The sequence below is a fragment of the Stenotrophomonas sp. ASS1 genome (assembly GCF_004346925.1).
Classification (GTDB): Bacteria; Pseudomonadota; Gammaproteobacteria; order Xanthomonadales; family Xanthomonadaceae; genus Stenotrophomonas; species Stenotrophomonas maltophilia_A.
Window position 1 is genome coordinate 3,960,744 of the sequence record NZ_CP031167.1, and the last position, 227,451, is coordinate 4,188,194.

General features: G+C 67.0%; 210 protein-coding genes, 3 tRNA genes and 2 riboswitches (2 of these 215 running past the window's edge). Of the genes, 99 read left to right on the forward strand and 114 right to left on the reverse strand.

The genetic code is table 11. The features are described 5' to 3' along the window. The 5 genes from hemC to mdoH all read right to left on the reverse strand — a co-directional run. On the reverse strand, window positions 1-748 hold the 5' portion of the coding sequence (hemC, locus tag MG068_RS18300) for a hydroxymethylbilane synthase (protein ID WP_132810824.1). It extends 164 nt beyond the left edge of the window; the window shows 748 of its 912 coding nt (coding positions 1-748); its start codon is at window positions 746-748; its stop codon lies off the left edge, out of view. A 581-nt stretch (window positions 749-1,329) separates the two neighbouring features. Beyond that, window positions 1,330-2,061, reverse strand: coding sequence for a LytR/AlgR family response regulator transcription factor (locus tag MG068_RS18305; protein WP_132810825.1), 732 nt, complete (start codon window positions 2,059-2,061; stop codon window positions 1,330-1,332). 10 nt (window positions 2,062-2,071) lie between these two features. Continuing rightward, window positions 2,072-3,115 carry a sensor histidine kinase gene (locus tag MG068_RS18310; RefSeq protein WP_177179491.1) on the reverse strand — a complete coding sequence of 348 codons (1,044 nt, stop codon included), beginning with the start codon at window positions 3,113-3,115 and terminating at the stop codon, window positions 2,072-2,074. A gap of 3 nt (window positions 3,116-3,118) precedes the next feature. Next, window positions 3,119-3,778, reverse strand: coding sequence for an alpha/beta hydrolase (locus tag MG068_RS18315; protein WP_132810826.1), 660 nt, complete (start codon window positions 3,776-3,778; stop codon window positions 3,119-3,121). 50 nt (window positions 3,779-3,828) lie between these two features. Further along, the gene (gene mdoH / locus MG068_RS18320) at window positions 3,829-5,754 is read right to left on the reverse strand and encodes a glucans biosynthesis glucosyltransferase MdoH (protein ID WP_032128590.1); all 1,926 of its coding nucleotides are present in this window, start codon (window positions 5,752-5,754) and stop codon (window positions 3,829-3,831) included. A 493-nt stretch (window positions 5,755-6,247) separates the two neighbouring features. Between mdoH and MG068_RS18330 the strand changes: the two genes are divergently transcribed. Further along, window positions 6,248-8,293, forward strand: coding sequence for a TonB-dependent receptor domain-containing protein (locus tag MG068_RS18330; RefSeq protein ID WP_049423773.1), 2,046 nt, complete (start codon window positions 6,248-6,250; stop codon window positions 8,291-8,293). Between the two features lie 60 nt (window positions 8,294-8,353). Here the strand turns inward: MG068_RS18330 and MG068_RS21115 are convergent, their stop codons facing one another. Continuing rightward, on the reverse strand, window positions 8,354-8,524 hold the full coding sequence (locus MG068_RS21115) for a hypothetical protein (protein WP_165929944.1): 171 nt from the start codon (window positions 8,522-8,524) through the stop codon (window positions 8,354-8,356). 217 nt (window positions 8,525-8,741) lie between these two features. Here MG068_RS21115 and MG068_RS18335 point away from each other — a divergent pair, with 217 nt between their 5' ends. After that, the gene (locus tag MG068_RS18335) at window positions 8,742-9,128 is read left to right on the forward strand and encodes a DUF2628 domain-containing protein (protein ID WP_049423770.1); all 387 of its coding nucleotides are present in this window, start codon (window positions 8,742-8,744) and stop codon (window positions 9,126-9,128) included. 95 nt (window positions 9,129-9,223) lie between these two features. Here MG068_RS18335 and MG068_RS21280 read toward each other — a convergent pair whose 3' ends face one another. The 3 genes from MG068_RS21280 to MG068_RS18350 all read right to left on the reverse strand — a co-directional run bounded on the left by MG068_RS21280 (window position 9,224) and on the right by MG068_RS18350 (window position 13,869). Next, window positions 9,224-11,755 (reverse strand): methyl-accepting chemotaxis protein, encoded by a 2,532-nt coding sequence (locus MG068_RS21280; RefSeq protein WP_032128587.1) that lies wholly within the window; start codon window positions 11,753-11,755, stop codon window positions 9,224-9,226. Window positions 11,756-11,965: 210 nt separating this feature from the next. After that, window positions 11,966-12,859, reverse strand: coding sequence for an NAD-dependent epimerase/dehydratase family protein (locus MG068_RS18345; protein WP_049423766.1), 894 nt, complete (start codon window positions 12,857-12,859; stop codon window positions 11,966-11,968). Between the two features lie 98 nt (window positions 12,860-12,957). Beyond that, entirely contained in the window at window positions 12,958-13,869 is a 912-nt protein-coding gene (locus tag MG068_RS18350) for a S41 family peptidase (protein ID WP_132810827.1), read from the reverse strand. A gap of 50 nt (window positions 13,870-13,919) precedes the next feature. Here MG068_RS18350 and MG068_RS18355 point away from each other — a divergent pair, with 50 nt between their 5' ends. After that, window positions 13,920-14,384: a MarR family winged helix-turn-helix transcriptional regulator gene (locus MG068_RS18355; RefSeq protein WP_049423760.1), complete on the forward strand. Its 465-nt coding sequence runs from the start codon at window positions 13,920-13,922 to the stop codon at window positions 14,382-14,384. Window positions 14,385-14,389: 5 nt separating this feature from the next. Here the strand turns inward: MG068_RS18355 and MG068_RS18360 are convergent, their stop codons facing one another. Then, window positions 14,390-15,874 carry a DUF4434 domain-containing protein gene (locus MG068_RS18360; protein WP_132810828.1) on the reverse strand — a complete coding sequence of 495 codons (1,485 nt, stop codon included), beginning with the start codon at window positions 15,872-15,874 and terminating at the stop codon, window positions 14,390-14,392. A 207-nt stretch (window positions 15,875-16,081) separates the two neighbouring features. Here MG068_RS18360 and MG068_RS18365 point away from each other — a divergent pair, with 207 nt between their 5' ends. The 3 genes from MG068_RS18365 (at window position 16,082) to MG068_RS18375 (ending at window position 18,446) form a co-directional block, all read left to right on the forward strand. Continuing rightward, window positions 16,082-17,338 carry a M24 family metallopeptidase gene (locus MG068_RS18365; RefSeq protein WP_049423757.1) on the forward strand — a complete coding sequence of 419 codons (1,257 nt, stop codon included), beginning with the start codon at window positions 16,082-16,084 and terminating at the stop codon, window positions 17,336-17,338. Further along, a complete protein-coding gene (locus tag MG068_RS18370) occupies window positions 17,331-18,005 on the forward strand; it encodes a CerR family C-terminal domain-containing protein (RefSeq protein ID WP_049401068.1) in 675 nt (224 codons plus the stop codon). The genes MG068_RS18365 and MG068_RS18370 overlap by 8 nt, the downstream gene beginning before the upstream one ends. A gap of 135 nt (window positions 18,006-18,140) precedes the next feature. Next, window positions 18,141-18,446, forward strand: coding sequence for a KGG domain-containing protein (locus tag MG068_RS18375; protein WP_032128582.1), 306 nt, complete (start codon window positions 18,141-18,143; stop codon window positions 18,444-18,446). A 10-nt stretch (window positions 18,447-18,456) separates the two neighbouring features. On the opposite strand, the gene MG068_RS18380 is transcribed toward MG068_RS18375, so the two are convergent. Continuing rightward, window positions 18,457-19,929 carry an MFS transporter gene (locus MG068_RS18380; RefSeq protein WP_132810829.1) on the reverse strand — a complete coding sequence of 491 codons (1,473 nt, stop codon included), beginning with the start codon at window positions 19,927-19,929 and terminating at the stop codon, window positions 18,457-18,459. Window positions 19,930-20,056: 127 nt separating this feature from the next. On the opposite strand from MG068_RS18380, the gene MG068_RS18385 reads away from it, so the two are divergent. Next, complete coding sequence (locus MG068_RS18385; RefSeq protein ID WP_132810830.1) at window positions 20,057-20,677, forward strand: TetR/AcrR family transcriptional regulator; 621 nt, start codon at window positions 20,057-20,059, stop codon at window positions 20,675-20,677. A gap of 15 nt (window positions 20,678-20,692) precedes the next feature. Here the strand turns inward: MG068_RS18385 and MG068_RS18390 are convergent, their stop codons facing one another. Together MG068_RS18390 and MG068_RS21295 are read right to left on the reverse strand one after the other, a co-directional pair. Beyond that, on the reverse strand, window positions 20,693-21,043 hold the full coding sequence (locus tag MG068_RS18390) for a VOC family protein (protein ID WP_132810831.1): 351 nt from the start codon (window positions 21,041-21,043) through the stop codon (window positions 20,693-20,695). Between the two features lie 124 nt (window positions 21,044-21,167). Next, window positions 21,168-21,368, reverse strand: a complete 201-nt coding sequence (locus MG068_RS21295) for a hypothetical protein (RefSeq protein WP_132811159.1) — start codon at window positions 21,366-21,368, stop codon at window positions 21,168-21,170. A gap of 188 nt (window positions 21,369-21,556) precedes the next feature. Between MG068_RS21295 and MG068_RS18400 the strand changes: the two genes are divergently transcribed. Continuing rightward, the gene (locus tag MG068_RS18400; RefSeq protein WP_132810832.1) at window positions 21,557-24,937 is read left to right on the forward strand and encodes an autotransporter domain-containing protein; all 3,381 of its coding nucleotides are present in this window, start codon (window positions 21,557-21,559) and stop codon (window positions 24,935-24,937) included. 66 nt (window positions 24,938-25,003) lie between these two features. Here the strand turns inward: MG068_RS18400 and cml are convergent, their stop codons facing one another. Continuing rightward, the gene (gene cml / locus MG068_RS18405) at window positions 25,004-26,191 is read right to left on the reverse strand and encodes a CmlA/FloR family chloramphenicol efflux MFS transporter (protein ID WP_049401065.1); all 1,188 of its coding nucleotides are present in this window, start codon (window positions 26,189-26,191) and stop codon (window positions 25,004-25,006) included. Window positions 26,192-26,389: 198 nt separating this feature from the next. Next, window positions 26,390-27,295 (reverse strand): LysR family transcriptional regulator, encoded by a 906-nt coding sequence (locus MG068_RS18410; RefSeq protein WP_032128595.1) that lies wholly within the window; start codon window positions 27,293-27,295, stop codon window positions 26,390-26,392. Between the two features lie 107 nt (window positions 27,296-27,402). Between MG068_RS18410 and MG068_RS18415 the strand changes: the two genes are divergently transcribed. The 3 genes from MG068_RS18415 to MG068_RS18425 are packed head-to-tail and all read left to right on the forward strand — an operon-like array spanning window position 27,403 to window position 31,078. After that, window positions 27,403-28,938, forward strand: a complete 1,536-nt coding sequence (locus MG068_RS18415; RefSeq protein WP_240792090.1) for an MFS transporter — start codon at window positions 27,403-27,405, stop codon at window positions 28,936-28,938. Next, on the forward strand, window positions 28,929-29,357 hold the full coding sequence (locus tag MG068_RS18420) for a hypothetical protein (RefSeq protein WP_132810833.1): 429 nt from the start codon (window positions 28,929-28,931) through the stop codon (window positions 29,355-29,357). The genes MG068_RS18415 and MG068_RS18420 overlap by 10 nt, the downstream gene beginning before the upstream one ends. A gap of 23 nt (window positions 29,358-29,380) precedes the next feature. Next, entirely contained in the window at window positions 29,381-31,078 is a 1,698-nt protein-coding gene (locus tag MG068_RS18425; protein WP_240792091.1) for a peptidoglycan D,D-transpeptidase FtsI family protein, read from the forward strand. Window positions 31,079-31,162: 84 nt separating this feature from the next. On the opposite strand, the gene MG068_RS18430 is transcribed toward MG068_RS18425, so the two are convergent. Continuing rightward, window positions 31,163-31,615, reverse strand: a complete 453-nt coding sequence (locus MG068_RS18430; RefSeq protein ID WP_005419568.1) for a PA2169 family four-helix-bundle protein — start codon at window positions 31,613-31,615, stop codon at window positions 31,163-31,165. A 554-nt stretch (window positions 31,616-32,169) separates the two neighbouring features. On the opposite strand from MG068_RS18430, the gene MG068_RS18435 reads away from it, so the two are divergent. After that, window positions 32,170-35,004, forward strand: coding sequence for a TonB-dependent receptor (locus MG068_RS18435; RefSeq protein WP_132810835.1), 2,835 nt, complete (start codon window positions 32,170-32,172; stop codon window positions 35,002-35,004). Between the two features lie 258 nt (window positions 35,005-35,262). Then, window positions 35,263-36,291, forward strand: coding sequence for an IclR family transcriptional regulator (locus MG068_RS18440; RefSeq protein ID WP_049423782.1), 1,029 nt, complete (start codon window positions 35,263-35,265; stop codon window positions 36,289-36,291). An 8-nt stretch (window positions 36,292-36,299) separates the two neighbouring features. Here the strand turns inward: MG068_RS18440 and MG068_RS18445 are convergent, their stop codons facing one another. Then, window positions 36,300-37,193, reverse strand: coding sequence for a DMT family transporter (locus MG068_RS18445; RefSeq protein ID WP_049423736.1), 894 nt, complete (start codon window positions 37,191-37,193; stop codon window positions 36,300-36,302). A gap of 65 nt (window positions 37,194-37,258) precedes the next feature. Between MG068_RS18445 and MG068_RS18450 the strand changes: the two genes are divergently transcribed. Beyond that, on the forward strand, window positions 37,259-38,062 hold the full coding sequence (locus tag MG068_RS18450) for an AraC family transcriptional regulator (RefSeq protein WP_049401083.1): 804 nt from the start codon (window positions 37,259-37,261) through the stop codon (window positions 38,060-38,062). A gap of 7 nt (window positions 38,063-38,069) precedes the next feature. On the opposite strand, the gene MG068_RS18455 is transcribed toward MG068_RS18450, so the two are convergent. Further along, entirely contained in the window at window positions 38,070-38,486 is a 417-nt protein-coding gene (locus MG068_RS18455) for a hypothetical protein (RefSeq protein ID WP_132810836.1), read from the reverse strand. Between the two features lie 127 nt (window positions 38,487-38,613). Here MG068_RS18455 and MG068_RS18460 point away from each other — a divergent pair, with 127 nt between their 5' ends. Continuing rightward, window positions 38,614-39,255, forward strand: coding sequence for a glutathione S-transferase family protein (locus MG068_RS18460; protein ID WP_132810837.1), 642 nt, complete (start codon window positions 38,614-38,616; stop codon window positions 39,253-39,255). 21 nt (window positions 39,256-39,276) lie between these two features. Here MG068_RS18460 and MG068_RS18465 read toward each other — a convergent pair whose 3' ends face one another. Both MG068_RS18465 and MG068_RS18470 read right to left on the reverse strand, forming a co-directional pair. Then, complete coding sequence (locus MG068_RS18465; protein ID WP_132810838.1) at window positions 39,277-39,684, reverse strand: hypothetical protein; 408 nt, start codon at window positions 39,682-39,684, stop codon at window positions 39,277-39,279. Between the two features lie 49 nt (window positions 39,685-39,733). Beyond that, on the reverse strand, window positions 39,734-40,153 hold the full coding sequence (locus MG068_RS18470) for an H-NS histone family protein (RefSeq protein ID WP_012512202.1): 420 nt from the start codon (window positions 40,151-40,153) through the stop codon (window positions 39,734-39,736). Window positions 40,154-40,271: 118 nt separating this feature from the next. On the opposite strand from MG068_RS18470, the gene MG068_RS18475 reads away from it, so the two are divergent. Continuing rightward, window positions 40,272-40,664: a DoxX family protein gene (locus MG068_RS18475; RefSeq protein WP_121504312.1), complete on the forward strand. Its 393-nt coding sequence runs from the start codon at window positions 40,272-40,274 to the stop codon at window positions 40,662-40,664. A 24-nt stretch (window positions 40,665-40,688) separates the two neighbouring features. Here MG068_RS18475 and MG068_RS18480 read toward each other — a convergent pair whose 3' ends face one another. From MG068_RS18480 to dtd, 6 genes are all read right to left on the reverse strand, one after another. Next, a complete protein-coding gene (locus MG068_RS18480; RefSeq protein ID WP_132810839.1) occupies window positions 40,689-41,375 on the reverse strand; it encodes a hypothetical protein in 687 nt (228 codons plus the stop codon). A gap of 60 nt (window positions 41,376-41,435) precedes the next feature. Then, window positions 41,436-42,083: a hypothetical protein gene (locus MG068_RS18485; protein ID WP_132810840.1), complete on the reverse strand. Its 648-nt coding sequence runs from the start codon at window positions 42,081-42,083 to the stop codon at window positions 41,436-41,438. 69 nt (window positions 42,084-42,152) lie between these two features. Next, window positions 42,153-42,228: transfer RNA gene (locus tag MG068_RS18490), tRNA-Ile, on the reverse strand. Between the two features lie 124 nt (window positions 42,229-42,352). Further along, complete coding sequence (yjjJ, locus tag MG068_RS18495) at window positions 42,353-43,753, reverse strand: type II toxin-antitoxin system HipA family toxin YjjJ (RefSeq protein WP_240792092.1); 1,401 nt, start codon at window positions 43,751-43,753, stop codon at window positions 42,353-42,355. Between the two features lie 258 nt (window positions 43,754-44,011). After that, complete coding sequence (gene rpoD, locus MG068_RS18500; protein ID WP_014038623.1) at window positions 44,012-45,865, reverse strand: RNA polymerase sigma factor RpoD; 1,854 nt, start codon at window positions 45,863-45,865, stop codon at window positions 44,012-44,014. A gap of 90 nt (window positions 45,866-45,955) precedes the next feature. Continuing rightward, entirely contained in the window at window positions 45,956-46,396 is a 441-nt protein-coding gene (dtd, locus tag MG068_RS18505; protein ID WP_049401012.1) for a D-aminoacyl-tRNA deacylase, read from the reverse strand. A 60-nt stretch (window positions 46,397-46,456) separates the two neighbouring features. On the opposite strand from dtd, the gene MG068_RS18510 reads away from it, so the two are divergent. The 4 genes from MG068_RS18510 (at window position 46,457) to MG068_RS18525 (ending at window position 50,718) form a co-directional block, all read left to right on the forward strand. Continuing rightward, a complete protein-coding gene (locus tag MG068_RS18510; protein WP_049461974.1) occupies window positions 46,457-47,377 on the forward strand; it encodes a lauroyl acyltransferase in 921 nt (306 codons plus the stop codon). Between the two features lie 87 nt (window positions 47,378-47,464). Continuing rightward, complete coding sequence (gene ribA, locus MG068_RS18515; RefSeq protein WP_049401010.1) at window positions 47,465-48,601, forward strand: GTP cyclohydrolase II RibA; 1,137 nt, start codon at window positions 47,465-47,467, stop codon at window positions 48,599-48,601. Between the two features lie 75 nt (window positions 48,602-48,676). After that, complete coding sequence (locus tag MG068_RS18520; RefSeq protein WP_049401009.1) at window positions 48,677-49,177, forward strand: PH domain-containing protein; 501 nt, start codon at window positions 48,677-48,679, stop codon at window positions 49,175-49,177. Next, a complete protein-coding gene (locus tag MG068_RS18525) occupies window positions 49,174-50,718 on the forward strand; it encodes a PH domain-containing protein (protein WP_132810842.1) in 1,545 nt (514 codons plus the stop codon). Before MG068_RS18520 ends, MG068_RS18525 begins: the two co-directional genes overlap by 4 nt. Before the next feature lie 97 nt (window positions 50,719-50,815). On the opposite strand, the gene MG068_RS18530 is transcribed toward MG068_RS18525, so the two are convergent. Then, window positions 50,816-51,874 (reverse strand): CDP-glycerol glycerophosphotransferase family protein, encoded by a 1,059-nt coding sequence (locus MG068_RS18530; protein ID WP_049401007.1) that lies wholly within the window; start codon window positions 51,872-51,874, stop codon window positions 50,816-50,818. Between MG068_RS18530 and MG068_RS18535 the strand changes: the two genes are divergently transcribed. Next, entirely contained in the window at window positions 51,873-52,691 is an 819-nt protein-coding gene (locus tag MG068_RS18535) for a glycosyltransferase family 2 protein (protein ID WP_049401006.1), read from the forward strand. The two genes, MG068_RS18530 and MG068_RS18535, sit on opposite strands and share 2 nt — an antisense overlap. A gap of 43 nt (window positions 52,692-52,734) precedes the next feature. Continuing rightward, window positions 52,735-53,856, forward strand: a complete 1,122-nt coding sequence (locus tag MG068_RS18540; protein WP_125892196.1) for a glycosyltransferase family 4 protein — start codon at window positions 52,735-52,737, stop codon at window positions 53,854-53,856. 18 nt (window positions 53,857-53,874) lie between these two features. Here MG068_RS18540 and MG068_RS18545 read toward each other — a convergent pair whose 3' ends face one another. The 4 genes from MG068_RS18545 to def all read right to left on the reverse strand — a co-directional run bounded on the left by MG068_RS18545 (window position 53,875) and on the right by def (window position 58,511). Beyond that, window positions 53,875-55,596, reverse strand: a complete 1,722-nt coding sequence (locus MG068_RS18545; protein ID WP_132810843.1) for an ArnT family glycosyltransferase — start codon at window positions 55,594-55,596, stop codon at window positions 53,875-53,877. Between the two features lie 23 nt (window positions 55,597-55,619). Then, window positions 55,620-56,951 carry a 16S rRNA (cytosine(967)-C(5))-methyltransferase RsmB gene (rsmB, locus tag MG068_RS18550; protein ID WP_132810844.1) on the reverse strand — a complete coding sequence of 444 codons (1,332 nt, stop codon included), beginning with the start codon at window positions 56,949-56,951 and terminating at the stop codon, window positions 55,620-55,622. 3 nt (window positions 56,952-56,954) lie between these two features. After that, window positions 56,955-57,878 (reverse strand): methionyl-tRNA formyltransferase, encoded by a 924-nt coding sequence (gene fmt / locus MG068_RS18555; RefSeq protein WP_032128555.1) that lies wholly within the window; start codon window positions 57,876-57,878, stop codon window positions 56,955-56,957. Window positions 57,879-57,998: 120 nt separating this feature from the next. Continuing rightward, window positions 57,999-58,511, reverse strand: a complete 513-nt coding sequence (gene def / locus MG068_RS18560; RefSeq protein WP_008267110.1) for a peptide deformylase — start codon at window positions 58,509-58,511, stop codon at window positions 57,999-58,001. Window positions 58,512-58,637: 126 nt separating this feature from the next. Between def and MG068_RS18565 the strand changes: the two genes are divergently transcribed. The 9 genes from MG068_RS18565 (at window position 58,638) to MG068_RS18605 (ending at window position 68,229) form a co-directional block, all read left to right on the forward strand. Continuing rightward, on the forward strand, window positions 58,638-59,771 hold the full coding sequence (locus MG068_RS18565) for a LysM peptidoglycan-binding domain-containing protein (protein WP_032128553.1): 1,134 nt from the start codon (window positions 58,638-58,640) through the stop codon (window positions 59,769-59,771). A 130-nt stretch (window positions 59,772-59,901) separates the two neighbouring features. After that, window positions 59,902-61,029 (forward strand): DNA-processing protein DprA, encoded by a 1,128-nt coding sequence (gene dprA / locus MG068_RS18570; protein WP_132810845.1) that lies wholly within the window; start codon window positions 59,902-59,904, stop codon window positions 61,027-61,029. Between the two features lie 43 nt (window positions 61,030-61,072). Continuing rightward, entirely contained in the window at window positions 61,073-61,546 is a 474-nt protein-coding gene (locus MG068_RS18575; RefSeq protein ID WP_005411195.1) for a DUF494 family protein, read from the forward strand. Between the two features lie 39 nt (window positions 61,547-61,585). Beyond that, window positions 61,586-62,344 carry a pilin gene (locus MG068_RS18580; RefSeq protein WP_049423390.1) on the forward strand — a complete coding sequence of 253 codons (759 nt, stop codon included), beginning with the start codon at window positions 61,586-61,588 and terminating at the stop codon, window positions 62,342-62,344. Window positions 62,345-62,393: 49 nt separating this feature from the next. Then, window positions 62,394-63,326 carry an RDD family protein gene (locus MG068_RS18585; protein ID WP_132810846.1) on the forward strand — a complete coding sequence of 311 codons (933 nt, stop codon included), beginning with the start codon at window positions 62,394-62,396 and terminating at the stop codon, window positions 63,324-63,326. Window positions 63,327-63,519: 193 nt separating this feature from the next. Next, a complete protein-coding gene (locus tag MG068_RS18590) occupies window positions 63,520-66,006 on the forward strand; it encodes a DNA topoisomerase I (RefSeq protein WP_107433224.1) in 2,487 nt (828 codons plus the stop codon). Window positions 66,007-66,135: 129 nt separating this feature from the next. Continuing rightward, window positions 66,136-66,726, forward strand: coding sequence for an L-threonylcarbamoyladenylate synthase type 1 TsaC (gene tsaC, locus MG068_RS18595; protein ID WP_019338925.1), 591 nt, complete (start codon window positions 66,136-66,138; stop codon window positions 66,724-66,726). A 43-nt stretch (window positions 66,727-66,769) separates the two neighbouring features. Continuing rightward, window positions 66,770-67,447, forward strand: a complete 678-nt coding sequence (locus MG068_RS18600; protein WP_049401000.1) for a DUF4124 domain-containing protein — start codon at window positions 66,770-66,772, stop codon at window positions 67,445-67,447. Window positions 67,448-67,482: 35 nt separating this feature from the next. Then, window positions 67,483-68,229, forward strand: a complete 747-nt coding sequence (locus tag MG068_RS18605; RefSeq protein ID WP_049461961.1) for a hypothetical protein — start codon at window positions 67,483-67,485, stop codon at window positions 68,227-68,229. A 93-nt stretch (window positions 68,230-68,322) separates the two neighbouring features. Here the strand turns inward: MG068_RS18605 and MG068_RS18610 are convergent, their stop codons facing one another. Further along, window positions 68,323-69,099: an SDR family oxidoreductase gene (locus MG068_RS18610; protein WP_132810847.1), complete on the reverse strand. Its 777-nt coding sequence runs from the start codon at window positions 69,097-69,099 to the stop codon at window positions 68,323-68,325. Between the two features lie 111 nt (window positions 69,100-69,210). Here MG068_RS18610 and MG068_RS18615 point away from each other — a divergent pair, with 111 nt between their 5' ends. Then, window positions 69,211-69,423, forward strand: coding sequence for a hypothetical protein (locus tag MG068_RS18615; protein WP_132810848.1), 213 nt, complete (start codon window positions 69,211-69,213; stop codon window positions 69,421-69,423). A 73-nt stretch (window positions 69,424-69,496) separates the two neighbouring features. On the opposite strand, the gene sppA is transcribed toward MG068_RS18615, so the two are convergent. From sppA to MG068_RS18635, 4 genes are all read right to left on the reverse strand, one after another. Continuing rightward, window positions 69,497-71,419 carry a signal peptide peptidase SppA gene (gene sppA, locus MG068_RS18620; protein WP_132810849.1) on the reverse strand — a complete coding sequence of 641 codons (1,923 nt, stop codon included), beginning with the start codon at window positions 71,417-71,419 and terminating at the stop codon, window positions 69,497-69,499. Window positions 71,420-71,535: 116 nt separating this feature from the next. Beyond that, a complete protein-coding gene (locus MG068_RS18625; RefSeq protein WP_110713888.1) occupies window positions 71,536-72,900 on the reverse strand; it encodes an MATE family efflux transporter in 1,365 nt (454 codons plus the stop codon). Between the two features lie 239 nt (window positions 72,901-73,139). Continuing rightward, complete coding sequence (locus MG068_RS18630; protein WP_132810850.1) at window positions 73,140-73,718, reverse strand: DUF3106 domain-containing protein; 579 nt, start codon at window positions 73,716-73,718, stop codon at window positions 73,140-73,142. After that, complete coding sequence (locus tag MG068_RS18635) at window positions 73,711-74,715, reverse strand: hypothetical protein (protein WP_032129681.1); 1,005 nt, start codon at window positions 74,713-74,715, stop codon at window positions 73,711-73,713. The genes MG068_RS18630 and MG068_RS18635 overlap by 8 nt, the downstream gene beginning before the upstream one ends. A 412-nt stretch (window positions 74,716-75,127) precedes the next feature. Here MG068_RS18635 and MG068_RS18640 point away from each other — a divergent pair, with 412 nt between their 5' ends. Then, window positions 75,128-77,305: a primosomal protein N' gene (locus MG068_RS18640; RefSeq protein WP_132810851.1), complete on the forward strand. Its 2,178-nt coding sequence runs from the start codon at window positions 75,128-75,130 to the stop codon at window positions 77,303-77,305. Window positions 77,306-77,499: 194 nt separating this feature from the next. On the opposite strand, the gene MG068_RS18645 is transcribed toward MG068_RS18640, so the two are convergent. Further along, window positions 77,500-78,120, reverse strand: a complete 621-nt coding sequence (locus MG068_RS18645) for a glutathione S-transferase family protein (protein WP_132810852.1) — start codon at window positions 78,118-78,120, stop codon at window positions 77,500-77,502. 145 nt (window positions 78,121-78,265) lie between these two features. Further along, a complete protein-coding gene (locus MG068_RS18650; protein ID WP_032129684.1) occupies window positions 78,266-79,045 on the reverse strand; it encodes an NYN domain-containing protein in 780 nt (259 codons plus the stop codon). A 123-nt stretch (window positions 79,046-79,168) separates the two neighbouring features. Here MG068_RS18650 and MG068_RS18655 point away from each other — a divergent pair, with 123 nt between their 5' ends. After that, on the forward strand, window positions 79,169-80,449 hold the full coding sequence (locus tag MG068_RS18655) for an NAD(P)/FAD-dependent oxidoreductase (protein WP_071227868.1): 1,281 nt from the start codon (window positions 79,169-79,171) through the stop codon (window positions 80,447-80,449). Window positions 80,450-80,540: 91 nt separating this feature from the next. On the opposite strand, the gene MG068_RS18660 is transcribed toward MG068_RS18655, so the two are convergent. The 4 genes from MG068_RS18660 to MG068_RS18675 form a co-directional block, all read right to left on the reverse strand. Continuing rightward, window positions 80,541-80,996, reverse strand: coding sequence for a hypothetical protein (locus MG068_RS18660; protein WP_132810853.1), 456 nt, complete (start codon window positions 80,994-80,996; stop codon window positions 80,541-80,543). 3 nt (window positions 80,997-80,999) lie between these two features. Beyond that, the gene (locus MG068_RS18665) at window positions 81,000-81,431 is read right to left on the reverse strand and encodes a nuclear transport factor 2 family protein (RefSeq protein WP_132810854.1); all 432 of its coding nucleotides are present in this window, start codon (window positions 81,429-81,431) and stop codon (window positions 81,000-81,002) included. Between the two features lie 68 nt (window positions 81,432-81,499). Further along, on the reverse strand, window positions 81,500-81,892 hold the full coding sequence (locus MG068_RS18670) for a hypothetical protein (protein ID WP_240792093.1): 393 nt from the start codon (window positions 81,890-81,892) through the stop codon (window positions 81,500-81,502). Between the two features lie 94 nt (window positions 81,893-81,986). Beyond that, window positions 81,987-82,253, reverse strand: coding sequence for a GIY-YIG nuclease family protein (locus MG068_RS18675; RefSeq protein WP_049452937.1), 267 nt, complete (start codon window positions 82,251-82,253; stop codon window positions 81,987-81,989). 40 nt (window positions 82,254-82,293) lie between these two features. Continuing rightward, a riboswitch (glycine riboswitch) is annotated at window positions 82,294-82,383 on the forward strand. Window positions 82,384-82,396: 13 nt separating this feature from the next. Beyond that, window positions 82,397-82,500, forward strand: a riboswitch (glycine riboswitch). Between the two features lie 84 nt (window positions 82,501-82,584). Between MG068_RS18675 and MG068_RS18680 the strand changes: the two genes are divergently transcribed. The 4 genes from MG068_RS18680 to MG068_RS18695 all read left to right on the forward strand — a co-directional run bounded on the left by MG068_RS18680 (window position 82,585) and on the right by MG068_RS18695 (window position 90,784). Further along, the gene (locus tag MG068_RS18680) at window positions 82,585-83,202 is read left to right on the forward strand and encodes a trimeric intracellular cation channel family protein (RefSeq protein WP_005411215.1); all 618 of its coding nucleotides are present in this window, start codon (window positions 82,585-82,587) and stop codon (window positions 83,200-83,202) included. A 285-nt stretch (window positions 83,203-83,487) separates the two neighbouring features. Continuing rightward, entirely contained in the window at window positions 83,488-84,654 is a 1,167-nt protein-coding gene (locus MG068_RS18685; RefSeq protein ID WP_012512239.1) for an MdtA/MuxA family multidrug efflux RND transporter periplasmic adaptor subunit, read from the forward strand. Next, on the forward strand, window positions 84,651-87,728 hold the full coding sequence (locus MG068_RS18690; protein ID WP_132810855.1) for a multidrug efflux RND transporter permease subunit: 3,078 nt from the start codon (window positions 84,651-84,653) through the stop codon (window positions 87,726-87,728). Before MG068_RS18685 ends, MG068_RS18690 begins: the two co-directional genes overlap by 4 nt. Beyond that, window positions 87,725-90,784 (forward strand): efflux RND transporter permease subunit, encoded by a 3,060-nt coding sequence (locus tag MG068_RS18695; protein WP_132810856.1) that lies wholly within the window; start codon window positions 87,725-87,727, stop codon window positions 90,782-90,784. The genes MG068_RS18690 and MG068_RS18695 overlap by 4 nt, the downstream gene beginning before the upstream one ends. A gap of 43 nt (window positions 90,785-90,827) precedes the next feature. Here the strand turns inward: MG068_RS18695 and MG068_RS18700 are convergent, their stop codons facing one another. From MG068_RS18700 to MG068_RS18740, 8 genes are all read right to left on the reverse strand, one after another. After that, window positions 90,828-91,139, reverse strand: coding sequence for a DUF5076 domain-containing protein (locus MG068_RS18700; protein ID WP_132810857.1), 312 nt, complete (start codon window positions 91,137-91,139; stop codon window positions 90,828-90,830). A gap of 452 nt (window positions 91,140-91,591) precedes the next feature. Further along, a complete protein-coding gene (locus tag MG068_RS18710; RefSeq protein ID WP_071227875.1) occupies window positions 91,592-92,665 on the reverse strand; it encodes a 3-deoxy-7-phosphoheptulonate synthase in 1,074 nt (357 codons plus the stop codon). Between the two features lie 295 nt (window positions 92,666-92,960). Continuing rightward, window positions 92,961-93,218: a hypothetical protein gene (locus tag MG068_RS18715; protein WP_071227876.1), complete on the reverse strand. Its 258-nt coding sequence runs from the start codon at window positions 93,216-93,218 to the stop codon at window positions 92,961-92,963. Window positions 93,219-93,329: 111 nt separating this feature from the next. Continuing rightward, window positions 93,330-93,668 carry a DUF6616 family protein gene (locus MG068_RS18720; RefSeq protein ID WP_132810858.1) on the reverse strand — a complete coding sequence of 113 codons (339 nt, stop codon included), beginning with the start codon at window positions 93,666-93,668 and terminating at the stop codon, window positions 93,330-93,332. 55 nt (window positions 93,669-93,723) lie between these two features. Then, the gene (locus MG068_RS18725) at window positions 93,724-94,464 is read right to left on the reverse strand and encodes a DNA alkylation repair protein (protein WP_132810859.1); all 741 of its coding nucleotides are present in this window, start codon (window positions 94,462-94,464) and stop codon (window positions 93,724-93,726) included. Next, window positions 94,461-94,961 carry a MarR family winged helix-turn-helix transcriptional regulator gene (locus MG068_RS18730; protein ID WP_107433317.1) on the reverse strand — a complete coding sequence of 167 codons (501 nt, stop codon included), beginning with the start codon at window positions 94,959-94,961 and terminating at the stop codon, window positions 94,461-94,463. The genes MG068_RS18725 and MG068_RS18730 overlap by 4 nt, the downstream gene beginning before the upstream one ends. Window positions 94,962-95,015: 54 nt before the next feature. Further along, window positions 95,016-96,044 (reverse strand): LLM class oxidoreductase, encoded by a 1,029-nt coding sequence (locus MG068_RS18735; RefSeq protein WP_132810860.1) that lies wholly within the window; start codon window positions 96,042-96,044, stop codon window positions 95,016-95,018. Between the two features lie 13 nt (window positions 96,045-96,057). Then, the gene (locus MG068_RS18740; protein ID WP_132810861.1) at window positions 96,058-96,693 is read right to left on the reverse strand and encodes a glutathione S-transferase family protein; all 636 of its coding nucleotides are present in this window, start codon (window positions 96,691-96,693) and stop codon (window positions 96,058-96,060) included. Window positions 96,694-96,938: 245 nt separating this feature from the next. Between MG068_RS18740 and MG068_RS18745 the strand changes: the two genes are divergently transcribed. Together MG068_RS18745 and MG068_RS18750 are read left to right on the forward strand one after the other, a co-directional pair. Further along, window positions 96,939-97,862: a LysR substrate-binding domain-containing protein gene (locus tag MG068_RS18745; RefSeq protein ID WP_132810862.1), complete on the forward strand. Its 924-nt coding sequence runs from the start codon at window positions 96,939-96,941 to the stop codon at window positions 97,860-97,862. Then, complete coding sequence (locus tag MG068_RS18750) at window positions 97,859-98,125, forward strand: hypothetical protein (RefSeq protein WP_132810863.1); 267 nt, start codon at window positions 97,859-97,861, stop codon at window positions 98,123-98,125. Before MG068_RS18745 ends, MG068_RS18750 begins: the two co-directional genes overlap by 4 nt. A 118-nt stretch (window positions 98,126-98,243) precedes the next feature. Here MG068_RS18750 and groL read toward each other — a convergent pair whose 3' ends face one another. Then, window positions 98,244-99,893, reverse strand: coding sequence for a chaperonin GroEL (gene groL, locus MG068_RS18755; RefSeq protein WP_014038666.1), 1,650 nt, complete (start codon window positions 99,891-99,893; stop codon window positions 98,244-98,246). Between the two features lie 81 nt (window positions 99,894-99,974). Further along, window positions 99,975-100,262 (reverse strand): co-chaperone GroES, encoded by a 288-nt coding sequence (locus tag MG068_RS18760; protein ID WP_006396661.1) that lies wholly within the window; start codon window positions 100,260-100,262, stop codon window positions 99,975-99,977. 357 nt (window positions 100,263-100,619) lie between these two features. Between MG068_RS18760 and MG068_RS18765 the strand changes: the two genes are divergently transcribed. The 5 genes from MG068_RS18765 to MG068_RS18795 all read left to right on the forward strand — a co-directional run bounded on the left by MG068_RS18765 (window position 100,620) and on the right by MG068_RS18795 (window position 108,931). Next, window positions 100,620-102,410, forward strand: coding sequence for an endonuclease (locus MG068_RS18765; RefSeq protein WP_132810864.1), 1,791 nt, complete (start codon window positions 100,620-100,622; stop codon window positions 102,408-102,410). A gap of 68 nt (window positions 102,411-102,478) precedes the next feature. Then, the gene (gene cutA / locus MG068_RS18770; RefSeq protein WP_132810865.1) at window positions 102,479-102,817 is read left to right on the forward strand and encodes a divalent-cation tolerance protein CutA; all 339 of its coding nucleotides are present in this window, start codon (window positions 102,479-102,481) and stop codon (window positions 102,815-102,817) included. Further along, entirely contained in the window at window positions 102,814-105,195 is a 2,382-nt protein-coding gene (locus MG068_RS18775) for a protein-disulfide reductase DsbD family protein (protein ID WP_132810866.1), read from the forward strand. Before cutA ends, MG068_RS18775 begins: the two co-directional genes overlap by 4 nt. Continuing rightward, the gene (locus tag MG068_RS18780; protein ID WP_107433205.1) at window positions 105,192-105,755 is read left to right on the forward strand and encodes a TlpA family protein disulfide reductase; all 564 of its coding nucleotides are present in this window, start codon (window positions 105,192-105,194) and stop codon (window positions 105,753-105,755) included. Before MG068_RS18775 ends, MG068_RS18780 begins: the two co-directional genes overlap by 4 nt. Before the next feature lie 653 nt (window positions 105,756-106,408). Continuing rightward, window positions 106,409-108,931 carry a PepSY domain-containing protein gene (locus MG068_RS18795; protein ID WP_132810868.1) on the forward strand — a complete coding sequence of 841 codons (2,523 nt, stop codon included), beginning with the start codon at window positions 106,409-106,411 and terminating at the stop codon, window positions 108,929-108,931. 78 nt (window positions 108,932-109,009) lie between these two features. On the opposite strand, the gene MG068_RS18800 is transcribed toward MG068_RS18795, so the two are convergent. Next, window positions 109,010-111,547, reverse strand: a complete 2,538-nt coding sequence (locus tag MG068_RS18800; protein ID WP_132810869.1) for a methyl-accepting chemotaxis protein — start codon at window positions 111,545-111,547, stop codon at window positions 109,010-109,012. 369 nt (window positions 111,548-111,916) lie between these two features. Here MG068_RS18800 and MG068_RS18805 point away from each other — a divergent pair, with 369 nt between their 5' ends. Beyond that, window positions 111,917-112,480, forward strand: coding sequence for a hypothetical protein (locus tag MG068_RS18805; RefSeq protein WP_132810870.1), 564 nt, complete (start codon window positions 111,917-111,919; stop codon window positions 112,478-112,480). Between the two features lie 55 nt (window positions 112,481-112,535). Next, complete coding sequence (locus MG068_RS18810) at window positions 112,536-113,375, forward strand: arylamine N-acetyltransferase family protein (RefSeq protein WP_132810871.1); 840 nt, start codon at window positions 112,536-112,538, stop codon at window positions 113,373-113,375. Window positions 113,376-113,466: 91 nt separating this feature from the next. Here MG068_RS18810 and MG068_RS18815 read toward each other — a convergent pair whose 3' ends face one another. From MG068_RS18815 to MG068_RS18825, 3 genes are read right to left on the reverse strand one after another with little or no spacing between them, the layout of a single operon-like run. After that, window positions 113,467-113,838, reverse strand: coding sequence for a VOC family protein (locus tag MG068_RS18815; RefSeq protein ID WP_121504272.1), 372 nt, complete (start codon window positions 113,836-113,838; stop codon window positions 113,467-113,469). A 22-nt stretch (window positions 113,839-113,860) separates the two neighbouring features. Further along, complete coding sequence (locus tag MG068_RS18820; RefSeq protein WP_132810872.1) at window positions 113,861-114,499, reverse strand: response regulator transcription factor; 639 nt, start codon at window positions 114,497-114,499, stop codon at window positions 113,861-113,863. Then, window positions 114,496-115,596 (reverse strand): sensor histidine kinase, encoded by a 1,101-nt coding sequence (locus tag MG068_RS18825; protein WP_132810873.1) that lies wholly within the window; start codon window positions 115,594-115,596, stop codon window positions 114,496-114,498. The genes MG068_RS18820 and MG068_RS18825 overlap by 4 nt, the downstream gene beginning before the upstream one ends. Window positions 115,597-115,752: 156 nt before the next feature. Between MG068_RS18825 and MG068_RS18830 the strand changes: the two genes are divergently transcribed. The 3 genes from MG068_RS18830 to MG068_RS18840 all read left to right on the forward strand — a co-directional run bounded on the left by MG068_RS18830 (window position 115,753) and on the right by MG068_RS18840 (window position 118,503). After that, window positions 115,753-116,175 carry a DUF2141 domain-containing protein gene (locus MG068_RS18830; RefSeq protein WP_132810874.1) on the forward strand — a complete coding sequence of 141 codons (423 nt, stop codon included), beginning with the start codon at window positions 115,753-115,755 and terminating at the stop codon, window positions 116,173-116,175. Window positions 116,176-116,200: 25 nt separating this feature from the next. Then, window positions 116,201-117,724 (forward strand): carotenoid oxygenase family protein, encoded by a 1,524-nt coding sequence (locus MG068_RS18835; protein WP_132810875.1) that lies wholly within the window; start codon window positions 116,201-116,203, stop codon window positions 117,722-117,724. Window positions 117,725-117,786: 62 nt separating this feature from the next. Next, on the forward strand, window positions 117,787-118,503 hold the full coding sequence (locus tag MG068_RS18840) for an ABC transporter substrate-binding protein (RefSeq protein WP_049401734.1): 717 nt from the start codon (window positions 117,787-117,789) through the stop codon (window positions 118,501-118,503). 77 nt (window positions 118,504-118,580) lie between these two features. Here MG068_RS18840 and MG068_RS18845 read toward each other — a convergent pair whose 3' ends face one another. After that, window positions 118,581-119,480, reverse strand: coding sequence for a LysR substrate-binding domain-containing protein (locus MG068_RS18845; protein WP_049401735.1), 900 nt, complete (start codon window positions 119,478-119,480; stop codon window positions 118,581-118,583). Between the two features lie 98 nt (window positions 119,481-119,578). Here MG068_RS18845 and MG068_RS18850 point away from each other — a divergent pair, with 98 nt between their 5' ends. Then, entirely contained in the window at window positions 119,579-119,758 is a 180-nt protein-coding gene (locus MG068_RS18850) for a hypothetical protein (RefSeq protein ID WP_132810876.1), read from the forward strand. Here MG068_RS18850 and MG068_RS18855 read toward each other — a convergent pair. Further along, on the reverse strand, window positions 119,755-121,302 hold the full coding sequence (locus tag MG068_RS18855; RefSeq protein ID WP_132810877.1) for an alkaline phosphatase: 1,548 nt from the start codon (window positions 121,300-121,302) through the stop codon (window positions 119,755-119,757). The two genes, MG068_RS18850 and MG068_RS18855, sit on opposite strands and share 4 nt — an antisense overlap. A 121-nt stretch (window positions 121,303-121,423) precedes the next feature. On the opposite strand from MG068_RS18855, the gene MG068_RS18860 reads away from it, so the two are divergent. After that, complete coding sequence (locus MG068_RS18860) at window positions 121,424-122,218, forward strand: D-alanyl-D-alanine carboxypeptidase family protein (protein WP_132810878.1); 795 nt, start codon at window positions 121,424-121,426, stop codon at window positions 122,216-122,218. Window positions 122,219-122,223: 5 nt separating this feature from the next. Here the strand turns inward: MG068_RS18860 and MG068_RS18865 are convergent, their stop codons facing one another. Continuing rightward, window positions 122,224-122,817 (reverse strand): TetR/AcrR family transcriptional regulator, encoded by a 594-nt coding sequence (locus tag MG068_RS18865; protein ID WP_049401738.1) that lies wholly within the window; start codon window positions 122,815-122,817, stop codon window positions 122,224-122,226. A gap of 16 nt (window positions 122,818-122,833) precedes the next feature. After that, window positions 122,834-123,430, reverse strand: a complete 597-nt coding sequence (locus MG068_RS18870; protein WP_132810879.1) for an NAD(P)H-dependent oxidoreductase — start codon at window positions 123,428-123,430, stop codon at window positions 122,834-122,836. Between the two features lie 126 nt (window positions 123,431-123,556). Between MG068_RS18870 and MG068_RS18875 the strand changes: the two genes are divergently transcribed. After that, window positions 123,557-124,090, forward strand: a complete 534-nt coding sequence (locus MG068_RS18875) for a hypothetical protein (RefSeq protein WP_132810880.1) — start codon at window positions 123,557-123,559, stop codon at window positions 124,088-124,090. Between the two features lie 73 nt (window positions 124,091-124,163). Here MG068_RS18875 and MG068_RS18880 read toward each other — a convergent pair whose 3' ends face one another. Next, entirely contained in the window at window positions 124,164-124,991 is an 828-nt protein-coding gene (locus MG068_RS18880; RefSeq protein ID WP_132810881.1) for an isocitrate lyase/PEP mutase family protein, read from the reverse strand. Window positions 124,992-125,157: 166 nt separating this feature from the next. Here MG068_RS18880 and MG068_RS18885 point away from each other — a divergent pair, with 166 nt between their 5' ends. From MG068_RS18885 to accC, 5 genes are all read left to right on the forward strand, one after another. Beyond that, the gene (locus MG068_RS18885) at window positions 125,158-125,886 is read left to right on the forward strand and encodes a DOPA 4,5-dioxygenase family protein (protein ID WP_049401742.1); all 729 of its coding nucleotides are present in this window, start codon (window positions 125,158-125,160) and stop codon (window positions 125,884-125,886) included. Window positions 125,887-126,236: 350 nt separating this feature from the next. Continuing rightward, window positions 126,237-126,686: a type II 3-dehydroquinate dehydratase gene (aroQ, locus tag MG068_RS18890; protein ID WP_049423471.1), complete on the forward strand. Its 450-nt coding sequence runs from the start codon at window positions 126,237-126,239 to the stop codon at window positions 126,684-126,686. Beyond that, a complete protein-coding gene (locus MG068_RS18895; RefSeq protein ID WP_080355197.1) occupies window positions 126,683-127,108 on the forward strand; it encodes a lysozyme inhibitor LprI family protein in 426 nt (141 codons plus the stop codon). The genes aroQ and MG068_RS18895 overlap by 4 nt, the downstream gene beginning before the upstream one ends. 53 nt (window positions 127,109-127,161) lie before the next feature. Continuing rightward, on the forward strand, window positions 127,162-127,641 hold the full coding sequence (gene accB, locus MG068_RS18900) for an acetyl-CoA carboxylase biotin carboxyl carrier protein (protein WP_032129560.1): 480 nt from the start codon (window positions 127,162-127,164) through the stop codon (window positions 127,639-127,641). A gap of 10 nt (window positions 127,642-127,651) precedes the next feature. Further along, window positions 127,652-129,019 carry an acetyl-CoA carboxylase biotin carboxylase subunit gene (gene accC, locus MG068_RS18905; protein ID WP_032129559.1) on the forward strand — a complete coding sequence of 456 codons (1,368 nt, stop codon included), beginning with the start codon at window positions 127,652-127,654 and terminating at the stop codon, window positions 129,017-129,019. A gap of 129 nt (window positions 129,020-129,148) precedes the next feature. On the opposite strand, the gene MG068_RS18910 is transcribed toward accC, so the two are convergent. Both MG068_RS18910 and MG068_RS18915 read right to left on the reverse strand, forming a co-directional pair. After that, a complete protein-coding gene (locus tag MG068_RS18910) occupies window positions 129,149-129,523 on the reverse strand; it encodes a hypothetical protein (RefSeq protein ID WP_010481078.1) in 375 nt (124 codons plus the stop codon). After that, window positions 129,520-130,485: a hypothetical protein gene (locus MG068_RS18915; RefSeq protein ID WP_032129558.1), complete on the reverse strand. Its 966-nt coding sequence runs from the start codon at window positions 130,483-130,485 to the stop codon at window positions 129,520-129,522. Before MG068_RS18915 ends, MG068_RS18910 begins: the two co-directional genes overlap by 4 nt. Before the next feature lie 163 nt (window positions 130,486-130,648). On the opposite strand from MG068_RS18915, the gene prmA reads away from it, so the two are divergent. The 3 genes from prmA (at window position 130,649) to fis (ending at window position 132,772) form a co-directional block, all read left to right on the forward strand. Continuing rightward, window positions 130,649-131,569: a 50S ribosomal protein L11 methyltransferase gene (gene prmA / locus MG068_RS18920; RefSeq protein ID WP_049463300.1), complete on the forward strand. Its 921-nt coding sequence runs from the start codon at window positions 130,649-130,651 to the stop codon at window positions 131,567-131,569. A gap of 42 nt (window positions 131,570-131,611) precedes the next feature. After that, entirely contained in the window at window positions 131,612-132,382 is a 771-nt protein-coding gene (locus MG068_RS18925) for a DUF3426 domain-containing protein (protein ID WP_132810882.1), read from the forward strand. Between the two features lie 114 nt (window positions 132,383-132,496). Beyond that, window positions 132,497-132,772 (forward strand): DNA-binding transcriptional regulator Fis, encoded by a 276-nt coding sequence (fis, locus tag MG068_RS18930; RefSeq protein ID WP_005419706.1) that lies wholly within the window; start codon window positions 132,497-132,499, stop codon window positions 132,770-132,772. 126 nt (window positions 132,773-132,898) lie between these two features. Here the strand turns inward: fis and MG068_RS18935 are convergent, their stop codons facing one another. The 6 genes from MG068_RS18935 to MG068_RS18960 are packed head-to-tail and all read right to left on the reverse strand — an operon-like array spanning window position 132,899 to window position 138,699. Continuing rightward, window positions 132,899-133,894 carry a phosphatidate cytidylyltransferase gene (locus tag MG068_RS18935; protein ID WP_032129555.1) on the reverse strand — a complete coding sequence of 332 codons (996 nt, stop codon included), beginning with the start codon at window positions 133,892-133,894 and terminating at the stop codon, window positions 132,899-132,901. Further along, complete coding sequence (locus MG068_RS18940; RefSeq protein ID WP_032129554.1) at window positions 133,891-134,520, reverse strand: lysophospholipid acyltransferase family protein; 630 nt, start codon at window positions 134,518-134,520, stop codon at window positions 133,891-133,893. The genes MG068_RS18935 and MG068_RS18940 overlap by 4 nt, the downstream gene beginning before the upstream one ends. Window positions 134,521-134,533: 13 nt before the next feature. Then, window positions 134,534-134,971, reverse strand: coding sequence for a hypothetical protein (locus MG068_RS18945; RefSeq protein WP_132810883.1), 438 nt, complete (start codon window positions 134,969-134,971; stop codon window positions 134,534-134,536). Continuing rightward, entirely contained in the window at window positions 134,968-136,272 is a 1,305-nt protein-coding gene (locus MG068_RS18950) for a phosphatase PAP2/dual specificity phosphatase family protein (RefSeq protein WP_206138727.1), read from the reverse strand. The genes MG068_RS18945 and MG068_RS18950 overlap by 4 nt, the downstream gene beginning before the upstream one ends. A 23-nt stretch (window positions 136,273-136,295) precedes the next feature. Continuing rightward, the gene (locus MG068_RS18955) at window positions 136,296-138,047 is read right to left on the reverse strand and encodes a bifunctional alpha/beta hydrolase/class I SAM-dependent methyltransferase (protein WP_132810885.1); all 1,752 of its coding nucleotides are present in this window, start codon (window positions 138,045-138,047) and stop codon (window positions 136,296-136,298) included. 34 nt (window positions 138,048-138,081) lie between these two features. Beyond that, window positions 138,082-138,699, reverse strand: coding sequence for a CDP-alcohol phosphatidyltransferase family protein (locus MG068_RS18960; protein ID WP_132810886.1), 618 nt, complete (start codon window positions 138,697-138,699; stop codon window positions 138,082-138,084). A 223-nt stretch (window positions 138,700-138,922) separates the two neighbouring features. Between MG068_RS18960 and purH the strand changes: the two genes are divergently transcribed. The 3 genes from purH to purD are packed head-to-tail and all read left to right on the forward strand — an operon-like array spanning window position 138,923 to window position 142,743. After that, complete coding sequence (purH, locus tag MG068_RS18965) at window positions 138,923-140,506, forward strand: bifunctional phosphoribosylaminoimidazolecarboxamide formyltransferase/IMP cyclohydrolase (RefSeq protein WP_049423484.1); 1,584 nt, start codon at window positions 138,923-138,925, stop codon at window positions 140,504-140,506. Between the two features lie 16 nt (window positions 140,507-140,522). Continuing rightward, a complete protein-coding gene (locus MG068_RS18970) occupies window positions 140,523-141,401 on the forward strand; it encodes a hypothetical protein (RefSeq protein WP_071229356.1) in 879 nt (292 codons plus the stop codon). Window positions 141,402-141,459: 58 nt separating this feature from the next. Further along, window positions 141,460-142,743, forward strand: coding sequence for a phosphoribosylamine--glycine ligase (gene purD, locus MG068_RS18975; RefSeq protein ID WP_071229355.1), 1,284 nt, complete (start codon window positions 141,460-141,462; stop codon window positions 142,741-142,743). Between the two features lie 113 nt (window positions 142,744-142,856). On the opposite strand, the gene MG068_RS18980 is transcribed toward purD, so the two are convergent. From MG068_RS18980 to rpoH, 3 genes are all read right to left on the reverse strand, one after another. Further along, window positions 142,857-143,189: a helix-turn-helix domain-containing protein gene (locus MG068_RS18980; RefSeq protein ID WP_019338970.1), complete on the reverse strand. Its 333-nt coding sequence runs from the start codon at window positions 143,187-143,189 to the stop codon at window positions 142,857-142,859. Then, window positions 143,173-143,517: a type II toxin-antitoxin system RelE/ParE family toxin gene (locus MG068_RS18985; RefSeq protein WP_240792094.1), complete on the reverse strand. Its 345-nt coding sequence runs from the start codon at window positions 143,515-143,517 to the stop codon at window positions 143,173-143,175. The genes MG068_RS18980 and MG068_RS18985 overlap by 17 nt, the downstream gene beginning before the upstream one ends. Before the next feature lie 214 nt (window positions 143,518-143,731). Then, window positions 143,732-144,607 (reverse strand): RNA polymerase sigma factor RpoH, encoded by an 876-nt coding sequence (gene rpoH, locus MG068_RS18990; protein ID WP_005411269.1) that lies wholly within the window; start codon window positions 144,605-144,607, stop codon window positions 143,732-143,734. 357 nt (window positions 144,608-144,964) lie between these two features. On the opposite strand from rpoH, the gene MG068_RS18995 reads away from it, so the two are divergent. The 3 genes from MG068_RS18995 (at window position 144,965) to MG068_RS19005 (ending at window position 148,546) form a co-directional block, all read left to right on the forward strand. After that, a complete protein-coding gene (locus MG068_RS18995; protein WP_032129544.1) occupies window positions 144,965-145,357 on the forward strand; it encodes a BlaI/MecI/CopY family transcriptional regulator in 393 nt (130 codons plus the stop codon). After that, a complete protein-coding gene (locus tag MG068_RS19000) occupies window positions 145,354-146,880 on the forward strand; it encodes a M56 family metallopeptidase (protein ID WP_132810888.1) in 1,527 nt (508 codons plus the stop codon). Before MG068_RS18995 ends, MG068_RS19000 begins: the two co-directional genes overlap by 4 nt. 130 nt (window positions 146,881-147,010) lie before the next feature. Then, a complete protein-coding gene (locus MG068_RS19005; RefSeq protein ID WP_240792095.1) occupies window positions 147,011-148,546 on the forward strand; it encodes a serine hydrolase domain-containing protein in 1,536 nt (511 codons plus the stop codon). Between the two features lie 37 nt (window positions 148,547-148,583). Here the strand turns inward: MG068_RS19005 and ung are convergent, their stop codons facing one another. The 5 genes from ung to rhlB form a co-directional block, all read right to left on the reverse strand. Beyond that, window positions 148,584-149,297: a uracil-DNA glycosylase gene (ung, locus tag MG068_RS19010; RefSeq protein ID WP_049400766.1), complete on the reverse strand. Its 714-nt coding sequence runs from the start codon at window positions 149,295-149,297 to the stop codon at window positions 148,584-148,586. A 9-nt stretch (window positions 149,298-149,306) separates the two neighbouring features. Beyond that, entirely contained in the window at window positions 149,307-150,149 is an 843-nt protein-coding gene (locus MG068_RS19015; RefSeq protein ID WP_005411271.1) for a response regulator, read from the reverse strand. Between the two features lie 7 nt (window positions 150,150-150,156). After that, complete coding sequence (gene ftsX / locus MG068_RS19020; protein WP_132810890.1) at window positions 150,157-151,104, reverse strand: permease-like cell division protein FtsX; 948 nt, start codon at window positions 151,102-151,104, stop codon at window positions 150,157-150,159. A gap of 3 nt (window positions 151,105-151,107) precedes the next feature. Then, a complete protein-coding gene (gene ftsE / locus MG068_RS19025) occupies window positions 151,108-151,794 on the reverse strand; it encodes a cell division ATP-binding protein FtsE (RefSeq protein WP_032129538.1) in 687 nt (228 codons plus the stop codon). Window positions 151,795-151,926: 132 nt separating this feature from the next. After that, the gene (gene rhlB / locus MG068_RS19030) at window positions 151,927-153,648 is read right to left on the reverse strand and encodes an ATP-dependent RNA helicase RhlB (protein WP_132810891.1); all 1,722 of its coding nucleotides are present in this window, start codon (window positions 153,646-153,648) and stop codon (window positions 151,927-151,929) included. 511 nt (window positions 153,649-154,159) lie between these two features. Here rhlB and trxA point away from each other — a divergent pair. After that, window positions 154,160-154,489 carry a thioredoxin TrxA gene (gene trxA / locus MG068_RS19040; RefSeq protein ID WP_088027548.1) on the forward strand — a complete coding sequence of 110 codons (330 nt, stop codon included), beginning with the start codon at window positions 154,160-154,162 and terminating at the stop codon, window positions 154,487-154,489. Between the two features lie 229 nt (window positions 154,490-154,718). Further along, window positions 154,719-156,488: a transcription termination factor Rho gene (rho, locus tag MG068_RS19045; protein ID WP_132810892.1), complete on the forward strand. Its 1,770-nt coding sequence runs from the start codon at window positions 154,719-154,721 to the stop codon at window positions 156,486-156,488. Window positions 156,489-156,555: 67 nt separating this feature from the next. On the opposite strand, the gene MG068_RS19050 is transcribed toward rho, so the two are convergent. Beyond that, window positions 156,556-157,623 carry a hypothetical protein gene (locus MG068_RS19050; protein WP_132810893.1) on the reverse strand — a complete coding sequence of 356 codons (1,068 nt, stop codon included), beginning with the start codon at window positions 157,621-157,623 and terminating at the stop codon, window positions 156,556-156,558. 60 nt (window positions 157,624-157,683) lie between these two features. Here MG068_RS19050 and MG068_RS19055 point away from each other — a divergent pair, with 60 nt between their 5' ends. Both MG068_RS19055 and MG068_RS19060 read left to right on the forward strand, forming a co-directional pair. After that, window positions 157,684-157,890: a hypothetical protein gene (locus tag MG068_RS19055; protein WP_132810894.1), complete on the forward strand. Its 207-nt coding sequence runs from the start codon at window positions 157,684-157,686 to the stop codon at window positions 157,888-157,890. 51 nt (window positions 157,891-157,941) lie between these two features. Beyond that, the gene (locus MG068_RS19060) at window positions 157,942-159,516 is read left to right on the forward strand and encodes a sensor domain-containing diguanylate cyclase (RefSeq protein ID WP_132810895.1); all 1,575 of its coding nucleotides are present in this window, start codon (window positions 157,942-157,944) and stop codon (window positions 159,514-159,516) included. Between the two features lie 34 nt (window positions 159,517-159,550). Here the strand turns inward: MG068_RS19060 and MG068_RS19065 are convergent, their stop codons facing one another. From MG068_RS19065 to MG068_RS19115, 11 genes are all read right to left on the reverse strand, one after another. Next, window positions 159,551-160,441 carry an energy transducer TonB gene (locus MG068_RS19065; RefSeq protein ID WP_032130286.1) on the reverse strand — a complete coding sequence of 297 codons (891 nt, stop codon included), beginning with the start codon at window positions 160,439-160,441 and terminating at the stop codon, window positions 159,551-159,553. A gap of 61 nt (window positions 160,442-160,502) precedes the next feature. Continuing rightward, complete coding sequence (gene aceK / locus MG068_RS19070) at window positions 160,503-162,233, reverse strand: bifunctional isocitrate dehydrogenase kinase/phosphatase (protein ID WP_071229347.1); 1,731 nt, start codon at window positions 162,231-162,233, stop codon at window positions 160,503-160,505. 146 nt (window positions 162,234-162,379) lie between these two features. After that, on the reverse strand, window positions 162,380-162,739 hold the full coding sequence (locus MG068_RS19075) for a hypothetical protein (RefSeq protein WP_005419760.1): 360 nt from the start codon (window positions 162,737-162,739) through the stop codon (window positions 162,380-162,382). 53 nt (window positions 162,740-162,792) lie between these two features. After that, window positions 162,793-163,209: a roadblock/LC7 domain-containing protein gene (locus MG068_RS19080; protein ID WP_049401646.1), complete on the reverse strand. Its 417-nt coding sequence runs from the start codon at window positions 163,207-163,209 to the stop codon at window positions 162,793-162,795. Next, on the reverse strand, window positions 163,202-163,750 hold the full coding sequence (locus MG068_RS19085; RefSeq protein ID WP_132810896.1) for a GTP-binding protein: 549 nt from the start codon (window positions 163,748-163,750) through the stop codon (window positions 163,202-163,204). Before MG068_RS19085 ends, MG068_RS19080 begins: the two co-directional genes overlap by 8 nt. Then, the gene (locus MG068_RS19090) at window positions 163,743-164,708 is read right to left on the reverse strand and encodes a hypothetical protein (RefSeq protein ID WP_132810897.1); all 966 of its coding nucleotides are present in this window, start codon (window positions 164,706-164,708) and stop codon (window positions 163,743-163,745) included. The genes MG068_RS19085 and MG068_RS19090 overlap by 8 nt, the downstream gene beginning before the upstream one ends. Before the next feature lie 307 nt (window positions 164,709-165,015). Beyond that, window positions 165,016-167,238 carry an NADP-dependent isocitrate dehydrogenase gene (locus tag MG068_RS19095; RefSeq protein WP_132810898.1) on the reverse strand — a complete coding sequence of 741 codons (2,223 nt, stop codon included), beginning with the start codon at window positions 167,236-167,238 and terminating at the stop codon, window positions 165,016-165,018. A gap of 341 nt (window positions 167,239-167,579) precedes the next feature. Beyond that, on the reverse strand, window positions 167,580-168,092 hold the full coding sequence (locus MG068_RS19100; RefSeq protein WP_032130280.1) for a hypothetical protein: 513 nt from the start codon (window positions 168,090-168,092) through the stop codon (window positions 167,580-167,582). Window positions 168,093-168,136: 44 nt separating this feature from the next. Next, complete coding sequence (locus MG068_RS19105; RefSeq protein WP_005419771.1) at window positions 168,137-168,430, reverse strand: LysM peptidoglycan-binding domain-containing protein; 294 nt, start codon at window positions 168,428-168,430, stop codon at window positions 168,137-168,139. A gap of 219 nt (window positions 168,431-168,649) precedes the next feature. Then, entirely contained in the window at window positions 168,650-169,468 is an 819-nt protein-coding gene (gene queF / locus MG068_RS19110; protein WP_132810899.1) for an NADPH-dependent 7-cyano-7-deazaguanine reductase QueF, read from the reverse strand. Window positions 169,469-170,021: 553 nt separating this feature from the next. Next, window positions 170,022-171,341: a M20 family metallopeptidase gene (locus MG068_RS19115; protein WP_132810900.1), complete on the reverse strand. Its 1,320-nt coding sequence runs from the start codon at window positions 171,339-171,341 to the stop codon at window positions 170,022-170,024. Between the two features lie 188 nt (window positions 171,342-171,529). On the opposite strand from MG068_RS19115, the gene MG068_RS19120 reads away from it, so the two are divergent. From MG068_RS19120 to MG068_RS19165, 10 genes are all read left to right on the forward strand, one after another. Then, window positions 171,530-172,771, forward strand: a complete 1,242-nt coding sequence (locus MG068_RS19120) for an efflux RND transporter periplasmic adaptor subunit (RefSeq protein WP_132810901.1) — start codon at window positions 171,530-171,532, stop codon at window positions 172,769-172,771. Window positions 172,772-172,845: 74 nt separating this feature from the next. Then, a complete protein-coding gene (locus tag MG068_RS19125; RefSeq protein WP_132810902.1) occupies window positions 172,846-176,079 on the forward strand; it encodes an efflux RND transporter permease subunit in 3,234 nt (1,077 codons plus the stop codon). Between the two features lie 31 nt (window positions 176,080-176,110). Continuing rightward, window positions 176,111-179,233 carry an efflux RND transporter permease subunit gene (locus MG068_RS19130; protein WP_107431331.1) on the forward strand — a complete coding sequence of 1,041 codons (3,123 nt, stop codon included), beginning with the start codon at window positions 176,111-176,113 and terminating at the stop codon, window positions 179,231-179,233. A 376-nt stretch (window positions 179,234-179,609) separates the two neighbouring features. After that, complete coding sequence (locus MG068_RS19135) at window positions 179,610-181,667, forward strand: TonB-dependent siderophore receptor (RefSeq protein ID WP_132810903.1); 2,058 nt, start codon at window positions 179,610-179,612, stop codon at window positions 181,665-181,667. 129 nt (window positions 181,668-181,796) lie between these two features. After that, entirely contained in the window at window positions 181,797-183,974 is a 2,178-nt protein-coding gene (yccS, locus tag MG068_RS19140) for a YccS family putative transporter (protein WP_032127180.1), read from the forward strand. Window positions 183,975-184,114: 140 nt separating this feature from the next. Then, on the forward strand, window positions 184,115-184,909 hold the full coding sequence (locus MG068_RS19145) for an SDR family NAD(P)-dependent oxidoreductase (RefSeq protein WP_049461643.1): 795 nt from the start codon (window positions 184,115-184,117) through the stop codon (window positions 184,907-184,909). Window positions 184,910-185,048: 139 nt separating this feature from the next. Then, window positions 185,049-186,938, forward strand: a complete 1,890-nt coding sequence (locus MG068_RS19150; RefSeq protein WP_132810904.1) for an MFS transporter — start codon at window positions 185,049-185,051, stop codon at window positions 186,936-186,938. A gap of 182 nt (window positions 186,939-187,120) precedes the next feature. Beyond that, window positions 187,121-187,408 (forward strand): CD225/dispanin family protein, encoded by a 288-nt coding sequence (locus MG068_RS19155; protein WP_005419784.1) that lies wholly within the window; start codon window positions 187,121-187,123, stop codon window positions 187,406-187,408. 34 nt (window positions 187,409-187,442) lie between these two features. Next, entirely contained in the window at window positions 187,443-187,721 is a 279-nt protein-coding gene (locus tag MG068_RS19160) for a CD225/dispanin family protein (protein ID WP_032127177.1), read from the forward strand. Window positions 187,722-187,764: 43 nt separating this feature from the next. After that, the gene (locus MG068_RS19165; protein ID WP_006473646.1) at window positions 187,765-188,190 is read left to right on the forward strand and encodes a DUF2752 domain-containing protein; all 426 of its coding nucleotides are present in this window, start codon (window positions 187,765-187,767) and stop codon (window positions 188,188-188,190) included. Window positions 188,191-188,752: 562 nt separating this feature from the next. Here the strand turns inward: MG068_RS19165 and ampE are convergent. From ampE to MG068_RS19190, 5 genes are all read right to left on the reverse strand, one after another. After that, window positions 188,753-189,640 (reverse strand): regulatory signaling modulator protein AmpE, encoded by an 888-nt coding sequence (gene ampE / locus MG068_RS19170; RefSeq protein ID WP_132810905.1) that lies wholly within the window; start codon window positions 189,638-189,640, stop codon window positions 188,753-188,755. 134 nt (window positions 189,641-189,774) lie between these two features. Further along, a complete protein-coding gene (nudC, locus tag MG068_RS19175) occupies window positions 189,775-190,680 on the reverse strand; it encodes an NAD(+) diphosphatase (protein WP_032127201.1) in 906 nt (301 codons plus the stop codon). 146 nt (window positions 190,681-190,826) lie between these two features. Further along, complete coding sequence (erpA, locus tag MG068_RS19180) at window positions 190,827-191,219, reverse strand: iron-sulfur cluster insertion protein ErpA (protein WP_005419789.1); 393 nt, start codon at window positions 191,217-191,219, stop codon at window positions 190,827-190,829. 31 nt (window positions 191,220-191,250) lie between these two features. Continuing rightward, a complete protein-coding gene (locus tag MG068_RS19185; RefSeq protein ID WP_006398829.1) occupies window positions 191,251-191,715 on the reverse strand; it encodes a bactofilin family protein in 465 nt (154 codons plus the stop codon). A gap of 4 nt (window positions 191,716-191,719) precedes the next feature. Next, a complete protein-coding gene (locus MG068_RS19190; protein WP_019336613.1) occupies window positions 191,720-192,463 on the reverse strand; it encodes a DUF6776 family protein in 744 nt (247 codons plus the stop codon). 179 nt (window positions 192,464-192,642) lie between these two features. On the opposite strand from MG068_RS19190, the gene MG068_RS19195 reads away from it, so the two are divergent. From MG068_RS19195 to MG068_RS19205, 3 genes are read left to right on the forward strand one after another with little or no spacing between them, the layout of a single operon-like run. Continuing rightward, the gene (locus MG068_RS19195) at window positions 192,643-193,260 is read left to right on the forward strand and encodes a DUF4126 domain-containing protein (RefSeq protein ID WP_005411305.1); all 618 of its coding nucleotides are present in this window, start codon (window positions 192,643-192,645) and stop codon (window positions 193,258-193,260) included. Between the two features lie 44 nt (window positions 193,261-193,304). After that, window positions 193,305-195,191 (forward strand): EAL domain-containing protein, encoded by a 1,887-nt coding sequence (locus MG068_RS19200; RefSeq protein ID WP_049424052.1) that lies wholly within the window; start codon window positions 193,305-193,307, stop codon window positions 195,189-195,191. Between the two features lies 1 nt (window position 195,192). After that, complete coding sequence (locus MG068_RS19205; RefSeq protein WP_132810906.1) at window positions 195,193-197,391, forward strand: ATP-binding protein; 2,199 nt, start codon at window positions 195,193-195,195, stop codon at window positions 197,389-197,391. A gap of 58 nt (window positions 197,392-197,449) precedes the next feature. Here the strand turns inward: MG068_RS19205 and bfr are convergent, their stop codons facing one another. The 3 genes from bfr to MG068_RS19220 form a co-directional block, all read right to left on the reverse strand. Continuing rightward, window positions 197,450-197,920: a bacterioferritin gene (gene bfr, locus MG068_RS19210; RefSeq protein ID WP_132810907.1), complete on the reverse strand. Its 471-nt coding sequence runs from the start codon at window positions 197,918-197,920 to the stop codon at window positions 197,450-197,452. A 143-nt stretch (window positions 197,921-198,063) separates the two neighbouring features. Beyond that, a complete protein-coding gene (locus MG068_RS19215; protein WP_005411309.1) occupies window positions 198,064-198,273 on the reverse strand; it encodes a (2Fe-2S)-binding protein in 210 nt (69 codons plus the stop codon). A gap of 108 nt (window positions 198,274-198,381) precedes the next feature. Further along, the gene (locus MG068_RS19220) at window positions 198,382-199,002 is read right to left on the reverse strand and encodes an RNA pyrophosphohydrolase (RefSeq protein WP_005411310.1); all 621 of its coding nucleotides are present in this window, start codon (window positions 199,000-199,002) and stop codon (window positions 198,382-198,384) included. Between the two features lie 120 nt (window positions 199,003-199,122). Here MG068_RS19220 and MG068_RS19225 point away from each other — a divergent pair. Continuing rightward, window positions 199,123-199,199 (forward strand) — tRNA-Met (locus tag MG068_RS19225). A gap of 55 nt (window positions 199,200-199,254) precedes the next feature. Further along, window positions 199,255-199,329: transfer RNA gene (locus MG068_RS19230), tRNA-Gln, on the forward strand. Between the two features lie 282 nt (window positions 199,330-199,611). On the opposite strand, the gene rpsI is transcribed toward MG068_RS19230, so the two are convergent. Next, a complete protein-coding gene (gene rpsI / locus MG068_RS19235; protein ID WP_005411311.1) occupies window positions 199,612-200,004 on the reverse strand; it encodes a 30S ribosomal protein S9 in 393 nt (130 codons plus the stop codon). Between the two features lie 2 nt (window positions 200,005-200,006). After that, window positions 200,007-200,435 (reverse strand): 50S ribosomal protein L13, encoded by a 429-nt coding sequence (rplM, locus tag MG068_RS19240; protein WP_005414692.1) that lies wholly within the window; start codon window positions 200,433-200,435, stop codon window positions 200,007-200,009. Between the two features lie 197 nt (window positions 200,436-200,632). On the opposite strand from rplM, the gene coq7 reads away from it, so the two are divergent. After that, the gene (coq7, locus tag MG068_RS19245) at window positions 200,633-201,277 is read left to right on the forward strand and encodes a 2-polyprenyl-3-methyl-6-methoxy-1,4-benzoquinone monooxygenase (RefSeq protein WP_132810908.1); all 645 of its coding nucleotides are present in this window, start codon (window positions 200,633-200,635) and stop codon (window positions 201,275-201,277) included. 82 nt (window positions 201,278-201,359) lie between these two features. Here coq7 and MG068_RS19250 read toward each other — a convergent pair whose 3' ends face one another. Together MG068_RS19250 and speD are read right to left on the reverse strand one after the other, a co-directional pair. Continuing rightward, window positions 201,360-201,680, reverse strand: coding sequence for a DMT family transporter (locus MG068_RS19250; protein ID WP_005411314.1), 321 nt, complete (start codon window positions 201,678-201,680; stop codon window positions 201,360-201,362). A 168-nt stretch (window positions 201,681-201,848) separates the two neighbouring features. Beyond that, window positions 201,849-202,643 carry an adenosylmethionine decarboxylase gene (gene speD, locus MG068_RS19255; protein ID WP_006473908.1) on the reverse strand — a complete coding sequence of 265 codons (795 nt, stop codon included), beginning with the start codon at window positions 202,641-202,643 and terminating at the stop codon, window positions 201,849-201,851. A 149-nt stretch (window positions 202,644-202,792) separates the two neighbouring features. On the opposite strand from speD, the gene crp reads away from it, so the two are divergent. Both crp and MG068_RS19265 read left to right on the forward strand, forming a co-directional pair. Beyond that, complete coding sequence (gene crp / locus MG068_RS19260; protein WP_010482649.1) at window positions 202,793-203,482, forward strand: cAMP-activated global transcriptional regulator CRP; 690 nt, start codon at window positions 202,793-202,795, stop codon at window positions 203,480-203,482. A gap of 62 nt (window positions 203,483-203,544) precedes the next feature. After that, the gene (locus MG068_RS19265; protein WP_014038735.1) at window positions 203,545-204,306 is read left to right on the forward strand and encodes a sulfite exporter TauE/SafE family protein; all 762 of its coding nucleotides are present in this window, start codon (window positions 203,545-203,547) and stop codon (window positions 204,304-204,306) included. 106 nt (window positions 204,307-204,412) lie between these two features. On the opposite strand, the gene MG068_RS19270 is transcribed toward MG068_RS19265, so the two are convergent. From MG068_RS19270 to MG068_RS19300, 7 genes are all read right to left on the reverse strand, one after another. Beyond that, window positions 204,413-205,129: a haloacid dehalogenase-like hydrolase gene (locus tag MG068_RS19270; protein ID WP_032127168.1), complete on the reverse strand. Its 717-nt coding sequence runs from the start codon at window positions 205,127-205,129 to the stop codon at window positions 204,413-204,415. After that, a complete protein-coding gene (gene trpC / locus MG068_RS19275; RefSeq protein WP_132810909.1) occupies window positions 205,126-205,920 on the reverse strand; it encodes an indole-3-glycerol phosphate synthase TrpC in 795 nt (264 codons plus the stop codon). The genes MG068_RS19270 and trpC overlap by 4 nt, the downstream gene beginning before the upstream one ends. Window positions 205,921-205,994: 74 nt before the next feature. After that, window positions 205,995-207,026 (reverse strand): anthranilate phosphoribosyltransferase, encoded by a 1,032-nt coding sequence (gene trpD, locus MG068_RS19280; RefSeq protein ID WP_132810910.1) that lies wholly within the window; start codon window positions 207,024-207,026, stop codon window positions 205,995-205,997. Between the two features lie 16 nt (window positions 207,027-207,042). Next, entirely contained in the window at window positions 207,043-207,630 is a 588-nt protein-coding gene (locus tag MG068_RS19285) for an anthranilate synthase component II (protein ID WP_049424046.1), read from the reverse strand. 2 nt (window positions 207,631-207,632) lie between these two features. Then, window positions 207,633-208,406 (reverse strand): SIMPL domain-containing protein, encoded by a 774-nt coding sequence (locus tag MG068_RS19290; RefSeq protein WP_132810911.1) that lies wholly within the window; start codon window positions 208,404-208,406, stop codon window positions 207,633-207,635. A 67-nt stretch (window positions 208,407-208,473) separates the two neighbouring features. Further along, window positions 208,474-209,949, reverse strand: coding sequence for an anthranilate synthase component I (trpE, locus tag MG068_RS19295; RefSeq protein ID WP_049401669.1), 1,476 nt, complete (start codon window positions 209,947-209,949; stop codon window positions 208,474-208,476). Window positions 209,950-210,127: 178 nt separating this feature from the next. Then, window positions 210,128-212,485, reverse strand: a complete 2,358-nt coding sequence (locus MG068_RS19300; protein ID WP_132810912.1) for a Tle-like phospholipase domain-containing protein — start codon at window positions 212,483-212,485, stop codon at window positions 210,128-210,130. Between MG068_RS19300 and MG068_RS19305 the strand changes: the two genes are divergently transcribed. Continuing rightward, a complete protein-coding gene (locus MG068_RS19305; RefSeq protein ID WP_240792096.1) occupies window positions 212,381-213,454 on the forward strand; it encodes an ankyrin repeat domain-containing protein in 1,074 nt (357 codons plus the stop codon). The two genes, MG068_RS19300 and MG068_RS19305, sit on opposite strands and share 105 nt — an antisense overlap. A gap of 15 nt (window positions 213,455-213,469) precedes the next feature. Here the strand turns inward: MG068_RS19305 and yegS are convergent, their stop codons facing one another. The 4 genes from yegS to MG068_RS19325 form a co-directional block, all read right to left on the reverse strand. Continuing rightward, complete coding sequence (yegS, locus tag MG068_RS19310) at window positions 213,470-214,405, reverse strand: lipid kinase YegS (RefSeq protein WP_032127162.1); 936 nt, start codon at window positions 214,403-214,405, stop codon at window positions 213,470-213,472. Window positions 214,406-214,665: 260 nt separating this feature from the next. After that, window positions 214,666-215,157 carry a GNAT family N-acetyltransferase gene (locus MG068_RS19315; RefSeq protein WP_132810913.1) on the reverse strand — a complete coding sequence of 164 codons (492 nt, stop codon included), beginning with the start codon at window positions 215,155-215,157 and terminating at the stop codon, window positions 214,666-214,668. Window positions 215,158-215,160: 3 nt separating this feature from the next. Next, complete coding sequence (gene rpe / locus MG068_RS19320; RefSeq protein WP_132810914.1) at window positions 215,161-215,838, reverse strand: ribulose-phosphate 3-epimerase; 678 nt, start codon at window positions 215,836-215,838, stop codon at window positions 215,161-215,163. 30 nt (window positions 215,839-215,868) lie between these two features. Then, window positions 215,869-216,198: a J domain-containing protein gene (locus tag MG068_RS19325; RefSeq protein ID WP_014038745.1), complete on the reverse strand. Its 330-nt coding sequence runs from the start codon at window positions 216,196-216,198 to the stop codon at window positions 215,869-215,871. Between the two features lie 141 nt (window positions 216,199-216,339). On the opposite strand from MG068_RS19325, the gene MG068_RS19330 reads away from it, so the two are divergent. From MG068_RS19330 to MG068_RS19365, 8 genes are all read left to right on the forward strand, one after another. After that, window positions 216,340-217,266 (forward strand): phosphoribosylaminoimidazolesuccinocarboxamide synthase, encoded by a 927-nt coding sequence (locus tag MG068_RS19330; protein ID WP_032127159.1) that lies wholly within the window; start codon window positions 216,340-216,342, stop codon window positions 217,264-217,266. A gap of 373 nt (window positions 217,267-217,639) precedes the next feature. After that, window positions 217,640-218,125, forward strand: a complete 486-nt coding sequence (locus tag MG068_RS19335; protein WP_005411329.1) for an Mpo1 family 2-hydroxy fatty acid dioxygenase — start codon at window positions 217,640-217,642, stop codon at window positions 218,123-218,125. A 333-nt stretch (window positions 218,126-218,458) separates the two neighbouring features. Further along, on the forward strand, window positions 218,459-221,290 hold the full coding sequence (locus MG068_RS19340) for a monovalent cation/H+ antiporter subunit A (protein WP_132810915.1): 2,832 nt from the start codon (window positions 218,459-218,461) through the stop codon (window positions 221,288-221,290). After that, window positions 221,290-221,682 carry a Na+/H+ antiporter subunit C gene (locus MG068_RS19345; protein ID WP_132810916.1) on the forward strand — a complete coding sequence of 131 codons (393 nt, stop codon included), beginning with the start codon at window positions 221,290-221,292 and terminating at the stop codon, window positions 221,680-221,682. The genes MG068_RS19340 and MG068_RS19345 overlap by 1 nt, the downstream gene beginning before the upstream one ends. Continuing rightward, window positions 221,679-223,214: a monovalent cation/H+ antiporter subunit D gene (locus MG068_RS19350; RefSeq protein ID WP_132810917.1), complete on the forward strand. Its 1,536-nt coding sequence runs from the start codon at window positions 221,679-221,681 to the stop codon at window positions 223,212-223,214. The genes MG068_RS19345 and MG068_RS19350 overlap by 4 nt, the downstream gene beginning before the upstream one ends. Further along, on the forward strand, window positions 223,211-223,717 hold the full coding sequence (locus MG068_RS19355) for a Na+/H+ antiporter subunit E (protein WP_005411333.1): 507 nt from the start codon (window positions 223,211-223,213) through the stop codon (window positions 223,715-223,717). The genes MG068_RS19350 and MG068_RS19355 overlap by 4 nt, the downstream gene beginning before the upstream one ends. Then, window positions 223,714-223,998, forward strand: a complete 285-nt coding sequence (locus MG068_RS19360; RefSeq protein WP_005411334.1) for a K+/H+ antiporter subunit F — start codon at window positions 223,714-223,716, stop codon at window positions 223,996-223,998. The genes MG068_RS19355 and MG068_RS19360 overlap by 4 nt, the downstream gene beginning before the upstream one ends. Next, a complete protein-coding gene (locus MG068_RS19365; protein WP_049401677.1) occupies window positions 223,995-224,384 on the forward strand; it encodes a Na+/H+ antiporter subunit G in 390 nt (129 codons plus the stop codon). Before MG068_RS19360 ends, MG068_RS19365 begins: the two co-directional genes overlap by 4 nt. A gap of 766 nt (window positions 224,385-225,150) precedes the next feature. On the opposite strand, the gene MG068_RS19370 is transcribed toward MG068_RS19365, so the two are convergent. Then, window positions 225,151-226,116 carry a sodium:calcium antiporter gene (locus MG068_RS19370; RefSeq protein WP_132810918.1) on the reverse strand — a complete coding sequence of 322 codons (966 nt, stop codon included), beginning with the start codon at window positions 226,114-226,116 and terminating at the stop codon, window positions 225,151-225,153. A gap of 73 nt (window positions 226,117-226,189) precedes the next feature. Then, complete coding sequence (locus tag MG068_RS19375; protein WP_132810919.1) at window positions 226,190-226,843, reverse strand: hypothetical protein; 654 nt, start codon at window positions 226,841-226,843, stop codon at window positions 226,190-226,192. A gap of 125 nt (window positions 226,844-226,968) precedes the next feature. Between MG068_RS19375 and MG068_RS19380 the strand changes: the two genes are divergently transcribed. Then, on the forward strand, window positions 226,969-227,451 hold the 5' portion of the coding sequence (locus MG068_RS19380) for a hypothetical protein (protein ID WP_132810920.1). 51 nt of this gene lie beyond the right edge of the window; the window shows 483 of its 534 coding nt (coding positions 1-483); its start codon is at window positions 226,969-226,971; the stop codon falls past the right edge of the window.

A 227,451-nucleotide genomic window follows, 5' to 3' on the forward strand; every position in this document is an offset into this window, starting at 1 on the left:
ACTGCGCGATGGCGGCCACCGGCACGTGGCAGCTACCATGCAACGCACGGTTCATCGCCCGCTCGGCTTCCACGCAGGCACGCGTGGCCGCGTCATCAAGCGGGGCGAACAACGCCATCAGACGCGCATTGCCACCATCGCACTCCACCGCCACCGCGCCCTGCGCCGGGGCCGGCAGCCACTGCGGCGGTTGCAGGCGCGCGACGATGCGCTCGCCCAGACCCAGACGCTCCAGGCCGGCCACGGCCAGCACGATGGCGTCGTAGCCACCGTTGTCGAGTTTGGCCAGCCGGGTGTTGACGTTACCGCGCAGGTCGAGCAGTTCCAGGTCCGGTCGCAGCGCGCGCAGCTGTGCCTGGCGACGCAGCGACGAGGTCCCGACCCGCGCACCGATCGGCAGCGCGTCCAGCGAGGCGTACAGGTTGGAGACGAAGCCATCGGCGGGATCGTGGCGGGTCAGCATTGCCGGCAACGCGAACGGCGGGTCCAGTTCCATCGGCACATCCTTCAGCGAGTGCACCGCGCAGTCGGCCTCACCGCGCAGCATGGCCAGCTCCAGCTCCTTCAGGAACAGGCCCTTGCCACCGATGGCGGCCAGCGAACGGTCGAGCACTTCGTCGCCGCGGGTGCTCATCGGCACCAGTTCCACATGCAAGCCGGGATGGGCCTGGCGCAGGCGGTCGGCGACGTGTTCGCTCTGCCAGAGGGCGAGCGGGCTCTTGCGGGTGGCGATGCGGACGGTTTCCATCCGGTCATTATCGCGCCTTCGGCGCGGATACGGCCAACGGCGGAGCCCCTCGTGGCTGGTGGAGGGGTCATGAAAGCAACAGCCGCGCGTGGCCGGGCGGGGTGGGCCACGCAGGGGACGCTGCAAGTACGTCCATGTAAGCTCGGTCGCCGCATCCATGCGGCTCACGCCCCTGCGCAGCCCACCCCGCCCGACCTCTGAAAGTTTCCGTGCGCGCCAGCCACGGAAGATCAAAAAAAGGAAAAAGCAGAAGCAAAGGCAACAGCCGATTGCTTCCAGGGTCAGATCCCTTTTCCGCAGGAAAAGGGATCTGACCCTTCTTCCCCCACCCGATAACAACAATGCCTTTGCCGTCCGTCACCGGGAAATTCGCGAGGGTGAGGCGGGAAGGGCGGGCGGGACCGTTGGCGTCATGGATGGCGCCATCGAGCCCCCATGGATGGGTTTACGGCGTGTCCCGCCCTTCCCGCCTCACCCAACACGCAACAACACAGAGCCGACAATCTGCTGTTGCTGTTGCTGTTGCTGTTGCTTCAGACGTTGCTCGTAAGCAGTCGCGGCCGCAGGCCGCGCGGGACCACTCACAGATGCCGCAGTTCCTGCTTCAGCGTCGCCACGCAGCGGCGGCTGACTTCCAGCGGCTGCTTGCCATGCCGCAGCACCGCCTGCACTTGACCACCGGAGCCTCGACGCAGCTCCACCAGCTCGTGGCGCGCCACCAGGCAGTTGCGATGGATGCGGATGAAGCGGCTGGCGAACTCTTCCTCCAGCGACTTCAGCGACTCCTCGATCAGGTCCTCGCCGCGCGCATGGTGCACCACCACGTACTTCTCTTCCGCCTGCAGGTAGTGGATGTCGTCCAGCGGGATCAGCCGCAGGCTGCCGCGCAGGCGCGCGCACAGCATGCTGCGCGCCTGTTGCCCGCGGTGGTCCTGTGGCTGACCATCGCGGCCGGCCAGGAACGTGCGCGCGCGCGCGATGGCCGCGGCCAGACGCTCGGCACGTACCGGCTTCATCAGGTAATCAATCGCGGCCGCCTCGAACGCCGACAGCGCATGCGCATCGTAAGCGGTGCAGAACACCACCGCCGGCCGCGGCTCGAAGCTGGCCAGGTGGCGGGCGGCTTCCAGGCCATCCAGCCCGGGCATGGCGATATCCAGCAGGACCAGGTCCGGCTGCAGCTCCGCGCACGCGTGCAGGGCCTGCTCGCCGTTGCCGGCCTCGGCCACCACATCCACGCCGTCCTGCGCGGCCAACAGGCTGCGCAGGCGTTCACGCGCCAGCGGTTCGTCATCGGCGATGACTACCCTCACGATCGCTCCCTCACTGGATCGGCACTGTCACCTGGCAGGCATAGTAGCCCTCGCTCCAGCCAGCCGTCATCCGCGCGGCGCTGCCGAAGCGCCAGGCCAGCCGATGGCCGATGCTGTGCTGGGCATGACCGGCACCGCGCGCCAGGGCCAGCCCGGGGGCCTGCGGGTCGGGCGCCGGATTGCGCACGCAGATCTGCAGTTCATTGCCCTCGCGCATCAGCTGCAGCTCGATGGTGCCACCCTCGGGCAGCCGCGAGATGCCATGCAGCACGGCGTTCTCCACCAGTGGCTGCAGTACCAGGCGAGGCAGGGGAAGATCCCAGGGCAGCGGTTCGTCGCGCTGCCAGCGCACCTGCAGGCGCTCGCCCAGGCGCAGTGATTCGATCGACAGGTAGCGCTCGGCCAGCTCGCATTCGTCACGCAGGGTGGAATCACCCTCGCCCGCCCCCAGCGCGGCACGGAACAGATCGGACAGGTCCAGCACCGCACGCTCGGCCACGACCGGGTCGCGATGCAGCAGGCTGGCGATCAGGTTCATGCTGTTGAACAGGAAATGCGGGCGGATCCGCGCCTGCAGGGCATCGGCCTGTGCGCGTGCGTTGGCCTGTACCTGCGCGGCCCAGCGATCACTCACATAGAAGTAGCGCAGGGCCAAGGCAGTGATCAGCGCCGTCGTCGCCGCGCTGCCCAGCGTGAAGCGCCAGAAGCTGATGCCGCGGGCGAAGCTGTCGCCAAGCACCGCGTACAGGGCATGCACGATGCCCGCGCAGACCACCGCGATCAGCGTCGCCAGTGCGATGGCCGAGACCGCCCCCAGAACCTGTGGCAACCTCGACAACGCGTTCCGCAGCAGGCACAGGCTGGCCGTTACAGCCAGCGCCAGCCACAACGCGAAACCACTGGCCGACAGCAGTTCGCCAACAGTCCAGTGGCGGCTGCCATCCGGAGCCAGGGCCAGCACCACCACCACCAGTTCGGCCAGGCCGAGCATCGCCGCCAGCCGCGGCAGGCGGCACAGTTCCGGCATCCAGGGCGGGGCGCTGGCCGGCGGCATGGGTCAGGCAGCGCCCAGGCGTTCCTGCAACCAGTCACCCAGCGCCTGGATCTCTTCGGCGCAGACCTGGTGGGCCATCGGGTAACTGTGCCATTCCACCTCCAGGCCCAGCGCCTGCAGTGCCTGCGCACTGTGTGCGGCCACCGCCTGCGGAATCACCGGATCGCTGCTGCCATGGGCCATGAACACCGGCACCTGCACGGCGCCTTCAGCGCGCTTTGCGCCGTCGGCTTCGGGCAGGTAGGTGGACAGCGCGATCAGGCCGGCCAGCGGCGCAGTGCGTGACAGCGCGGCGGTCAGGATGATCGCGCCCCCCTGCGAGAAACCGGCCAGGAAGATCTTCTCCGGCGCGATGCCACGCTCGATCTCGCGCGCGATCAGCGCATCCAGCTGCACCACCGATTCCTGCACGCCCACCATGTCGGCGCGCGAACGGAAATCCATGCCGACGATGTCGTACCAGCCGCGCATCGGCACGCCGTTGTTGATCGTGATCGGCCGCACCGGTGCATGCGGGAACACGAAGCGCAGCGCCGGCCAATGCGGACGCACCAGCTCCGGCACGACCGGCGCGAAGTCGTGGCCATCGGCGCCGAGGCCGTGCAGCCAGATCACCGACCACTGCGGCGAGGCGCCGGTCTCCTGTTCCACCGTTTGCAGCATGATGCGGCTCCTTCAAGTTCGAGCCGCATTATGCCGCTGCCGCGGGACGATCAGTACAGCGGCGGTTGTTCGGCCGCTTCCCGGCGCAGCTGCGCGGCACGTACCAGCACCGGCGGCGGGATGTTCTCCTCGGGGATATCAAGCAGGCCAAGACGGTGCAGGAAGGCGCCGGGGCCACGCGAAGACGTCAGTGCCACCACCGGTACCGCCAGCACCATGCCGATCACCACCGGCGCCATCCACGCGGCCAGCGATGGCGACACCGCCCAGGCCAGCATGCCCATGAAGGCGCCGAACACCCCCAGCCCACCGTAGCCACGGATCAGCGCCAGCCACGAAATGCCACCATCGTCACGCTGCTGCGCGTCCCACCCCGAATCGCGGCCGGACAGCACTTCGGCCACGCCGCGCGACTGCACGTACATCACCACCGGCGCCATCAGCGCGGCCAATACGGTTTCCACCAGCATCGAGACGAACGCGCGCAGGGCACCGCCACACCCGCGGCGGTCGACCGGGTCCAGCAGCATCGCCAGGTAACCCAGCACCTTGGGCAGCAGCAGCACCGCCATGGTCGCCGCGAACAGGCGCACCACCTGTTCCTCGTCCTGGGCCCGCCAGTACACGCTGGGCGACAGGTGCAGCAGGGCGTTGAAATCGATGCCTTCCTGGAACAGCGGGATGGCGATGCCGATCAGCATCAGCATCGCCCACATCGGCGCGGTGAAGTAATGACCGATGCCGATCAGCATGTGCATGCGGCTGATCCAGTGCAGGCCACGGCTGCCGACCACCTTGCCGTGCTGCAGGTTGCCCTGGCACCAGCGGCGGTCGCGCACCAGCAGGTCGGTCAGGGTCGGCGGACCTTCTTCATAGCTGCCGCCCAGGTACGGCACCATGTGCGCGGCCCAGCCGCCACGACGCATCAGCGCCGCTTCGACGAAGTCATGGCTGAGCACGTGACCACCGAACGGCTTGCGCCCCGGCAGCGCCGGCAGCCCGGCTTGATCGGCGAAGGCGCGGGTGCGGATGATGGCGTTGTGGCCCCAGTAATTGCTCTCGGCACCGTGCCACCAGGCCACGCCACGGGCGATCACCGGCCCGTACACACGGCCGCCGAACTGCTGCATGCGCGCGAACAGGGTGCGCCCGCCGATCACCGACGGCAGGGTCTGGATCAGGCCGACGTCGGCGTTGTGCTCCATGCCGGCCACCAGACGCACGATGCTGTCGCCGGTCATCAGGCTGTCGGCGTCGAGGATCAGCATCTGCGGGTAGGCGCCGCCGAAGCGGCGGACCCAGTCGGCGATGTTGCCGGCCTTGCGCCCGCTGTTGTCGCCACGGCGGCGGTAGAACAGCCGCGCCTGGCCATCGGGCACGCGCTCGCGCAGTTCGGCGAACACCTGCTCCTCGGCCCGCGCGATGTCTTCGCGCCGGGTATCACTGAGCACGAAGAAGTCGAACCGGTCGAGCTGGCCGGTGGCGGCCACCGACTCGTAGATCGCCTGCAGGCCGGCCAGCAGCCGGCGCGGATCTTCGTTGTAGGTCGGCATCAGCAGCGCGGTGCGGCTGTGCACCGTCGGCAGTGGCTTGTCCGGGTCGATGCCGAGGCGATACCCCCGGTCGAACACGGCAGTCAGGAAGCCGGCCACGGCGCTGGCGAAAGACAGCGCGATCCAGGCGAACAGGCCGACAAACAGCACCAGCAGGCAGGCCTCGAGCACGCTGATGCCATTGGCCGACAGCACCCGCCACATCATCCGGGTAGCGATGGCGGTCATCGCCAGCGTGCCGCCGAAGATATAGAACCGGCGCAGGCCGATCAGCCGCGGCGAGGTGCGGTGGCGGCGAACCTTCAGCTGGCCTTCGCGCAGGGTCTGCTCGGGCATCTGCAACGGCGATTCGGCCGGCAGCAGCGTCCAGCCGGCATCAAGCCGGGACGTATCTGCTTCCGCATGGATGGTCTGCACCTCCATTGCCGCCTACTCCGCGCAGTCGGCACGGCCGGCCATCCCGGCCGGGCTGCATGCACCAAGGTTCCCGGCGCGCTTTCCCGGCGCCCGCACTTGTCCTGGCTGCGTCGGCGTCACGCCACGCAGTCGCTGTCTGTCACTACCGGAACCCACACGATCTCCAACGGGGCGGAATCGAAAATGCGGCTCAGTCTAGGGCGCCGGATGTAAGCCGAGTGCGAAGGTCTACGCCGGGATTTATCCCCATTCAGCAAACAGCAGGCGAGTGCCGGGGCAGGGGAACGGATGTCACTTGGTCGCCCCAGGTACTGGATCGTAACAAACGCGAACGGTTATCATTTCATTAACCAGGCAGGTCACCGTCTTCCGCACGGCCGAGACCCACCCAGCTGCGCCGGTTCCAACCCAGCGCCCAACGACCCATGGAAGGGGGCTGCCTGCTGTCTGCGTGCGCCTGCTGCTTCCACCGGGTCCCCCTCCTCCGATGGAAGCCGTCATGTCCCTGTCGTTCCGTACCCCTTCCGCGCGCCTGCCGCGCACCCGCCTGGCCTGCGCTCTGGCCACCGCCTGCCTGCTGGCCCTGCCCGGCCTGGCCGCCGCAGAGGCCAGCGCCGATGCCTCCACCAAGGATCTGGATACCGTGGTGGTCACCGCCTCGGGCAACCAGCAATGGATCAAGGATGCACCGGCCAGCATCAGCGTGATCAGCCGCGAGGACATCGAGCGCCAGCCGGTGCACGACCTGGCCACCCTGCTCAGCCGCGTGCCGGGCGTGACCGGTGGCCTCAGCGCGGTCGGCGAGCAGTCCAAGATCAAGCTGCGTGGCATGCCGTCCAATTACACGCTGGTGCTGGTGGACGGCAAGCGCATGGGCAGCTCGGCCTCGACCAACTACCGTCCCGACCTCGGCCGCCAGGATCTGAACTGGATCTCGCCCGACCAGATCGAACGGATCGAGGTGGTGCGCGGACCAATGTCGTCGCTGTACGGCTCCGACGCCATGGGCGGCGTGATCAACATCATCACCAAGCGCATCGGTGATGACTGGAACGGCAGCGCCACCCACAGCTATACCCGCCCGGGTGATGGCAAGCGCGGTGATACCCAGCAGATCGGTGCGACGTTCTCCGGCCCGCTCGGCGAGCGCTTCGGCCTGCGCATCGGTGCCAACAGCATGCGCCGCGACTCGGACCGCTCCAACGGTGGTGTCTATGGCAATGCCTACGCCGGCGAGAAGGACCGCAATGTCGACGCGCTGCTGCAGTGGAAGCTCAGCGATGCGCAGGAACTGTCGCTGGAAGCCGGCCACGGCGTGCAGCAGGCCTTCATCGACGCATCGCTGGAAAAGCAGGACGAAGGCGCCTGGGGTGCCAGCGAACTCAAGCGCAGCTCGCTGGCGCTCAACCACGATGGCAAGTGGAGCTTCGGCAACTCGAAGCTCAGCGCCTACTGGACCGAGTACAAGAACGACATCGGCGCCACCGGCCGCTCCGAGGCGACCGATACGATCATCGAAGGCAGCCTGACCACGCCGTTCACCCTGGGCGTTGAACACCAGTTCGCCGTCGGTGGCCAGTGGAAGCGCCAGGAACTGACCAATACCGATACCATCGGCCGCGCGCCGATCGACTATGCCGGCAATGCCGTCAGCGGCTCCAACCTGGAAGTGGATACCTGGGCACTGTTCGTTGAGGACGAACTGAAGCTGCACCGCACGCTGGCGCTGACCCTGGGCGCACGCCTGGATCATCATGAGAAGTTCGGCAGCCACGTCAGCCCGCGTGCGTACCTGGTCTGGCACCCGGCCGAACAGTGGACGATACGTGGTGGCGTCTCCAAGGGCTTCCGCGCGCCCAGCCTGACCGAGAATTCGGCCACCGCGGCCACCCAGTCCGGCGGCCGCGGCTGCACCTCGCTGATTCCGCTGGGCTATACCCGTGGCGGCTGCTACATGGCCGGCAACCCGGACCTGGACCCGGAAACCAGCACCAACCGCGAGATCGGCATCAGCTTCGACAATGACCTGTTCGATGCCGGCCTGACCTACTTCCATACCGACTTCAAGAACAAGATCGAGTACGCGCCCCTGGGCAAGTTCAACGGCATCTGGTGGACGCGCATGAGCAACGTGCAGCGCGCGCGCACCAGTGGCATGGAAGGCAACTTCAATGTCCGCTTCGGCGAGCAGTGGCGCTGGCGCACCTCGGCCACCTGGATGAAGGAAGCCAAGAACCTGACCACCGGCAGGAATCTGATCGATACGCCGGAGTTTTCCGGCTATTCGTCGCTGGACTGGACGCCCAACACGGTGTTTTCCAGCAGCCTGTCGGCGCAGTACACCGGCAAGCAGACCGGTACCGCCACGACCTTCCTCAAGGCCTACACCCTGTATGACCTGACCGCAGCCTGGAACGTCAACGAGGTACTGACCCTGCGCGGCGGCGTCAGCAACCTGGCCGACAAGAAGCTGTATGCGGAAGGCTCCACCGACTACTTCGTGGCCGGGCGCAGCTACTTCATGAGCATGACCGCGCGGTTCTGACCGGCGGCGCGCGCCGCGATCGCGCTGGCAGCACGCCAGCGCGATCGGCGGTGTTGCGGATTACTCGCTTTCCAGCGCGGCCGCGGCCGCGTTCTGCGTAGCGGCCGTGCGTGCACGGTCCATCGCTACCGCCAGTTGCTGGCGTGCGAGCAGTTGTTGTGCCTGCACCACTTCAGGTGTCGGCAAGAGCACCGGTCCCGGTGCGTTTTCCGGTATAGCAGGTGTAGTCATGCAACCTCCATGGACATCCCGCCGCCGCCCGGGTTCAGCTGGGGCGGCAGCGGAACTGCGCACCCTATCCTAAAAACAAGGCGGATGGGTGACGGTGCGGCGCCCCGCCGCAGGCCTGCACATGCCGGGCGCGTCACATTTTTGACGGTTGAGGGTAGTTTCCTGAACCGTAGGCCTCGTATCATGTAACCGTTTTCCTACAAGGACGTAATCGTCAATGAACACCGTCGACCTCTCCCGCTTCAGCCCGAAGTGGCAGTTCCGCTTCAATTTCTTCCAGCAGCACGGCGCTCCGAAGGAGCCGCGCTTCAAGGAAGCCTGGAAGGCGCTGTCCTTCGGCGACCGCCTCAAGATCAACATCAACTTCTTCGCCTTCTTCTTCGGCTTCATCTACCTGTTCATTCTGGGCATGTGGCGCAAGGCGCTGGTGGTGATCGGCATCGGCCTCGTGCTGGGCATCGTGTCCCTGTTCCTGCCGGACATCATCGCGCGCCCGCTGTTCATCGCCATGAACTTCCTGGTTGCCGCCAGCACCAACTACAGCTACTACCTGGAGCAGGTGAAGGGCAAAGCCAGCTGGAATCCCTTCGAAGGCATGTTCTGACGCGATGCTGCCGCCGCACTCCGGCCTGGCATAGCATCAAGCAGAAATGAAGACGCCCGGCCTTGGCCGGGCGTCTTCATGTGCGCGCAACAGGATCAGGCCGCGCGGCGGACCGTAGCCACCGGCTCGGCCTGCAGGCGGAAGCGCGAGACCGCCACCGCCAGCTGCTCGGCCTGTTCTTCCATTGCGCGCGCAGCGGCACTGGCTTCTTCCACCAGCGCGGCGTTCTGCTGGGTGGTCTCGTCCATCTGCACCACGGTCTGGTTGACCTGCTCGATGCCCGCCGACTGCTCGCGCGAGGCTGCCGAGATCTCGGCCATGATCTCGTTCACTCGGCCGACCTGGCCGACGATTTCCTGCATGGTGCGGCCCGCGCCGTGCACCAGCTGCGCACCGGCACCGACCTGCGCCACCGAGGCGTCGATCAGCTCCTTGATCTCCTTGGCCGCGCCTGCCGAGCGCTGGGCCAGCGCACGCACTTCGCTGGCGACCACGGCGAATCCGCGGCCCTGTTCGCCGGCACGCGCCGCTTCCACCGCCGCGTTCAACGCCAGGATGTTGGTCTGGAACGCGATGCCATCGATTACCGAAATGATCTCGGCAATGCGCTGCGAGGAGGCCTCGATCTGTTCCATGGTCTGCACCACCTGGCTGACCACCTGCCCGCCTTCGCTGGCCACGCCCGCCGCGGAGCCGGCCAGGGTGTTGGCCTGCAGCGCGTGGTCGGCATTCTGGCGCACCGTGGAGGTCAGCTCTTCCATCGAGGCCGCGGTCTCTTCCAGGTTCGCCGCCTGCTGCTCGGTGCGGCGCGACAGGTCACTGTTGCCGGCGGCAATCTCACCCGCCGCCAGGCGGATGCTGGCCGCCGACTGCTGGATCTGGCCAACGATCTGGGTCAGCTGCTGCACGGTGCTGTTGGCATCGTCGCGCATCACCGCGAACACGCCGTGGAAGTCGCCCTGCATGCGCGCGCTGAGGTCGCCTGCGGCAATCGCGCGCAGCAGCGTCGACAGCTCGGCCAGGTTGTGGTCGCTGACCTGCATCATGGTGTTGAGGGTTTCCACCATGCGGCGGAAGTCGTGGTCGAAGCGCAGCGTGTCGCCGCGCACCGCGAAATCGCCGGCCGCTGCGGCGGCGGCCAGCTGCTGGATCTGATCGTTGATCGCCGCCAGGTTGCTCTTGGTGGTGGCCATTGCAGCGGTGAACACTGCCTTCTCGCCCGGCAGCGCTTCCATGTCCACGCTCAGGTCACCCACCGCATAGCGCTGCATCACGTCGACCAGGCGCTGGGTGACGGCGTTGCTGGAGGCCACCAGCTGGTTGCTGTCAGCCACCATCCGGCCGTACTCACCCGGGAACGCCGAGGCGTCCATGCGGTAGCTGATTTCACCGGCGTCATGGCGACGCGCCATTTCCGCCTGCGCCGCCATCACCGACTGCAGCTGCCCCCGCATGCCCTGCATCGCGTCCAGCAGGCGGCCCACTTCGTCGTTGCTGCGTGCCGGCAGGGTGCTGTCCAGCTTGCCCGCGGCGACGTCGCCGGCCACGCGCACGGCTTCGGCCAGTGGGCGGATCGCCAACCGGCGCAGCAGCACATAGACACCGGCACTCAGCGTCAGCGCGGCCACCACACCAACCAGCAGGGTCAGCCACAGCAGCTGGCGCGCCTCGGCCACGATCACCGCGTGCGGCATCACCACACCCAGTGCAAAGCGCTGCGGCGCATCGCCCACACGCAGCGGCACGTATACGCGCACGTTGCCGGCGGCATCCGGAGTGAAGGCTTCGAACCGGCGGTCGGCGGCGATGTCTGCCAGCATGCTGCGGGTCAATGCGTCGCCACGCGGCTTGCCGATTTCGGCGGCATTGGCCGAGGCCAGCACCACGCCATTTGGCGAGAGCAGTTCGACGCGCCCGGCGCCCATCGGCTTCAGCGTGGCCAGGTGCTTCTGCAGCGCCGCCAGCGAGAAGTCCACAGTGAATACACCGAGGAACCGGCCGTTTTCGATGATCGGCGTGCTCAGCGTGCTCATCAGCACCTGCTGGCCACCGATGTCGTAGGCGTAGGGCTCGCTTACCTTCGCCAGCTTGTCGCGGCTGGGCACCATGTACCAGTCACCGGAGCCACTGGCCGTCTCGGTGTAGTCGGTCATCGTCGACTGCTGCGGCTTGCCATCGTGCCAGGCCCAGTAGCTCATGTAACGACCGGTGGCATCGTGCGCTTCAGTGTTGACGAACTCGGCATCCTTGCCATCGAAGGCGTCGGCCTCCCACATGGTGCTCTTGCCCAGCCACTCGGGGTGGGTGCGCAGCTGCTCGCCCAGCACGGCAGCCAGGCTGGCACGGTCCGGAACATCGCCGCGCGCGCGCTGGGCGAGCACGGCCTCGACCATGGCGTCGTTGCTGGCAAAGGCGGTGCCCAGATCGGCCGCGACCTGGCGGGCTTCGGCGGTGGCTTCGCTGGCCATGGTCTGGCGCGAGGCGTCGATCAGGCTGGCGCTGGCCTGGCGGTAGATCAGGAACGCAGTCAGGCCGAAGCACAGCAGCGCGATCGCAGCGGTGCCCAGCATCAGCTTGTGGGCGATGCTGCCCGGGCGGCGGGCAGCGGCGGAACGGGGAGAAGGCATGGAAGGATCCGCAAGGCAGTTCAGGACGACCGGCACCGCGAGGGCACCGCGCAGGTGCGCGATCCGTCGCGCAGGCCACCGGCCGCCGGGACACGCCCGGCGCTGGAAGCGCACCGGGTTAGCGGCCGCCTGCGAACGAGGTTGAGGCGGTTCATCTGCACATTCATGAACCTGCTCAGGGTCGGGTCAGGAACCCGCCCCGCTGCCGCCCTATTCGGCCACGCGGTCCTTGATCCATTCGGCCCGCGGCAGCACCTCGATGCTGCCAACCGCGTACTGCTGCAGCACGTCGTCCGGGCCGAAGCGCGGCTGCCAGCCCAATGTGCGGCGCATCAGTGCACTGTCGTAGACGCGGTCAATGCTCAGCGGCAGCGGCCAGCCACGGCGCTCGAACTCGGCCAGCAACTGCGGGGCGCGGCGGGCCAGCACCCTGCGGGGCTGGGTCGCCAGTTCCAGGCAATCCTCACGCAGGAACGGCGTCGGTGCGCAGGCAATGTAGCGTGCGAAGGCAGCGCCCTCATCGTGCAGCAGCGCGGCATGTGCGCTGGCCACGTCGCGCGCGTCGATGCCGCGGTGCAGGCGGAACATCGCCATCCGCTCCGGTGGCTCGGGGAAACAGCGGGCCATGCGCAGCACGCGCACGCTGAAGCCCGGCGCCGCAGCGGCTTCAGCCAATGCCTCGGCCTGCAGCTTGCTGCGATGGTAGATGGTGCGTGGCAGCGGCTCGGTATCTTCATCGATCCAGCGGCAACCGCCCGCCACCACCGCATGGCCATACAGCGCCGTGGTGCTGGTCAGCACGAAGCGGCGTGCACCGGCCTCGCGGGCAGCCTGCAACAGGTGTGCAGTCGCCTCCACATTGATCTGCTGGAATACCGCATCCGGCACCAGGCCGACATGGGGTGCGTGCAGGGCGGCGGTATGGATCACCGCGTCGACGCCCTGCACTGCCCGCATCACGGCCTGACGATCGGTGACATCGGCAATGATGCGGGTGGTGGCGAATGGGCTGCGATCCAGCCCCACCACTTCGTGGGCCGCCGCCAGCGCGCCGAAGATCGCACGCCCGATCCGCCCGGAACTGCCGGTCAACAGAATCTTCATTGAGTCCATTCACTCGAAGCGCCCGGGAACTACCGGGATGCATCGATTCTAGGCACGCTGCATGTCGTCTGCGATAGGGCGTGGTTGCAATTGTGCGTTCATTCTGGCGATACCGATTGGGCCAGCAGCTGGCGGGCGACAAACAGCGGATCGTCACCGCCTGCTGCGTCAGGTGTGACGCCGGTGCGTTCCCAGTTGGTTCCGGTGCGGAGGTTGATCGGCTGCCGGTCGGGAACGCTGATCTGATAGCCATCCGGCAGCAGCACAGGATCATCGAACATATGTGCCGCGCCGCCACTTCGACTACCAACGACACGTGCCCGCCCCTGCGCCTGCAGCGAGTACGCGACGAATTCGGCGGCCGACCCGGTGCGGCGGTCGATCAGCACCACCAGCGGCTTCAGGTACAGCCCCAGGCTCGCCGGTGGCAACGGTACCGGACTGCGCTGGCCACGGCGTTGCAGTGACTGCACCTGGGTGATCTCCGCCGCCAGCAGGGTCCGCACCAGCAGGTCCGCACTGCCGTCATCGCCACCACCGTTCTGGCGCAGGTCCAGCACCAGGCCATCGGTGTCGGCCAGCAGGGTGAAGGCCGCGGCCAGCTTCGGCCGGGCCAGATCGAGCGGATAGAAGGTGCTCAGGCGCAGGTAACCGATGTTGCCTTCCAGCACCCGCACCTCGCGCACGCCCGCACCATTGCTGCGCGCATCCGCGCGCCAAGCCATCAGCCAGTCGTCCTGGCCGGCGCGGGCATCCACCCGCTCGACATGGAAGTGGCCATCGAACACGTCCAGATCCTGGTTCAAGCGTGCGCTGAACGCCTTGGGGTCCGCGCAGCTGTCCACATAGCGCTGCTGGGTGGACCAGCCGCGCACGGCCTCGGCAATGCGCGCGCCTTCGGCCACGTCCAGGTACTGCGCCTGTATCGCCGTGGCCGCCGCCTGCAGCACCGCGTCCTGGGCCGGGCAGGACGCCGCCAGCAGCGCGCCCAGCATCCACGAAACCGCCATGACCGCACCCCATGTTGATGATATGTAAGTGCTTATATATCATCGCCAACATGGATCTCCAACATGCCACCCTGGGAACACTGCTGCGGGCCCTGCTCGACCAGCTCGACCCGGCGGTCGAGCAGGCCTACCGCGACCTGAAACTGGACTACCGGCCGCGCTACACCCCGGTGCTGCGCACGCTGATGGCGCAGGGACCCTGCCGCATCAAGGATCTCGCACTGGCCTGCGGGCTCAGCCATTCGGCGCTCAGCCAGACGGTTTCAGCAATGGTGCGCGACGGCTGGCTGCACGCTGCGGTCGGTGAAGACAGCCGCGAGCGCATCCTGCAGTTGAGCCCGCGCGCGCTGCAGGCGTTGCCGGCGCTGCAGGCGCAGTGGCAGGCCACGGCACGCGCGGCGCGCAGCCTCGATGCCGATCTTGGACAGTCATTGGAGCAGGTGCTGCGCGAGGCACTGCAGGCGCTTGAACAGCGGCCGTTCGCGCAGCGACTGCGTGGCACGCCCCAACGCTGAGGCGCTTACTGCTCGGCCGCCATCTCGATTTCACTGAGGAACGTCCAGCTGCCATTGGCCAACCGCAGCTCCAGCGTGCGGCACTGCGCGGCAAGCGGCGCGGCGTTGCCCAGCACGTATTCCTCTTCGGTCGAACCGCTCAGTCCGGCCTGGGGGAATGGCGCCGACAGCACACCGATCTTCACCGCAGCGGCGCCCGGCTCGGCACACATCACCTCCACAGCTGTCGGCGTGACGATGCCCCACGCCGGGCGGGTCATCGTATGCAGGCCGATCCAGTCCACCCGCCGGCGCTGGCCCAGGTCGATGGTGATGCTGGCGTTGCCATGCACGCCTACCCAGCCTGCATCCATCGGGTTGCGCGGATCCCCCACGCGGCGATCGAACAGCTCGTGGCCACTGCTGTCCGGATATTTCGCATCCGGTGCCACGCTGTAGCTGTACGTGGTCTGCACCGGATCGACGAGGTAGGACGCGCCGAGCCCATACAGCCCGCGATAGGTGTTCATCAACCGCGGAGATTCGGCATAGCCCTGGCCGGGGCCGACCACCTCGGACATGTGGTACTGGTTGAGCCAGGCAACGCGCTTGCCGGCCGAACGCGCGCTCCACAACTGCTGGTTGATGCGCTGCACCGACGCGGAGCGATAGGCACCGGACAATCCGTTGCCGGTTTCCAGGAACAAGGGACTGCCATGGTTGAACAGTTCGATGTCGGCCCACAGGCCGCTGGCCCCCAGCGCCGCCGACAGCGCCTCGTAATACGCCTCGGTGGAATGACCCGGGCGATCCCACTGGAACAGGCGTGCATGCGAGGCGGCGCCGATGCCGTCCTGCCAGATCTGCACATCCACGCCGGTGGCCGTACGGAACTGTGCAGCAGCCCGGCCCACGCTGGCCGGATCCACGCTGGATGACGCCAGGTAGGGGGCCACCATCACCGGCCGCGCGGGCGTACTGCCTTTGAGCGCCGTCACGATCGCACGGTAGAACGGCGCGCGATCAGCCGGCACCTGTGCTGGCTCGTCGGTGATGTACCAGCCAGCGAACGCCGGATGCGATCCGTACTGTTGGCCCAGCTGGGCCAGCGACTGCGCCGCATCCTGTGCCACGGCCGTTGCGTTCTGCCCCTGCCAGAAGGTGGCGCACTGCCCCGAGCTGTAGGTGGTGCCGACCACGACCTTCATGCCGCGCACGGCCGCCGCATCGAGCACGGTGCCGAGCTTGCCGGGAAAGCCGGCAATCCATTCGAAATCCTGCACGCCGCTGGCGCAGCCGACGCCGGCACGGGTGGCACGCACCTGACCGAGGATGATCGTGTCGTTGCCCAGGTCCTGCAACTCATCCAGGAACAGCGGCAACTGCGCGGCCGGAAGTTGTTCGTCGCTGCCCGAATAGCCGACGTGGACAAAGCTGCCGGACAACAGGGGGCTGGCCGCATGGACGGGGGCGGTACAGGCCAGCACTGCGATCAAGCCAATCCTGTTCATGTTCTACGTCCCTGTCGTGGCCAGGCGAGTGGCGTTGTTGCGCATCCTATCAACAGCAACGGTGGCCCCATCACGATCATCGACAACGCTGCGCAATCGCCGACTTCAGCTGCCCCCGCAGCAGCGCACGTGCAATGCCGATTCAAGCGGTTGATTCATTCATCTGCGTGATCGAGCCTGCGCGCTCCTTCCCCTGGAATACTCCTCATGCGCACGCCGCCCGCACCGCTCAGCCTGATGGAACGCGACCGCCGCTGGGCCCTGGCCCGCGACCTCATGGCCAGTGAACGCCTCGATGCCCTGGTTGTGCATGGCGACCGGGAAGCCGCCGCACCGGCCGGGTTCTCGCCGGACTGCTACTTCACCAATGACCGGCCCGGCTCGATCGTGGTGTTCGTCGGCGACCAGCCGCCACGGGTGTTCACCTTTGCCTCGCTGATGATTGCCGACCACCTGCAGGCCTGCCTGCGCGGCGACCTGCAGTGGATCGCACCCGAACAGTTGTGGGTTGGCAAATCCGGTCTGGAGGTTGGCCGCTGGCTGCAGCAATGTGGCCTGCACACGGCACGTATCGGCGTGCTGGGGCTGGAGCCCTATCCACCGTTCTACTTCGACGGCGCGATGCCCGCGCGCACCCTGCAGGGCATGCAGGCGGCGGTGCCGAACGCGGAATTCGTACCGGTATATCGTGCGTTCTTCCAGCGCGCCTCGGTAAAGAGCCAGGAGGAACTGGCGCTGATTGCGCATGCCGCCTGGATCGGTGAATCCATGAGCGAGGCGCTGCGTGCCACTGCTCGCCCCGGTGTTTCGGAAGCCGAACTGGTTGCCGCAGTGACAGCCGCCTGTTTCTCGCTGGGGGGCTATACCGCCGAGGTGTTGCTCGGCTCGGGTCCCGAGTATGTGGGCTGGGGACCACCCGCCTGGCAGTATCGTGCGCAGCCGCCGCGCATTCTGCGCGATGGTGACCTGGTGCTGTCGGAGATCTTCGCACTGTACGGGCTGATGGAAACCCAGCATCAGGCCGCGGTTGCCATTGGCGAGGTGCACGACGACATCCATCGCGCCGCTGCCGTCGCCCGCAGCAGCTACGAAGCAGGCCTGTCCGCACTGCGCGTGGGCAATACCTTCGGCGATGTCGTCGACGCGATGGAAGCGCCCCTGCTGGAGGCGGGCGGCTGGCACGTGCATCCGTTGGTCCACAGCCTCAACCCCTATGGACCGATTGGCTTCGGCCGTGCACCGGGCATCGAAGCGCTGCCGGAGGCCGCGCGCTATGCGCACATCGCGCCGCTGCCGACTGTCGGGCGCGAACTGCCCCTGCAGGCCGGCATGTGCTTCGCCTTCGAACCGAACTGTGCATTCGGCCGGCACATGGCCAACATCGGCGGTACGGTCATCGTCGGCGCGGACGCGGGTACCGCGCTCAATGAAAACTCGACACGGCTGATGCAGGCCGATGCCTGAGTTCATCGCCCATCTGCAGACACCGGCACGGCGGCGCGCGGCCGAGACGCGCAGCGGGCAGACCCGAGCCCGACTGCTGCACGCGGGGCTGCAGCTGTTCAGCGCGTTCGGCGTGGAGGGTGTGCGTACCCGCCAGCTGGTGGACATGGCCGGCTGCAGCCAGTCAGCCATTCCCTATCACTTCGGTGGCAAGCAGGAACTGTATGCCGCCGTACTGCAGCGCTGCGCTCAAGCCATTGCCGAGCGATTGCCGCTGCCGGCAACGCCACCCAACGGCGCGCGGCAGGCCGCGCAGCAGCTGCAGCAGTTGATGCGGGCATTCGTCCATGCCTTGCTTTCGGCGCCGGATGCAGGTCCACGCACGCTGCTGTTGGCGCGCGAACAGATCCAACCGACGGCGGCGTTCGCCAGTGCCCACCGTACGCTGTTCGAACCCCTGCACTCCACGTTGGCCGCGTGCGTAGCGTGCCTGCGCGGCAGCGAACCATCCAGCGCCGAGACGGTGCTGCGTACCCACGCCCTGCTCGGCCAAGCGATCGTCTTCGCCGTCTCCCACGGAGCTCTGCAGGCGCGACTGAACCAGGGAGCTCCCTTGGCAGACGTAGAGACGATCGGGTCGGTGGTCAGTGGCATGGCACTGGCGGCAGCGAAGGCAGCGCCCGCCTGAATGGCTGCCTGATCAGCCCCGTGCGCAGGGCGCGTGAAAACCGGGGCGAAGATGGCGACCTGGACTTAGCGTGCGATGGCCAAGCATGGATGCCGTCGTCTACGAAGGCGACGCCCACACCGCAGGAGATTTCACATGACTGAGCAGAACCCGCGCAGCTCCAACCGGGGTTTCGCATCAATGGACCAGGAAAAGCAGCGCGCGATCGCTGCCAAGGGCGGGCGCGCCGCACATGCCTCCGGCAACGCGCATGAATTCAGTCCGGCCGAGGCACGTGTCGCAGGCCGCAAAGGCGGCGAGGCGATCAGCCGCAACCGCCAGCACATGGCCGAGATCGGTCGTGAAGGTGGACACGCTCGCCACGCCAATGCGCGCCAGCAGCAACAACAGCCTCAGGAGATCGAACGCACGGCAGCGGGTCCGCAACGCCAGCAGGGCTGAATGCAGCGCGTCAGGCCGGTGCGCGCTGCCGATACAGCCCGAGCGCCGCAAGCAGGGCCAGCGCACCGGCCACAGCCATCGCCCATCCGAAACCACTGGCCATCGCACTGCGATACCACGTCAGCATCTGTGGCGTGGCGTGCATCGAGCCCGGTTGCAGAATCAGTTCGCGCGCCTGTGCCGCCAGCTCCCGCTGCCCGGCCGCCTGCGCGGACGCGGCGAACTGCTGCACGGCGCGCTGGCCCATCAGGCTGCCCAGCAGCGCGATGCCCAGGCTCATGCCTGCCTGACGTAACGCGTTCATCGTGGCTGAGGCAATACCCGCGCGCTCGACCGGCGCGCTGGCCATGACCGCCATGCCGGTCGCCGGCACTGCCAGCCCCATTCCAATGCCAAGCAGCACCAGCACAGCACTGGAATAGGCGTGCGAAGTAGCCGGTTCGAACGTGGCCATCGCGCACAGCGCCGCCCCGGCCAGGGAATAGCCCAGCACCAGCGCGGCGTGCAGCCCGAGGTGGGCGACCAGACGCCCGAACAACAGCGAGACGGCACCCATCAACAGGAACTGCGGGGCCAACTGGGAGCCTGCCAGCGCAGCGTTATGCCCCTGTGCCTGCTGGAAGAACAGCGACAGGAAGAACAGGCTGGCATAGGCAGTGAAGCCCAGCACGAACGAGGCCAGGTTGAACATGCCGAAGCGGCGGTCGGCAAACAGGTCCAGCGGCAGCAATGGGCGTGCCACCCGGCGTTCGACGATGCCGAACAGGATCAACCCGGCAGCTGCCACGCCCAGCGCCAGCAGCGTCACCGGGGCCAGCAGGCCATGCGCGCCGATCGCGATCAGGCCATAGCTCAGCGTACCCAGCGCGACGACGCTGAGCAGCTGCCCGGCAGGGTCCAGCGCAGCGTGCTGCGGATGCCGCCGCTCCGGAATTCCCCAGGCGCCCAGCGCCAGCGCGAGCAGGCCCAACGGCAGGTTGATCAGGAAGATGCTGGGCCATCCGACGCGCTGTACCAGCACGCCGCCCAGCAGCGGGCCAAGCACCAGGGCCAGCGCACTGAACGCCGACCAGCCACCGATCGCACGTGCACGTTGGCGCGGATCCGGGAATGCATGGCTGAGAATCGGCATCGCGCTGGGAATCAGCAACGCGCCAGCGATGCCCTGCACTGCGCGTCCAGCTACCAGGGTCGCAAGATTGCCGGCACAGGCGCACAGCAGCGACCCCAGCGTGAAGGTGGCGACGCTGAGCAGCCACATCCGCCGATGACCGTAACGGTCCCCAAGCGGCCCCGCCGACAGCATCAACGCCGACAGCGCGATTGCATACGCATTGATCACCCACTGCAGGCCGGCCATGTCGGTATTCAACGCCTGCTGCAGGGTCGGCAGGGCGACGTTGACGATGCTGATGTCCAGCGAGGCGAGGAATGTGCCGAGGTAGGCCGCCAGCACCAGGGCCGGCCGCTGGAAACGTCGCATGTACGGCTCCCGGGGGAAGGATGTGTGCGCATCCTAGCCACTGACTGACCGTCGGTCAATGACTGACGGTCAGTCGGTGCGACAGGCCAGCTAGAATGGCTCCCGTCGCACCCGGACCTTGCCCACCATGCAGACCCCAGCTGTCGCCAGGCCACGCACCAAACCTGCGGAAACCCGCCAGGAAGAACTGATGGACGCCGCGCAGGCGCTGTTCCTGTCAAAGGGAGTGGATGCCACCACCATCAGCGACATCGTCGCCGCAGCCGACGTTGCCAAGGGCACCTTCTATACCTATTTCGCCTCGCGCACCGAGATTCTGCAGGCGCTGGCGCAGCGCTATACCCGGCGTTTCATGGAAGACGTCGACCGCGCCGTGCAGCATTACCCGGCCAGCGATGGCATAGCGCGCCTGCGCGCCTGGATCCGCGCCAACATCGAACTTTATGTGCGCACCCATGCACTGCACGACGTGGTGTACGCCAACCATCACCACCACCAGCGTGGCAACGCCGAACGCAGTGCGATCCAGCAGCAACTGCTGGGCATCCTCGAAGCAGGCAATGCCGCAGCTCTGTGGCAGCTTCCAGCGCCCAAAGTCACCGCCTCGTTGATCTATGCCGGCGTGCACGGCGCCACCGACGACCTGATCGCCACACCCGCACAGGATGCCGATGCCTTCATCGCCGCCGTGGTGGATGATTGCCTGCGCATGGTCGGCGTGCCACCAACCGGTGCCAAACGTCGCTGACGGGCTTTCTGCTGCTCAGATGTGGGCGAGGATGTTCAACAACCGCCCGAACGGGTCACGGACGAAGAAGCGGCGCACACCCCAGGGCTCATCGGCGGGGCCATATTCCAGCGGGATGCCGGCCGCGCGCATGCGTTCCAGTACCTGTTGCAGATTGTCCACTTCTATCGACAGGTCCGGCACCGTGGTGCCGGATCCCCCTTCAGCGGCAAAGCTGACCTGCGCCAGCGCGCTGCCCTCGCCGCCATGGGTGACGATCCAGCCGTGGTCCATCACCACCGGCATGCCCAGCAGCTCGCCATAGAACGCTGCGGCACGCGCAGGGTCAGGCGTGGCGATGTTGGCGACGACACGTTTGACGGCCATGTGCGGCGGCTCCGATGCGATTCCCCATCCTCGCTGCTGCGTGCATGGCCTGCAAGCGGGCGGCGCTGAAACAGAAGAGCCCCGTCAGGGACGGGGCTCGTCATCAATCCTGCATTGCCACTGCTTACTCAGCGCCGCAGCGATCCATGATGCAACGATCGTATTCGTACTGGCATTCCATCGCATCAACGCCACCGGACAGACACGCCTGGTAAGCCTTCCAACAGGGAAGATCGCATGGCGGAATCGGCCCAGCCACAGCAACCGAACCGCTGCAGGCCAAGGCGAACACCGCACCCGCGATCATTTTCCTGAAAGTACGCATCGACATCACTCCTTGATAAGCCTGGTGAGCCCAGGCCGGGCCACGGCAGCGAGGCCTTCGGGAGATGGAGTGAACGCCCGTGTCACGGAACATTAACCTATTCATTAAATTTCTTTCACACCACTGGGGGTGATCGGCGCGCTGCGGGGTTAACGGCCTTGTTGTCCGTCAATCAAGGAAGTTGTCCGATGAATCACCCGCTGCACGGCCGTTCGTCCCACTCCCGTTCTCCCCTGCACAGCCGCCTCGCGCTGGCTGTGGCCAGTTCCCTGTTGCTGGCTGCTGCCACGCCCGCCATCGCCAGCGAATCACTCGACACCTGGCAGCAACAGCGCCAGTTGCAGGCGGCCTGGGCGCAACCGGCCATGTCGGCGATCCCTTCTGCCCCGCCTCAGTTGCCGGTTGCAGCAGCCACGGCGGTTGCCAGCACCACGACGATTCCCGGCAATGCGGGTGACCCATCCAGTTGGCGCACGGATGAATTCAATGCCGACTGGGGTTTGGGTGCGACAAACGCGGACCATGCCTACGCGCGTGGCCTGACCGGTACCGGTATACGCCTGGGTGTGTTCGACAGTGGCACAGGCCTCGACCACCCGGAGTTCGCCGGGAAGAACCATCGCAGCCTCCGTCTGGCCGATGTGTTGGCCGATGGCAGCCTATGCGGCAGCGAGATACTTGCCGGCCCGGATGCCTGCTTCGCCAGCGATGGCAATCAGGTCGCCATCGATTACACCCTCATTGACCCGGCCTACAAGAACCTGCTCAATCGCAACGGCTACTTCGAGGGTCCGGGCTACAACGTGCACGGCACCCACGTATCCGGAACCATCGCCGCCAACCGCGATGGCAACGGCATGCACGGCGTGGCGTTCGGCGCTGACCTCACCGTAGCCCGCCTGTTTGCCAACAGCGTGAACTACTTGACCGTCGTCGAGCGCAATGGCGGACTGTACCTGGACAGCAAATCGGTCGCCGGGCTCGGCGCCTCAGATTCGGTTTTCCCGCAGCTCTATGCTCAGCTCAACGAGCAGCACGTGCGCGCGGTCAACCACAGTTGGGGCCTGACCAACGAGCCCGATACCGCCGCGAAACTCGACTTCTATCTGTCGCACCCTGATCTTGCGGACAGCCTTGGCGCGATAGCGGAAGGCTCTCGTGCCCGCGGACTGATCCAAGTATGGGCTGCCGGCAACACCGACGCGGTCAATCCCTCGTCAGAGCAGGCGCCGATTGCAGGCATGTACGCATCGATGCCACGCGCATTCACTGACATCGAGCCTTACTGGCTGGCCGTAGTGAACGTCAACCAGGCGTTGGAGTTGAGCAATCGTTCCATGCGCTGCGGCCTGGCCGCCAACTGGTGCCTGGCCGCGCCGGGTTCGAACATCAATTCGACGGTCTATGGCGAAGATTCGGTCATCGATGCCAGTCCCCGCGAGGACAATGGCAATGTGATCCTCGAGGTCTCCGGTCAGGCCCCTACGTATGCCTACGGGAACCTGAGCGGTACATCCATGGCGGCGCCCCATGTAACCGGCGCGCTGGGTCTGCTGTTCGAACGCTTCCCCTACCTGGACAGCGCGCAGGTCCGCGACGTGCTGCTGACCACCGCGCGCGATCTGGGCGCACCGGGCATCGATGAGATCTATGGCTGGGGCCTGATGGACCTGCGCAAGGCCATCGAAGGCTACGGCTCGCTGCGCGTGGACACCAACGTGGTGATGAACCAGAAGGCCGGTGGCCTGAAGGTGTGGGAAGGCGATGCCTGGGATGACTGGACCAACGACATCGGCGGCCCCGGCAAGCTGACCAAGTCCGGCATCGGCTGGCTGCGCCTGAGTGGTGGCAACACCTTCAACGGCGCAGTGCTGCAGGACGGCACGCTGGAATTGAACGGCACCAACACACTCACGTCAGCGGTCGAAGTTCAGGGTGGCCAGTTCCTGCTCAACGGCTCGCTGGTCTCCACCGCCCTGAACACCACCGGAGGCGTGAGCACGGTCAGCAGCAGCGGCCTGCTGAAGGACAGCAACCTGACGGTCAACGGTGGCGTGGTGTCCTTCAACGGCACGCAGACCGGCGGCACCACCACGGTCGGTGCCAACGGCCTGCTGAAGGGCATCGGCACGCTGGGCAACACCCGTGTGGACGGCATCATCGCGCCCGGCAATTCGATCGGCACGCTGACCATCAACGGCGACTACGTGCAGGGCGCAACCGGCGTCTATGCCGCCGAACTTGCTCCGGGCGGCCGCAGTGACCAGTTGCACGTAACCGGCACCGCCACTCTCGGCGGCACCTTGGTCGCACTGCCGGAGCCGGGTACCTACTACCTCGGCGAGCAGTTCAATTTCATCCGCGCCGACGGCGGTGTCAGCGGCCAGTTCGCGAAAACCGACTTCAGCGCGTTCTCGCCGTTCCTGCAGTTCAGCCTGGCCTACGGCGCCAATGGCACCCGCATCGACGTGACCCGGGGTGCCTCGCTCGCCAGCGCCGCCACCACGCCGAACCAGCGTGCGGCCGCGGCCGTGGCCGATGGACTGGCGATCAACCAGGGCCTGCCCAAGCCGCTGACGCAACTGTTCCCGCAACAGGTGGGTGGCGTGCTCGATGGCCTCAGCGGCGAGCTGCATCCGGCCACGGCGCTGGCCCTGGTCGAGGGCAGCCGCTATGTGCGCGATGCCGCACTGTCACGTCGTGCCGGTGCCACCGCACCCGGTGCCGATGCGGGTGATGCCACCGGCGCCTGGGTGCAGGCACTGGGCGGCAACAGCAAGCTGGATGGCAACAGCAACACCGCGCGCACCGACGCCAACAGCAACGGCCTGCTGGTCGGCATCGACCGCGAGTTCGGTGGCTGGCAGATCGGCGTGCTGGCCGGTACAGGCCGCACCGACGTGAAGCAGCAAGAGCGTCGTGCCAAGTCGAAGATCGACAACACGCACTTCGGCGCCTATGCCAGCCACACCTGGGGCGGCTTCGGCCTGCGTGGTGGCGTGGCATGGAGCCGCAACGAAGTGAAGAGCACGCGTGATGTTGCCTTCGCCGGCTTCAGCGACAGCCTCAGCGCGCGCTACAACGCACGTACGCGCCAGGCCTTCATCGAAGCGGGCTACCGCTTCGGCAATGCGGAAGGCGGGCTGGAGCCATACCTGCAGGTCGCCCGCGTGGAAGTGGACCTGAAGCAGATCAACGAGCGTGGCGGCGCGGCCGCACTGCACGGCAAGGTGGACGACACCGGCACCACCATCGCCACCGCTGGCCTGCGCTTCGACAAGGGCCTGAAGGCATCGTTCCAGCAGGACAGCTGGCTGCACCTGCGCGGTGGCGTGGGCTATCGCCGCGCCTTCGGTGACCGCAGCCAGGTGGCCAACCTGGCCTTCGCCAACAGCAGCACCACCTTTGCAGTCGAGGGCGCACCGATTGCCGACAACGCCGTCGTGGCCGAGCTGGGCCTGGCAGCGTGGCTGACCCCGCGGCAGCAGCTGGAGCTGGGCTACAGCGGCCAGTTCGGCAGTGAAAGCCGCGACCATGGCGCCACCGCACGCTGGTCTGTGCGCTTCTAAACACGTGCTCTCTTGACGGGTTGGGGCGGCCTTGCGGCCGCCCCCTTTTTTGCCCGCCACCCAGCGTTATGCGCGATGCCGCAGCGCGGCGGCACCTGCCAGGCTGGCAAGTGGCAACAGCAACCCATAGGCCACCAGCGGCCACACGGTATCGCCGGGCAGCACAAGGGTAACCAGCGTGCCGATGCCTGCCACGATCAGGCTCTGCACGGCGTAGTACAGGGCCACCGCCGTACCTGACGCATCGGCGAAATCACGCAGCGCGCCGCTTGCAGCCACCGAAACCACCATCACCAGCCCCACCGCAATGCCCCACATGGGCAGCACCACTCCGACGAACGAGGGAGGCCACGCTGCGGCCAACGCCATCAGCAGTACGCCGGCCACCATCACCCACAGGCCACGCAGGAAGGTACCGCGCACGTTCCAGCGGGCAATGCACACGTTCGCCATCCGCGCCGTGACGATCATCACCAGCGCCACCGTGGCGAAGGCCAGGCTGAACGACAGCGGCGAGTACTGCATGCGCCCGACCAGCAGCCGGGGCGCGACCGAGAAGAACACGAAGAACGTGCCCATGCCCGCACTGAAGCCCAGCGTATAGACCCAGAACGCGCCGCTGCCGAGGATGCGTCGTAGCGCGGGTCGCGACGCGTCCCGGCACTGCGGGCGGGTTTCCTGCCAATGCCGTACCGCGCGCATGCCGGCGATCATGCCCAGTACCCCGAGCAGAACGAAGATCGCGCGCCAGCCGAAGGCGCCTGCCAGCAGCGCGCCGAGGATCGGTCCCAGCGCCGGCACGAAGGCCAGCATCGAGGCAAACAGCCCGTACAGCGACGCGCCTTCGGCTGTATCAGCATACACATCACGCACCGTGGCAAAGGTCGCCACCAGTGCCGCCGACGCCCCCACCGCCTGTACGGTTCGCCAGGCCAGGAATGCCGCGCCACTGCTGGACATGGCCAGCGCGAACGACGAAAGCGCGAACAGCAACGCCCCCAGCAACAGGACCGGCCGCCGCCCGATGCGGTCGGACAACGGGCCGAACAGCAACTGGCCGAGGCCAAGTACCAGCAGGTAGATGCTCAATGTGAGCTGCACCAGCGTCGGTGATGTCTGCAATGCCTGCGGCATCACCGGCACCACAGGAAGATAGATGTCCATGGCCAGCGAGGCCAGGAGGTCGAACGGCGCCATCAGCACAATGGCCGATGGCAGCGGGTGGGCCCAACGCGGGGCCTGTCGATTGAACATGGGGAGTCTCCGCCCAGAGTGAATCCGGCGGTGATCCATCCAATTCGCGTGCATCGCAGGGATGATCACCGCAACAACGTCTGCATCGTTGTTGCGGCTCAGCGAACTGTCTGCGGACCGTTCCCGTTGTTCATGGTGTCCATCGAATGCGAATGCAGGTGGCACCAGTGTAGCAATCGTCCACCTGCCGCGCGGCGCTCAGGCCAGGGGCAACATGTCGATGCGCCTGCACGGTGTCTCCTTCACCTGCTCGATCAGCCGTCGCACCACGGGCGAAGTCTCTGCCCGCCGGTACTGCACAGCGATGGTCGAGACGATGGTGGGGCCCGCCAGTGGCAGATAGATCATTCCGGGCAGCACCAGCGTGCGTTGCAGTACCGATGGCACGATCGCCACCGAACCAACGCCGACCGACACCTCGGCCAACACCGCCGCCAGATGCCCGGGCTGGGAACGGATACGTGGAATGAACCCGCCGCGGCGCCCGACTTCCATTGCGCCCACCGGCTGCTCCGGCATGACGAAACCCTCCCGGGCCAATGACGCCGGCTGAACCGGCGACCGGGCCTGCGCCAGCGGATGGGTTTCCGGCAGGGCCACGCAGAACTGGTCTTCGACCAGGGTGTGTTCGCCGAAACTGTCGGGCACATCCATCGGAGGCCGGCAGAACACCACATCCACCCGTCCTTCCTGCAGCAGCTGCGGGAGCTCGCCCATCGGCCATTCGCTCACCTGCAGTTCCACGCCCGGGTAGCGGCTGCGGAACCGGCTGAGCTGATCCTGCAATGCTCCGGCATACAGCGCCGAGCCGACGTAGCCGATCTCGATCTTGCCGATCTCACCCCGCCCCGCGCGCCGGCCCAGGGTTTCGGCCTGTTCGAACCGGCGCAGCACATCGCGGGCTTCCGCCAGGAACACCTCGCCTGCCGAGGTCAGCAGCACCTCGCGCCGGCCGCGGTCGAACAGGCGCGTGCCGAGCCGACGCTCGATGTCCTGGATCTGCACGCTCAGCGTGGGAGTGGCAATTCCCAGGCGCAGAGCCGCACGACCGAAGTGCAGCTCCTCGGCCAGGGTGACGAAGTACTCCAGGTGACGGCGTTCCATGGGCGGCATTTCGTTAGGTTCAAGCTAACGTAACCAGAAAACACCGAGAATGAAACAAACACCGATCATTGATGGAATGGCCGTCCTCCCCTTCCTGCGAGTGACCGGTGCCGCCCTCTCCTCCCCCTTTGCCTGCACGGCACACGCTGCCTGACGCGGTCCTGCTGGTGGCCTCGCTGGGCTGCACGATGACCGTGCTGGAGACCAATGCCGTCGCGGTCGCATTGCCCAGCATCGCGCGTGACCTGCACGCCGGATTCGCGGATATCGAGTGGGTGATCAGTGCCTACATCCTGTCCTTCACCTCACTGCTGCTGCCCGCCGGTGCTGTCGCCGACCGCTACGGCCGCCGCCGGGTGCTGCTGATCGGCATCAGCCTGTTCGCCCTCACCTCTCTGCTCTGCGCACTGGCGCCCGGTGCTGCCCTGCTCTACCTGGCGCGGGCTCTGCAGGGCATTGGTGCAGCCTTTCTGCTGGCACCCTCGCTGTCGATCATCGGCCACACGTACCACGAGGGGGCCGCCAAGGACACTGCATGGGCGTTCTGGGGCACAGCCATGGGCGTGATGATGGTGCTCTCACCGCTGATCGGCGGCGTGCTGTCCGCACTCTGGGGCTGGCGCGCGGTGTTCGTCGCGATCCTGCCGTTCCTGGGCCTGCTCGGCTACGGCACGCTGCGCTGGATACCCGAGTCGTCAGACAGCGTGGTCCGCCCGCTCGATCCGCCCGGCATCATCACGTTCAGCGCTGCCATCTTCGGCATCGTGTTCTTCCTGGTGGAAGGACTGGCAGAAGGATGGACATCGGCCCCGGCGCTGATTGGGCTGGGCCTGGCCATCATCATGGCTGTTGCCTTCGTCATCGTTGAACGGGCACGGTCACATCCCATGGTCGATCTCGGGCTGCTGGCCAGTCCGCGTTTCGTCGGCGCACTCATTGCCATGGTCGGCTATTCGGTCAGCGCACAGGTGATGGCATCGATGCTGCCGCAGTACCTGCAGAACGGCATCGGCCTGAGCGTACTGGCTGCCGGTGCTGGCATGCTTCCGTTCGCTGCGGCGATGCTGCTGTTTCCCAGCGTGGGCCGGCGGCTCGGTCGCCATCTGACCAGTCCGGCGGTGCTGGCGATCGGGCTGTCGGTCACCGCCGCGGGCAATGCCGTGGCCGGACTGGCCGCGTGGCAGCACCTGCCGTGGCTGGCACTCGTCGCAATGGTGGTGATCGGTGCCGGCGGCGGCATCCTCAATGGCGAGACATCCAAAGCCATCATCGGCGCGGCACCGCGCGAGCGCGCCGGCATGGCCTCTGGCATCAGCGCGACCACGCGCTTTGTCGGCATCCTGCTCGGATTCACCGTACTGTCCAGTGCCTTGAGCCTGGGCATCCGCAGCGCACTGTCCGCGGCGGTTCCCGCGCGCAACGTACTGCCCATGGCCGATGCGATCGCTACCGGCACCTTCGCCGATACGCGCACCGCCGCCTTCGCACAGGCGATCTACAGCCATGGATTTGCCAGTGCACTGTGGACGTCGGCCATCGCCGCGCTGCTGGCCAGCCTTGCGGTGTTGCTGCTGGGCCGTAGCCGGTCTGCGGCAGAAGCACCATCCCTCCTGCAACGCCCGGAGCCGCGCGCATGCGACTGAACCTCCCGCTGATCCTGTTTCTGTTCGCCATGCCGGTAGCCACCACAGGGGCGGCATCGTCCAGTTCTCCCATCGAACCACCTCGTGCAGCGCTGCTCAGCCAGATCGACCAGGGCATGGCGAACGCCGTGGCATGGGAGTACGCGTTCAACGCCATCGCCTCCTGTGATGTCGCACGGATCGACCACACCCTGCGCAACCAGCACGACAGCCATCCCGTGCAGGTCCAGCCGCTGCTGGATGCCGGCTACACCGCAACCTATCGCACGGCCGAACCCTATCCGGTCCTGCAGGACCGGCTGGCCACGCTGCGCGATGCGGAGATCGCCTGCATGGCTGTTGCCGATGGCCGCAGCCACGCCAATGTCATCGACCGTGCTTCCGCGCTGCTGGCCTACATCGCCGGGCAACTGCTGTAACCATTGTCTCGATGCTCCATCGCATGCGCACCCCTACCATGGCGCCACGTCGCGCGCGTGCCCATGACTTCCGATGCCGCTACCGCCTGACCTGCGCCGCACTGGCCGTGCTGGCGGGCCTGCTGCTGGCGCGGGCCGCTGACGTCCAGATCATCCATCACCACTTCTACCGGCACCAGGCCGAAGCACGGATGCTCCGCCACCATCCGCTGCGCGCGCATCGCGGAACGCTGTACGACCGCCACGGCATCGTCATTGCCGGATCGGCTCCTGTGGCATCCCTGTGGATCGATCCGCGCGCCTTCTTCGACGCATCAGGTTCAGTCGAGCAGCTGGCCTCGGTACTGGATGCCGATGCGACGGTGCTGACCAGACTGCTGGCGCGCAACCGGCAACGACGCTTCGTCTATCTGCCTGGCTTTCGTCGCGGCGATCCAGCCCGCCTTGAAGCACTGCAGGCCAGGGCCCCCATAGGCGTCCACCTGCAGCAGGAGTTCAAACGCTTCTATCCACAGTCGGAGCTGTTCGCGCAGACCGTCGGCGTCACCGATATCGAAGGCCGTGGGCTTGAAGGCCTTGAGCGCCTGTTCGACGCGCGCCTGAGCGGACAGGCCGGCTACCGTGACGTCATCATCGATCGCAAGGGCCGCCCGGTCGAACTGCGCGACCGTGGCTGTCCGGCGCGTCCCGGCGAGGACATCGTGCTGTCGCTGGACAGCCGTATGCAGCACATCCTGCAGGCAGGACTCGGACCGGCAGTACAGCGCTACGGCGCGGCTGCCGCCAGCATCGTGGTGCTGGAAGTCGGTACCGGCCAGATCCTGGCGATGGCCAACTGGCCCACCTACAACAGCAATGCGCCCGGTACCGGCGCCGCCGATGCACGCCGCAACCGTGCGGTGACCGATGTGTTCGAGCCAGGCAGCACGGTGAAACCCTTCACCGTGGCTGCAGCGCTCGAGGCCGGCGTGATCACGTCTGCCAGCACGTTCGACACCCACCCAGGCTGGATCCGCAATGGGCGCTTCACCACCCGTGACTATCGGGATCTGGGCGTACTGGATACCAGCGACGTCCTGAAGAAAAGCTCAAACGTGGGCATATCGTTGATTTCGCACCGCCTGAGCCGCGAGCAGCTGCACGCGATGTTTGCCGCACTGGGCGCAGGGCATGTCTCGGGCAGCGGATTTCCCGGCGAGCGCAACGGTGTGCTGGCCGCTCCTGCTGCATGGAGCGGCACCAGCAAGCAGACCCTGGCTTATGGGTACGGGCTGTCGATGACCACGCTGCAGCTGGCCAATGCCTACGCGACGCTGGCCAACCACGGCCTGCGCGTGCAACCGACCTTCGAGCATGGTCGCGCAACAGCGGTGAGCCGTGCCATGCCTGCAAACGTGGCCGACCAGGTGATGGACATGATTGCCACCACCACCGAGCCCGGCGGCACCGCGACGCGGGCCCGCATCAGCGGCTATGCCATCGCCGGAAAGACCGGAACCGCGCGCAAGGCGGCTGCCGGTGGATACGCGCGCCACTACATGTCCCTGTTTGCGGGGGTCATACCAGCGCGACATCCACGCTATGCGGTCGCCGTGGTAGTGGACGATCCCGATGCACGCCGCGGAGGCTACGGTGGTGGAGCGGTCGCAGCTCCCATCTTCAGCGAGCTGATGGGGCGCGTTCTGCACCTGCAGGACATCGCGCCCGATGCGCCACGCTGAGTCCTGCACGCCGCCTCCAGGTTGGCCGGGGCAGCCACGCTGCCCCGACCGTGGCGGCCCCGGGGAGAAGGCCGCCGATGATCGTCAGGCCGCCTTCATGGCGTGCTTGCGAGCACGCATCACGTTATGGCACTCCTGCACTTCAGGCAGAAGCTGGGTGACTTCCTGGCGCACAGCCGGCGGCAGTTCGTTGTCCTTCAGCACGTCCTTGAACGCGCCAAGCAGCCGGTCTTCGGACTCTTCCAGCTCGGCCACGTAACCATAGTTGGTGTCGCCGAATGCAGCGCGGACCTTGCCATAAAACTGCTGCATCGAACCGACCACGGTGCCGTGCTCGGCCGGCTTGCCACCGCTGGCAGCAACGGAGCCACTCAGTGCGGCGACGATGCGGCCCTTGACGCCGGCAATACGAGTGAACAGGGCCGACAGTTCGGCATCCTTCACCTTGGTCGCAGCTTCCTCGTAGAACGACTTTCCGTCGCGGGCGATCTCGATCAGATCGTTGAGGCGGTGTTCGATGGTGGACTGGGTGCTCATGGAATCGCTCCTGTGTGCTCGATGGTCTATGGAGAATGACAGCGCGAGTGCGTTGCCTTCGGGACCACTGTGGAGGTTTGAATGTGCCGATTGGGTGAGTACGAATTGATGCATGCATCACCACCCTCAACGCGCCCTGACTCCTTCATCCCGTCGCATTTCCGCGTTCACGGTACCTGAGCAGAACGCCGACGACTCACCATGGCGCAATGACGATGATCAGCGTCACCAACAGTGCGATGGCAAGCACCAGCAACAGCACATGCCACTGCTTCCACGTGGGTCTTGGTTTGCCGGGGGTATTCATCGGATGTCTCCTGGAGTCTGTCATCAGCCCGCAGCCAGACTGAAGCAGAGCACCCTTGGTGCCCGTCGCGGTTTCGTGCATGGCCTGTGCATGAACGCTGTATCCGGCGCGCGACGATAACGCGTCCATAACGTAATCGAGTTGTAAACGGAGTGTTAGGTTCCTTCCGATTCCGCACAGCGGGATTTCAGATCGGTTTCCACGCAGCGATGCGGAAACCCATTCAACTGGATTTGGAGAGAGCCAAATGCACTACAAGTACACCCTGCTTTCCCTGGCAGTGGGCACGGCCTTGGCCGCTGCCTGGTCACCGGCCGCGCATGCGCAGGATGACAGCGATAAAACACCGAAGAACCTCGATCGCATCCAGGTTACCGGTTCGGCCATCCGCAGCGTGGATATCGAAACGCAGCAGCCGATCATCGCCATCACCCGCGCGATGATCGAGCAGCAGGGCTTCACCACCATCGCCGACCTGCTGCAGAACCTGACATCCACCGGCGCGCCGACCATTTCGCGTGCGCGCGCGTTGGCGTCCGGCGAGAACGTTGGTGGCTACTACGTCAACATCCGCAATCTGGGTGCCACGCGCACCCTGGTTCTGGTCAACGGCAAGCGGCTCGGCGCCACCACCAGCGGCCTGCAGGATCTCAGCCAGATTCCGATGAGCGCGGTGGAACGCATCGACGTGCTGAAGGACGGCGCCTCCTCGCTGTACGGCTCGGATGCAATCGCTGGCGTGGTCAACATCATCACCCGCAAGAACTACGAAGGCCTGGAAGTGTCCATGCAGCACGGGCAGTTCAGCCAGGGCGATGGCAAGGACAGCACATTCTCGCTGGTCACCGGCGCCCGTGGGGAGCGTGGCGGGTACACGCTCGCACTGGAATACCAGAAGTCAGACCCGGTGTTTGCCCGCGACCGGGAGTTCTCCCGGTACGGTGGCGCCGGCCCCAACTACCCGGGCGCGGACTGGAGCAACATCAGCCAGAACGGTTCGTGGTGCGACCCGGCGCTCTACAAGTGCAATACCGGTGATGCCGTATTCAAGACCCTCAATCGTGGCGGCGATCCGAAGAACCCGAACGACTACCACCCGATCACGCCGGCCGAGTTCGCCAACGGCAACGACCAGATGCACCTGCAGACCGGCATCGAGCGCCGCTCGCTGTTCCTGAGCACGGACTACGCGCTGACCGACCAGATCAAGTTCACTGCCGACATCGGCTACAACGAGCGCATCACCGACCAGCAGATCGCGGGCTACCCGTACCAGTCGACCAAGTTCGGCACGCCCCTGGACGCGGCCAGCGTATTCAACCCGCTCGACCACGGCATCGCGTTCAATCGCCGCCTGTGGGAAGTGCCGCGCACGACCGAAAGCAAGCTGAAGTCGCTGCGGGTTGCACCCAGTCTGTCCGGCTACTTCGAGCTGGGGACCAAGACATACGACTGGGAAGTCGGCGCGTTGTTCAACCGCAATGAAGTTACAAAAACAGGCCGTGGCGACATGAGCCTGATCGCTTCCCGGCAGGCATTGGGGCCCTCCTACCTCGATGCCAACGGTGTGGCCCGGTGTGGCACGGCGGCATCGCCGGTCTCGGGTTGCCTGGCCTGGAATCCTTTGCTGCCGTTCGGGGTCGCGGGGGCTGGCTCTCTCTCCGATCCCGAACTGCAGCGCTTCTTGTTCCCGACGTTCAACGATACCGGCATCACCAAGACCCGCAGCTACTTCGCCAACATCTCCGGCCCGGTGATCGAACTGCCTGCCGGTGACCTGTCCGTCGCCCTGGGGTATCAGTACCGCAAGGAAGAAGGCCGCTTCGTGCCCGATGCCTTCGCCCAGTCGCGCCAGAGCACTGCACTGGGCGCATCCACCACCGCCGGTGACTACAGCCTCAACGAGTTCTTCGCCGAAGTGAACGTGCCGATCCTGCGCGACCTGCCGTTCGCCAAGGAACTGACCGTGAACCTGGCTACGCGCTACTCCGACTACAGCAACTTCGGCAGCACCACCAACTCCAAGGCGAGCTTCGCCTGGCGTCCGATCGAAGAGCTCATGATCCGTGGCACCTTCGCCGAAGGCTTCCGCGCACCGAGCATCTCCGATCTGTATGGCGGCCTGGGCACCAGCTTCGAAACCTATGTCGACCCGTGCGGCATCGGCGCCACCAACAGCGTCAACGGCAATGCCGCCTGCAACGCCGCCGGCGTCCCGCTGGGCTACCAGCAGCTGAACCAGAGCCTGAAGCCCTGCGCCAGCTATCCGTGCGCCACGCCTGACGAGTTCACCACCGGCTCCGATCCGAAGCTGCGCCCGGAAGAGTCCAAGAGCAAGACCGTGGGCGTGGTCTGGAGCCCGCGCTGGGTGGACGGGCTGGACATCAACCTCGACTGGTACAGCTACAAGATCACCAACATGATCATCCAGGACAGCGTCGACCGCATCCTGCGTGACTGCTACGTGCTCGGCAACGCTTCGCGTTGTGGCAGCGTCAAGCGCGCTGGCGATGGCCACATCACCAGCATGTTCTACGGTCTGGCCAATCTGGGCTCGATGGAAACCGAAGGCTGGGACCTGGGTATCCGCTACCGCCTGCCCGAGTTCTCGTTCGGCCGCTTCACCATCGACCTGCAGAACAGCTATGTCTCCAAGTACGACGAGGAGAACCAGAACTCCGCCGGCGATACGATCATGATGGGCCGGATCGGCCAGCCGGGAATTTCCCGCCTGCGCTCGAACCTGGGTGTGAACTGGCAGCTCGGCAACTTCAGTACGCAGTACACCGTGCGCTACTACTCCGGCATGGTTGAAAACTGCGTACCGAACCGTCCGTGCACCCTGCCCGACCGCTACGCCTACGGTGAGCCGGATGCCCTGCGCAAGGTCGGTTCCAATGCCTTCCACGATATCCAGGTCAGCTACAAGCTGCCGTGGGACGGCACCGTGGCGCTGGGTTCGAACAACGTGTTCAACCACCAAGGCCCGATCATGTTCTCCAAGCCGTCCAGCTCCTTCCCCTATTACGGCGGCTTCGATATCGGCCGCACCGTGTACGTGAAGTACTCGCAGCGCTTCTGACGGGCAGGTCCGTGCTCGTGGCCGGCGGAAGGGGAGTCCGCCGGCCACGATGCACACCGCCTCCACCCAATCTCCATCGTTTTTCGACGGAATCTCCAAGGTTCCCGGCAACACTTGATGTCATGACGGCTAAGGAGCAGGACCGCATGGATCGCCACGCGCCCCGACACTGCACACCCGTCTCCAGGTTCACCACTGAATGTGACGGTGTGGCCGGGTTCCGATCTTCCGGACATGCCGCCGCAAGGGAAGTACGAGATGACGACGGCAGTTCGCACCGGCCTGACCGACCTGGTCGCTGACGCGCAGCGGTACCTGCGCAGGATTCTCCCCGGGCTCGCCTCGGCAGTGCATCCACTTGCTTCATTGCATGCCATTCCCCACGCGATGGCATCGCGCTACCACCTCGCCGGGCTGATGCTGTACGGGGAAACCCCCGCCATGCTCGCCGTGGCCCGCGAGCCGGGCGAATCCAGCACCCGTGTGATCCAGGATGTGCGCTGCCTGCGCTCTGCAGCGAATGCACTGGTGCTGTACGTCTCGCCCTATCTCACGCCGACCCAGCGCCGCTTCCTGGTCGAGAACCACATCGACTTCGTGGTCCCGCACACCCAGTTGTTCGCGCCGAGCCTGGCCATTGAGTTCCGCGACGACCCCGATCATGAGAAGAAAGCCATCTCGCTGCTGCCTTCGGCGCAGGCCGTACTGATCCACGTGCTGCTGAGCGGCCAGTCGCGCTGGTGGTCGCCGCGCGAGATCAGTGCCGTCGCCGGCTACACCTCGATGACGGCGTCGCGCCTGTCTGCCGAACTGGTCGGTCGCGGCCTGGTTGAACGCTCCACCGGGGGCCGCGAGCGCTTCCTGAAGCTGGCCGGCAACCGCGACGAGGTCTGGGCCAGGGCACAGCCGTTCCTGCGTTCCCCCATCCTGAAGGAAGTGGATGTCTGCTGGGGCCCGACCGCCGAGGCACTCCGCGATGCGGGGCATCCGGCGCCGATGGCAGGCCTCGATGCGCTTGCTGAAACGTCACCGCCCCCGATCGGTGGCACCCGCGCACTGCACATCGATGCGTGGCGGTTGCTGGGCGCACTTCCCATGCCCGGCCCGGACTGCCTTCAGAGCGCACGGCTGCAGATCTGGGCCTATCCGCCGGCATTCACCAGTATTGGCGATGTGGTGGACCCGCTTTCGCTGTATCTCAGCCTGCAGGGCAAACGCGGCCATGATGCAGACGCGCTGCAACAGCGGGTGGAACAGGCGCTGAGCGGAGACACGTATCCCGCATGACCGAAGCCCTATGCGGGCTGCTCGCTCGGCACTGCGGCGGCGCGCCTGGCGCTGTACTCGGCGAACACCACGCCGGACACCGCCAGCAGGCCACCGCCCAGTACCCAGCCACTGAGCGATTCGCCCAGCAGCAGTACAGCCAGCGCGGCGGTCACGATCGGCACCAGGTTGAAGAAGCCAGAGACGCGCGCAGCGCCCAGGCGTGACAATCCGGTCATCCAGGTCAGCGGCGCCAGGATCGAAGCGCACACGGCGGCGAAGCCGATGCAGCCGACCGCCGTGAGGTTATTCACCCCGGTGCCGACCAGCAGCTGTACCGGCAACAGGATCAGCGATGCAGCGGTGGCCTGCAGGAACAGCGACTCCAGCACCGACAGCGGAATCTTCCAGCGCTGCATCAGCACGTTGTAGGCGGCGAACGCCAATGCACCGATCAGCATGATCGCGTCGCCGCGGTTCAGGCCCTGCGCTGCCAACCGCGCCAGGTCGCCCTGCGAGACCACCGCCACCACACCGGCAGTGGAGATCACCGCGCCAAGAATGGAAGTGCCTCGCACCGGATGGCCCATGAACACGCGCGACAGCGCCAGCGCGATCAACGGAATCAGCGCCTGGATCACCCCCATGTTGGTGGCCGAGGTGAAGTGCGCCGCATAGTAGGCCAGGCACTGGTACATCACCCCACCCAGGCAGCCCAGCACCAGGAAGCGCCCGAGATTGGCGCGCACGGTCGGCAGGTTTTCGCGCAGACGTGGCAGCGCCAACGGCAGCAGGACCACCGCCGCGACCAGCCAGCGGAAGAAGCCGATGTCGATGGGGCCGACCGAGTCCGAGGCGAGCTTGGTGACGATGGTGTTCGCGCCCCACAGCAGGCAGGCGAGGATCGGGAAAAGATAGTTCACGGAACGCGGGTGTACGTAGGGGAATGGCCAGCGTACGCTTGGCGCATATCGAGGACATCCCGAAAATGCGCCACACCGACCCCGGCTTGCGGCAACCGATGGAGCCGATCCCCACCTTCCGCCAGCTGCCCGGCCCGATCTACTTCCGGCAGGGTGCGATGGAGCCCACGGACTGGGGGACGCACAGCCATCCGTGGGGCCAGTTCAACTTCGTCGCGCAGGGTGTGATGGAGATGAAGATCGACGGCGAATGGATGGTGTCCCCGCCGCACTACGCGATCTGGATTCCACCGGGAATGGCCCACTATTCGCGCAACCGCTCGCAGCTGGCCTACCGCTCGGCCTATCTGTCGCCGGCCTTGTCACGCCGCTTGCCTGATCGCTGCCGTGCACTGGAAGTCAGCCCGCTGCTGCGCGAGCTGCTGCACGAACTGGCACGGCAGGGCGTGACCGATCCGCAGACCCCGGCCCAGCGGCGCATGGCCGCCGTGGTGATCGACCAGATCGTCAATGCGGCCGTACTGCCCAGCTTCCTGCCGATCGCCAGCAGCGATGCACTGAAGCAGGTGATGGCGTACATGGAGAAACACCTGTCGGTGGCCGAATCGGTTGCCGAAATCGCGCAGCGGCACCATATGAGCGTGCGCAAGCTGGAGCGCATGGCACGCAGCGAGCTGGGCATGTCGCTCGGCGACTGGCGTGGACGGGTGAAGTTCGTGCGCGCCACCGAGGCGCTGTGCACCCGCCGGCCGATCAGCCGGATCGCCGAGGAGCTGGGCTATTCCGGCGTCAGCGCCTTCGCCGAGATGTTCAAGCGGCACGCGCAGTGCACGCCGGATCAGTACCGGAAGCTGCATCGGGCGGGGTGAGGCCGGCCTAGAGAGCGATCAGCAGGTCCACAAGCAGCCTCGGCAGGAACAAGGCGGCCAGAACGCAGGCAAACAGGATGAGAATGACCTTTGCCGTCAATGGGCGACGGCGGGGATTGTTGAAATAGAGGTGCAGATCGCGCAGTTCATCTTCCAGTCCCCTCCGCACGCCTGCGCTCTGTGTACCGGGCTCGAGCAACTGGCGCTCAAGCGCCTTCAGGCGCTTCATCAGCTCACGCGGCGGTGTAGCCCGCAGGATCAGCTGATTGAGCTCCTGAAGCCGGCGCGCCTGCGGCATCAGCGCTGCCACGAGATCATCCGGCGGAAGCTGTGAGACCCATCGCTGGGCGTCCGCATCCATCTCAGCCTGCAGCACATCGCGTTGCTGCTGCAGTTCGGCCAGGGAAGTGCGGCGCTGCCACATGAGGAGGCACAGGTGTGGTGGGTGGCGGGCAGTGTATCGCCCGCCGTCCCGGGAAGGGTGTCGATTTCCCGCCCCGTCGTTCGTCGGAACAGGAAAGGCAGGCCCTTCGACCTGCAGGAGTGCCACGATGTGCCCGATCCTCACCGCCTTCGCCACTTCCCCGGACCGCGGCCAGGGCCTGGCCCGTGACACGCGCGTGCGCTGGGCGCTGGAGGAGCTGGGCGTGCCCTACAACGTGCAGCTGCTCGGCTTTGCCGAGCTGAAGCAGCCCGCGCACCTGGCCCGCAACCCCTTCGGGCAGATCCCCACCTGGCAGGACGGCGGCCAGGTCCTGTTCGAATCCGGCGCGATCGTGCTGCACCTGGCCGAGCAGCATGCCGGCCTGCTTCCTGCTGATCCAGATGCACGCATGCGCGCGATCATGTGGGTGTTCGCTGCATTGAATACGGTGGAGCCGCCCATCGTCGAGCGCTCGATGGCCTGGGTGCTGGAGCACGAGCAGCCCTGGTATGCGCAGCGTCTGCCAATGCTCGATGAGCGTGTGCGTATGCGGCTGGCGCAGCTGTCCGCCTGGTTGGGATCGGCGTTGTGGCTGGAGGGCGAGTTCGGCGCCGGCGACCTGATGATGGTTTCGGTGCTGCTGCGCCTGAAGAGCAGCGGCCTCCTCGATGAGTACCCGCAGGTGGTGGCCTATGTGGGCCGTGCAACGCAGCGCCCCGCCTACCAGCGTGCGTTTGCTGCGCAGCTGGCGGTGTTCCAGAACGCCTGACGCCACGCCCGTGGGCAAGCCTCAGTGCAGACTGCGCCGGCATGCGGCCTGCACCAGCATCAGCTGCGCCACCAGGATCAGCATCGCGCAACCTGACAGCAGCCACGGGTCGATATACCACTGCGCGTTGAAGCTGAAATCTCCGGCGGAAATGCGCTTCCAGCCGTTGAAGTGCTGCATCGCCGCGACCACGAACGCGAAGCCGCCTGCGGTGTACGACAACCAGGGCACGATGAGGCCGCCCGGTCGTGCGAACAGCATCAGCACGCCCAGCACGCCGATGACCGTGCGCTGCACGCGGCAGTACGGGCAGACATAGGCCATCCCGCTCCATTCCACCGCCCAGGCCAGCAGGCTGACCAGCACCGCCGCGCCTGCCGCGATGTAGAGGACTCTGGATGAGATCGTCATGCTGCCATCGTGCGCCATCCCGTGTTCCTTCGTTCAAAGACCCAGGCAGGGTAGCAGCGCGGCAGGTTCAATCCTTCTTGAAAACCGTGCGCTTGCCGATCGGGCTGCTCTTGCGCGCCGTCGGCCGGGCCAGGCCGGGAATCAGGAAGTCGGTCACCTTGTGGCCCTTCTGCACCTTGGACGCCAGCCAGCGCGGCATGCGCCCGCGGCCGGACCAGGTCAGGCGCTTGTACTCCGGATCACGGTACTTGGCCGCCACTTTCCCGGTTCTGCGCCGTGCCGGTTTCCGGCGGGGAGCGGCCTCTTCGTTCGCCTCTCCGCCGAACAGCTCTTCGAGGGTATACCCCGCTTCTGCTGCTGCAGCCTTCAACATCCGCCGTACCGCACTGGCCGGACGGCGGCTGGAAATCAGCTGTTTCCGCTGTTCAGCGGCAACCACCAAGGCGCCCAGCTCCCGAAGGCTGAGCGATTCAATATCAATCGTCATGGGAGAAAGGTCTCCTGCGGACGGCCAGCTGTCAAGGCGCCTTGCCCTTGGCGTAGACACGGGCTTCACTGCCGGTGGGCTCCGATCGCCTTCGCCGGCCATCTCCGAGGACACCGACGTGAGCCACTCATCCCATTCGCTCGCTTACCTGCTTGCACGCATCCTGCTGATGGCGCTGTTCCTCATCTCCGGCCTAGGCAAGCTCGGTGATCTCAGCGGCACCCAGGGCTACATGGAAGCGATGGGCGTGCCCGGCATCCTGCTCTGGCCGACCATCGCCTTCGAGATCGGCAGCGGACTGTGCATCCTGCTTGGCTTCCAGACCCGGCTGGTGTCGATCGTGCTGGTGGGTTTCAGCCTGGTCACCGCTTTCATCTTCCATCACAACTTCGCCGACCAGACCCAACAGATCATGTTCCTGAAGAACCTGGGGCTGGCCGGTGGCTTCCTGCTGCTGGCCTGCACCGGGGCCGGGCGGTACAGCATTGATGGCAGAGGGCGGCGCGGGTAAGCGCCGATCGGCGACCCGCACGCGCTAGCGCCGAAGCTCAGCCTCCGGCGCCAATGTGTGGATCACCTTGCCCTGCGCATCGAGGAACTCGATCGCGCCGTAGCCTTCCGCAGTGACAGTCAGGCGCAGTCGCGTGCGGTCTGCCTTGTCGTTCAAGGCAATGGCCGGCGTGCCGTCAGGCCCGACCACCAGACCGATGCGGGTCGGTGCTTGCACCCCAGGAATCAGCTTGTTGCCCAGCGCAGGCTCGCGGATCAGCTTCGGCGCCTGGTTGATCGAAAAACTCACCGCGCCGTCCGGCGATACCCGCCAGCCGATCGCATCCATCGCCGGATGGTCCAGCGCAAGCACCGCCATGCCGCCGTCGACATCGGCGGTGCCGAAGCCACCGCGCTCGCTGCCCTGGTTGTCGTACAGCACCATGCCGGCAACGTTGAAGGCGCGCTTGTACTGCAGGCCATCGATGATCGGTGCCGGTGTCTTGCCGGACAGCGTCATGCGGATCACCCCCGTGTCATCGACGATATCGATGCGCCGTGCGGTGATGCGCTCGTGGTCCGGTGTTGCTACGCGCGTCTGCGGTGCCTTGTCGACGATCAGGCGTTGCAGGGTGTCAACCGACGGGCGCTTGGGTGAGTCGGATGGCTCGGCAGCGGCAGGCAGTGCCGCAAGGGTAGTCAGGGCGACGAACATACGGGCACTGCGCTTCATGCGGGCTCCTTGTCGTACGGATCGGCGGAAGCCGCATCATGCCACCCTTGCAGCGCCCTCTCATGAGGGAGGCGGAATTTCCGGCAGCTGGAGCCCCTGCGCCAGGGCGAATGCACGTGACGCGCGCCAGTACGCCTCAGGCGGCCTCTGCAGTTCGGGCCGGCTCCAGTAGTCATTGATGTGCAGCACGCTCATCACGTCGACCCATGCAGCGCGCGCATCGTGGACGCACATGCGCCAGCGATGATGCGGCGGAAAGTACGCGTAGTACTCAAGCGCCTGCCGCTGTGCCTGCTCTTCGTCAATCCCTGCCTGATGGATCAACGTCCACGCATGCATATGGCGCGCGTGCGCAAGCGCACCGAGATACTCATCCTCATCCAGCAAGGGAATCGGCTCGCCGCGCGCCAGGCACAGCGCGTCCGATTCGGTGTCGTACTCCAGCGACGGCTGCAACAGTTCCGGGTTCTGGTGCCAGTACCCTTCGCCCAGCACATGCAGCATCGCCCAATGCCAGGGCTCGTCGTGGAAGAGCAGTTCGTGCTCGTATTCGTGGCCGGCGGCCTGGTCCGGATAGCGTTCGCGTGCCTGTTCGATTGCCAGCGCTTCGGGAATCTGGCCGTAGCGCACCAGGCACCAGGCGAACAGATGCCGGCTGTCTTCGATTTCAGTGGTGAAGTCTTCCACCGGGGCGCGGGTGTCGGGCATGTTCGATCCTTGCGTGTGGATCAGATGTTGCCTTGAAGGCAGACCAGCAGCCGTTCATGCATGCTGGGTTGGTGGGCCCACCAGGATTCGAACCTGGAACCAAGGGATTATGAGTCCCCTGCTCTAACCGTTGAGCTATAGGCCCTGCGCAGCTTTACAGTGTAGTGGAGCCTGCGCTCAACCGGCTACCCGCCGACGCCAAGACACACTGAAAAACCCTCAGCCATCGCTGCGCAACGCGACGCGCCCAGGCTTGCGCAACAGCTGGCTCACCCAAACCGCGCGCCCATCTCCCGCACCCGCTCGGCGTTCGCCCCCGCCAACGACCGCATTGCCGGCGACTGGATCCGCCCGTCAACAGCCACGCACTGCCAGAATGCTTCAGCCACCGGTGCCGCCCAGCGCAGATGCTGCAGATCACCACTGCCCAGCGGTGCGACCGGCGACAGCGGCTCGTCCGCGCGCAACACGCCCAGCTTTGACGGCGCCAGCGACATCGGCAGCATGTCGTAGACCGGCGCCAGCGGCAGCGGGCCGCGATCAATGAAGTGGAAGGCGATGTTGCCGTGGTGCATGTCGCTGTTGCCGATCAGCCGCCCGAACGCATGGCGTCGGCCCATCGCCTGCACGGTGTCGGCCGTCAGCCAGCCTTGATCACGCAGTTCGGCGCCTGCAACCGGCCACGCTGGGGTGACCTCGCCGGTGAACGCAGACGATAGCGACAGCAGCGAGACCAGGCCTCGCCGCCCCAGCAGATCGGGCGTGCGGTCGAAGCGCTCGATTTCCAGGAAGGTGTGCGTGGGCGACTGCAGCAGTTCGCTGGACGCCGCGGCTTGTCCGGACTCGCGCAGGGCCTCAAGCGCCAGATGTTCGCAGACCAGCAGATCGCTCCAGCGCTGGGCGGCGGCGCCTTCATCAGGCTGCGCGAACTTGACCAGGACCGAGCGGCGCCTGCCGTAGGCCTCTACGGTGGCGGTGAACTTGGGTTGCTCGCCACCCGGCGAGGAGCCCACGTCCTCTCCGTCCAGCGCAGCACGCGCACGCTCGCGATACTGTGCAAGACGATCGTCGGCCGCAACCCGATCGATCGGCACCTGCAACGTCTCCATCGCCGCCTCCACGGCGGCGGTACCGAGCAGCAGGTCGCCCGCTTCAGTCCCGCCAGCGGTTACCAGGGCCATCAACACATCGTCCGGTTGCCAGCTCTTGAGGTCCTTCGGCAGGCCGAGCGCCTGCGCACGGCCATGGGCGAAGCTGCGACCAAGAAATCCCTGCGGTCGCAGGTCATCCAGGTACCACGGCAAGACAGGAAAGATGGCGGCAACGTCACCTTCGGGCGCGCGTCGCAGGTTCGGACAGTCAGGCCCGGCATCGACGTGGAAGCCGCCTCCTACCAGCGCAATTACCCGCCCCAGCTCCTCCAGCGTCGCATCTTCGCGCAGCCGGTACAGCGGCCATTCGCTGCCGGCCCGGGTGGGCCGCCGCAGCGCATAGGCGGTTGCCCGGGTGCTGCCCATGCGCACCACCTGCGGGCCACTGGCGGCCACCAGCCGGCTGAGCGCCATCCGGCCCACCCCCAGACGCTCGGCCAGCGCCGCGGCAGGTAGCGGCTGGCCGGGGGCCAGCTGAGCGATCAGATCCAGTACCTGTGGGCGTTGAGCGCGTGGCATGTGCATTACGTAATACGAAATTTGTTACGTAATTAGCATCAAAAAAGCGGGGCTGCAAGCGCGGCCGTGCACCTATGAGTTTGAAAATAATGGACATATTCACGAAGAGCCAGCTTCGACGCGAGCCTTCCGTTACATTACTTGTTACGTAATCATAAGCCTCAGCCAAGCATAGGCTCGGCTTTACAGGGATATGGTGGGCAAAGAAAAACCCCGCCGAAGCGGGGTTTCTCTCAACGCTTCAACAGCCGCTGGAAATCAATCGATATCCAGGAAGCTGCGCAGCTGCTCCGAGCGGCTCGGGTGACGCAGCTTGCGCAGGGCCTTCGCTTCGATCTGGCGGATGCGCTCGCGGGTCACGTCGAACTGCTTGCCGACTTCCTCGAGGGTGTGGTCGGTGTTCATGTCGATACCGAAGCGCATGCGCAGCACCTTGGCTTCCCTCGGGGTGAGGCCGGCCAGCACGTCGCGCACGGTTTCAGACAGATTGATGTTGGTGGTGTTCTCGATCGGGGACTCCACGTTGGTGTCCTCGATGAAGTCGCCCAGATGGGAATCCTCGTCGTCGCCGATCGGGGTTTCCATCGAGATCGGCTCCTTGGCGATCTTCATCACCTTGCGGATCTTGTCTTCCGGCATGTCCATTTCCTTGGCCAGCTCCTCCGGCGTAGCCTCGCGGCCGTACTGCTGGAGCATCTGGCGGGAAATGCGGTTCAACTTGTTGATCGTCTCGATCATGTGCACCGGAATACGGATGGTGCGCGCCTGGTCGGCGATCGAGCGGGTGATCGCCTGGCGGATCCACCAGGTGGCGTAGGTCGAGAACTTGTAACCGCGGCGGTACTCGAACTTGTCCACGGCCTTCATCAGGCCGATGTTGCCTTCCTGGATCAGGTCGAGGAACTGCAGGCCGCGATTGGTGTACTTCTTGGCGATCGAGATCACCAGGCGCAGGTTGGCCTCGACCATTTCCTTCTTGGCCTTGCGCGCCTTGGCTTCACCGTAGGCCATGGCACGGCTGATTTCCTTCAGCTCTTCCAGGTCCAGCTGGGTCAGCTTCTCGATGTCGATCGTCGCCTGCTGTTCCGCGATGATCTGGTCCTTCACTTCACGCAGGGCCGACGACCACTTCTGCTTGCGCTTCAGTGCGTCTTCCACCCACTCCAGGTTGGTCTGGTTGCCTTCCCAGGAACGGATGAAGTCCTTGCGCGGCATGCGGGCGGTGACGGTCGCCAGATTCAGCACACGGCGCTCATGGGCCTTGATCGACGCCATGGTGTCGCGCAGCTGCTTGGTCAGCACATCGGTCAGCGGCAGCGGCAGCTTCAGGGTGACGAACACCGCCGACATCTCTTCGCGCAGGCGCGGCAGGTTCTTCTTGTCGCCCTTGGTCGCCGCCTTCTTGAAGGCGTTGAAGGCATCGCTCAGCGCCTGCATGCGCGCAGCGACTTCCTCCGGATCCGGACCGGTCGGTGCGGCTTCTTCCTCGCCACCCTCGACATCATCGTCCTCGTCCTCGTCGCCTTCGGCGTCGGCATCGCTGCTGTCATCGGCAGCAGCCGCCGGCGGCGCCGGCTCTTCGTCGGCCAGGTCGTTGAAGCCAACGATCACTTCGGCCAGGCGCTTCTTGCCTTCCTTGTGGGCTTCGTAGTCGGTCAGCAGCGACTCGACCGAAACCGGGAACTGGCCCAGGGCGGCCTGGACCTGCGAAAGGCCTTCCTCGATGCGCTTGGCGATGGCGATTTCGCCTTCGCGGGTCAGCAGCTCGACGGTGCCCATTTCGCGCATGTACATGCGCACCGGGTCGGTGGTACGGCCACCTTCGGTGTCGAGCGCGCTCAGCGCGGCGGCAGCTTCTTCGGCCGCGGTGTCATCGACTTCGCGGTTACCGGTGTTGCCATCGTTGAGAAGCAGGGTTTCCACATCCGGCGCAACTTCATGGACATCGATGCCCATGCCGTTGATCATGCCGATGATGTCTTCGATCTGTTCCGGGTCGACCATGTCGTCCGGCAGATGGTCATTGACTTCGGCGTAGGTCAGGTAGCCCTGTTCCAGGCCCTTGCTGATCAGTTGCTTGATTTCGGATTGGGCAGGACGTTCGTTGGCCATGTAGTGCTCGCGCCACCGGCTAGGGAGAAATAGGGAACGTAGCATTATACCAGCCCGGGGCCCCGCCTGCCGGGCGGTGGTCCCGCAGGCTCAGGGCCTGAGAAGGAAGGTCACGGGACCGTCATTGACCAGGCTGACGACCATATGGGCACCAAATCGGCCCGTTTCCACCCCTGGCGCGTGATTTTCACGACAGATCTCGACAAATCGATTGAACCCGCGTTCAGCCTCGTCCGGCGGTGCGGCGCTGGTGAAGCTGGGCCGCATGCCCGAACGGGTATCGGCCGCCAGGGTGAACTGGCTGACCAGCAGCAGGCCGCCGCCGGTGTCGCGCAGCGACCGGTTCATCTTCCCGGCCTCGTCGGCGAACACCCGGTAGCCCAGCAGGCGCTCGGCCATGCGCCGCAGCTGGGCCTCGGTATCGCCCGGTTCCATGCCCACCAGCGCCAGCAGGCCCGGACCAATCTGGCCGACCGCTTCGTCATCGACGTGGACGGCAGCCTGGCTGACACGCTGGATAAGGACGAGCATCGTGGGCTCCAATGAACGGGGCCGGCCACGATAGCAGCGCCCTTGGCTAAACTGGCGCAGATGAATCCGCAACGCAAAGCCCGGCTGGTCTACCGCGCCACCACCCTGTTCGCCCGCCTGCCCTGGCCGCTGCTGCGGGGAATCGCCCGTGCCCTGTCCTGGACCTGGATCAGTCTCAACGCCCGTGAGAGCCGCGTCACCCGACGCAACCTGGAGCTGGCCTACCCGGACCTGGACCGCGCCACGCGCGACCGCCTGCACCGGGAGCTGCTGCGCTCCACCGCCCTGCAGGCCATCGAGACCCTGCGCCTGTGGAGCCAGGCGCCGGCCGACAACCTGCGCCTGCACCTGAAGCAGCGCCACGGCGAGGCCCTGTACGACGCGGCCCTGGCCAGCGGCAAGGGCGTGATCGTGGCCGCACCGCACTTCGGCAACTGGGAGCTGCTGAACCAGTGGCTGGCCTCGCGCGGGCAGATCGCCATCGTCTACAAGCCACCGGAGGACGAGGCCAGCGATGCCTTCCTGCAGCTGGTGCGGGGCGGCCAGAACGTACAGCAGGTGCGCGCCGAAGGCCCGGCCGTGCGCCAGCTGTTCAAGGTGCTCAAGGACGGCGGTGCCACCGGCATCCTGCCCGACCAGCAGCCCAAGGCCGGCGATGGCGTGTTCGTGCCGTTCTTCGGCGTGCAGGCGCTGACCATGACCCTGGTCAACCGGCTGGCCGAGCGCACCGGCGCCACCGTGCTGTATGGCTGGTGCGAGCGCATCGGCCCGGACATGGAATTCGCCCTGCACATCGAACCGACCGACGCCGCCGTGGCCGACCCCGACCCGCAGGTGGCCGCCACCGCGCTCAATGCCGGCATCGAGCGCATTGCCCGCCGCGATCCGGCGCAGTACCAGTGGACCTACAAGCGCTATACGCTGCGGCCACCGGGCAGCGGCGAAGAAGACCCGTACGCGACCGAAGAGCATCCGCACTGACGGCCGCCGCACCCAGGCCCATCCGGCCCCTGCGACCGGCGGCCGCACCACGTTGAATACGACGCCGGCGCCCCCATAGAGACTGCGATGTCCGACTCCCCCGGTCCTGCCATGTCTGCTGCTTCTTCCCTGTTCGGCGATCCGGCCGCGATCCGCTGCGAGCGCGCGGTGGCCGAACTGCGTGCCGGTCGCCCGGTGCTTCTCCACGATGGCCAGGGCCAGCGCCTGGCGGTGATCGCGCTGGACAGCGCCACGGCCAGCAGCTTCGCTGCCTTCGCCAATGCCGCCCGCGAGCGGCACTACCTGTTCCTGACCGCCACCCGCGCCCGCGTGCTTGGCGTGGAGGCCCCGCAGGGTGCGCGCCTGCCGCTGGCCGGTGTTGCCTTCGATGCCCTGCCCTCGCTGGGCTACCTGCGTGAACCGGGCCCGATGCCGGACGGCTGGAGCGCCGGTGACGCCTTCGATGCAGGCGCGGTGGAACTGGCCCGCCTCGGCCTGTTGCTGCCGGCGATGGTGGCGGTGCGCCTGGACGCCGAAGACCGCACCTTCGATGGCGCGGCCGAGGTTGCGCTGTGCGACCTGGCCGAGGGCGCAGCACATGCCGCGCATGACTACGAACTGGTGGCGCGTTCGCCGGTACCGCTGCGCGATGTCGGCATGACCACGTTCGCGGTGTTCCGTGGTGGCGTCGCCCAGCGTGACCAGGTCGCGATCATCGTCGGCGAACCGGATCTGTCGGCGGTGGTACCGGTACGCGTGCACTCCTCGTGCCTGACCGGCGACCTGTTCGGTTCGCTCAAGTGCGACTGCGGCGACCAGCTGCGGCGCGGCCTGCGCAAGCTGAAGGAACTGGGCGGCGGCGTGCTGCTGTACCTGGACCAGGAAGGCCGCGGTACCGGCATCGCGGCCAAGATGCGTGCCTACGGCTACCAGCATGACGGCCTGGACACCATCGATGCCGATGCACAGCTCGGCTTCGGCGCCGACGAACGGCGCTACGGCAGCGCGGTGGCGATGCTGCGCGGCCTGGGCATTTCGCGCGTGGCCCTGCTCAGCAACAACCCGACCAAGGCGCAGCGCCTGCGCAACGCTGGCATCGAGGTGCTGGACTGCATTCCGGTCACCGGCGAGATCACCGCCGAGAACGAGCACTACCTGCGCACCAAGGCTGATCGTGCCGGCCACATGCTGGATGTGGACGCGCTGATCCAGGCTGCCCAGTAACGCAGCCGACCTGCTACCGTCTGCGCGGTGCGGCCACGGCCGCCACCGCCCGCCCTGCCACCTGACGGAGCCCGCGTGACCGACGTTCCCCTTACTGCTCCGACCACCGATGCCTGGCAGTCGCTGCCGCGCCGCGCCGCGCGGCTGGCCGCACTGGAAGGTGCCTTCGGCGGCCTGTTTGTGCCGGGCCTGCCGCTGGCCGCAGCCGCGTGGTTCTTCGACCTGCCCGGCGGCCTGTGGACGGCCGCCCTTGGGCTGCTGATCGGCATCGTCTTCGGCGCCTGGCTCGGCCGCCGGCGCCTGGTCCGCACCCGCTGGCGGCTGGATGCCCAAGGGCTGGGCCTGCGCCGCGACCTGATGTGGCAGCTGGAAACGCGCATCCCCATTTCGCGCGTGCAGCACCTGGACCTGCGCCGCGGCCCACTGGAACGCCGTGCCGGCCTGGCCACGCTGATCGTGCACACCGCCGGAACCCGCATGAGCGCAGTGACCGTCAGCGGCCTGGACGAGGCGGATGCCGAGCGCCTGCGCGATACCCTGTCCCACCAGCTCGACCAGGACGCCGACGCCCTGTGAGCCTGCCACCGCCTCTGCCTGCAGCACTGCCCGCCGGTGGCGAGGACCACCGCCTGCATCCGTGGTCGTGGTTGTTCGTACTGTTGATGCAGTTGCGCCATTACTTCCTGCCGCTGGTCGCACTGCTGGTGTTCGGCCAGCGCGGCGACCGCGACCCGATGTGGGCGCAGCTGATTCCGCTGACGGCAATTGCCGCACTGGTACTGGTGTCGGTGCTGCAGTACCTCAGCTACCGCTACCGTATCGGCAGTGATGCGATCACCGTGCGCAGCGGTCTGCTCGCGCGCAACCGGCGCGAGATTCCGTTCGCGCGCATCCACAACGTGGAGGTGCGGCAGAACCCGCTGCACCGTCTGTTTGGTGTGGCCGAGCTGCGCCTGGAATCAGCCGGTGGCGTGCGCCCGGAAGCGGAGATGCGGGTGCTGAAGCTGGACCAGGCGCTGGCGCTGGAACGGCTGGTCCGCCAGCGCGGGCAGGCGCCGCAGGCCGCCGGCATCACCGAGCCCGACCCGGTTGCCAGCACCGCGACTGAGAACGAGCAGGTACTGCTGCGCCTGTCGAGTTGGGACGTGGTACGCATGGGCCTGCTCTCCAACCGCGGCTGGGCGCTGGCGATCGCCGCGTTCGGCGTGCTGTTCCAGACCGTGCCACGGCCGGTGATGGACGATGCCCTCCAGCGCGGTGGACGCGAAGCCTTTGGCTACGCCAGCCATCTGCACCCCGGCGTGACCGGCGCGTTTCTGCTGCTGGCTGCCGCGCTGCTGCTGGGCTGGCTTGCGCTGCGCGTGCTGTCGGTGGTGCTGACGCTGCTGCGCTACCACGGCTTCACCCTCAGCGAGCAGGACCGACGCCTGACCGTATCGGCCGGTCTGCTCAGCCGCACCCGCAGCAGCGTGGCGCGCCGGCGCATCCAGGCCTGGACGCTGCGCGAAGGTACTTTGCAGCGCTGGTTCGGGCTGCGTCAGCTGCGCATCGACAGTGCCGCCGGTGGCCCCGCGCGCGATGAGGACCGCGCCCTGCGCGAACTCGCGCCGCTGGCGTCCAGTACACATTGTGAGCAGCTGGTGCAGCACCTGCTGCCGCAGCTGCAGTGGCCTCCGCTGCAATGGCAGTCCATTCCGCAGCGCGGCTGGTGGCGGCTGTGCCTGGGCGCACTGGTGCTGGTGCCGCTGCTGGCTGCGGCCGCGTACTGGCGCTGGGGCCCATGGGGCCTGCTGGTGCTGGCGTGGCTACCGGTGGCGCTGCTGGTCGCGCACCGGCAGATGGCACGCATGGGCTGGTACCTGGACGAACACTATGTGGCGGTGCGCGGCGGCTGGTGGAAGCGCTGGTGGCGCTGGGCCGAGCTGGACAAGGTGCAGGGCCTGCGCCTGCAACGCTCGCCGCTGGACAAACTGCTGGGCACCAGCAGCCTGCAGCTGGATACCGCCGGCGCGCATGGTGATGTGGCGCTGACGCTGCATCATCTGCCGCAGGCACAGGCCCAACAGGTGATGGATCAACTGGCCGCGGCGCTGGCGCGGCGCAAGCTGCGCTGGTAAGCACTACAGGTCGTGCCGATCGCCGGCCGGCAACTGCCGCCATTCCCGAGGTTGCCGGCCAGCGGCCGGCACTACCGCGAGCGGGGTCAGCGAGGCATCAGCGCTGCGACGGGCCCCAATACCCCAGGTCCTTGCGGATCTGCAGATCGCGCACCCAGCTGCCGAATGGCTTGCGCCGCAACGCACCCATTTCACCGGACAGGAAATCCTCGGTGGCCGCGATCACCCGTTCACTGGAGCGGCCATCGCGGTAAGGGTGGATGGCATCGGCGTAGCGCATGATTTCCGCCTGCAGCGCGGCGTCCGGGTGCAGCGCGCGCTGCAGCATCGCCTGCAGCTGCGCAGCATCATCGAAGTCGATCATGTGCGGCTTCGGCACGCGGTTGCGGAAGGTCACCACCGGCTTGTGCTGCACGATGAACTCCGAAACGATCGATGAGGTGTCCGACACCAGCACATCGGCGGCACGCTGCGCGGCCATCACCTGCTCCGGCTCGATGAAGCGGGCATTGGCACCGGCCAGCGCGCGGTAGCGTTCGAACAGTTCCGGTGGGCACTTCGGGTGCAGGGTCAGCAGCCAGTAGTGGTCACCGGCGGCGATATCAGCGGCGATCTGCGCATGCAGGTGCGGAGCCGCGCTGAGCCGCTCGGTGAAGGTGGAACCGAACAGGATCACCGGGCGGTCACCGGCCGGTGCGCGCAGCGCGGAACTCTCGCCTCCGTCATCGCGGAACAGCGGGTCCAGCTTCGGCCAGCCAGTCTCGGCCACGGCGAAGTGGCCCTGCAGGCTGGCGATCTCGCGGAACGGTGCGGTCGTGGCCGGCCCCTGCGTGCAGTACAGGTCGAACATGCCGCGCACCCGGAAGTGGCCGCGCGCACTGTCCCGCTTCTCCACGTTGAAGCCATGGAACAGCTGCACCTTGGCCCCCGAAAGGAAGGTCGGCACCCAGTTGGCCGCGCTGAACACCGCCCGCGGACGCATTGCCAGGGCCTGCTTCAGGCCCACGTTGGGCACCCCCGGCAGGCTGCTGCCGGCCGCGCCGTCCTCGAACCAGGCCGCCACCTCCTGCCCTGACGCGTGCAAGGCCTGCGCCAACGGGGCGAGAATAGGCAGCGCATAGCGCTCCGTCGCAAACAACAGGTACCCGGCCATCATGTCCTCCACGACCGCTCCCATCGAACGGCCTCGCATCTCGGCGTGCATTATCGCGTTCAACGAGGCCGGGCGCATCGGCGACTGCCTGGCCTCGCTGGCCTTCTGCGATGAGATCGTGGTGGTGGACTCGCAGTCCACCGATGCCACCGTAGCCATCGCCGAGTCCGCCGGTGCCCGCGTGCTGCAGCGCCGGTTCGAGGGCTTCCGCAGCCAGAAGGCGTTCTGCGTCGAGCAGGCCAGCCACGACTGGGTGCTGTGCCTGGACGCCGACGAGCGCATCAGCCCCGAACTGCGCACGGCCATCGAGCAGGCCCGCGACGGTGGCTTCGGCGGCCAGGCCGGCTACCGCTTCGCCCGCCTCTCGGAGTACTTCGGGAAGTTCCTGCGCCATGGCAATGCCTACCCGGACCGGGTGATGCGCCTGTTCGACCGCCGCCGCGGCGGCTGGCGCGGCAAGCGCGAGATCCACGAGGCGGCCAGTGTCGACGGCAGTGTGGGCACCCTGCGCGGCGACCTGATCCACTATCCGTACCGGTCATTGCAGCAGCAGCTGGCCAAGACCGAGAAGTACGCGCGGATGATGGCCGAGCACGAGTTCGCACGCGGCAAGCGGGCCACGCTGGGCAAGCTGGTGCTGGCGCCGGCCTGGCGGTTCTGGCGCGGCTTCCTGTTCCGTGGCGGCTTCCGCGACGGCTGGCATGGTCTGGTCTACGCCTACGTCCGCGCCAACTACGTGCGGCAGAAGACCATCATGCTGTGGATGCTGGGCAATGGACAGGCGGTGGCCGACCCGGCACCTTCCGCGGACCGGCCTTGACCACGCTGTGTCACACTGCGTGGGCGTTGCCTGAAGACCCCCCATGAAAATCCTGTACACCAACTTCCACTACGGCGACGGTGGCGGCCACACCACGTACATCGTCTCGCTGGCGCGTGCGCTGCACGGCCAGCACACGCTCCACGTCGCCGCGCCGGCCGACAGCCGCCTGCTGCGGACCATGGCCGATGAAGGCATTGCCCGCACACTGCCGATTGCGTTCGGCAGCGGCCTGCCAACGCTGCCCCGGCAGCTGGCCGAACAGCGCGCGCTGCGCAGGCTGGTCCACGATGAAGGCATCGACCTGATCCATGTCAACGGTGCACGCGACCACCGCTTCGTGATGCAGGGGCTGCTGGGCATGCGCCGCCCGCCGATCGTGCTGACCAAGCACAACAGCAAACCCACCAATACCTTTGGCAATGCGCTGCGCGCACGCTGGGCCACCGATCGGCTGATCGCGGTCTCGGCCGACACCAAGCGCCTGCTGGAACAGGGCCCGTACCGTCGCTGCCCGATCGACGTGGTCCGCAATGGCGTTGACCTGGAGCGCTACTCACCGCAGCCGGCCGGCACCGGCAGCGCGCTGCGCCAGCAGTGGACGCAGGATCCACAGGCGCTGGTGCTGGTCAGCAACGCCGGCACCGACGATTACAAGGGCTGGATCGACCTGGCCCGGGCCATCGCACGGCTGCCCGATGCGGTGCGTCCGCATGTGCACATGGCCGTGGCCGGCCACCTGCCCAGCGCGCAGCAGCGCGAACAGGTGCAGGCGCTGGGCGAGGTGGCCGCGCAGGTGCACTTCACCGGCCTGCTGGCCGATACCCGTGTCCTGATCGCGGCCGGCGATGCTGGCTTCGTACTGTCCCATGACGTCGAGACGATCTCCTTCGCCTGCCGCGAGATGATGGCCAGCGCCAAGCCGATGCTGGTCAGCGACTACGCGGGCCTGCCGGAGAACATCGAACAAGGCGTCGATGGCTGGGTGGTTGCCACACGCGACATCGACGCCATCGCCGCCCAGGTACAGGCGCTGTACGCACAGCGCGATGCGCTGCCGGAACAGGGCCGCGCAGCACGCCGCCATGCACAGCGGGAGTTCGGCCTGCAGACATTCGCCGACGCCACGCTGGCCAGCTATCACGCCGCCCTGGCCAGCACCTGAGCCACGCTCCCCGAACGCTCAATCGGTGATGCCGGGCCCCTGCAGGCGGCGCTCGTGCTCGAGTTCCGCCACTGACGGCCGGCAGTCGCCGGCGACCGCATCGGCAGGCACCAGCCACCAGCGGCGACGATTGGAAATGCCCGCCATCTCGGCCCGCGCACGATCGATGCAGGCCTGCATCGCATCCTCGTTCACCAGCAGCCAGCGTTGCTGCGGAACCAGCCGCTGCCAGCGCACGGCCGCCTGCAGCTGTTGATGCCAACGTGCTTCGAATCCAAAGGTGGCCGCCGGGCGATCGGCCATCAGCAGGTTCTGCTCTTTCCATGCCACCAGTCCCAGCTCGGCCTGCGGACCGATGCGTGCACTCACTTCACGCATCAGGCCACGGGCCGAGCTGGAGTCGTTCAACACCGGATAACCGACCAGGCTGTACAGCACCCAGACTCCTGCCAGGGTAGAGACCAGGGCAACGTGCCGACGCTGGCGCCCGCACACCCACAGGCTCAAGGCCGACCAGACCGCCATCGCCAGCGCCGCCCAGGCCAGCGCATCGGTGGCACCGGGAAGCAACCCGCGGCCATGGGTAAGGCGCACTTCGAAATCCGAATCACCCAGCAGCGCCAGCGCACCGACCAGCCCCAGCGCCAGTGCCAGCAACGCGGTGAATGCGCCCAGCACGCGCTGCACATCGCGCCGCCTCAGCAGCCCGGGCAGCAACGGCGCCAACGCCAGGCAGAACATCGGCAATGCCGGCAGGATGTAGACGTCGCGCTTGCCGTGCGGAAGCGAGAAGAACAGCACGACCAGCAGCCACCAGGCCAACGGCAGCAGGTAGCGCGCATCGCGCCGGCGCAGCCGCCGGAACCAGGCCGGAAGCGCCCAGGGCAGCAGCAGGAACGCAGGAACCCACATCGACGGCATGATCGCCAGGAAGTACCACCACGGCTGGTGATGGTCCCAGGACTGCGTATAGCGCCGCGCAGTCTGCCGGAACAGGATGTCGTCCATGTAGGCGCGGTACGGCTCCGAACCGGTGGCGAAGCCTGCCAGCAGCATCGGCGCCAGCCACAACGACACCGCCAGCAGGAAGGCCAACGGTGCCAGCCAGAAACGCAGGTCGCGCACGTGCAGGCGTACCCGCGGCCAGTGCAGCACGGATGCGACTGCCGCCGGCGCGATCATCATCAGCGCCAGCACGCCTACGCCCTTGGTGATCACACCAATGCCGGCAAAGAACCAGCCCAGCCACCACCAGCGCCAGGACGGACCCAGCAGCAGATGGCGCAGCAGGCCGTAGTTGGCCAGGGTGATGAACAGCACCACCAGCGGATCGATCTGCGCCTTCTTCGCCTGGAAGGTGAAGTGCAGCGCGAACAGCAGTGCCCAGCCCGCGTACAGCCCCACCTGCCGCGTCCACAGGCGGCGGCCGAGATCGACCACGCACCACAGCGTGCCCAGCGCGGCCAGCAGCGAGGGCAGCAGGAACGCCACCCGCCAGTGGCCGACCAGGCTGTACATCGCCGCCTGCAACCACATCAGCATCGGCGGCTTGTCCGAATAGAGCTCGGGGCCGCGATGCGGGAACAACCAGTAGCCACTGTCGACCATCTGCTTGGCCACCAGCGCGAAACGTGGCTCATCCGAGGGCCATGGATCACGGAGGCCCAGGCCGGCCCCCAGCACCAGCAGGGCCATCACCACCAACAACCACGTCTGGCGCGACGCGTGGGTTTTCAGCATGGGACTCGAAACGGCAGCGGGGGTCAGGCTGCTTTTAACAGACGCGCGTAGAAGAAACCGTCAGCATCGTTTTCACCCGGCAGCCGCTGGCGCGCCACCCCTTCGCAATCCACGCCGAATGCATCGCCCAGCGGCTGCGCCACGGCATCCGGATGCCACTTCAGGAATGCGCGCACCTGATCGATGTTCTCGGCGCGCAGGATCGAACAGGTGGCATACAACAGCACGCCGCCCGGGCGCAGCATCGACCAGCAGGCTTCCAGCAGGCGCGCCTGCACGCCGACCAGTGCATCGATGTCTTCGGCGCGACGGTGGAACATCACATCCGGCTGGCGGCGGATCACGCCGGTCGCCGAGCACGGCGCATCAAGCAGGATCGCGTCGAACGGCACGCCATCCCACCAGGCACCCGGATCACTGGCATCTGCCGCCAGGGTCTGCGCATGCTCGCCCACGCCGGTACGGGTGTAGGTATCGCGTGCACGGGCCAGGCGGCGCGCGTCGATATCCAGCGCCAGCAGGCGCAGGCTGGGGTCGCGCTCGAGCAGATGCGCCGACTTGCCGCCGGGTGCCGCACAAGCGTCCAGCACGCGGGCACCGGCCATCGGGGCCAGCGCATCGGCGGCACACTGCGCCGACAGGTCCTGCACCGAGATCGCGCCCTCGGCGAAGCCGGGCAGCTGATTCACGGCAGCCGGAGAGGCCAGGCGCAACGCGTCGGCACTGAGCGGACTGGCTTCTGCAGCAATGCCGGCTTCGGCCAGCGCGGCCAGTGCCTTGTCACGACCGCCCTGCTGGCGGTTGGCGCGCAGCCACAGGGGCGCCGGTTGCAGGCTGGCGCTGAAGATCGCGTCGGCCTGTGCCGGCCAATCGCGTTGCACCGCATCGGCCAGCCATTCCGGGAAGGCATCGCGCGCTGGCTGCTCCGGGAAACCTTCGCGCTGCGCGCGGCGCAGGATCGCATTGACCAGGCCCGCCTGGCGCTCACGGCCCAGTGCACGCGCGGCATCGACGGTGGCCGACAGCGCCGCGTGCGCCGGCAGCTCCAGCACGTCCAGCTGGGCGAACCCGACCATCAGCAGCGTGCGCAGATCGGCATCACGCGCCGACAGCGGCTTCTGCATCCACGACTGCAGCGCCGCGTCATAGGTGCTGCGGCGGCGCAGGACGGCGAAACACAGGGCTTCCAGCAGCGCGCGGTCGCGGCTGTCGGCCAGCTTCGGCAGCGCCCAGGCCAGTTCGGCCTTCAGCGAACGGCCACGGGTGAACACCTGTGCCAGCACACGTGCGGCCAGCATGCGCGTGGCCGCGCCCGGCGCCGCCTTGGCGACGGAGAAATCGTTCTGCTTCGACACCGCTTATGCCCCCACGCGCAGATCGCGGCGGGCGTTGAGGTAGTCGGCCGCAGTAATCGCCTTGCCACCTTCCCGCTGCAGCACACGCAGGCGCAGTGCGCCCTGGCCACAGGCGATGTCGATGCCATCGCGGCTGGCCGCCAGCACCGTGCCCGGCGCCTGGCCGTGGGCCTCATCCAGCGCCACCGCGCCATGGATGCGCACCCGCTCGCCAGCCAGCGTCGCCTCGGCGATCGGCCACGGATTGAAGGCGCGCACGGTGCGTGCCAGCGCCCCTGCATCCAGCGCCCAGTCCAGACGGGCCTCGGCCTTGTCCAGCTTGTGCGCGTAGGTCACGCCCTGCTCCGGCTGCGGCCGCGCGATCGGCTTGATGCCGGCCCGCAGCAGGCCCAGGCCGTCGGACAGCACCTGCGCGCCCAGTTCCGCCAGCTTGTCATGCAGCTGACCACCGGTATCGGTGGCCGCGATCGGCAGCTCCTGGTGCAGCAGCACCGGGCCGGTATCCAGGCCGGCCTCCATCTGCATCAGGCAGACGCCGGTCTTCGCATCGCCGGCCTGGATCGCGCGCTGGATCGGCGCGGCGCCGCGCCAGCGCGGCAGCAGCGAGGCGTGCACGTTCCAGCAGCCGTGGGTCGGAATGGCCAGCACCGCCTTCGGCAGGATCAGGCCATAGGCCACCACCACCATCAGGTCCGGCTGCAGGTCGCGCAGCTGCTGCTGGGCGGCTTCATCCTTCAGCGATTCGGGCTGGTAGACCGGAATGCCACGGGCCACGGCTTCAAGCTTGACCGGCGACGGCGCCAGGCCACGGCCACGGCCGGCCGGACGATCAGGCTGGGTGTAGACGGCCACGACCTCATGGTGGCGCGCAGCCGCGCGCAGCGACGACACCGCGAATTCCGGCGTACCGGCAAAGACAATCCTCATGGCTACCCCACTTGCAGGATGGATTCGTGCAGGAAAGAAAACGGCGCCGTCGGCCGGCGCCGTACAGCCCGCGCGCGTCGCGCAGGCACGGGCCACCCGAAGGGCGGCCCGGATTGGCGATCACGCCACGTGCTTGCGCTGCTTGGCCAGCTTCTTGCGCACCATCTCGCGCTTGAGCGGCGACAGATAGTCGATGAACAGCTTGCCGTCCAGGTGATCCATCTCGTGCTGGATGCAGGTGGCCAGCACTTCGCCGGCTTCCAGCTGCTGTTCCTGGCCGTTGCGGTCCAGGTACTTCACGGTGATGGTATCGGCGCGGGTCACGTCGGCGAAGATGCCCGGAACCGACAGGCAGCCCTCCTGATACACCCGGCCTCCGTCCTTGGCGACGATTTCCGGGTTGATGAACACATGCGGTTCATTCTTTTCTTCGCTGACGTCGATGACCATGAAGCGCTTGTGCACGTCCACCTGGGTGGCGGCCAGGCCAATGCCCGGGGCGTCGTACATGGTCAGGAACATGTTGTCGATCAGTTCCTGGAAGGCCGGCGTGGTGACTTCGGCGGCTTCGATCAACGCAGCCTTGGTACGCAGGCGCGGATCGGGGAACTCGAGAATGGGAAGAAGGGCCATGGCTGTTTCCGGATAGGGGGCCGGCACGCCGGCATACGTCGCAGATTCTAGCTCCAACGCTTGCCTTGCGCCCCGGTTTCTGGACTATAGTGCGCGGACCTGTTGGGGAATCAGGGCTTCACACCTATGTTGCTTCGTTTTCGTACGGTCGTCGCCGCGGCGATGCTGACCGTGGCTGCCTATGCTACCGCCGTGGAAGTGAATGGCGGGCACCCGGACACCTATGTGGTCCGAAAAGGGGATACGTTGTGGGATATCGCCGCACGTTTCCTGCAGAAGCCGTGGCTGTGGCCGGAGATCTGGCAGGCCAATCCGCAGATCGCCAATCCGCACCTGATCTATCCCGGTGACGTGCTCAGCCTGGCCTATCTGGACCGGGTGACCGTCGCTGCCAAGCCCGGCCCGCGCCAGGAAGCCCCGATCGATGCCATTCCGCTGGCCCAGGTCGAGCCGTTCCTGAAGCAGCTGAGCGTGGTCGACAGCATCGAGCAGCTACCCTACGTGGCCGGCCTGGAAGAAGAACGCCTGCGCGTCACCAGCGGCAGTGCGGTCTACGTGCGCCTGGCCGACGCCCAGCTGGGCCAGCGCTGGGCCGTGGTCCGCCCGACCGTGCGCTACGCCCAGCCCAAGCCGACCGAGGACCTGACCGCCAACGGCGACGTCACCCCCGGCAGCGGCAACCTGTGGCGGGCCTACAACGCCCCCAACCACCGCCGCGGCATACTCGGCTATGAGCTGGCCCAGGTCGCCACCGGCACCATCACACATGTCGCCGGCGGCAAGGTCGAGGCGTCCACCCTGGTGCTGGACAAGAACGAAGGCGGCCGCGAGGTGCGTGCCGGCGACCGCCTGGTCCCGGTCGAGGCCAAGCCGTACGACCTGCAGTTCGTCCCCCATGTCCCGGCCGCCGGTGTCGAGGGCGTCGATGTGCGCGTGCTGGCCGTCACCGACATGTTCACCGCCGCTGGCCCGCGCGATGTGATCGCGATTTCCGCAGGTCGCGCCCAGGGCGTGGACAACGGCACCGTGTTCTCGCTGTGGCGCCCGGGCCGCCACGTGGCGCACCGCATGAAGTACCCCACCTCGTCGCGCATGGACGATTCGCTCAGCACCGGCGCCGGCCGGGTCTCGCTGCCGGACGAATACGCCGCGCATGCCATGGTGTTCCGTACCTTCGACAACGTCAGCTACGCGCTGGTGATGCAGGGCGTGAAGCCGGTACGTGTGGGGTTCAACGCACTGCACCCGGACGCGAAGTAACCAGTCCCGGGTTGCCCGGCCACTGCAGGTAGTGCCGGCCGCTGGCCGGCAGGCACCTCCGGCAAAACCTGACAGCCACATGCGAAGGCGCCCTAGGGCGCCTTTGTTGTATGCGCTCGATAGTGGGGGGATGACCAACCAAGCTGACGAGGCGCTGCTGCGCCTGTTGATGGCAGGCGGCGCGCTGGCGCCACGGCGGGCCCTGCTGCAGGCCGCAGGCAGCGCGGAGATTGCGATCGCGCAGGGCGCCGCGAACTGGCGCGCGCACGGCTGCACGCCCGAGCAGTGCGCCGCGCTGGAATGCCCGGACACCCGGGCCTGGGCCGTGGCACGGCGCTGGCTGGAAGACGACAACCAGCACCTGCTGGCCTTCACCGATCCGGCATTCCCCCCGCCCCTGCTGGATGTCCCCAACCCACCCCTGGCGCTGTTCATCGCCGGCGACCCCAGCCTGGCCTGGCGCCCGTCGGTGGCGCTGGTCGGCAGCCGCTCGCCGACGCCGGGCGGACGCGCCCTGGCCGCCCGGTTTGCCGGCTGCTTCGTCGAAGCCGGGCTGGCGGTGACCAGCGGCCTGGCGGCAGGCATCGACGCGGCCGCCCACCAGGCCACGCTGGACGCCGGAGGCTGCACCGTGGCGGTGATCGGCACCGGCCCGGACCGGACCTACCCGGACAACCATGCCCGGCTGCAGGCCCGGATCGCCGCCGAAGGCGCGGTGCTCAGCGAGTACCTGCCGGGCACACCGGCACGCCCCGGTCACTTTCCAGCCCGCAACCGCCTGGTGGCCGGGCTGGCGCTGGCGACGGTGGTGGTCGAGGCCGCCCAGCGCTCCGGCGCATTGATCACCGCACGCCTGGCCGCCGAGGCCGGCCGCGAGGTCTGTGCCCTGCCCGGTTCGGTACTCAACCCACGCGCCGCGGGCTGCCACCGGTTGATCCGCGAGGGTGCCGCACTGGTCGAGCGCCCGGAGGAGGTCCTTGAACTGCTGGCGCCCGCCCTTCGCCAGCAGCTGCCGGGCTTGCAATCACGGCTCGCCACCCCCACTGAACAGGCACCGCCGGTACTCCTGCCGGCGCGCTGGGCCGACGACCCTGACTACCAGTGCTTGTGGCGGGCCCTGGACCACAACCCAAGCGGTATGGATTCACTGATCACGCGCTGTGGATTGACGGCGCCCCAGGTGTCCTCCATGCTGCTGGCCATGGAACTGGCGGGAATCGTGGTGTGCGTACACGGCCGCTACTGTCGAACTCCCTAGTTTCTTCACCTCCACAGCGTCGCGCGACGCAGGCCGAGGGGCAATGAAAGAGAGCATCCTGGACGTACTGCTGTACCTGTTTGAACACTATTTCAGCGAAGATGCGGACCTGATCCGTGACCGCGATTCGCTCCAGAACGGCCTGATCCAGGCCGGTTTCAGCCCAACCGAGATCAACAAGGCATTCGACTGGCTCGATGCCCTGGCCGCGCAGCGGCCGAGCGTGGCCCAGGCACGGGTCGATGGCCCCGTGCGCGTCTACCACGGCCCCGAGCTGGACAAGCTGGACGTGGAATGCCGTGGTTTCCTGCTGTACCTGGAACAGCACGGCATCCTCGACGCCGACCAGCGCGAGCTGGTGCTGGACCGGGCCATGGCCCTGGACCAGGACGAACTGGACCTGGACGACCTGAAGTGGGTCGTGCTGATGGTGCTGTTCAACCAGCCCGGCTCCGAGGCGGCGTACGCCTGGATGGAGACGCAGATGTTCATGGACGAGCCAGAACCCCTGCACTGACCGTACACTTGGGGGCATAGCGCATTCAGGAGCGTCCCCGTGAGCGAGTGGTTCCATGCAGAAGGCAACCGGCAGCAGGGTCCGCTGCCGGCGGAACAGTTGGTCGAGTTGTTCCGCAACAACCAGATCTCCCTGGACACCCTGGTCTGGCGCGACGGCCTGCCGCAATGGCAGCCGTTGCGCACCGTGGTCGACGAACTCGGCCTGATCGTGCCGGCGCTGGACGCTGCCGCACCGCCGGTGGAACCCGAGCCCGATCCGGAACCGGTGGCACCGCCTCCGCCGCAGCCGCCGGTGCTGCCGCCGTCCACGCCCTACACCACCAGTGCATCGGCCACCGCCCTGCCGGCGCCGAAGAAGAAGCTGTCCGGCTGCGCCCTGACCGCCATCATCGGCGGCGGCCTGCTGCTGGTGCTGGTCCCGATCGTGGCCATCCTGGCTGCCATCGCGCTGCCCGCCTACAACGACTACACCGTGCGCGCCAAGGTCGCCGGCGCAGTGACCGCGCTGCAGCCGTTGAAGGACCAGGTGCAGCATTTCGCCGATGACGAAGGCCGTTGCCCCGGTGCCAACGACGCCGGCTTCCCGGCCCCGGGTGACTTCGCCCATGCAGGGCTGTCGGCGGTGAACATCGGTCGCTTCAACAATGGCCACTGCGGCATCGAAGCCACCCTGGCGTTGCCCGGCAAGAGCCTTGATGGCGACCTGCTGTGGCTGGAATACGATCGCGACAGCGGCCGCTGGGAATGCAGTGGCGAAAGCAACGACAAGTACCTGCCGCCGACGTGCCGCGGCTGAACCACGCGCACGCCAGCACCTCCAAGGATGATTCAACAGGGAACATGCAATGACTGAGTGGTACTACGCCGAAGGACAGCAACGCCAGGGCCCGCTGCCGGTCCAGGAGATCCGCCAGCGCTTCCAGCGCGGCCAGCTGAACCTGGACACCCTGGTCTGGCGCGAAGGCATGGCGCAGTGGGCTGCGCTGCGCCAGGTGGTCGACGAACTGGGACTGCAGACACTGGCCGACGCCAGCACGGCCACCGGCAGTGGCGGCTTCGACCTGCGTGGCGACTATGCCGCCATCGACAACGGTACGGCGCCACTGCCGGGCACCGGCGCCCTCAGCAGTTCGCCCTACAGCGCCCCTGCGGCGCTCGGCGGCGGCGGCCATGCCCAGCCGGTGATGGGCGGCGAAGTGGTCTACGCGGGCTTCTGGAAGCGCGTGGCGGCCTACATGATCGACTACTTCGTGCTGGCCATCCCCGGCGGCATCATCGGCGCCATCCTCGGTGTGGTGCTTGGTGCCAGCATGGGTGCGGTGGGCAGCGGCGAATCGGCCATCGAAATCGTGGCCCAGCTGGCCAGTGCCCTGATCAACCTGGCCATCGGCATGGCGTACTACACCTGGTTCCATGCCTCGCAGGGCGGTGCCACGCTGGGCAAGATGGCGGTCGGCATCAAGGTCGTGCGCAGCAATGGCGAGCGCCTGACCAAGGCCCGCGCATTTGGTCGCTACTGGGCCGCGGTGCTCAGCACCTTCACCCTCGGCATCGGTTTCCTGATGGCCGCCTTCACCGAGCGCAAGCAGGGCCTGCACGACATGATCTGCGACACCCTGGTGGTCGACCGCTGGGCCTACACCGACCAGCCGCAGCTGCAGCGCCGGGAGCTGGGCACGGTGACCGTGCTGGTGCTCGTACTGACCGGCCTGCTGTCGCTGGTGGGCCTGGCGCTCATGGTGTTCGCGGTTGGCTTCATCGCCAAGATGGCCTCATGAACGGCCATCCTCACGCCTGGCTGCTTGACATGGGCTGGCCGGGCGTGATTCCTCTAATAAGGTGAAACCTGAACGCCCGGCACATTACCGGGCGTTCAGTTTATGGATTTGCCCGTGGCCGCTTCACTAATGCGGCCGTTTGCTCCACCCTAGCGGCCCCTCTCCCCCGGTCCGCCCACAGACCTTTCCTGACATGCCCAAGCACCTGCTCATCGTCGAATCGCCGGCCAAGGCCAAGACGATCAACAAATACCTCGGCAAGGACTACACGGTCCTGGCCTCGTATGGGCACGTGCGCGACCTGATCCCGAAGGAAGGCGCAGTCGACCCGGACAACGGGTTCGCCATGCACTACGACGTGATCGACAAGAACGAAAAGCATGTCGATGCGATCGCCAAGGCCGCCAAGGGCGCCGACGACATCCTGCTGGCGACCGACCCGGATCGCGAGGGTGAAGCGATCAGCTGGCACATCGCCGAGATCCTGAAGGAACGCGGGCTGGTCAAGGACAAGCCGATGCAGCGCGTGGTGTTCACCGAGATCACCCCGCGCGCCATCAAGGAAGCGATCAGCCAGCCGCGCGCGATCGCCAGCGACCTGGTCGACGCCCAGCAGGCGCGCCGCGCGCTGGATTACCTGGTCGGTTTCAACCTGTCGCCGGTGCTGTGGCGCAAGGTCCAGCGCGGCCTGTCCGCCGGCCGCGTGCAGAGCCCGGCGCTGCGCATGATCGTCGAGCGCGAGGAAGAGATCGAAGCCTTCATCGCCCGCGAATACTGGTCGATCGCCGCCGAGTGCGCGCACCCGTCGCAGCACTTCAACGCCAAGCTGATCAAGCTGGACGGGCAGAAGTTCGAACAGTTCACCATCACCGACGGCGACACCGCCGAGGCCGCCCGCCTGCGCATCCAGCAGGCCGCGCAGGGCTCGCTGCATGTCACCGATGTGGCCAGCAAGGAGCGCAAGCGCCGCCCGGCGCCGCCGTTCACCACCTCCACCCTGCAGCAGGAAGCCTCGCGCAAGCTCGGCTTCACCACCCGCAAGACCATGCAGGTGGCGCAGAAGCTGTATGAAGGCGTGGCGATCGGTGACGAAGGCACCGTCGGCCTGATCTCGTACATGCGTACCGACTCGGTGAACCTGTCGCAGGACGCGCTGGCCGAGATCCGCGACGTGATCGCCCGCGACTACGGCATCGCCTCGCTGCCGGACCAGCCGAACACCTACCAGACCAAGTCGAAGAACGCCCAGGAAGCGCACGAAGCGGTGCGCCCGACCTCGGCGCTGCGCACGCCTGCGCAGGTGGCGCGCTACCTGACCGATGACGAGCGCAAGCTGTACGAGCTGATCTGGAAGCGTGCGGTGGCCTGCCAGATGATTCCGGCCACTCTCAACACCGTCAGCGTCGATCTGTCCGCCGGCAGCGAACACGTGTTCCGCGCCAGCGGCACCACCGTGGTGGTGCCCGGCTTCCTGGCCGTGTACGAAGAAGGCAAGGACAACAAGAGCGCCGAAGACGAGGACGAAGGCCGCAAGCTGCCGGCAATGAAGCCCGGCGACCGCGTGCCGCTGGAACGCATCCAGGCCGAACAGCATTTCACCCAGCCGCCGCCGCGCTACACCGAAGCGGCGCTGGTGAAGGCGCTGGAAGAGTACGGCATCGGCCGTCCCTCGACCTACGCCTCGATCATCCAGACCCTGCTGTTCCGCAAATACGTGGAAATGGAAGGCCGCAGCTTCCGCCCATCCGATGTGGGCCGCGCGGTGTCCAAGTTCCTGTCCAGCCACTTCACCCGGTACGTGGACTACGACTTCACCGCCAAGCTGGAAGACGAGCTCGACGCCGTCTCGCGTGGCGAAGAAGAGTGGATCCCGCTGATGGCCCGCTTCTGGGAGCCGTTCAAGGAGCTGGTGGAAGACAAGAAGGAATCGGTCGACCGTGCCGAGGCCAGTGGCGCGCGCGAGCTCGGCACCGACCCGAAGACCGGCAAGCCGGTCAGCGTACGCCTCGGCCGCTTCGGGCCTTACGCTGCCATCGGCAGCACCGCCGAGGACGCCGAGGAGAAGCCGAAGTTCGCCTCGCTGCGCCCCGGCCAGTCGATGCACACCATCTCCCTGGAAGACGCGCTGGAGCTGTTCCTGATGCCGCGCGCGCTGGGTGAGGACAAGGGCGAGCCGGTCAGCGTCGGCATCGGCCGTTTCGGCCCGTTCGCCAAGCGCGGCAGCACCTATGCCTCGCTGAAGAAGGAAGACGACCCGTACACCATCGACCTGGCCCGCGCCGTGTTCCTGGTCGAAGAGAAGGAAGAGATCGCGCGCAACCGGATCATCAAGGAGTTCGAGGGCAGCGACATCCAGGTGCTGAACGGCCGTTTCGGCCCGTACATCAGCGACGGCAAGATGAACGGCAAGATCCCCAAGGATCGCGAGCCGGCCTCGCTTACCCTGGCCGAAGTGCAGCAGCTGATGGAAGAAACCGGCAAGCCGGTGCGCAAGGGCTTCGGCGCCAAGAAGGCTGCCGCGAAGAAGGCCCCGGCAAAGAAGGCCGCGGTGAAGAAGGAAGCGGCGCCGAAGAAGGCCGCTGCAAAGAAAGCGCCTGCCAAGAAGGCCCCGGCAAAGAAAGCGGTGAAGAAGGCTGCTGCGAAGAAAGCCCCGGCGAAGAAGGCCGCTGCAAAGAAGTAGATCCACGCCATGCGTGGATGAGGGGTAGTGCCGGCCGCTGGCCGGCAACCCCAGATGCATCAGATGCCGGCCAGCGGCCGGCACTACCGGGTGCCAGGGTCCACCCCTTCTGCACGCGGCATGGGGATAATGAAGGCCCACGCCGGGCCGGTCGCCGCCATGAAAGAACTCACCCTGGACTCTGCTGTCGCCACGCTCCGCGCGGGCGGCGTGATCGCCTACCCGACCGAAGCGGTCTGGGGCCTGGGCTGTGATCCCTCGCACGAAGCTGCGGTGCACATGGTGCTGCGGCTGAAGCAGCGCCCGATCGAGAAAGGCATGATCCTGGTCGCGGCCGAACTGGCGCAGCTGGAAGGCTGGGTGCGGCTGCAGGCGCTGCCCGACGCCCGCCAGCGCGCGGTGCTGGCCAGCTGGCCCGGTGCCAACACCTGGATCCTGCCTGCCGGCCCGCGCGCGCAGCCCTGGGTCACCGGCGAACACAGCGGTATCGCGGTGCGCATCAGCGCGCACCCGCTGGTGGCCGAACTCTGCCGCGCCTGGGGCGGCCCGCTGGTCTCCACCAGTGCCAACCTGGCCGGCGAACCACCAGCGCGCAGCCGCGAAGAACTGGACCCGCGCCTGCTGCGCCTGCTCGACGGCATCCTCGATGGGCAGACCGGCGGCCTGGCCCAGCCCACCCCGATCCGCGACGCGCTCAGCGGCAACGTGCTGCGCTCCTGAGCCGGCGATTGCGCTGCTGCGGACAATCACGCACCCTGCCGCCATGACCCTGCTGCGCGCCACCTTGAGCCTGTGTCTGCTGCTGCCGTGGACGGCACCCGCGGCCGAGGACGTGCGTGTCTACCGCTGCGTTGCCAGCAACGGTGCCGTCGCCCTGCAGGACAGGCCGTGCAACAGCGGCCGCCAGCAGGTGCGCGACCTGCAGCGCCCGCGCGATCCCGCTCCACGGGTGGTGCGCAGTGATGCCACGCCTCCGCCGCCCAGCGAAACCCCGGTCATCCGCGAGCGCGAAGTCCGCCACGTCTACATCCAGCCGCCGCAGCCGATGTACGAGTGCGTGAGCGAGGACGGACGGCGCTATACCAGCGACAACAACGAAGGCAATCCGCGCTGGGTGCCGCTGTGGACCAGTGTCTGGCTGCCGCACGGCCATCGTGGTCCAGCCTATCCCGGACCACGCCCGGCCATCGGCACGCCGATCGGCGAAGGCACGGGTTATCGCCGCCCCTCGATCGGCATGGACGTGCAGGTGCCGGCCGGCAGCGTGCTGGTCCGCGACAGCTGCCATGCGTTGCCACCACAGGAAGTCTGCGCACGGCTGAGTGACCGCCGCTGGGAGCTGGATCGCCGTTACAACAGCGCGCTGCAGAGTGAACGCACCGCCATCAGCAACGAACAGCGCGGTATCGATGCGCGCCTGTCGCGCGATTGCGAACGCTGAGCGCAGCACGCCGTCGCAGCCTGTACGCTGTGCGCATGAACCGAGTGATCTGGCTGCTCCTGGTCCTGCTGCCCGGAAGCGCGTTGGCCGAAGAGGGCGTGATCTACCGCTGTACCTCCAGCAGCAGTGACGTCCCTACCCTGCAGCGCACGCCGTGCGCCACCGGCAGCAAGCAGCAGGTGCTGCGCATCCCCGACCCGGCCAACTCGCAGGCGGCCGCCGCTGCGCCTGTAGCCGCCGAACCTGCATCCGCGCCCGTTGAAACACCCGCGCCGGTGCCGGCCGGACCGGCTGTTGCCCCTGCGGCCCCAGCAAAACCGCGACGCGCGGACGAAGGACGCACGATCATGGAAGCAGGCATGGTCGAACACGCAGGAGACGACCAGATCCTCGACAGCGCGACGCTGCGCCGCGATGCCGAGGCCCGCGCCGCCGCAGGTGACGGTCCACCGAAGCCGCCGCTTCCTCCGATCTTCCAGTGCACCGACAGCCAGGGCGGCGGCTACCTGTACGAGTACGAAGCCGCGCCCGGCCGCTGCGAGCTGATGACGGTACAGGGCCTTGGCGGAGTGACGCCGGTGAATGCCGCCAGCTGTGAAGTGGTGCGCGACCACTGCGAAGCGCTTCCCGAAGCGCAGCGCTGCGGTGGTTGGCAGCAGCGCTTCCGCGATGCCCGCGGCCGTGAGCGCTTCGCCGCGCCGGAGAACCGCGATACCGTGCGCGGTGAACGCGAACGGCTGCAGGGCGTGCTGGAGGCCAGCAACTGCCCGGTACCAGGGTGAGACCCACCGGTAGTGCCGGCCGCTGGCCGGCAACCACAGGATCTTCAGATGGTTGCAGTTGCCGGCCAGCGGCCGGCACTACCTGCTGAAAGATCAGAACCCGTAGCGCAGGAAACCGCCGTCCACCGCGATGCACTCGCCGGTCACATAGCTGGCCGCCGGCAGGCACAGGAAGCCCACGGCTGCGGCCACTTCCTCCGGCTCGCCGACACGACGCATCGGCGTGCGGTTGATCACTTCCTCGTAGTAGTCCGGGTCCGCCAACGGACCGGACGTGCGCCGCGTGCGGATGTACCACGGCGCCACCGCGTTGACCCGGATGCCATCCTCGGCCCACTCGACGGCCAGGTTGCGGGTCATCTGGTGCATCGCCGCCTTGGTCATGCCGTAGACCACGCCGCTGCGCACATGGGTCAGGCCGGACACGCTGCCGACGTTGACGATGGATGACGACGCGTGGCGTGCCAGCAACGGATGTGCATAGCGCGACAGCTCGAAGGCCGAGAACAGGTTGGTCTCGAAGATCTTCCGCCATTCGTCCTCGGAATACTCCGTGGCCGCCTTGGTGACATTGCCGCCGGCGTTGTTGACCAGGATGTGCAGGCCATCACTATGATCCTCCACCCAGTCCAGGATCTGGCGGCGGTCCTCGTCGTCTGAGACATCGGCGGCCAGCGCATGCACCTGCATCTGTGGATACACGTCCAGCAGTTCGTCGCGCGCGGTCTCCAGCATGTCGATGTCACGGCCGACGATCATCAGATCGGCGCCGAAGCCAGCCAGTTCATGCGCGATGGCCAGGCCGATGCCGGCGCTGGCGCCGGTGATCAGGGCGGTCTGGCCGTCCAGGCGCCACCGTTGCTGGGTCATGTGTTCTCCCGGGCCGCGCCCGCTGTGTTTCGATGCGGCAAGGATACGCGCTCACGGCCGCCCCCTGCCGAGGATGCGACACTGCCCGCACGCCCATCACGGAGTGCCGCCATGCGCATCCTGATCCTGTCCACGTCCCTGCTGACCACCGCGCTGCTGGCGGGCTGCCAGCGCCCACCGGCGCCGAACCCGGAAAAGCCACCGGTGCCCCGGGCGATGTCGCGCGCAATCAACGAACCGCTGAACCGCGCCAAGGGCGTACAGAAGACCGTGGACGATGCCGCCGCGCGTGAGCGCAAGGCCGAGGCCGACGCGACGCAGTAACCCCGCAGACGAAAACGCCCGGCCGAGGCCGGGCGCTTCCAGTAGATCCACGCCGTGCGTGGATGGCTTCCGATCAGAACCCGCAGAAGCAGTACGCCAGCGCCTTCACCGGCGTGCCGTTGCCCTTCTCGCGGGCCGCGTTCTCGACAAAGCGCAGCTGCGTATCCACTTCGGGCATCGTGCGCGACAGCACCATCCGCGCCATGCCCGAGTCGGACAGCATCCAGGCACCTGCACGGCTGCCGGCGAAACCGCTGACGAACTGCGCGAACGGCGTTGCCGCCTTCTCGATGTAACGCACGCGGTAGGCATCAGCCTTGCCCAGCTTGGCGCGGCTGGCGGCATCGGCCACCGCATCCTTCAGGCCACCGAAGGCATCGACCAGGCCACGTTCCTTGGCCTGCGCACCGCTCCACACGCGTCCACGGGCCACTTCGTCGACGGCCTCGACCGGCTTCTTGCGGGCGTCGGCGACGCGGCCGGTGAAGTCGGCGTAACCCTTGTTGATCACCGACTGGATGACCTGGCCCACGGCCGGATCCATCGGGCGGGTGACATCGAACGCACCGGCGAAACGGGTGGTGCCGACACCGTCGGTGTGCACGCCGATCTTGTCCAGCGCGCGGCTGAAGTTCGGCACCATGCCGAAGATGCCGATCGAACCGGTGATGGTCGACGGATCGGCATAGATGCGATCGGCATTCATGCTGATCCAGTAGCCACCGGAGGCGGCCAGGTCGCCCATCGACACCACCACCGGCTTGCCGGCGGCCTGCAGGGCCACCACTTCGCGGCGGATCTGCTCGGAGGCGAACACTTCACCACCCGGCGAATCCACGCGCAGCACCACGGCCTTCACGTTCTCGTCGTCACGCGCGGCACGCAGCAGCGCCGAGGTCGATTCGCCACCGATGCGGCCGGCCGGCAGGTCGCCACCGCTGATCTCGCCGGCGGCCACCACCACCGCCACCTGCGGACGGCTGTCGACCGGGTTGCGGCGCGCATCGAGCTGGCCCAGGTAGGAGCCGAAGTCGATGTTGCGGAAACCACCGTCGGCATCGTCGTCAGCCACGCCGCGCTCGATCATCAGATCCTCGAATTCCTCGCGGGTCTTCAGCGACGTCACCAGCTTCTGCTGCAGGGCGAACTTGGCCAGGTCGCCACCGGCAGCGGCGATGCCTTCCGGCAGCGTGTCGATGCCGGCAGCCAGCTGTGCCGGATCCAGGCGGCGGGCCTTGGCGATGTCGCCCAGGTAGCGCTGCCACACGTCGTTCATCCAGAACAGGTCGGCTTCCTTGGAGGCCGGCGAAGCGGCGTCGAGCACGTAGGGTTCGGCGGCGGACTTGTACTCGCCCACCTTGAACAGGTGCACGTCCACACCCAGCTTGTCCTGCAGGCCGGTGCGGAAGTACTGGCGATAGCGGCCCAGGCCCTCGAGCACCACCGACCCCATCGGGTCCAGGTAGACCTCGTCGGCCTGTGCGGCCAGCAGGTACTGCGACTGGCCCATGCTCTCGCTGTAGGCCACCAGCTGCTTGCCGGACGCACGCAGGTCCTGCAGTGCCGCGGCCACTTCACGCAGCGAAGCGAAGCCCGACGGCTGCAGCTTGTCCAGCTCCAGCACCACGCGCTCGATCTTCTTGTCTTCCTTGGCCGACTCGATCACCCGCAGCAGGTCGCGCAGCTGGATCTCTTCGGCACCGTTGTCGCCCACCGCCTTGGCCAGCGCGCGGCTGACCGGGTCAGCGCTGAACTGCTCGACCAGGCGGCCTTCCGGCGCGATCACCAGGGTCGTGCGGTCCTGCAGCGATTTGCTGGCACCGGCGCCCATGCCGGCGGCGATGACGAACATCACCAGCAGCAGGAACAGCAGGCCGAAGAACACCAGGTTGAGGATCAACCGGCGGGTGAAGTTCATGACGTCCCACAGCCCGATGAAGAAACTGGCGACGGGGTTGCGACGCGCCGGGGGCAGCGGGGGCACGGGTTGATTCATGGAACGCTCCGGATGGCTTCTTGCCGTGGTGCCAGCATAGCCGGTGCCGTGTGATGCGGCATCGGACACAAGTCAGGGGATCGCCCGCCACGGGTCATCGCGGCGGGCGGGGCGGATCAGGACAGTGCCGACTGGCCGATGCGCAGGCTGCTGCGACGCAGGCGCCAGCCCATCAGGATGGCGGCGGCGGTCAGGCCGACGATCAGGCCGATCCACATGCCCTGCGGGCCCATGCCCAGGCCCAGGCCGAGCCCGGCGCCGAGCGGCATGCCCAGGCCCCAGTACGCGAACATGGCGATGAACATCGGCACGCGGGTGTCCTTCAGCCCGCGCAGCGCGCCGGCCGACAGCACCTGGATGCCATCCGGGAACTGGAAGGTGGCCGCGTACAGCAGCAGGGTGGAGGCCAGGCCGGCCACCGCCAGGTCGTTGGTGTAGACACCGACGATGGCGTCATGGCCGAACAGCAGCACCGCTGCCGACAACGTCTGCGTACCCATGATGATCGCGTAGCCGGCCCAGGCCGCGCGCCGCACGCCGAAGCCATCGCCACGGCCGACCGCATGCCCGACGCGCACGGTGGTGGCCTCGGCCACGCCCATCGGGATCATGAAGCACAGCTGGGCGACGTTGATCGCAATCTGGTGCGCGGCCGCTTCATTGGCACCAAGGCGGCCGATCAGCAGCGCGGTGACGATGAACAGGCCGCCCTCCATCAGCACGGTGATGCCGATCGGCAGGCCGGTGCGCAGCAGGTCCCAGATCGCCTTCCAGCGCGGTCCTTCGAAGTGCGAGAACAGCTGCAGGTGGGCAAAGCGCTTGGTGAACCACAGGTAGGTGGCGAAGGCGATCGCCTGCAGCCACATCATCACCGCCGAAGCGATGCCCAGGCCCTCGGCGCCCATTTCCGGGAAGCCGAGCTTGCCGTTGGCCAGCACGTAGCCCATCGGTGCCAGCACCAGCAGGCCACCGAAGCCGAGCAGCATGGTCGGCAGCGTCCAGTGCATGCCCTCGCTGAGATAGCGCATGCAGAAGTACAGGGTCAGCGCAGGTCCGCCCCAGCGCACCGCATGCAGGAACGCGGTGGCCCCCGGCACGATGTCCGGCGCGATGCCGAACGCAGGCAGCAGCGGCGGCACCACGGTGAGGAAGGTGAACATGATCAGGCCCAGGCCCAGCGCCAGCCACAGTGCCTGGCGGAACAGCGGGCCGATCTCGCGCTCGCGGCCAGCGCCATGCAGCTGCGACACCGAGGCGGTGAGTGAGATCAGGGTGCCGATCGGGATCAGCATCGGCAGCCACAGCAGGGCGGTGCCGATGGTCACCGCGGCCAGGGTCGCCGTGGCGTGGTGGCCGGCAATGACATTGTCGACGAAGGAGATCAGACCGGTGGACACATGCCCGAGCACAAGCGGCAGGGCGAGCAGACCGGTAGCGCCGACTTCCTTGCTGAAGCGCGGCGTGGAGGTTGCAGTAGACATAAGGTGCTTGACGCGAACTACGGTTGCGCGCGAAGGCCACAGGCACCGGGTTGCGGGCCGCCATCTTACGCGTGCAGCGCGCGCATTCCCATGACATGGCGTGAATGCTGGGTTCCGGCAGGCCCCGGCATCACGCGTTGCGATCACGTTACGAACAGAAAAAGGGGACGGAGGGGATTAAGTCGTTTCAAGCCCGACTGTGCCGAACACGACTTAATCCCCTCCGTCCCCTTTTCTTTCTACTGCCCGGCCTGGCGCTTGAGCCAGGTATCGCGCTCGGCCGGCGGCACCGCGAGGAACGCGCCGCGGACCTTGTCGCGCTCCTGCGGTGGCGTGCGCTGTGCCACCAGGGTCAGTTGGGCCAGCTGCGCCGGGCTGAGCTGGCGCAGCACGGCCAGCGCGGCCTCGCGCTGTTCCGGCGGCACGAAGCCGAACAGGCCGTGCAGCTTGGGGAACTCCAGGCCCACCTGCGGGCCCAGCCGCCAGCCTTCGCGGAAGGCCTGGTCCTGCGCCTGGAACTGCTGCCGCAGGCGCTGCTGCTGGTCGGCCGGCAACGCATTGAATCGCGCAGCGGCCTGACGGATCCGCTCACGCTCGCCCTCCGGCAATGCCCGCCATGCGGCGTAGTCGGCGCGGCGCTGGCGCTGCTGCTGGGCATCGAGCTGGGCGAACGTAGCGGGCGTCGTACCTGTGCTGGCCGGGGCCGCCGGTGAACTGCCCGGCACTGGCGGCGGCAGCGGCACGTTCAAAGTCTGCGGCGCGGCGGACAGCGACAACGGCAGGGCCAGCAGCAGGCTGGCGAATACGGTCTTATTCATCGGCAGCAGCGGTTTCCAGCGTGGCGCTGGCCGGCTCCGGCCGGCTCGGCTTGGATTGCGACTCGTCCACCGGCAGCGGGCCGCCCGCGGCGGTCCATGCATACAGATCGGCATCGGCCACCAGCGGATAGTCGCGGTCGGCCAGCATCGTGGCGTCGTCCGTCGCCTGCGCAGGGGTCGCGTCCGGCGTGGCATTGACCTTGCTCGGCGGCAGTGCTTCCACCGTGACGGGACCCGCCTCACCAACCACGCCTTCCGGCAGCGGTGCGTCGCTGCCGAACGAATGTCCCTGCCAATGGCGCCAGCCCAGCGCGGCGGCCAGCAGTACCACCACGGTTATCAGCAGGATCAACGGACCGCGCCAGCGCGGCTTGGCATTGGCGCGGCGGCGCTTGCCAGTGGCTGCAGCCCGCTCGTCGCGCTGCGGGGTGCGCCAGCTGGAGGTCGGCGCTTCACTGCTGTTCGTCGGTGCGGCCGGCTGTTGCAGCTGCTGCAGGCGTTTGACGGGCAGATCGCGGATGCGCAGCTGCACCTGTTCGGCCAGCTGGCGCCAGGCCGAGGCGTCGGGCTGGCCGTGCGCGTCACGCGGGCAGGCATCGGCCAGCAGCTGCTGGTAGCCGGCTTCGTCCTGGTCGAGCACGCGCGTGGCGATACCTTCATCCAGGCTGCCGCCCACCCGCAGCAACAGCGCCAGGCGCGGCAACGGTCCCATCTGGCCCAAGGCGGCAAGCGGCGGCTCCCACTGGCCGCCCACCGGCTCACGCAGCGCCTGGCGCTGGCCCAGCAGGGTCCAGAAGCGGGTTGGCCACTGCGCCATCGGCAGGTCACTGGCGACCGCCGCAAACGCGCGCATCACCGCCACCAGGGTCTGTTCGGCCCGGGCAGCATCGCCGCACTGCAGTTCAGCCACCACCAGGGCGCGGCGTTCAACACCTCGCAGGAACGCCGACAGCGCGCCGGCCGCGGTCGAGGAAACAGGGGCGGGCACAGCCGTCATCGATCACTCCAAAGGTCTGCCCGCATGATAGCGGCAGGCCATCGGCGCCCGTAGGACTTGCGCCCACAGGCACTTCGTGCTGCAGGTTGTGCACAGCACCACGCTGCCTGCGCAGGAAACTGTGGCATCCAGCTGAATTCACTCTGTTTCAGCATTGTTTCACACTTAAGTAATTGATTCTTATGGATTTTAAAGTATGGCGATTTTTTGACCAACCCGAGCGTGAGGCCGTCGCCATCGGCCTCCTGCGCGCCCGCCGACCGGTAACGCACAGCGTTATCCACAGAACATGTGGATAAGACTGAATCTCCAATGGACACCGATATTTAGGTGACATTTATGATTCAACGGACCCGGCCCCGCCGCCGCCCACTCCGCCATTCGCGCGCGCATGGCCCGGTACACTGGCCCGATGCTTTCACCGATTCCGACCCTGCAGGTCGCCCTGCCCGTCCCCCTGCCCCGCCTGTTCGACTACCTGTCGCCGGAGGGCGTGGCCCCCACGGTTGCGGTCGGCTGCCGCCTGAAGGTGCCGTTCGGCAACCGTGAGCTGGTCGGTGTGGTGGTGGGACACGGCCAGACCGACGACGGCCAGGGACTCCGCCAGGCGTTGGCTTGGTGCGACCCGCAGCCGCTGCTGCAGGGTGAGCTGTGGCAGAGCCTGCAGTGGCTGGCGCGCTACACCCACGCGCCGTTGGGCGAAGTACTCAGCACCGCCCTGCCCGGCCCGCTGCGCCACGGCGAGGCCCTGCCCGACACCCATCACTGGGGCTGGCAACTGACACCCGAAGGCCATGCCCAGCGCGGGAAGCTGCGCGCCGGCAGCCGCCCGCGGCAGCTGGCCGAACTGCTGGCCGAGGCCGTGGTGGATGAAGACGTACTGGGCGAACGCATGGAGGACTGGCGCACCGCCGCACGCAGTCTGGCCAAGCGTGCACTGGCCGAGCGCGTGGCGATGACGGTGGCACCGCAGCATGCGCAGCCGCTGCCCGGGCCCACGCTCAACCCGGACCAGGCCGCGGCCGTGACTGCGATCAACGCCGCCGACGGCTTCCAGCCTTTCCTGCTGGATGGCGTGACCGGCAGCGGCAAGACCGAGGTCTACCTGCAGGCGATCATCCATTGCCTGGCACAGGGCAGGCAGGCGCTGGTGCTGGTGCCGGAAATCGGCCTGACTCCGCAGACCCTGGCACGCTTCCGCGGCCGCCTCGGCATCGCCGTGCATGCGCTGCATTCGGGCTTGAACGACAACGAGCGCGCCCGCGTCTGGGCAGCCGCCTCACGTGGTGAAGCACGGGTCATTGTCGGCACCCGCTCGGCAGTGTTCACGCCGCTGCCGCAGGCCGGTCTGCTGATCATCGACGAGGAACATGACGGCAGCTACAAGCAGCAGGACGGCATCCGCTACCACGCGCGCGATTTCGCCCTGGTGCGCGCCAAGGCGCTCGGCATTCCCGTGCTGCTCGGCAGTGCCACGCCCTCGCTGGAAACACTGCACAACGCCTATGCCGGGCGCTACGCCCACCTGCGCCTGAAGCAGCGTGCCGGCGATGCACGACCACCGCGCGTGCGCATCCTTGATGTGCGCAAACGGCCATTGCACGATGGCCTCTCGGCCGATGTTCTGGCCGGCATCGGCGAGCACCTGCAGCGTGGCCAGCAGGTGCTGGTGTTCAAGAACCGCCGTGGCTACGCACCGGTGCTGCTGTGCCACGACTGCGGATGGACCGCGCCGTGCCAGCGCTGCGATGCGCCGATGACCGTGCATGGTGGCGGCCGTCGCCTGCAATGCCACCACTGCGGTGCGCGGCAACCGGCGCCGCTGGCATGCCCGGCCTGCGGCAGCCTGGCGCTGCAGCCACAGGGCATCGGTACCGAACGCCTGGAAGAGCACCTCACCGCCGCCTTCGCCGATTTTCCGGTGGTGCGCATCGACCGCGGCACCACCTCACGACGCGACGCACTGGAACAGCAGCTGGCGAGGCTGGGCGACCAACCCGGCATCCTGGTCGGCACGCAGATCCTGGCCAAGGGCCACGACCTGCCGAAGCTGACATTGGTGGTGGTGGTGGGCATCGACGAAGGTTTGTTCTCCGCGGACTTCCGCGCCAGCGAGAAACTGGCGCAGCAGTTGATCCAAGTGGCCGGCCGTGCGGGACGCGCGCGTGATCCTGGTGAGGTCTGGCTGCAGACCCATCACCCCGGGCATCCGCTGCTGGAAACCCTGGTGAGCGGTGGCTACCACCCGTTCGCGCAGGCCGAGTTGAACCAGCGCCAGGCCGCCGGATTCCCGCCGTTCGCGCATCTGGCACTGATGCGCGCCGAGGCACAGCAGGTCGAGCATGCCAATGCGTTCCTGCTGGCGGCGCGGCAACTGCTGGGGGAACAGAATGTGGTCGAGGCCTACGGGCCGATGCCGGCGCCGATGCCGCGGCGTGCCGGCTACCAGCGCACGCAGCTGCTGCTGTCCGCGCTGCAGCGGCCACCGCTGCATGGCGTGCTGGCCCAGCTGGTGCCGCAGCTGTATGCGCTGCCGGAGGCACGCAAGGTGCGCTGGTCGCTGGATGTGGATCCGACGGATCTGTATTGAGGGCGCTGCCCAATGCTGCGTAGAGTCGAGCTTGCTCGACTGCCGTGCGCCAGACACAGTCGAGCAAGCTCGACTCTACCGTCGGTCCGTATGGACCCGACGGAACTGTATTGAGGCAGACGAACGCTAGCGCCGGGCCATGCCCGGCGGTCCTCCGCATACCACGCTCGCCGGGCATGGCCCGGCGCTACCCCTCAGGTCAGCGGCGACATCACGCCGCGCTGGTAGGCCGGGCGTTCGCGCAGGCGGGCGTACCAGTCGGCCAGGTGCGGCAGTTCCGGGCGCTGGATGGGCAGTTCGAACCAGGCATAGATCAGCGAGCCCAGCGGGATGTCACCCATCGCGAACGTCTCGCCCGACAGCCACGGCTGTCTGGCCAACGTGGCATCGGCCATCGCCAGGTAGTCACCGGCACGCACGATGGCGGCATTGATGCGCGCTTCGTCGCGGTCAGCTGGGGCGGTGCGCATGATGCCCCAGATCAGGTCGGTGTACAGCGGCGCCATGCGCGAGGTGCTCCAGTCCATCCACTTCTCGGCCTGGGCGCGTTCCATCGGGTCTTCGGCGTACAGCGTGCCCAGCGCGTAGCGCGCACTCAGATAGCGCACGATGGTATTCGATTCCCACAGCGGCAGGCCATGGTCTTCGATCACCGGCACCAGGCTGTTGGGATTCATCGCCAGGTACTCCGGCGTCTGCGTGCCGCCGTGGCTGCCACCGACTTCGATGGACTCATACGGCAGGCCGATTTCCTCGGCGCACCACAGCACCTTGCGGACGTTGCTGGAATTGCGGCGGCCCCAGATCTTCAACATGCGGGTTTTTTCCTTGCTGGCAATGCGAGCGGCAACGATACGCCTGATCGGAGTGGGTGTGTGGGTGGCGGATGCGGGATCTGGCATCTGGGGCTTGCCGGCCAGCGGCCGGCACTACCGGTTCCTTTCCGGCCAGCGGCCGGCACTACCGGTTTTTCTTCGGCAGCGCGCGCACGTAGGAGGACTTGCCGTCCTTCTTCAGCTCGAACAGGCCGATCGCTGCCAGCAGGTCACTGAGCTTGCCGTAACCGTAGTTGCGCGGATCGAACGAGGCCTGGTTGCCGATCTGGCTGCCGACCGGGCCAAGGTGCGACCAGCCATCCTCGCCCTCGGCCGAGGACACCGCACGGCGCAGCATCTTCACCAGCCGCGTATCGCTGCGCATTTCCGCGCCGCTCTTGCGTGGACGCGCATCGTCGTTGGCCACTGGCTCGTTCGGTGCCTGTTCGTTCGATGACTGTTCGGTATCCTGCACGCTGGCATGGGTCTGGCCCAGCGCTTCCAGATAGGTGAACTTCGAACACGCATTGACGAACGGTTCCGGCGTTTTCTTCTCGCCGAAGCCATAGACCTTCACGCCATCGGTCAGCAGGCGCATCACCATCGGGGTGAAGTCGGCATCGCTGGACACGATGGCGAAGCCATCCAGATTGCGCGCGTACAGCAGGTCCATGGCATCGATCACCATCGCCATGTCCGACGCGTTCTTGCCTTTGCTGTAGGCGAACTGCTGGATCGGGCGGATCGCATATTCGTGCAGCACGGCCTCCCAACCCTTCAACCGCGGGCTCTTCCAGTTGCCATAGGCGCGGCGCACGTTGGCCACGCCGTAGCGGGCGACTTCGGCCAGGACCTCGTCGATCTTCGAGGCCGGCGCGTTGTCGGCGTCGATCAACAGGGCGATGCGCTTTTCCGGTTCGCTCATGGACTCCTCGCGGGCGGTTGCCTGAACCCGAGTATCGCCGATCCACGCGGGCGCTGACGTGACAGGGCGCCATCGTGCGAAGATGCCAGGCGCTTCCCCCAATGCCCCCACTGGAGTGAGTCGATGAGTCGCGAGCGCGTTCCCCACCTGGTTGTTGTCGGCGGCGGTTTTGCCGGTCTCTGGGCCACCCGTGCCCTGGCCCGCGAGCGCATACGCATCACCCTGGTCGACCGCCGCAACCACCATCTGTTCCAGCCACTGCTGTACCAGGTGGCCACCGCCGGCCTGTCCGCGCCGGACATCGCCGCGCCGCTGCGCCACATCCTCGGCCACCAGCGCAATGTGGAAGTCCGCCTGGGCGAAGTGGTGACCATCGACAAGCAGGCCCGGCAGATCCGCATGGCCGATGGCAGCACGCTGGACTACGACAGCCTGCTGCTGGCTACCGGCGCCACCCACGCCTACTTCGGCAACGACCAATGGGCCGATGATGCGCCCGGGCTGAAGACGCTGGACGATGCCATCGCACTGCGCCGCAAGCTGCTGCTGGCGTTCGAGCGCGCCGAGGCCGAGCCGGACCCGGCGAAGAAAGCGGCGTGGTTGAGCTTTGCCGTGGTCGGCGGCGGCCCCACCGGTGTTGAACTGGCCGGTACCTTGGCCGAAATCGCGCGGCATACGCTGCGCAACGAGTTCCGCCATATCGATCCGGCCAGCGCCAAGGTGCGGCTGGTCGAAGCCGGCCCGCGCGTGTTGTCTTCGTTCCCGGAAGTGCTTTCGCTGAAGGCAAGGCGGCAACTGGAAAAACTGGGTGTGGAGGTGCTGACCGGTACCCCGGTGAGCGACATCGACAGCCAGGGTTTCAAGCTCGGCGATCAGTTCGTACCGGCCCGCACCGTGGTGTGGGCCGCCGGCGTGGCCGCTTCACCGCTGGCGCGCACGCTGGAGGTGCCACTGGACCGCGCTGGACGCGTGCAGGTGCAACCCGACCTCACCCTGCCTGGGCACCCCGAGCTGTTCGTGGCCGGTGACCTGGCCGCACTGAACCAGGCCAATGGCAAGCCGGTGCCCGGCGTCGCGCCCGCCGCCAAGCAGATGGGCAAGTACGTGGCCGAGGTGATCCGCGCGCGTCTGCATGGCAAGGCCGCACCGGGGCCGTTCAAGTACGCCGACTTCGGCAACCTCGCCACCATCGGCCGCATGGCCGCGATCGTGCACCTGGGCCGGCTGCAACTCTCGGGCGTCCTCGCCTGGTGGTTCTGGCTGGCCGCACACGTGTTCTTCCTGATCGGCTTCCGCAACCGCATCGTGGTGCTGCTGAACTGGGCCGTGGCGTACTGGAGCTACCAGCGCAGCGCGCGCATCATCTTCGGTGATGATCAGGAAGACCGGCGACCCCGACGGTAGTGCCGGCCGCTGGCCGGCTGCTGCGCGGTCGGATCCCTTTCCGCAGGAAAGGGCTCTGACCCCGTCAACACCATCCACGCATGGCGTGGATCTACCGGTTCATCGGGCCACCTGGCACCCGCCGTTTCGACCAGGTGCGGCAGAAATCCTCCTTCCTCGCGGTGTCGGCAATCTGTGCGGCACTCCAATGCCGGGTGATCCAGATCGTCAATGCGGTGCTGCTCAGATGCCAGCGCGGCATGCAGTGCCGAGGCTGCCGCCACAGGTGGCGTCGGGCAATCCAGTAAGCCTCCCGCTCCACTTCAGGCACCTTCTTCTGCATCACGTCCTTGTCGAAGAACTGCGCGGCGAAGCGCCAGGGGTTCATCGGCTGGTATCCCGCCCGTGGTTCACTACTGCACGCAGCCACACCACTGGGCACGCGGTCCGCCGGCTTCGGCCGGCCTTCCACCAGCGCCAGTCCGAGCAGGTACAACAGGCCAGGCAGCAGTGCGATGCCGGCGACCACCACGATGACTGACAGCCACGCTTTCCCCGCCGCACCCATCGCTCACTGCGCCTTTGGTTTCGCGTACCACAGTGCGTTGACGATGACCCAGCGCTGGTCGAAGCGGCCCATGTGGAAGTAGTCGACGAACCACGGGGTTTCCAGCCGCACCGAGGCGGCGTTGCCGGTCACGTCCAGCACCGTGCAGCGGCGGTCCCATTGATCCTTCGGGGTCTTCAGCGCGCCCTGCTTCGTCAACGCGACCAGCTCTTCCTTCGACATGCGGCGCAGGCCCAGGCGTTCGTCGGGTGTATCGCCGAGCACCGCGCGCTTGGCCAGGTCCGGGTGCAGGGAGCGGGCGACGCGCTGCGGGTCGGCCTCCAGCTGGCCGTCGACGTAATCGTGGCAGGTGGCTTCGATGGCCGCGATGGTGGCCGGGTCGGCGGCAGGGCTCGTTGCTGCGGAAAGAGCGAACAGCAGGGCAATCGTGGACATCCGGGTCTCCAGCTCTGGGCGCGGGGCGATCATGGCATGGGCAAGCCGCATCCACGCATGGCGTGGATCTACTGCATCAGGCCCATTTCGTCGACGCTCAGCTGCATGTACAGGAACGCGGCCGCTTCGTCGGTCATCGGCTGGCCCTGCGGGAAACTGTCGAGCCAGGCGGAGATGCGCGCATGCCGATGCTTCAGCGCATCAGCTATCGCGCGCTTTTCCGCGTCGGTGGCATGTTCCTGCATCTCATCGCGCAGCAGGTCATCGCCGATGCCCCATTTTTCGGCCAGCGGGATCAGGTCGACCAGATCGGGCGGCACCTGGTCGCGGCGCAGGTGGATGGGCTCGGGCGTGTCCGGGCCGCGCTGTGCGGCCAGTTCGGCGGCGCTGCCGATCTGCCCGTGCTGCAGCGGTGGCGGAGTCTGGGCGCAGGCCGACAGGGTGATACAGAACGTCAACATCAGCATCCAGCAGGATTTCATCGGACCGCTTCCTGTGTCGATGGATGTGGCGATGATGGCATGGCCCAGCACACCATCCACGCATGGCGTGGATCTACAGGACCGGCGCCTGCAGCCAGGCCAGCTTGCGTTCGCGCGGCTGCTGCTTGAGCTGCCACTCGGCCCGCGAGGCGGCGGCCCGGTCCGGGTACTCGCGCACGGCCAGCACGCGCAGTGGCGGCCGTGCCCGGGTGTAGCGCGCGCCCTTGCCGGCCTGGTGGGCGGCGAAACGCGCCTCCACATCGGTGCTGATGCCGGCGTAGTAGCTGCCATCGCGGCATTCGAGCAGGTACAGGAACCACGGGCGGAGGGACGGGGCCATGCCCGGATTATGCCGTGCTGCACTGCAGCGGATATACTGGCGCCCGAATGCAGGAGAGAGGCGCCGCGCTGGCGCCCGCCGAAGGCGCAGGCTCCCATGATCGCTCAGGCCGGTGGGCTGGAATCCCACCAACCATGCATTCGACTCGCCGAGCTGGAGAGAGGTCACCGGGCACGCCCGGGACGATCCGCCGAAGGGGCACGCGGCCAACGCCGCTGAACTCTCAGGCAAAAGGACAGCGGGAGCGGCACCGGTCATCGTCATCCCGTCATTGCGCAGGCAGTGGCGGTAGTCGCGCATGGCCGGCCCCACCGCGCCCGGAGCCTGTCCCATGCTGCTGTCCATCATCTACCTGATCGCCATTTCCGCCGAAGCCATGACCGGCGCGCTGTCCGCCGGCCGTCGCCGCATGGACCTGTTCGGGGTGGTCATGATCGCCTGCGTCACCGCCCTCGGGGGCGGTTCGCTGCGCGACATCCTGCTCGGCCACTACCCGCTGGGCTGGGTGAAGCATCCCGAGTACCTGGGCTTCACCGTGTGCGCGGCGCTGATCGCCACCTGGGTGGCGCGCTGGATGCACCACTTCCGCCGCACCTTCCTGGTGCTCGATGGCCTGGGCCTGATCGCCTTCACCCTGATCGGCTGCTCGATCGCGCGCGAGGCCGGCCATGCCATGCCGATCGTGCTGATCGCCGGCATGCTGACCGGCGCGTTCGGCGGCGTGCTGCGCGACATTCTCTGCAACGAGGTGCCGCTGATCTTCCAGAAGGAGCTGTACGCGATCATCGCGCTGCTGACCGGCGCGGCCTACCTGTTGCTGCTGCACTGGGGCGTGGCCGACGCCACCGCGATCCTGTGCTGCCTCGGCGGCGGCTTCGCGCTGCGCCTGCTGGCGATCCACTACCGCTGGGAAATGCCGAAGTTCGTCTATCACGACGAAGTGCATTGATTGTTTGACGATAGTGCCGGCCGCTGGCCGGCAACACGGCACGCGCCCGCAGATTCCGGCAGGTTGCCGGCCAGCGGCCGGCACTACCGAATGCGTTGCATGACCATGGTCATGCGGCATTGGCCGGGGTGATTGGCTACCATTGTCACCCCGTCGCTGCCGCGACGGCATCCAGCCACGCCGCGCCCGCGGCCCCGCCAGACAACTCCCTCCCCGCTGCCCGTGGTGCCGTGAACGCGCCGACGGGCCCGCATGTCCCTGCGCGCGCAGGGCGCAGGATGCCCCATGTCTGTCGCCGAAAATTCCCGCTTCCGTCGTGCCCGCCTGTTGTGGGCGGTGCTGGCCATCGCCCTCGTCGCCGTTCTGGCGTGGTGGCTGTGGCCCCGGAATGGCGCCGGCAGCAGCGACGATGCGCCGGGCAAGACGGTGCCGGTACGCGTGGCACGCGCCAGCGCCGAGCCGCTGGTGCTGCGCCTGAAGGCGGTCGGTACGGTCACCCCGCTGCACAGCGTGGTGGTACGCAGCCGCGTGGATGGCGAACTGCTACGGCTGCATTTCCAGGAAGGCCAGCAGGTGAAGGCCGGCGATCTGCTGGCGCAGATCGACCCGCGCCCGTATGAAGTGAAGCTGGCACAGGCGCAGGGTACCCAGCAGCAGAATCTGGCCGAGCTGGAAAACGCCGAGCGCCAGCTGCAGCGCTACCGCGAACTGCAGAAGCAGAACTACGTGTCCGGGCAGGAACTGAGCGACCAGCAGAGCAAGGTGCGCCAGCTGCAGGGCCGCCGCCTCAGCGATCAGGCGTCTGTTGATGAAGCGCGCCTGCAGCTGCAGTACACCCGCATCACCGCGCCGGTCAGTGGCCGCGTCGGGCTGCGCCGGTTGGACGTGGGCAACCTGGTGCGCGCCAGCGATGCCGAAGGCCTGGTGACGCTGGCGCAGACCGCGCCGATCAGCGTGCTGTTCACCGTGCCCGAACCCGAGCTGCCTGCGCTGCTCGATGCCGTGCAGGCGCAACCGGCACTGGCGGTGGAAACCTGGGACCGCGAAGAACGCCGGCAGCTGGCCCGCGGCTCGCTGTCCAGCGTCGACAACCGCATCGATACCACCACCGGCACGTTGAAACTGCGTGCGCACTTCGACAACCACGATCTGGCGCTGTTCCCCAACCAGTTCGTCAACGTCCGCCTGCAGCTGGGCGAGCAGCCCGCGCTGCTGATTCCCGATGCCGCCGTGCAGTTCGGCAGCCAGGGCAACTACGTGCATATCGTCGACAAGGACAGCAAGGCACAACGCCGCACCGTGGTGCTCGGTCCAGCCGATGATGGACGCGTGGCCGTGCGCTCCGGGCTGGCCGCAGGGGACAAGGTGGTGATCGAAGGCATCGACGGGCTGGAAGATGGCACGGCGGTGGAGATCATCACCGAGGAGGCCGCGACCAAGGCCGGCGCATGAACCTCTCGCGCCCGTTCATCCTGCGCCCGGTCGCAACGACTCTCCTGATGGTGGCGCTGCTGCTGTCCGGCGTGCTGGCCTATCGCCTGCTGCCGGTGGCGGCGCTGCCGCAGGTCGATTACCCGATCATCCAGATCACCACGCTGTATCCGGGGGCCAGCCCCGAACTGACCACACGCACCATCACCGCACCGCTGGAGCGCCAGCTCGGCCAGATTCCCGGCCTGAAACAACTGTCGTCGACCAGTTCCGGTGGCGCCTCGGTCATTACCCTGCAGTTCGGGCTGGAGGTGTCGCTGGGTGTGGCCGAGCAGGACGTGCAGGCCGCCATCAACGCGGCGGGCAGCTTCCTGCCCGGGGACCTGCCTGTGCCGCCGGTGTACCGCAAGGTCAACCCGGCCGACACCCCCATCCTGACCTTGGCGGTGACCTCGCAAGGCCTGTCGCTGCCGCAGGTGCACGATCTGGTGGATACGCGCATCGCCCAGCGCCTGGCGCAGTTGCCCGGCGTCGGCCTGGTCAGCCTGGCCGGTGGCCAGCGCCCGGCGGTGCGCATCCAGGTCAATCCAGCGGCGCTGGCCGCCAACAACCTGGGCATGGACCACATCCGCACCGCCATCGCCGCCGCCAACGTCAACCTGCCCAAGGGCAGTTTCGATGGCCCGATCCGCGCGGTGATGCTCGATGCCAACGATCAGATGCGCAGCGTGGATGAGTACCGTGCCCTGGTACTGGCCTGGCGCGACGGCGCGCCGCTGCGGCTGGGCGATGTAGCCACCATTACCGATGGCGCCGAGAACCGGCAGCTGGCCGCCTGGAGCGGCACCACCCCGGCAGTGCTGGTGAACATCCAGCGTCAGCCCGGCGCCAACGTGATCGCCGTGGTCGAGCAGGTGCGTACGCTGCTGCCGCAGCTGCAGGCCACGCTGCCCGCCGGTGTGCAGATGAATGTAATGAGCGACCGTACCGAATCGATCCGCGCGTCGGTGCGCGGCGTGCAGAAGGAACTGGTACTGGCCATCGGCCTGGTGGTGCTGGTCACCTGGGTGTTCCTGCGCAATCTGCCGGCCACGCTCATTCCCAGCGTCGCGGTGCCGCTGTCGCTCATCGGCACCTTCGCGGTGATGCTGCTGGCCTGCTATTCGCTCAACAACCTCACGCTGATGGCGCTGACCATCGCCACCGGCTTCGTGGTGGACGATGCCATCGTGATGCTGGAGAACATCGCCCGCCATCTGGAGGAAGGCGAAAGCCCCCGCGATGCAGCGCTGAAAGGCGCAGCCGAGATCGGCTTCACCCTGGTGTCGCTGACTGTTTCGCTGATCGCGGTGCTGATCCCGCTGCTGTTCATGGCCGACCTGGTGGGTGCACTGTTCCATGAGTTCGCAGTGACACTGGCTGTAGCCATCGGCATTTCGCTGGTGGTCTCGCTGACGCTGACGCCGATGCTGTGCGCGCGGTTCCTGAAGCCGCACGCGAAGACTGCACATGCGCCCGATGTCTTCGACCGCGTCATCGGCCTCTACGACCGCCAGCTGCGCTGGGTGCTGCAGCGCCAGCCGCTGATGTTGCTGGCCACCGTTGCCACCCTCGCACTGACCGTGGCGCTGTACTTCGCCGTGCCCAAGGGTTTCTTCCCGGTGCAGGATGCCGGCCTGGTGCAGGGCATCAGCGAAGCGCCGCAGGCGATCTCATTCCAGGCCATGCGCGAGCGCCAGCAGGCGCTGGCGGCGGCCATCGAAGCCGACGAGGCGGTGGCCAGCGTCTCGTCCTACATCGGCGTGGACGGCAACAATGCCACGCTCAATACCGGCCGCCTGCTGATCGAGTTGAAACCGCACGGCGACCGCGACGGCGCCGCCGTGGTGATGGCACGCCTGCAACAGCGCGTGTCGAGGATCCCCGGCATCACCCTGTACCTGCAGCCGGTGCAGGAGCTGGGCATCGAAGACCGCATCAGCCGCACCCAGTACCAGTTCACCCTGACCACGCCGGATCTTGAAACACTGGAACGCTGGACCCCGAAGCTGCTGCAGGCGCTACGCCAGCAACCGGCACTGCGCGATGTCGCCAGCGATCTGCAGATGCAGGGTCGGCAGGCACGCGTAGCGATCGACCGCGATGCGGCGGCGCGCCTGGGCGTAAGCGTGGAAGCAGTAGCCGATGCGCTGTACGACGCCTATGGGCAGCGCCAGATCTCGACCATCTTCACCCAGGCCAGCCAATACCGGGTGGTGCTGGAAGCCGATCCGGCGCGCCAGCCGGGACCGGAAGCCATCACCGGCCTGCGCGTGCGCAACAGCGCCGGGCAGACCGTACCGCTGGGTTCGGTAGCGCGGGTAGAGGTGGGTCCGTCCGCACTGCTGCGCAATCACGTGGGCCAGTTCCCGGCGGCCACGCTGTCGTTCAATCTTGCCCCGGGTGCTTCGCTGGGCGAAGCGGTGGATGCCGTGCACGCCGCGCGCGCACAGGTGAACCTGCCGCAGAGCATCGAACTTCGCCTGCAGGGTGCCGCAGCGGCCTTCAGCAGCTCGCTGTCGTCCACGCTGTGGCTGATCCTGGCGGCCGTGGTGGTGATGTACATCGTGCTGGGCGTGCTCTACGAGAGCTTCATCCATCCGATCACCATCCTCTCCACCCTGCCCTCGGCCACCGTGGGTGCATTGGCCGCACTGTGGCTGAGCGGACGCAGCCTGGACCTGATCGCGGTGATCGGCATCGTGCTGCTGATCGGGCTGGTGAAGAAGAACGCGATCATGATGATCGACTTCGCGCTGGACGCGCAGCGCACACGCGGCATGTCACCGCGCGAGGCGATTCATCAGGCCGCGCTGCTGCGCTTCCGGCCGATCCTGATGACCACGCTGGCTGCACTGTTCGGCGCGGTGCCGCTGATGCTGGCCAGCGGTTCCGGCGCCGAACTGCGGCAGCCACTGGGCTGGGTGATGGTGGGCGGACTGCTGGTCAGCCAGGTGCTGACCCTGTTCACCACGCCGGTGATCTACCTGGCCTTCGACCGCCTGCAGCGTGGCCGTGCAGCGTCCCCGGTGGCGGTTGACGAGGCGCGCGCGTGAACCCCATCGCGCGCCTGGCGCAGGCCTGCGTGCAGCGCCCGGTAGCGACGATCCTGCTGGCGGTGGCGCTGGTGCTGGCCGGCCTGCTGGCATTGCGCCTGTTGCCGGTGGCGCCACTGCCGCAGGTCGACTACCCGGCCATCGAAGTCAGCGCCAGCCTGCCCGGCGCCTCGCCCGAGTCGATGGCAGCCACCGTCGCCACGCCGCTGGAGCGCGCATTGGGCAGCCTGCCCGGCATCTCACGCATCGACTCGGCCAGCACCCAGGGCCAGACCCAGATCGAACTGAAGTTCGTACTCGGCCGCGACATCGATGAGGCAGCGCGTGAAGTGCAGGCCGCCATCAATCTTGCACGCGGGCAGTTGCCCAGTGGCATGCCCGGCATGCCGCAGTACCGCAAGGTCAATCCCTCACAGGCACCGATCCTGGCGCTGGCACTGACCTCGGACACGCGTTCGCCAGGCCAGCTGTATGACCTGGCCTCCACCGTGCTGGCGCAGAAGCTGTCGCAGGTGCCGGGCGTGGGCGAAGTGCAGGTGGGCGGCAGCGCCTTGCCCGCCGTGCGTGTATCGCTGGACCCGAATGCGCTGAACCATGCAGGCCTGGCACTGGAGGACGTGGCCCAGGCCATCGGCCGCGCCAACGCCATGCGCCCGCTGGGTGCCGTGGGCGATGACCGCCAGCAGTGGCAGCTGGAAGCGCCGCTGCAGCTGCGCCAGGCCGCGCAGTACCGCGAACTGGCATTGAAGGTCAGCGACGACCGCACGCTGCGGCTGGGCGATGTCGCCGCCGTTGCCGATGGCGTGGAAGACCGTTACGCCAGCGGCTTCCACAACGAACGCCCCGCCGTGCTGCTGATCGTCAGCCGCCAACCCGGCGCCAACATCATCGCCACCGTTGATGCCATCCAGGCGCAGCTGCCGCAACTGCATGCGCTGTTGCCCTCCGGCGTGGACATGCGGCTGGTGATGGACCGCTCGCCGGTGATCCGCGCCACCCTGCACGAAGCAGAGCTCACGCTGGTGCTGGCGATCGTGCTGGTGGTGCTGGTGGTGCTCGGCTTCCTCGGCCACTGGCGTGCAGCGCTGGTGCCCAGCGTGGCGATTCCGGTGGTGCTGTTCGGCACGCTGGCGCTGATCGCGCTGATGGGCTTCTCACTCAATACGCTTTCATTGATGGCGCTGATCGTCGCCGCCGTGCTGGTGGTGGACGATGCCATCGTGGTGCTGGAGAACATCGCCCGCCATCGCGAACTGGGCGCCGACCGCTGGCAGGCGGCAGTACGGGGTGCATCGGAAGTCGGTGCCACGCTGCTGTCGATGAACGTTGCACTGGCCGTGGTGTTCGTCTCCATCCTGTTCCTGGACGACTTCGTCGAACGCCTGTTCCGCGAATTCTCGTTGACCCTGGTGGCGGCCATGACGGTCTCCGTGCTGGTCGCGCTGAGCCTGGTGCCGATGCTGTGTGCACGATTGTTCGTGGATGCCGCGCAGCAACCCTCGCGCTGGCAGCGGGGCAGCAATGCGCTGTTCGAGCGCCTGCGCAGCGCCTACCTGCGCACGCTTCAGGCCAGCCTGCACCGGCTGCGCTGGCCATTGCTGGCGTTCGTGGCCGTGATCGCCCTCAACGCCTGGTTGTTCCAACAGGTGCCCAAGGGCATCGTGCCCAAGCAGGACACCGCGCAGCTGCGTGGCTTCGCGCGCGGCGATGACGGCCTGTCCTTCCAGGCCATGCAACCGAAGATCGATGCGTACAGGAAGCTGTTGCTGTCCGATCCGGCCATCGAGGACATCATCGGCTACATCGGTGGCAGCAACGGGGTCAACAACGCCTTCATCATGATCAAGATGAAGCCGCTGGCCGAGCGCAAGGTGTCCAGCCAGCAGGTGATCGACCGCCTGCGCGCGCGGCTGCCCAAGCTGCCCGGCGGCAATCTCTATCTGTGGGTGGACCAGGACATCCGCCTGGAGGGCGCCGGCAGCAGCGGCAAGTACGAGTTCCAGCTGCTTTCAGCCGATACAGCGCCCCTGCGCGAATGGGCACCGAAGGTGGCTGCCGCCCTGCGTGGCCTGCCCGAACTGGTGGACGTGGAAGCACAGGGAGAAGCAGGCATGCGCCAGGTGATGCTGGACATCGACCGCGAAGCAGCCGCGCGCCACGGCGTCGACCTGCGCACCGTCGCCAACATGCTCAACAACTCCTTCAGCCAGCGCCAGGTCGCCACGCTGTACGACAGCCTCAACCAGTACCGCGTGGTGATGGAGCTGGACCCGAAGCACACCCAGGACCCGGGCACGCTGTCACGCCTGCAGGTGATCGATGGCAACGGCCAGCGCATTCCGCTGTCGAGCATCGCCAGCTGGCGCTATGGCATGGCACCGGACCGGGTGTACCACAGCGAGCAGTTCGCCTCGATCTGGATCGAGTTCGCGCTGGCACCGGGCGTAGGATTGGAACAGGCCACACAGGCGATCGATGGTGCGATGTCGAAACTGATGCTGCCGCGTTCGGTCCAGGGAAAACTGTCCGGTGAAGCCGGCGGGCTGGATCAGCTGCGCGCGCGCCAGCTATGGCTGGTGCTGGGCGCCACGCTGGCGGTCTACCTGGTGCTGGGCATCCTCTACGAGAGCTTCCTGCAGCCGCTGGTGATCCTGTCCACCCTGCCTTCGGCCGGTGTCGGTGCGCTGCTGGCGCTGTGGCTGTTCGGCAACGAACTGAACCTGATCGCCCTGCTCGGCCTGTTCCTGCTGGTGGGCGTGGTGATGAAGAACACCATCCTGCTGGTGGATTTCGCACTGGCCGGCGAGCGGCGCGGGCTGAGCGCGCAGGATTCAGTGATGGAAGCCGCACGGTTGCGCCTGCGGCCGATCCTGATGACCTCGCTGGCAGCGCTGCTGGGCACGCTGCCGCTGATGCTGGCCAACGGCGAAGGCTGGGAGCTGCGGCAACCGCTGGGCATTGCGATTGTCGGCGGCTTGCTGGTCAGCCAGTGGTTGACGCTGTACACGACCCCGGCGATGTATCTGGCCTTGGCGAGGATTCGGGCGAAGCCGTGAACGTGGGGCGGGGAATTCATCCACGCGTGGCGTGGATCTACCGTCAATGCCGCACGACGAACCCGCCGGACCGGCCGCTGGATGGCGCCTGCAGCTCCTCGTTGAAGGCTGCCTTGATGGCCTCGACCACCACGTCACGGTCCATGCCCTCACTGGTCACCAGCGCGTCGGCAACGTGCTGGGCAACATCGGCAAGAATTCGCCCCCAGGCACGTTCTTCGCGGATGTCGGGGCGATCCTCGTACAGCCCCACTTTCAATGATGCATGCAGCCCGCGCTCAGCGATCCACACGTGAATCATCTCGACCGAAGATTCGTCGCGTTGGGCAGCTTCAGGGATGATCAGTTCTTTCATGGCGGCAGCCGCAAGGAGAAGTGATCGCATTGTGGCCCACATCCATGCATGGCGTGGATCTACTGCGGACCTTGAGTAGAGTCGAGCTTGCTCGACTGCCGTTGGTGCACGTTTTTCCGCAGTCGAGCAAGCTCGACTCTACGTGTCCAAGGCGGATCATCGCACTGTGCGGACTGGACCACTTGGCGTGCCGGGTGCGACCCGACGGGCCCGCGACAAATGTGGCCTCCAGCGGGTCGTAGCCGTCATTGCCGGGGACGGCGAATCGTCCACGCATGGCGTGGATCTACTGCCACCCCGGCGATGTACCTGGCGCTGTCGCTCATGCGCAGCGCCAGGCGCATCGCCGGTGCAGATGGGCCGGTCTCCAACTCCGACCGGCCCTGATCGCGGCCGCACCCCCGCAGGCGCTGGCCGCCATCCACACACGTGCCGCACTCAGGCGGCTTCCATCAAGCTGCTTCGGATACCTTCACGTCGCGACGGGCGCGCACGGCCGCAGCCAGTCGCTCCAGCACCGTGACGGTGGTGTCCCAGTCGATGCAGCCATCGGTGATGCTCTGCCCATAGACCAGCGGCTGGCCTTCCACCAGTTCCTGGCGGCCGCCGACCAGATGGCTCTCGATCATCACGCCAACGATGCGCTGTTCGCCGTCTTCCAGCTGAACGGCGATGTCGTCGATCACCTTCGGCTGGTTCTCCGGGTTCTTCAGGCTGTTGGCATGGCTTGCGTCGATCATCAGGCGCGTCGGCAGCTTGGCCTTGGCCAGCACCTGGCAGGCCTCGGCGACACTGCCGGCGTCGTAGTTCGGCTGCTTGCCGCCGCGCAGGATCACATGGCAGTCCGGGTTGCCGGTGGTCGACACGATGGCGGTGCCACCCTGCTTGGTGACCGAGAGGAAGTGATGCGGGTTGGATGCCGCACCCACGGCATCGGCCGCAATCTTCACGTTGCCATCGGTGCCGTTCTTGAAGCCGACCGGGCACGACAGCCCCGAGGCCAGCTCGCGATGCACCTGGCTTTCGGTAGTGCGTGCGCCGATCGCACCCCATGCCACCAGGTCGGCGATGTACTGCGGCGAGATCACGTCGAGGAACTCGACACCGGCCGGCAGGCCCAGCTTGTTGATGTCGCGCAGCAGGCCGCGGGCGATGCGCAGGCCCTTGTCGATCTTGAAGCTGCCGTCCAGGTCCGGATCGTTGATCAGGCCCTTCCAGCCCACCGTGGTGCGCGGCTTCTCGAAGTACACGCGCATGACGATTTCCAGTTCGCCGGCCAGTGCGTCGCGCAGCGGCTTCAGGCGCTGGGCGTACTCGATGGCGGCCTTCGGGTCGTGGATCGAGCACGGGCCAACCACCACCGCCAGGCGGTCGTCACGGCCATGCAGGATCTGGTGCAGGGCCGCGCGCGAGGCGCTGACGGTGTCGGAGGCTTCATCGTCACAGGGCAGCATCGCCAGCAGCTGGGCAGGCGGTGTCAGCGGTTCGATGGTGCGGATACGCAGGTCGTCGGTGTGCGGGGGCATTGCGGGAGATCTCCGGAACGTTGGGGGTCCCCAGCGTGGCGGCATGAAAAAAGCCGCCAGGTTCGCTGGCGGCTTTCGGGAATGCGTCTGAAGCTTTCTTCAGGGTGAGCGCAGTCCTTCCTCCGCCAGTGGCTTCGGAAAGTAATACCAGTAAAAGCTGGTGGGGGCTGCGTTCATGGGATCTATTGATAGCACAGCTTTTGCGCAGTGCAAAATGTTTCATCCGCAACTGGGGGCGCGGTTCAGCGAGGTGCGCACCAGCCATGCCTACGCGGCGGCAGCCACGCGAAGTTGCTCATTTACCATGCACTTCCACATCCAGCAGCAGGCCCTCATGGATGTCGGCCCAGCGCTCCAGCACGCGGTCCAGCTCCTGCCTGGCTTCGTCCAGCTGCTCGGGGTTGAGCAGGGAACGCGCGGTGTAGAGGTCGGAAACCAACCGCCGCAGGACCGATTCCGGAATGGCCACCGACGGCCCCTCCAAGCCCGGCAACTGCAACGCCGGGCTGTCGCCAAGAGGGCCGAACAGCGTGACCTGGAGCGTGCTCTGCATGATCGACTTCCCTGCGGATGGACATGGCAATGCACTGTTTACCGTGTCTGGGTGACAGGCGCATGTGCCTCCCATGCCGAGGCCCGGGATCTGCCGGCGTCTGCCGCCCCGCTACAGGGCGGCCAGGTCGGCCAGGTGCTGGGCCATGCTGTCCATCGCGCCTACCGCATGGGTGGTGGTGAAGTACGCATGCCAGCCGGTCGCGGCGATGCCGGCCACCAGCGCATCGACCTCCTCGCGGCTTGCACAGCGCCAGACCGCATAGAACTGCTCATCGCTGCCGTGCGGTACGCCCGTGGCAATGCGGCCCATCGCCAGCGGCGTGATGCGGGCTGGATCGAACTGCTGCATGCCAGCGCCAATACGGGCGAAGAAGGTATTCCGCTGCTCGGGTGGGAGTGCGGTCCAGGCAGGTGTGGCGGTGTAGAGCTCGATGAAGGTGTGCGACATGGTGGTTCTTCCTTGAGGTTTACGAGGTTGCGGGGTTGCCGGCCAGCGGTCGGCACTACCGGAACGAGCGCAATGCGCGTTTGCGGATGTAGGCGTTGGCGTCGCTGTGGCGCTCGTGCTGCCAACGCGTGCACAGCTGGCGCAGCCACTGCGGCTGAGTCTTGCCGGCGTCATTGAGCCAGTTGCCGACCGAATCCTGCACATAGCGTTCCGGGTCGTCAGCCAGTGCTTCCAACATGGGTAACGCAAGTTCCGGATGCTGCTTGAACAGTGCGATATGCGTGGCCCAGACACCGCGTGGGCGCAGCGCTTCACAGGCGAAGCGGCGCAGGTACGGCGATGTTTCCTGTGTCCAGGGTTGCAGGTACTCAAGCGCCTGCATCGGCGCGGCAACGATGTCCGTGCGTAGCGCCAGCCACGCCCATTCGCGCACACCGAAGTGTGGGTCATCGGCCAGCGTGCGCATCTGCTGCAGCGTCTCTGCCAACGTTGCGCGGGCATCGCTGCCGACCAGATAGCAGGCCCAGCCACGCACGGTATCGGAGCTGTGATCCTGCCAGAACTCAGCCGCGCCCTGCCCCGCCTCACGCAGCAGTTGCGCGGCCAAGGCCATGCGCAGCGTGATGCCCTTGCCTGAGGCATCCCGCATGCGTTGCAGCGCTTCCGGTGCAAGCGCAGGCGCCACCACCTGCAGCAACGCGGCGAAATCCACTGCCAGGCATTCGGCCAGATGGGCGGTGGCAACGCGACCGGTGTTGAGTTCATGCAGGCGTTGCGCCGCAATCGCCGGGCTCATGCTGCAGACTCTCGTCCAGCATCGGTGTGCTGCCAGACCTTGTGCAGCAACCGCGACAGCTGCCGCTGTTCATCGGTATCCAGACCATTGAACAGGCCACCGATCCACTGTGTGTGCTGGTCAAACAGTGTCTCGGCCAAGCGTTTTCCCCGTGCGGTCAATACGATCTGCAGGCGACGGCCATCCTCAGCATCGCTGCGACGCTGCAGCAGTTCTTCGCGCTGCAGGCCATCGAGCAGGCCGCTGATGGTGGCGCGGGTGACGCCTGCGCGTTCGGCCAGCTCGTGGGGCGGTAGCGTGCCACCGGCCCCATGCAGCAGGAACAGCACGATGAAGCGACCCTCACTGAGCCCGTGTGGCGCCAGCCGGGTGGCGCAATCGTGGTCGATGGACGACGACAACGACAGCAGCTGGAAGCACAGGCGCAGCTGCGCGACGTTGGCGTGGCCGCGTCGCTGCGCCTCATCCATCAGGGCATGGTGCTTGGCTTCGATCATCATCCATACCGATATGATTAGGCGCCTAATCATATGCCATCCCCTTCGGCGTGGCTACCAGTCCATCACCTTCGCCGCCGGCCCGGGATGCGACGGGAACAACGGCAGTACCTCCTCGGCCAGCTCCTGCAGCACCTCGCCGGCAGGCCGCTCGGCGAACTGGATCCCCAGTGCGGCATGGTTGACGCCGGCCCGCTGCCAGGCCTGCAGCAGATCGATCAGACCCTTGCGGCCGGTGCGCAGGGTGAAGCCACCCCGCAACGGCATGCGTGGATGATCCGGATCGTCCACCAGGTCGATCCATTCGTTGGTCATGTGCGGACGGAAGCCGCCGTCCGGAATCAGCGCGCGCCAAGCGCCGATCTTCGCGGCCAGCCGCTGCGGACCAGCGTTGTCATGGGTGGCCTCTGGGTAGGTCAGCCAGCCATCGGCATGCTGGCCGATCCATTCCAGTGGCTGGCGTGCGCCACCGGTGACGATCAGCGGAACGCGGCCACTGACCGTGGGCGGCAGCAACTGCACGCCCTGCCCGGCACCGGCATGTGTCATCCGCCCATCCGTGCCCGGTTGCAGCCAACGGCGCATCTCGTTCATTGCGGTGGCGAAACGCTCTCCGCGCGCCGCGTGCTCCAGTCCATAGGCCGGGAACTCCAGTGGTCGATCACCGGACGCCACACCCATCACCAGCCGACCACCGGACAGCTGATCGATCGACGCCGCGGCCTTGGCCAGATCGATCGGATGGCGCAGTGGCAGCACCACGCTGCCGGTGGCCAGGGCCACGCGCTGTGTGCGCGCTGCCAGCCACGCAAGGTAGGTGAACGGGTCGAACAACTGGCCTGCATCACCGAACATCGGATCGAACAGCGGTACGTCACGCACCCATACCGCAGCGAAGCCATGGCGGTCGATCTCCTCCACCAGCCGCGCCTGGCCCTGCAGCACGGCCATGTCGCCCTGGTAGAAGCGCAGCGGCAGGTAGATGCCCAGGGTCAGCGCGTCGGCGCGGAACATGCGCTGGTAGCCCGGGTGCGTGGCAAAGACCGGCGCCGACGCGCCCGGCACTGCAATGGAATCGTTCATATGCGTCGCCTCCTTACGGTCCGGTGGCCGGCTCGGGCAGCTGCACGCCGCGCTGTACCGCAGGGCGTGCGGCAACCCGTGCGTACCACGCATCCAGATGGCGATGCCGCGAAAAATCGATGTCGATGATGCGAGCGATGTGCAGCCAGCCGAAGTGGGCGATGTCGGCAATCGAGTAGTGATCGCCAGCCAACCACTCGCGTCCCTGCAGGCGCTGGTCGAGTACGCCGAACAGCTCGTCGCTCAGGCGGCGGTAGCGTTCGATTGCCGCGGAATCGGGCCGTTGCGCGAAATGCTCGAAGTGCACGCGCTGGCCGAGGATCGGGCCGACGCTGGCGGCATGGAACATCAGCCAGGTCAGCGTCTCCCAGCGCGCAGCCGGTTCGGAAGGCAGCAACGCATTGCCCTGTTCGGCCAAATACATCAGGATCGCCGCCGACTCGAAGACAACGATGCCGCGCGCGCGATCTTCCAGCACGGGAATGCGGCCATGCGGGTTGAGCCGCAGGAAGTCGGGATGGCGATGTTCACCATCGGCGATGTGGACGTGGTGAACGTGATAGGGAAGACCCAGTTCTTCCAGTGCGATTGTGGCCTTGAAGCCATTGGGAGAACTGTCGGAGTACAGGTGCAGCGAAGGTTCGTTCATGGGAATCCTGGACGCAGGGAGCGACGGCATGCACCGGCCGTTGAAGGTGGCCGGGCGATGCGGGAACGGGCGCTGCAGCAGCCGTGCAGGCAGTCTAGGAAGCGCTGGCGCGGGAAGGAAACGATGTCTCCTGCATGGGAAGTTGAGCGCAGCTCAACGTGAGCGGCAGGCGCGCGACAGCCTGCGGCACGCTCGATATGCTGTCGCAGCGCGGCGCGTGCCGACGCGGCTACAGGAGAATGGACATGGGTGCGGTGCTGCCGCTGCTGGGCCTGCGGGCCTTCGTTGAAACCGGCCGCCATGGCAGCCTGACCGCTGCCGCCGAAGCGATGGGGGTGACACCTGGTGCGATCAGCCAGCAATTGCGGCAGCTGCAGGAACGGCTGGGTGTGAACCTGTTCGACCGCACCCGGCATGGCGTGGTGCTCAGCGTCGCAGGCGCTCGCGTATACCCGGAACTGCTGCAGGCCTTCGAGCAGATCTCGCACAGCCTGCAGACCCTGGAGCGCTGGGAAACGCGACGCACGCTACGCATCAGCGCGGCACCGAGCTTCGCCGCACAGTGGTTGGCGCCGCGACTGGGCCGGTTCAGTGCGTTGCATCCGCAGGTGGACGTGCAGCTGGACTCGAGCGCGGCGTTGGTCGACCTGCGCCGCGAGGGGGTGGACATCGCCATCCGCCACGGTCTCGGGCGTTACCCGGGGCTGCATGCTGAGCACCTGATGGCACCGGTGCTGCTGCCGGTGGCCAGTCCGGCATTGTTGGCCGGCGCACCGACGGTGAGCTCGGTGCAGGATTGCCTGCAGCTGCCCCTGTTGCAGGACGCCGACCGCAGCGACTGGCGGCTGTGGTTCCAGGCACTGGATCTGCCCGTCGATGAACGACTGGAGCGCGGCCCTGCCTTCGATGACGACCTGTTGTTGATCCGCGCGGCGGTGGCCGGGCAAGGCGTCGCCCTGGTGCGCGACATCCATGCCGCCGAAGAGCTGGCCAGTGGCCGGCTGCAGGTGGTGATCGACCAGCCCTGGCCCCAGGCCTTCGCCTACTACGCGGTGACCCATTCGGACGGCGAATCCAACGCGGCAGTACCCGCATTCATGGCCTGGTTGCGCGCGGCACTGATGATGACCCAGGATGCAGGCACACTCCCCAAGCAGGACGCAGGATGAATCGCCCAGAGATCGATGCCATTGCCGAGGCCGTAATGCGGCCGGATGCACGGCGTCTGCGCATCGCTGCACGCCATCGCCAGGCCGCACATCGGCAGCGACGTCAGCGGGTGGCCGTCGGCGCCAGTCTGATCGGCATGGTGGCGGGCCTGCTGCTTGCGCCGATCACGGGTCTGCCGTGGGTACAGGGCATGATCGCTGGCGGCGCGCTGGCCCTGCTGGTGGCCCACCTGTGGCTGCAGCGGCGCGAGGGCTGCGGGTAGATTTGCACCTGGCAGCGGCATCCATGCATGGCGTGGATCTACTATTTCGATTCCAACCGGCCACAAAAAAACCCCGCCTTGCGGCGGGGTTTTTCATTGCGGGGTGAACGCGGGGGACTTAGAAGTCCATGCCGCCCATGCCACCCATGCCGCCCATGCCACCGGCGCCGCCCATGGCCGGCTCGTCCTTCTTCGGAGCTTCGGCAACCATGGCTTCGGTGGTGATCATCAGGCCAGCGATCGAGGCCGCGTTCTGCAGCGCCGAACGGGTCACCTTGGTCGGGTCCAGGATGCCGAACTGCAGCATGTCGCCGAACTCGCCGGTGGCGGCGTTGTAGCCGAAGCTGCCGGTGCCTTCCTTGACCTTGTTGATGATGACCGACGGTTCTTCACCGGCGTTGGCCACGATTTCGCGCAGCGGGGCTTCCATCGCGCGCAGGGCGATCTGGATGCCGTGGTTCTGGTCTTCGTTGGCACCCTTCAGGCCGGCCAGTGCGGTGACCGCACGGACCAGGGCCACGCCGCCGCCCGGAACCACGCCTTCTTCAACGGCTGCACGGGTAGCGTGCAGGGCGTCGTCGACGCGATCCTTCTTTTCCTTCATCTCGATTTCGGTCGAAGCACCGACCTTGATCACGGCAACGCCACCGGCCAGCTTGGCCACGCGTTCCTGCAGCTTCTCGCGGTCGTAATCCGAGGAGGTGTCCTGGATCTGGGTCTTGATCTGGCCGACGCGTGCGTCGACGGCAGCCTTGTCACCCACGCCATCGATGATGGTGGTGTTTTCCTTGGAGACCTGCACCTTCTTGGCGCGGCCCAGGTCCTTGATGGTGGCCTTTTCCAGCGACAGGCCCACTTCTTCGGAAATCACGGTGCCGCCGGTCAGCACGGCCATGTCTTCCAGCATCGCCTTGCGACGGTCGCCGAAGCCCGGCGCCTTGACGGCCACGACCTTGACGATGCCACGGATGGTGTTGACCACCAGGGTCGCCAGCGCTTCGCCTTCAACTTCTTCGGCAACGATCAGCAGCGGCTTGCCGGCCTTGGCGACGCCTTCCAGCACCGGCAGCAGGTCACGGACGTTGGAGATCTTCTTGTCGTGCAGCAGGATGAACGGGTCATCCAGGTCAGCGGTCTGCGACTGCTGGTTGTTGATGAAGTACGGGGACAGGTAGCCGCGGTCGAACTGCATGCCCTTGACCACGTCCAGCTCGTTGTCCAGGCCCGAGCCTTCTTCAACGGTGATCACGCCTTCCTTGCCGACTTCCTTCATCGCGTCAGCGATGATCTGGCCGATCGACTCGTCCGAGTTGGCCGAGATGGTACCGACCTGGGCAATCGCCTTGTCGTCGGCGGTCGGCTTGGAGATGGTCTTCAGCTCGGCAACGGCGGCCACGACGGCCTTGTCGATACCACGCTTGAGGTCCATCGGGTTCATGCCGGCGGCCACGGCCTTGGCGCCTTCGCGGATCAGGGCCTGGGCCAGCACGGTGGCGGTGGTGGTGCCGTCGCCAGCGTCGTCGTTGGTGCGGGAAGCAACTTCCTTCACCATCTGCGCACCCATGTTCTCGAACTTGTCAGCCAGTTCGATTTCCTTGGCGACGGAGACGCCGTCCTTGGTGATGGTCGGTGCGCCGAAGCTCTTTTCCAGCACGACGTTGCGGCCCTTCGGGCCCAGGGTGGCCTTGACGGCATTGGCGAGAACGTTGACGCCGCGCACCATGCGCGAACGGGCGTCTTCACCGAAACGAATATCCTTGGCAGCCATTACAATTACCTCATTGGTAGCGCCGGACGATGCCCGGCGGCTGGGATTTGGGGATCAGGTTGAAACAGGTCGCGCCGAGGCTCAGCCGATGACGGCGAGCACGTCGTCTTCGCGCAGGACCTTGTACTCGACGCCTTCGCTCTTGTACGAGCTGCCGGCGTACTGGCCGTAGATGACCTTGTCGCCGACCTTCAGCGACGGAGCGCGCACGCTGCCGTTGTCCAGCGGCTTGCCCGGGCCGACGGCCACGACTTCACCCTTGGTGGACTTTTCCTTGGCCGAATCCGGAATGACGATGCCACCGGCGGAGATTTCGTCGGCTTCGATCGGCTTGACCACAACGCGGTCGTGCAGCGGCTTGATGCTCATGAGAGACCTCTTAAGTTATTGATTGGTCTGAAAAAGTCTGGCGATGTTAGCACTCACCCCAGGTGACTGCCAGCATTGCTCGCGAAAAAGCCCGATGAATCGGGAGCAGGACAGAGATGGAGCTGGCCCCGGACCTTTCAAGGCCGCTCGCGGAAAAAATTTCACTGCCCCGGGCCCACTCGATCTGCGCCCATGTGAAGGCCTGGATGCCGGTGCAACGCGGCAACCCTGTCTCTGGAATCCTCGACTTTTGGTGACTCGCGTCGCACTGTCAGATATCTGACGTTCATTTACGACAAAGTGTCACTGGATCGGCCTTAGGCTCGGCCGCGCATTCCCAATCACAAGGAGTAGTCGATGCGATTGCTGTCCCCGCTTGCCGCCGCCTGCCTGCTGGCGCTGGCCGCCGCGCCGGCCCAGGCCGAGGTCTTCATCAACGAACTGCACTACGACGACAGCACCGCCGCCGGTGACGTCGGCGAAGCCATCGAAGTGGTCGCTACCGCGGGCGAGGACCTTTCCGGCTACCGCCTCTATCTCTACAACGGCAGCAATCCTTCGGCCGCCACGGTCTACGCCAACAATCCGGTCCCGGCCGGCACCGCCGCGGGTTGCGGCAGCGCCACCCTGGCCGTGGTCAGCTACCCGACCAACGGCCTGCAGAACGGCCCGAACGACGGCATCGCCCTGGTCGATGCCAGCGGCAAGGTGGTCCAGTTCCTCAGCTACGAGGGCGCCATCACCGCCTCCGGTGGCCCTGCCGCCGGCATGACCAGCCAGAACATTCCGGTGGCCGAGACCAACAGCACGGCCCCCGGCACCTCGCTGCAGCTGACCGGCAGCGGCAGCCAGTACGCCCACTTCACCTGGGCCGAATCGGCCAAGCAGACGTTTGGCAGCTGCAACAACGGCCAGACCTTCAGCGGGGGTGGCACCCCGGGCCCGAACACGCCGCCGTCGGTCTCCACCACCACCCCGGCGCAGGGCAGCAGCACCTTCCCGGCCGCCGCCGACCTGGAAGTGGTGTTCAGCGAGACGGTGAACCTGGCCAGCGGCGCCTTCGCCCTGAGCTGCGGCACCTCCGGCAGCGTGCCGCTGACCTACCCGGCCAGCGGCCGCAGCGTGAAGCTGTCCACCAACACCGCGCTGGTGGCCGGTGAAGCCTGCCGCTTCGACATCCGCGCCGCGCGCATCTCCGACCTGCAGGGGGCGCACCCCGCCGCCGACAGCCGCATCGCCTTCACCGTGGCCAGCACCGGCGGCAATCCGGACCCGGGCAACCCGGGCGTGCCGGCCGGTTACTACTCCAAGGTCAATACCAGCAGCCCCAGCCAGCTGCGCTGCTCGCTGCACGCCACCATCAAGGGCCACACCGCCTACCCGTACAGCGGCTCGGGCACCAGCACCTGGACCATCCTGGAAATCGCCGACGAGGATCCGAACAACAGCGGCAGGATCCTGGATGCGTACCGCAACCGCAGCTACGCCAAGGTGACCGACCGCGCCGGCAGCGGCGGCGGCCTGAAGTACAACCGCGAGCACACCTGGCCGAACTCGCTGGGCTTTGCCAGCACCACCGGCGACAAGGGCCTGCCGTACGCGCCGTACACCGACACCCACATGCTGTACCTGACCGACGCGCAGTGGAACGCCGACCGTGGCAACAAGCCGTTCGGCAAGTGCGACGCCAACTGCGGCGAACGTGCCACCGAGGCCAACAACGGCCAGGGCGGCGGCAGCGGCGGCTACCCGGGCAACTCCAACTGGGTGCGCACGCCGGACGGCAACACCGGCACCTTCGAGGTGTGGGGCAAGCGCAAGGGCGACATGGCACGTGCGGTGATGTACATGGCGATCCGCTACGAGGGCGGCAAGGATGCGGCCACCGGCCAGTCCGAGCCGGACCTGGAGCTGACCGACGACCGCAGCAGGATCGTCAAGACCAGCAGTTCGCCGGCCTACATGGGCCTGCTCTCGACGCTGATCGACTGGCACCTGTCCGATCCGCCGGATGATGCCGAGCGTGCCCGCAACGACGTGATCTACAGCTTCCAGGGCAACCGCAACCCGTTCATCGACCACCCCGAGTGGGCGACCCCTGGCCTGTTCACCTCGGCCAAGCCGACCTCCTGCCAGCTGGCCAACTGACCGCGCAACGCAGCGGTCCACTGCCGCCGCCGGGCCCTGACCCGGCGGCGGCCCTATACTCGACGGTCATGTCGACCATCGATCCCGTCCTGCTGCTGTTGACCACCTGCCCGGACCGGGCCAGTGCCGAGCGCATCGCGCACGCGCTGGTCGGCGAGCGCCTGGCCGCGTGCGTGACCCGCCTCAATGGCGCGCAGTCGACCTACCGCTGGCAGGGCGAGGTGACCACCGACGCCGAGCTGCAGCTGCTGGTGAAGACCACCGCGAGTCGCGTCGATGACGCGATTGCCCGGATCGTCGAACTGCATCCGTATGAACTCCCGGAGTGCATTGCGGTCGAAACCCGGGCCGGCCTGCCGGCGTATCTGGACTGGATCCGGGCACAGACCCGGGAGGACACTGATTGAAGACTCTGTTTGCGCGTGGCGCCGCCTTGTGCGCCCTGTTGTGGCTCTCGCTGCCGGCGTTCGCCCTGGATGAGAAAGACCTGTTGCCGGTGGACCAGGCGTTCGCACTGACCGCGACCGCCGCCGAGCGTGGCCAGGTGCAACTGCAGTTCAAGATCGCACCGGGCTATTACCTGTATCGCCACCGCACCAGCGTCAAGGCGGATCCGGCCTTCAATGCCGGCGCGCTGCAGATGCCCAAGGGCGACAAGCACCACGACGATTTCTTCGGCGAAGTCGAAACCTATCGCGAACGCCTGCAGGCCACCCTGCCCGGCACGCCGACCGACGCCGCCGGCACCATCAGCCTGGAAGTGCGTTACCAGGGCTGCGCCGATGCCGGTGTCTGCTACCCGCCGCAGAAGCGCGTGGTGCAGGTCACCCTGCCCGGTGCCGGTGCGGCGGCCGCGGTGCCTGCCGCGCGTGCCGGTGCCGCAAGCCCGTTCAACAACCCGCTGGCCGGTGCCGGCAACAGCGGTGGCCTGCGCCTACCGGGGGCGGCCAGCAACGGCCAGGCGCTGCCGCTGCCGTCGGAGCAGGCGTTCGGCTTCGACGCCATCGCCAGCGACGGCAATACCCTGCTGCTGCGCTTCAGCCCGGCGCCGGGCTACTACCTGTATCGCGACCGCACTTCGGTGAAGCTGGACGGCAGCACCGGGGTGCTGGCCGACAAGCTGCGCTGGCCTGCCGCACAGTCGCATCGCGACGAACACTTCGGCGATGTCTCGGTCTACTTCAACCAGGTGGAAGTGCCGCTGCCGCTGCGCCGCTCCATCGCCGATGCGGTCGACAGCACTCTGGTGGTGACCTTCCAGGGTTGCCAGACCGATGGCATCTGCTACCCGCCGATGACCCGCCGGGTGAAGCTGTCCATTCCGGCCGGGAAGGTCAGCAGCAGCGCCGACCAGGCGCCACCGCGCAATGAAGTGATCAGCCCGCTGCCCGCTGCCAACGGCGCACCACGCGAAGCCGCCAACGGCGCACCGCTGCGCCTGCTGCCAACCGTGCCCAATACGGATGCAACGACCCCTGCTGCAGGTGACGGCACCGCCAGCAGTGAGTTCGCCGCCGATGCACAGGGTGACAACGCGCTGCGCACGCGACCGCCGGTGACCACGCCGAATCCGGACCGTTCGTTCGTATGGGTCCTGCTGCTGGCGCTGGCCGGTGGCCTGGTACTGAACCTGATGCCCTGCGTGCTGCCGATCCTGTCGCTGAAGGTCCTGAGCCTGGCGCAGAGTGGCGAAAGCCCGCAGCGCGCGCGCAGCCATGCCCTCTGGTACACGCTGGGCGTACTGGTCGCGTTCGCGGTGATCGGTGCGTTGATGGTTGGCCTGCGCGCGATCGGCAACGCCGTCGGCATCGGCTTCCAGCTGCAGCACCCGGGCGTGGTGGCGGCGCTGGCCTACATCATGTTCGCGGTGGGCCTGAGCCTGTCCGGCGTGTTCACACTGGGCGGCGGCATCGGCAACCTCGGCCAGTCGCTGGCCAGCCGCAGTGGCCCGGCCGGTGATTTCTTCACCGGTGCGCTGGCCTGCGTGGTCGGCAGTGCCTGCGTCGGCCCGTTCATGGGCGGCGCGATTGCCTACGCGTTCATTGCCCCGCCGCTGAAGGCGATGACCGTGTTCCTGTTCCTCGGCCTGGGCCTGGCCCTGCCGTTCCTGCTGATCGGCTTCGTGCCGGCACTGGCGCGCCGCCTGCCCAAGCCGGGCCCGTGGATGGAAACGCTCAAGCACGTGCTGGCCTTCCCGATGTATGCCACCGTGCTGTGGCTGCTGTGGGTGCTGGGCAAGCAGCGCGGCGTGGACGGCATGGCGCTGGTGCTGGGTGGCCTGCTGCTGCTGGCCTTCGGTCTGTGGCTGTTTGAACGCAACCGCTGGACCGGCTCGCGCGCCGTCACCCTGCTCGGCGTGCTGCTGGCGATCGGTGCACTGGTTCCGGCCTGGGGCGTGACCCAGCTGGCAGCGCCGGCGCGTGCCGCACAGGCGGCCACTGACAACGTGGTCGAATACTCGCCGCAGCTGCTGGATCGCCTGCGCGCCGACAACCGCGTGGTGTTCGTGAACATGACCGCCGACTGGTGCGTGAGCTGCAAGGCCAACGAGCGCGCCGTGCTGTCGCGCCCAGAGTTCAAGGAACTGCTCAAGCGCACCAACGCGGTGTACATGCGCGGTGACTACACCAACGTCGATCCGCAGATCACCACGTTCCTGGAAGAGCACAAGGCCGTGGGCGTGCCGCTGTACGTGGTGTACGGCCCCGGCGCACCGCCGACCGTGCTGCCGACCCTGCTGACCCAGGCGGTGGTCGAGGAAGCGCTGCTGCGCACCGCACGATGAAATGGCAACGGCCAGCGCTGCTGTGGACAGCGGTGCTGGCCGCCGGCCTCGGCCTGTGGGCCGGGCATCGATTGGCTCCCGCGCCGGCTGCGCCTGAGGCCATGCCAGCGGCGCCTGCGGTGGCGGCGGTGGCACCCGCCCTGCAGGTCGGCGACAGCCTGCCCGCGCTGTCGCTGCCCGATCTTGAAGGCCGACCGCTGGACCTGCGCCAGCACGCTACCGGCCGCCCGCTGTTGATCAATGTCTGGGCCAGCTGGTGCGCGCCCTGCGTTGAAGAAATGCCTGAACTGGCGCGCTTTGCCCACACCCAGGGCGATAACGGTGTGCAGGTTCTTGGCCTGGCGCTGGATACGCCGGAAGACGTGCGCGGTTTCCTGCAGCGGGTACCGGTGGATTACCCGATCGTGATCGAGACACCCGGGCCACGCGATGCCAGCGTGCAGCTGGGCAATACGCAGGGCCTGCTGCCCTACAGCGTGCTGTTCGATGCACAGGGCCGGCTGGTGAAGGCGAAGCTGGGGCCGTTCGCCCACGGCGAGATCGACAGCTGGGTGAAGTGAGGGTGTTTTTTGCAGGGCTTGCAGCCCTGCACCCTGCTCAATGCAACGGCAACAGCCAAAGCCAAAGCGGGCATTCCGTGGGATGGCGGGACGGTATCGGAGTGCGGGGACGCTGCAAGTACATCCCTGTAAGCTTGGCAGCCGCATCCATGCGGCTGACACCCCGCACTCCGACACCGCCCCACCTCTGACAGATCTTCGCGGCTGTTGGTAGGTGTCGACCTTGGTCGACACATCTGTCAGATATCGAATGAAATTCCGGGGTCAGATCCGTTTTCCTGCGGAAAACGGATCTGACCCCAAAAGTATTTCCGACAGATCGCAGGAAACTGTCGAAGGCGGGGTGGGTCCGGTTGAGGGGGCGTGAGCGCCATGGATGGCGCGACCGAGGCTACATGGACGTATTCACGCCGTCCCCCGCAACCGGACCCACCCCGCCTCCTCACAGGAAACCCGCTGTTGCTTCGGCTGTTGCTTCGGCTGTTGCTTCTGAGGTTGCCGGCCAGCGGCCGGCACTACCGCGGGTGCCGGGCGCCGCCCGGCCGATATCCCCTGCTTGACCGCAGCCGGGGCGCCACGGAGAATTCCGCGACTAATTCTCATTTGCTGTTGCGCAGGATGCGGGCGGCAGCCTTCCAGGCCCTCCTCCTTCGATGTTCAAGAACGTCCTGTTCCAACTGCACTGGCTGCTGGGCATCACCGCCGGTGCCGTGCTGGCCGTGATGGGCCTCAGCGGCGCCGTGCTGTCCTTCGAGGATGAACTGCTGCGGGCGGCCAATCCCGGCTTCGCCGAGATCGCCGAGCACCATGCCGACGGCCAGCTTCCGCTTGAACTCAGCGAACTGGTGCCGCTGCTGCAGGCCGGCAGTGATCGCCCCCTGCAACGCCTGCGCGTGGATGCCACCGGGCAACGGCCCTCGGTGGCGCGCTTCGCCGGCGGCAAGGAACACTGGGTCTACTTCGATCCGTACACCGGCGAGCGCTTCAGCGCCCTGCGCGGGCAGGCGTTGTTCGATTTCGTCGAGGACCTGCATCGCCACCTCGCCGCCGGCGAGCGCGGCAAATGGATCACCGGCAGTTGTGCCATCGCGCTGCTGTTCTTCACCCTGTCCGGGCTCTACCTGCGCTGGCCGCGGCGCTGGTGGCACTGGCGCAGCTGGCTGGCGGTGGAATGGAAACGCAGCGGCCGTGGCTTCCTGTGGAGCCTGCACTCGGTGGTCGGCACCTGGGTGCTGTTGATCTACCTGATGAGTGCGCTGACCGGCCTGTGGTGGTCGTTCGACTGGTATCGCAGTGCCGCCAACACCCTGCTGGGCGTCGCACCGGCCGCCAGGCACAAGGTCGCCACCGACGCCGCCCTGAACCTGGAACGCATCGAAGCCACGCTGTACGCACTGCCCGGCGTGCGCACCGGCTACATCGACCTGCGCCTGCCGGAGAAGCCGGGGCAGGCACTGAACGTGCGGGTGATGGCCGGTGATCCGTCGCAGCGCGGCGGCCAGCATGACCGCGCGCATGATCTGCTGCAGCTGGACCCAGGCACGGGGGCCACGCTCGATGCCCGCCCCTATGCGCGCCAGGGCGCCGGCGCGCAGCTGGCCACCAGCGTGTTCGCGCTGCACTCGGGCAGCTACTTCGGCGTGCCCGGGCGTGTCGTGGTGATGCTCAGCAGCCTGGGCATGAGCCTGTTCTTCATCACCGGCTGGATGCTCTACCTGGACCGCCGCCGCAGCCAGCGCGCCGCGCGTGACCTGCGCCAGTCGCTGCCAGCAACGCCTGCCGATGGCGGTGGTACGCCGTGGCTGGTGGTGCATGCCAGCCAGAGTGGACTGGGAGAACAACTGGCATGGCGGGCCGCCGCGCAGCTGCAGGCGTCCGGTCATGCGGTGCAGGTGCTGCCACTGGCCCGCGTTGATGCCGCGCAGCTGGCACGCACCGCGCAGGTGCTGTGGGTACTGAGCACCTTCGGCGACGGCGAGCCACCGGATGCGGCGCGAGGCGCTGCACGACGGCTGATGGCACAGACACTCGACCTGTCAGGCCTGCAGTTTGGACTGCTGGCGCTGGGTGACCGACAGTACCCGCACTACTGCGGCTTCGGTCGCCAGGTTGATGGCTGGCTGCTCGGCAACGGCGCGCGCCCGTTGTTCGACCGCGTCGAAGTCGATGCCGCCTCGGTAGCGGCCTTGCGCCAATGGCAGCTGCAGCTGGGCGCGCTGACCGGCATCGTCACCGATGACAGCGTACTGCCGGCGGCCACGCAGATGCATGAGTGGCGGCTGCTCGGCCGCGACCGGCTCAATCCGGGCAGCATCGGTGGTGCCATCTGGCGCATCCGTCTTGCGCCACCGGCCGACGTGCAGTGGCAGGCGGGCGACATCCTGCATATCGCGCCGCGGCACAACGCACGGCACGCCAGCGCCGTGTTGAAGGCACATGGGTTGGATCCGCTGCAGCCGCTGCTGGTGGACGGCCACCCACGCACCCTGCTGGCGCTGGCCAGTGAACGCGAGCTGCCCGAGGCCGACGCCGCGCTGGCGGTGCAGGATGCCTGCCTGTGGCTGTCCGGATTGCCAACGCTGCCCGGACGCGAATACTCCATCGCCTCCTCCACGAGTGATGAAGTGGTGGAACTGGTGGTGCGCCTGGTGCATGACCTGTCGGGTCGAGCCGGGCTGGGCTCGGGCTGGCTGGCGCTGCATGCCCCGGTCGGAGCCAGCATCGTGGCCCGTGTGCATCGCAACCCCGGTTTCCATCGCATTGGCGGTGTGCCGATGGTGCTGATCGGCAATGGCACCGGCATCGCGGGTCTGCGCAGCCTGTTGCGCGAAGCTGCCCATGCAGGCGAGCACGGGCACTGGCTGCTGTTCGGTGAGCGCCAGCGCGTGCACGACTTCCTGTTCGCCGACGAGATCGAAGCGTGGCAGGCCGATGGCCATCTCGCGCGGGTGGACCTGGCGTTCTCGCGCGATGGTGAGGGTGGCTACGTGCAGGATCGCCTGGGTGCTGCCGTCGATGCGCTGCGCGAGTGGATGCAGCGCGGTGCGGTGATCCACGTGTGCGGCTCGCTGCAGGGCATGGCCGAAGGCGTGGACCAGGTGCTGCGCGCCGCGCTGGGCGATGAGGTTGTGGAAACGCTGCTGGAGACCGGGCGCTACCGGCGCGACGTGTACTGAGCCACAAGGGTAGTGCCGGCCGCTGGCCGGCATGATCATCGACGGTGCCGGCCAGCGGCCGGCACTACCGGAGCGGGATCAGGCCGCAGCGCGCGCCTGTGGCATCGACTGCAGACGGAACGCGCCCACGGCTTCTGCCAGGGCATGTACCTGCGCCTGCATCTGCGCGGTCGAGGCCCCCGCCTCTTCCACCAGACTGGCGTTGCGCTGGGTACTGGCCTCCATCTGCACGATGGTCTGGTTCACCTGGGCGATGCCGGCATGCTGGTCCTGCGACGCGCTGCGGATCCCGGCCAGCAGATCCGCCAGCTGCTGCACGCTGCCGACAATCTCGCCCATCGTGGTGCCGGCCTGTTCGGCCTGCTGGTTGCCCTGGCCCACACGCGCCACCGAATCCTCGATCAATCCCTTGATCTGCTTGGCCGCCTCCGCGCTGCGCTGAGCCAGCAGGCGCACTTCGGCAGCCACGACGGCGAAGCTGCGGCCCTGCTCTCCGGCACGCGCCGCTTCCACCGCCGCGTTGAGCGCGAGAATGTTGGTCTGGAAGGCGATGCCATCAATCAGCTGGGTGATGTCACCGATCCGCCGTGAGGCTTCGCTGATGCCATGCATGGTTGCCACCACCTGGCCGACCGCCTCGCCGCCGCGCTGGGCCACTGCCGCCGCGCCCTTGACCAGCGCATCCGCACGGCCCGCGGCATCGGCATTGCGGCCAACAGTGTCGGTCAGCTCGTGCATCGACGCTGCCGTCTCTTCCAGGTTGGCCGCCTGCTGTTCGGTACGCTGCGACAGATCATGGTGACCGGCGACGATCTCACCAACACCGGTGTCGAGGCTGGACGTGGCCTGCTGGATGCGGGTGACGATGCGGCCCAGTTGCGCGACGGTGGCGTTGGCATCATCGCGCATGCGCGCGAACACGCCCTGCAGTTCACCTTCCATGCGCACGCTGAGGTCACCGCGGGCCAGCGCGGCCAGAAGCGCCTGCAGATCGCCAAGGTTGGTCTCGAAGGTGGTCAACAGGCGATTGATGCTGGTCGACAGCGTACGCACAAAGCCCTGCTTCCCCTCCAGCGCGATGCGACCGTGCAGGTCACCGTGCGCGGCCGCGTCGACCAGGGCTGCCACTTCGGTTTCCAGCAGGGTTTCCAGCGCGCGACTGCGCCATTCCACCGCCACGCCGAGGAAATGCTCCTCGTCGACAATGGGATTGGCGATCAGCTGATAGCGGACACCGCAATGGTCGATCTCGCGTTCTTCGCGTTGTCGCACGCCGGCCAGGCTTACCAGTGCCGGATGAAGGCGCACCGCATCGCTCCCCACCAGATCTTCAACCTGGAGTTCAAGCTGCTCCAGCAGCGCCGGATTGGCGTACGCCACCAGGCCTTCGGCATCGACCACCATCAGCCCGGTCTGCGCACTGTCCAGCGCCTGGCGCACCCGGGTGTTGCCGCGCGCCACAGCACGTTCGGTCTCGATGCGCGCGCGCAGGCGCTGCTGCATGTCGACCAGGCGCTGGGCAAGCTGGCCGATCTCATCGTTGGCGTTGTAGACGCGCAGGGTGGTGTCGAGGCGGTCGTCGGCGATGTCGCTGGCGAAACGCAGGGTGTCCTGGATCGGCTGGCGCACCGCACGCAGCACCAGCACCAGGCTGGTGATCAGCACACCGGCCACCAGCAGCAGGGTCAATGCGAACAGCACGCTCATCGTGCGCGCGCCGGCCTGCTGGCGCGCCTGCGCCCTGGCCAGCGCTGCCACCTGCGCCTGCTGGAAAGCGGCAAGCGCCGGCGCTACGCCCGCGGCGGTATCCAGCAGCGACTGCGCTTCCACATCCAGGCCGACGCGGGCAGCGGTATACCCCAGCAGGGCGCCTTGATAGCCCTCCATCCCGGTGCGCAGGGCGTCCTGCGCATCCGCGGGCAGGCCCGCCAGCGCGAGGTCGAACGGCAGCTTTTCCTCGCTGGCGCGGTCGGCGTGGGTGGAATCACCGTCGAGCAGCAGCAGGGCCTCCTGCCTTCGCATCTTCTGCAGGGACAGCGCCAGCGACGGCCGCTGCAGCGCATCCACCTGCGCCTGCAGGGTTTCGGCGGCCTGCTGCAGCTGTGCAGCGAGGCCGGCCTCACCGCGGCCCATCTCGTCGACCCGTTCGAACAGGGCGGCGACACCCTGCGAGAACGCGTCGGCCGATTCAGTCAGCACCTGCAGCGCCATGCGCCGGCCGGCGTCCATCGGCATCGCGCGAAGCGCCTGCAGGTCAGCCTGCAGGGCCTTCTGTGTTGCCAGCAACTGGCTGCGGTCAGCATCATCGAAACTGCGTGCATACTGGGTCTGCAGGCGGCGCGCTTCGGCCACCCGCGTGGACAGGCTGGCAGCCAGATCGCTGCCGCGCTGGTAGCTGGCCTGGCTGCGCGCGGCCAGGGCGTTGGCATGGCCAGTCCAGGCGTAGACAGCGGCGATCGCCACCAGCCCCAGGCCACAGACCCACAGGGTCGCCTTGAGCTTGTTGGCCACGCTGAGCCGGTGTGGTTGCAGCCACAGCAGCAGGCCGGGGGACGCCGAGCGCAACGTGGCAAGACGCGTGCGCAGGGACCGGAGGTGGGGGACAACGGCCGACATGACAGACTCCAGGCGGAAGGACGCACCTGTATCGGCCGTATGCGAAGAAACTTTAGGTCTAATTTTCTTCTTCGCGGATCCAATCTCGCTTCTTGTACCGGCAACAAGCGACGATGCGATGACAGAGAACACCTCCATTTCTCATCTCCTGAGAATCCCGACTGATAGAGCTACGTTTCACACAACTACCTTGGAGCAACTGCAGCCATGCTTAGCAGCACGGTACTGAATCAGATTCAGACGCTTGGCATCCCTGTCGGGATCGGTACTGTCATAGTTGTCCTCGCAACTATCGTGCGCTGGTTCTTCGGACCTCCTATGGACAGTTTCCACCGCTGGAGAGAGTCAAAGCATCGGGATCGCGAGTACTTGCTGAAGATCGCGGATCATTCAGAGGATGATCTGGAAGCATGCTGGGTAAAGGAGTCCACGTTGCAGGAGGCATTTCGAGGGCGCTATGGCCTCCTGGTCGGGCGCGAGGAGCGCCGGGCCTACTTCAACCTCATGCGCTGCTACTCGCCAAGCATAAAATGGCGCCATATCAGGGGCATAAGCACACTGGCACGACGCAGCATGGATGGCGCCGGCATTGAATTTCACATGCCCAAGCGAGAGCGCCGCTGGCGATACGCTGCCGCTGCTACTGGCATGATCTTCTATCTGTTCGGCAGCGTGCTTTGGGTTGAAGGCCTGCTTTCCGCCATGCATGGCTCTTGGGCGGGAATTGTTCTGGGGGTTCCGGTCGCAGTAATGGGCGCTTTCACAACGCGCGTATCCCTGTTCCCTCTGCAGAGCTACGACGCAGTTGGAAAAGTTATCCAGCCTAATGAGCGTAATGAGTTTCTTTTGATTCCGATCCCCGAGGCAAAGAAGCCAGAGCCCTCCTCTCTCAAGCCGGCGCCAATTGACGCTATTCCGCGCCACCGCGCTTGACCTCAACCCCGGTTGGGGGAGCACAGTGGACATCCCCTCCCCGCCCGGTGCCCCCATGACGACGCTCGATGTCCCCCGCTACCTGCAGCGCCTGCAGCTGGATGCGCCGCCACCGCGGACCCTGGCCGGCCTGACCCTGCTGCAGCAGCGCCACAACGCACTGCTGCCCTTCGAAACCCTCAGCTGCCTGCTGCGCGACGCGGTGCCGATCGACCTGGACAGCGTGCAGCGCAAGCTGCTTGACGAGCGCCGCGGTGGTTACTGCTTCGAACTCAATGGCGGGTTGCTGGCGCTGCTGCAGGCCTTGGGCTTCGATGCCCAGCCATTGAGCGCGCGCGTACTGCTGGCCGCCCAGGACGGCGAATTGACCGCGCGTACCCATCTGCTGCTGCGCGTGCACGTGGACGGCGATGACTGGCTGGTGGATGCCGGTTTTGGCAGCCTGACCCCGACCGTACCGCTGCGCCTGCATGACCCGCAGCCGCAGGCCACCCCGCACGAACGCTATCTGTTGCAGCGGTTGGAAGACGGCGGTGATTTCATGCTGTCGGCCGAATCCAGCGACGGCTGGCGGGTGATGTACCGCTTCGATCTGCAGGCGCCGGCGCCGATCGACAACGTGGTGGGCAACTGGTACGTATGTACCCATCCCGATTCCAGTTTCCCCGGCCAGTTGCGCGCGTCGCTGACCGGGCCGGACTGGCGCCGCACCATCGGCAGCGGCAACTACACCGAGTACCGCCCCGGACAGGCACCGGACAAGCGCCCGCTGCATGATGTGGGTGATGTGCGCGACGTGCTGGAGCAGCGCTTCGGCATCCAGCTTCCGGACGACCCGCGGCTGGATCCAGCGATCAACGACTGGCTGCAGCGCTCGCGCGCCGCGACGCTGTAGAGTCGAGCTTTCTCGACTGATGCATCTACGGCGACGTCAAAATCAGTCGAGCAAGCTCGACTCTACAAATGCGCGCACCGCAGCGTTGACGTTACGGCGCTGTGCGCGCCTGCAATGCGATACGGTTGCCTTCGCTGTCACGGATCTCGGCCACGCGCCAATCGCCGGCATCGGCCGGGCCGAAGCGCAGCTCGGCTCCGGCCTGCAGCGCACGCTCGAGGCTGGCATCCAGATCATCAACGCCGATGTAGATGCGCGCGCCCTGCTCGGAAGGCAGATAGTCCGCGCCGTGCACCAGCGCAATGCTGGCACCGGCGGCCTCATCGGAAAACGGTAGATAGGCCATCCGGCAGTCGTGCAGCACGATGGGTTCGTCCACCGCAACCTGCAGCCATCGCTGGTAGAACGTGATGGCCCGGTCCAGGTCACTGGCCGGGATTTCCACATGCAGGATCGGGTTCACTGACATTCCTTGCCACGTCCACTCAGATGATGCGCAGGGTAATCGCCTTCAGCACTGCACGGGTGCGATCGCGGGTGCCCAGCTTGTCGAGTATGGCGGACACGTAGTTCTTCACCGTGCCCTCGGCCAGGAACAGGCTGCGCGCGATCTCCTTGTTGCTGTAGCCCCCGGCCAGCAGGCGCAGGATTGCCACTTCACGTTCGCCGAAGGTATCGGTGGGCGGCGCTTCGTCGTGGAAGCGGTAACGCGCGCGCACCGGATCGGTACTGACCGGCAGCAGCAGGGTCTCGCCCGCAGCAACGCGTTCGATGGCCTCGCGCAGGTCGGCCGGCGCGGCATCCTTGAGCAGGAAGCCCTGTGCGCCGGCCTCGCTGGCGCGCAGCAGCAGATCACTTTCATCGAAGGTGGTCAGCAGCAGCCACGGCGTGGCATCGCCGCGCGCGCGCAGCTGGCGCAGTGCCTCGATCCCATCCAGCCCTGGCATGCGGATGTCACTGAGCACCACGTCCACGCGCTGCGTATCCAGCGCGTCCAGCAACGCCTGGCCCTCCTCGGCCTCCAGCGCCACGTCCACGCCCAACCCCTGCAACAACGCACGCAGCCCGGCGCGGACCAGCGCCTGGTCGTCGGCCAGGGCAACACGGATCGCGCTGCCGTTCATGCCGGCACCCAGGCGGTCAGGTGCATGCCGCCCTGTGCGGTGCGGGCCAGTTCCAACTGGCCACGCACTGCGGCCAGGCGCTCACGCATGCCGGCGATGCCGTTGCCCTCGCGGATACGTTCGGCGCGCTGGCCGTCGTCACGGATGTCGATACGCAACCGGGAATCCTCCTCGTTGATCGTCAGCCATACGGTGTCTGCGTTGCCATGCCGGGCGGCATTGGTCAGCGCTTCCTGTACCAGGCGCAGCACGGTCTCGGCCATCAGCGGGTCAGCCACGCGCACCCCGTCGCCGATCTGCAGCTGCAGCTTCGGTCGTGGGAAGGGTGCGGCCAGCGCATGCAGCGCGGTGGCCAGATCGAGGCCGCGATCATCGCGCATCGACTGCACCACCTGGCGGATGTCGGCCAGCAACTCGCCGGACAACTGTTCGGCCAGCACCAGCCCTTCGCGGCCGGCCAGCGCAGGGTCAGCGGCCAGGACGCGCAGGTTGAGCCGCATCGCGGTGAGCTTGTGCCCGGCCACATCATGCAGTTCGCGGGCCAGGCGCAGGCGCTCGGCATCGCGTGCACTGTCAGCCAGCAGCGCGCGGGTGGCCAGCAGGTCGGCATTGACCCGTGCAAGATCATCGCGGGCCAGCGCCGTGCTGCGCGCATAGTGCGCGGTCAGCGCGGCGAAGGCCTGGAAACCGCCATACAGCAACACCACCAGCAGCGGCTGGCTGAAGCCGCTGTGGCGCAGCACGGCATACACCGCCAGGTTGGCCAGCAGCGCAACGCCCAGCACGAAGCGCGGCGGCCAGTGTTCGGCCAGCTGTGCAACCAGCACCACCAGCAGCACCGGGGCGGTACCGGTACGCGGCTGCAGCGCAACCAGCACAACCGCCAGCAGCGCCTGCAACACCGCAGCGGCGGCGCGCACGCGGGATAGCATCGACGCCCAGCCGTGCACCACGAACAGCAGCAGGAACACAGCAAGCAACAGCAGGCTGAGCCCGGCGCCACTGCGCTGCACTCCGAACGACAGGCCGACCACCAGCACGGTGATCAGGCCGGCAAGGCTGAGCGGACGCAACAGATGGCGGAACAGGCTGGGCATGGCCAGATGCTGACGGCCGCGCACGCCGGCGGCAATGGGTCCGGCGCAGAAAGTGACTTCTGGCACGTCGAATCGATGACCACTGGCCCTGAACCCGGTGCAGCGCCCCACGCAGACTGGCTCCACACCGCCACACACACCTCCGGAGCCACTGCCATGATCCGCACCGCCCTGCTCAGCACCGCACTGACTGCCCTGGCCTTGGCCGGCAGTGCCCACGCCGCCGACCTGGCCGTGACCGTGCACGACGTCCGCGCGCAGACCGGCACCCTGCGCGTTGCGTTGGTCGGCAACGCCGCCGCCTGGGACGGCAAGGCCAAGCCCGTGCAGGCCCAGCAGGCGGCGCCCAGCGGCGACAGCGCCCACTTCACGTTCAAGGGCGTGCCGGCCGGCAGCTATGCCGTGCTGCTCACCCACGACGAGAACGACAACGGCAAGCTCGACACCAACCTGGTCGGGATGCCGGTGGAAGGCTACGGCTTCAGCAACAACCCGCAGGTGATGCGCAAGCCGACCTTCGACGAGGCGCGCGTCGAGGTGCCGGCCGCCGGCACCGCCATCGACATCACCCTGCGCTGATTCCGCATCCATACCCGAGGCCACCATGGACCGTCGCCGCTTCCTTCGTACCCTGCTCAGCAGCAGTGCCTGTCTGGCCCTGGGCGCTACCGCGCTGCGCGTCGCTCCCGCCTTCGCCGGCGACCCGACGCGGTTCGCGCAGGGCATGCAGGAACACCCGTGGCTGCTCGGCTGGCGCAGCGTCGGCAGCGAAAGCCTCGGCCCGGCCACCGTGCAGTTGCAGGGAAAGCTGCCGTCAGGCCTGGCCGGTACGCTGTACCGCAACGGCCCGGCGTGGACCGAGCGCGATGGCTTCCGCTATGACCACTGGTTCGACGGCGACGGCATGGTGCATGGCTGGCGCTTCAATGGTGACGGCAGCCTGACCCATCACGGGCGTATGGTCGCCACGCCGAAATTCACCCGTGAACAGAAGGCCGGCCGCTTCCAGTATCCGGCTGCCGGCACCAGCGTTCCCGGTGCGCTGGCAGTTCGAAACAACGACGATGCCAACGTGGCAAACACCTCGGTAACCATGATCAATGGCCGCCTGTTCGCGCTGTGCGAGTCCGGCTCGGCGTTCGAAGTGGATCCCGATTCGCTGCAGACACTGGGTCCGGTGACCTGGCGTCCGGACCTCGCTGCACTGCCGTTCTCGGCGCACCCGCTGCGCGACCGCGACGGCAGCCTCTGGAACTTCGGCTCGATCAGCCTGATGGGGGGCCATGGCCTGCTGGTCTGGCACATCGGTGCGAACGGCCAGCTGCGCAGCGCCAATGTGATCGAAACACCCGAGCATGGCTACCTGCATGCCTTCGCGATGACCGACCAGCACCTGGTGTTCGTGATGATGCCGTTCGATTTCACCGGCGCAGGCGGCAGCTTCTTCGAGCGCATGCAGTTCGCACCGCAGCGTCCCGTACGCATCGCGGTGGTCGCCAAGGATGCGCCGGACAAGGCGCAGTGGTTCGAAGCCCCGTTCGCGGCGATCTACCACTTCGGCGACGCGTTCACCCGCAATGGCGGCATCGTGCTGCGCGCAGTGCGCCACGACGACATCAATGAGGCGCGCTCGCCGATGAAGGAAGCGATGGCCGGTGATGGCGCACACGCGGCCAACAGTGGCGCCAGCCTGGTCGAGCTGCATCTGGACCTGCGTCGTGGCCAGGCCCGCTGGCAGATGTTGGGCATCAGCGCAGTGGAGTTCCCGTTGTTCGACCCGCGCTCGGCGAACACACGTGGCGCACGGCTGTATGCGCCGACCATCGACGGCACGGCCAATGCGCCGTACTTCAACGCCGTGGCCGCGTTCGACATCGAGCACGGGCGCCGCCAGCTGTGGAACTATGGCCCGGACATCATGGCCGAAGAGCATGTGTTCGTACCGCGCCCGGGCAGCCGCAACGCCGATGATGGCTGGCTGATCGGCACCCTGCTTGACCCGGTGAACAAGCGCAGCGGCCTGGCGGTGCTCGATGCCCGCCACCTGGACGACGGTCCGCTGGCACAGGCCTGGCTGCCCTATGCGGTACCACTGGGCTTCCACGGCACCTTCGCCGCGCGCGGCTGATTCCACGCCACGCGGACACCGTTGTTGGCATGCTGGGTCTCCCCTGCCCCGTGGAGTCCCGCATGTCCCTGGCCGACCACCGAAGTACGCTGGCACCGCACGGTTTCCTGCGCGTGGCGATCAACCTGGGCAACCCGGTGCTGGCACAGGGCGATGCGCGCTCACCGCGCGGCCCCTCACTGGAACTGGCTACCGCATTGGCGCAACGGATGGGGGTGCAGGCTCGCTTCACCTGCCACGATGCCGCAGCCTCGGTGGTCGAGGCAGCAGGCGAAGACGGCTGGGATCTGGCCTTCCTGGCCATCGATCCGGCACGTGCCGACCGCATTGCCTTCAGTGCCCCGTACCTGGAGATCGAAGGTACCTATCTGGTGCGCGCGGACAGCCCTGCGCAGCAGGTAGCCGACCTGGATCGCGAGGGGCTGCGCATCGCGGTGGGGCGTGGCGCGGCCTATGACCTGTTCCTCAGTCGCGAACTGCGCCATGCCACGATCGAGCGGGCGGAGACCTCGGCGGCGGCCATCACCCTGTTCGATCAGCAGCGCCTGGATGCCGCCGCCGGTGTACGCCAGCCGCTGGAAGCATGGGCGCAGGCGCATCCCGGCCACCGTGTGCTGGCCGACCGCTTCACCGCGATCCAGCAGGCAGTGGCGGCGCCGGCCTCACGCCCGGCCGATGCATTGCGGGCGTTGTTCGAGGAAGTGGAGGCGATCAAGGCCGGCCCGTTGCTTGAGGAAGCGTTCGCGCGTGCCGGGCAGGCGGTCACGCTGGTGCGATGACTGTAGAGTCGAGCACCAGCAGTCGAGCATGGCTCGACGCTACAGATCCAGATGCAATGGTCGAGCATGGCTCGACGCTATAGATGTGCGTCTGCCATGTGCCGCACGTGCTCGGCGGCCTGCGCGTGCAGCCAGTCGCGGAACGCAAGGAAACCGCGATGGCTGGCCGAGCGCTGCGGGTACACCAGCCAATGCGGCCAGTCGGTCTTCAGGCGCTGGCTGGACAGTGCGACCAGCTGGCCCGAATCCAGCAGCAGCCGCGCCCGCGTCACCCGCCCGAGCGCTACGCCCACGCCATCCAGAGCGGCGCGATGGTGCGCCTCCGAATCATCCAGCACCGCCACGAAACGCGACGGCGGGCTCTGCCCGCTCAACGCGAACCAGGCGCCCCACGCGCCGTCCGGATCGCCGAGCAGCGGCCACCGGGTCAACGGCACACGGTCAATGCCGCCCATGCGTTCGATCAGCGCCGGGCTCGCCATCGGCACCAGCCACTCGTCGAACAGCGGTTCCACCACCAGGCCCGGCCATTGCCCGCTGCCCAGACGCAGCGCGGCGTCGAACTGGCGCTGCCGCTCGAAATCGATCAGGCGTTCACTCGACTGCAGGTTGATCTCGATCTGTGGATGCTCGGCCACGAAGTGACCCAGGCGCGGCACCAGCCAGGCCGACGCCATCGACGGCACCGCGCTGATCGTCAGCACGTGCTCGGCACGTGCGGCATAGGGCTGGAAGGCTTCGTTGATCGCATCCAGATGCGGTCCGACCTGGTCGAGCAGGCGCTGCCCCTCAAGGGTGAGGGTGACACCACGCGGCTGGCGGATCAGCAGCGGCTGCCCGAGCCGTTCTTCCAGTTGCCGCATCTGATGGCTGAGCGCACTGACGGTCAGGTTCATCGACGCCGCCGCGCGCGACAGGTTGCCGAGCCGGGCAGCAGCCACGAAGCCCTGCAGGGCATGGAGCGGAGGGCGGGACATCAGGCTTGAATTCCTCTCAAGGCATGCTTGCGGAAATGTCGCTTTTTGCCCGTCCATGCTGCCCGTATCGTGCAATCCACTCAAGTGGAGGCACGCTCATGAACATCTTCAGCGGCTTGTTGTTCCTGCACGGCCACGTGGCCAGCGCCGAGCTGGCACGCCAGCTGGCCAGCCCGTCGCCGACGCCCAGCACCGCCCCCGGTAGTGCCGGCCGCTGGCCGGCAACCTCGTCGACCGGGAAACCTGCAGCTGCCAGCCAGCGGCCGGCACACCCCTAACGCTGCAGCGCTTCCTGCACCGCGGCAGCCACGTCGGTGTTGTCGATGTAACTGCCGTCGTTCCAGCGCACGTGCTGACGGTAGCCGGCATCAACGCCCCGCACGCGCTGGCCCAGCAGCTCCGCGCCCGCGCCCTTGGCCCACAACGGCACCAGCGCATTGGAATGGTTGCCGGTCGGGCGGAAGCTCATCCCCGGCATGCGTCCACGGCCGTTGTTGCGCACCGGCTCGAAGGCGACGTTCTGTGCATCCGGGCCCATCGGCATGCTGTTGTCGTGGTCGGTGGTGACGATCAACAGGTTGCGTTCCCAGCCACCGTTGCGCTCGATCCAGTCGACCACCGCCGCCACCGCGTCGTTGAACTCCACGGTTTCCTCGATCAGCCGGCCGTACTGCGGCTGGTCGCTGCACTGGCCGTAGTGCCATTCGGTGCCGCAGGCACTGGTATGCGCCGCCCAGTCAGTGGCGCCGCCTTCCACCATCAGGAACAGGCCCTTGGTCGAACGCTGCTGCAGGAACTGCAGCGCGCCACGCGTCATGGTCGCAAGATCCGGCACGCTGTCGATCTTCCTCACACCGGAAGGCGTGGCCGCATCCTTGCCCAGCACCTGCAGCTGGCGCGCCTGCTGCAGCGTGTTGGCCACGCGCGGCACGCCGATCAGCGGCCGGTCGGCCGGCAGCCGTCCCTGCGCCAGCGCGGCGAACGCCTCCTTGCTGCGGATCAGGCGCCACGGCCCCGACGGATTGCCGGCAATGGTGCTGCCCGCTTCCAGCTGCTGCCAATCCTGCTGCGACACCCATTCCCACGGGTTCGCGCAGCCCTCGGCCTTGGCCGCGCCGGCACTCTCGTCACAGGCGCGACCATCAACGCTGTAGCCGGGACCGCCGGTGCCCATCACCAGGTCCATGTGGCCCTGCGCCAGCATCTGGTGCGCGATGGCGTGATAGTTGTTGCGCGATTCGTTCTGCGCCGCGAACGCGGCCGGCGTGGCATGCGCGAACGGTACCGAAGTCACCACACCGGTCGCCATGCCCAGCCGCTTGGCGCGCAGCGTGTTGAACTCGACCGGATTGCCATCGTTGTTGTAATTGATGGCGTTGTTGTAGGTCTTGATGCCCGAGGACAGCGCCGTACCGGCCGCAGCACTGTCGGTGGCGACCGCGGCCAGGTACTGGTAGCCGACGAATGGCAGGTCCTGCGCCGGCACCGGTTCGCTGTCCCAGGCCTTTCCCGCGTCGTAGCCCAGGGTCTGCGCGTTGTCGCGGGTCGGCTGGCTGCTGGCGTTCAACGGGAAGGTGGTCACCGCCAGGCGCTGCGGAAAATCCGCATACGGCGCCCCTTCGCGGCTGCCGTATTGCCAGTAGGCGGCGGCGTCCCAGGTGCCCCAACCGGCACCGTCGTTGATCATCACGATCACGTTGTGCGGGCGCGCTGGGCCGGAAGCAACAGCCTCGGCGCGCAGGTTGGGCTGGCAGCCACCAAGTGCGGCCAGCGCGAGCAGCAACGAAGAATGAAGCCAGCGGCGTGGAATGCGTGCAGTCATCGGGTGTCCCGTCGGGCCATCGGCGGCCCACAATGACGATACGTTATATCGTTGCAATATTTCAGCTTCGTGCAGCCGCCGCACACTATCCTCCTGGGCCCCCACTGCCATCGTCGCTTCCATGCCGTCTCCTGCTCCTGCGCGTGCACCGCTGTCGTCCATCACCCTCGATGCGGCAACTTTCGCGGTGATGCACCAGCACAACACGGATATCGCCAGGCAGCCGGCCTCGCTGACCAAGCTGATGACCGCCTACGCGGCTTACGAATGTGTCGAGGAGCGCGGGCGCTCGTGGGGCGACGAAGTCACCATCGCCGCCGACGACGTGCATGCGGTCGCCGACGATGAAACGCGCATGGGCCTGGTGCCCGGTGAAACAGTCACCCTCGCGCGCCTGCTGGAAGGACTGATGATCGTCTCCGGCAATGACGCGGCGCTGGCCATCGCGCGCCATCTGGACGGATCACAGCCTGCGTTCCTGGAGCGCATGAACCGGCACGCACGCCAGCTCGGCCTGCGCAGCAGCTGGTTCGCCAGCGTGTCCGGCATCACCACCCCGCACCATGCGTCCAGCGCGCGCGACATGGCGGTGCTGGCCGCCTGCCTGTTGAACGATCATCCGCAGATATTGGCGATCACCGCGCAGCGCGTGTTCGCGCACGGCAGCTTCAGCCGCAGCAACCAGAACGCCCTGCTTGGCGATGACGGCGTGGATGGCTTGAAGACCGGCTACACCCAGGCCGCAGGCTTCTGCCTGGCCGCCACCGCCTGCCGGGCACTGCCCGGGCGGGATCAGCCGGTACGCCTGATCACCGTGGTGCTGGGTTCTGAAAGCCGCGACGCACGCGATGCCCTTGTGCGCGAGCGGCTGGCCGCCGGGTTCGCGGCGCTGGCCGACAGCACCGCCGACGCCTGAGCGGCTCAGCGTCGCTTGACCGTTGCCACGATCAGCCGCTGCAGCTCGGCTTCGGCTGCGGCCTTGTCCAGCGCGCCTGCTGCCACGGCTTCGGACAGGGCTTCGGCCGCACCGAGAATCGCCCAGCGCCCGGCCAGTGGCACCGTGCCGTCGGCAGCAAACGGGCCCAGCCAGGTGTCGCAGTTGTCGATGAAATCCTGCTGGTAACGCCGCCGTACCTCGTGCAGTTCCGGAGCGCCCACCAGCGCGGCGAGGATGCCCTGCACTTCACTGCCCTGGCTGAGGATGCAGTCGATGTAGCCGGAGGCGATGGCCGCCGCACGATCGGCCAACTGCGCCCGTGCGCGGCCGATGCGCTCGTTGAACACCACCGTCTGGCGGCCGTCGTAGTCATCGTAGAGCGCGGCCAGCAGGCCGTTGCGGGTCACGAAGTGATCGTAGGCCACCGGCTTGGTCACGCCCGCGGCCTCGGCCAGCCGACCCAGGGTCAACGCGTCGGTGCCTTCTTCGCCAACCAGCGCCCAGGCCACGTCCAGCAACTGGCGGGCGCGTTGCTCGCGGGTCAATCGGCGGCGCGTGGGAGCGGCGTTGGCAGGCATCGGCGGAACACGGCGATCAGTGCATCGGAGTTCCGATTTTACGGCCGATCGCCAGCGCGGTCTGCAGATGCGTTTCGGCCGCACCGGTATCGGCATCCAGCAGCAGGTCTGACGTCAGCACGCGCGCGCCGCAGTAGTCGAAGATGCCCATGTCGATCTGCGTCTTCATCGCCGCGCCGTAACCGCGCCGTTCGATCATGTCCGCGCCGGCTCCGCCGATGCCGACCAGGTGCACGCGCAACCGCTGCAGCTTCTTCTGCACCTTGCCGTCTGCACCGTCCTGGTAGGCCCAGCCCTGGGTGAACACGCGATCGATCCAGCCCTTCAGCAGCGCGGGGAACGACCACCAGTACAGCGGGTAGACCAGTACCAGCGTGTCGGCAGCATCCAGCCGCGCCTGCTCGGCGGCGACGTCGGCTGGAGGTGCGCCGGTGCCACGGAACAGCGCCTGGTCGTGCGTGTTGAAGCGCGGATCGAAGCCTTCGGCCATCAGATCGGCATGGGTCACGGTATTGGCGGTATCCGTTGCGGTGATGGCTTCGCCGATGCGCCTGGCGATGGCATGGGTCAACGCGGCGGATTCAGGATGGGCGGTAACGATGAGGGTGTGCATGGGGGATGTCCGGAATTCACTACCTACCAATAGTAGGTAATGGCGCCCGGGACACCAGCGCCATGCGTGGGACGCTGTTTCCGCATCCGCCGTATAGTGCGGCGGTTCCCGCTGAGATACCCGACGATGCACCGATACCTGCTTGCCCTTCTGCTGGCCCTGCCGATGGCAATGGCCGTTGCGCCAGCGCTGGCCGGTGAGCTCAGTCCGGAAGACTCGGCCGCATTGCGCCAGGAGGTGCAGGCGATGATGGGCGCATTCGCCCGCGGCGATGCCGAGTTGATCATCGCCCGAACCCATCCCGGCCTGAAGCGCCTGGCCGGGGGCGATGAGGCCTATGCGCGTATGACTCGCGACACCCTGAAAGAGCTGCGCAAGGCCGGGGTCACCATCATCAGCGACGAGGCCGGCGTGCCGGGCCACACCTATGCAGCCGGTGATGAGGAAGTCTGCTTCGTGCCACGCCAGTCGCTGCTGCGCGTGCGCGAGGCGCCGATGCGCAGCACCTCGTTCATGCTCGCCGTGCGCCGCGTCGGCACAGCCCAATGGAGTTTCATTGACGGTGCAGCGTTGCTGGACAATCCCGCGCTGCTGCGGCAACTGCTGCCAGCGTTGGAGCCTGGGGTGACGCTGCCCAAGGGTAGGATGGAAGCGCTGTAATCGCAGGCGCATCCATCCACGCATGGCGTGGATCTACTATCCCTGCTGGTCTGGGACTGCACCGGGATTCCGCTCAACGGAACAGCGCGTTCAACGCGGCCCCCGAAGCCGCCTGCTGCAGGCCGTCGAAGCGTCCGTCCTGCACGATCGGCTGTGTCGCCTGCATCAGTCCGCCCCATGCAGCACGGGCCAATGCGCCGCCCAGGCTGACGCGGCGGACGCCGAGTGCAGCAATGTCCTGCAGGCTCAGCGGTGTCGGCCCACCGACCAGCAGGTTCACCGGCTTCGACCCTACGGCGGCAATCACCGCGCTGATCTGCTCGCGCGTGCTGATGCCCGGTGCATACAGCACGTCTGCACCGGCCTCGGCATAGGCGCGCAGGCGTTGCAGGGTGTCCGCCAGATCCGGCACGCCGACGAAGAAGTTCTCGGCACGGCCAACCAGCAGCACGTCGCCGCCCGCGCGGTCGATGGCTGCACGGGCAGCGCGCAGACGTTCCACCGCCTGATCGATCGGACGCAGCGGTGCATCGGCGACGCCGCTGGCATCCTCGATCGACAACGCCGCGATGCCGGTGTCGATCGCCGCGGCCACCGCCTCCTGCACCTTCTGCGGCGTATCACCGAAACCATCGCCGAAATCGGCGTTCAACGGCAGCGGCGTCGCTGCCGCCATCAGGCGCAGATGCTCCAGCGTGGCCTGCAGCGAAACCGCTCCGTCCGGCCGCCCTTCGCTCCAGGCACAGCCGGCACTGGTCGTGGCCAGTGCCTGGAAGCCCTGCCGCTGCAGGTAGCGGGCACTGCCCACGTCCCACGGATTGGGCAGTACGAAGCACCCAGCTGCATGCAGCTGGCGGAAGGCCGCGCGCTTGCGTTGGGTATCGGCATCGGGCGAGGTCATGGCGAGCTCCGGGGCGAAAGACCTGCACCCTAGCCCGCCCCGCAGCCGCGCTCAATGACGACCAGGTCGAACCTGCATGAGGTGATGCCGCCTGCTTATTGGACGCTGTGGATGCAGGTGCCCGAGCGTGCTTGCCTGCCCACACGATGCCGCCACGGAGCCCTCCATGCACCCGGACCCGCTGACCTTGATCGACGCCGGCGACGATGACGCCCACTGGGCCGACCTGCTTTCGCCCACACGCCGCCGCCTGATCGCATCAGCCGGTCTGGCCGCCGGCGGCCTGGCCAGTGCCTCGACCGCCGCCGCAGCCCCGCGCGGCGAAAGCACGGTGAACACCACCGAACCCGGGCGCCCCGGCTTCCGTGCCATCGTCCCGCCGCCGGTGAAGGGCAGCAGCCCCTGGGGCCAGGTCACCGCCAGCGAACCGACCCCGCGCCCGGCCAGCGTGCGTCCCGGGGAGGCCACCCTGCCCGCGACCCCACGTGCCTACACCGACATCAAGAGCTATCACGCGCATATCTACTTCGACGAGGACAGCTTCGAGAAAGCTGCGCTGCTGCGGCGCTGGGCGGCCGAGCGCTTCCCGGTGGAGCTGGGCAACTGGAACCTGGAACCACGCGGACCGCACGTCACCCCGTCGTTCTATTTCGGCTTCACCAACGACCTGCTGCCGGTGCTGGTGCCCTGGCTGCAGCTCAACAGCCTGGGCCTGACCATCCTGATCCACCCCAATACCGGTGATGGCCGCGCCGACCATCTGTATTACGCGTTGTGGGTGAACCGCGCGCAGCCGGTGAACGCCTACAACTGGCCGGCACCGAAGCCGGGGGAACGGGAGCCCTTGGAGGAGGTGTTCCCGAACGTGGTGCCGACGGTGCCGCTGGAGACGTGAGCGGGTGCGTGGCGGGGGCGGTGGGTGGCGTGCAGCGCACCCTGGGCTGCCCCTCGGTGGGTGCGTAGCCTGCTGCGCACCGAACTTCCTTCATCCACGCATGGCGTGGATCTACCGCATCACAGCCCGTTGCGGCATCGGTCATCGCCCGGCCTGCCGCCATCGTCGGCCTACGTGCACGCATCCCCCAGCTGCACGGCGTTCAGCGCGCCTTGATCCAGCGCCCGCCATACGGCCGCAAGCCCTCCGGGGAATTTCAAACAATCGATTGAAACGCTGCAAACTTCGCCGAACTGGACAGCATCCGCCGGTTCCGCCAGACTGCCGCCCTTTCCCGTCTTCCGGATCCCATGGCGAAGCTGCTGGTCCTGCACGGCCCCAACCTCAACCTGCTCGGCACCCGCGAGCCGGAGGTCTACGGCCACACCACGCTGGCCGACATCGACCAGGCGCTGGCCGCCCAGGCCTCGGCTGCCGGGCACGCGGTGGAGAGCCTGCAGTCCAATGCCGAGCACGTGCTGGTGGACCGCGTGCAGGCCGCACGCGACGACGGAACCGCTTTCATCCTGATCAACCCCGCCGCCTTCACCCACACCTCGGTCGCCCTGCGCGATGCGCTGGCGGCGGTGGCGGTGCCGTTCATCGAGATCCACCTGTCCAACCCGCATACCCGCGAACCGTTCCGCCAGCACAGCTACTTCAGTGACAAGGCCGTGGGCGTGGTCTGCGGTTTCGGCGCCGACAGCTACCGCTACGCGATGGACGCGGCGCTGCTGCGCGTGCAGGCGGCCCGCGCGTGAAGATGCTCCCAAGAGTGCTTGCCTGCATCGTGCTGTGGGCCGGCGTGTGCGGCGCCAGCATCGCCGCCGAGCGCGCGGCCGCTGGCATTGACTGCGCGCAGGCGACCGGCGGCTACGAGCGCGACATGTGCGATTCCGATCGCCTGGATGACGCCGACAGCGCATTGAACGCCGTTTACGTCCAGGCGCGCGGCGAACTGAAGGCGCAGGCCGCCGATGGCAGCTGCAGCCGCTGCGCAGCGGCCGAACAGCAGCTGGTGAAGGCCCAGCGCATCTGGATAACCCTGCGCGATGCAGACTGCGAGGCAGTCTATGCCTTCAACGCAGACGGCACCTCGCGCAACCCTGCGAAGATGCAGTGCCTGATCACCCAGACGCGCGACCGTACGCGGCAGCTGCGCGAGTTCTACGAACTGCTTTGACCCGAGCGCGATGCGCTTCCCACCACACTGACATCAAGAGCAAAGAGGCCACCATGGATCTCCGCAAAATCAAGAAGCTGATCGACCTGCTGGAAGAGTCGAACCTGGCTGAAATCGAAATCAAGGAAGGCGAAGAGTCGGTGCGCCTGTCGCGCGCCCCGGTGGCCGGCTATGCCGCCCCGGTCGCCGCCCCGGTGTACGCCGCTCCGGCCGCTCCGGCGCCGCAGGCGATGCCGATGCAGTCGCCGACCGAAGCCTCCACCGGTGGCACCGCCAAGCCGGGCCCGGCGCTGCCGGAAGGCCACGTGCTGCGCTCGCCGATGGTCGGCACCTTCTACGCGTCGTCCGCCCCGGACAAGCCTGCGTTCGTCAGCGTTGGCCAGCAGGTCAAGGAAGGCGAGACCCTGGCCATCATCGAAGCGATGAAGATGTTCAACCCGATCGAAGCCGACAAGTCCGGCACCATCGTCGCCATCCTCGGCGAGAACGGCCAGCCGGTCGAATTCGACCAGCCGCTGTTCGTGATCGGCTGAGGGGCACGCCATGCTCGACAAAGTCGTCATCGCCAACCGAGGGGAAATCGCGCTGCGCATCCTGCGCGCGTGCCACACCCTCGGCATCCGCACGGTGGCCGTGCATTCCACGGTCGACCGCAACCTCAAGCACGTGGCCATGGCCGACGAGTCGGTCTGCATCGGTCCGGCGCCGTCGCCGCAGAGCTACCTCAACATCCCGGCACTGATCGCCGCGGCGGAAGTCACCGACGCCCAGGCCATCCACCCGGGCTACGGCTTCCTGTCGGAGAACGCCGACTTCGCCGAGCGCGTGGAAGAGTCCGGTTTCATCTTCATCGGCCCCAAGGCCGACACCATCCGCATGATGGGTGACAAGGTCGAAGCCATCCGCGCGATGAAGTCCGCCGGCGTGCCGTGCGTGCCCGGCTCGGGCGGCCCGCTGGGCGAAGACATCGTCGCCAACACCAAGATCGCCCGTGAGATCGGCTACCCGGTCATCATCAAGGCGGCCGGTGGTGGCGGTGGCCGCGGCATGCGCGTGGTGCACGCCGAAGCCTCGCTGAAGACCTCGATCGAAACCACCAAGAGCGAGGCCAAGGCCGCGTTCGGCAATGGCGAGGTCTACATGGAGAAGTTCCTGGAGAACCCGCGCCACGTGGAAATCCAGGTACTGGCCGACGGCCAGGGCAACGCCATCCACCTGGGCGAGCGTGACTGCTCGATGCAGCGCCGCCACCAGAAGGTGGTGGAAGAAGCGCCGGCACCGGGCATCACCGCCGAGCAGCGCGAGCAGATCGGCAAGGTCTGCACCGAAGCCTGCGTACGCATCGGCTACCGTGGTGCCGGCACGTTCGAGTTCCTGTACGAGGACGGCCGCTTCTACTTCATCGAAATGAACACCCGCATCCAGGTGGAACATCCGGTCACCGAAATGGTCACCGGCATCGACCTGGTGGCCGAGCAGCTGAAGATCGCCGCCGGCCAGAAGCTGTCGATCAAGCAGAGTGACGTGGTGCTGACCGGCCATGCCATCGAATGCCGCATCAACGCCGAAGATGCGGAGACCTTCGTGCCGAGCCCGGGCACCATCACCGGCTTCCATCCGCCGGGCGGCCCCGGCGTGCGCGTGGACACCCACATCTACAGTGGCTACCGCGTGCCGTCGAACTACGACTCGATGATCGGCAAGCTGATCGTGCACGGCCCGGACCGCGAAACCGCCATTGCCCGCATGCGCGTGGCACTGAGCGAAATGGTGGTCGATGGCATCAAGACCAACGTCGCCCTGCAGCAGCGGATCATGCGCGACAAGGGCTTCCAGGCCGGTGGCCAGAACATCCACTACCTGGAAAAGCGCCTGGCTGAACGCAAGAACAAGCCGATCGCGCTGACCTGATCGGCGCCACGTGCTGGACATGAAAAGGGCGGGGATATCCCCGCCCTTTTCTGTTGCTGCAGCGCCGAGCCCATGCTCGGCTTGCCGGAAAGCTCAGCCGAGCGTGGGCTCGGCGCTACAGCAGGCGCATCAGCGCTTGTCGGCAGCTTCGGCCGGAATCTGCGAGTTCGCCAGCGGACGCACGCCATTGGGCGACGTCGGGTCGACGATCACCATGGTCTCGGTCGAACCATCCGGCCACACCACCTGGAAGGTGCTGCCCGCCGGCAGCGACGCGAACGGCATGCCGCTCTGCGCGCGATAGACCGCGGCCACCTGGCTGGCACCGGCACGGCGCACGTCTTCCTGCGCCTTCACCGTGGTCAGTTCCACCTTCGACAGATGCCGGTAGCGATCTTCATAGGTATCGATCATCAACAGGCCAACCGCGCCGGCCGAGTAGGCCACGAACAGGGCCACCCAGAACCAGAACTTGGCCCCGTGCAGGAATCGGCGGTAGTTCATTGCTCGTTCCTCTTTCCAACCAATCGCTTGATCCATTCCTTCATCTTCCCAGCGCCCTGCCGCGATACCGCAGCGTCATACACGAAATCCCGGAAATCCTGCGTACCATCCTGCGAACAGATCCCTCCGTTCGCACAAAAACTGTTGACCAGCACACTGTCTGCCCCACACGGTAGACCGAGTTCGCAGGCCGCAAGCCGCCATGCAAGTTCACTGAGCTGCTCGCCCGCCACCAGGCCGTTGAGCGCGCGGTCACCCGAGGCGCGCACGCCCATGCCCGGTGCGATCGCCATGAAGGCCTCCGGGTCGCGCGAGGTGCGCACCCGTTCAACCAGGTCACGGCGGTACTCGGGGCTGTCCTGCAGCGGTTCGCCCTCGGCGAACAACGCAGCCTCAGCAGCCAGATTGCCTTGTGCGGCCGCCTTGCGACGTTCGGACAGCACCAAGGCCGTGCCCAGCTTGTCGCCCGGCACGAAACCACCACAACGCTGCGCGACGCGTTCGCGCGCCTGCACCATCGCCGGTGCGGCGGTCAGGCCCAGCCCGGCCAGCACGTTGTTGTCCAAGCGGTAGCCACCCGGATCGACCGCGTACTGCGCGCAGTAGTCATAGACACGGCTGAGCATCCAGCGCGCCTCGTGGTTGCCTTCGTCCGCCTGGGCACGCAACCGCTGAGCATAGGCATACAGGTCGGTGGCGTCTTCGATATCGGCGCGGAGATCCAGGGGCAGCCCGGACGGCAATGCGTTGCCACGCTCGAAGGGTGCCAGGCGGCGCGCGAGCGCCTCCGGCATCACCGGCAGTGGCGCCGCACTGTCAGCGGCCGCGACCGCACCTGCCAGATCCGCCGACGCTACCGAAGACGTCGCAGCATGGCCGCTGGCCCGATAACCGGCCACGCCCAGCACGGCCACAGCCGGCAGTACGAGCAACCAGGTTTTCAGGGTCGGAGCGAAGGCCATCGGCGGCGGTAGGCGATGCGGCGCATAGGAAAGCACGAAGTTTAGCAAGGCCCGACGGGCCTGTCTGAACGGGCTTCGTTCATCTCGGAGCGGCATCTCAGGCAATACGGAGACGCCCCGATGGTCTAGCATGGCCCCCTTTCCCGCGATTGCCCCCACCACCATGCCGTTCCTGGAACTGACCCTGCGCTGCACCGAAGCCACCCAGCCCCGCTATGAAAATGCGCTGGAGGACGTTGGTGCACTGGCCGTGACCCTGCTCGATGCCGAGGCCGATACCAGCAACGAACAGGCCATTCTCGAACCGGGCGTGGGCGAGACCCCGCTGTGGGACACGCTGGTGCTGAGCGCGCTGTTCCCCGCCGACAGCAACGCGCTGTTGCTGCTGGCCGCACTGGAATCCTTCGATCCGGAGCTGGACTGGAGCAGCGGCAGCTTCCGCGCGGTCGAGGATGAAGACTGGGAACGTGCCTGGCTCGACCAGTTCCAGCCGATGGACTTCGGCAGCCGTACCTGGATCGTGCCGTGGAACCATGAACTGCCCGATGCCGCACAGGCCGCCGATGCCGCCGTGGTGCGGTTGGACCCGGGCCTGGCGTTCGGTTCGGGCACCCACCCGACCACCGCACTGTGCCTGCGCTGGCTGGACCAGTTGGCGGTCGATGGCCTGCTGCAGGGCCAACGCGTGCTCGACTTCGGTTGCGGCTCGGGCATCCTCGCACTGGCCGCGCTGAAGCTGGGCGCCGCCGAAGCCATCGGCGTGGACAACGATCCGCAGGCCCTGGTCGCCACCGCCGACAATGCCGAGCGCAACGGCGAGCAGGCCCGCATGCATGTGTACCTGCCGCAGGACGAACCGGTCGCGACCTATCCGATCGTGGTCGCCAACATCCTCGCCTCGGCGCTGGATGCGCTGGCCGAACTGCTGGCTGCGCGCGTTGCTGCCGGTGGCCGCATCGCCCTGTCCGGCATCCTGCATGGCCAGGAAGGCGAACTGCTGCAGCGCTACGCAGCATGGTTCGACGATCTGCAGGCCACCCAGGATGGCGACTGGATGCGCATCACCGGCGTGCGCCGCGCCTGATCGTGGTTGAATGACCGCTGGATCCGAGCCCGCGCCCTGAGCATGTCCGAGCCGAACCCACCGCGCCGTCCCCTGGCCACCTTCCTGCGCACGACGCCGGAGGGTGAGCCTGCGCCTGCGACCGATGCGCGCATGCAGGACGAAGCCGGGCACGCAACGCCCGTGGAGCAGATGCAGGCCGAGCCCATCGACCTGGCACGCCCACCGGCGACAGAGATGCGACACGACGATGACGTTGTCATCGTTGATGAAGCAGCGGCCATCGAGCCGGCGCCGGTCGCGGTGCAGGCAACGGCGGTCGCCAGTGATGCCCCCAGCTTCCTCGGCAGCGCGCGCACGCGCACGCTGCCAACACCCCGCTGGCACTGGCTGCTGGTCGCCGGGCTGGCATTGCTGCTGGTACTGCAGAGCGTGCTGGCCGACCGCGCGCGGCTGGCCGCCGACGCCGGCAACCGCGCATGGCTGGGCACGCTGTGCGGCGTGCTGCGCTGCAGCCTGCCTGCCTGGCACGAGCCCACTGCGTTCACCATGACCAGCCGCGAGATCCGCCCCCTGCCGGGCCAGGCCGGTGTGCTGCAGGTGCAGGCCAGCATCCGCAATGATGCGCGCTGGGCACAGGCGTGGCCGGACCTGCGGTTGTCATTGTCCGATGCCGATGGCCGGGTGATCGGCAGCGGCGTGTTCACGCCCGCGCAGTACCTGGGCGAGAACCCCGGTGCAGCCCTGCTGGAACCGGGCCAGAGCGCGCGCGTCGCCTTCCGGTTGCAGGAGCCCGCTGCGTCCACCGTCGCATTCACCTTCGACTTCCTCTGACCGGGGAGAGGCGACCAGCCGTGGCAGGCCGGGCACGCTCGCGCTAGACTGGCCGCCACCACCTCGTCCGGCCGCGCGCTCCGCGCGCACGGGCCAACCGAATCGGGAACCCCCTTGAACGCTGTCCTTTCTCGTCCTGACAACAGTCGTGGCGCTCCCCGGCCACCGCTGCGTGAACATGTCGCCCAATCCGTGCGCCGTTACCTGCGTGACCTCGATGGCTGCGACGCGGACGATGTCTACGAGATCGTGCTGCGCGAGATGGAGATTCCGCTGTTCGTGGAAGTGCTCAACCACTGCGAAGGCAACCAGAGCCGCGCCGCCGCGATGCTGGGCATCCACCGTGCCACCCTGCGCAAGAAGCTGAAGGAATACGGCATCAGCGCGTAAACGCGCGCAGGTAGTGCCGGCCGCTGGCCGGCAACCCCACGAACGATGGCAGGATGTTGCAGTTGCCGGCCAGCGGCCGGCACTACCGGTAGATCCACGCCATGCGTGGATGGAAGCCCGGCAGAATCAACCGCCGCCGCCCGCCTTCCAGTAATACCGCACCACGTGGAAGAACACCGGCGCGGCGAAGCACACCGAGTCCAGCCGGTCGAGCATGCCGCCATGGCCCTCGATCATGTGGCCCCAGTCCTTGATGCCACGATCGCGCTTGATCGCCGACATCACCAGGCCGCCCCAGAACCCCATCAGGTTGATCAGCAGCGACAGGCCGAACGCCTGCAGCGGCGTGAATGGGGTGATCCACCACAGCGCCGCGCCCAGCGCGCTGGCACTCAGCACGCCGCCCACGAAGCCCTCCACCGTCTTCGACGGCGACAGCTTCGGCGCAATCAGATGCCTGCCGAGCAGCTTGCCCCAGATGTACTGCAGCACGTCCGAAGACTGCACCACGATCACCAGGAAGGCGAACAGCAGCACGTTGCGCGACGGGTCATGGCCGGGCACGTGCAGGTTCAGCAGCAGCGGCACATGCGAGATGCAGAACACGCAGATCATCAACCCCCACTGCACCTTCGCGGTCCGCTCCAGGTAGTGCGTGGTATCACCGCCAATGGTCGACAGGATCGGCAGGAACAGGAACGCATAGACCGGAATCAGCAGCGTGTACATGCCGTACCAGTCGATCCAGACCAGGTAGTACTGCCACGGCAGCACGATGTAGAACGCGGCCAGCAGCGCGTAGTAGTCGCCCGAGCGGGTCGGCGCCAGGGTGATGAACTCGCGCAGTGCGAACAGCGAGATGATCGCGAACAGCACGATCACCCCGGCACGACCGAAGAACAGCGCCAGCCCGACCACGATCGCCATCACCCACCACGCGCGGATGCGCGAGACCAGGTTGGCGATCACCGCGCTGGGCTGCCCACGCTGGCGCCAGCGCAATGTCTCGGCCACCAGCGTGGCCAGCACCAGCACCGCACCCACGCCAGCAAACAGCAGGCCGGTCTGCTGGCCGACACTCTGCGTGGCCAGGTCGCCGGACACATCGATCAGGAAGCTCATGCCCTGCCCCCGTTCGGCGCCAGGTCCAGCAGCGCCTGCCGGCTGCGGGCCAGGAAGGCGGCCTTGTCCTCGTCGGCCTGCAGCCGCAGCGGCGTACCGAAGGTGGCCGTGCACAGCAGCGGCAGCGGCAGGAACCGGCCCTTGGGCATCACCCGCTTCAGGTTGTCGATCCACACCGGTACGAATTCCAGCTCCGGGCGTTGCCGTGCCAGGTGATAGATGCCGCTCTTGAACGGCAGCAGCGGCTCTTCGCCCACGTTGCGGGTACCTTCCGGAAACAGAATCAGCGAGCAGTCTTCGTCCACCGCGTCACGCAGGGCCTGCAGTGGATCCTGCTGGCGATGGCCGGCCTCGCGCTCGACCAGCACGCCGTTGAATACCGCATCGATCAGGTAGCGACGCAGGCCATCGCGCTGCCAGTATTCGGCCGCGGCCACCGGGCGCACCTGGCGCCGCAGTGCCGGTGGCATCGACGACCAGATCAGCACGAAGTCACCATGGCTGGCGTGGTTGCCGTAATACACGCGCCGTTCGCTGGACGGCGCACAGCCGATCCACAGCGCGCGGGCGCCGGTCACTACATGGATCGCGCCACTGCAGGCGCGCGCAATCAATTCAGCGAACATCGGTCCCTCCCGTTCACGTCTGCGGCCACAACACGGCCAGCACCAGCAGTGCGAACTGCACTGCGGCCAGCAGGTACTGGCGCAGCAGCAGGCGACGCATGCCGGCCCAGCGCGCATCCCAGCCGCGCAGCGGCGCGTCGGGCTGCATGCGGCGCAGGCCACTGGCGTGCAGCAGCTGGTCGGTGCGGCGCGCGGCGGCTTCGCCGTCCAGGCCTTCATCGCGCAGCAGCTGCAGCAGGCTGGCATCCAGCGCCACCCGCCACGCGTGGTAGATCTGTGCGATGCCCGCGGCAACACTGAGCAGCAACACGCCGGCGGCAATCATCGCCAGGCCAGGTTCGGTGCCGAGCAGCAGCAGCGCCACCAGCAGCAGGCCCAGCGACAGGCCCGCCGGCCAACGGCCCTGCCGCAGCAGCAGCTGCATGGTCGCCAGATCGGGATCTGTACTCACGTGCGTACTCCCGCTGCAGCAGTGATGGCATGCAGATGCGCCGCGCCCAGCACGACGCCCGGACGTGCCGTGCGCACGATCGCCACCGCGGCATCGGTATCGGTGGCACGACCACTGCGCAACAGCCAGGCCGCCACACTGGCAGCACTGCGCGAATAGCCCAGTGCACAGCACACCAGCAACGGTCCATGCGCACGCAGCCGCTCGATGACCTCGGCCGCCTCGCGCAACTGGTGCGGCGTGGGCACCACCAGGTCCAGCATCGGCACGCTGGCATACGCCGCGCCCGGTGCACGACAGGACAGTTCGGCACAGGCATCGACCACGCCGACCAAGGGTGCCGGCAATGCAGCGCAGGGAACACGCCCCAGCCATACACCGTCCATCACCGGCACCGGCTGCGGCGCGCGGCGCGTCCACAGCCGCGAATTGATCCAGGCCGCACCCAGGTACGGCGCCAGCAACCAGCGTGCCGCCATGGTCAGGCGACCATCGGCACGCTTCTGGAACACCGCCGTACCGAGCCCCGCATACGCCAACGCCACCAGCAGCAGCGATACCACCGGCCACAGCAGCCACAACGCCGCGCCACGCAGAAGCACCACCGGCACCAGCAATGCAGCGGCCACCAGCAGGTACAGCGCTGCCAGGCGCCAACGTCTGGCGTCACGCGCGGTGCGCCAGGCACGCAAGGGTGGCGTGCCCTGCTCCGGCCACAGCCAGACGCACAGCCAACCGGCCAGCAGGCCGGTCGGGATATCGATGAAATGATGCTGGAATGTGGTCAGCACCGAGACGCCGATCAGCAGCGCCCACACATGCAGTACCCAACGCCACACCCCATGCAGGTACTGCGCGAATTTCACCCACAGCACGATCAGCAACACGATGTGCAGTGATGGCGCCTGGTTGAACGGCTTGTCGAAGCCCAGCAGCACATCGAACAACCAACCGAACACACCGCCGATCTCCGGCCGCTCGAAACTGAAGCGCAGTGGCCACAGCAGGAAGCAGGTCACCGCGATCAACTGTGCACTGAACAACCGCAACGCATGCCGGTCCAGCTCCAACCGTTGCCGGCACAGGAAGAAGGAAACCGCATAGAACAGATCGATCGACCAGTACGGCACGATCGTCCACGGTACGAACGGAATCTGCGTTTCCCATCCGAACGCCATCACCGGCAGTTCGGCATGGCGGCCGGCCATCCAGTTGGCGAAGCCATAGCTGGCGAAGAAGAATGGGCCCAGCAGGGCCAGCCACAACAGGGCGCGCCGCCAGGGGCGCCCCTCTGCGGCCAGCGGGGCTGCGGCGAGCGTCGCCATCACGCGGTCCGGCGCGCCAGCGACACCGTGAAGATGCCGAAGTCGTCGATACGCTGCGCCACCTTCTCGAACCCGGCCAGGCGCACCAGCTCGTCCATTTCCTGCTGGGTACGGCGGCGCATCACCCACGCGGCGCCGCCGCGGTGGCTGGTCAGTGCGCGTGCGATGAACTCCAGCTGCGGGTGCCACGGCTGGCCGGTGTAGGCCAGGTAGCCACCGACCGGCACCGTTGCAGCAATCCCCTGCAGCGATCGCAGCACCGCATCGTTGTCGGGGAACAGTTCGTACAGGCCCGATACCACGGCCAGCGTCGGTGCTGGATCGACCTTGGCCAGCTGTGCCGGGTCGAACGCATCACCCTGCTCGAAGCGCGCGATGTCGGCCGCCCCCAGGCGCTCGATCAAGGCCTGACCCTGGGTGACGTTCAGATCACTGAAGTCGCGCAGCACGATGCGCTCGGCGCGCTGTTCGCCCTGGCCCAGCGCTTCCAGCACGTAGCGGCCATGGCCGGCGGCCACGTCCAGCACGCGCACCGGCGTGCCCTGCCCGCGCAGGCGCTGGGCAGCGTCGCGCAGCAGTTCCTGCAGGTGCTGGCCGCGAATGCGGATGCCGCGCCAGCCGATCGCATCCAGATAGTTGCGATCGACCATGCGCCCCAACGGGCCCTTGCCGCGCGCCTCATCGCGATAGATGTAGTCGAGCGTGCTGCCCGAATCGAATCCGGTCTGCAGACCCAGCGCGATGCCTTCGGACAACGTTCCGCCGAAGCGCAGGCCGCCACGTACCACGCGCCAGCGCAGGTCGGCCAGGCTGTTGCGTTCCGGTGGCCAGGCCAGGATCTCCGATTCTTCGAAAGTCGGCCCATGGCGGTGCGCATCGCGCCGCGACAGTTCGCGCAGCGGCTCGGCGAAACGTGCCTGGATGAAACTGCGGATACGCGCCAGCGCCGGCGCCCGATCGCGCTCGCCCAGCGTGTCGTGGAAGAAGCCCGGCAGATGCACGCGCTCCTTGATCGGGCTGGACAGGCGCTCGTAGAAGCGGTCCTGCGGGCCACGGTGCACCACGAAATCCGAGCCGGACACCAGCAGCTGCACCGGCACGCTGATCGCCTGCGCATCGGCGACGATGCGGTCGGCCGCTTCGTACAGGCCCAGCAACACGCGCACCGAGATCGGCCGGGTGATCAGCGGATCGGTGCGGTAGCTTTCCACCCGCGCCGGATCGTGGGTCAGCCACTGCGGCTTGACGTAGCTGTTGACGAAGAAATTGCCGCGCAGCTTCTGCATCAAGGCCAGGCCCGGGCGTGCGAACGGCACGTACAGCTTCACCTTGAACGCCGGCGAAGCCATCACCAGCGCGCGCAGGCGCGGCGCGTAGTCGTGCACCCAGGTGGCGGCGACCACCGCCCCCACGCTCTGCGCGATCACCACGATGTCTTCCACCGCGATGCCATGCTCGGCGCCGATGTGGGCGATGAAGCTGTCCAGATCACGCACCAGCGCCGGGAAGCCCGGGGCATCGCCACGTGCGCCGGGCGAACGGCCATTACCGCGTGCATCCCAGGCGAAGAAGGCGGTGTCGGGCAGGTCCAGCTCATCGACCAGGTGGGTGACCCGGCCAGAATGTTCATGGCCGCGATGCAGCAGCACGACAGCCTTGGTGGCTGGGGTCGCGGTAGTGCTCGCCCAGTACCGGTAGAACAGCGGTACCTGGTCGAAGCTGTGGAATTCCCGTTCCTGCGCCTGACGCATGCAATCTCCTGATTGTCTTTTTGTATCTGCTTGATTAATTCGGCGAAACCGCCGCTTCCCGCAGTCCGCGACGGACGCGATTGATCATCGTCAGCACGCACAGCACCGCCATGGCCGCGGCCACGCCAGTGACAGTCATCGCAGCCCCCCAGCCGAACGCCAGCAGCAGGCCCAGCACGCCGATGACGAACGCGCGGTCGCTCTTGCCCATCGGGCCGTCATAGCGGCGGCTGGCACCGACCATCAGCCCCAGCACCCCGGCGTACTCGCTCAGGGCCGCCGTCCAGGCCAGCAGCCACGGCGCTTCCGGGCGCACGCCCGGCACGCTGAGCAGGCTCAGGTACAGCGCCGCGTCGGCGATCACATCGCACAGCTCGTTCAGATAGGCGCCCAGCCGCGACTGCTGGCCGAACTCGCGGGCCAGCATGCCGTCCACGGCGTTGAGTGCCATGCGCAGCAGCATCCACAGCGGCAGCAGCAGGTACAGCAGGGGCTGGGCCGGCGCGCAGCACCACACGGCGGCAGCCACCAGCAGCGAGACCACGGCGGCGGCCACGGTCACCGTATTGGCGGTGATCCCCATGCGGTACAGACCGCGAACGGCTGGACGCAACAGGTCCTGGAAACGTCCTTTCAATGCATAGATCGACATGATCCGTACCCGCTGATCCTTGGCAGTGCGGGCACAGCCTACCCCATCGTCGGCAGATTCCGACAACCCGGCTCCGGTCCACAGCCCAGCCCCCGGACCGGTCCGGATCGATGTGCCCGACCCGGCCTTACGTCGATTGCCATGGCAAATTGCCCCTTCCAGCGCCCGCCACCGGCCCCCACCGCCTACAATATCGGCCCCGCTCCGCTGCCGATTCTGTCCCATGACTGCTGATCTGTTGCCCGTCCGCCGGGCCCTCCTCTCCGTTTCCGACAAGACCGGTCTGGTCGAGCTGGCCACTGCGCTGGCGGCACGCGGCGTGGAGCTGCTGTCCACCGGCGGCACCGCCAAGGCGATCCGCGATGCCGGCCTGGCCGTGAAGGACGTGGCCGACGTCACCGGCTTCCCGGAAATGATGGACGGCCGGGTCAAGACCCTGCACCCGATGGTGCACGGCGGCCTGCTGGGCCGTTCGGGCCTCGATGATGCGGTGATGGCCGAGCACGGCATCGGCGCCATCGACCTGCTGGTGCTGAACCTGTACCCGTTCGAGTCGGTCACCGCCAAGGCCGATTGCACCCTGGCCGACGCGGTCGAGAACATCGACATCGGCGGCCCGGCCATGCTGCGCTCGGCGGCCAAGAACTTCGCCCGCGTGGCGGTGTCCACCGATCCGTCGCAGTACGCCGAGCTGCTGGCCTCGCTGGAGGCCAACAACGGCCAGCTGTCGGCTGCCACCCGCTTCGCGTTCTCGGTGGCCGCGTTCAACCGCGTCGCCCAGTACGACGCCGCGATCAGCAACTACCTGTCGGCGGTCACCGCCACCGACGCTGCGGTGCCGGCGCGTACCGAGTACCCGGCACAGATGAACTCCACCTTCGTGAAGGTGATGGACCTGCGCTACGGCGAGAACCCGCACCAGAGCGGCGCGTTCTACCGCGACCTGTATCCGGTGCCGGGCACGCTGGCCACCTTCCAGCAGCTGCAGGGCAAGGAACTGAGCTACAACAACCTGGCCGATGCCGACGCGGCGTGGGAATGCGTGCGCCAGTTCGATGCGCCGGCCTGCGTCATCGTCAAGCACGCCAACCCGTGCGGCGTGGCCGTCGGTGCCGGCAACGGCGATGCCTACGAGCTGGCCTACGCCACCGACCCGACCAGCGCCTTCGGCGGCATCATTGCCTTCAACAAACCGCTGGACGCCGCCACCGCCAAGGTGATCCTGGACCGCCAGTTCGTCGAAGTGCTGATTGCCCCGGACTACGAGCCGGCTGCGCTGGAGTACGCGCAGAAGAAGGCCAACGTGCGCGTGCTGCGCATCCCGCACGGCGATGGCCTGAACAACTTCGACAGCAAGCGCGTCGGCTCTGGCCTGCTGCTGCAGTCCTCGGACAACCGCGGCATGACCCGCGACGAACTGAAGGTGGTCAGCAAGCTGGCGCCGACCGACAAGCAGTTCACCGACCTGCTGTTCGCCTGGAAGGTGGCCAAGTTCGTGAAGTCCAACGCGATCGTCTATGCCAAGGACAACCGCACCATCGGTGTCGGCGCCGGCCAGATGAGCCGCGTGTACTCGGCGCGCATCGCTGGCATCAAGGCCGCCGATGCGAACCTGGTGGTCGAGGGCTCGGTGATGGCCTCCGACGCGTTCTTCCCGTTCCGCGACGGCATCGATGCCGCTGCCGCCGCCGGCATCAAGGCGGTCATCCAGCCGGGCGGTTCGATGCGCGATGCCGAAGTGATCGCCGCCGCCGACGAACATGGCCTGGCCATGGTGTTCACCGGCGTGCGCCACTTCCGCCATTGATCCTGGAGCGACACGGATGTCCACAGTTTCAATGAAATCGCTGGCCGCCCTCGCCCTCGCGGGCGCGGCCATGCTGGCCGGCTGCAAGCCTGCTGTCGAGCCCAGCGCGAGCCCGAAGGCAGATGCGCCTGCGATGGCCCCCGCCTCACCGGCGCAGCATGTCAGCCGCACCGCACGACTGCAGGCTTTCCTGGTCCAGCGCTACGGCAGCAACGCCACGCTCTCCGCTGAATGGCGCGGCAGCTGGACCGACGATGGCGATACCCATGCGGTGGACTGGCAGGTCTGCGCGGAACAACCGGTGGTGAGCGGGGACAGCTGGCAGCAGTTGTTGGCCGTGTGCGGTGCGCTGGTCGATGGCGCGCACATCGACCCGGGAACCATCGAGTTCTTTGTGCTGCGCCCCAAGGGCGATGGCTTCGAGGTGACCAGCGAACTGACCGGCGAGCGCTTCGGTAGCGGCGGCCAGCCCGGCACCGCCAGCATCATCCGCGCCGGCAGTGACTTCTATGGTTTCCGCGTCGAGGACGGCTGGTTCGGGCAGGGCTTCTCGCTGCTCTCGCAGTCGCTGATCCTGCCGGGCCCGAACGGCCTGGTGGCCAGTGGCAGCGTGCGCAGCCATATCGACAATGACGCCCAGTACGAGTGCGACACGGTCGACGCCAGTACCGACCCGGACACCGCCAATGACTGCCGCACCCGCCGCTTCAGCATCGATTTCGCCCTGCGTTTCGACGACAGCGACCGCAGCGCGCGGGTCTGGCCGCTGCTGATCGACGAAACCGGCACCACCTGCGGTGGCAAGCAGGTCCGGCAGCAACACCGCTTCACCCTGGACCCGAAGACCTGGGCCTATTCCTTCCCCGAATCGCTGCGACGCGAAGGCTGCGAGTGAACCACGCGCGCCGCCGGGGATATCGATCTTCCCTTCCCACGCAATCTGGAATCTCGTGATGAACGTACTTGTCATCGGCTCTGGCGGCCGCGAACACGCCCTGGCATGGAAGCTGGCCCAGTCCTCCCGTGTCACCGAAGTGATCGTGGCGCCCGGCAACGCCGGCACTGCCAGCGAAGACAAGTGCCGCAACGTGGCGGTCAAGGTCACCGATATCGACGGCCTGCTAGCGCTGGCACAGGCCGAAGGCGTGGCGCTGACCGTGGTCGGCCCGGAAGTACCGCTGGTGGCCGGTGTGGTCGACCGCTTCCGCGCTGCTGGCCTGCGTATCTTCGGGCCGACCGCCGCTGCCGCGCAGCTGGAAGGCAGCAAGGCCTACGCCAAGGACTTCCTGGCCCGCCACGACATCCCCACCGCGTTCTACGCCGTGCACACCGACGTGGACGCCGCGCTGGCCTACATCCGCGAGAAGGGCGCACCGATCGTGGTCAAGGCCGATGGCCTGGCCGCTGGCAAGGGCGTGATCGTCGCAATGACCCTGGCCGAAGCCGAAGACGCGGTGCGTGACATGCTCTCCGGCAACGCGTTCGGCGATGCCGGTGCACGTGTGGTGATCGAGGAATTCCTCGACGGCGAGGAAGCCAGCTTCATTTCGATGGTGGACGGCGTGCATGCGCTGCCGATGGCCACCTCGCAGGACCACAAGCGCGTCGGCGACGGCGATACCGGCCCGAACACCGGCGGCATGGGCGCCTATTCGCCGGCCCCGGTGGTGACGCCGGATGTGCATGCCCGCGTGATGCGCGAGGTGGTGAACCCGACCGTGCAGGGCATGATCGCCGACGGCATCCCGTTCACTGGCTTTCTCTACGCCGGCCTGATGATCGATGCCAACGGCGCACCGAAGGTGATCGAATTCAACGTGCGCTTCGGCGACCCGGAAACCCAGCCGGTGATGCTGCGCCTGCAGTCGGATCTGGTCGAGCTGGTGGAAGCCGCCATCGACGGCCGCCTGGACCAGGTGGAAGCACACTGGGACGCGCGCCCGTCGCTGGGCGTGGTGCTGGCGGCGAAGCCTTACCCGGAAACGCCGATCAGCGGTGACGTGATTTCCGGCCTGGGCGATGTGCCGGCCAGTGCCAAGGTGTTCCATGCCGGTACGGCATTGGATGCGCAGGGCCAGGTCGTCAGCGCCGGCGGCCGCGTTCTGTGCGTGGCCGCACTGGGCGACAGCGTGCGCGACGCGCAGGCGAATGCGTATGCAGGCGTGGCCAAGGTGACCTGGGCCAACGAGTTCCACCGCAACGACATCGGCTGGCGGGCGATCGCACGCGAAGAGTGACGGCCGCGCCGCAGCCACGCATGGCGTGGCTCTACTGACACTGGGTAGATCCACGCCATGCGTGGATTGAACGCCTCGGAAAAACAAAGGCCCGGCAGAACCGGGCCTTTGCTTTACAGGACTGCTTCGAGTCCCTTCCGATCAATCAGGTTAAGCAACTTCAGTGACGGTCCGCTGGGCTTCTTTTCGCCCTGCTCCCAGCTGCGTACGGTGGAAACGCTGGTATTGAGAACTCCCGCAAAGACCGGCTGACTGAGCTGCAATGACGTACGCAGGGCACGTATCTGGGCACTGCTGTACTCAGGCACCGGCTCAAGGCAAAGCGCTTCGTAGCTGCTCAATCGACGTTTATCGATGAAACCATGCGCGTGCAGACTCACAGCGGCATCATGCACCGCCTCAAGAAGCGCACTTTTCGCGCGCCGTCGCTCAGGGGTCTTCGTCATGGTCGATCTCCTGTAGATCCCCGTACTCCACGGCACGATTCAACTGCGCCGCACTCATTTTCAGGAACTCCGATGCGTACAGCTGCAGCGCATCGCGTTCCGCATTCGTGATTGCAGCACGTTCATTCTTCTCGTAGCCGAAAAGGAAGAACCAATGCCCGCCTCGCTGTGTGGCGACGATGGTTCGGACGCTCCCACGCTTTCCTCGCCCCGGCAAGGCAACGCGCTTCTTTAAGATTCCGCCGCCAAGATCAGCATCCACCAGACCCGCTTCCATTTCACGTACCGACCGGTACAGCGCAGCCTCGGACAGGGTGGTCCTGCGCATGCTGCGATTGAAACTTCGTGTGCGGAAGACGCGTGGCATGATCATACCGTGCCACTGCGTGGTACGGCGTGAACATCAGCATCCAGCACATGATCCGGTCGGCGCAATCACCGCCCTGGCGTCAGAGTAGAGCCACGCCATGCGTGGATGAGAACGCCACCAAAAAGAAAAAGCCCGGCAGTGCCGGGCCTTCTTCATTCCAACGCCTTCCCGCTTACGCGGTGAACAGCGCCTTCATCTTCTTCAGTGCGTTCGCCTCAACCTGGCGGATGCGCTCGGCCGACACGCCGTACTCGTCGGCCAGTTCCTGCAGCGTCACCTTGCTGTCGGCGTCCAGCCAGCGACGGCGGATGATGTCGCGCGAGCGGGCATCCAGTTCCGCCAGGCCTTCGCGCAGCAGCTGCATCTGGTTGTCTTCGCTGTCCTCGCGCTCGTAGGCCATCGACGGGTCTTCGTCATCGGCAACCAGGAACGCAGCCGGCGACGGCGGTGCGTGTTCGTTGTCCTCGTCGGTCGGCGCGTCGAAACCGATATCGCGGCCGGACAGGCGCGACTCCATTTCCATGACTTCGCGCTCGGACACGTTCAGGTCCTTGGCCACCGCGCTCACTTCCGCCGCGTTCATCCAGCCCAGGCGCGTCTTCGACTTGCGCAGGTTGAAGAACAGCTTGCGCTGCGCCTTGGTGGTGGCGACCTTGACGATGCGCCAGTTCTTCAGGATGAACTCGTGCATCTCTGCACGGATCCAGTGCACGGCGAAGGAGACCAGGCGCACGCCCATGTCCGGGTCGAAGCGCTTGACCGCCTTCATCAGGCCGATGTTGCCTTCCTGGATCAGATCACCCAGGGCAAGGCCGTAGCCGTTGTAACCGCGGGCCACGTGCACCACGAAGCGCAGGTGCGAATGCACCAGCTCGCGGGCGGCGTCCAGATCGTTGCCGTCGCGGAAGCGACGGGCCAGGTCCTGTTCGTCATCGACCGACAGCACCGGGATCTGGTGCACGGCACCGATGTAGGCGTCCAGCGAACCGAGCGCACTGGGAATCGGGAGATTGTTTGCCACAAGGGCAGTAGAGGTGTTCTGGCTCATAGGCACCCATCTTAGCAGTCCGGGATTTGGACTGCTAAAGGAGGAAAAAGTTCCAGCATCCTATTGATGCAACACTGGTCCCAAACAGAGCCCTACCGTAGCGCGATTTGATGACAGTGGCGAGCGCGCTTTTCGGGATTCACAATCCCTTGGAATTCAAGCAATTACCTGCCGGAAACCGGCCGATTCCGGTCAAGCGGAGCTGAACGGGCCGTTCTTGAGGCCCATTCAGGCCAGAAGACGTTGCCGGGTGTTCAGGCCCGAAGGCTGAGGGCCGCACCTTTACTACTAAGAAACCCGTTGACAGCCATCCGGCGACATGCTCCGATGCATCAACTAATTCATACGTAGAAGCGCATGGCCCGCCCTGTCTCGCAGAATCCCACCCCCGCCGAGCAGGCCATCCTCGACATCCTCTGGGACAAGGGCGAAGCGTCCGTCCGCGATGTGGCGGATGTGCTCGGCGAACATAAGCCGGTCGCGTACACCACGGTGCTGACGATGTTCAACGTGCTGGCGAAGAAGGGCTTTGTCAGTCATCGCCAGGAAGGTCGCGCCTACATCTATCACGCCACGCTCAGCCGCGAGCAGGCCCGCCGGCAAGCGCTCGACCATCTGCTGCATCAGTTCTTCGACGGCTCACCGAACGTGCTGGCACAGCACCTGGTGGACGAACGCGAAATCGACCGCAACGAACTGCAGGCACTGCAGCAGCGCATCAGCGATGCCAGGGCCGGGAGGAAGGAATGAACCTCATCGACATGGCGATGGCACTGGGCCTTCGGCAGTTGCTGTTGTCTGCCGTTGTGCTGCTGCCCGCGCTGTGGCTGGCATGGCGGCGGGCCCTCAGTGCCGAACAACGCTCCTGGCTGCTGACCGCCGCGATGGCAGCGGCCCTGCTGTTGCCGCTCAGCGCCTTCCTGCCGGGCTGGTCAACCACCCTGCCCGCACCGGCGCCGCCCGCCGCCGCGTTCCACCCCCTGCCCGGCGAAGGCGCAACGGCGGGAGAGGCCATCTTCGAAGCTGGACGGCAGCCCGACATCTATTACGTCGAACTACCGAAGACCCTGCCGACAGTGCTTGCAGTGGTGTGGCTGCTGGGCACCCTGTGGCTGGGCATGCGCCTGCTGGACGCGATGCTGCACGCGCGCCGGCTGCGGCGGCTGGCACAACCGGCGTCCGCCGGACTGCGCGCGGCCCTGGCCGACATCGTGCCCGCCCACGTGACGATCGCCACCTGCGCCGTCGACGGGCCCATGGTGGTCGGCCTGTGGCGCCCGCAGATCCTGCTGCCCCGCCCCTTGCTGGCACGGCTGGACAACAACGTGCTGCGCGACATCGTCCGCCACGAGGTTGCACACCTGGATCGACGCGATCTGTGGACAAGCACGCTGCTGCGGGCGGGAACAGCACTGTTCTGGTGGAATCCACTCCTGCACCTTGCCCAGGCACGCCTGGCGCTACTGCGCGAAATGGCCTGTGATGCACGCGCTGCGATGCAGGCACGCGAACCGCTGGACTATGCAGGCTCGCTGCTGGCCGGTATCGAACAGCTTCAGGCCCTGCGCGAAGAGGCGCCGACGCTTGCACTGGGCATGTTCAGTGCACGCAGCCAGCTGGCGCAGCGCATCGACCAACTGCTGGACGCCCCGTCGTACGCCCCTCGGCGCCGCAGTCTGTTGATGCTGGGCCTGCTGCTTCTGCTGGCCTGCGTCGGCACCGCGGTGGCTGTCTCACCACGACTGGCCTCACCAGCGGCCAGCACCTCCGATACGCGCGTCAACACTCTGCTCCAGGCCGCCAGCACGCATGACGTCGCGCAGGTCCACGCGTTGGCGGTGGCGGGCGTCGATCTCGATGCGCGCGTGCTCGGCGATGGCACGGCGCTGATCCAGGCCATCCGCGCACGCGATCCGGTGATGGTCGACGCCCTGCTGCAGCTGGGAGCCGACCCTGATCGCGCTGCGCTGGGCGAAGGCAATCCGTTGATCGTCGCCTCCGCGCTGGGCCTGCAACCCATCGTCGAGCAACTGGTGCAGGCCGGTGCAGACGTCAACCGGGTCGTGACCTATGACGAGACGCCGCTGATCAATGCCTCGCGCGAAGGGCACCTGGTCACCGTGCAGTACCTGCTCGCGCACGGCGCCGATATCAACCTGGGGGTGGAAGCCGACGGCTGGCTGGGCCGCTGGCGGACACCGTTGAACCAGGCCGGCACCGCGGCCGTACGCGATTACCTGCTGACGCAGGGCGCCCGCCGCGAACGACGCTGACTCCGCCGCCGCATCGCCCTCTGCGCTGCGGCGGCAACCTGTTCCACCCGCAACGATCGGACGCGGCAGGCGTGCGTGGCAACGCCTGCGCCGATCCCAACCCTCTTCCACTCCCGCAAGGATGTCGATGATGAGCCGCCTGTTGCTGTGTTCGCTGCTGGTCTGCCTGACCCCGTTCCACGTGATGGCCACTGACGCCAGCGCAGAAGACGCTGCGCGCTTTGCCCAGGCAATGGCCCATGGCCTGCGCCCCAGCACCGCGCAGCTGGGCGCGGCGCTGCCGCAGTGGTCGATCGAGGAACGCCTTGCCCATTACAAGGTGCCGGGTGCCGCCGTTGCGGTGATCCGCGATGGCAAGGTGGTGTACGCCGCCGGATACGGCCTGCGCCAGGCGGGCACGCACGACGCGGTGGATGCCGATACCGTGTTCTCGGTGGGCTCGGTCAGCAAGATGGGCGCTGCGGCGACCACCCTGAAGCTGGTTGCTGCCGGCAAGGTCTCGCTGGAGGAGAACATCGATCCACGCCTGCGCCGCTGGCATGTGCCTGCCGATGCGCAGGGACTGCACCCGCCGATCAACCTGCGCATGCTGCTCTCGCACACCGCCGGCTTCAATGTGCATGGCTTCCAGGACTACCAGCCCGCCGAACGCTTGCCGACCTTGCTGCAGACACTGGATGGACTGGCGCCCGCAAAGAATGAACCGATACGCCTGATCCACGCGCCCGGCCAGCAGGTCGACTATTCCGGTGGCGGCTACACGGTGGTGCAGCTGGCGATCGAAGACCTGACGGGCAGAGCATTCGCCGACGTCGCACGTCGCGAGGTGTTCGCGCCACTGGGCATGTCCCGCAGCACGTACCAGAGCCCCTTGCCTGCCGGCTACGGCAACGTTGCCCATGCGCACGACAACAAAGGCCTGCCGGAGGCCCTGCCACGCGGCTGGCAGAGCTTTCCGGAACAGGCGGCGTCCGGGCTGTGGACCAGCGCCAACGACATGGGCCTGTTCGTCGCGGCCCTGCTGCGCAGCATCCGCACCAAGGATGGATGGCTGCCGCAGTCATTGGCCCTGCAGATGGTCAGCGAAGTGGCGCCGGCCGGTCGTGGCCTGGGACCGGAGCTCGCCGGCAACGGCGCCAGTCGCCGCTTCTTCCACAATGGCAGCAATGACAGCTATCACGCCGGCATCGAAGGCTACCCGGAGAGCGGCGATGGATTCGTCATCCTGACCAATGGCGACAACGGCCCCGCACTGCGCGGGGAAATCCGCAATGCCCTTTCCGACGCACTCGGCCACAATGCCAAACCAGTCATCCGCACGCTTGACCCGGCGCTTCTGCGCGACAGCTACCCAGGTTTCAGCGGCCACTTCGTACTCGATGGCGCGCTGCCGATGGACGTCCGCGGCGGTCTCGCTGACTGGTTCGAAGCCACGACGTTGGACGTACAGGCAGGCCAAGCGGGACTGGAACTGCGCCTTCCAGGACGGGGCAAGGCCGTCATGCTCCAGGCACTGACCCCTGTTCGCTTCCTCGCCGGCAGCGTAGGTGCGGAGCTGCTGTTCCACCGTGGTGGCGACGGCACGGTCCAAGCCCTCAGCGTGATTGCCGAAGGCGCGCGTGCCTACTATCGGCGCGCGGATATCGCGCCAGCAGCGGGCCACTGATCCATCGCTGGCGGCGCCGGGCTACTGCCCGGCCCGCTCAGAGCGCCGAACGCGGCGGCAGCGACCAGTCGATCGGGGCCTGGCCGCGGCGCTGCAGGTACTCGTTGGCCATCGAGAAATGCTGGCAGCCCAGGAAGCCGCGGTGGGCCGACAGCGGCGACGGGTGCGGCGACTTCAGCACACGGTGGCGGCGGGTGTCGATGACCTTGCCCTTCTTCTGCGCGTACGCGCCCCAGAGCATGAACACCAAGCCGTCGCGTTCGCGGTTGAGCACATCCACCACGTGGTCGGTGAAACCTTCCCAGCCACGCCCCTGGTGGGCACCGGCCTGGCCCTCTTCCACCGTCAGCACGGCATTGAGCAGCAGCACACCGCGCTGCGCCCACGGGATCAGGCAGCCATGGTCCGGACGCGGGATACCGAGATCGCTCTCGATCTCCTTGTAGATGTTCAGCAGCGACGGCGGCACCGGCACTCCGGGCGCCACCGAGAAGCTCAGCCCATGCGCCTGACCGCGGCCGTGGTACGGGTCCTGGCCGAGGATCACCACCTTCACCTGCTCGAACGGCGTGGCATCGAACGCAGCGAAGATCTGCGGGCCGGGCGGGAACACCGCCGCACCGCTGGCCTTGCGCTGGCGCAGGAAGCTGGACAGCTCGCGCATCTGCGGCTGCATCAGGTAATCACCGACATGCTGCTTCCAGCTCGGCTCGAGCTGGATCGTCGGGGTGCCGGCTACTTCATCAATCATCACGCCACTTCATCGAATCAGGGGTCCATCGTTCAACCGGGCCAGGCGCAGCTGGAACAGCACCTTGGTGACCAGCAGGCGCTCTTCGATCGGCTTGAGCACCAAGTCGTTGGCACCGGACTGCAGCAGCCCGGTCTGGTTGTGCGGGTTGCCATCGCCGGTCATCACCAGCACCGGCAGGCGACGCTTGCCGTAGCCGAAGTCCACGCGCACGCGCTGCACCACGTCGCGACCGCTCAGTTCGCCCTTCAGGGTGACGTCGGTCAGCACCAGGTCGATGCGGTGGCGACTGCGGCCCAGCGACTCGGCAGTGAGCAGGGTGAACGCCTCTTCGGCGCTGACCACGTGCAGCACGTTCAACTGCTGGCGTTCCAGCATGCGCTTGGTAGCCTCGGCAACCACGCGGCTGTCCTCGATATAGAGGATGGTGGCGCCGGGAATGGTCTGCGGCTGCACGTAGCCGCGGATGAAGGTCGCCAGTGCCTCGTGGCCCAGCGCCTTGTCGAAATAGTCGGTGACGTACTCGGTGAAGCGGCGCTGCTCCAGATGCTGCTGGGCATCGCCGGAGACCACGATCACCGGCACATAGGCCTGGCCTGCGGCTTCGCGGACCATCCGCGCCAGTGCCAGGCCGTCGCCATCACGCAGGGTCAGCGAGGTGGTCACCAGATCCACCGGCCCCTGTGCCAGCGCCTGCTGTGCGTCCTCGATGCTGTCGCAGCCGATCACCTCCACGCCCGGCAGGTCACGCTGCAGGACGTCGGCGATCAGCTTGCGCACCAGCTTTGACCCATCGACCACCATCACCCGCGTCGCGGGCCCTTCAAGGTGCTTCAGCGCTTGCGGTTGCATGCCGGTCTCAGGTGTCGGTCGGGCGGGTCTGGCGAAGGAAATGGCCGGTCACCAGCCACGCGCCCAGCCAGCCCAGCAGCAGTGTGCCGAGCAGGACCAGGCTGCCATGCAGCAGGTCCAGGCCGTGCAGCACGAACGGGCTGCCGTAGCTGCGGGAGAGTTCGGCCAGCGGCACGCGCAGCGCGGCGCCGGCCGCAGCAATCAGGGCCAGCGCCACTGCGCCGGCACCCAGGCCATACCACGCGCCCAGGTACAGGAACGGGCGGCGGATGAAGCCATCACTGGCGCCGAGCAGCTGCAGCACGCCGATCTCTTCGCGGCGGGCCTGGATGTCCAGGCGCACGGTGTTGCCGACCACCAGCGCGGCGCCCACGCCGAGCAGCACCGACAGCACCTGCACCAGCCGCGCACCGAACGCGAGCCAGGCATCCAGGCGCTGGCGCCACAGCGCATCGTGCTGCACCAGGTCGGCCTCGGGCAGGCTTTCCAGCGCGCGCGCCAAGCGCGCGTCGTCCTTGCCCTGGCCGGGGGTGATCACCAGCAGCGAGGGCAGTGGATTGTCGTTGAGTGCATCGATCGCCTCGCCGAGGCCGGCATCGCGCAGTTCCTGCAGGCCCTGCTCGGGCGTGCGCACGTTCACTTCGGCCACGTCATCGCGATCGCGCAGCTGGCCGGCCAGGCGCAGCGCGCCGGGACCATCGACGTTGCCCTTCAGGAACACGTTGATGTCGCGCGACTGCTGCACGCTGCCGGCGAACTGCTTGAGGTTGTCCAGCGCGATCGACAGGCCCAGCGGCAGGGCCAGCGCCAGCGCCATGACCATCACCGTCAGCAGGGTCGCCCACGGCTTGCGGCAGGCGCGGCCGAGGCTGAACACCACGCTGTGCACGTGGTGCTGGACCCAGACGCCCACACGCGACGGGGCGGCGGCTTCGCTGTTTTCGTTCTTCGCCATCGATTACTCCGCCAGGTCCTGCGGCGAGATGTCATCCACCAGCCGGCCGTGGTCAAGGATCAGCACGCGCTTGCGCATGCGGCGCAGCAGCGGCAGGTCGTGACTGACCACCAGCACGCTGGTGCCGCGCGCGGGCAGCTCGGCGAACAGGGCCATGATCTCCGCCGCCAGGGTCGGGTCGAGGTTGCCGGTCGGCTCATCGGCCACCAGCAGCTTGGGCTCACCGACAATGGCGCGGGCGATGCCGACGCGCTGCTGCTCACCGGCCGACAGCTGCGAGGGCAGCGCCTTCTCGCGATGGCCCAGGCCCATCCGCTCGAGCACCGAGCGCACACGCTTGTTGATGTCGCTACGGCGGGTGCCGCGCAGGATCAGCGGCAGCGCCACGTTCTCGGCGATGGAGCGGTCCATCAGCAGGCGGTGGTCCTGGTAGACCGCCCCCACCGCGCGTCGGTGGCGGGGCACGTCGCCACCGCGCACCTTCAGCAGGTTGCGCTCATCGAACACCACCGCGCCGCGGCTGGGCCGCTCGTCCAGGTGGATCAACTTGAGCAGGGTGCTCTTGCCCGCACCGGAATGGCCGGTGACGAACAGCATCTCGCCCGGCGCGACCTCGAAGCTGACATCGGTCAGTGCCTCGTGGCCACCGGCGTACTGTTTGCTGACATTGTCGAAGCGCAGGACACTCATGCCCCGATTATGCAGGACCAGCGCGACGGATCGGTAGCGCCATCGGTAGTGCCGGCCGCTGGCCGGCAGCTTCGTGGGTTGCCGGCCAGCGGCCGGCACTACCCTGCCCCATGGGGCACCACCATCGGCCGATCAGCTGCCCGACAGCATCCGGCGGATCTTGCGGCCGATGCGGGTCAGGAACGAATCACCGGTATCGGCCGCGGTGCGCACCGGCTTGGCCACCACCTGCACCGGGGTGACCGGGCTGGCGCCATTGCCGGCCGTGGCCTGCACGCCTTCGGCACCTTCGATCGGACGGCCGTGGCGACGACGACGACGCTTGCGCGGCTTGCGCTCGCCATCCACCGCACCTTCCGGCGCACCTTCGGCACGCGGCGGACGCGGCGGGCGCGGAGCCTGGGCGACAGCGGCTTCAGCACCTTCCACCGGAGCGGCCGCAGCCTGCTCGCCTTCCACGCGCGGCTTGCGCGGGCCACGCGAACGGCGCTCGCCGCTGCGCTCACCGTCGCGACGCTCACCGCGGCCACCGCTGGAGCGGCCACCACTGCGGCCACCGCCACGACGCTCTTCCTCGGCGGCGCGGGCTTCGCGCGCTTCCCGGAAGATCTGGCCAACGCTCTCGTTCTCTTCGCCGTCCTCGCCTGCGGCCGGGGCCGGGCGTTCCGGGCGCGGCAGCGCGGTCAGCAGCTCCTTGGTGACCGGCTCGGACGGAATCTTCTGCTCGATGTAGGCCTCGATGTCCGGCAGGCTCATCGCATAGCGTTCGCAGGCGAAGCTGATCGCATCGCCTTCCTCGCCCAGGCGGGCGGTACGGCCGATGCGGTGCACGTAGTCTTCGGCGTCGAACGGCAGGTCGTAGTTGTAGACGTACTTGATGCCGTCGATGTGCAGGCCGCGCGCGGCCACGTCGGTGGCCACCAGGATTTCCAGCTGGCCCTTCTGGAAGCGGTTGAGCAGGCTCTCACGCTTCTTCTGCGGCACGTCGCCGGACAGCACGCCGACGCGGTAACCGGCCTTTTCCAGCGAACGGGCGACGCGCTCGACGAACACCTTGGTGTTGACGAACACCATGGTGCGGGCGCCTTCGCTGCGCGACAGCAGGCCCAGCAGCAGCGGGATCTTCTCTTCGTCGGCCGGGAAGTACAGCTTCTGGCGCACGCGTGCGGCAGTGACCGTCTCGGCTTCGACCACCAGCTTCTGCGGCTCGTTCATGTGCTCGTAGGCCAGCTCCAGCACGCGGTGGCTGAGGGTGGCGCTGAACAGCAGGGTCTGGCGGGTGGTGCGCTCCGGCATGCGGCGCAGCAGGAAGCGGATGTCCTTGATGAAGCCGAGGTCGAACATGCGGTCGGCTTCGTCCAGCACGCAGATCTCGCAGGCATGCAGCGAAACCACCTTGTGCTGCTTCACGTAATCGATCAGGCGGCCCGGGGTGGCGATGATCACGTCCACGCCCTGCTGCAGGATCTCGCGCTGCTTGTCGTAGTCGACACCGCCATAGACCAGCGCGAAGCGCAGGCCCAGGTCGGAACCGAACTTCACCGCGTCCTTGTGGATCTGGATGGCCAGTTCGCGGGTCGGGGCGAGGATCAGCGCGCGCGGGTCTTCCGGCTTGCGGTCGGCCAGCGCCGGCTTGCTCAGCAGGCGGTTCACGACCGCGACCAGGAAGGCCAGGGTCTTGCCGGTGCCGGTCTGGGCCTGGCCGGCAACATCACCGCCGGCCAGCGCGACCGGCAGGGTCAGCGCCTGGATCGGGGTGCAGCGGGTGAATCCGGCTCCTTCAAGGCCGGCCTGCAGGGCCGGATGCAGCTCGAAGGAGGAGAAGGTCAAATCGGTCAGCGGTTTGTCGCTCATGAGTCCGTCTTGGTATGGCCGCCGGCCCGTAAGGCGGCTGGCACTTCATCGTCTAGGGGCACCGTCGCAAACTGCGGCCCCTGCGGCGGGTTGGCAGGCTGGGACCACCGGGTCCGCGCGCCGCACAATGCCCCAGTTTAACGCACTCGGGCGGGCAAACCGGAATGAGCCGTCTCAAAGATACGAGAGACGCTCGACCTTCACCCAGCAACACCGGACTTGAACGGTCCTTGCAGAGGCGCTGGTGTCGCCCACTGCCAGCCCCATGTACAGGAAGACAGTGAAATCCGACACATACCGGCCATCGAAGCGATCACGATACGCTGGGTTCCAGCCGGCGCCTGTCCGTGCCCTGCGATAGGGGTACACTGCCGGCCGTGAGCGTCCAGGCATCCCGCCGAACGCACCGCGGCAGTGCGCCGCGAGGCAACGACGAGGGTCGCGCCACCGGGCATGGCCCAGTTCACCCACCTCCGGCATGACCGGGTGCAATCCAAGACGAGAAACCAAGATGAGCGACAAGGTTGTACATGTCGGCGACGCCGACTTTGATAGCGCAGTGCTGAATTCCAAGGAACCGGTGCTGGTCGATTTCTGGGCCGAGTGGTGTGGCCCGTGCAAGATGATCGCCCCGGCGCTGGACGAGCTGGCCGATGCCTACCAGGGCCGCGCCAAGATCGCCAAGGTCAACGTCGACCACAACCGTGCGCTGGCCGCCAAGTACCACGTGCGTTCGATTCCGTACCTGGTCGTGTTCAAGGATGGCGAGAAGGTCGCCGAGCAGATCGGTGCGGTGGGCAAGGCCCAGCTGGCCGGCCTGCTGGACAAGGCCCTGGCCTGATCCTGCTGTTCCCCGGCAGCCGTCGACCACGGCTGCCGGTGGGGCGCCCCGCGCCCATGATGAATGCTGTTCCCGGTGACCCTTGCATGGCGCCGCGGGCCGATGATAGTGTCGGCATATCCGGCCGCGTTCGCGTGCCGCACCCTCTGGACGCAGTTTCTTCCAGACCCATTCCCAACGTTCGCCGCCCCAGCCGGGCGCTCGCACCTTCAAGCGAGGAATAACGCTCTTGTCCGATAACACTTCCGAAACCGGCAGCGCCGATGCGCCCGCCGAAAAGCGCGTGCGCAAGCCCCGCGTGAGCAAGGCCGCCGCTCCGGCAGCCGCCGAAACCAGCGCCGCTCCGGCGCAGCCGACCCTGCCGCTGGCCGCCGCGCCCGAAGCGCCGGCACCGGCCGCCGCCGCCCCCGCACCGAGCGCGCCCGCCGCCGAGGCCCCTGCCAGCAGTGGCGGCGGCGAAGGTGGTGAGGGTCGCGAATCCGGCCAGCCGCGCCAGCAGAACCACCAGGGGGGCGGCCAGAACCAGGGCCAGAACCCGTACAACCAGAACGGCCAGCAGGGCCAGCAGGGCCAGCAGGGCCAGGGGCAAGGTCAGGGCAACCGCCGCGACCGCTTCCGCAACCGCCGCGACCGTGACCGCAACAACCGCTTCCGCGACGATGGCCTGCCCAACGACGGCGGCGAGCAGCAGCCGTTCGTGCCGCGCCCGCACGCCAACGTGCCCGAGGGCTTCCCGGTCTACTCGCTGAGCGACCTCAAGCGGATGCCGGCACAGAAGCTGCTGGAAATCGCCGAGCAGCTGCAGATCTCCGAAGGCGTGGCACGCGCCCGCAAGCAGGATGTGATCTTCGCCCTGCTGAAGGTACTGACCCGCCACGGTGACGGCGTCGCCGCCGACGGCGTGCTGGAAATCCTGCCGGACGGCTTCGGCTTCCTGCGCGCGGCCGAAGCCAGCTACCTGGCCGGCCCGGACGATACCTACATCTCGCCCAGCCAGATCCGCCGCTTCAACCTGCGCACCGGCGACCATATCTCCGGCCGCATCCGCTTCCCGAAGGACGGCGAGCGCTACTTCGCGCTGAACATCGTCGACACCATCAACGGCGAGCCGATCGAAGCGTCGAAGAACAAGGTGCTGTTCGAGAACCTGACCGCCCTGTTCCCGCGCCGCCGCTTCACCCTGGAGCGCGGCAACGGTTCGTCGGAAGACATCACCGGCCGCATCCTCGACCTGATGGCGCCGCAGGGCAAGGGCCAGCGCTCGCTCATCGTGTCGCAGCCGAAGGCCGGCAAGACGATGATGATGCAGCAGGTCGCCACCGCCATCACCACCAACCACCCGGACGTGCACCTGATCGTGCTGCTGATCGACGAGCGCCCGGAAGAAGTGACCGAAATGCAGCGCACCGTGCGCGGCGAGGTCATCAGCTCGACCTTCGACGAACCGGCCGCGCGCCACGTGCAGGTGGCCGAAATGGTCATCGAGCGCGCCAAGCGCCTGGTCGAGCACAAGAAGGACGTGGTCATCCTGCTCGACTCGATCACCCGCCTGGCCCGTGCCTACAACAACGTGGTGCCGAGCTCGGGCAAGGTGCTGACCGGTGGTGTGGACGCCAACGCCCTGCATCGCCCGAAGCGCTTCTTCGGTGCCGCGCGCAACGTGGAAGAAGGCGGCAGCCTGACCATCATCGCCACCGCACTGGTCGACACCGGTTCGAAGATGGACGAGGTGATCTACGAAGAGTTCAAGGGCACCGGCAACAGCGAAGTGCACCTGAGCCGCCGCATCGCTGAAAAGCGTGTGTTCCCGGCCATCGACATCAACCGTTCCGGCACCCGCCGCGAAGACCTGCTGATCGAACCGGAGCTGCTGCAGAAGATCTGGATCCTGCGCAAGCTGCTGCATCCGATGGATGAAATGGCCGCGATGGAGTTCCTGCTGGACAAGATGAAGAACACCAAGTCCAACGACGAGTTCTTCGGTTCGATGAAGCGCTAGGAAGAAAGCCCCGCACTGCGGGGCTTTTTTCTGCGTCCGGGACACTTCATCCGCGCGCGGCGTGGATCTACCGACAGACCTCGCGGGGATCCAGGCCGAGGTCACGGCAGATACGGTCGTGCGCCAGGCCGGCACAGCGCAACGTGCCACCCAGCATTTCGCTGAGGATGCCGCTGCCGCGATAGGCCAGGTAGCACCACGGTTCCACCGGCACCTGCCCTCCCTGCGCCCTCATCACCAGGCGCGCCTCTTCCCAGGCGCCGGCAAAGTAGAGGGCCAGGGCGAATTCGGCACGAAGACGGCGTTGGCGCGAGGACGTGCAGGCGGCCAACGCCGGCTCCAGCCCCGCGGGTTCCACATCCAGCCAGTCCAGCAGCGCGGTGCGCACCAGATCGGCCAGGCCAGGCACGTTGGCTGCGCGTACCACCCCGACGATCTCCAGCGGAGCATTGCACTCGTCCATCCACGGGTGGGTCCACTCCACAACATGCGAGGCGATCGCCGCATGGGCATCGCGGCCACGCGGCGCGTGTTCGCCGATCCAGTGCAGGTACGCCCACATCTCCTCGTCGCTGCCGCTCCACTTTTCCATGCTGGCCTTGGCCATCATGTAGACCGAAGGCGCATGGAACGGCGCCAGCGCCATCACCTGCGCAAATCGGTCGCTGCGTGCGTCACGCTCGATACCGCATACCACGTCACAGTGCAGCAGGCCGTAGATCGCCAGTGGTGGTGCATCCGCACGGTCGGCCAGTTCCCGGAACAGCCGCTGCGCGGCCTGGAACTTCAGCGGGAAGGCGCGCTTGCGTGCTTCGGGAATGTCATGGAAATAGGTTTCGCCACGCAGGCGCCAGCCTTCGCCGAGTTCGGCGAAGGCAAGCAGCAGCGCGGCATCGGTGGAATCAGGCTCGCTGGCACGCCACTGTGCAGCCAGCGCCGGTGCCTCCACCTGCTTGCCAACATAGGCATAGAAGTCCACCTGATCGCCTTCGTGGACATCCGCCATCTGCGCCGAGGCCTGCGGATACGCACGGTGCCGCACAAGTTCCAGCAGCGCACGCGCTTCGCTGACGAATGAAACATCGATGGTGGAGGCGAACGGCTGCAGCCTGACGTTCTGGAGCAAACGGCGCATGATCATCCTTGTTTGTGGGCCCGCGCTGCTTGCCAAGCGTCGGCGCGGGCGGATTCGCCGATGAACGCGCTGGCACCGTGGGTTGCCTGGCTGCGTAATCTGCCAGAAGCGCAGCACGCGCGATGGCGCGCGATGCTCAATCACGACGTGTTCGACGTCGATTTTCCGACCCGTGCCGACATTCCGTCCGAGCAGCAGGCACGCTGGCCCAGCAGCAGGCCGGACCGCTGCGCGCTTCACCCGCTGCAACCCGGTTTGTGGCGATAATGCAGCCCCGCACCCGCCCGCGCTGCGCACCCTCCTCCCACGTTGCTCCGCATGCGCCTGATTTCGCCCCGCCTCAACCTGGGCAAGCTGATCCTCGCCCTGGCCCTGCTCAGCGCCATCATCGCGCTGGCCAACACCCTGCTGGCCAGCTACCGGGTGCAGCGCGACCAGCTGGTCGGCAATACCCTGGAAGCCAACCGCGTCTACGCCACCAAGCTGGCCGAGACCACCCAGAACTTCCTGCTGGCCGCGCAGCAGCAGCTGGCCTATGCCGCGACCCGCCTGGGCGAGGACGACCTTGATCCGAAGCAGGCCCAGGATGAAGCCAGCCGCCTGCAGCTGCAGTCCAGCAGCTTCAACTCCTCACTGGTGGTGGACGCCGACGGCCTGGTGATCGCCACCTCGCCGCAGACCCTGCAGCTGCAGGGTGAGGTGCTGCACAGTGTCGGCAACAATGCGGCACTGGCGGCGCGCCAGCCGATGATCAGCGATCCCTACCAATCGGCCACCGGCAAGCTGCTAGTGTCGCTGTCGCACCCGATCTTCGACCGCCAGGGCCGCTATCGCGGCTATGTCAGCGGCACCCTGTACCTGCGCCAGCGCAGTGCACTGCACACGCTGCTGGGCAAGCACTACTACCGCGACGGTTCCTACCTGTACGTGGTGGACCGCAATGGCCGCCTGCTGTACCACGCCGATGGCAAGCGGGTGGGTGACTACGTGGTCGGCAACCCGGCGGTGAAGGCCGTGGTGCGCGGAGAACGGGGCGCACAGCAGGTACGCAACAACCGCGGCGTGTCGATGCTGGCCGGCTATGCACCGGTGGCGGCCACCGGCTGGGGCATCATCGCGCAGCGCCCGACCGAGGCCACCCTGCAGCCGCTGTCGCGGTTGATGACCGCAGTGATCTGGAATGCGATTCCACTCGGCCTGCTGTCGCTGCTGGTCACCTGGTGGTTCGCGCGCCGCATTTCGATGCCGCTGTGGCAGCTGGCGCGCAACGTGCAGGGCGGCGAGGACACCGGCAACGCGATCAACCACGTCAGCGGCATCCGCGCCTGGTACTTCGAGGTCGCCCAGCTCAAACAGGCGGTGCTGCACAGCTTCAATGCGCTGCAGGATCGTATCGGCACGCTCAACCGTGCCAGCCGCACCGACCCGCTGACCGGCCTGCTCAACCGCCGCGGGCTGCAGCAGGCGCTGGATGCGCTGCAGGTGCAGGGCATTCCGTTCGCGATCCTGGCGCTGGACATCGATCGCTTCAAGTCGATCAACGACAGTTACGGGCATGACGTCGGCGACAACGCCATCGTCCACATCGCCGACCAGATGCGCCGCTACTCGCGCGACAGCGACATCCTCTGCCGCGCCGGCGGCGAGGAATTCCTGCTGCTGCTGCCGGGCATCAGTACTGAATCGGCCCGCCAGGCCGGTGAACGCCTGCGCCAGCACATCGCCGACCATCCGTTCGAACCGGTCGGCACCATCACCGTATCGCTGGGCGTGGCCCACTTCCCCAGCTTCCATGTCGACGCAGAACAGGCGCTGCGGCTGGCCGACAAGGCGCTGTACATGGCCAAGGAACAGGGCCGCAACCGGGTGGTGGTCTACCCGTACGCGGACTGACGCGGAGCCGGGCTGCCCGGCTCCGCAGCGGGTCTCAGCCCTGCGCCAGCGGGGTCAGCAGGCGCAGGCCGCGCTTGGCGCCGTCCACCATGTAGACGCCGCCTTCCGGCAGCAGATCGCTGCCGACCTGCTCGACCGGGTCCGCCTCGCGCCACGGGACGGTCTGCCGCGGCCCCGGAATGAAGGCGCGCCAGCGGCCATAGCGTTCCGCCACTGCATTGGGATCGTTGTTCAGGGCGAAGTTCACCGGGATGCGAACCGTCCAGCTGTCCCGGGTGCTGTCCTCGCCGGTGGTCGGCGGCTTGAAGGTCCACGTGCGGGCGGTGCTGACACTGGCTCTGGCCAGGATGTCACGCATCTTGGCCAGGGTCCGCTCAGGTGCGACCACGGCCATGTTCACCTGCTCGGCGGCCACATCGGCCACTGTTCCGTCACGGGCCACCTTGACCAACAGCAGCACCTCACCCTGGCCACCGTTACGGTAGGCCGCTTCCGGGTAGCGCGGCGGCGTCATGTGCAGCTGGGTCACCGAATCGGTAGCCTTCGGATCGTACTCGCTGAAGTCGACACTGGTCATGCTGATTTCATAACCGCCATCGGCCGCAGCCTTGCCGCGCAGGCGAACGCGCAAAGGGGCCCGCGTGGCCACCGCCTGGCCATCGCGCAGCGTGGGCTCGAAGCGCCAGCCACCGATGGTGCCTTCCACGAAGGAGGCGATGCTCGGGGCCACCATGGCTTTCTGGTCCAGCACCAGCGAACGGACCGCGCCCTCCGGCGTGACCTCGATATGACCGGACAGCACCATGCTCATTTCCGCAGTCGCACGTACAGCACGTGCGGTCTGCGCAGTTGCATCGCCTGCAAGCAGGGGGGCGCCGGCACCTACGGCCAGCGCGAGGGCGAGAAACAGTGGGGAACGCATCATTGCCGGATCCTTGGTGATGAACGGCGAGCCTATCCCAGTCCCAGCCGCGATGACAGCCGGTTCACGCCAGCCGGTGTGCGCCTGCGTAGGGCGGCGTGTCCGGATAATCACCCCGGGCGAAGCGTTCCTGCAGGCCCTGCCACCAGCCCGGGTCGAACAGGTGCCGGTAGTGCTCGCGCACGGCTGCCAGCTCCGCAGCAGGCAGGCCCATGAACGGACCGAAGCGCTCGGGAAACACGTCGCGCGGGCCGACATGGAACCACGGCTCGTCGGCCATCGCTTCCTCCGGCGTGCGTGGCTGCGGCCAGGCGCGGAACACGCAGTCGCTGACCAGGCACAGCTCGTCATAGTCATAGAACACGGCCCGGCCGTGCCGTGACACACCGAAGTTCTTCGGCAGCATGTCGCCGGGGAAGATGTTGTTGCGCGCCATGTCGGTGATCGCCTGCGCGTAGTCGAGCACCGCCGCACGCACCGCCTCGCCGGACTGCTCGCGCAGGTACAGATTCAAAGGACGGAAACGACGTTGCACATAGCACAGTGCGACTTCGACCTCGTCGCCATCGACACGTACGCTCTGCGCGCACTGCTGCAGCAGCTCTTCCAGCAGGGCCGGCGCGAAGCGCTCGCGCGGGAAACGCAGGTGGCGATAAGGCTGCGCATCAAGCAGGCGGCCGACACGATCGAGATTGAACACCAGCGCGTACTTCTCTTCCACCTGCTGCCGCGACATTGCCTTGGGCCAGGCGAAACGGTCACGGATCAGCTTGAACACCAATGGATAACTGGGCAGGGTGAACACCGCCATGACCATGCCCGGCGTGCCTTCGGCATGCACCAGCCGTTCCTGCGGATGCTCGTTGAAGTGTCGGAAGAAGGTTCGGTAGCGCTCGGTCTTGCCCTGCTTGGCACGTCCCAGCACCGTGTAGATCTCGTCGATCGGCTTGCCCGGCAGCAGGCTGCGCAGGAACACCACCGCGTCGCCCACGGTGCCCAGGTCAGCCTGGAAGTAGCTGCGCGACACGCCAAACAGATGGGCGACATCACGGCGCCGGGTCAGCACCGCATCGGCACGCAGGCCGCGCGCATCGTTGACCAGGGCAATCACGCATGGCGAAAAGCGATGCTCGCCGAACACGCGGCCAACCAGGTAAGCGCGGCGCTCGCGGTAGAACACCGTGTCGAGCAGTTCGATGCTGCGTACCGGCGTGTCCCCCCAATGGGCGAGATCGTCCTGCAGGCGCACGGCGATGGCCGCCGCACAACGCAGCTGGTGCGCATAGGGGATGTCGAAGCGGTAGTCGGCCAGCACGCGTTGCAGGGCCTCCACCGGCCGCGTCGGCGAGACCGCGTAGGTATGCCGCGCGACCGGATGGGTGATTGCATCGGAGGGCTCGACGTCGAAAGCAATGAATTCCAGCGCCGGGTCCACGCCGCGGGTAGCGAACAGGCGCCGCGACAGCGTGTTGTAGAAGGTCTTGTACAGCTCGGCGTCGATCAGGCCCTGCAGCAGCCCGCTGTACTGCGCGTGCACCTGCAGCCACAGCGCACGCTCGCCGATCGCGTCACCGGCGAGGCGGCGCAACGCATCCATCTGCTCGGCGATGCACAGGTCGTACAGGGCGATGCGCTCGACCGCATCCTGTCGCGCACCAGCCCAATCCCGCTGCTCGAAGCGCTGCCGCGCCCGCGCGGTGATCGCCGCGAAGCGGGCATGGTACTGCTCGAAACCATCGCGGATGGCACCGGCGATACGCGGCGCCAGCTCGGCAACGATGTCAGGCGTGGACATGCAGGGCTCATCCGGGAGGACCGGCTTCACCATACGCTGGCGTGTGTGATGCCGTCGAGCGCAGAGGTAGTGCCGGCCGCTGGCCGGCAGCCCCTGGACCGCCGATGGATCCATGCAGATGCCGGCCAGTGGCCGGCACTACCGGCTCAGATCGCCAGTTCGGCCTCTACGTCCTGCACCTTGCGCCGCGCCAGCGCCAGGTTGGATTTGGTCCGGTCCAGCACGATGTAGAAGAACAGGCCCTTCTTCTTCGCCACCGGGCGCATGATGTGGTACGCCTTGCCCAGCGAGATCAGGATGTCCTCGATGCTGTCGTTGAGGTTCAGCGACGCGGCGGTCTTCATCTTGGCGCGGATCACTTCAGTGTTGCCGGCGGCGGCCACTTCCATGTCCATGCCGGCACCGGCTTCGCCCAGCAGCATGCCGCTTTCGTAGTCGACCAGCGCCACTGCCTGCGCGCCGTCGATGCCCATCAGTGCGTTCAACGATTCATTCAATCCAGCCACGTCGCACCCCTTGTCGATGTTGGTTCGAGCCCCTCGTTCCCCTGCGGCCGGGCTCACGATCCGCCGAGTTCGGCCAGGATCGCCTGGCCACATTCCCTGCTCTGCCACAGCACCTGGCCGATCACGCTGCGCTGGTCGCAGGCCGCCATCAGCAGCAGCGGTGCGCGCCCTTCGGCCTGAATCGCCAGCATCAGCACCTTGCCGCCCGCGGCCTCCAGCATCAGCGTCTGCAGATCGCCCAGCAGCAGTTCGCGGCCAACCGCCGCGGCCAGCGCCAGCATCGCGCTGGTCATCGCCGCCAGCCGCTCACCGCGCCCTTCGGCCCCGGCACTGACCAGGGCGAAGCCATCGACACTGGCCAGCACCACCGTGCGCACGCCTTCCACGCGCTGCTGCAGGTCCTGCAGCAGCGGCTGCAGGCGCTCACGCTGACCGGCATCGGGCAGTACCGCCATCTGCCCGTCAGCCATGCGCCGCCACCAGTGCGTGCGCTTCCATTTCGCTCATCAGTACATCCATCAGCAACAGTCCCTGTTCGCGGTCGCGGGCATCCACCGCCAGCAGCGGCAGTGGTTGGTCGTCAAGGCTGGCACGGGCGGCCCAGTCATCCAGTGCGGCCTGCGGTGCCTGGTCCAGGTGGGTGACCGCCACCACCAGTGCCAAGGATGATGCGAACGGCTGCAGCACCTGCAGGTAGTCCTCCAGCTCGCTGGCCAGCCCGGCACGACGCGCATCCAGCAGCAGCACCGCGCCACGCGCGCCCTGCAGCAGGATCGGCCACAGGAAATCGAAACGCTGCTGGCCGGGTGTTCCGTACAACCGCAGGCGTTCGCCATTGGGCAGGTCGATGTCTGCGTAGTCCAGCGCTACGGTGGTGGAGGCCTTGTCGGCGCCGAGGCGATCACTGTTGGCCACATCCGTGTCGACCACCGCGCCAGCCGCGATGCTGCGTACCAGGGTCGACTTGCCGCTGCCCATGCCGCCCAGCACCACCACCTTGTGCTCACGCATTGCGTTCGCTCCCGCGCAGGTGCCGCCACAGGCGGGCAAGCAGGCCGTTGTCGGTGCGGGTGCCACCTGTCGCCATCAGCGGCGTCGCCGGTGCAGTCTGCAGCTGCGCGTAGCCGCACAGGTAGGCGGCATGGATGAAATCGCGTACCGCCGCAGCCGGCAACTCAAGCAGCATCACGCACTCGTCAACCGTGCACGCGCGCTTGAGCAGCAGCGAACACAGGCGGAAGCCATCATGGTCGTGGCCCAGTACGCGGAAGTCCGGCCAGCGCAGCAGCTTCACTGAAGCGCCACGCAGGCGTTCGTCCAATGCCTGCCAATGGCGGCTGCGCTGTGCCCACTGCCACAGCAGCGGTCGCAGTGGCTGGCGTGGCCGCTCACCGGCCAGCGCCTGCAGGCGTGCGGGTGTCAGCGCATCCAGTTGCAGGCGTTCGAAGGCATCGGCCAGACGCTCCACCAGCGCCGCAGCCGGTTCCTGCAGCAGCACGGCCTGGTCGTGCTCCAGATCCATCAGCAGCAGAGGCTCGCCCGCATCACTCAACAGTGCCTGCCCCTGTCGCAGCGGCAGCCGCTCGCGCAGCAGGCGGGTGATGGCGTGTGCACCATCGGCCAGACGGATCGGTGCGGGTGCGTGCATGGCCATGGGCTCCGGTGCCAACTGCATGCGGCGCAGCGCGCGGCCGATGGCACCATCGTCAAGCACGTCCTGGTGCCCATCACCGTCACGCAGCTGGCCGCCCAGGTCTTCGATCCAGCACTGCAGTCGCGGACGCTGCTGACGCATGCGCTGGGCCGCGTTGCGCAGCGCCGGCGTATCGCGGATGACCAGCAGATCGCAATCATCCAGGTCCTGGCTGCGGCGGATCTGGCCGTCCGGCAGGGCCGATGCCACGCGCAGCCGCTGCAGCAGGGCCTGCTCGCCCTGGATGTCGGTTCCCACTACCAGCACGCGTGCCATCCGTGTTCCCCGTGCGGCCACCTCCCCGGTGGCCTCGCGTCGCCAAGGCTAGGGCATCGCCAGCGGCAGCCGTCGTGATCGACTGCTCAGATCGAGGGCGGCTGCAGATCCGCTCATATCGGTTCTGCGACGGCCATCGTGGGCAAGTTTCATGCCCCTTTGACGGCATTCCGACAGCCGACGGAAGTCGCGGTTTCATCGCCTGGGGTCAGATCCCTTTTGCATGGCAAAAGGGATCTGACCCCAGAGCCAAAAAGAAACCCGCGCCGAAGCGCGGGTTCCGGTGTCACGACAGAATGGCGATGGATCAGCCGCGCAGCTGCTCCAGCGCGGCGTTGAAGGTCGCGCTCGGGCGCATCGCCTTGCTGGCCTTGGCCACGTCCGGGCGGTAGTAGCCGCCGATGTCCACGGCCTTGCCCTGTACCGCGATCAGCTCGTCAACGATCTTCTGCTCGTTGTCGGTCAGCGCCTTGGCCAGCGGGGCGAAGCGTGCCTTCAGTGCGGCATCTTCGTCCTGTGCGGCCAGCGCCTGCGCCCAGTACAGCGCGATGTAGAAGTGGCTGCCACGGTTGTCGATGCCACCCAGCTTGCGCGACGGCGACTTGTCGTTGTCCAGGAACTGGCCGTTGGCTTCGTCCAGCGCCTTGGCCAGCACGCGGGCTGCGGCGTTGTCGTAGCGGTTGCCCAGGTGTTCCAGCGACGCGGCCAGGGCCAGGAACTCACCCAGCGAATCCCAGCGCAGGTAGTCCTCTTCGACGAACTGCTGCACGTGCTTCGGGGCCGAACCACCGGCGCCGGTCTCGAACAGGCCGCCACCGGCCATCAGCGGCACGATCGACAGCATCTTGGCGCTGGTGCCCAGCTCCATGATCGGGAACAGGTCGGTCAGGTAGTCGCGCAGCACGTTGCCGGTCACCGAGATGGTGTCCTCGCCCTTGCGGATGCGGTCCAGCGAGAACGCGGTGGCGTCCACTGGCGGCAGGATGCGGATATCCAGGCCGCTGGTGTCGTGGTTCTTCAGGTACTGCTCGACCTTGGCGATGACCTGCGCGTCGTGGGCGCGGGCGGCATCGAGCCAGAACACGGCCGGGGTGCTGCTCAGGCGGGCGCGTTCGACGGCCAGCTTGACCCAGTCCTGGATCGGCGCGTCCTTGGTCTGGCACATGCGCCAGATGTCACCGGCTTCCACGGCGTGCTCGAACACCACGGTGCCGGCATCGTCAGTGACCTTGACCACGCCATCGGCAGCGATCTGGAAGGTCTTGTCGTGCGAGCCGTACTCTTCGGCCTTCTGCGCCATCAGGCCGACGTTCGGCACCGAACCCATGGTGGCCGGGTCGAAGGCGCCGTGCGCCTTGCAGTCGTCGATGACGGCCTGGTACACACCGGCGTAGCAACGATCCGGAATGACCGCCTTGGTGTCCTGCAGCTTGCCTTCGGCGTTCCACATCTTGCCGGAGTCGCGGATCATCGCCGGCATCGAGGCGTCGACGATCACGTCGCTCGGCACGTGCAGGTTGGTGATGCCCTTGTCCGAGTTGACCATGGCCACGCCCGGACGCTGTGCGTACTCGGCGGCGAGGTCGGCTTCGATCGCAGCGCGGGTGGCTTCCGGCAGCGACGGCAGGCGTGCGGCCAGGTCACCGATGCCGTTGTTCGCATCGAAACCGGCCTGCTTCAGCGCGTCGGCGTGCTTGGCCAGCACGTCCTTGTAGAACTCGTTGACCGCCACGCCGAACATGATCGGGTCGGAGACCTTCATCATGGTCGCCTTCAGGTGCAGCGAGAACAGCACGCCCTGGGCCTTGGCATCGGCGATCTGCTCGCCGATGAAGGCGGCCAGTGCCTTGCGGCTCATGACGGCGGCGTCGACGATCTCGCCGGCCTTCACCGCGGTCTTTTCCTTCAGCACGACGGTGCTGCCGTCCTTGCCGTGGAAGGTGATCTTCAGCGAACCGGCGTTGGCCAGGGTGGCCGACTTTTCGCTGCCGTAGAAATCACCGGCAGCCATGTGCGCGACGTGCGACTTCGAATCCGAGGCCCAGGCGCCCATGCGGTGCGGGTGCTTGCGCGCATAGTTCTTCACCGACAGCGGTGCGCGGCGGTCGGAGTTGCCTTCGCGCAGCACCGGGTTCACCGCGCTGCCCTTGACCTTGTCGTAGCGCGCCTTGTAGTCGCGCTGCTGGTCGTCAGCCGGGGTTTCCGGGTAATCCGGCAGCGGATAGCCCTGGTCCTGCAGTTCCTTGATGGCCGCCTTCAGCTGCGGCACCGAAGCGGAGATGTTCGGCAGCTTGATGATGTTGGCGTCCGGGGTGGTCGCCAGCTGGCCCAGCTCGGCCAGGTCGTCGCTGACCTTCTGCGCGTCGCTCAGCAGTTCCGGGAACAGCGACAGGATGCGGCCGGACAGCGAGATGTCGCGGGTTTCCACCGCGATGCCGGCAGTGGAGGTATAGGCGTCGACGATCGGCAGCAGCGACTGGGTGGCCAGGAACGGTGCTTCGTCGGTCAGCGTGTAGAGGATCTTGGACATGGGGGACTTGGACTCTGTAGCAATGCTCAGGGGAAGGCCGGCGCCAGCGCCGGGCCACGTGCAACCGTGTCACTTCCCCCGCCGCCGTCAGGGTGGGCGCGCGGCGGGGAAACCCCTGCATTGTCGCGTTTTCAGCCGCGCGGGGCAAAGCCGTGCCATACGCGGCGGTACTGCATGCCGGCAACGCTGTGATCCATCCACGCACGGCGTGGATGAAGCACGGCCCGGTTGTCAGTAGATCCACGCCATGCGTGGATAGCGCCAACCGTCGCCCAACGAAAAAGGACGCAGCCTCGCGGCTGCGTCCATCGTGAGCCCTGCCGGGAGAGAGTCGGCAGGACTTACTTGACCTCGAACTCCTGCGGCGTTCCGGCCGCCTTGCCATCGACGGTGACTTCGGCGCGGTACTTGCCGGCCGGCCAGCCCTTTGCATTCTTGAAGGTGACGTTGGTGGTTTCCGCACCGCTGGTGTTCAGGGTGGCGTTCTGTTCGCCGGCCACCTGGCCGTCCTGGTAGGTCAGCTTCGCGCCAACGGTGACGTTGTTGGCGGCACCGTCGGTCTTGACCGAGACGATGACGTCATCCTTCGGTGCGAACAATGCCGTCGTTGCAACCGACTTGTCGGCGGCTGCGGTCTTGCCGACGGTGACGGCCGAGACGCTGACGGCAGCGGCTTCTGCCATCGGCGGCGGTGCGCCGGTCATCGGCGCCGGTGCTGCCGGTTCGGCCGGAGCGGTCGCTGCCGGGGCGGCGTTGCTGTCGGTCGACTCTTCTTTCTTCTTGCAACCGACCAGGGCAACGCTGCCCAGCAGGGCGGCAATCAGGGCGGTCTGGAGCGGGGTGGTCTTGATCATTCGGGGTTCCTCCCAGGGATTGTCGGACGGCGTTCGATCGCCGTTTACTTCGGCGGCAGTTTCAGGGTCTGGCCCGGGAAGATCTTGTCCGGGTCGTCAAGCACATCGCGATTGGCTTCGAAGATCTTCTTCCAGGCATTGGCGTCGCCCAGATGCTGCTTGGCGATCTTCGACAACGAGTCACCCTTCTGCACGGTGTAGGTGCCGCCGCTGACGACGTCTGCGGTGCTGTCCACCGAAGCGCTGACGCCAGAGAAGTCCGCCTTCGGCACCTGCTCGGCGGTACTGTCGACGCTGCCACTGACGCCGGAGAAATCGGCTTTCTTCTCGGTACTCATCCACAACTCCCGTCTGCATGACTACGTGGTTCGCACGTTGCCATGGCGGTTGTTAAATGGGGATGGTGCAGATGTGAAGCCGCCCCCGGGGGCGGCTGAACAATCGGGAGAGACGGTGCCCGGTAGTGCCGGCCGCTGGCCGGCTTGCCCTGGCCCTGGATGCGGGTTCCCTGCGGTTGCCGGCCAGCGGCCGGCACTACCCGTAACCGGCTGCGGCGGTTATTGCCGCAGTTCGCGGTAGGTCGCGGCCGGGGCGGCAATGCCGGGGCTGGCACGCCAGGGATTGATATCCAGGCCACCACGGCGGGTGTAGCGCGCCTCCACTTCCAGCCACTGCGGCTGGCAGCGCGCAGACACCTCGCTGAAGATCCGCTCAACGCACTGCTCGTGGAACTCGGCGTGCTCGCGGTAGCTGACCAGGTAGCGCAGCAGGCCCGCGCGGTCGATCTTCGGCCCACGGTAACGCAGGCTGACCGTGGCCCAGTCCGGCTGGCCGGTGACCGGGCAGTTGGACTTCAGCAGCGACGAGACCAGGGTCTCCTCCACCACCTCGCCCGCGTCGGCAGTCAGAAAGTCCGCCTGCGGCGGGCCGTAGCAGTCGATCTCCACGTCCAGCCCGTCGATGGATTCACCGAGCGGCGTCTCACGCAGGCCCGGCAGGCCGAACTCGATCTGGACCGGCGCACCGGCGCAGGCAGACAGGTCGTCGACGATGCGCGCGCGCAGTGCCTCGGCGCTGTCGATACGGGTGCTGTTGAGGGAATTCAGGTACAGCTTGAACGACTTCGATTCGATCAGCCGCGGCGAGGTGCACGGCACCTGCACGGTGGCGACGGCGACCTGCGGCTTGCCACGCGTGTCGAGCCAGCTCAGCTCGAAGGCATGCCAGCGGTCGTGGCCGACGAACGGCAGCGCGGCGTCATCGAGGCCGATCTCGGCGCGGGCACCGCTGCGGGGAATGGGGAACAGCAGGCCGGGATCGTACTGCGACGGGTAACTGACCTCGCGACCGAGGCTGGAATCCTGTGGGGTGTTCATGGGGGTCATTGTATCGCGCGGAGGGCGGGCCTTCGGCCGGGTCGGCCAACGGCGGAGCCCCTCCGTGGTGGGTGGGTCGCGGGAAGCCCCGACTCCCGGATGCGGGCCGGGCGGGTGGGGCTGGCCGGGGACGCCGTGAATCCGTCCCTGGAGGCTTAGCCGCGCCATCCATGGCGCGGATACCCCGCCATCCCCACCCGCCCGGCCCCCGGACACATTTCTGCCGCCGATCCACCACGGAAAAGATCAGAAAATCAAAATCAAAAGCTGATCCTTCAGACATTCTCGATGTCTGCCCGTGTCGACCAAGGTCGACACCTACCAAAGCAGAGCGCCGTTCCGACAGATCGCGGGAAACTGTCGAAGGCGGGGTGGGTCCGGTGGCAGGGGCGTGAGCCGCATGGATGCGGCGACCGAGGCTACAGGGACGTACTTGCGCCGTCCCCTGCCACCGGACCCGCCCCGCCAACCCACAGATAGCCGGCTTCTGCCGTTGCTCCGGCTGTTGCCTTGGCCTCTGCGGGTGCAGGGCTGCAAGCCCTGCCGGAAACCCTCACCCCGCAGGAGTGCCGGCACCGTTCAAGTAATCCAGGCTCACCTGCAGCAGCGCGCGCAGTCCCACATCCAGCGCCTTCTCATCCAGCAGGAACTTCGGTGAATGATTCGCCGGCGCCGTCGCCGGGTCGATGCCCACGCTGGTCGAACCGACGAAGAAGAACATCCCCGGCACTTCCTTCGCGTACAGCGAGAAATCCTCCGCACCCATCTGCAGCGGTGGCTCGTACACGTTGTCCTTGCCCACCACCGCCTGCAGGCTCGGCAGCATCTTCGCGGTCAGCGCCGGGTCGTTCACCGTGGCCGGGTTGCCTTCTGATTCGTAGATGTCGGTGACCGCCTTTGCCCCGTGCGCGGCGGCGGTGTGTTCGGCCACGTTGCGCAGATCGGCGAAGATCTGCTGGCGCATGCCCTCGTCGAAGGTGCGGATGGTGCCGACCATCTCCACTTCATCGGGAATGATGTTGTAACGGATGCCCCCGTTGATCGCACCGAAGGTCAGCACCGCCGGTTGCTTGGACAGGTTGGCGCGGCGGCTGACGATGGTCTGCGCGGTGCCGACCAGATCAGCGGTGGCCACGATCGGGTCGACACCGTTCCACGGCGCGGAGCCATGCGTCTGGCGACCGATCACCTTGATCCCGAAACGATCCGAGGCAGCCATCAATGGGCCACCGCGCACGGCGATCTGGCCGGCCTGCACGCTGGAGAACACATGCAGTCCAAACACCGCCTCCGGCTTGAAGTCGGCGAACAGGCCTTCCTTCAGCATCAGCGCGGCACCGCCCTCTTCCGGCGGCGGTGCGCCTTCCTCGGCCGGCTGGAAGATCAGCATCACCTGGCCCGGCAGGTCCTTCTTCATCGACACCAGCGCTTCGGCCACGCCCAGCAGGGTGGCGGTGTGCGCGTCATGGCCGCAGGCATGCATCACGCCCACGGTCTGGCCGCGGTACTGGTCGGTGGCCTTGGAGGCGAACGGCAGCCCGGTCTGTTCGGCTACCGGCAGCGCGTCCATGTCCGCACGCAGCGCGATCTTCGGGCCGGGCTTGCCGCCTTCGATGATCGCCACCACGCCGTGGTGGGCGATGCCAGTCTTCGGCTTCAAGCCCATCGCACGCAGGCGCTTGGCGACCTCGGCCGAGGTGCGCGCCTCGCGGTTGGACAGTTCCGGGTGCTGATGGAAGTCGCGGCGCCATTCAACCACCTTGGCCTGCAGGCGCTGGGCAGCGGCGGTCACTTCGGGGCGTTGCCCGTCCTGGGCGTGGGCAACGGCCGGCAGGGCCAGCAGCAGGGCGGACAGCAGCAGCGAACGGCGCATCGCAATCTCCACAGCAAGAGGGGTCCAGCTGAATGTAGGGCAACACCGCCGCCACGGGAACCTCCGCGGCCGGATCCGGTCTTAGCGCCCGTCCCATCCGTCATGCAGGAAACGTGATGTGGCACAGGTATGCTTTGCGCATTGCCAACCGGGGCCGCGCCCCGTCCAGCCCTCTTGGAGTCCTCGTAATGTCACGTGTTTGGAAGATCGTGCTGCTGGTCGTGGCGGTTCTGGTGCTGGCCGTGGTCGGCCTGCGCGTCATCGGCGGGGGCAAGGACAAGGCTGGAAAGCCGGCAGCGGGAGCGCGCCAGGGTGGCGAAGACCCGGATGCCGGCCCGGTGCCGGTGACCGTGGTGGATGCGGCACGCCAGGACGTGCCGGTCTATGCCAGCGCGCTGGGTACGGTGACCGCAATGAACACCGTCACCGTCAGCCCGCAGGTTGGCGGCCAGCTGATGAGCCTGAATTTCCGCGAAGGCCAGGAAGTGAAGAAGGGCGATGTGCTGGCGGTGATCGACCCGCGCACCGCCCAGGCCAGCTATGACCAGGCCGTGGCCTCCAAGCGCCAGAACGAGGCGCTGCTGGCCACCGCGCGTTCCAACTACCAGCGCTCGAACGCGCCGGAGTATCGCCAGTTCGTCGCCAAGACCGATCTGGATACACAGCGAAACCAAGTGGCACAGTACGAAAGCGCAGTCGCGGCGAACGAGGCCAGCATGCGCTCGGCGCAGGTGCAGCTGCAGTACACCAAGGTCACCGCGCCGATCACCGGCATCGCCGGCATCCGCGCGGTCGACGCCGGCAACGTGGTCAACGCCGGCACCGCGCTGGTCACGCTGACCCAGATCCATCCGATCCACGTGCTGTTCAACCTGCCCGAGCGCCAGCTCGGCGATGTGCGCCAGGCGCAGGCCGCCGGTGCGGTACCCGTCGCGGCACTGGACCGCGCCGATTCGCACGTGCTGTCCGGCGACGGCAAGCTTGACGTGGTCGACAACCTGATCAGTGCCGACAGCGGCACGTTCAAGGCGCGCGCGATCTTCGACAACACCGACAACGGCCTGTGGCCGGGCCAGTTCGTCAACGTGCGCATGCAGCTGCGCACGATTGCCGGTGGCGTGGTCATTCCGACCCAGGCCGTACTGCGTGGCCCGGACGGCGAGTACGTCTATGTGGTGCAGGGCGACAACACGGTGAAGATGCAGACCGTGCGCAGCGGCGTGGAAGTGGGTGACAGCCAGGTGCAGATCGCCGAGGGTCTGAAGGGCGGCGAGCGGGTGGTCAGTGAAGGCCAGTTCCGCTTGAAGCCGGGCAGCAAGGTCACCGCGCTGAAGCCGGGCGAAACCCCGGCGGTGCCGACCGAAGCCGAGCTGAAGGCCGCCGAGCAGAAGAACGGCGGCGGTGGCCGTCGTGGCGGCGGCCCGCGCTGAGCGCAGGCTACCGACCTCCCTCGCGCCGGCAAGCCTGCCGGCGCCGACATTGAAGTGCCAGCAAGGATCAGTCCGTGGGCTTTTCGACGATCTTCATCCGCCGCCCCATCGCCACCTCGCTGCTGATGGCGGGCCTGTTGCTGCTGGGCATCCTCGGTTACCGCAAGCTGCCGGTGTCGGCGCTGCCGGAAATCGATGCGCCCAGCCTGGTGGTCACCACCCAGTACCCCGGCGCCAACGCCACCACCATGGCCTCGCTGGTCACCACGCCGCTGGAGCGCCAGTTCGGGCAGATCTCCGGGCTGGAGCTGATGACCTCCGACTCGTCGGCCGGGTTGTCCACGATCATCCTGCAGTTCTCGATGGACCGGAACATCGACATTGCCGCGCAGGACGTGCAGGCGGCGATCCGCCAGGCCACCCTGCCCTCGTCGCTGCCCTACCAGCCGGTCTACAACCGGGTGAATCCGGCCGACGCGGCCATCGTCACCCTGAAACTGACCTCTGACACGCGCCCGCTGCGCGACGTCAACAACTACGCCGACTCGATCCTGGCCCAGCGACTGTCGCAGGTGCAGGGCGTGGGCCTGGTCTCGATCGCCGGCAACGTGCGCCCGGCCGTGCGCATCCAGGTCAATCCGGCCCAGCTGTCGAACATGGGCCTGACCCTGGAACAGCTGCGCAGCGCGCTGACCCAGGCCAACGTCAACGCGCCGAAGGGTTCGCTGAACGGCAAGACCCAGTCCTACAGCATTGGTACCAACGACCAGCTCACCAGTGCCGCCGAGTACCGCGACACCATCATCAGCTACAAGAACGGACGTCCCGTGCGTTTGTCCGACGTGGCCGAAGTGGTTGATGGCGTGGAGAACGACCAGCTGGCCGCCTGGGCCGATGGCAAGCCGGCGGTGCTGCTGGAAGTGCGCCGCCAGCCCGGCGCCAACATCGTGCAGACCGTCGAGCGCATCCGCGCGATCCTGCCGCAGCTGCAGGGCGTGCTGCCAGCCGACGTGCACCTGGAGATCTTCAACGACCGTACGGAGACCATCCGCGCCTCGGTGCATGAGGTGCAGTTCACCCTGATCCTGACCATCGGCCTGGTGGTGGCGGTGATCTTCGTGTTCCTGCGCCGCCTGTGGGCCACGATCATTCCCTCGGTGGCGGTGCCGTTGTCGCTGGCCGGCACCTTCGCGGTGATGGCCTTTGCCGGCATGTCGCTGGACAACCTCTCGCTGATGGCGCTGGTGGTGGCCACCGGCTTCGTGGTCGACGATGCGATCGTGATGATCGAGAACATCGTGCGTTACATCGAGCAGGGCAAGAGTGGCAAGGAAGCGGCCGAAATCGGTGCGCGCCAGATCGGCTTCACCGTGCTGTCGCTGACCGTTTCGCTGGTGGCGGTGTTCCTGCCGCTGCTGCTGATGCCCGGCGTCACCGGCCGCCTGTTCCACGAGTTCGCGTGGGTGCTGAGCATCGCCGTCGTGCTGTCGATGCTGATCTCGCTGACGCTGACCCCGATGATGTGCGCCTACCTGCTCAAGCCCGACGCCCTGCCCGAGGGCGAGGATGCGCATGAGCGCGCAGCGGCGGCCGGCAAACAGAACCTGTGGACGCGCACCGTCGGCCTGTACGAGTACAGCCTGGACTGGGTGCTGGGCCACCAGCGCCTGACCCTGGCCGTGGCCGGCGGCGCACTGGTGCTGACCGTGCTGCTGTACGTGCTGATTCCCAAGGGCCTGCTGCCCGAACAGGACACCGGCCTGATCACCGGCGTGGTGCAGGCCGACCAGAACATCGCTTTCCCGCAGATGGAACAGCGCACAAGGCAGGTTGCCGAAGCGCTGCGCCAGGACCCGGACGTGACCGGCGTGTCGGCGTTCATCGGTGCCGGCAGCATGAACCCCACGCTCAACCAGGGCCAGCTGTCGATCGTGCTGAAGGAGCGCAGCCAGCGTGATGGCCTGGATGAGATCCTGCCGCGCCTGCAGAAGGCGGTAGCCGGTATTCCGGGCGTGGCCCTGTACCTGAAACCGGTGCAGGACGTGACCCTCGATACCCGCGTGGCCGCCACCGAATACCAGTACTCGCTGTCGGACGTGGACAGCGCCGAAGTGGCCACGCAGGCCACGCGCCTGACCGAAGCGCTGCGCAAGCGCCCGGAACTGGCCGACGTGGACAACAACCTGTCCAACCAGGGCCGCGCGCTTGAACTGAACATCGACCGCGACAAGGCCAGTGTGCTGGGCGTGCCGATGCAGACCATCGACGACACGCTCTACGATGCGTTCGGCCAGCGCCAGATCTCGACCATCTTCACCGAACTCAACCAGTATCGGGTTGTGCTGGAAGTGGCGCCGGAGTTCCGTACCAGCACCGCGCTGATGGAACAGCTGGCCGTGGCTTCCAACGGCGCCGGCGCGCTGACCGGCACCAATGCCACCAGCTTCGGCCAGGTCACATCGTCCAACTCGTCCACCGCCACCGGCATCGGCGCGCAGAACACCGGCATCACGGTCGGCGCCGGCAACATCATTCCGCTGTCGGCGCTGGCCGAAGGCAAGGTCAGCAGTGCGCCGCTGGTGGTCAGCCACCAGCAGCAGCTGCCGGCAGTGACGGTCTCGTTCAACGTGGCGCCGGGCTATTCGCTGTCCGAAGCAGTGCGTGCGATCCAGGAGACCAAGGACAGCCTGGACATGCCGGCACACCTGCATGCCGAATTCATCGGCAAGGCCGCCGAATTCACCGGCAGCCAGACCGATGTGGTGTGGCTGCTGCTGGCCTCGCTGGTGGTGATCTACATCGTGCTGGGCGTGCTCTATGAGAGCTACATCCACCCGATCACGATCATCTCCACGCTGCCGCCGGCCGGTGTCGGCGCGCTGCTGGCACTGATGCTGTGCGGGCTGAGCCTGTCGGTGGATGGCATCGTCGGCATCGTGCTGCTGATCGGCATCGTCAAGAAGAACGGCATCATGATGGTGGACTTCGCGATCGAGGCGCGCCGCGCCGGCGCCAACGCGCATGAAGCGATCCGCCGCGCCTGTCTGCTGCGCTTCCGCCCGATCATGATGACCACCGCCGCGGCCATGCTCGGCGCGCTGCCGTTGGCACTGGGCACCGGCATCGGTTCGGAACTGCGCCGCCCGCTGGGCATCGCCATCGTCGGCGGCCTGCTGCTGTCGCAGCTGGTCACCCTGTACACCACGCCGGTGATCTACCTGTATATGGAGCGCTTCTCCGAATGGCTGGCCCGCCGCCGCGAGCAGCGCGCACTGCGCGACGGTTCGCTGCAGGAGCCGCAGGCATGATCCACGCCCCGCTGCCGCGGGGGGCCGCACGATGAACCTGTCCGGCCCCTTCATCCGCCGCCCGATCGGCACCGCGCTGCTGGCCATCGGCCTGTTCATGGTCGGCCTGATCTGCTACCTGCGGCTGGGCGTGTCGGCGCTGCCGAACATCGAGATCCCGGTGATCTTCGTGCACGCCAGCCAGTCCGGTGCCGATGCGGCAACCATGGCCTCCACGGTCACCGCGCCGCTGGAACGTCATCTCGGCCAGCTGCCGGGCATCGACCGCATGCGCTCGTCGAGCTCGGAAGGCAGCTCGCTGGTGTTCATGATCTTCCAGAGCGGCCACAACATCGATTCGGCCGCGCTGGACGTACAGACCGCGATCAATTCGGCGCAGGCCGACCTGCCCTCGGGCATGGGCTCGCCGATGTACCAGAAGGCGAACCCGAACGACGACCCGGTGATCGCCATCGCGCTGACTTCGCAGACGCAGTCGGCCGACGAGCTGTACAACGTCGCCGATTCGCTGCTGGCGCAGCGCATCCGCCAGATCAGCGGTGTTGCTTCGGTCGACATCGCCGGTGCCTCGACGCCGGCGGTGCGTGTGGACGTCAACCTGCGCCTGATGAACGCACTCGGCCTGACCGCCGATGACCTGCGCAACGCGGTGCGTGCGGCCAACGTGACCTCGCCCACCGGCTTCCTCAGCGATGGCAACACCACCACCGCGATCATCGCCAACGATTCGGTGGCACGCGCCGCCGACTTCGCCGACCTGGTGGTCAAGACCCAGGGCGATGGCCGGGTGATCCGGTTGAAGGACATCGCCAACGTCTACGACGGCCAGCAGGACGCCTACCAGGCGGCGTGGTTCGACCACAAACCGGCGGTGGTGATGTACGTGTTCACCCGCGCCGGCGCCAACATCGTCGAAACCGTGGACCGGGTCAAGGCACAGATCCCCGCGCTGCGCGACTACCTGCAGCCGGGCACCACGATGACGCCGTACTTCGACCGTACGCCGACCATCCGCTCGTCGCTGCATGAAGTACAGATCACTCTGCTGATCAGCCTGGCGATGGTGGTGCTGACCATGGCGCTGTTCCTGCGCCGGCTGGCACCCACGCTGATCGCCGCAGTGACCGTGCCGCTGTCGCTGGCCGGTGCCGCGCTGGTGATGTACGTGATGGGTTTCACCCTGAACAACCTGAGCCTGCTGGCGCTGGTGATCGCGATCGGCTTCGTGGTCGACGATGCGATCGTGGTGATCGAGAACATCATGCGCCACCTCGACGAAGGCATGCCGCGGATGCAGGCAGCGCTGACCGGCGCGCGCGAGATCGGCTTCACCATCGTCTCGATCACCGCCTCGCTGGTGGCGGTGTTCATCCCGCTGCTGTTCGCCAGCGGCATGATGGGCGCGTTCTTCCGCGAGTTCACCGTCACCCTGGTGGCGGCCATCGTGGTCTCGATGATCGTCTCGCTGACGCTGACCCCGGCGCTGTGCAGCCGCTTCCTCAGCGCCCACGACCACAGCGCGCCGCCGTCGCGCTTCGGCCGCTGGCTGGATGCCGGCCACGAGCGCATGCTGCGCATCTACACCGTGTTCCTGGATTTCTCGCTGCGCCATGCGCTGCTGCTGTCGCTGACGCCGCTGCTGCTGATCGGTGCCACCGTTTTCCTGTTCGGCGCGGTGAAGAAGGGCGCGTTCCCGCCGCAGGACACCGGCCTGATCTGGGGCCGCGCCAACTCCAGCGCCACCGTCTCCTTCGAGGACATGGTCGCCCGCCAGCGCCGCATCACCGACATGCTGATGGCCGACCCGGCGGTGAAGACCGTGGGTGTGCGCCTGGGCAGCGGTCGCCAGGGCTCCAGCGCACAGTTCAACGTCGAGCTGAAATCACGCAAGGAAGGCCGCCGCGAAACCACCGCACATGCCCTGGCGCGACTGAGCGCCAAGGCCGACCGCTACCCCGACCTGCAGCTGCGCCTGCGCGCGATCCAGGACCTGCCCAGCAACGATGGCGGTGGCTCCAGCCAGGGTGCGCAGTACCGCATCTCGCTGCAGGGCAATGACCTGGCGTCACTGCAGGAATGGCTGCCCAAGCTGCAGGCGGAGCTGAAGAAGAACCCGAAGCTGCGCGACGTCGGCACCGATGTGGACAATGCCGGGCTGCGCCAGAACATCGAGATCGACCGTGCCAAGGCCGCCCGCCTGGGTGTTTCGGTCGGCGCCATCGACGGCGCTCTGTACGGTGCGTTCGGCCAGCGCCAGATCTCGACCATCTATTCGGACATCAACCAGTACAGCGTGGTGGTCAACGCCCTGCCCTCGCAGACCGCTACTCCGGCGGCGCTGGACGAGGTGCATGTGCGTGCGCGCAACGGCGACATGGTGCCGCTCACGGCGGTGGCCAAGCAGGTGCCGGGACTGGCGCCTTCGCAGATCACCCATGAGAACCAGTACACGACGATGGACCTCAGCTACAACCTGGCGCCGAACGTGAGCATGGGCGAGGCCAAGGCGATCATCGACGCGACCGTGGCCGGCATGCGCATGCCCGGCGACATCCGCCTGGCTGATGACGCCGGCTTCGGCTTCAACTCCGACCCCAGCGACATGCTGATCCTGGTGTTTGCCGCGATCCTGACCGTGTACCTGGTGCTGGGCATGCTGTACGAGAGCCTGATCCACCCGGTCACCATCCTGTCCACGCTGCCGGCGGCGGGCGTGGGTGCGCTGCTGGCGTTGTTCGGCACCAATACCGAACTGTCGGTGATCTCGATGATCGCGCTGGTGCTGCTGATCGGCATCGTCAAGAAGAACGCGATCATGATGATCGACTTCGCGCTGGTGGCGCAGCGCGAACATGGGCTGGCACCGCGCGAAGCGGCACGCGAGGCCAGCATCGTGCGCTTCCGCCCGATCATGATGACCACGATGGTGGCGATCCTGGCTGCTGTGCCGCTGGCGATCGGCCTGGGCGAAGGGTCCGAGCTGCGGCGTCCGCTGGGTATCGCGATGATCGGCGGCCTGCTGTTCTCGCAGAGCCTGACCCTGCTCAGCACGCCGGCGCTGTACGTGATCTTCTCCTGCCTGGCCGAGCGCTGGCGCGCACGTCGCGCACGCAGGCGCGAAGCGAAGCTGCTCAAGCGCGCGCAACGGGCGTAGAAGGGCCCATCCACGCAGGGCGTGGATCTACTGGTAGCGCCGGCCGCTGGCCGGCGTTCTCCGTACAGCCAATCTGCCGGCCAGCGGCCGGCACTACCGTGGGTGCGAATGGTGGGTACGGACCGTGGGCACGGACCGTGGGTGCGGACCGTGGGTACGAACCGTGGGCACGGATGGTGGGTGCGGACCGTTGGTCCGCATACCTCCGGGTTTGACGCACGGTAACGAAAAGAGAACAATTCTCATCCAGCCATGGTCCTGCGCCCCTTCGCGGCGCCCCGCTGCCATCTCAGGCCAGCCTGCGTGATCCCAGCCACTGCCCCTTCCCCCACCCGTGGGCGGATGGCCTGTGGCCGTCCGTCGAGGACCACCATCGATGCTGCCTTCCCGTTCTCCCCGTCTGGCCCTGCTGGCCATCGCCCTGTCAGCCGCCTGCGCTGCCCATGCCGAAGCGCCGGCCGTCAGCCGTAACGCCACCGATCTGGATGCGGTGAAGGTCACCGCCGAACGCACCCATACCGACGCTGGCGCACTGGGCGACCGCGCCCTGCGCGACACTCCGTTCGCGATCACCGCTGTTGGCCGCGAGCAGATCGAGCAGCGCCAGGTGGTCTCGCTGGGCGAAGCCTTCCTGCTCGACCCTTCGGTCAGCACCCAGGTCAGCGCCTATGCCAGTGGCTGGAGCTCGCCCATCCGCAACCGCGGTCTGGAGCTGAACTACGACAGCTACCGGGTCAATGGCCTGCAGGTCTCTTCCTGGGGCACCGAATGGCCGCTGGAAGTGATGGAACAGGTCGATCTGCTGAAAGGCCCGGGCGGATTCCTGTATGGCTTCGGCACCCCCGGCGGCATCGTCAATTACATCACCAAGAAGCCGACGGACACGCCCACCTTCTCCGCCCAGCTGGGCTGGCGCGAACAGGGCATCGTCAGCGGCGGCATCGACGTTGGCGGCCGCTTCGGCAACGAGCAGATGTTCGGCTACCGCTTCAACGCCTTCCAGGAAACAGGCGAGACCTTCAATGGCGGACACGTCGATCGCAAGGTGGGCGCACTGTCGCTGGACGCGCGCCTGAGCGATGCGCTCATCTGGACCTTCGACGGAGTGTTCCAGTCGCGCGACCTGCGCGAGGAATCACCGCAGTACTACTTCCGTGGCCTGACCTCGTTGCCGCGGCCGATCGCCGGAGATACCGACAACAGCGTGCCCGGCACCTACTACGACACACGCTCCAGCCTGCTGTCGACCGGCTTGAACTGGCAGATCAACAGCGACTGGAAAGCCAGCCTGAGTTACGGCGTCACCACCTCGTGGAATGACGTCAACAAGATCTTCGCCTACATCGACGATCTCAACGGCGACTACGACGTCAACGTCTACGAACTGGGTGGCAAGAGCGAGTGGAAGCTGGCCCAGGCGATGCTGCAGGGCAGCTTCCGCACCGGCCCCCTTCAGCATCAGGTGGTGGCGGGCATCAGCCACCAGACCGGACTGGGCTGGGACCGCCCCTACGAGTGGAACCTGATTGGCCGCGCCAACCTGTACCAGCGCCATGCCATCCGCCACGACGCCGTTGGTTCGCGGGTGATGACCCGCGGCGACGAGACGGTGCAGCAGGCGGTGTTCGCAAGCGATACGGTGAACCTCGGCAGCGGCTGGTCGGTGCTGGCGGGCTGGCGCTACAACGACTTCGAAACCAAGGGGCGGTACCACACCTACCCGGTCACCCCGACCTACGCCGTGATGTTCAAGCCCAGCGAGGCGGTCACCCTCTACGCCAGCTACATCGAGTCGCTCGAAGCGGGCAGCCGCGTAGGCAACAGCTACATCAACGCCGGTGACGTGCTTGATCCCACCATCAGCAAGCAGTACGAGATCGGGGCCAAGGTCGAAGCGGCGCGTTGGAATGCGAACGTGGCCGCGTTTCGGCTGGAACGTGGTGCCAACATCGATGAGCTCACGCCGGCCGGCAAGCGCCTGGTGCAGGACGGCATCACGCTGTACGAAGGCATTGAAGCCAGTGCCGACCTGCACCTCAACGATGCACTGACCGTCGGCGGCGGCGTCACCTGGCTGGATCCGACCTACGACAAGCTGTCCCCGGGCAGCGCCGCACAGGAAGGCAACCGCACCGCCGGTGCTGCGCGCTGGAGCGGGGTACTGCACGCCACCTACCAGCTGCCGTGGGTAGACGGCTTGGAAACCTACGCCGCCGTGCGCTACTACGGCGATGTCTGGTATGACGCCGACAACACCCTGAAGCTGCCTGACTACACGCTGGTGAATGCAGGCATCGGCTATCGCCTGCTGGCGTCCGGCCATCCGGTGACCCTGCGTGCCAGCGTCGAGAACCTGGCCAACCGGAAGTACTGGTCCAACGCCGGCGCCGGCCTGCCGCGCACGTTCGCGGTGAGCGTGCGCTGGGAGATGTAAGGTGCCGGTCCCCGCCGTCCATGCGGACGACGGGCCCGCACATGGACGGTGGGTGCGGACCGTTGGTCCGCACTCCATATTTCACCCCGCACCCGCAATAATGGTGGGAGACCCTTCCACCGAGCCTGCATGCCCGCCCGCGAATCCCGCCTCAGCCGCCTGTGGGCCCACGAAAAGGCCAGTTATGGCCTTCGGGTGTTCATCGCCCTGACCGCAGCGCTTGCCGTGTGCTGGCAGCTGGACGCGCTCACTGCCCTGCCCGGCGTGTTCCTCGGCATCATCGCCAGCGCCATCGCCGAGACCGATGACAACTGGTGGGGCCGTACCAAGGCGGTACTGCTGTCGCTGCTGTGCTTCTGCCTCGCCGCCGCCTCGGTGATCTGGCTGTTCCCCTGGCCGTGGATCTTCATCGGCGCGCTGGCGCTGTCCACCTTCGGGTTGACCCTGCTGGGTGCGCTCGGCGAGCGCTACGCGTCCATCGCCCAGGCCACGGTAACGCTTGCGATCTACACCATGATCGGGCTGGAGCAGCATGGCGCCAGCGACCTGCACAGCGCGCTGGACGCGGTCAGCCACCTGCTGGCCGGTGCGGTCTGGTACGGCCTGCTGTCGATCCTGTGGACCGCACTGTTCGCCAACCGTCCGGTACGCGAACGCGTGGCGCGACTGTACGTTGAACTGGGCCGCTACCTGCAGTTGAAGGCAACACTGTTCGAGCCAGTGCGCGAGGCCGACCTGCAGCGTCGCCAGCTCGACCTGGCCGAACAGAACCGGCGCGTGGTTGGTGCATTGAATGAAGCCAAGACCGCGATCCTGGCCCGCTTCGGCCGTTCCGGGCGGCCCGGCGTGAACTCCGGCCTGTACCTGCGCCTCTACTACATGGCACAGGATTTCCACGAGCGCGCCAGCTCCTCGCACTACCCGTACGGTGCGCTGGTCGATGCCTTCTTCCACAGCGATGTGCTGTACCGCTGCCAGCGCCTGCTCGACCTGCAGGGGCAGGCCTGCGCACGGCTGGGCGAGGCGATCCGCCTGCGCCGTCCGTTCGTGTATGGCGAAAGCAACCAGCAGGCCGGGCGCGACCTGGCCGATGCGCTGGCCTATCTGCGCGACCAGCAGCGGCCGCAGTGGCAGCGACTGCTTGGCTCGCTGGATCTGCTGGTGCACAACCTGCGCAGCATCGAGCGCCGCCTGCTGGATGCCGAGCGCTCCGAGGCCAGCCTGGACAACGTCGATACCCGCCTGCGCGACAGCAACCCGCACACCCTGCGCGAGATGGGCGTGCGCGTGCGCCAGCAGCTCACGCCCGGCTCGGTCCTGTTCCGCCACGGCCTGCGCATGGCATTGGCTCTGATCGCCGGCTTCGCGGCAATCCGCTTGTTCAATGCACAGAACGGCTCGTGGGTGCTGCTGACCATCGTGTTCGTGTGCCGCCCCAACTTCGGCGCGACCCGCCAGCGCCTTGCACAACGCATCGTCGGCACCGTGGCCGGCCTGGTGCTGACCTGGGCACTGCTGCAGCTGTTCCCACAGCTGCACGTACAGCTGCTGATCGCGCTGCTGTCGGCGCTGCTGTTCTTCTTCACCCGCACCGACCGCTACCTGGTGGCGTCGGCGGCGATCACGGTGATGGCCCTGACCTGCTTCAACCTGATCGGCGACGGCTTCGTGCTGATCGTGCCGCGCATGGTCGATACGCTGCTGGGTTGTGCGATCGCCGCCGCGGCCGCCTTCCTGATCCTGCCCGACTGGCAGGGCCGGCAGCTGCATCTTGTGCTGGCGCGGGTGCTGGACACCGCCGCGCGCTATCTGGATTCGGTACTGGGCCAGTACCGCAGCGGCATGCGTGATGACCTGGCCTACCGCATCGCCCGCCGCGACATGCACAACGCCGACGCCGCGCTATCCACCGCGTTGTCGAACATGCTGCGTGAGCCCGGCCATGTGCGCCGCAATCTGGATGCCGGCTTCCACTTCCTGGCGCTGTCCAACACACTGCTCGGGCACCTGTCGGCCCTGGGTGCGCACCGCGACCAGGTGGACAGCTACGCCGGCGATCCGCTGGCGCTGGCTGCCGGTGAGCGCGTGCGCAAGGCGCTGCAGCAACTGGCGACGGCCCTGAGCGCTCGGCAGCCGGTCAGCGAGGACGACAACGACGCTGATCGCGCGGTGGCGGCCGAACTGGAACAGATCGACGAGGCGATGCCGCCGAAGCTGCAGCTGATCCGCACGCAGATGGCGCTGGTGCTGCGGATGCTGCCGAAGGTGCGGGCGGCGGCGAATGAGGCGGTGACCAGCCTGACCTGATCCCTCATCGCTGGTGGGACATTCCATCCACGCATGGCGTGGATCTACTGCATCGCGTGCAACCGTGCGTTGCGTATGGCGATGCATCCCGATCACGTTCCCGCGCGGATACTGGGTGATCCCCTGCCCCGGATTCCTCCATGAAGATCGAACTCACCGGCCGTACCGCGCTGGTCACCGCCTCCACCGCCGGCATCGGCCTGGCGATTGCCCAGGGCCTGGCCAACGCGGGCGCGCGGATCATTCTCAACGGCCGCAGCACCGACAGCGTCGAACGCGCCCGCCAGCGCCTGCTCGCCGCCGTTCCGGGTGCCGACGTGCTCGGCGTGGCCGCCGACCTCTCCGATGCGGCCGGCGTCGACACGCTGCTGGCAGGCCTGCCCAAGGTCGACATCCTGGTCAACAACGCCGGCATTTTCGGCCCCGAGGACTTCTTCGAGACCGAAGACGCGACCTGGGAACGTTACTGGCAGACCAACGTGATGTCCGGCGTGCGCCTGTCGCGGGCACTGTTGCCGGCCATGGTCGATGCCGGCTGGGGTCGCGTCCTGTTCATCTCGTCCGAATCGGCACGCAACATTCCGGCCGACATGATCCACTACGGTGTCAGCAAGACCGCGCAGCTGTCGCTGTCGCGCGGCCTGGCCAAGCGCGTGGCCGGCAGCGGCGTCACCGTCAACGCGGTGTTGCCCGGCCCGACCCTGTCCGACGGTTTCGCGGCGATGTTCGAAGATGAACGCCAGCGCAGCGGCAAGCCACTGGAGCAGATCGGCCGCGAGTTCGTGATGGCACACCGGCCGTCTTCGGTGATCCAGCGCACCGCCACGGTCGAGGAAGTGGCCAACATGGTGGTGTATCTGGCCTCGCCGCAGGCCTCGGCGACCTCGGGTGCGGCGCTGCGCGTGGATGGCGGCGTGGTCGACGATATCGTCTGAGACCTATCAAGGTGTGCGGACCAACGGTCCGCACCCACAGTTGTGGGGCTTCAGTAGATCCACGCCATGCGTGGATGCATCCCGCCATGGTCCCGGCGGATAGGCAGGAATGCTAGGCTGCGCCGGTCAAGGAGGCTCCATGTCCGGTCACAACCAGTTCGCCCTGCTGCGCCAGCGCCGTTTCCTGCCGTTCTTCGTCGTCCAGGCGCTCGGAGCGTTCAACGACAATGTGTACCGGCAGGCGATCATCAGCATGTTGCTGTTCATGGCCGTACCGGAGGAAGAACTGGGGCTGTACGCCACGCTGGCACCGGCCATCTTCATCCTGCCGTACTTCCTGTTCTCGGCGCTGGCCGGGCAGATTGCCGACAAACTGGAAAAATCGCGGCTGATCGTGATCACCACCACCATGGAGATCGTGATCATGTCGCTGGCAGCCACCGGCTTCCTCACTCAGAGCCTGCCGGTGCTGCTGGTCGCCCTGTTCTGCACCGGCATGCAGTCGACCCTGTTCGGCCCGGTGAAGTACTCGGTGCTGCCGTCGGTGCTCAAGCCCGAAGAGCTGACCGGTGGCAACGGCCTGGTTGAAATGGGCACCTCGATGTCGATCCTGTCCGGCATGATCGTCGGCGGCCTGGTGTTCACCGTCGCCGGCAGCCACGGTACGGTGGTGGCGGCCTGCACGATCATCGGCCTGGCGATCTGCGGCAACATCGCCGCGCGCCTGATTCCCAAGGTCGATGCCGGCGACCCGAACCTGAAGATCAACTGGAACCCGCTGCCCGAATCACTGGCGGTGCTGCGCATGGCGCGCCAGCAGAAGGCGGTGCGCAATTCAATCCTGGGCGTGTCCTGGTTCTGGTTCGTCGGCACCGTGCTGACCTCGCAGCTGCCGGCCTATGCCGTGACCAACCTCGGCGGTGAGCCGACCCTGTATATCTTTGCGCTGGCCCTGTTCTCGGTCGGCACCGGCGTTGGCTCGTTGCTGTGCGAGAAGCTGTCGGCACGCACGGTGGAAATCGGCCTGGTGCCGCTGGGTGCGTTCGGCATGACCGCGTTCCTGCTCGACCTGTATTTCGCCCGCAGTGGCGAAGCGACCGTGCACGGACTGACCATCGGGACGTTCCTGCAGCAGCCGGGCAGCATCCGCATCGTCATCGACCTGATCGGCATCGGCCTGTTCACCGGCATCTTCGTGGTGCCGCTGTTCGCGCTGATCCAGAGCCGCACGCCGAAGGCGCAGATGTCGCGCGTGTTTGCGGCGCTGAACATCCAGAACTCCGGTTTCATCGTCGGCGCAGCCCTGCTGTCGCTGGCCGCGCACAAGCTGCTGCACTGGTCCATCCCGCAGCAGTTCCTGGCGCTGGCGATCGCCAACGCACTGGTGGCGATCTACATCTTCACCATCGTCCCCGAATTCCTGATGCGCTTCCTCAGCTGGCTGATGGTGCGCACCCTGTACCGCCTGCGCCCGCACGGCATCGAGGCCAACGTGCCCGACGAGGGCGCCGCGCTGCTGGTCTGCAACCATGTCAGCTACATGGACGCACTGATCCTGTCGGCGACGATCCCGCGCCCGGTGCGCTTCGTCATGTACTACAAGATCTTCAACATCCCGGTGATGCGCTGGATCTTCCGGACCGCCAAGGCGATCCCGATCGCCGGTGCGCGCGAAGACCCGGCGCTGATGCAGCGCGCGTTCGATGACATCGACGCTGCGCTGGCCGAAGGCGAGCTGGTCTGCATCTTCCCGGAAGGCGCGCTGACCAAGGATGGCGCGATGGCACCGTTCAAGTCCGGCGTCGAGAAGATCCTCGAACGGCGGCCGGTGCCGGTGGTGCCGATGGCGCTGCGCGGCATGTGGTCGAGCATGTGGAGCCGGCGCGACAGCCGCCTGGGCCGCATGCGCGTGCCGCGCCGTTTCCGCGCCACCGTCGAGGTGGTGGCGGCAGCGGCCGTGGATGGCCACAGCACCAGCGCACCGGTGCTGGAGGCCCAGGTGCGGGCCCTGCGCGGCGATCACGCCTGACGAGATGGGCCCGCCGAGCGGGCCCAGCGGACTCCCCCACATACGTCATCGTCCAGTGGTGTACGCGACATGTCGTGACTGTAAACGCATACATGCAACGCAGGTTGCGGTAGATTACGCACCCACAGGGGGGAGGTCCGGCCGATTCATCATGGCCGGCCACCAAGGAATGGAGTCTCGCTTTGAATCAACCACCACCGCTCAGCCGTCCGGTCTACATCCCCAACCATCTGGTCTGGGCGATCCTGACGACGCTTTTCTGCTGCCTGCCGTTGGGCGTGGTGTCGATCGTGTACGCCTCCCAGGTCGATGGCCGCCGCGCGGCCGGCGACCTGCCGGGGGCCTACAGTGCGTCGCGCAAGGCGGGCTGGTGGGCGGTGGCTTCGGCCGTGGCCCTGCCGGTCCTGTTGCTGTTGTGGTTCGGGCTGTTCGGCGGCTTGGCCGTACTGGGCGCTCTTTCCGACCAATGATTCACCACCACCACCCATCAAGGAGCTTGAACCCATGAATACTGCTACTCCGCAGGTCCCGAACAACCTGGTCTGGGCGATCCTGACCACCCTGTTCTGCTGCCTGCCGGCCGGCATCGTGTCGATCGTCTACGCCGCCCAGGTCAACGGCAAGCTGGCGGCCGGCGACATCGCCGGCGCCCAGGACTCCGCCGCCAAGGCCAAGAAGTGGGCCATGTGGTCGGCCATCGCCTGGGTCGTGCTGGTCGTGCTGTACGTGCTGTTCTTCGTTGTGCTCGGCGGCATGGGCGCGATGAGCAACGGCAACTACTGATACGCCTGGACGGATCCGGCGCCTGCGCCGGATCCGTTGTTGCATGTCCGCGCTTCCCGCTCGTTCCCGACTCGCCCGCTGGGCACCGCTGCTGGTTTCCGCCGGCCTGGCCGTGGGTGCCACGGTGGTGCTGCGCAACGTCAATCCGTATGTCGCCGGCAATCCCCTGCCGAGCTGCCCGCTGTACGCGCTGACCGGCCTGTACTGCCCGGGCTGTGGCAGCACGCGCTGCCTGTATTCCCTGGTCCACTTCGACCTGCCCGGCGCGATGGCGATGAACCCGCTGCTGGTCATCAGCCTGCCGTTCCTGTTGTTGATGCTGCTGAACATCGCCGGCATCCGCCCACGCGTGCTCGACCCGCTGATGCGGGTGCTGGCCAATCCTGTGTTCTGGCTCTGGGTGCTGCCCGGGTATGCGCTGCTGCGCAACCTGCCGTGGGCACCGTTCACTGCACTGGCACCGATCTAGGTTTCCAGCCAACGGCGCAGCCCCTCGTGGTGGACGGCGTTTGTCGGTCATGGGGTTGGCCGGGCGGGATGGGTTTGCGGGGGACGCCGTGAATCCGTCCGTGGAGGCTTGGCCGCGGCTTGCTCGTGTGCGCTGTCCTGCGCACACGGCAAGACCGGGGTTGAGCCTCCTGCCCAACCCGCCCGAGGCATGCCTCGGGCCCATGCCGCGGACACCCCCGCAAACCCATCCCGCCCGGCCACGGACAGTTTCCGTGCGCGTCCACCACGGAAAAGAAAGAGAAGATCAAAAGCGGAAGCGGATCGCTTCGCTCTGCATCCACGCATGGCGTGGATCTACCGTGTCGACCAAGGTCGACACCTACCAACAGCCGCGGGAATCTGTCGAAGGCGGGGTGGGTCGGATGGCGGGGGTGTGAGCCGCATGGATGCGGCGACCAAGCCTCCACGGACGGATTCACGGCGTCCCCCGCCATCCGACCCACCCCGCCAACCCGCAGCAATCCAGCTGTTGCTGTTGCTGTTGCCTCTGCAGGTGCAGGGCTGCAAGCCCTGCAAAGCAACTACGTCACCCAGCCTGCAATCACCAGCAGGGCGAGAATCGCCAGCCACAGCAGCAGCATCCGCCACACCAGGCTCATCGCATCACGCAGGTCCGGCAACCGCTGCCACACCGGCAACAGCCCCGCCTCGGTGTAGTCGTGCGCATCCTCGCGCAGCTCGGCGTTGACGCTGGCCCGCGCCACCGCGCCGAGGAAGCCGATGTTGCCGGCCAGGCGCTCGCCGTGGGCCTGGCGCCAAGCCTTCCACGCCGTATCGAAGTTGCCCACCAGCGCCATCGAAAACGCCATCAGCTGTGCCACCGGCCACTCGATCCAACCCAGCAGGCGCTGCGCCAGCGCCAGCGGCTCCACCGGCACGCGGGCGCGCATCGGGCTTTCCCCCATCAACGCCAATAGCCGGTAACCCAGCGCACCGGCCGGGCCCAGCAGCAGGAACCAGAACAGCACCGCGAACCAGCGCCGCAAGGCGTTGAGCACGGTTGCCTCGACCAGTGACGGAATGTCCTCGCGCAGGCTGCCACCGGCCGCCTGCAGGTTACGCACCGCGGCCTGGCGCGTCGCCGCGTCATCGGCATCGATGATCGCTTCGATATCGCGGTCCAGATCGCGCGGGCCCCAGCACCACGCCAGCACCGCCACGCCCAGCAGCAGCGACGGCAGGCCGAACAGCACCCCACGCAGCAACCACGCCAGCAGCGCCATCAGCAACAGCGGCGGCAGCAGTGCCAGGGCAACGCCGGCCGGTCCCTGCCAGGCCTTGCCACCGCGCGCGTCCAGCCAGCCCAGCCAACGCCGGAAGCCGTCGAAACGGCGCAGCGAGGCGGCAGCGGCCGGGGCAACATGGCCCAGGGCCAGTGCCACCAGCACGGCGGCCAGAGTGGTGAACATGGCAGGTCTCCCTACGAAACAGAACGCTCGGCGTCGCTACCTTACCTGTCGCAGCGGCGCCCTCAGCGGTGAACCGGACTGTAACCCGGGCCGTGTTCAGGTGGCGGCAATACAGGCGCCACCGTCAGCCCCGCTCAGCCCTTCTGCTGCCGGTACCAGTGTTCGATCAGGCCGCGCGAAATCGAGATCGGCGGCGACAGGCGGATGCCCTGGCCATCGTCCTCCACATCGCGTGCCAGTGCCGCGCCGACCTCGTCGGCACTGAACCAGCGCGCATCTTCCAGCTCGCCATCCACGGTCGGCAGGTCATCCTGCGCCTGTGCACGGAAACCGATCATCAGCGCGCCCGGGAACGGCCACGGCTGCGAACCGAGGTACTGGCAGGCGGTCACCCGTACCTTGCTCTCCTCGTGCACTTCACGCACCACGGTCTGCTCGAAGGTCTCGCCGGGTTCGACGAAGCCGGCCAGCACCGAGTAACGCCGCGGTGCCCAGTTCGACTGCCGGCCCAGCAGCAGCCGGCCCTGGTTTTCCACGGCGACGATCACGGCGGGATCGACACGCGGGTAGTGCTCGGTGGCGCACTGCCCGCAGCGGCCGACGAAGCCACCACGGGCAAACGCCACGGCGCCGCCGCACACGCCGCAGAAGCGGGTGCGCGAGTGCCAGTAGGACATGCCGCGGGCATAACTGAAGGCGGTCGCATCGGCCATCGGCCACAGCAGTGCGGCCTGGCGCAGGTCGAGGCGGCGCGGGGCCGTGACGGTAACGTTGGCGGCTTCGACCGAGAACCAGGCCTGCTCGCCACGCAGGCCAAGGAAGATCGCGGCACCGGGGCCGCCGCCGATGTCGGCGCCGGTCAGCGCCAGCGGCTGGTCGTCATCGCCGGTGAAGGCGCTGCCGTCCTGATCGAGCACGAGAATGCGCGCGCCCGGCCACAGGCGCGCCAGTGCATCGGCATCGTCGCGCAGGGCATCGGCGCGCTCCAGCGGTTCGCCAACGAAAGCGAAACCGGAAAGCGGCGAAGGAGTATTGGGCATCCGGCAAGCGTGCCGCCAATCGATGCAGGTGGCAAGTTCAGCGCTGTGCGCAATCTGCCGGTGTGGGCGTGCAGGCACAGCATCCACGCATGGCGTGGATCTACAGAGGTGCCAACCTTGGTTGGCACCTTCCGGCCACAGGCCTCTTACATGCTGAAGCTGCTGCCGCAGCCGCAGGTGGTCTTGGCGTTCGGGTTGCGGATCACGAACTGGGCACCGGTCAAGCTCTCGGTGTAGTCCACCTCGGCGCCCATCAGGTACTGCAGGCTCAGCGGGTCGACCAGCAGGGTGACCCCGCTGGTCTGTACCGCCAGATCATCCTCGGCACGGTTCTCGTCGAACTCGAACCCGTACTGGAAGCCCGAACAGCCACCGCCTTCGATGTACACGCGCAGGGCCAGGTCGGGGTTGCCCTCTTCCTGGATCAGGGATTTGACCTTGGCGGCCGCCGACTCGGTGAAGTTCAGCGGGCGCTCCAGCGACTGGTAATCGGGCGCGGCAACCGGGGTGGCGCCGGGCAGGGAGACTAGCGTGCTCATGGTGTCAGCATGGGGGTGCCGACGATGGCTTTCAAGCCATCGCCTCGGCCAGCTTGCGGCGTGCGGCGGTGTCACCCTTGCCGCCATTGGCCTCATCACCTTCCGGGGCCGGCAGGGCCGCCATCGGGGCGCTGGCATGGATCAGGCGGCCGTTCAGCTGGGCACCCGCATTCATCTCCACCACCTGGTAATGGACGTTGCCATTGACCCGCGCGCTCGGGGTCAGTTCGACCTTCTCGGTGGCATGCACGTCGCCGTCCAGGCGGCCACTGATGACCACCACCTGGGCACGGATCTCACCTTCGATCACGCCATGCTCGGCGACCGTCAGGGTCGCGCCACTGGCGCCTTCGGCGGCGATCACCTTGCCGTGGATGCGGCCTTCCACATACAGGCCACCACTGAATTCCACATCACCGCGGATCACCACCTGGTTGCCGATCAGGGCATCCACCACCAGCTGGCCTTCACGGTTGGATTTGCTGCTTCCGAACATCTGCCTACTCCCCTTTGGCGGCCGGCGCACCGGCCTGTTTCCAGTCGAATACCTGGGTGGTACCCCCCGTACCACTCCCCAATGTCACCCGCACGCGTTGCGGGGTGAAGTCAGCCGGCAGCATCACGCTGCCGGTGAGCTGCTGGAAGTACCGGAACGAGTAATCCTGTCCCGGTACCTTGCTGCGCTGGTGCAGATCATCCCAGCTGATCGTGGCCAGCTTGCCGTTCTTGACGCCTTCCACGGTGAAACGCATCTGCCCCTGGCTGATGGCGCCGCGGTTGAGGTTCTGTGTCAGCACGGCGGTGTACTGCCAGGTGCCGGCCGCTTCCGGGCTGAACTCGATCGAATGGGTGTTCAGGCCCTTGCGCTGGCTGGTCGAACCCACCAGGCGCTCATAGAAGGCAACGTCGGCACGCAGGCCGGCGATTTCCTCATCGCGTTCGGCCAGCGAGGACTGCACCTCGGTGTTGGCGGCGCGGCTGATGCGGTCGGAGGCTTCCAGCGTGGCCTGCTTCTGGCGCAGTTCGGTCAGCTGCGCCTGCAACGTCTCGGCGCGCTTCTCGGCGGCCTGCAGGCGCTGGCCCTGTGCATCGCGCGGCGTGGCCATCCAGCAGCCACCCAGCACGGCCAGCACCAGGCTGAGCAGCCAGATGCCACCGATCACCAGCAGGCGGCGACGGTCGGCCGGCGGTTGCGGCGCGCCGGGCAGGCGAACCTGCACGCGCATGGGAGGACGGTTGGTCATGGGTGGATTCCGGGGCATCGCGAGGGCGACACCGGTACGGCCCCTGTGGCAAACGACGGGCTAGTGTATGACAGGACGGGTGGGTTTCCTGCGCAGTGGCGAGCCACCGTCTGTGGCGTTCAGGCATGCCATCGTCGATAGTGTGGTCCCCTGCACAGTTCCGTCGCCGGAGCATCGCCATGACCGAAGCCCACCTGTTCGTGATCGGCATCCTGCTGGCCTGGCTGGCCGGCATCCGCGTCTACCTCACCGTGTTCGGTGTCGGCCTGGCCGGCCTGCTCGGCTGGGTCGACCTGCCGCCGGCCCTGCAGGCCACCGAATCGTGGTGGGTGCTGGGCACCTCGGCAGCGCTGGCGGTGACCGAATTCTTCGCCGACAAGATTCCCGGCGTCGACTCGGCGTGGGATCTGGTGCAGACCCTGGCACGCGTACCCGCAGGTGCCTTCCTTGCCGCAGCCACGCTGTCGCCGGATGGGCAGCTGGGCACCGGCGCACTTGCTGCCGGTGCCGGTGTCGCGCTGGCCAGCCATGGCCTGAAGGCCGGCACCCGCGCCCTGCTCAATACCTCGCCCGAGCCTGCCAGCAACTGGGTGGCCTCCGCCGCCGAGGACACCGTGGTGGTCGGTGGCCTGGCCCTGGCCCTGGCACACCCGTGGATCGCGCTGATCGTGGTGCTGGCCTGCAGCCTGGCCGGCGCGCTGCTGGTGTGGCTGGTCTGGCGCACCTTGTGGAAGGGCGTGCGCTGGCTGGCACGCAGTGCGTCGCCCGACAGTCCACGCCAGCCCGGTACCGGTTGATCGCCGGGCTTGTCGCATAATGGACGCGAACACCAGGAGCACCGATGGCCGCAAACGAATCCCCCGCGGGCGCCCGCCCGGGACGCGCTGAAACCCCTCCGGCCGATCATTGGCAACGCTGGACCGCTGAACCGGCGAGCGCCGTCGCCGCAGCGCCGGCCGCGGTTCCGCCGCTGGCCGCCTCCGACGCACCCGCATCGATCGGCAGCGCACCGCCGCCGTTGCCGGCCCCGGCCGTGCTGGCCGAGGCTGGCAACAACGACCAGGCGCCACCGCCCTCCGATTCGCCCTACCGCGTGCTGATCGTCGAGGACGACCGCGCGCAGGCCCTGTTCGCACAGAGCGTGCTGCATGGCGCCGGCATGCAGGCGATCGTGCACAGCGATGCCGACGGCGCGCTGCAGGCGATCAAGGAGCATCGGCCCGACCTGATCCTGATGGACCTGCACCTGCCCGGCCTGGACGGCATGCGCCTGACCGCGCTGATCCGCCAGCAGCCTGGCCTGCAGTTGCTGCCGATCGTGTTCCTGAGCGGCGATCCGGACCCGGAACGCCAGTTCGAGGTGCTCGACAGCGGCGCCGACGATTACCTGAGCAAGCCGATCCGCCCCCGCCACCTGATCGCCGCCGTGGCCAACCGCATCCGCCGCGCACGTGCGCAGGCAGCGACCCTGCCTGGTGCTACCGGCGCACCGGCCACCAGCAATCCGGAAACCGGCCTGCCGACACGTCACCACGTGCTGCAGCAACTCAACGCCACCCTCACCCATCGCGACCGGGGCGGCGTGTTCTTCATTGAAGTGGCCAGCGCGCTGGGCCTGCGCGAACGCTATGGCTACGCCGCCTTCGAGCGCCTGATGGTGCAGGCCGGGCAGCGCCTGGCCGAGGCCGGCCATCCGCACCTGCTGGCACGCCTGAACGACAACAGCTTCCTGCTGCTGGCCCGCAATACCGATGAAGACAGCCTGGAAAGCATCGCCGCGACCCTGCGTGAGCAGCTCTCGGCACGCGCCTTCGTGATCCGTGATGATGAATCGGTGCATCTGCGCGGCGTGGTGGGTTACGCGCCGCTGTCGCCGGGCTTCGACGATGCCAACGCTGCACTGGAAGCGGTCGAGCGCACCACCCTGCAGGCACGCCTGCTCAGCGCCGGCGTGGCGGGCCACGTGCATCGCCAGGCCGTCACCGAACAGGAACACCTGGCACTGCTGGAAGGCCAGCTGGAGCTGGCCTATCAGCCGATCGTCGCTGTCGCCGGTGGCAACACCGCGCAGTACCAGCTGCTGCTGCGCCTGCGCCAGGCCGACGGCACGGTGCTGGCGGCCGGCCAGGTGATTCCTGCCGCCGAAGCGGCAGGCCGCATCGCCGACCTCGACCAGCAGGTGATGGACCATGCGCTGGGCCTGCTGGACCTGTACCGGCACGCAACGCAACCGCTGAACCTGTTCGTTTCGCAGTCGCTGCGCACCCTGCAGCGCGATGCCTTTGGCGACTGGCTGCTGGAATCGCTGCAGCAGCGTGACCTGCCCGGCAGTGCACTGGTGATCGACGTGCGCCTGCCCGACGCGCTGATCCACACCGTGCCGCTGCAGCAGTTCTGCCAGCGCATGGCCGGCGCCGGCGTGCGCTTCTGCCTGAGCCAGTTCGAACCCAGCGGCGAAGCCGATGCACTGCTGACCCAGCTGCCGCTGTCGTTCGTGCGCATGGCCGCGCGGTTCTCCAGCAGCCATTCCAACCCGGCCACGCGCGAGGAACTACGCAAGGCGATCGAACAGGCCCATGCCGCCGGGCTGCAGATCATCGGCCAGCAGATCGAGGACCCGCAGGCCGCGGCAGCGATGTGGGTCGGCGGCGTCGATTACATCCAGGGCAACATGGTGCAGTCGGCCGGCAGTGACCTGAATTTCGACTTCCACAACGCGGTGCTCTGACGTGCCGCTGTGGGGCGTGCTGCTGGTTGCCCTTGCTGCGGCCGTCGCACTGCTGCTGTTGGGCCTGCGCCTGCGCGCGCGCAACCGGGCACTGGCCCAGCTGCAGCGCGAGCACAGCGCGCTGGCCAGCGAGCGCGACCAGCTGCGCCGCACCACCGAACGCCAGGGCCAGCTGGAACAGCAGCTGCTGCAGGCCAAGCAGGCCGCCGAAGCGGCCGTGCTGGCCAAGGGCGAGTTCCTGGCCACGATGAGCCACGAGATCCGCACGCCGCTCAACGGCATCCTGCCGATGCTGGAGCTGATCGCGCGCGGGCCGCTGGGTGAGGACCAGCGGCAGATGCTGGCCACCGCTTCGGCCAGTTCACAGCAGCTGCTGCGCATCGTCGACGACATCCTCGACTACTCCCGGCTGGAAGCGCAGGCGCTGGAACTGGAGATCACCAGCTTCAACCTGCGCGACCTGCTCGATGGCGTGGTGCAGCTGATGCAGCGCGCCGCCGATGCCAAGGGCCTGTCCCTGGCCCTGCAGCTTGACCCATCGGTGCGCCTGCCGGTGCGCGGCGACCCGGTACGCCTGCGCCAGGTGCTGAGCAACCTGCTGGCCAACGCCATCAAGTTCACCGCCCGCGGCCAGGTGCAGCTGCGCGTGCAGCGCCTGGGCGAAGGTGCGGCCCAGCACCAGCTGCGCTTCGAGATCATCGACACCGGCATCGGCATCGATGAGGCACTGCAGGCACGCCTGTTCCAGTCCTTCAGCCAGGCCGATGCCTCGACCACGCGCATCTACGGTGGCACCGGCCTGGGCCTGGCCATCTGCAAGCGCATCATCGACCTGATGCACGGGCAGATCGGCGTGCAGTCCACGCCCGGCCAGGGCGCAACGTTCTGGTTCGAGATCCCGCTGCTGAAAGTACCCGGCGACCTGCCTGCGATGGCGCGCGCCCCCGCAGCGCTACTGTTGTTCAGCGCCGATGCAACGCTGCAGGCACGCATCGAGCGCATCGCCGCCCACCATGGGCTGCAGGTGCAGGTGCTGGCACAGCTGGATGCCGTGGTCGAGCGCCTGCGCGCTCCCGCGCGGCCCGGACAACCAGCACCGGCATGGCTGATTGTCGATTCCCGCACCCGCCGCAACGGCGAGGTCACGCTGCAGCAGGCGCTGGCCGAGCGCGGCGACGATGATGCACTGCAGGTACTGTGGCTGCAGGAAGACACGCCTGCACAACGCCCGCGCCAACGCCAGCTGCTCCCGCATTTCGATGATGCAGCCCTGCATGCACTGCTGGCGGCGCCTGCCACGCCTGCCCGCCCTGCCGCCCTGCTGGCCAATGCCGAAGACGGCTTGCCCGCACCGACGCTGCCGCCATTGCACCTGCGCGTGCTGCTGGTGGAAGACAACACGGTCAACCGGATGGTGGCCGAGCATCTGCTGCGCGTGTTCCAGTGCGAGGTGCTCAACGCCGCCGACGGCAAGCAGGCACTGGCCGCCCTTCGCGAAGGCGGCGTGGACGTGGTGCTGATGGATTGCCAGATGCCGGTGCTGGACGGCTACGCCGCCACGCGCCGCTGGCGTGCGGAAGAAACGGAAACCGGGTGCTCGCGGTTGCCGATCATCGCGATGACGGCCAACGCCATGGCCGGTGACCGCGAACGCTGCCTGCAGGCCGGCATGGACGACTACCTGTCCAAGCCGATCGCACGCGCCACCTTGCATGCGCTGTTGAGGCGCTGGGGGCAGCGATCACGCGATGTCGTAGCGTCGAGCTTGCTCGACGGCGATGCATCCGGGGCCAGTGGAATCCCGCCAGCCGAGCATGGCCCGGCTCTACAAGAGACGAAAAGCCAAGCGGTGACGCAACCGGTGCTGGACCGTGATGTGCTGGACGAACTGCACGCGGTGATCGGCGATACCGCCCTCCAGATCGTCTCGGTGTTCCTGGAGGATGCGCCGGCGATGGTGCAGCAGCTGCAGCAGGCCGCGCAGAGCAGCGACGAGCCGCGACTGCAGGCAATCGCCCACAGCCTTAAATCATCGAGTGCGAACGTGGGGGCGTTGTCGCTGTCGGCAATCGCGCAGCGGATCGAGCACGAAGCCCGTAGTGGCAGCCTGCAGCGCCCCGCAGTGGCGGTGGCGCTGCTGGTTGCCGAATTCGCCCGGGCGCGCGTGGCGCTGACGGGCTACCTGGCACAGCATCGGTAGCGTCGAGCTTGCTCGACCATCGCCATGCTGATCACAGTCGAGCAAGCTCGACGCTACGTCACTCTTCCAGCTTGCTGAGCAGGTACTTCGGCTCGCCGATACGCTCGATCAGGTCGATCTGGGTTTCCAGCCAGTCGATGTGCTCTTCTTCCGAGTCGAGGATCTTCACGAACAGCTGGCGGCTGACGTAGTCGCCCACCGAATCGGAGTAGGCCACGGCCTCGCGCAGGGTCACTACGCCGTCGCGCTCCAGCGACAGGTCGCACTGCAGGATCTCGGTCGGGTTCTCGCCGATGCGCAGCTTGCCCAGCGCCTGGAAATTCGGCAGGCCTTCGAGGAACAGGATGCGGTCGGCAAGCATGTCGGCATGCTTCATCTCGTCGATCGATTCCTTGTACTCGTGTTCGGCCAGCTCCTTGATGCCCCAGTTCTTCAGCATCTTGGCGTGCAGGAAGTACTGGTTGATCGCGGTCAGCTCGTTGTAGAGGACCTTGTTGAGGAATTCGATGACCTTGGTGTCGCCCTTCATGGGGGTGCTCCTGCACGCTGAAAACGCAGGCACTTTAACGCCTTGCGCGCGGCCGTGAAGGAACGCGAATCGTGCGCATTGGCCTGTGCGGCCGCACGTGAAGGATGCGAAAGCGCGGCGTCAACGCGCCGCGAAAGAGACGATCAGGCGACCTGGGCCAGACCGAGGACCGGCAGCGGCAGATCGTGGGTGGCACGCGCCTTGGCCAGCAGATCGCCGGCCATGTCCAGGCAGGAACCGCAGGTGGCACCACAACCGGTACGCATGGTCAGTTCGGCCACCGTGCTGACGCCATGGCTGGCGGCTTCGCGGATCTGGTGGTCGGTGACTCCGTTGCAGATGCAGACGTACACAGGCGTGAACCGGGCTGACAGGCCAAGAGTGGCCTATTGGCTATTCCAATGGAAACGAGAATGGTTGTCAATCAGAGACCTGAACCATTCTCGATACCGTTCAGCCCGTCAGCTGGCCGGGCCATCGCCCGTGGCCTTCTTCGGCCAGTAGCCGCGGGTCCGAGGGCGCTTGCGTGGGCGGTCGTGCCCGGCGGTATGGCCAGGCATCCAGGCTTCGGCGGCGCTCTTGGGCATGGCGGTAACCCCCTGCCCGGCCACCCCGCGGGCCAGCGGCGCCAGATGTCGCAACGCACGCGCATAGACGCCACGCTTGAACATCACCACATGCTCCACCGGGTACCAGAAGTCCACCCAGCGCCAGTGGTCGAACTCGGGCGAGTCGGTGTGGTCCAGCTTCACGTGGGATTCGTCGCCCGTCAGGCGCAGCAGGAACCAGACCTGCTTCTGGCCGATGCAGACCTGCCGCTCATTGCGGCGGATGGCCCGCGCCGGCAGCTTGTAGCGCAGCCAGCCGGGCGTCGCCCCGAGCACTTCCACATGCTCGGGCAGCAGGCCGGTCTCTTCCTGCAGTTCACGATACATGGCCTCGACAGGCGTCTCGTCGGTGTTCATGCCACCCTGCGGGAACTGCCAGCCGTCCCGGCGCACGCGTCGTGCCCAGAACACCTGGCCGTCCTGCCGCATCAGCACGATGCCGACGTTCGGTCGATAGCCGTCCGGATCGATCACGATGCGGACTCCTAAAAAATCTACTGGTCGGGACTATCCCATGCCGCCTGTCGGCCCACAAGCACGATACAAAAGTGTTGACAGGGGCGATACACATCCGCAGAATAGCGGGCTCACCAAGGCTATGTAGCTCAGCCGGTTAGAGCACAGCACTCATAATGCTGGGGTCGGTGGTTCGAGTCCACCCATAGCCACCACACTGAAAATCAAGTTGTTTTTCAGCGTGAAAAGTGAGAAAATAGTTGCACGTTTTGCCCCGTCGCCAAGCGGTAAGGCACCTGACTCTGACTCAGGCATTCGGTGGTTCGAATCCATCCGGGGCAGCCAAATTAAAAGCAAAAGGCCAGATCGAAAGATCTGGCCTTTTGCTTTTAATTTGGTCGCGCATTCCACCTTATCCCCGCGCCTGTCGGCGCACCCCCTTGAACAACAAGGGGGCTCTTCTCCAGACAGAGACCGGGGTCAGGCATGCGGACCACGGGTAGTGCCGGCCGCTGGCCGGCAACCTCGAAATGCGCAACCCCAGAACGACAAAAGCCCGGCCGAAGCCGGGCTTTTGCTTGTGTCCAACCAGCGGGCTCCCGGAGGAGCCCAACCAGGCGCGGTAAATCAGCGCTTGGAGAACTGGGTGGCGCGGCGGGCCTTGTGCAGACCGACCTTCTTACGCTCGACTTCACGGGCGTCACGGGTCATGAAGCCAGCCTTGCGCAGCTCGGACTTCAGGGTTTCGTCGTACTCGACCAGAGCACGGGCGATGCCCAGACGGATCGCACCGGCCTGACCGGTGGTGCCGCCGCCAGCGGCGGTGACCAGGATGTCGAAGCTTTCGGTGTTCTTGGTCAGCTCGAGCGGCTGGCGCACGATCATGCGCGCGGTCTCACGACCGAAGAACTCGTCCAGCGGACGGCCATTGACGGTGATGTTGCCCGAACCCTTGCGCAGGAACACGCGAGCGGTGGAGGACTTGCGGCGGCCAGTGCCGTAGTTTTGAGTGATAGCCATGATTAGATATCCAGAACCTGCGGCTGCTGTGCGGCGTGCGGATGCTCAGTGCCGGCGTAGACCTTGAGCTTGCGGTACATCTGGCGACCCAGCGGGCCCTTCGGCAGCATGCCCTTCACGGCGATCTCGATCACGCGCTCCGGGTGGCGCTCCAGCGCCTGTGCCAGGGATTCGGTCTTCAGGTTGCCGATGTAACCGGTGAAACGGTGATACATCTTGTCCTGCAGCTTCTTGCCGGTGACGGCAATCTTTTCTGCATTGATGACGACCAGGTAGTCGCCGGTATCAACGTGCGGGGTGTAGACCGGCTTGTGCTTGCCACGCAGACGGCGGGCCAGCTCGGTGGCGAGACGGCCCAGGGTCTTGCCCTCGGCGTCGACGAGGTACCAGTCGCGCTGGACGGTCTCGTTCTTGGCAGTGAAAGTGCTCATGAAGAACTCTAGGTTAGGTCGGGCTCATTGCGGCGAAAGGCTCGCCGGAACTCTGCCACGCGTTGTGAAAAGGTGAAGCGTAAGAGGCGGGATTGTACGCAGGTCAGCCCCCCGTTGCAAGCCGTCCCTTGACCGGGTTGGCAGGGGGACGGGGTCGGGCGAGAATCGCGGGGTCTTCCGCCCCACCGTGTACCGCCATGACCGTGCTCCGCCAGATCACCCCGCTGGACCACCTGCTGACCGAGGCGCAGCGCGCCCTGGACACGGTGTTCGGCAACCCGCCGGCGGCCCGCCCCTATCCGGCTGCGGGCACCGACGAGCCGGGCATGGACAGCACCGAACGCCGCCACGCGGCCGGCCTGATGCGGATCAACCACGTCGGCGAGGTCTGCGCACAGGGCCTGTACTTCGGCCAGGCGGCCGTGGCCCGCGACCCGGCCACGCGTGAACACCTGCTGGAAGCGGCCCAGGAAGAAACCGACCACCTGGCCTGGTGCGCCACCCGCCTGGGCGAACTGGACAGCCGTCCGAGCCTGTTCAACCCGCTCTGGTACGCCGGCAGCTACACCATCGGCACCCTGGCCGGGCTGCGCGGCGACGGCTGGAACCTGGGCTTCGTGGTCGAGACCGAGCGCCAGGTGGAAGCCCATCTGGACGAGCACCTGGTCGACCTGCCGGCCGGCGACCTGCGCAGCCGCGCGGTCATCGCCGTGATGAAGGAAGACGAGGCCCGCCATGCGGACCACGCCGAGCAGGCCGGCGCACGCCGCCTGCCGTTCCCGATCCCGGGCGCGATGGCGCTGGCTTCCAAGGTCATGAAGACCATCGCCTACCGCATTTGACCGGGGCGCCCCACCAACGGTGGGGGCCTACCCAAGGGCACGGTGGGCCCGACGGTGGGGCCCGACCGTTGGTCGGGCCGCCTTAATTGGGCGAGACCAGCTTCAGGCCGATCACGCCGGCCACGATCAGGCCCACGCAGGCCAGGCGTGCCGGCGATGCGCTGTCGTTGAACAGGTAGATGCCCAGCACCGCCACGCCCATGGCGCCGATACCGGTCCAGATCGCGTAGGCGGTACCGACCGGGATGCTCTTCATCGCCTGGCTCATCAGGTACAGGCTGATCAGCGCGGACACGACCGTGGCAGCGGTGGGAAGGGGTTTGCTGAAGCCTTCGGAGTACTTCATTCCGAGGGCGAAACCGATCTCGAACAGGCCGGCCAGCAGCAGGTAGATCCAGGGCATGGGTGGGGGCTCCTTACCTTTTTTGAGAAAAACGAAACGGCCCGGTGTTTTCACACCGGGCCGTGGGTCGGTACATCACCGTGGAACTGTAACGCGTGCGGGGCACTGGTTCCACGGGGCGGGTCGTCCCGCCTGGGCGGCGATGCCTGCGGGCATCGCACATGGGGCTTACTCGGACAGGTTCCGGCCGTGGAACAGCTCCTCGATCTCGCGCTTGAGCAGCGCTTCGATCTTCATGCGTTCCTTGAACGACAGGTTCTTGGCCTTTTCCTCGAACAGGTACTGGTCCAGGTCGAAGTCCTTCAGGTGCATCTTCGTGTGGAAGATGTTTTCCTGGTAGACGTTGACGTCGAACATCTCGTAACGCGACTTGATGTTCTTGGCCAGGAAGTTCTGGATCGAGTTGATCTTGTGATCGATGTAGTGCTTCTTGCCCTTCACATCGCGGGTGAAGCCACGGACGCGGTAGTCCATGATCACGATGTCCGACTCGAGGCTTTCGATCAGGTAGTTCAACGCCTTCAACGGCGAAATGACGCCGCAGGTGGCCACGTCGATGTCGGCGCGGAAGGTGGCGATACCTTCCTGCGGGTGCGTTTCCGGATAGGTGTGCACGGTGATGTGCGACTTGTCCATGTGCGCGACCACGGCATCGGAGATCAGCTCCTTGCCGGCCTGCTTCTTGTCGATCACCGGTTCTTCGGAGATCAGGATGGTCACCGAGGCACCCTGCGGATCGTAGTCCTGGCGGGCCACGTTCAGGATGTTGGCGCCGATGATCTCGGCGACATCGGTCAAGATTTGAGTCAGCCTGTCGGCGTTGTACTCTTCATCGATGTATTCAATGTAACGCTGACGCTCCTCTTCGGTGCGCGCGTAACACACGTCATAGATGTTGAAGCTCAGCGCCTTGGTGAGGTTGTTGAAACCCTGCAGCCTCAGGCGAGGCAACGGCTTGACCACGGCGGTCGATTCCTGTGTAAGAAGGGAAAGGGGGAATTATGGGGCAAACTGTCCCCGGGGGGAACGTGAAGAGCGCTCACATCTGGCACACTGTTTGCCCTTAACAATTGCGCTGGTTAAGCTCCGCTATCGACCCCGTGAATCCGTTCATGCGCAGAGGGAGCGCTCCTATCGTGTCAACCGTGCGCCTAGCTAGCAGTCCACTGGCCCTGGATATCGCCACAATCGATCGTTTCCTGGCGCACAGCCACAGGCGGCGATACCCCACCCGTACCGACGTCTTCCGACCCGGTGACCCGGCGGGAACCCTGTATTACGTCATCAGCGGCTCGGTTTCGATCATGGCCGAGGAAGATGACGATCGCGAGCTGGTGCTGGGCTACTTCGGTGCCGGCGAGTTCGTCGGCGAGATGGGCCTGTTCGTTGAATCGGACCGCCGCGAGGTGATCCTGAGGACCCGTACCGCCTGCGAGCTGGCCGAAATCAGCTACGAGCGCCTGCACCAGCTGTTCCTCGGCCCGCTGTCGGCCGATGCCCCGCGCCTGCTGTACGCGCTGGGCCAGCAGATCTCCAAGCGCCTGCTCGACACCAGCCGCAAGGCCAGCCGCCTGGCATTCCTGGACGTTACCGACCGGATCGTGCGCACCCTGCACGACCTGGCGCAGGAGCCGGAGGCGATGAGCCATCCGCAGGGCAGCCAGCTGCGCGTCTCGCGCCAGGAACTGGCCCGCCTGGTCGGCTGCTCGCGCGAAATGGCCGGTCGCGTGCTGAAGAAGCTGCAGACCGATGGCCTGTTGCACGCCCGCGGCAAGACCGTGGTGCTGTACGGCACCCGTTGATCGTTGAGCACCCGGTGGGTGCGGACCTTGGTCCGCACTCTTTCACGCGCTAGGCTCGGTGCATGGAACTGAGCAGCGCATTCTGGTGGTTCATCCTCATTGGCCTGGGCGCCCAGCTGGTGGACGGCGCGCTGGGCATGGCGTTCGGCCTGGTGTCGTCGTCGGTGATGCTGGCCATGGGCATTCCGCCCGCGCAGGCCAGTGCAGCCATCCACACCGCCGAGGTGTTCACTACTGGCGCCTCCGGCGTGTCGCATCTGGTCGCCGGCAATGTCGATAAGCGCCTGTTCCTGCGCCTGGCGCTGCCCGGCGCCGTGGGCGGCGCCGTGGGTGCCTACGGCCTGACCCAGCTGCCCGGCGAGGTGATCCGCCCGCTCATCTACCTGTACCTGCTGGTGCTGGCCATCATCATCCTGGCCCGTGCCGCCGGCCGCCTGATGCCCAAGGGCGAGGTCAAGCGGGTGCCCGTGCTGGGCTTCGTGGCCGGCTTCCTGGATGCCAGCGGCGGGGGCGGCTGGGGGCCGGTGGCCACCTCCACCCTGCTGGCCCGCGGCGGCCAGGCACGCACCACCATCGGCACGGTGAACGCGGCCGAGTTTGTGGTCACCCTGACAGTTTCAGCAACGTTCCTGCTGTCGATGGGGCTGCATCACCTGCAGATCGTGGCCGGCCTGCTGATCGGCGGCATGATGGCCGCGCCGGTGGCCGCACTGCTGGTGAAGCGCCTGAAGGAGCGCTGGGTGCTGGTGGCCGTGGGCGTGCTGGTGCTGGGCATCAGCCTGTTCCAGATCGGGCATGCGCTGACCGGGTATCTGGCGCGCTGACTGCTCACCGGGCGCAGGACCATTTGCCGGCCAGCGGCCGGCACTACCGGGACGGAGAAGGGTAGTGCCGGCCGCTGGCCGGCAGATCCGTCACCGTGCGGCGAGGTCAGGCCTTGTCGCCGCCGCGGTCCACGCAGCCCCAGTTGAGGATGCGGGTGCCGGCCGGCAGCACGCGGCGGAAGAAGTCCACCCTGCCCGGCTTCGGGTTCACCACCACCGGCGCCTTGGCGGCCAGCAGCAGCGGCAGGTCGGCGGTGCTGTCGGAGTAGGCGATATCGATGTCGCCGTAGCCGCGCTCGCGCAGCATGCGCATCTTCTCTTCGTTGTGGCAGTGGCGGGTCGGGCCGACGCCACCCAGCCGTGGGCCGACCTCGGTGCCGATCACCGGTACGTCCTGGTGGGCGACGAAGGCCAGGATCGCGCGTGCCAGCTCTGGTGGCGCGCCCGTGGCAACCACCACGCGGTCACCCTTGGCCCGGTGCGCTGCGAACACCTCCAGCGCCTGTGGCAGCAGCTTGGCGCGCATCTGCGCCTCGTTGCGCAGCACATAGGCGTCGATCACCTTGTTGAAATCGCGCGCACGGTGCAGGCCGAAGCTGCCGATCCACACATAGACCGAAATGCCGGTACGGCGGGTCGGCAGCAGCGCCACCATCGGCCCGGCGATCGGCGTGACCAGCAGCGCCGCCAGCATGCGCAGCGGGTTGCGCTTGATCAGCGAAGCGAACAGGTGAGTACCTGAATCGCCATCGTAGAGGGTGTGGTCGAAATCGAAGACCACCAGCGGCGCATCGTCGCGCGGCGTCGGATAATGCGTTTTCATGCCGCGAAGAATAGCTGACGCAGGCCCTCGCCCGGCTCTTCCACGCGCATGAAGGCTTCGCCCACCAGGAACGAGTGGATGCCGGCATCGCGCATCAGCGCCACGTCCTGCGGACCGAGGATGCCGCTCTCGGTGACCAGCAGGCGATCGCGCGGCACCGCCTTCTGCATGTCCAGCGTGGTCTGCAGCGACACCTCGAAGGTGCGCAGGTTGCGGTTGTTGATGCCGATCATCGGTGCCGGTACCTGCAGCGCACGCTCCAGCTCGTCGATGTCGTGCACTTCCACCAGTACGTCCATGCCCAGCGACATCGCCAGTTCGGACAGCGTGGCCAACTGCGTGTCGTCCAGCGCAGCGACGATCAGCAGGATGCAGTCGGCGCCCAGCACGCGCGCCTCGTACACCTGGTAGGCGTCGATCACGAAGTCCTTGCGCAGCACCGGCAGCGTGCAGGCCTCACGGGCCTGCTGCAGGTAGGCATCGGCACCCTGGAAGAAGTCCACATCGGTCAGCACCGACAGGCAGCTGGCGCCGCCGAACTCATAGCTGACGGCGATGTCGGCCGGGCGGAAATCCGGGCGGATCACACCCTTGGACGGGCTGGCCTTCTTCACCTCGGCGATCACCGCCGGATCGCCGTTGGCCACTGCCGCCTGCAGCGCGCGCACGAAGCCACGTACCGGCGGGGCGCTGGCCACGGCGGCCTGCAGGTCCTCGAGGGGACGCTGGGCACGGCGCTGGGCCACTTCTTTGGCCTTGCGGGCCAGGATCGTCTGCAGGATGTCGCTCATCGTCGTCGATTCAGTGCGGGGGCGGTGAGGACGGCCATTATCGGCCATCAAGAGGGTCAGGCTGAACCGCGCGCTCAGGCAACCAGCGCGCGGGTGGTCTCTACATACTGCTGCAGGCGCTGGCGGGCGCTGCCGTTGGCGATGGCGGCACGGGCGCGGGCCAGGCCGTCGCCGATGTCGCTGGCCACACCGGCCACGTACAGCGCGGCGCCTGCGTTCAGGGCCACGATGTCCAGCGCCGGGCCGGGGGTGTTGTCCAGCACCGCACGCAGCATGGCAATGGACTGCTCCGGGCCGTCCACGCGCAGGTTGCGGCTGGCCGACATCGCGATGCCGAAGTCCTCCGGGTGAATCTCGTACTCGCGCACCTTGCCGTCGCGCAGCTCGCCGACCAGGGTGCCGGCGCCCAGCGAGATCTCGTCCATGTTGTCGCGGCCCCAGACCACCATGGCGCGCTCGGTGCCCAGCTCGCGCAGCACCCGCGCCTGGATACCCACTAAATCGGGGTGAAACACGCCCATCAGCACCGACGGTGCGCTGGCCGGGTTGGTCAGCGGGCCAAGGATGTTGAAGATGGTACGCACACCCATCTCGCGGCGGACCGGCGCGACCACCTTCATCGACGGGTGATGGATCGGCGCGAACATGAAACCGATGCCGGTCTGTTCGATGGCCGCGGCGACCTGCGCCGGCTGCAGCTCGATGGCCGCACCCAGCGCTTCGACTGCATCGGCGCTGCCGGACTTGGACGACACGCTGCGGTTGCCATGCTTGGCCACGCGCGCACCGGCCGCAGCGGCGACGAACATCGCGCAGGTGGAGATGTTGAAGGTGTGCGAGCCATCGCCACCGGTGCCGACGATGTCGACCAGGTGGGCGGTATCGGCCACCGGCACCGCCAGCGCGAATTCGCGCATCACCGTGGCCGCAGCGGCAATCTCGTCGATGGTTTCCTTCTTCACCCGCAGGCCGGTGAGGATGGCGGCGGTCATCATCGGCGAGACGTCGCCGCGCATGATCTGCCGCATCAGGTCGACCATTTCGTCGAAGAAGATTTCGCGGTGCTCGATGGTGCGTTGCAGGGCTTCCTGGGGGGAGAAGCTCATGGGAATGCTCCTGGGATCAGGCGGCCGGACGCTGCAGGAAATTGCGCAGCAGGGCATGGCCGTGTTCGGTGAGGATGGATTCGGGATGGAACTGCACGCCTTCCACCGGGAACTGGCGGTGGCGCAGGCCCATGATCTCTTCGATCGAGCCGTCGTCGTTCTCGGTCCAGGCGGTCACTTCCAGCACATCGGGCAGGCTGTTCTTGTCCACCACCAGCGAGTGGTAGCGGGTGGCCTGGTAACGGTCCGGCAGGCCGGCGAACACGCCCTTGCCTTGATGGCGGATCGGCGAGGTCTTGCCATGCATGATGTTGCCGGCGCGGATGACCGTACCGCCGTAGACCTGGCCGATGCCCTGGTGGCCCAGGCACACGCCGAGGATCGGCGTGGTCGGGCCCAGGCGCTGGATCAGCTCCAGCGACACGCCCGCTTCGTTGGGCGTGCACGGGCCGGGCGAGATGACGATGCGTTCGGGCTTCTGCGCGGCGATCTCGTCCACGCTCATCGCATCGTTGCGCACCACCTTCACCTCGGCGCCCAGCGTCTGCAGGTACTGCACGAGGTTGTAGGTGAAGCTGTCGTAGTTGTCGATCATCCACAACATGGTCAGGTTCCGTCGCTTATCAGGAAAATGGCGTACACGTTTTCGGTGTAGGTGATGGGGCCGGCTTCGATGGACTCGGTGGACCGTGGTGCAGGGACGCCCTGCACGGGCGCCTGCGGGGACGGCGGAGCGGACGCCACGAGCGAGGCATCACCGTCCGGCCAGCTGCCTGCCTGCACGCCGTAGGCGAAGTTCGGCGCGACGTCGGAGATGCTGTAAAGACCGGTGATACGCGCGCCGTAGGCGCTCGCCAGATTGCGCGCGGACTCCCTAGTCTGCGCGGCAGCTTCGCCCTTCAACTGTGCGCGCAGGGCGCGTTCGTCCGCATAGCCGGGCCGCATGCCACTGATCTGCAGTTCATCGCTCGCATTGACAGCGCGCAGGAAGCCCTGCAGGTCCGCCGTACTGGCAAAGCTGCCCTTCAGCTGGCGGCTGACCTGGGTCCCCACGTACTCCTGCTTGCCACCCGCATAGCGATGCTCCGGCCGGATCGTCAGGTTGTCGGCCCGCACGCTGCCGGACACCGCGTGATTACCCTTGAAAGCAGCCAGCACAGCTTGCACGTTGTTCTGGACGCGGGCGCGCGCGCTCTCGACCTCGGCGTCGGTGGACTTCACCAGCAGATCGACCGAGAAGCGGTCCGGCATCACCGTGCGGGTGCCCTGCCCCTTCACCAGCAGATGCGGCTGCGAGGGAATGGTGTTGGCCTGCGCCCATGCAGACGGGGCCATCGTGGCCAGCAGCGACGACCACAGCAATGCGCTCAGCAGCTTCATGCGGTACTCCTTGTCTTGAACGGGAACAGCGGAAGATGCCGCGGCGCAGGCCACGGCACGGGAAGGCTTACAGGCCCTTGGCAGCCTGGGCAACGGCGCGGAACAGCGCGCGCCCCTTGTTCATCGTCTCGTCCCATTCCTTGTCCGGGTCCGAGTCGTAGACGATGCCGGCGCCGGCCTGCACGTACAGGCGGCCGTCCTTGATGACGGCGGTACGGATGGCGATGGCGGTATCGGCATCGCCGTGCCAGCCGATGTAGCCGATGCTGCCGGCGTAGACATTGCGCTTGATCGGTTCCAGCTCGCGGATCACTTCCAGCGCGCGGATCTTCGGCGCACCGCTGACCGTGCCGGCCGGGAACGTGGCGCGCAGCACGTCGGCGTAGCTCAGGCCCGGCTGCAGCTGCCCGGTCACTTCGCTGACGATGTGCATGACGTGGCTGTAGCGTTCGATCACGAACTGCTCGCCCACTTCCACGGTGCCGGCCTTGGACACGCGACCGGCATCGTTGCGGCCGAGGTCGATCAGCATCAGGTGCTCGGCGCGTTCCTTGGGATCTGCCAGCAGCTCGGCTTCCAGTGCCAGATCCTGCTCGACGGTGGCGCCGCGCGGACGCGTGCCGGCGATCGGGCGCACGGTGACTTCGCCATCCTGCAAACGCACCAGGATTTCCGGCGAGGAACCGACCACCTGCAGGTCGCCGACATCAAGGAAATACATGTAGGGCGACGGGTTCAGTGCACGCAGCGCACGGTACACATCCACCGGGCGCGCTTTGAACGGCACGCTCAGGCGCTGGCTCAGCACCACCTGGAAGATGTCGCCGGCACGGATGTATTCCTTGCTGCGCTGGACCGCATCGACGAAGCCTTCGCGGGTGAACCCGGAGACGAAATCGGACTCGTCCAGCACGTCGCTGTTGAGCGGTGCGGGATAGCCGGCCCCCGGTGCGCGCAGCTTGGCGGTCAGTGCATCCAGGCGCGCCTGGGCCTGCTCGAAGGCACCCTCGACACGCGGGTCGGCATGCACGATCAGGTACAGCCGGCCCTTGAGGTTGTCGAACACCGCCAGCTCGTTGGAGTCCAGCAGCAGGATGTCCGGCGTGCCCAGCTCGTCGCGGCCGGCCGGTGGAGCCAGGCGCGGTTCGATGTAGCCGATGCACTCGAAACCGAACCAGCCGACCAGGCCGCCGGTGAAGCCCGGCAGGCCTTCAAGCTTGGGCACCGAGTGGGCGCTGCGCAGCGCCTCGACTTCGGCGAACGGGTCGGCCACCTCGCGGGTGTCCACCACCTGGCCGTCCTCGCGCACGGTCAGCGTGTGGCCATGGAAGGCATACACGCGGCGCGCCGGCAGGCCGATGATCGAGTAACGACCAAAGCGCTCGCCGCCTTCGACGGATTCAAACAGGTAGGTATTGGGGCCGTCGGCGAGCTTCAGATAGACCGAAAGCGGCGTGTCCAGGTCGGACAGCACTTCACGGACGACGGGAATATGGGTGTGGCCTTCAGCGGCCTGCTGCAGAAACTGAGCGTGCGAGTTCAAGACGACTTTCCTTCCGGGACACAGCGTTATGGGGGCGGACGACGGCAACGGGCCACCATCGCCACCAACGGCGTGCGGAAGAAAGGGTATGCGGGGTCGTCAGGCTGGACACCCCTTGACTGTATCGCAGCCGGGGCGGGAGGGGAACCCCGTCGCGGCGTCGCGGTTCATTCGGCCATTAGCCCATCCGCCGGGCGTTCTCCTGGGCCTCCAGCCCCTGTTGCTGGGCCAGTCCGGCTGCCGTCGCCTGTTCGCGACCGGTGTTCAGGGCGTCAACCTGCGCCGTGCTCACGACCAGCGGCTGGGCCATGCCGGCCGCCACGTCCACATGTGCATGTCGGCGGTGGGCCGCCTGCAGATCCGGGGTGTCGACCGCGAATGCCCGCGTGCGGTCGTCACTGAGCAGCACATGGGAGATGGCCTGCAACCCTTCGCGCTTGGCCTGCACAGCCAACGCCCCGGCCAGCTGATCGCTCTGCAGGTTCGGGATGCGGCCATGTGCCACATCGAGGCCGTGCACGCCGGTCTGCGCGCCCTTGAACAGATGGAAATCGATGTGCCCCGGATCGTTCAGCGCGGGTATCTTCGCGCCCCCCTCCTGCAGCTGTGCATGCGGCCGTCCAAGCAGCTTGCGCGCGGCCGCCTCCTGGGTCGCGATTGCCGCGTCGAGACTGGGGTTCATCGTCTCGCTCATGCCATGCCGGTCCACCGACTCCCCCATGGTCGCACTGCCGCGCCCGATCACCCACGACGTCTTGGCCAGGTTGACCAGGTTCTGCGGCAGTGCTGGCGTGGGCAGGTGCGTGGCAATGCCCTTGTTGGCCATCGCGCCCAGCCCGACGGTGCCGGCCAGCACGGCCGGCGCCTGCGAGGTCAGCCCGGTGATCTGATGGCTGCTCCAGTTCATGCCCATGTGGAAAGTCGCGCCGTACACGGCATAGCCGTTGCGCAGCCCATTGGCCACGCCATGCACGCCCTGCTGCAGCTGGCCGCCCAGATGATGGCCGCCGGCACGGATGCGGCCGGCATCCGCCGCCGCTTCACGGGTGGCTTCACGGGCCTTGGTTTCGTGTTGATTGCGCGCCGCATCACCGTGCTCACGCATCTGTCTGGCCATGTCGTCGGCACCGAGCGCACCCAGCACGCTGGCCCCGATGTTCCAGCCGTAACTGCCCTTGGCCTGCACGCGGTGGCTGACCGATTCGACCAGACCCTGCAGCTCGCGACCCTTGGCAATGACCGTCGCACCGCCTTCGATGCCCACCCGCATGCTCTTGCCACCGTAGTCGACCACGGTGCCGATCGCATTTCCCTGCAGGGTCGACGCACGCTCGACGGCCACGCCGGACAAGCTCATGCCCCGGCCCGCCAGCGCGCCGACCTGCTCGACATGTTCACCGGCAACCCGTCCGGCACGCATGCCGCGCGCACCTGCGATCAGCACCTCGGCCAGCGGGCCACCGTATTCGGCAAGCTGGCTTGGCGCTTCTCGATGGCGGCGATCCACCACCTTTCCGTTCACTTCGGTCTTGGCGTCCAGCAACAGTTCCATCCTGCCCGCGGCCACCGGAACATTGCGCAATGCCTCTGCCCCGGATTTCGACGCCAGCTGGTCAACCAGCTGGGCCGTGGCCGTCTGCGCACCCGCCGGCATCATCTCCTGCAGCTTGCGGGTAACCATCTGCTGCACGCCGGGCTGACGCAGCAGCTGGCTGGTCTCGCTGGCCAACAGGCCAAAGCCCTGCCGGTGATGCTCGTTGAGCCGCTTCAATCCATTCTGCACATCGTTGAGCACTTCACCCGACGTCTGGTAGGTGTGCACCGTGTCGCGCGTGTTGAACACCGGCAATCCGTGGGATTTCGCGTAGCGATCGGCGGTGGCCGGATGCAGCCCCGCCGAATTGAAGGTGGTCGCACGTACACCGGTAACCGCCGAAGCGGCAGAGGCCATGCCGCCGCCAAGCGAATGACCGGCGAGTTCAAACTGGGTACCAGAGGTCTTCAAGCGACTCGCCAGTGCCATGGCCCGATCGTAGTAGTCGCTCTGCATGCCTACGCCCTGGCGTCCATTGTTGAGGAAATCCTCGCCTCCGGATTCACGCCGCCCGCCTTTCGCCCGGGGATCGATGATTTCGCCCGTTGAGCCCTTGAACACCAGCACAGGCTTGGCGTCATCACCGAACACCCTTTTGTCCGGAATGTAGATCTCTGCGCGAAAACCCGAGTCGTTCGGCCGCATCAGCTTCTTCAGATCGGCCGCTCCCAGGCTGATGCCCGCCGCTTTGAGCGTGTCCGGGTCGGTCACGGCACTGGCGCGCGTCCACCCGACCGGCGGCTCACCTTTGCCCTTTGCCGAGGCATACACATCACCAGCAAGCGAACCCAGCTCGCGGGCGTGATAGGTCTCGCGCAAGCGCGCCGCCTCGGTGGCATGTCCACCTCCCTGCAGTTGCTCGACCAGGTGCTGCTGCGCCTGGACGCTCTTGGCGCGGGCCTGCAACAGACGTTCCTGCTGCTCGGGATCGTGACCGCTCATGGCAGACTCCATTGCTCATCAGTGAAGACACGGTCATCCAGGACCTGCTGGAATGACCACGGCCAACGCTATCATCCCCCGAACGCGTCCATGTCAAGGGATCACATGCACCGTCACCCTCACAGTTCCTTTACGCCATTTTCCTGCCTGGCGCTGATGCTGCTGATGCTGCTGAGCGCCTGCGCGCGCACGTCTTCACATGGCGCGGAGCGCTATTTCGAGGGCAAGGCACTTGAACTGGCCATCGCCGCCGAACAGGGTGATGCAGCGACGATCACGCGCCTGATCAAGACCGAAGGCGTGAACCCCGACAAGGAGTTCTCGAAGCAGGATGGCATTCCGCTCATCGCGTGGCCGTTGCGCGCACAGAACCTGGAAGGCCTGCGCGCGATGCTCGACAACGGCGCCGACCCGAATGCACGGCGTATTGAAACGCTGGACGGCGAGACGTTCCGCCACAACAACGCCATGGTCTATGCCGCGAAGATGGACGATCCGCGCTACCTGGCCCTGCTGCTGGATCATGGCGGCGACCCGGACACGCGCACCTCCAACACCGAAACGCTGCTGTTCCAGGCTTTCATTTCCGGCAACCTGTGGAAGAACATCCAGCTGCTGGTGGAGCGAGGCGCGCACGTCAACGAATCCAACATCGGCCAGGCCGATACCGTTCTCAGCTGGTACACCGGCCGTGGCGGCTTCGAGCAGGCCTACTGGCTGCTTGAGCATGGTGCGGACCCCACGATTGCATCGCCGTCATCGGCGCAACCAGGCGCGCCCGATCGGATGGCCATGGTCGAAGCCATCTACTGGGAAATCACCACACCGGACCTGCTGCCCTGGCAGAAGAAGTGCCAGCAGTGGCTGATCGATCACGGCATTGCCCGGCCGCCGCTGCCGCAGTACATCCGCGAAAAGCGTGAAGCATTCGGGTTCCCGGCGAAGGAGCAGGACATCCCCCCGTTGTAGGACTTCCGGTCCGGCTCAGCGCGGCTCGGACAACAGGGCACAGCCCACGGGCAGGTGCATCCGCACCCTGCCCGGCACGCACGCGATGCGGAACTGGCGCGCCTGTACCGGTTCGCCGTCCAGGTTGAGCGTCAACGGACGCTCGGATTCCACCTGCAGCCACGGCAGGCGCGCGCGCGTCGCCAGCTGTTCCAGTGCGGCCTGGGTGCCCGACTTCAGCATCTGGCCGAGCGTGGCGGTGACTTCACCTTCCAGCTCCGGAAGCACCGTCACGTCCAGCTGCCCATCATCGATCAGCGCCTGCGGGCACAATTGCTGGCCACCACCGGCCTGGCGGCCATTGCCGATGCCGAGCGCGATGAAGTCGCCTTCCCACGCGAAATCCGGGCCCGACAGGCGCGCATGGATCGGCTCGATCCGCCCCAGCTTGGCAATGCCGGTGATCACGTAGGCCAGCCCGCCCAGCATCTTCTTCAGGCCGGCATCGGTCTCCACCGTCACCTGCGTGCCGAAGCCACCGCTGGCGAGGTTGGCGCACCACCATTGCGTGCCATCGGCGTCCACGCGCAGCAGATCGATGGCATGCGGCGTGGCCTGCCCGATCAAGGCCAAGGCCGCCTTCGGCTCGGTCGGGATGCCGGCCGCAGTCGCGAAGTCGTTGGCGGTCCCCATCGGGATCAGCGCCAGCGAGGGCAACGCATCTGCCGGCTCCTCACGATGCGCCAGTGTCTCGGCCACCGCGCTGAGCGTGCCGTCGCCACCGGCGGCCACGATCACGTCCACGCCATGATCGATCGCCTCGGCCACGTAGCGTTCGGCGTCACCGTCTTCCCAGGTCACCCGCACTTCCAGCTGCACGCCCTGCCCACGCCAATGACCGACCGCGTCGCGCAGCTCGTCATTGCCTGCGGATTTTCCGTTGAGGATCAGGCGCCAGCGCGGGGTGGTCATGCGGTGCTTCCAGGACGGGGGTGGCACAGGCTAGCAATGCGCCGTTTGTCCGCAGTGAATGTCACGCAGGTGTCATTCAGCTGCTGGAGAATGGAAGGCCATAGCAGGGACGACGGATGGAGGCAGGATCAGCCTCCCACGCATGCAGCGAGGCCACGCCAGTGATTGGCGTGGCTTTTTTTTTGGTGCGTAGGGAGTGCGAACCAAGGTTCGCACCCACCCGGTGGGTAGATCCACGCCATGCGTGGATGCACTTCGCCTCAGCCGTTGGCGAAATCGTGCAATGCCTGGCCCTGCAGCCGGTACACGGTCCACTCGTCCTGCGGCGTGGCGCCAGCGGCGGTGTAGAACTCGATGGCCGGGGTATTCCAGTCCAGCACCGACCATTCGAAACGACCGCAACCCTCGGCCACGGCCTGGCGTGCGATGTACTTCAGCAGCGCCTTGCCGGCGCCTGCGCCGCGCTTTTCCTGGCTGACATACAGGTCTTCCAGGTAGATGCCCTTGCGGCCCAGCCAGGTGGAGTAGTTGTAGAAATACACGGCGTAACCAATGGGCTCGCCGTCGGCTTCGCAGATCAGCGCGCGCGCCGTGGCATCGGCACCGAACAAGCTCTCGGCGATGCCGATCTCATCGGTCTGCACCGAATGCTCGGCCTTCTCGTAGATGGCCAGTTCGCGGATGAAGCGCAGGATCAGACCGGCGTCGGCCACGGTGGCCGCGCGGATGTTCAACACGGCCGCCGTGCCCATGGTTCAGCCCCGCGCCGCAGAGACATTCGCGCGCATCTGCGCGATCACGTCCTGGTAGCTGGTCTTGGCATTGAAGATGGCCGAGCCGGCAACGAAGGTATCGGCGCCGGCAGCGGCGACCTCGCCGATGTTGTCGGCCTTCACGCCGCCGTCGATCTCCAGGCGGATGTCCTTGCCGCTGGCATCGATCATCTTGCGCACCACGCGCAGCTTGTCCAGCGCCGAGGGAATGAAGGCCTGGCCGCCGAAGCCCGGGTTGACCGACATCAGCAGCACCAGATCCAGGTCGTCCAGTACCCAGTCGAGGATGTCCACCGGCGTGGCCGGATTGAGCACGATGCCCGGCTTGCAGCCCAGCGAGCGGATCAGCTGGATGGTGCGGTGCACGTGGCGGCTCGCTTCCGGGTGGAAGCTGATGTAGGTGGCACCGGCTTCGGCGAAGTCCGGGATGATGCGGTCCACGGGCTCGACCATCAGGTGCACGTCGATCGGCGCGGTCACGCCGTGCTTGCGCAGCGCCTGGCAGACCATCGGGCCGATGGTCAGGTTCGGCACGTAGTGGTTGTCCATCACATCGAAGTGGACCCAGTCCGCGCCGGCGGCGAGGACGTTGTCGACTTCCTCGCCGAGGCGGGCGAAGTTGGCGGACAGGATGGAGGGGGCGATGAGGCAGTTGGACATGGCCGGGCCTTGCAACGAGGGGAAAGTGGGTCAGCGCTTGCGCAGGGTCTTGATGCGGTCGTAGGCGGCATTGATCCGCCGCGACTTCTGCTCGGCCTGCTGCTGCAGCTCGGGGGCGGCGCCGCCGAGCTTGTCGGGGTGGTACTGCGAGATCAGCCTGCGGTAGGCGCGCTCGACCTCGGCATCGGTGGCCTCGGAGGTCAGCCCCAGCTCCCGGTACGGGTTCTCCTTGTTCAGGCGGAACCAGTCCGAGTCGAAGGCGTGGCCGATCAACAGGCCGACCACCGCGCCGAACAGCGGATTGGGCCGGAACAGCAGGGCGCCGGCGATGAATCCGAGCAGTTTTCCGTACCAGCGCATGGCGCTCCGGGGTCGACCGACGAAATGGACGCTCATTTTACGTCACAGCGGGCCCGGACGGCTTTACACTAGGCCGCCCGCTGGTCAGCGGGCCCGCCGGGTCCGCTGGGCAGCCGTATCGACAACGCCCCAGGAGTGCCCGTGCCAACCACGCTGTTGCAATCCGATCTCCCCGGCCTGCCCTTGCGCCATCGCGGCAAGGTGCGTGATGTGTTCGATATCCCGCGCGAGCGGCTGCCAGCAGGGACCCCGCCGGGCGACTACCTGCTGATGGTGGCCACCGATCGCCTATCGGCGTTCGACGTGGTCCTGCCCGACCCGATCCCGGGCAAGGGCGAGATGCTCTGCCAGGTCTCCAACTTCTGGTTCGCCAAGACCGCGCACCTGATGCCCAACCACCTGACCGGCATCGACGTGGCCAGCGTGCTGCCCGAAGGCGTGGACCCGGCCCTGTACGCCAAGCGCGCGGTGGTCACCCGCAAGCTGAAGCCGGTGCCGGTGGAAGCGATCGCCCGCGGCTACCTGATCGGCAGCGGCTGGAAGGACTACCAGCGCACCGGCAAGGTCAGCGGCATCGACCTGCCCGACGGCCTGCGCCAGGCCGAGCAGCTGCCCGAGCCGATCTTCACCCCCTCGACCAAGGCCGCCGTGGGCGACCATGACGAGAACATCGATTTCGATGCGATGGTGAAGCAGGTCGGTGCCGAGATGGCCGAGCGCGTGCGCGATGCCACCCTGCGCATCTACAAGTTCGCCGCCGAATATGCCCGCGAGCGCGGCATCATCCTGGCCGATACCAAGTTCGAGTTCGGTACCGACGCCGATGGCCGCCTGTACATCATGGACGAGATGCTGACGCCGGATTCCTCGCGTTACTGGCCGGCCGACGAGTACGAAGTGGGCACCAGCCCGCCGAGCTACGACAAGCAGTTCGTGCGCGATTACCTGGAGACGCTGGACTGGGGCAAGACCGCCCCGGGCCCGACCATCCCGGCCGAGATCATCGAGCGCACCCGCGCCAAGTACGCCGAGGCGCTGCAGCGCCTGGCCGGGATCAGCGTCGACTGATGCCCTGCGCCCCCCCGCCGGTCTGGCTGGGGGCGTTCTGAATGCGGTACTGCCGGCCGCTGGCCGGCAACCTCGCGAACCTGCAGCCAGGCATGGCCTGGCTCTACTGCCGGTTGCCTGGGGTAGTGCCGGCCGCTGGCCGGCAACCTCGCGAACCTGCAGCCAGGCATGGCCTGGCTCTACTGCCGGTTGCCTGGGGGTAGTGCCGGCCGCTGGCCGGCAACCTCGCGAACCTGCAGCCAGGCATGGCCTGGCTCTACTGCCGGTTGCCTGGGGTACTGCCGGCCGCTGGCCGGCAACCTCGCGAACTCGGCTATGCTCTGGATTGCCGGCCAGCGGCCGGCACTACCGTTGTCCGAGGAAGCATCGCAGCATGCAGACATCCACCGAGCTTGCGCGGCCGATCGACCGCTATTTCGCCAGCTACTCCGACGACCACCGCAATGTGATCAACCAGCGCATCCACGTGGTGGCGGTGCCGGCAATCCTGTGGTCGGTGGTGGCCCTGCTGTGGTGCCTGCCGCCGCTGATCACCTGGTTCCAGTACGGCATCTGGTCGGCGTTCGCGATGTTCAGCGCCTGGTGCTTCTACAACAAGCTGTCGCGCCCGCTGGGCATCGGCATGCTCATCCAGTTCTTCGTGTTCGGCTGCCTGTGCAGGCTGCTGGAGGCCGAGATCGGCCTGCACAACCTGTTCTGGCTGGCGGTGGGCGTGTTCGTTGTGGCCTGGATCGCCCAGTTCATCGGTCACAAGTTCGAGGGCCGCAAGCCCAGCTTCCTGACCGACCTGACCTACCTGCTGATCGGCCCGGCCTGGGTGATGGCCAAGTTCTACCGCAAGCTCGACTGGCGCTACTGACCTGCCCGTGGCCGACGGTGCCCCTCGTTTCCTGAACGGGCAGATTCCGTCACCCGCACTCCACGACGGCCCTGCCAGCCTGCACCGGTGATCCGTTCCCCATCGCCCGCCCGTCGACGGCAGCCCCTGTGCGACAGGGCCTGCGGTCTCCCTGCGTCGGCGTAGGGTGTCCCCCGAGAGCAACCGGGGAGGGACCGCAGCAACGTGATGCTGCGCTGCAGAAAAAATGAATCAGCGGACGTTACATGCAATTGATCGCTGTTCGATGGGTTTCGGCGACATTTCGCAGCCTGTTATCCTCCCTGACCTGCTCGTGAATCATGGATTCCCTGCATGCTCCCCAGCCTGCCCCTGCTGCTGGCCCTGCCGTTCCTGATGGCAGCGGCTGTTGCGGCCTTCCCCCGTAGTTCGCGCTCGACTGCTGCCTGGCTGGCGGCGCTGGCGCCGTTGGGCGGGCTGGCCATCCTCGGCTGGCTGACCCCGTCGGTGCTCGACGGCCAGGTGGTGCGGACGATGGTCCCCTGGCTGCCGCAGATCGGCCTGGACTTCACCCTGCGCCTGGACGGGCTGGCCTGGATGTTCGCCGGGCTGGTGCTCGGCATCGGCGCGCTGGTGGTGCTGTATGCGCGCTACTACCTGAGCCAGCAGGACAACGCCCACCGCTTCTACTGCTACCTGCTGCTGTTCATGGGCGCCATGCTGGGCATGGTGCTGTCGGGCAACCTGCTGTTGCTGATGATCTTCTGGGAAATGACCAGCATCAGCTCGTTCCTGCTGATCGGCTTCTGGTCGCACCGCCAGGACGCCCGCGAAGGCGCGCGCATGGCGCTGGTGATCACCGGTGGCGGCGGGCTGGCGCTGCTTGGTGGCGTGCTGCTGATCGGCCGCATCGTCGGCAGCTTCGACCTGGACGTGGTGCTGGCCGCCGGCGAGCAGATCCGCGCCAGCGCGCTGTACCCGTACGCACTGTTCCTGGTGCTGGCCGGCATCTTCACCAAGAGCGCGCAGTTCCCGTTCCACTTCTGGCTGCCGCACGCGATGGCGGCGCCGACCCCGGTCTCGGCCTACCTGCACTCGGCCACCATGGTGAAGGCCGGTGTGTTCCTGCTGGCGCGGCTGCACCCGGCACTGGCCGGCAGCGACCTGTTCTTCTACACGGTCAGCGGCATCGGCGCGCTGACCCTGCTGATCGGCGCCTGGAACGCGATCTTCCAGCACGACCTGAAAGGCCTGCTGGCGTACTCGACCATTTCCCATCTGGGCCTGATCACCCTGCTGTTCGGCCTGTCCACGCCGATGGCAGTGGTGGCCGGCGTGTTCCACATCCTCAACCACGCCACCTTCAAGGCCTCGCTGTTCATGGCCGCCGGCATCATCGACCACGAAACCGGCACCCGTGACATGCGCAAGCTGGGCGGCCTGCGCAGGCTGATGCCGTTCACCAGCGCGCTGGCGATCATCGCCTCGCTGGCGATGGCCGGCATCCCGCTGCTCAACGGCTTCCTGTCCAAGGAAATGCTGTTCGCCGAAGCGCTGACCGCTGGCGGCGGCCCAGGCGCCATGCGCACGGCGGTGTCGATCGCGGCGCTGCTGGCCGGTGTGTTCGGCGTGGCCTACAGCCTGCGCTTCGTGCACGACACCTTCTTCGGCCCCGGCCCGCACGATCTGGACCGCGTGCCGCATGAGCCGCCGCGCTGGATGAAGGTGCCGGTGGAACTGCTGGTGGTGATCTGCGTGGCGGTGGGCATCGCCCCGGCACTGACCGTGGCGCCGGTGCTGCATGCCGCCGCGGCCTCGATCCTCGGCAATGCCATGCCCGAGTACAGCCTGGCGGTATGGCACGGTTTCAACCTGCCGCTGGCAATGAGCGCGATCGGCGTGGTCGGTGGCGTGGTGCTGTACTTCGGCCTGCGCAAGCTGATCAACCTGCACGGGGTGGAAACCCGCACCACCGGCCGCAACGTGTTCCATGCGCAGCTGGATGCGCTTTCCGCGCTGGCCATGCGCCTGACCAACGGCATCGCCAACGGCAGCCTGCAGCGCATGCTGCTGGGCCTGGTGCTGGTGGCGATCGTGGTCGCCGCCGCGCCGTTCGTGGCCAATCCGGCCTCGCCGAACTGGACCGCACCGCAGCCGATCCCGCTGCTGGGCTGGGCGCTGTGGCTGGTGATGATGGCCTGTGCGGTCGCCACCCTGCGCGTCTACAAGCAGCGCCTGCTGGCGGTGCTGCTGGTCGGCGGCGTCGGCCTGATGGTGGCGCTGACCTTCGTGTTCCTGTCCGCGCCCGACCTCGCCCTGACCCAGCTGCTGGTGGAGATGGTGACCCTGGTGCTGATGCTGCTCGGCATGAACTACCTGCCCGCGCAGTCCGGGCCGGAGCGGCCGCGCTGGCGCAAGCGCCGCGATGCGGTGATCGCGATCATCGCCGGCGCCGGCCTGGGTGCGCTGGCCTATTCGGCGATGACGCTGCCGCCGAACACCATGGCCGGCGAGCTGCTCGCCCGTGCCCTGCCCGAGGCCTACGGCCAGAATGTGGTCAACGTGATCCTGGTCGACTTCCGCGGCTTCGATACCTTCGGCGAGATCACCGTGTTCGGCATCGCCGCACTGGTGGTGCATGCGCTGCTGCGTCGCACGCGGATGGCGCCGGAGCAGATCATGCCCGGCCCGCCGATCAAGCTGCCGGTGCCGGCCGACCTGGCGCAGATCATGTTCCCGCTGACGCTTACCGTATCGATCTTCCTGTTCCTGCGCGGCCACAACGCGCCGGGCGGTGGCTTCATCGCCGGCCTGGTGCTGGCGGTGCCGCTGCTGATCCAGTACGTGATCCAGGGCACCGCGTCGGTGGAGTCGCGCTTCGGCTTCGACTACATCCGCTGCATCGGCATGGGCCTGTTGATCGCCCTGCTCAGCGGCAGCGCGTCGATGCTGTTCGGCGTGCCGTTCCTGACCAGCGGCCACCTCGACCTGCACCTGCCGCTGATCGGCGACGTGCCGCTGGCCAGCGCGATCGGCTTCGACATCGGCGTCTATCTGGTGGTGTTCGGTGGCGCCATGCTGATGCTGTCGATGATGGGCACGATCAAGCCGTCGCGTACCCGCACTGCCCGCAAGGGTGAGATCGACCTGCAACGCCGTTCGGCACGCACCGGGGAGATGCACTGATGGAACTGGCCATGGCTACCGCGATCGGCGTACTGACCGCCATCGGCATCTACCTGCTGCTGCGTGCGCGCAGCTTCGATGTGATCCTCGGCATGACCTTCCTGTCCTACGCCACCAACCTGCTGATCTTCGCCGGTGGCCGCGTGGTGCTGGGCAAGGCACCGGTGCTGCAGGAAGGCGTGGACAGTCACCTCGGCAACTACACCGATCCGCTGCCACAGGCGCTGGTGCTGACCGCGATCGTGATCGCCTTCGCGATGACCGCAGTGAGCATCGTGCTGGCCATGCGCAGCCGCAGCGACAACCACAGCGACCATGTGGACGCCCACGAGCCCGACGACGACCTGCAGGATGAGCGCGCCTCGCCGCGCCAGGGCGAGGACCGCGCATGAACCATCTGGTGATCCTGCCGATCCTGTTTCCGCTGCTCGGCGCCGCGCTGTCGCTGTTCGTCGAACACCGCCGCTACGGCCCCAGGGTGCAGCGCGCGGTCGCGTGGACCTCGCTGTCGGCGCTGGCGCTGGCGGTGGGCCTGCTGTTTGCCGCCACCGCCAGTGGTGAGATCAACGTCTACCTGCTCGGCGACTGGCCGTCGCGGCTGGGCATCGCGCTGGTGGCCGACCGGCTGTCGGCATGGATGCTGCTGACCACCCTGCTGCTGGCCATTCCCTGCCTGCTGCATGCCTGCTCGGGTTGGGATCGCCGCGCACCGCACTTCCACGCGCTGTTCCAGTTCCAGCTGGTCGGCCTCAACGGTGCGTTCCTGACCGGCGACATCTTCAACCTGTTCGTGTTCTTCGAGGTGATGCTGATCGCCTCCTATGGCCTGTTGCTCAGCGGTGGCCGCGGCCTGCGCATGCGCATCGGCCTGCACTACGTGGTGTTCAACGTCACCGCCTCGACCCTGTTCCTGATCGCGCTGGGCCTGCTGTACGCCACGCTGGGTTCACTGAACATGGCCGAGCTGTCGCAGCGCATTGCTGCGGTGCCGCCGACGCAGCTGACCCTGGTGAAGGCCACGATGGGCCTGTTGCTGCTGGTGTTCTGCGCCAAGGCCGCGCTGATGCCGCTGTACCTGTGGCTGCCGGAAGCCTATTCGCGCGCGCCGGCCGCAGTGGCGGCGCTGTTCGCGATCATGACCAAGGTCGGCCTGTATTCGGTGCTGCGCATCCAGATGCTGTGGTTCGGCGACGATGCCGGCGCGATGGCCGGCTATGGCCGCGACTGGCTGCTGTGGGCCGGCGTGGCGACGCTGGTGCTGGGCGGGCTCGGCGCCCTGGCCGCGACCCGCCTGCGCGTACTGATTTCCTACCTGGTCATCGTGTCGGCAGCCACGCTGTTCATCGCCTTCTCGGTGGGCACGCCGCAGGTGCTGTCGGCCGGCCTGTACTACCTGCCGCACAGCAGCTTCGTGGCCGCTGCGCTGTTCCTGGTTGCCGACCTGATCCGCCGCCGCCGTGGTGGCGCCAGCGACCGCAAGGAGGTGGTGGCGCCGATGCCGGGCAAGGAAACGCCGGCGGTGCTGTTCCTGATCGGGGCAGTGTCGGTGGCCGGCCTGCCGCCTCTGTCCGGCTTCCTGGCCAAGGCCGCACTGCTGGCCGGCATGCCGGCGCAGTACATCGGCCCGGTCTGGACCGCCGTGCTGGTCAGCAGCCTGCTGGTGATCATGGGCCTGACCCGCGGCGGCATCCGCCTGTTCTGGCGCGTGCCGCCGGTCGATCCGGAGGCACCGAAGCCGCGCAAGGCTCCCCTGCGCCGGGTAGAACTCTACGCCGCCTGCCTGCTGCTGGCCTACGGCATCGGCATGACCCTGGCTGCGGCACCGTTGATGCGCTACACCGACGCCACCGCCGCACAGCTGCTGCAACCCAGCGAGTACGTGCAGCAACTGCGTGCGACCACGCCGGAGATCCGCCAGCCATGACCGCCCAGCGCTCCCTGTTCCGTCGCCTGATTCCCTCGCCGATGCTCAGCATCATGGTGGTGGCGTTCTGGCTGCTGATGTCCGACAGCTTCACCCTCGGCCAGATCGTGCTGGGGCTGCTGCTGGGCGTGGTGGTGCCGCTGTTCGCCGCGCGCCTGGACCGCGAGTTCGCCCGTATCGGCACCCTGCGGCCACTGCCCAGGCTGGTGTGCGTGACCCTGTGGGACATCCTGATGTCCAACATCCGTGTCGCCCTGCAGGTGCTGGGCCCGGAAAAGAACATCCACCCGGGTTTCATCTGGCTGCCGCTGGACATCGCCAACATCCACGGCATCGCCGCGCTGACCAGCATGATCACGCTGACCCCGGGCACGGTCTCGGCCGCGCTCAGTGACGACCGCAAGTTCCTGCTGGTGCACGTGCTGCACCTGGAGGACCCACAGGACCTGATCGATACGATCAAGCGCCGTTACGAGGCGCCGTTGATGGAGATCTTCCCATGACCGGTTTTGAAGTCATCCAGACCACCCTGGTGGTGTGCATGCACGTGGTCGGCCTGGCCATGCTGCTGGCCACCTGGCGCCTGCTGCGCGGGCCGACCGTGCCCGACCGCATCCTTGCGCTGGACACCCTGTCGGTGACCGCGATCGCCGAGCTGATGCTGTTCGGCATGTACCTCAATTCGCCGATCTACTTCGAGGCGGCGCTGATCATCGCCATGCTCGGCTTCGGCAGCACCGTGGTGCTGAGCAAGTTCGTGCTGCGCCGGGACATCGTCGAATGATCACCGCAATCCAGATCGGCCTGTCGATCCTGCTGCTGTTCGGCTGCTTCTTCATCCTGGTCGGCGCACTGGGCCTGGTGAAGCTGTCGACCTTCTTCAAGCGCCTGCACGCGCCGACCAAGGCCAGCACGCTGGGCGTGGGCTGCGTGCTGGTGTGCTCGGTCTGCTACCACATCTTCCTCGGCCAGGACCCGCAGCCGCGCGAGCTGCTGATTACCGTGTTCCTGTTCATCACCGCACCGATCAGCGCCCACATGATGGCCAAGGCCGCGCTGTCGCTGCTGATGGAAACCCGCCCCAGCCTGCCGGGCAACGAGCCGGCTGCTGAAGAGCAGCTGCCGCCGCCGGAACCCGTGCGGGAAGAAGAAACCACGCAGAACCGGTAAATCCGGTAGAGGCCGACCTTGGTCGGCGCTTTGTTGCTGCGAGTGCCAACCAAGGTTGGCAGCTACCGGGTGATTGGTGGTGGGTGCCGACCGTTGGTCGGCACGGAACCAACCGCATCCACGCGTGGCGTGGATCTACCGACCACAATGCCCGGTAGAGGCCGACCTTGGTCGGCGCTTTGTTTCCCTGAGTGCCAACCAAGGTTGGCAGCTACCGCATCATCGGTGGGTGGACCGGTGGGTGCCGACCGTTGGTCGGCACGGAACCAACCGCATTCACGCATGGCGTGGATCTACCGACCGCAATGCCCGGTAGAGGCCGACCTTGGTCGGCGCTCTGTTTCCCCGAGTGCCAACCGAGGTTGGCAGCTACCCCATCATCGGCGAGGTGACCGGTAGGTGCCGACCTTGGTCGGCACGGAACCAACCGCATCCACGCGTGGCGTGGATCTACCGACCACAATGCCCGGTAGAGGCCGACCTTGGTCGGCGCTCTGTTTCCCTGAGTGCCAACCAAGGTTGGCAGCTACCGCATCATCGGTGGGTGGACCGGTGGGTGCCGACCGTTGGTCAGCACGGAACCAACCGCATCCACGCATGGCGTGGATCTACCGACCGCAATGCCCGGTAGCGGCCGACCTTGGTCGGCGCTTTGTTTCCCCGAGTGCCAACCGAGGTTGGCAGCTACCCCATCATCGGCGAGGTGACCGGTAGGTGCCGACCGTTGGTCGGCACGGAACCAACCGCATCCACGCAGAGCGTGGATCTACAACGCCGGTGCGCCCACCAGCAGCAGCTCCAGCACGAACCAGCCCGCGAACGCGACCAGCAGGATCGCGCCTTCGCCGCGGCTGATCTTCAGGTCGCCGCGCAGCATGGGGTACAGCACCAGTGCGAAGGCCAGCAGCGCCGGCAATTCCAGGCGCACGAACGAGGCCGGCAGCGCCAGCGGCTGCAGTACCGCCATCGCACCAATCACCAGCAACAGGTTGACCACGCTGGAACCCAGCACGTGGCCCAGCACCATGTCGCCATGACCACGGCGTGCGGCAGCAATCGCGGTTGCCACCTCCGGCAGCGCGGTACCGATCGCGACCGGCAGCAGACCGACCAGTAGCGGCGTCCAACCCAGTGCAGTACCGAAGTCCGCTGCGGCCCCCACCACCAGGCGTGCGCCCCAGTACAGGGCCAGCGCGGCGATCAGCACCCGCAGTACATTCAACGGCAGGCTGGTGCGGCTCAGTGCGGACTCGGCGATGGCCGCCTGCACCTCCGCGCTCTCGACGCGACCACGGCGCAGCAGCAGCACCTGCACCACGATGAAGCCGGCCAGCAGCACGCCGCCCTCCCAGCGTGCCAGGCCACCATCAAGACCGAACAGGATCAGCAGCACGCCGGCCGCCAGCAGCGACCACCACAGCACCGTCTGCAGGCGCGCGCGCAGCAGCAGTGGCGCAGCCATGGCCGCCACGGCCAGGGTCAGGCCCAGGTTGACGATGCTGCTGCCCACCGCGTTGCCCAGCGCCAGCTCCGGCTGACCGACCGCCAGCGCGCGCGCGTTGACCGCCAGTTCCGGCAGCGAAGTGGTCACGCCGAGCAGCAACAGGCCAGCCGTGAACGGACTGGCCCCGAAGCGCTGGGCCAGGCCGGACACGGCCTTGACGATGGAGTCCCCGCCCAGCGCCAGCAGCAGCAGGCCGAGCAGGAACCAGGCAATGGCAATGGCGATCATCGAGCACTCCCCCAGCGGTCGTGGCGCGATTCTACGCTGGCCCCGCGCGCATGGCTGGGCCGTAGATCAAGGATCAGCCACAGCCTTCCACATAATCGACCTGCGGGGTCTGCCCGACCCGCCACGCGCCGACCCGACCGTCCGCACCGAGCGCGAAGTCGATCACCGCCCCACCCTCCTGCGCCGGACGCACGCGCAGGTGCTGGGCCTTCTCGTCGTACTTGTCGGGGCCGACGTCACCGCGCTCGGGGTACAGCACCTGCAACTCGCCCAGGGTCATGCCGACCTTGCCGCCGCCCGGTGCGATGATGTCGGCGCTGCGCACGTCGTAGCGCACCAGCTTGCGGCCCTCGATCATCAGGCGCGGGTCTTCGGCATTCTGCGGTCGCAGGAAATAGCAGCCATCGTTGCTGTCGTCGGCCGGCAGCGGTTTGCCACTGGCATCGGTGCCCAGCCCCTGCAACGGCGCGCCGAAGCCACTGCGGACCTCAGCGATGCCGGCGCCCAGCTTCGCGCCGGCGAAGCCCTCCAGGTGCGCGGGACTGTCCTCGCGGCGGTCATTGGTTGGACGGGCTGCCAGATCAGGATCCGTCGACTGCGCGGGCCCCGTCGCCGAGGCGGTTTCGGCCGGGGTATCGCTGCCGCTGCCGGCCGCCCCCTGTTTGTCCTGGCCGCCGCAGGCGGTGAGCGAAAGGAGCAACAGACCAGCAAGCGGAAGGTGCTTCATCGGTGCGGTTCCCTGGCACGAAGGTGGCTGCACGCTAGCCCATCCTGTGTGCAGGCGCTGCATTGTCATCGCGGTTTCATCGCCTTCGTTCAGGCTCGGCGAGCACCGATCTGGCCGTCCCTTCCATGCAACCGCGCAAGACCGATCTCGCCCGAACCGCGCTGCAGGCCCACCGCGCGCCGCTGGACATGCGCCAGCGCCGGCTGCTGATCCTGTGCGACGGCCAGCGTACCGTCGCCGACCTGACCGGTCTGCTCGGCCAGGAAGCACCGGCGATGGTCATCCAGCTGGTACAGGCGGGGTACCTGAGCACTGGCGTCCCAGCACCGTCGCCCGCAACCGCGGTAGCGCCGGTGCCCACACCGCCGGCAGCCGCACCTGCAGCACTTGCTGCACCCGCGGTCGAACGCCGCCGCTCGCTGGTGGCCGCGCGCATCTATGTGCTGGGCATCCTGGAGATGCAGCGCCACCCGCAGGCGGCAGCACTGTTCCGCGACCTGCAGCAGGCGCGTGCGGAAGACGAGGTGCTGCAGCGGCTGCAGTCGGCGATGCAGATGCTGCCCGGGCTGACCTCGGACGGCTATTGCCAGCGCGTACGCCAGCGCCTG

Bases quoted from the DNA above. Each gene is read 5' to 3' on its own strand.
- MG068_RS18310 (WP_177179491.1), bottom strand. From the start codon at position 3,115: ATGCCGCCGGCCAGCGCCCCGCCCTGGATGCCGGAACTGTGCCGCCTG.
- MG068_RS18315 (WP_132810826.1), bottom strand. From the start codon at position 3,778: ATGCTGCAAACGGTGGAACAGGAGACCGGCGCCTCGCCGCAGTGGTCG.
- mdoH (WP_032128590.1), bottom strand. From the start codon at position 5,754: ATGGAGGTGCAGACCATCCATGCGGAAGCAGATACGTCCCGGCTTGAT.
- MG068_RS18330 (WP_049423773.1), top strand. From the start codon at position 6,248: ATGTCCCTGTCGTTCCGTACCCCTTCCGCGCGCCTGCCGCGCACCCGC.
- MG068_RS21115 (WP_165929944.1), bottom strand. From the start codon at position 8,524: ATGACTACACCTGCTATACCGGAAAACGCACCGGGACCGGTGCTCTTG.
- MG068_RS18335 (WP_049423770.1), top strand. From the start codon at position 8,742: ATGAACACCGTCGACCTCTCCCGCTTCAGCCCGAAGTGGCAGTTCCGC.
- MG068_RS21280 (WP_032128587.1), bottom strand. From the start codon at position 11,755: ATGCCTTCTCCCCGTTCCGCCGCTGCCCGCCGCCCGGGCAGCATCGCC.
- MG068_RS18345 (WP_049423766.1), bottom strand. From the start codon at position 12,859: ATGAAGATTCTGTTGACCGGCAGTTCCGGGCGGATCGGGCGTGCGATC.
- MG068_RS18350 (WP_132810827.1), bottom strand. From the start codon at position 13,869: ATGGCGGTTTCGTGGATGCTGGGCGCGCTGCTGGCGGCGTCCTGCCCG.
- MG068_RS18355 (WP_049423760.1), top strand. From the start codon at position 13,920: ATGGATCTCCAACATGCCACCCTGGGAACACTGCTGCGGGCCCTGCTC.
- MG068_RS18360 (WP_132810828.1), bottom strand. From the start codon at position 15,874: ATGAACAGGATTGGCTTGATCGCAGTGCTGGCCTGTACCGCCCCCGTC.
- MG068_RS18365 (WP_049423757.1), top strand. From the start codon at position 16,082: ATGCGCACGCCGCCCGCACCGCTCAGCCTGATGGAACGCGACCGCCGC.
- MG068_RS18370 (WP_049401068.1), top strand. From the start codon at position 17,331: ATGCCTGAGTTCATCGCCCATCTGCAGACACCGGCACGGCGGCGCGCG.
- MG068_RS18375 (WP_032128582.1), top strand. From the start codon at position 18,141: ATGACTGAGCAGAACCCGCGCAGCTCCAACCGGGGTTTCGCATCAATG.
- MG068_RS18380 (WP_132810829.1), bottom strand. From the start codon at position 19,929: ATGCGACGTTTCCAGCGGCCGGCCCTGGTGCTGGCGGCCTACCTCGGC.
- MG068_RS18385 (WP_132810830.1), top strand. From the start codon at position 20,057: ATGCAGACCCCAGCTGTCGCCAGGCCACGCACCAAACCTGCGGAAACC.
- MG068_RS18390 (WP_132810831.1), bottom strand. From the start codon at position 21,043: ATGGCCGTCAAACGTGTCGTCGCCAACATCGCCACGCCTGACCCTGCG.
- MG068_RS21295 (WP_132811159.1), bottom strand. From the start codon at position 21,368: ATGCGTACTTTCAGGAAAATGATCGCGGGTGCGGTGTTCGCCTTGGCC.
- MG068_RS18400 (WP_132810832.1), top strand. From the start codon at position 21,557: ATGAATCACCCGCTGCACGGCCGTTCGTCCCACTCCCGTTCTCCCCTG.
- cml (WP_049401065.1), bottom strand. From the start codon at position 26,191: ATGTTCAATCGACAGGCCCCGCGTTGGGCCCACCCGCTGCCATCGGCC.
- MG068_RS18410 (WP_032128595.1), bottom strand. From the start codon at position 27,295: ATGGAACGCCGTCACCTGGAGTACTTCGTCACCCTGGCCGAGGAGCTG.
- MG068_RS18420 (WP_132810833.1), top strand. From the start codon at position 28,929: ATGCGACTGAACCTCCCGCTGATCCTGTTTCTGTTCGCCATGCCGGTA.
- MG068_RS18425 (WP_240792091.1), top strand. From the start codon at position 29,381: ATGCGCACCCCTACCATGGCGCCACGTCGCGCGCGTGCCCATGACTTC.
- MG068_RS18430 (WP_005419568.1), bottom strand. From the start codon at position 31,615: ATGAGCACCCAGTCCACCATCGAACACCGCCTCAACGATCTGATCGAG.
- MG068_RS18435 (WP_132810835.1), top strand. From the start codon at position 32,170: ATGCACTACAAGTACACCCTGCTTTCCCTGGCAGTGGGCACGGCCTTG.
- MG068_RS18440 (WP_049423782.1), top strand. From the start codon at position 35,263: ATGACGACGGCAGTTCGCACCGGCCTGACCGACCTGGTCGCTGACGCG.
- MG068_RS18450 (WP_049401083.1), top strand. From the start codon at position 37,259: ATGCGCCACACCGACCCCGGCTTGCGGCAACCGATGGAGCCGATCCCC.
- MG068_RS18455 (WP_132810836.1), bottom strand. From the start codon at position 38,486: ATGTGGCAGCGCCGCACTTCCCTGGCCGAACTGCAGCAGCAACGCGAT.
- MG068_RS18460 (WP_132810837.1), top strand. From the start codon at position 38,614: ATGTGCCCGATCCTCACCGCCTTCGCCACTTCCCCGGACCGCGGCCAG.
- MG068_RS18465 (WP_132810838.1), bottom strand. From the start codon at position 39,684: ATGGCGCACGATGGCAGCATGACGATCTCATCCAGAGTCCTCTACATC.
- MG068_RS18470 (WP_012512202.1), bottom strand. From the start codon at position 40,153: ATGACGATTGATATTGAATCGCTCAGCCTTCGGGAGCTGGGCGCCTTG.
- MG068_RS18480 (WP_132810839.1), bottom strand. From the start codon at position 41,375: ATGAAGCGCAGTGCCCGTATGTTCGTCGCCCTGACTACCCTTGCGGCA.
- MG068_RS18485 (WP_132810840.1), bottom strand. From the start codon at position 42,083: ATGCCCGACACCCGCGCCCCGGTGGAAGACTTCACCACTGAAATCGAA.
- yjjJ (WP_240792092.1), bottom strand. From the start codon at position 43,753: ATGCCACGCGCTCAACGCCCACAGGTACTGGATCTGATCGCTCAGCTG.
- rpoD (WP_014038623.1), bottom strand. From the start codon at position 45,865: ATGGCCAACGAACGTCCTGCCCAATCCGAAATCAAGCAACTGATCAGC.
- dtd (WP_049401012.1), bottom strand. From the start codon at position 46,396: ATGCTCGTCCTTATCCAGCGTGTCAGCCAGGCTGCCGTCCACGTCGAT.
- MG068_RS18510 (WP_049461974.1), top strand. From the start codon at position 46,457: ATGAATCCGCAACGCAAAGCCCGGCTGGTCTACCGCGCCACCACCCTG.
- ribA (WP_049401010.1), top strand. From the start codon at position 47,465: ATGTCCGACTCCCCCGGTCCTGCCATGTCTGCTGCTTCTTCCCTGTTC.
- MG068_RS18535 (WP_049401006.1), top strand. From the start codon at position 51,873: ATGTCCTCCACGACCGCTCCCATCGAACGGCCTCGCATCTCGGCGTGC.
- MG068_RS18530 (WP_049401007.1), bottom strand. From the start codon at position 51,874: ATGATGGCCGGGTACCTGTTGTTTGCGACGGAGCGCTATGCGCTGCCT.
- MG068_RS18540 (WP_125892196.1), top strand. From the start codon at position 52,735: ATGAAAATCCTGTACACCAACTTCCACTACGGCGACGGTGGCGGCCAC.
- MG068_RS18545 (WP_132810843.1), bottom strand. From the start codon at position 55,596: ATGCTGAAAACCCACGCGTCGCGCCAGACGTGGTTGTTGGTGGTGATG.
- fmt (WP_032128555.1), bottom strand. From the start codon at position 57,878: ATGAGGATTGTCTTTGCCGGTACGCCGGAATTCGCGGTGTCGTCGCTG.
- def (WP_008267110.1), bottom strand. From the start codon at position 58,511: ATGGCCCTTCTTCCCATTCTCGAGTTCCCCGATCCGCGCCTGCGTACC.
- MG068_RS18565 (WP_032128553.1), top strand. From the start codon at position 58,638: ATGTTGCTTCGTTTTCGTACGGTCGTCGCCGCGGCGATGCTGACCGTG.
- dprA (WP_132810845.1), top strand. From the start codon at position 59,902: ATGACCAACCAAGCTGACGAGGCGCTGCTGCGCCTGTTGATGGCAGGC.
- MG068_RS18575 (WP_005411195.1), top strand. From the start codon at position 61,073: ATGAAAGAGAGCATCCTGGACGTACTGCTGTACCTGTTTGAACACTAT.
- MG068_RS18585 (WP_132810846.1), top strand. From the start codon at position 62,394: ATGACTGAGTGGTACTACGCCGAAGGACAGCAACGCCAGGGCCCGCTG.
- MG068_RS18590 (WP_107433224.1), top strand. From the start codon at position 63,520: ATGCCCAAGCACCTGCTCATCGTCGAATCGCCGGCCAAGGCCAAGACG.
- tsaC (WP_019338925.1), top strand. From the start codon at position 66,136: ATGAAGGCCCACGCCGGGCCGGTCGCCGCCATGAAAGAACTCACCCTG.
- MG068_RS18600 (WP_049401000.1), top strand. From the start codon at position 66,770: ATGACCCTGCTGCGCGCCACCTTGAGCCTGTGTCTGCTGCTGCCGTGG.
- MG068_RS18605 (WP_049461961.1), top strand. From the start codon at position 67,483: ATGAACCGAGTGATCTGGCTGCTCCTGGTCCTGCTGCCCGGAAGCGCG.
- MG068_RS18610 (WP_132810847.1), bottom strand. From the start codon at position 69,099: ATGACCCAGCAACGGTGGCGCCTGGACGGCCAGACCGCCCTGATCACC.
- MG068_RS18615 (WP_132810848.1), top strand. From the start codon at position 69,211: ATGCGCATCCTGATCCTGTCCACGTCCCTGCTGACCACCGCGCTGCTG.
- sppA (WP_132810849.1), bottom strand. From the start codon at position 71,419: ATGAATCAACCCGTGCCCCCGCTGCCCCCGGCGCGTCGCAACCCCGTC.
- MG068_RS18625 (WP_110713888.1), bottom strand. From the start codon at position 72,900: ATGTCTACTGCAACCTCCACGCCGCGCTTCAGCAAGGAAGTCGGCGCT.
- MG068_RS18630 (WP_132810850.1), bottom strand. From the start codon at position 73,718: ATGAATAAGACCGTATTCGCCAGCCTGCTGCTGGCCCTGCCGTTGTCG.
- MG068_RS18635 (WP_032129681.1), bottom strand. From the start codon at position 74,715: ATGACGGCTGTGCCCGCCCCTGTTTCCTCGACCGCGGCCGGCGCGCTG.
- MG068_RS18640 (WP_132810851.1), top strand. From the start codon at position 75,128: ATGCTTTCACCGATTCCGACCCTGCAGGTCGCCCTGCCCGTCCCCCTG.
- MG068_RS18645 (WP_132810852.1), bottom strand. From the start codon at position 78,120: ATGTTGAAGATCTGGGGCCGCCGCAATTCCAGCAACGTCCGCAAGGTG.
- MG068_RS18650 (WP_032129684.1), bottom strand. From the start codon at position 79,045: ATGAGCGAACCGGAAAAGCGCATCGCCCTGTTGATCGACGCCGACAAC.
- MG068_RS18655 (WP_071227868.1), top strand. From the start codon at position 79,169: ATGAGTCGCGAGCGCGTTCCCCACCTGGTTGTTGTCGGCGGCGGTTTT.
- MG068_RS18660 (WP_132810853.1), bottom strand. From the start codon at position 80,996: ATGGGTGCGGCGGGGAAAGCGTGGCTGTCAGTCATCGTGGTGGTCGCC.
- MG068_RS18665 (WP_132810854.1), bottom strand. From the start codon at position 81,431: ATGTCCACGATTGCCCTGCTGTTCGCTCTTTCCGCAGCAACGAGCCCT.
- MG068_RS18670 (WP_240792093.1), bottom strand. From the start codon at position 81,892: ATGTTGACGTTCTGTATCACCCTGTCGGCCTGCGCCCAGACTCCGCCA.
- MG068_RS18675 (WP_049452937.1), bottom strand. From the start codon at position 82,253: ATGGCCCCGTCCCTCCGCCCGTGGTTCCTGTACCTGCTCGAATGCCGC.
- MG068_RS18680 (WP_005411215.1), top strand. From the start codon at position 82,585: ATGCTGCTGTCCATCATCTACCTGATCGCCATTTCCGCCGAAGCCATG.
- MG068_RS18685 (WP_012512239.1), top strand. From the start codon at position 83,488: ATGTCTGTCGCCGAAAATTCCCGCTTCCGTCGTGCCCGCCTGTTGTGG.
- MG068_RS18690 (WP_132810855.1), top strand. From the start codon at position 84,651: ATGAACCTCTCGCGCCCGTTCATCCTGCGCCCGGTCGCAACGACTCTC.
- MG068_RS18700 (WP_132810857.1), bottom strand. From the start codon at position 91,139: ATGAAAGAACTGATCATCCCTGAAGCTGCCCAACGCGACGAATCTTCG.
- MG068_RS18710 (WP_071227875.1), bottom strand. From the start codon at position 92,665: ATGCCCCCGCACACCGACGACCTGCGTATCCGCACCATCGAACCGCTG.
- MG068_RS18715 (WP_071227876.1), bottom strand. From the start codon at position 93,218: ATGCAGAGCACGCTCCAGGTCACGCTGTTCGGCCCTCTTGGCGACAGC.
- MG068_RS18720 (WP_132810858.1), bottom strand. From the start codon at position 93,668: ATGTCGCACACCTTCATCGAGCTCTACACCGCCACACCTGCCTGGACC.
- MG068_RS18725 (WP_132810859.1), bottom strand. From the start codon at position 94,464: ATGAGCCCGGCGATTGCGGCGCAACGCCTGCATGAACTCAACACCGGT.
- MG068_RS18730 (WP_107433317.1), bottom strand. From the start codon at position 94,961: ATGATCGAAGCCAAGCACCATGCCCTGATGGATGAGGCGCAGCGACGC.
- MG068_RS18735 (WP_132810860.1), bottom strand. From the start codon at position 96,044: ATGAACGATTCCATTGCAGTGCCGGGCGCGTCGGCGCCGGTCTTTGCC.
- MG068_RS18740 (WP_132810861.1), bottom strand. From the start codon at position 96,693: ATGAACGAACCTTCGCTGCACCTGTACTCCGACAGTTCTCCCAATGGC.
- MG068_RS18745 (WP_132810862.1), top strand. From the start codon at position 96,939: ATGGGTGCGGTGCTGCCGCTGCTGGGCCTGCGGGCCTTCGTTGAAACC.
- MG068_RS18750 (WP_132810863.1), top strand. From the start codon at position 97,859: ATGAATCGCCCAGAGATCGATGCCATTGCCGAGGCCGTAATGCGGCCG.
- groL (WP_014038666.1), bottom strand. From the start codon at position 99,893: ATGGCTGCCAAGGATATTCGTTTCGGTGAAGACGCCCGTTCGCGCATG.
- MG068_RS18760 (WP_006396661.1), bottom strand. From the start codon at position 100,262: ATGAGCATCAAGCCGCTGCACGACCGCGTTGTGGTCAAGCCGATCGAA.
- MG068_RS18765 (WP_132810864.1), top strand. From the start codon at position 100,620: ATGCGATTGCTGTCCCCGCTTGCCGCCGCCTGCCTGCTGGCGCTGGCC.
- cutA (WP_132810865.1), top strand. From the start codon at position 102,479: ATGTCGACCATCGATCCCGTCCTGCTGCTGTTGACCACCTGCCCGGAC.
- MG068_RS18780 (WP_107433205.1), top strand. From the start codon at position 105,192: ATGAAATGGCAACGGCCAGCGCTGCTGTGGACAGCGGTGCTGGCCGCC.
- MG068_RS18795 (WP_132810868.1), top strand. From the start codon at position 106,409: ATGTTCAAGAACGTCCTGTTCCAACTGCACTGGCTGCTGGGCATCACC.
- MG068_RS18800 (WP_132810869.1), bottom strand. From the start codon at position 111,547: ATGTCGGCCGTTGTCCCCCACCTCCGGTCCCTGCGCACGCGTCTTGCC.
- MG068_RS18810 (WP_132810871.1), top strand. From the start codon at position 112,536: ATGACGACGCTCGATGTCCCCCGCTACCTGCAGCGCCTGCAGCTGGAT.
- MG068_RS18820 (WP_132810872.1), bottom strand. From the start codon at position 114,499: ATGAACGGCAGCGCGATCCGTGTTGCCCTGGCCGACGACCAGGCGCTG.
- MG068_RS18825 (WP_132810873.1), bottom strand. From the start codon at position 115,596: ATGCCCAGCCTGTTCCGCCATCTGTTGCGTCCGCTCAGCCTTGCCGGC.
- MG068_RS18830 (WP_132810874.1), top strand. From the start codon at position 115,753: ATGATCCGCACCGCCCTGCTCAGCACCGCACTGACTGCCCTGGCCTTG.
- MG068_RS18835 (WP_132810875.1), top strand. From the start codon at position 116,201: ATGGACCGTCGCCGCTTCCTTCGTACCCTGCTCAGCAGCAGTGCCTGT.
- MG068_RS18840 (WP_049401734.1), top strand. From the start codon at position 117,787: ATGTCCCTGGCCGACCACCGAAGTACGCTGGCACCGCACGGTTTCCTG.
- MG068_RS18845 (WP_049401735.1), bottom strand. From the start codon at position 119,480: ATGTCCCGCCCTCCGCTCCATGCCCTGCAGGGCTTCGTGGCTGCTGCC.
- MG068_RS18850 (WP_132810876.1), top strand. From the start codon at position 119,579: ATGAACATCTTCAGCGGCTTGTTGTTCCTGCACGGCCACGTGGCCAGC.
- MG068_RS18855 (WP_132810877.1), bottom strand. From the start codon at position 121,302: ATGACTGCACGCATTCCACGCCGCTGGCTTCATTCTTCGTTGCTGCTC.
- MG068_RS18860 (WP_132810878.1), top strand. From the start codon at position 121,424: ATGCCGTCTCCTGCTCCTGCGCGTGCACCGCTGTCGTCCATCACCCTC.
- MG068_RS18865 (WP_049401738.1), bottom strand. From the start codon at position 122,817: ATGCCTGCCAACGCCGCTCCCACGCGCCGCCGATTGACCCGCGAGCAA.
- MG068_RS18870 (WP_132810879.1), bottom strand. From the start codon at position 123,430: ATGCACACCCTCATCGTTACCGCCCATCCTGAATCCGCCGCGTTGACC.
- MG068_RS18875 (WP_132810880.1), top strand. From the start codon at position 123,557: ATGCACCGATACCTGCTTGCCCTTCTGCTGGCCCTGCCGATGGCAATG.
- MG068_RS18880 (WP_132810881.1), bottom strand. From the start codon at position 124,991: ATGACCTCGCCCGATGCCGATACCCAACGCAAGCGCGCGGCCTTCCGC.
- MG068_RS18885 (WP_049401742.1), top strand. From the start codon at position 125,158: ATGCACCCGGACCCGCTGACCTTGATCGACGCCGGCGACGATGACGCC.
- aroQ (WP_049423471.1), top strand. From the start codon at position 126,237: ATGGCGAAGCTGCTGGTCCTGCACGGCCCCAACCTCAACCTGCTCGGC.
- accB (WP_032129560.1), top strand. From the start codon at position 127,162: ATGGATCTCCGCAAAATCAAGAAGCTGATCGACCTGCTGGAAGAGTCG.
- accC (WP_032129559.1), top strand. From the start codon at position 127,652: ATGCTCGACAAAGTCGTCATCGCCAACCGAGGGGAAATCGCGCTGCGC.
- MG068_RS18910 (WP_010481078.1), bottom strand. From the start codon at position 129,523: ATGAACTACCGCCGATTCCTGCACGGGGCCAAGTTCTGGTTCTGGGTG.
- MG068_RS18915 (WP_032129558.1), bottom strand. From the start codon at position 130,485: ATGGCCTTCGCTCCGACCCTGAAAACCTGGTTGCTCGTACTGCCGGCT.
- prmA (WP_049463300.1), top strand. From the start codon at position 130,649: ATGCCGTTCCTGGAACTGACCCTGCGCTGCACCGAAGCCACCCAGCCC.
- MG068_RS18925 (WP_132810882.1), top strand. From the start codon at position 131,612: ATGTCCGAGCCGAACCCACCGCGCCGTCCCCTGGCCACCTTCCTGCGC.
- MG068_RS18935 (WP_032129555.1), bottom strand. From the start codon at position 133,894: ATGAGCTTCCTGATCGATGTGTCCGGCGACCTGGCCACGCAGAGTGTC.
- MG068_RS18940 (WP_032129554.1), bottom strand. From the start codon at position 134,520: ATGTTCGCTGAATTGATTGCGCGCGCCTGCAGTGGCGCGATCCATGTA.
- MG068_RS18955 (WP_132810885.1), bottom strand. From the start codon at position 138,047: ATGCGTCAGGCGCAGGAACGGGAATTCCACAGCTTCGACCAGGTACCG.
- MG068_RS18960 (WP_132810886.1), bottom strand. From the start codon at position 138,699: ATGTCGATCTATGCATTGAAAGGACGTTTCCAGGACCTGTTGCGTCCA.
- purH (WP_049423484.1), top strand. From the start codon at position 138,923: ATGACTGCTGATCTGTTGCCCGTCCGCCGGGCCCTCCTCTCCGTTTCC.
- MG068_RS18970 (WP_071229356.1), top strand. From the start codon at position 140,523: ATGTCCACAGTTTCAATGAAATCGCTGGCCGCCCTCGCCCTCGCGGGC.
- purD (WP_071229355.1), top strand. From the start codon at position 141,460: ATGAACGTACTTGTCATCGGCTCTGGCGGCCGCGAACACGCCCTGGCA.
- MG068_RS18980 (WP_019338970.1), bottom strand. From the start codon at position 143,189: ATGACGAAGACCCCTGAGCGACGGCGCGCGAAAAGTGCGCTTCTTGAG.
- MG068_RS18985 (WP_240792094.1), bottom strand. From the start codon at position 143,517: ATGCGCAGGACCACCCTGTCCGAGGCTGCGCTGTACCGGTCGGTACGT.
- rpoH (WP_005411269.1), bottom strand. From the start codon at position 144,607: ATGAGCCAGAACACCTCTACTGCCCTTGTGGCAAACAATCTCCCGATT.
- MG068_RS18995 (WP_032129544.1), top strand. From the start codon at position 144,965: ATGGCCCGCCCTGTCTCGCAGAATCCCACCCCCGCCGAGCAGGCCATC.
- MG068_RS19000 (WP_132810888.1), top strand. From the start codon at position 145,354: ATGAACCTCATCGACATGGCGATGGCACTGGGCCTTCGGCAGTTGCTG.
- MG068_RS19005 (WP_240792095.1), top strand. From the start codon at position 147,011: ATGAGCCGCCTGTTGCTGTGTTCGCTGCTGGTCTGCCTGACCCCGTTC.
- ung (WP_049400766.1), bottom strand. From the start codon at position 149,297: ATGATTGATGAAGTAGCCGGCACCCCGACGATCCAGCTCGAGCCGAGC.
- MG068_RS19015 (WP_005411271.1), bottom strand. From the start codon at position 150,149: ATGCAACCGCAAGCGCTGAAGCACCTTGAAGGGCCCGCGACGCGGGTG.
- ftsX (WP_132810890.1), bottom strand. From the start codon at position 151,104: ATGGCGAAGAACGAAAACAGCGAAGCCGCCGCCCCGTCGCGTGTGGGC.
- ftsE (WP_032129538.1), bottom strand. From the start codon at position 151,794: ATGAGTGTCCTGCGCTTCGACAATGTCAGCAAACAGTACGCCGGTGGC.
- rhlB (WP_132810891.1), bottom strand. From the start codon at position 153,648: ATGAGCGACAAACCGCTGACCGATTTGACCTTCTCCTCCTTCGAGCTG.
- trxA (WP_088027548.1), top strand. From the start codon at position 154,160: ATGAGCGACAAGGTTGTACATGTCGGCGACGCCGACTTTGATAGCGCA.
- MG068_RS19050 (WP_132810893.1), bottom strand. From the start codon at position 157,623: ATGCGCCGTTTGCTCCAGAACGTCAGGCTGCAGCCGTTCGCCTCCACC.
- MG068_RS19055 (WP_132810894.1), top strand. From the start codon at position 157,684: ATGAACGCGCTGGCACCGTGGGTTGCCTGGCTGCGTAATCTGCCAGAA.
- MG068_RS19060 (WP_132810895.1), top strand. From the start codon at position 157,942: ATGCGCCTGATTTCGCCCCGCCTCAACCTGGGCAAGCTGATCCTCGCC.
- MG068_RS19065 (WP_032130286.1), bottom strand. From the start codon at position 160,441: ATGATGCGTTCCCCACTGTTTCTCGCCCTCGCGCTGGCCGTAGGTGCC.
- aceK (WP_071229347.1), bottom strand. From the start codon at position 162,233: ATGTCCACGCCTGACATCGTTGCCGAGCTGGCGCCGCGTATCGCCGGT.
- MG068_RS19080 (WP_049401646.1), bottom strand. From the start codon at position 163,209: ATGGCTGACGGGCAGATGGCGGTACTGCCCGATGCCGGTCAGCGTGAG.
- MG068_RS19085 (WP_132810896.1), bottom strand. From the start codon at position 163,750: ATGCGTGAGCACAAGGTGGTGGTGCTGGGCGGCATGGGCAGCGGCAAG.
- MG068_RS19090 (WP_132810897.1), bottom strand. From the start codon at position 164,708: ATGGCACGCGTGCTGGTAGTGGGAACCGACATCCAGGGCGAGCAGGCC.
- MG068_RS19095 (WP_132810898.1), bottom strand. From the start codon at position 167,238: ATGTCCAAGATCCTCTACACGCTGACCGACGAAGCACCGTTCCTGGCC.
- MG068_RS19100 (WP_032130280.1), bottom strand. From the start codon at position 168,092: ATGATCAAGACCACCCCGCTCCAGACCGCCCTGATTGCCGCCCTGCTG.
- MG068_RS19105 (WP_005419771.1), bottom strand. From the start codon at position 168,430: ATGAGTACCGAGAAGAAAGCCGATTTCTCCGGCGTCAGTGGCAGCGTC.
- queF (WP_132810899.1), bottom strand. From the start codon at position 169,468: ATGAACACCCCACAGGATTCCAGCCTCGGTCGCGAGGTCAGTTACCCG.
- MG068_RS19115 (WP_132810900.1), bottom strand. From the start codon at position 171,341: ATGCGCCGTTCGCTGCTGCTGTCCGCCCTGCTGCTGGCCCTGCCGGCC.
- MG068_RS19120 (WP_132810901.1), top strand. From the start codon at position 171,530: ATGTCACGTGTTTGGAAGATCGTGCTGCTGGTCGTGGCGGTTCTGGTG.
- MG068_RS19130 (WP_107431331.1), top strand. From the start codon at position 176,111: ATGAACCTGTCCGGCCCCTTCATCCGCCGCCCGATCGGCACCGCGCTG.
- MG068_RS19135 (WP_132810903.1), top strand. From the start codon at position 179,610: ATGCTGCCTTCCCGTTCTCCCCGTCTGGCCCTGCTGGCCATCGCCCTG.
- yccS (WP_032127180.1), top strand. From the start codon at position 181,797: ATGCCCGCCCGCGAATCCCGCCTCAGCCGCCTGTGGGCCCACGAAAAG.
- MG068_RS19145 (WP_049461643.1), top strand. From the start codon at position 184,115: ATGAAGATCGAACTCACCGGCCGTACCGCGCTGGTCACCGCCTCCACC.
- MG068_RS19150 (WP_132810904.1), top strand. From the start codon at position 185,049: ATGTCCGGTCACAACCAGTTCGCCCTGCTGCGCCAGCGCCGTTTCCTG.
- MG068_RS19160 (WP_032127177.1), top strand. From the start codon at position 187,443: ATGAATACTGCTACTCCGCAGGTCCCGAACAACCTGGTCTGGGCGATC.
- MG068_RS19165 (WP_006473646.1), top strand. From the start codon at position 187,765: ATGTCCGCGCTTCCCGCTCGTTCCCGACTCGCCCGCTGGGCACCGCTG.
- ampE (WP_132810905.1), bottom strand. From the start codon at position 189,640: ATGTTCACCACTCTGGCCGCCGTGCTGGTGGCACTGGCCCTGGGCCAT.
- nudC (WP_032127201.1), bottom strand. From the start codon at position 190,680: ATGCCCAATACTCCTTCGCCGCTTTCCGGTTTCGCTTTCGTTGGCGAA.
- erpA (WP_005419789.1), bottom strand. From the start codon at position 191,219: ATGAGCACGCTAGTCTCCCTGCCCGGCGCCACCCCGGTTGCCGCGCCC.
- MG068_RS19185 (WP_006398829.1), bottom strand. From the start codon at position 191,715: ATGTTCGGAAGCAGCAAATCCAACCGTGAAGGCCAGCTGGTGGTGGAT.
- MG068_RS19190 (WP_019336613.1), bottom strand. From the start codon at position 192,463: ATGACCAACCGTCCTCCCATGCGCGTGCAGGTTCGCCTGCCCGGCGCG.
- MG068_RS19195 (WP_005411305.1), top strand. From the start codon at position 192,643: ATGACCGAAGCCCACCTGTTCGTGATCGGCATCCTGCTGGCCTGGCTG.
- MG068_RS19200 (WP_049424052.1), top strand. From the start codon at position 193,305: ATGGCCGCAAACGAATCCCCCGCGGGCGCCCGCCCGGGACGCGCTGAA.
- bfr (WP_132810907.1), bottom strand. From the start codon at position 197,920: ATGAAGGGCGACACCAAGGTCATCGAATTCCTCAACAAGGTCCTCTAC.
- rpsI (WP_005411311.1), bottom strand. From the start codon at position 200,004: ATGGCTATCACTCAAAACTACGGCACTGGCCGCCGCAAGTCCTCCACC.
- rplM (WP_005414692.1), bottom strand. From the start codon at position 200,435: ATGAGCACTTTCACTGCCAAGAACGAGACCGTCCAGCGCGACTGGTAC.
- coq7 (WP_132810908.1), top strand. From the start codon at position 200,633: ATGACCGTGCTCCGCCAGATCACCCCGCTGGACCACCTGCTGACCGAG.
- MG068_RS19250 (WP_005411314.1), bottom strand. From the start codon at position 201,680: ATGCCCTGGATCTACCTGCTGCTGGCCGGCCTGTTCGAGATCGGTTTC.
- crp (WP_010482649.1), top strand. From the start codon at position 202,793: ATGCGCAGAGGGAGCGCTCCTATCGTGTCAACCGTGCGCCTAGCTAGC.
- MG068_RS19265 (WP_014038735.1), top strand. From the start codon at position 203,545: ATGGAACTGAGCAGCGCATTCTGGTGGTTCATCCTCATTGGCCTGGGC.
- MG068_RS19270 (WP_032127168.1), bottom strand. From the start codon at position 205,129: ATGAAAACGCATTATCCGACGCCGCGCGACGATGCGCCGCTGGTGGTC.
- trpC (WP_132810909.1), bottom strand. From the start codon at position 205,920: ATGAGCGACATCCTGCAGACGATCCTGGCCCGCAAGGCCAAAGAAGTG.
- trpD (WP_132810910.1), bottom strand. From the start codon at position 207,026: ATGAGCTTCTCCCCCCAGGAAGCCCTGCAACGCACCATCGAGCACCGC.
- MG068_RS19285 (WP_049424046.1), bottom strand. From the start codon at position 207,630: ATGTTGTGGATGATCGACAACTACGACAGCTTCACCTACAACCTCGTG.
- MG068_RS19290 (WP_132810911.1), bottom strand. From the start codon at position 208,406: ATGAAGCTGCTGAGCGCATTGCTGTGGTCGTCGCTGCTGGCCACGATG.
- MG068_RS19305 (WP_240792096.1), top strand. From the start codon at position 212,381: ATGTCCACCTCCCTGCAGTTGCTCGACCAGGTGCTGCTGCGCCTGGAC.
- MG068_RS19300 (WP_132810912.1), bottom strand. From the start codon at position 212,485: ATGAGCGGTCACGATCCCGAGCAGCAGGAACGTCTGTTGCAGGCCCGC.
- yegS (WP_032127162.1), bottom strand. From the start codon at position 214,405: ATGACCACCCCGCGCTGGCGCCTGATCCTCAACGGAAAATCCGCAGGC.
- MG068_RS19315 (WP_132810913.1), bottom strand. From the start codon at position 215,157: ATGGGCACGGCGGCCGTGTTGAACATCCGCGCGGCCACCGTGGCCGAC.
- rpe (WP_132810914.1), bottom strand. From the start codon at position 215,838: ATGTCCAACTGCCTCATCGCCCCCTCCATCCTGTCCGCCAACTTCGCC.
- MG068_RS19325 (WP_014038745.1), bottom strand. From the start codon at position 216,198: ATGCGCTGGTACGGAAAACTGCTCGGATTCATCGCCGGCGCCCTGCTG.
- MG068_RS19335 (WP_005411329.1), top strand. From the start codon at position 217,640: ATGCAGACATCCACCGAGCTTGCGCGGCCGATCGACCGCTATTTCGCC.
- MG068_RS19340 (WP_132810915.1), top strand. From the start codon at position 218,459: ATGCTCCCCAGCCTGCCCCTGCTGCTGGCCCTGCCGTTCCTGATGGCA.
- MG068_RS19345 (WP_132810916.1), top strand. From the start codon at position 221,290: ATGGAACTGGCCATGGCTACCGCGATCGGCGTACTGACCGCCATCGGC.
- MG068_RS19350 (WP_132810917.1), top strand. From the start codon at position 221,679: ATGAACCATCTGGTGATCCTGCCGATCCTGTTTCCGCTGCTCGGCGCC.
- MG068_RS19355 (WP_005411333.1), top strand. From the start codon at position 223,211: ATGACCGCCCAGCGCTCCCTGTTCCGTCGCCTGATTCCCTCGCCGATG.
- MG068_RS19360 (WP_005411334.1), top strand. From the start codon at position 223,714: ATGACCGGTTTTGAAGTCATCCAGACCACCCTGGTGGTGTGCATGCAC.
- MG068_RS19365 (WP_049401677.1), top strand. From the start codon at position 223,995: ATGATCACCGCAATCCAGATCGGCCTGTCGATCCTGCTGCTGTTCGGC.
- MG068_RS19370 (WP_132810918.1), bottom strand. From the start codon at position 226,116: ATGATCGCCATTGCCATTGCCTGGTTCCTGCTCGGCCTGCTGCTGCTG.
- MG068_RS19375 (WP_132810919.1), bottom strand. From the start codon at position 226,843: ATGAAGCACCTTCCGCTTGCTGGTCTGTTGCTCCTTTCGCTCACCGCC.